Origin of the sequence: uncultured Pontibacter sp., from assembly GCF_947492645.1 — a bacterium.
In the GTDB taxonomy this organism is placed as follows: domain Bacteria; phylum Bacteroidota; class Bacteroidia; order Cytophagales; family Hymenobacteraceae; genus Pontibacter.
In genome coordinates this window covers 634,386-845,649 of record NZ_CANLMZ010000008.1, presented here as the reverse complement: position 1 = coordinate 845,649, position 211,264 = coordinate 634,386, and the positions used below count along the sequence as shown (strand labels likewise).

Below are 211,264 nucleotides of genomic sequence, written 5' to 3'. Positions count from 1 at the left end.
ACGCTGGAGAGCGAGGTGAGGGCAGAAAAAGGCAGGGCCCACCGCAGGACGGAGGTCTACCTGATGCGATAGGGATGATGGTGCCGGCCCAGCCCTGCAGAAGGCGAGGGCCGGGAGCGGGGAGCGCCGCGCTCACCGAAGGACAGACTTATTGGGAAAATTGACGAAGGATCCTGCTTTGACTTCCGCCACGATCCCAACCTCATCTCCGGCATGCAGATGCCACCGATAGGGAGCTAACGAAAACCCATCCAAATGGATACTTAACTGAACGGTTTTCTAAGGGCAGTAACAGGTTGGTCCATTAACATCCTGCATGCATTTAAATAGAGTGCCGTTCAGTTAAACCCATTTCTTCAGCAATGTGACTATGTCTTTATCCGTAAAGGGTTTGCACAGATGATCATTCATGCCTGCTTGCTTGCTTTTGGCAATATCCTCGCTAAAAGCATTGGCTGAAAAGGCAATGATAGGGCTTGTGATGTTTGCTTTTCTGAGTCGGCTCGCAGCCTCCAAACCATCCATGCCGGGCATTTGTACATCCATCAGAATGAGGTTGAAAGCATGTTCTAATGCCAATTTTACTGCATCCAGTCCATTCTCTGCCGTAGTAACAGTCGCCCCATAATTTTCCAGCACATCCTGAATCAGTAAAATATTGATTGGGTTATCATCTACCACCAAAATGTGCGTAGGCTGCTGTAGCTTAAAGGTTATATCGGCAGCGTCATCCTCTGGCAAAAGTGTTTCCTCGCTTAAGTTTTTAAGCGTTACATTAAACCAAAAAGTAGCGCCACTTGCCTCGCCTGCAGGAGGACTGATAATTCCCATCTTACCGTTCATCAGATTAACCAGCTTTTTGCATATGGCCAATCCTAAACCAAACCCACCGTATCTGCGCGACATGGATTGATCGGATTGGGTAAAGGAGTCAAAAATGAGTTCCTGCTTTTCCGGTGGAATACCAATACCTGTATCGCTTACTGAGAACCTCAATTCCACGGGCGTGCCTAACTCATAAGCAGAGAGAAGGGAACAATGAACTTTTATACCTCCTGCCTCGGTGAATTTAATGGAGTTACTGATCAAGTTTACAAGAACTTGGTTCAGGCGCATTGGGTCACCTATTAGTACCTGTGGAATGTCTGCGTCAAACGTATAGGAAAATGTGAGATTTTTACTTTTGGCCACGTGCTTGTATGGCTCCAGGTGTGATGCGATTGTTTCACGAAGATTGAATGGTATTGCCTCAATTGAGATCTTGTCCTGCTCTATCCGGTGCAGGTCAAGAATGTCGTTCAGTAATTTAGTAAGGGCAGAACCAGAGGTTTTAATGAGGTTGACATACTGTTTCTGCACTTCATTTAATGGCGTATCAACCAGCAAATTGGTGAACCCCATTATGCCATTCAGAGGTGTTCGGATCTCGTGGCTCATGCTGGAGAGGAACTCGCTTTTGGCCTCATTTGCAGCTTCTGCTTTTTCTTTTGCCTCTTGCAGTTCCAACTCCTTGCGCTTAAGCTCTGTTATATCCTTCGAGATGATTAAAATGCCGTCTTTCTCCTGTTTGCTGTTTCGGAGATAAGATATGGAGCAGGATGTAGATATCGTGTTAGAGTGGGTTGTACGCAGCAATAACTCCGCGTTAAGTGTTTTACCCTTCTCCTCCAGGTCAGCTAGTCCGATCTCAAGGCTCTCCTTGTTTTTTGCTTCAAACAGTTCAGAAATATGCCTACCCAACAAGTTTGCTTCTTTAAAGCCTGTTGCTTCTTCAAAAGCCGCATTCACCGTCCGGATAGTACGGTCGGTATTCAGCACCAACAGCATGTCGACTACACCTTGGTAAATACTCTGCATGAAGTCTCTTGATACAGTAGAATTTTTAAGCTCCTGCCCAAGCATGCTAACGCCTGCAATAACGGCATCTAACTCGTCACCAGTTTCTGATACATTAAGTTTATAATCGAAATTACCGTTTGCCACCTCTGCAATCAGGGTGATTACTTCTTCAAGTCTGTCTTTTAGAACTTTCACGTACTATTTTTTATACTTTTAAGGATAGATGCGGCTATTCTCTTTCTATTGCAAAAGTAGCTCCCATCATCTCCATGGCAAAATTATCCTTTGCCTGGTAGTAACCTACTTTTGGATAGGGTGTGGCACCTACCTTTTTCTTTTCCATGGTAGCCGAAATACCCATGTTGATTTTGCTGCAGCCCAGCGCGTTGGCCCGTTTTATTACCTGGTAAAGCGTTTGTCTGTAGATGTTGTACTCCAGCAGATAATCGTAATCCATACCTACCAGCATGAAGCTATACACGCCGCTCGCATTCTTGTGACAAAAGGCAACTGCTACGGGTTTTTTATTTATCGTGTATTCTTCTTTGATGTATAGCTCAATAAACTCCCATGCCGCGTTTTCGTTGAGCAATTGGAACAGCTTTTCTGGGAATAGAAAATTGTTGATTGCATGATTGTTGCCCTTTACATTTTTAAATAGGGAGATGGCGTGCTGTAATTCCTCCGTAGACAGGCTGCTTTTTACTGCCACATTATAGTAAGTTTCATAACGCTTTATCTTCTGCACAAAGTTTTCTCTTCCCTTCTTGGAAAGCGTTTTCCTGAATTCTTCTTCGGTAGCCCAATGGAGGTTCTCCACAGTACATGATTCCGGGAGATCCATTTTTACGAAGTCCTGCTCAACCATGAACTCATGCATCTCTGGATCATGAGCCTCCAGGTCTCTAAGCAGAATACTGCTGGCATTTTCTTTTTCCTGCTCTTTATACAACTCCTGCATCAATGCTTTGAGCGCTTCTTTCCAGTACGGGCTTTTCCTATCGAGGTATAAATGATTGCCTTCTGTAAACAAGCTGCCCATAACGATGCCTGTTGTAGTAAGGTAGTAGGGGTTCGTTTCGCGTTCTTTTTCTATGGCTTTGGAAATAGAAGCCTGCGAAAACATGTCTTCTTTCATCAACCCAACCATGGCAAAGGTCATAAGGATGATAACGCCTTGCGAGTCGGTAATAGTATAATACCGAAAGGCCCAATTATTTTCCTTTCCCGGGTTGTCTTTAAAGGACTCCTCCAGGAATCGCATTCCATCCCAGTCAAACATGCCCCTGTGGCCTAAGTACTTGTTCCAAACAGCGGCATTTATGTGGCTCACAGTTGTAAATTGTTTTACTGTGATCTCATTTTGAAGAGCAGTTTGCGGGGTGGCAGGCAATGAGGGCAGCGGCTGCATTTTAAATGCCTTGCGGATGTTCTCGTGTGTCTGATTGGAAGCTTTTAATGCCTCCTCAAAATGCTGCTCTAGCTTGTTTACCAGCACATCAATATCCTCAAATGAATTGCTCAGGGAGATGGTAATCCTCACGCCGATGTTTTTAGCAGGCACCGCCGGAAAAGTGGCCAAGTTCACATAGATACCATCATGGAGCAAAGCCTGCACCAAATGGTTTCCCATATCCATGGTGCCCGTTCCAATGTAGAAGATCGGACTTTCGCATGCATGGACCAGAGGTAAAGCTGTTTGCTGGAGGCGTGTGTTAAAGTAAGCAATTCTTTTCTGCAGTTCTTCCTGATAGCCGTAAATCTCATCACTTAGATGGATTTTAGCGGAAGCAATGGCCGCCCCTAACGTAGCGGGCTCTATCTGTACAGAAAAAGTAAGGGGCCCGCCAAAGTTGTTTACTTTATGGTACCATTCCTCGTTTGGAAACAGCGACAGCCCCCCGCAAGCTCCGAATGCCTTGCCCAGGTTAGCTGTCAGGATCATTTTGTGATACAGGCCTTCCGGCATTTGGCTCATTGCATAACCGGTGCCGTTTTTTCCAGCCCAGCTTGCTCCGTGTGCATCGTCTACGTATAAATGGAGCTGCTCATACTTTTCTGCTAGCGCAATCATCTCTTTCAGCGGGGCAAAATCGCCATACATAGAGTAAACGCTATCGGCCATATACCAAATACGCTCATATTTACTACGCTGCTTTTTAATGCGGTCTTCGAGCATCTCCAAGTTGTTGTGGCGAATCATTTCTACGGTAACGCCCTGGCTCAACAGCTTCTTTACAGCCTCCTGTACACTAGCATGTACCTGATGATCGAGTATCACCAGGTCAGACTGCCGTATAATACTGGGGATAGTCGTAAGGTGGGCAAGCGTACAGTTTTTAGAGATGACAGCCGGCACACCATACAGTTGTTTGATCAGGTCCTCCAGTTCGTTGTACAGGGGGTTAGACACGTAAGTGCGGGACATGGGGAATTGGGTGCCGAAACGCTCAATGGCATCAATCGCACCACGTTTGATAGCAGGGTGATGTTCCAGCGCCAAATAACCACAGGTGCCAAAATGCAAAACTTTTTTGCCGTTTAAGGTCAGGTGCTGTCCGCTTAGCTCCTGATCTTCAGCATGCAGGTGAATAATTCCCTTCTTTTTAGAAACGGAAAGCACGGAGTCTACCGTATCAATAATATTATTGTGTCTTATCTTTGCCACGTTTTTACCTATAATTGCATAACTAAAGAGTAGCAACAAATAAATCACGTTATTTATTTCAAAGTTAACGGATGAATTCCAAAAAAAATCCTAATTCTGTATCAACCACCTACTTAGACTTGTTTGTTGAAAATGGGATTTTGTACTGTATCTATAAAGACATAGAACTAGTAGACCTCGGCATTGCCAAAATTTGCGTGAAGGATCGCTTGGAATTCAGCGCTTATAAAGCATACCCTATTCTGTTTGATATTACTAGAATTAAACAATCGACTAAGGAAGCAAGGGACTACCTGGCCAATGAAGGGAATGATTTAGTTACCGCTAGTGCTATTCTGATCAGTTCGCCCATGCTTAAAATGGCTGCTAACTTTTATATAATGGTTAACAAACCTAAGAACCCCAGCCGCATGTTTACAGACAGGGAAAGTGCGCTGGAGTGGCTATCACAGTTTCAAATTTAATTTGAAGTACTTTCTTTCAAGACCCCACATACTATAATCTGTACAACCAGCCTGCCAAAAATGGCTTTATCAGATTCTCTGTTGCTGCAGCTTGATATCTTGTATTATACCCATAGTCTTGCCTGATTATACGTCCGTTTCTTAGTGCGCTTTCCAGAAATCCTTTTCTAATACGCTATCGCTTCTGGAGAACTTCGGTTATAAAAGTGCTATTACATGGCGTCAACTTCCTGATATTAAAAATATTTAAAATGATGCCTTGCCGGCAGGAGGGTTTTACATGATTCTGATCACCCAAAACCGGTGTTGCCTTAACCATCCATTCCCATGCCATATAGAATGCCATGTTATGGGCCAGTTTACAAGATACTCCTCAATAAAGTATAAAATCAGGCAAGGTATGCTCCTTTATATAGGAGGAGAATGAATCTAGTAGAATACATGTTTATTAGCGGACTATAGTTAAGCTGGTAGGTGCCAATTCTGTTGGCTGCCTCACGCCCTCCTAAATGAACGTCAGGATGATAATGCAGCTACACTAGTAAGTATGTATAGGCATATGTTATGAATATTCGTAAGACCAAGCACAAGGCATTCCGTATATTTACCTAAAATACTTTACGGTCATGATTATCTTTGAAAACAGTATCCTCAGGCTGGACTACGACCCTGCAAACGACATTCTGGTCATTGTCTATCCCGACTTGCATGGTTATCTGCTACCAGAGTTAAAGCGCAGCGTCGATATACTGGCGGAGAAAGTCAGGAACTATGACGTAAAGAAGGTGCTTCTCGATTCAAGTAGGACAGTGGTATCTGTTACACCGGAAGAGAGCAGAGCTGTTTCTATGTACTTAGCAAGCGCTTTGGCACAAACACGCTTGCAGAAATTGGCGCGGGTGGAGTCGCTTGATGCTACTGTGAAGGTTAGAGCTAGTGAAAACCTGCAGCACATCCAACAAACATTAGCACTCCCATACTTGCTGCGCAATTTCAGGCAAAAGGAGGAGGCCTTGACATGGTTACAAAGCGAAACGCCTGCTCTCTAGTGCTACTTTTACAACAACAGCTTTAGCAGGCATCCTACCGGATCTACTACAGGATCTGAAAAGAATAGGATGAGAAAACGGTGGCAGGGAGTTTAAGGGAAGCATGATACTTTCCCGTTTGTATACACAATAACAACACCAATAGGAGTGTGGTGCTGCAAGCCTATACGAGGATCAACGAACGCATGGTGGCTGTAGTATAAACTCAAACTATAAACCGAAAGGAACTAAGGCTACACATCCTCTGAAGTTTCATGAAAATTTATAACTAATGCTGAAGTATAAAGTAACCGGCAAGCTTTAGTTAGCAGAAGGGAACAGAGTAGTCATAGAGAAATCAGAAGGCCATAACCACAGCACCAGCAGCCCACCAACCAGCACAATACCAAATAATACCGCCACTCTTGCAAACACCTGTCGGTTACCTAAAAAGCCAACCAAGGCACCTTTGAAGGTAAGGTTAGATAGCGCTGCCACAAGTATAACTTTCCAGCCGGTTTGTTCTTCCAGGTTTCCTATGTTCATCAAGCGCGAAGTTGATAAGGTTATGGCGTCAACGTCTGTCAGGCCAGATATGATGGCTACGATAAACAGGCCCTTATTACCTAATTGGTCTTTAGCGAAGGCTGTGGCAAGTATAACAATTGCATACACAGCCCCGAATACAAGTGCAGTTTTAAATTGTGCCGGGTTTCCTTGCTCCGGCATTTTATCGTGCTCTTTGTTAGTAAACAAGTAGGTAACCACGCCTACCAACAGCATAAGCACCAGGAGTGCTGCAAGTGGTGGCAAAACAACAGGTATTGTATTAGGTGCCACAACGGCAACTTCTGTTATAATGCGTGCAACCGAAACAATGGTAGCGATAAAAATAACAATAGAAGCCAGGCTAGTGCTTGTGTCGCTGCCTTTGGAGCGGCGCGCGTAGCTTACGGTAGTGGCCGTGCTTGATATTAACCCCCCTAAAACGCCACCCAATATGGTGCCTGCCTTACCCCCAAAAATCTTATAGGCAAAGTAGCCCAGCAAACTAATACCTACAATCAGCACTACCATCAGCCAGATGTTGTGCGGGTTCAGTACTTCGTAAGGGCCGTAGGTTTCGTTTGGCAATACCGGAAGTATAATGAGCAGGAGAACAACGAACTGCATAATCGCTTTCAAATCCTTTTCGCCAATGCGCTCCACAATGCGGTGCAGGGTTTCTTTGAGGTGAAGCAGTACAGCAGTAGTAGCGCCTATGGCAATGGCAACAGTTCCGCTGCCCAACATCAGGTAAGCACCTACGGCAAACATGAGCAGCGCTGCGGCCTCTGTGGTTAATCCGGCATCAAAATCAAGGCTTTTGCTTTTCAGGAAATTAGCGACTGCTACAAGTGCTGCCAGGCTTAGCACTCCTGCGGCAATTATCCAACCGCCAAACTCCAGGGCAAGTAACGCTGTTAAAGAGCCAAAAAGGGTAATAAGCGGAAACGTACGTATACCTGCAAGCTCTGATTTTTCGTGCTGCCGCTGTAAGCCTACAAGTAAACCTAAGCCGAGCGAGGTGGCTAGTTTCTGGAAAAGCTCTGACTCCATTGTTGCTGTTTAGATGCCGGAAGATACACTACCTGAAAGCATAAAAGTATAGCCTTGGCTATACTTTTATGCTTTTACACCTGAATATACAAAAAACTTTATTGCAAGCCAGGCTGAAGAAGGGTGCCGGAGAGGCGTTTAAGTTCTACCTCAGCTGTTTTAGCCTGGTATTTTATATCGATTAAGCGGTTAGAGGCAACCAGTTCGTTACGTTGTGCCTCTCTTAGTTCAATGGCAGTCAGCAAGCCTAGTTTATACCTTTCCAACGCGATCTGGGCATTTTCCTGGGCAAGTTTTACGTTTACCTCTTCCAGTTCCAGCAGCTGAAGCCTGTTAGAGTATTGGCTGTAAGCACGGGCTACATCTGCCTGCAAACGGTTTTCTTCACGCTGATACTCCAGGTTTACAGACTCCAGGTTAATGCGGGCGTTCTGAGCCTGCCGGTTAATGTTAAACCCGTTAAAGATTGGCACACTTAGCGTTAAACCATAATTATAGCCTCTGTTCTGATTAAACCTTGCCTGGAATTCATTTAAAGGCTCTGCTTCGGAGCGGCTAAAATTGTAAGCGCTTGTTACACCAATCACAGGAAAACGGCTGGCACGAATAGCCTTCATATCGAGGCTTGCTAGCTGCCGGTCAAGCTGCAGGCGCTGTAACAAAGGGTTGGCAGCATACAGGTCGTTTGCTGCTGTTCCATAGTTTAGGGTTGGGTCTACAACAATGCTATCGGTAACTACAAAGTTTATGTCGGGGTTTCGGCCTAACAGCTGGTTCAGGTTGATTTTGGCGTTTTGCAGTACTTCCTGCTGCAGTAGCAATTCAGACCTGTCGGCGTTATAATCCACTTGTGCCCGTAGTATTTCCACTTTCGCACTCACGCCAACCTCATACTGTGCCTGCGCAATTTCTACGCGGGCCTCCGAAATGGCAATGGCATCCTGCAGCGCCTGTATCTTGAAAGATTGGCGAGCCACTTCAAAGTAGCTGGCCGTAATATCGGCGAGGGTAGTTTCTACTGTTTGCTTTGTCAAAAGCTCACCTGATTTTTCCAGCGTTTTCAGGCGCTCCAGGTTAATAAACATGCCCAATCCATCAAATATCACCCAATTCAGGTTAACGCCGTAGCCCATATTGTTCGAACTGGCTCCGTCACGTATTCGGTCTGGCCCTGATTGGAACTCCTGCCTCGAATTGTTCTCGCTGAAGGTTCGGGTTGCCCTGCCATCTACTGACGGTAGAAAACCAGCGTTGCCCAATGTAACGTTGTTTTCGTTGATGGCTTCCTGCTTTGTGGCAATCTGTATATCGTAGTTATGTTGTAATCCTAAACGGATGGCTTGCTCCAGCGAAAGCTGTTCCTGGCTAAAGGCTCTATCCGGCATCAGTAGTGCTAATCCGATAAGGAGAAGCGCCGCGGCTCTGTATGAAAACATTTATACTTATTCTATCGCGTTAAAATCCTTTGGCTAAATAATCAAATTAAGTGGCTATGCTTACACATACTCCGGCATCTTCTTCTTTTGCTTTGTCTCCTGCTCTTCTTCATCTGAATCGCTTATGATGTTGGCTTCTGCGGAGGAGAAGTATGAGTAAACAGCAGGGATTACATAAAGTGTAAGTCCGGTTGCAAGTATAAGGCCGCCTACTACCGCAATACCCATTGGCACACGGCTCTCAGCACCAGTACCCAAAGCCAGGGCAATTGGCAATGTGCCTAAAATAGTAGAGAGCGATGTCATCAGGATAGGGCGGAAGCGCGATACAGCTGCATCGGTCGCTGCCTCCATTTTGGAAAGGCCTTCCTCTTTACGCTGGTTGGCAAACTCTACCAGTAGGATACCATTTTTCGTTACCAGACCAACAAGCATAATCATACCAATCTGGCTGAAGATGTTCAATGTCTGGTCGAAGTACCAAAGGCTGAGTAATGCTCCTGAAAGTGCAAGCGGTACTGTAAACATGATGATGACCGGATCTCGGAAACTTTCGAACTGTGCCGAAAGTGCCAGGTATATAAGGCCGAGTGCCAGCAAAAAGGCAAAAAGTAAACTGCCTGAGCTCTCAGAGAAGTCTCTTGACTGCCCGGTTAGCGTTGTCTGAAAAGTCTCGTCCAGTACCTCATCTGCGATAGCATCCATCGCTTCGATACCATCTCCTATAGTTTTACCTTTTGTAAGGGTAGCGCTGAAGGTGGCTGCAGCAAAACGGTTAAAGCGGTATACCTGCGGTGACGCGCTTTCCTCTTTAAGCTCTATTAGGTTATCCAGTTGAATCAGTTCGCCTGTTGAGCTTTTCACGTAAAGGCTGCGAAGGTCTAGTGGTTCACTACGGTTCTCGCGGGCTACCTGACCTAAGATCTGGTATTGCTTTCCTCCTTTTACAAAGTATCCGAAGCGCGAACCACTTAGGCCAAGTTGTATGGTTTGGGCTATATCGCGTACTGTAACGCCGAGGCTTTGCGCTTTTTCACGGTCAATCTCAACACGCAGTTCCGGCTTGTTAAACTTCAGGTTAACGTCCACGAAGTTAAAAGTAGGGTCCTGCTGCGCTTTTTCGAGGAACGGCGGTATTATCTCGCGGAGCTTCTCCATGTTTTGCGACTGCACCACGAACTGAACCGGCTGACCGGCACCACGTCCGCCACCCAAGCCTTTATCGCCTGAGGCAAACGCTCTGGCACCTGGTATTTGACTGATAAGGCCAGGTAGTTTTTCTACAATTTCCTGTTGTTTCTGGCTACGCTCATCCGGCTCAACCAATCGCAAGCGAATAAAGCCTGAATTAGAGTTCCGCGTCATTGAGGTTATACTTGATATTCCCTCAACAGAGTCGTTAACCAGGGCAGTAAGCTCGTTCATGTACTGGTCCATAAACTCAAAGGAAGCGCCTTCTGGGCCGGTAGCGTTTATTCTTAATCCGCTGCGGTCTTCATCCGGGGTTAACTCAGACTGTAGTGAAGTCATCTGCCACCAGATAGCTCCTGCTGCGGCTATGATAAGTATAAAGGCCATCCAGCGCACACGCATAAAGCTTTCCAGGCTGCTGCGGTAACCATCGGTAAGTGCCGTAAAGAATGGCTCTGTTTTGCGGTAAAACCAGTTTGGCCTTTCTCTGTGCTTCAGAATCCGCGACGACATCATTGGAGTAAGCGTCAGGGATACGAAAGATGAAATGATTACAGAACCAGCCACTACAATACCAAATTCACGGAAAAGGCGACCTGTGGTATCTTCGAGGAAGGCAACCGGCATAAACACCGCTGCCAGCGCAACCGTAGTGGAAATAATGGCAAAGTATATTTCTTTTGATCCTTTCTTAGCTGCGTCAATCGGTTTCTCACCGCGTTCTATGCGGGTATAGATGTTCTCCAGCATTACAATGGCATCATCCACCACCAGGCCAATGGCCAGCACGATACCCAGCAGCGTAAGCACGTTGATAGAGAAATCCATGACGTACATAATGAAGAAGGCCCCAATAAGCGAGACAGGAATGGCTACAACCGGTATCAAGGTAGAGCGCCAGTCGCGCAGGAACAGGAAGATGATTACCACCACCAGGCCAAAGGCTACGAAAATAGTTTCCTGCACCTCAGAAATAGAAGCTCTGATGTATTGCGAATTATCAAAGCCAATAGTTAGCTGCAGGTCTTCGGGAATGTCTTTTTTGATATGCTCGAGGCGCCGGTAAAACTCATCGGCAATCTCGATCTGGTTAGAACCAGGCTGCGGCACCAGCACCACGCCAATCATCGGGATGCCGTTGTAGCGCAGCACCGTTTTCTCGTTTTCAGGGGCAAGTTGGGCGTAACCGATATCGCGGAAGCGAATCAGGCGGTCTGCATCCTGGCGCACGATCAGGTTATTAAACTCTTCGGCGGTAGAGATACGGCCCATTGTTCTAACTGAAAGCTCTGTGGTAGCGCCTTCTATACTTCCTGATGGCAGTTCTACGTTCTGGCGAGACAGGGCATTTTGTACTTCGAGGGGTGTTACGCGTAAGGCGGCAAGTCTATCAGGGTCCATCCAAAGACGCATAGAATAGCGTTTATCACCCCAGATCATAATCTCACTCACACCCGGAATGGTTTGCAACTGCTCTTTAAACACGTTCATACCTATATCTGAGAGCTCCAGCAACGAACGGTTTTCGCTACGGATACCCAGAAACAGGATAGGGTTGGCATCAGCGTCGGCTTTCGCTACAGTCGGAGGCTCGGCATCTTCCGGTAGCCTGCGCTGTGCCCTGGCCACGCGGTCGCGCACGTCGTTAGCGGCAGTTTCCAGGTCCACGTCTAGGTTAAACTCTACGGTAATGTTGCTGCTGCCCTCGCTGCTGGTGGAGGTAAGCGTTCTGATGCCGGCAATACCGTTAATAGACTCCTCCAGCGGCTCCGTTATCTCCGACTCTATCGTTTCGGCGTTGGCGCCGGTGTAAGAGGTTCTTACGTTTACGATAGGAGGGTCAACGCTGGGGTACTCGCGCACCCCCAGGTAAGTTATACCTATAAACCCGAATACCATGATCGCGATGCTCATCACGATGGCCAGCACGGGGCGTTTTATACTTATGTTTGATAAACTTGCCATATAGATCTTTGGTAGTATTCAGAGGTGAAAGGCCGCATACTATAAAGCAACCAAAGCCACTTTATGTTTTCTGTGCCGCTTTTTACCTTTAGTTTAAGCGTATCTAAGTTTGTTTTTATACTTGCTCAGGCTTTTCTCCTGCCCCGGGCATGCTTCAGCAGCAGCTGTGGTTGGAGTAATGCCATCAACGGTTCTACGAAAAACACCGGTGCTTTAGCTGTGCAATTTATTCAGCATCAACAGGTTCTTGTGCAGGAGCCTGTAAAGCAGACTCAGCTGACTGCACCTTTCTGATGTTCAGGTTAGAACCATCGCGCACCTGCAGTATGCCAGAGCGGATAATGGTGTCGCCGGGAGCTACGCCCTCCACAATCTGGATCAGCGTTTCTGACCTTTGGCCAATTTTTACCATCTGGGCAACAGCTTTGCCATTTTTAGACAGGAAGATTTTATGCCCGGTTGCCTCTGGTATGATTGCTTCTGTCGGGATAAGTATGGCATCGTCTGAATCTTTAAGCGATAGTGCCACATTTACAAACGAACCCGGTTTTACCTCTTCGCTTTTGTTGTCGAACAGCGCCCGTACTTGTAGGGTGCGTGTAGTTGGGTCTATGCCTGGCTGTACAGCATAAATAGATGCGTTGTATACTTCGGGCCTTCCCTCAACGGTAAAAGTAATTTTGTCGCCTGTTTTAACCTGCTGGCTGTAGCGGCCTGGTATGGCAAAATCTATTTTAACGGGGCTGATATCCACAATGCGGGCAATTGGGGTAGTAGCAGACACATAGCTGCCTTCGCTTACCTGGCGCAAACCAACCACGCCATCAAAAGGGGCTCTTATATACGCTTTTGCCAGCGTTGCTTTTAGGGCTTGTATGTCGGCGGTTGCGGTTGCCAGCTGGTTGCTTACCTGGTCGTACTCCTGTGCGCTGATATACTCTTTCTCCAGGAGGGTACGCTGGCGCTCTTCCATTTCGCGGTACAGTTTCTGGTTAGATTCCAGCTTTTGCAGCTGCGCGCGCATTTCGGCATCGTTTACGGTGAGCAGCAATTGCCCCTTGCGTACATGTGTGCCTTCTTTAAAATTTATACCTGTTATGCGGCCTGCAATTTCGCTTCTTAGCTCTACATCTTCGTTAGGCAATACGGTACCGGTAGTTGTTATTTTATTCTGGAAAGCGGCTGGTGAAACAACGTATACATCTACAGCTACTTTTTGGGCCATAGGGCCGCCTTTACCACCCGCAGCAGCAGAGGCTTGCTCGTCGCCTGCAAATATTTTAGAATAAAGCAGGTAGCCTACAACTACAACAGCTACCAGTATAAGGATGGATTTTACAGGTTTACTCATTTAAATTTAGTCCGGGGTTTATAGGTAAAGCGTTATATTTATGACCCTCCGTCAGAGGGTTTAAAAATGCATCTTGATTTAGACTATGCAAAAGGTAAAACGTTTAAAATTACGCATAAGCAATTTTAAAGAAAAGCAACTGCAGCCGTAATAGACCAACAAGGTGCCTTACACGACGAACGGTTAATTTCTGTGTTTAAACAGCAAGCAAGTATAAATTGTGCCTTATGAGCGAAAATAAGAAGAAAGAAAATTTTTTTCAGGATGTGTATGAAGTGGTAAAGCTAATACCTAAAGGCAGGGTTACCTCTTATGGTGCCATCGCCAGCTACCTGGGGGCAAAAGGCTCGGCACGGATGGTGGGCTGGGCTTTAATTGCCTCGCATCCGCTTACTAAAATACCAGCCCATAGGGTTGTAAACAGAGTGGGTTTACTAACCGGCAGCCAACACTTTGATGCACCCAATGCCATGCAAGAGCGCCTGGAGCAGGACGGCGTAAAAGTAGAGAATAACCAGGTTGTGGATTTTGAGAAGCTGTTTTGGGACCCGGCAAAGGAGTTGATGTAACAGAGAAATTTTATTCTGGTTTTGCACCCTAACGTACTTGTGTATACCTTGTGCGAGGCAATCAGCCGAAGCATAGTGTATAAACCTTGTTGGATACAAGTATTTTTTCTTTTATTCAATATACAAATCCGCCTTTACACCACTTAGTTACTTCACCACCTTTACTTACTTCAATATAGTAATTGTCAAGTCCGTGTGGTACATGAACCATGATAGTAACAATATAGGTACCTTCTTTCAAGATTACTGCTTCTGACACATGCACTTTTGTCGATTGCTTCCATATGCCTGGTTTTGTCTTAAAATTAGGTTTAGGAAACTTGTTGTTATTAACAGAGGGATGAAGCGGTCTATAGTTTTTATTTATACTTACAATGGTCCTAGTACCTATAGAATCCATAGAAGACAAGTCCTTCCAATCTTGTCTAAAGACATTATTCTGGTGGCAGTTTGGTCGGTAAATTGGGTTGTATTCAACTATCTGAGGTTCTACTCTGAACACAGTCTTACTGCCATAAACTGAATCTGAAATCACTTCCTTAAAATAGTCAAAGGCTATTTGCTCATTGAAGACCTGTCCATTTACTGTTGATGGAATCACAAGCAAGAATAATATGTAAAGGATAGGTTTCATTTATGGTTTTACTTACATCCAACGGGCTGGTATAGCAGATGGCAAGGCGTCAGCCGCAGCATGACTGCTATACTTGGTTGGCTTAAGTGGTTCTTTACTCAAACTTCGCTACATCTCCTTGACCCAACCCAATAATTTGTCTTTTACCTATTTCAAGTGACCAGCTTTCAAATCCGCTTGAGTCAGTTAATAACTCGAACTTGTATTCCTGTTCAAACTCAAGATACAAATCTCCTGTTAGCAAGTTTCTATCTATCCTGTGTAGTGCAGTATTGTGTAGAAGCTTCTGAATTTCGGTCTCTAAGTCATAAGGCTTTTCATGCCCGTACTTTTGTCCATGGTCATTGGAAGTATACCTGATTTTACCTCCATGCAAGAATCTCCAAAGGCACTCTGACTGAAGACTTATCTTCTCTTCAAAGTTAAAATTCCATGTGTTGGACTCTTTGAAATAGCTAAATTTTGAAAGCCTTAAGTAACCCCGAAACAGATTCTCTTTTTCCATAATTTACATTAAAGCCAACTACTGTGTAAACGTCATCGTGAGTTTATCTGCATTATGTACGGAGTACTTTTGGCTCCTTTTATACATTGCTTCAATGAGGTAAAGCTTATTCAAGCGGACTTACCCGTTAAAACTATTCTATACAATATAGTTATTTCTATAGATTAGATAGCACGCTTTGCCTTTTTTAGGAACGTTTTGCCATAAAAAGACATTGTGCTTGCTCATACGCTGGCAAAACCATGCTTCCCATTATATAAAGTATAGCTTTAGATCATGCTACTTTGGCTGATTAGCCTCTTTTTTAGAGAAAGCAGCAACAAATCATCGTGTTTAGCCGCGGTACAAGCGTGTATTGCGCGGGTAAAAGCAGGAGCAACGTATAGCTGTAGGTATTGTTAATGCTTTAGAACTAATCAGGGTCAAGTATAAAACAGCCAATTTGCCGGGAATGTACTGTAGCAGGTGGTTTAAAAAATCATTTAGCTCCAGAAACTGTTAGTCCTGCAAATGCTGTTACCTGGCCTTTATACTTAGCAAACCGTCTAAAACAAGGTGCAGCCCACTAGCGCACAGCATTATAAAGTATAACTTTGTAAAATGGAGATAAAGTTGAGTACGGCAAGGGCTTTCGGGCCAACAACCTGGAGCATACCAGAAGTGCGCAGCGTTACACAGAACCGCCTGCTGCTGCATGCTGCGTTTTGGGCTGCATTTGTAGTGTTTTTTGGGTTGCTGTATGGCAGCTACATCGACGACTACTACAACGCTTTTATGATTGAGTTCGTGGAGTTGCCCTTTAAAATGCTGTTAGTATACTTTAACATGTATTACCTGATGCCGCGCTACCTGTTGGATAAACGCTACCTTGAGTTCTTCGTTTACCTGCTGCTGCTGATGGGGGCTATTGCAGCTATGATGCAGTTTGTGCTGATGCCTTTCCTGATACACCCGCTTTTTTGCCCTATCACCTGCTCCCAGGACGACCTGACATTTTACCGCTTCATAAAAAATGGGGTAAACATAAGCTATGTTGTAGCTATTACAGCTGTGATAGCATTGCTAAAGAACTGGTACCGCCACCAGCAATCAGCCCAAACACTAACCAAGGATAAACTGGAGGCAGAGCTTAAATTCCTGAAAGCCCAGATACACCCGCACTTCCTGTTTAACACCCTCAATAGTCTGTACTCGCTCACCTTAAAGAAATCCGATACCGCCCCGGAAGTTGTGCTTAAGCTTTCGAGCCTGATGGACTACATGCTGTATGATGCCAACGCTGCGAAAGTGCCGCTGGAGAAGGAGCTTGCTTATATAAAAAACTATGTGGCCCTGGAGAAAATGCGCTATGGCGAGCGCGTAGACGTTAAGCTAACAGAAACTGGAAGTATAGCCGGTAAACAGATAGCCCCCATGATGCTATTGCCCTTTGTAGAGAATGCCTTTAAACACGGCGTAAGCACCGAAACCGAGAATGCCTGGGTACGCATAGATGTTAAAGTAGCAGGGGAGAGGCTTGTACTGTTGGTAGAGAATTGCAAGTGCGGCGTGAAAGCCAGCAATAACACCCGCGATATGGCCTCCGGTATTGGTTTAAAAAACCTGCAACGCCGCCTGGAGTTACTATATGAGGGCAAGTTTAAGTTAGAGATAGAAGACGAGCCGGAGAACTATGCTGCCATGCTCGAAATAGAGCTCGACTAAGTATAAATACCTCGTATACAAGTATAACTAGGGGTAATATTTTTACTTCGTACTGTTAAGAAAAATAAGCAACCATGAAGATCAAATGCATGATAGTGGACGACGAACCGCTGGCGCTGGATGTGCTGGAAACGTTTATCGAACGCTTGGATAACCTGGAATTAGTGTGCCGCTGCAACAATGCCGTAGAGGCTTATACTTGCCTGCAAACCCACCAGGTAGACCTGCTGTTCCTGGATATCCAGATGCCCAAGTTAACAGGTATTGATTTTCTGAAATCGCTTGCTAATCCCCCGAGGGTAATCTTTACCACCGCCTACCGCGATTATGCCCTGGAAGGTTTTGAACTGAACGCCCTTGATTACCTGCTAAAGCCTATTGCTTTTGAGCGCTTTTTGAAAGCAGTAGCCAAGGTATCAACTGCCGAGGCTCCCAGAGTTGCCCCACCTGCTGCAGCAGCCCCACAGCCGGTTAGCACCCCCACAGCCGGCCCCGATTACAAAGAGGCGTTTATTTACCTGAAGGCAGATAAGAAAATGGTGAAGGTAATGCTCTCAGACATACTTTACATCGAGAGCCTTAAAGACTATATCCGCGTTAAAACGGAGAGTAAGGAGATTATATCCTACCAAAAGATTTCTTTCCTGGAAGAGAAGCTGCCGCCGGAAAAGTTTCTGCGCATACACCGCTCTTTTATTGTGGCTCTGGATAAAATACAGGCTTTCTCGGCTACCGCTGTAGATATAGGCAAAACCGAGATCCCTATAGGGCGTTTTTATAAAACAGAGGTGCTGCAGGTGCTAAACCAGAATAACCTGCTGGAGGCCTAACAGTATAATTGCTGCATTGTGAATCAACGCAAGTATAGATTTATACTTTGGAGTAACTAATTTGATTGGTCTAAGCATAACCATACTTGCCGGCTAAAAGTATACTTTCTGCCAGGCCGCCTTCATACTTTATCATTCAGCCTTTATAATTCCTGCAAGTGTACATCTCTAAAAAGAAGCTTTTTTACCCTATATCAAAAGGGTTGCGCAAATACCTGCACTACTACGACCGCGAAACACAACTGCCGGTAAAGTACGAGGACCTGCTGCATTACTCCGACTCGTTTCCGTATTACGACAAGCAGGGGCACGATACGCTGTGGGAGTCGGTGATGTATGAGCAGCAAACGCAGCAAGAGCTTAACAAGGGCCTTACCAGGATTTACGCCCTCCTTAAAACAGACGGCGATATGTCGGTGATGGAGCACCTGTATGTGTCCCGGATTGACTACTGCACCTTTGGCAACTCTAACCCTTTCAGGGTGCAGATTATGAACCAACTGAACGATAACTACGACTACTTTTATGTGAAGCGGGCCGATGCCTCGCGCATTTACGGATTAGAGCTGGAGCATATTCTATCGCCAAGCCGCTTTAACTACCTCGTTGACGGCGATTCTTTAATTGAGGAACACATTGCAGGCATCCCCGGCGATACGTTCATCAAAGATTACCTGAACCGGAAAAGCGCCAACAAAGTGCGTATTGCCAAGGAGTTTGTTAAATTTAACGAGCGTTGCTTTATACGTTTGCTAGGCGATATGCGCTCGTATAACTATGTGGTAGACGTAACCCCCGACTTTGAGGATGAGCAGTACCGGGTGCGCCCCATCGACTTTGACCAGCAATCGTATGAGGGAAAAAAAACGATGTACCTGCCGCAGTTCTTTAAAGACAATAATGCCATTGTGGACCTGGTGATGAAGCTGTTGAAACCAGATGTAGTGAAGCAGTACCAGAACGAAGAGCGCACGCTCATGTTCCGGCGGCTTAAATCAGCCCGCTACCGCCTGAAGGATTTGATAGACTGCATGCGCCAGGATACCATCTCTACTCCCGAAAAGATAGAACAGCTAAAGCGTGAACTGGCCCAGCACCACAAAGCCAAAGAGTTTCTGAAATGCAAATGTATGGGCGATATCGTTCGCTTAAACCTCAAAATCATACTTGTAAAAGTGCCGAAGCTTGTAGACGTAAAGTTTAAAGTATAGCCTTTTGTACCGGGCCAACCACTCTTAGCCAGGAGGGGATAAAGGGGTGGTGGTTGAACCCAGCACCATGAGCCAACTATAAATAATCAATAACTATAGTCTCTCCAGGTCAGCACGGGTGCGCTGGCTGTTCTCTAAGTTACCTGTATTTACTGTACTTGCAGGTTCAAACATCAGCACAGCTGCCTCTATGGGTGCTACTGGCTTGTGTTCTGTGCCACGAGGTATAACAAGGCACTCGCCAGGGTTTAGCAAGATAATTTTATCGCGCAGGTGCATCTCAAACTGCCCACTAATCACCAGAAAAAACTCATCTTCGTGCTCGTGGTGGTGCCACTCAAATTCGCCTTTAAACTTTGCCAGTTTAACTTGCTGCCCATTTAGCTCACCAGCAATGCGTGGGTTCCAGTAGTCGTTTATCAGGCCGAATTTATCAGCCAGGTTTACCTTTTCTATCGCGTGCATCAGCAAGATGATAAATATCAGTTAAATTTATTTGGACTGATTCTAAATAGTGTGTAGCTTTGCACATCTACTACAAGCAGCCAAAGCTAAGTTAAGAGAGAAAATGCAGACATCCATACAATTAACCGATATTTATACTTCAGAAGCAGGGGCAGTTTACCAATGCGATCGCCGCAACAGGCTGGTGGTGCATTTTGATGGAGAGCTTGCCGTATTAAAGGTAGAAGCGTTTCTGAGGTTGAAGAAAGCAGTTGATAGTATTGATTTGGAAGTGATGGCCGCGAGCACCGACAGAGCTACGGATTTTGAGATCATATCGGTTTGCGGATGCGATAAGATTTACGTGCTGGCCTTGCCGCAGCTCTGCGCATTTAAAGCACTTCTGGCAGAGGCTAAGTTCTCGCTTGATTTAAACAGCATGCTGCATGAGTGCCTTTACACGCAGATAGCTTAAGTATAGCCCCTTCAAATATTCTTGTTAGCACAGCCTGAGCGCTGTGCTTTTTTATTTAGACTACTTCCATATTTCTGTCTCAGTTGATCAGGATAAAACAATTTTATGTATTTTGGGTATGTATAAGGAGGCCTTTTTATAAGGGCTTACCCACATCTAACCTAAATTACCCTAACCCCTATGAAGGATTTACTCAGATTAAGAACTTCCCTTACCGAGGATATTGAAAGAGCCTTAAACGACCAGATTAAGATGGAGGCAGAGGCCTCGGCGATGTACCTGGCCATGAGCAGCTGGTGCGACCGAAACGGCTTTGACTTTAGCGCGGGGTATTTCAAAAACCAGTCGGATGAGGAACGTGAGCACATGCTGCGCTTGTTTAAGTTCGTGTCTGATATGGGAGGGCGTGCTGTGTCTCCGGATGTAACTAACGTGCAAGTAGAGTTCGAGTCGTTTAAAAGCGTGTTTGAGCAGGCGCTGCAGCAGGAGATTGCCGTAACGCAGTCGTTTAACCGTATGGCAGACAAATGCCAGAAAGCTAAAGACTATGTTACCTTCACGTTCCTGCAATGGTTCCTGAAAGAGCAGATCGAAGAGGAGTATGTAGCCCGCCGTGCGTTAGAGCTGTTTGAGGTAATAGGCGAAGACGGAACAGGCCAATACGAGATTGACAAGCGCGTACCGAAAATAAAGTATGAAGATACATACGAGTAATTTGTACAAATTATAAAAGAGAAAAGCCTTTGGTTATGCACCAAAGGCTTTTCTCTTTTATGGATGTTCGGGAGGCGGTGTTCGCTTTAAGATGTGTTCGTTAAAGGCGCGTATTGCGTCTTGTTCCGTTACATGGTGCATCCAGATGTTATCCGGCTGAAAGCACATAACCGGGGCAAAGTCGCAGCGGTCGGTGCAGTCTGTTTTAATAACCTCTACACTTGCTTTCAACCCAGCATCCTTTATCAAGTTGCGGAGTGCCTTGCCGTTGTCCTTGCCGCCTTTCTTTTTGCACTTGCTGCCTGTGCATACATAAATTACCTTATCTGGAGTTTTAAATGTCTTGCTCATGTACCTGAATACGTTGTAATGCTTCCGTAAAGCTAAAACAAGTTAAAATGTTTGTGCAGCCCAACTGTTTGAATTTAGCGCAAGTATCACGCAAAAAGATCAATGGGTTTAAATTGGTATACTTTTAATCCTGCGTTATTGGAGATGTACGCAGTAGAATAAGGTTATACTTAGATGCAGCTGTTTTTGTGGCTTGTGCAGGTTTATTTTACTTTAAGGGTGCACTTTTGGAGCCAATCTTCAGCTGCTGTTATATCATTGAAAATCCTCATGTCAAATTTGTTGTGCACTTTGTTTAACATTTTTGCTGCGGATGCAGCCGCAAATGCTTCAGCATCTACTACAAGAGCATAAAACTGAAGACCGGCCTTTTCTGCCCGGGGTATCCATTCGGTTTCTATCCAGCCAACCACCTGGTCCCAGGGGCCTACCAGTTCTCTGTTGTCGTTCAGGCCTAAGGGGGTGTGGTAAGTTTCCAGGGCATCCAACACAGCAAGTGAACCCTGCTTTACATTATCGGGGGTTACATACCCAATCCAGTTATTATATACCCAGTTGTGCTGCTCATTATAGTAAATAGTGAGGTACGGTTTTCCGGTTGAGGTGATTAATTCCCGAAAAGTTGTTAGATGCTGCATTAACTTGAGTACATGTATTAGGTTGATTACCTGAAAATTAATTAATAAATAGCTATAAAACAAACCCCCGGACTTATAGTAGCCCGGGGGTAAAGTATAATGCTAAGAAGCCTGTCTTGGCTTTGGCAGCGGCTTGCGCGGTACTAACTTGTCGCGCATGGCGGTATGGTACACAATAGAGGCTACAATGGTAGCAGCCTGCTTCAGGTCGTCGGCCTGAAGACGCTCATAAGTATCCTGGTTGGTGTGGTGCGTGCGGGTATCGTAGTCTATCTCATCCTGTATAAACTGGAAACCTGGTAAGCCTACAGCATCAAAGGCCAAATGGTCTGTGCCGCCTGTATTGCGAATAGTTACAGTTGTAGCGCCTAAATCGTGGAAAGGGGCCAGCCATGCCTCCATTAACGGCCTAACAGCATCGTTGCCCTGCAAGTATACCCCACGGATTTTGCCGGTGCCGTTATCCAGGTTATAGTATGCTGATAACTTTTCGTGCTCTTTAGTAAGTTTCATGGTAGCCGGATCTCCGAAGTGCTGCTTTACATAGCCTCTTGAGCCGTGCAGGCCCTGCTCTTCGCCGCCCCACAGCGCAATGCGGATAGTGCGCTTTGGCTGAATGCCCATTGCCTGCAAAATACGAACAGCTTCCATCATTACGGCTACTCCGGCAGCGTTATCAGTTGCGCCCGTAGAGGCATGCCAAGAGTCGATGTGGCCACCCAGCATTACTACTTCATCTTTTAACTTTTTGTCTGTGCCTGGTATTTCAGCAACTACATTGTAGCCTTTCAGGTCGTTTGTGTGGAACTTTGTTTTTGTTTCAACTTCCAGCTCTACAGGCTGTTTTGCCTCAAGCAGGCGCACGAGTCTGCCGTAGTCTTCTAAACCCATTTCCAGTTCTGGCAGGGCAGTGGCAGCATCTTTGGCATAAGGAGCACCATTGCTGGTAAAGTGTGTACCGTGCACACCGCCCCTGGAGCTAAGTATAACAGCAGCGCCCTCTGTTTTAAAGAACTCTGTGGCCTTGCTACGCAGCGCCATACGTGCTCTGTACTGCGCAATTCGCTCAGGTGTCCAGGTGCTGTTGGTGTTGCCGGTTGCTTCAGGGCTCATGGCCAGTTCTTTCAGCTCATCAAGAGAATAACGTTTCGCATCGGCCTCAAAGCTAGTTTTGGCTTCGTTATCCAGCTTTGTAAGTATAATTTTGCCTGTTAGCTGTCCTTTATACTTCTGCAGGTCTTCTTCCTTCTCAATCTCAACTAATACTGCCTTTCCTTTTACAGGTCCATTGGTGCCGGGTGTCCAAGCTTTTGGTGTGGCAATCAGGTGCTGGTAGTATGGGGCCGTCATGGCGATGTAGGATTTCTCAATCTCCCAGCCTTTGCCAAACTCACCCCAGGCTTCGAGTTGGGCATTTTTAAGGCCCCACTCCGTTAATTTATTTTTAGCCCATTGGTTGGCTCTGTCCAATCCCGGTGATCCGGAAAGGCGCGGCCCCGATACATCCGTCAGGTAAAAAGCGGTTTCCATTACCTGAGAGTTCTTCAGGCCTTCCTGCTTGATGCGGTGCACCACATCAAGGTTTACAGGTTCCTGCTGGGCCTGCGCTACAAAAGCAAATTGCAACGCTACAGCAGCTAAGAGTAGAGGTTTTTTAAGCATAGTTTAGTTTTAGAAGTTTATATTTTGCAAGTTAAGAATATAGTGCAGCTTTGAAAATTCAGGTTTAGCTGCGTCAGTATCAGGATCTATGGATCGTAGCTTAAACACACTTTGTTAAAGCTTGCCGGCATTTGTTATTTTGAGTTGCCCGTCTAGTTTTGGCTCGTGATTGATTGAAACCGGAAGCCCACGTATAACTGTGGATTCTATATAGGAGTCGCCATCTCTTCCTGCTTTGCCGTCTTTTCCGGCTTTATAATAAATGTCTATTGTATGGGCTTTTCGTTTTTGGTTTGATCGGGATGATTGGTTGAAATTCACAATAAAGTTACTGGTGCTGTAGATCAGCTTGAGGTTGCCGCCACTTCCAGCTGTTCCTCCCGGAGTTCCTTTTTCACCATTAGTGCCGCTGCTTACTGGTACGGTATAAGATACTTGCTCAAAGCCGCCCTTGCCATTTGCTTTTGTATAAGAAGATGTTTTTGAGTACGCCTTAGCACCATGTTTTCCAACATAGCCATCTCCCCCGGCCCCGCCGCGTGTATCAATTGTAAGACTACCAAGCTCCATAAAATGTACGTCGATTTCAAGGTTGGCCCCATCTTCGCCAGCTGCACCACTCAGGTTCAGGCTACCATGTACTCCATCCGCCCCCTTGGATGTTATAAGGCAACCTTCGCCTACATAGGCTACCCTAGCGCCGAGTTTTGCTTCTTTAGAAGAATTAAAACGAATTGCTGAATTATCGTGGAGTACAAGGGTGTCTACAATTAAGATATTGCCTGGTGCTACAGTAAATTCCTCGCCTGGTTTTAGCTCTAGTTTAGAAAAAGATTGTTTCTGGGCAAATGCTTGTAAGTGCAACAGTACAGCAAATAGAGCTAATAACAGCTTTTTAGAGTTCGTCATGATAGGAAGGGTGTAAGTGCGATATCCTAATATACTAAAATTCTGTTAAACCCTGAGTTATAACTTCAGTTTATACTTCACACTTATCTAATCTAAAGGCGATGCAAACCTAACCAAAACGCAAGTGGCCAGAAAGCCTCCATTTTATAAGCTTGTTCTTAATCTATTTGTTGGCTATGCAGTACGGTCTTGGCTATGCTGCATGGTTTCGGCTAAAAGGCGATTTTGTTTACCTGAGGGTTTTTAAGAGCCTTGCAACTTGCTTCTTTGCCTGCGCCAAAGAAGCAAGTTGCAAGGCTGTAGCAGCAGCTATGCGAAAAAACTTTAAGTACAGCTTAGATCTTGGTTTTTATGATATGAGTTAGAATGGTGTAGTTGATTTAACGGTTGTCCATATTCAATAGCTGGATGTGTCCATCGTTGCCGTAACTGATGTTTTCTTCCTGCACTACTCCGTTTCTGGCACGAAGCCCGCCTTTGCCAGGGATTCCATTTTTGCCCCTCTGGCCTGCCCGGTGCTTTATGACAATGCTGTGCTGGCTCCACTTTTCATGATTGAAGATAGGTATAAAGCCATTTGTGCTGTACATCAGTAACAACTTTCCACCATCACCTGGGTTACCGCCCATTGTCGCATCCGTACCGTCACTACCCGGCGTGCCTGGTAGAGTTATAGTTTTAGTCTGCGTTTTACCACTTGCGTCTGTATAAGTTATTGTTTTAAATCTGTCTTCAGTTCCTCTGCTTCCATCTATACCATTGGCTCCCGGGCCTCCGTCCCCACCGCTTATATCTATGGTTAGCCGCCCTAACTGCACGAACTTAATGATCAAACTCAGATTGCCTCCTTTATCACCATTTTCACCGGTATAAAGATTTGTGCCACTCCGTCCATTAATCCCTTTAGCCGATATCACACAATTTTCGCCTATGATGGCTACGCTGGCTTCAAGCATGCCATACTTTGATGGGTCAAACAGTACAGTTGCTTTGTCATGCATGATCAGCGTGTCTACCTTCAGCACATTTGTCGAATCAACCACATAAACTTCTTTTTTCTTTATCTCTAGTTTGCCTCTTGTGGTCTGGGCGGCTGCCGGAAATGCGAAGTATAAAGCAGCAGCAAAGGTGGCCACTACAATACTGGTGTGTAAAGCTGTTCTCATCTTTTGATAGTTAAGGTTAGATAATGATCCCCACCAGGAAATCAATTGTTACTGCACAAGTACAAAGCAATAATTATACCTAAAGTATAATAGTATCACTATATATAAGTTTAAGTACAAGCAGTTGTTTTGCATAATTTTTATGGCAAAAAAGTGGGCAGTAGTTTAAACTCTTCATCCTATATTTAGTCTACAGTTCAACTTTTCTTATCTAACCTATTCACTTTATATGAACCTAACCAAAACCAGAACGGCCAGAAAGGTAGCCTCATCGCTGCTGTGCCTGCTGCTGTTGGGCGGTGCTGCACCTGTTGCTATGGCACAGGGTGGCCAGGATACCAACATCGGCTACCAACGGCCCCCACAGGCCATGGCCGACATCATTGATGCACCCTCTACGCCATCTGTGAGCCTAAGTGCCAAAGGCGACTGGATGCTGTTGCTGGAAAGCGCAGGCTACCCAAGCATTGAGGAAGTGTCGGCACCGGAAAGCCGCATTGCAGGCCTTCGCATTAACCCGGCCACTAATGGCCAAAGCCGCGGCAACTACTACAATGGCTTAAAACTAAAGCAGGTAAATGGTGGCCAGGAGTCTGACATTAAAGGCTTGCCTGCCAGTGCGCAGATTTCCTACGTTACCTGGTCTCCGGATGAGAAGCATGTTGCCTTTACCAATACTGTTGCAAATGGTATAGAACTTTGGATTGCAGACCTTAGCACGAAGCAGGCGAAGAAGCTGACGAACGCGGTGGTAAACGATGCTTACAGCGGCCGCCCTTTCGAGTGGACATCAGACAGCAAAAACCTTTTGGTTAAGTTTATTGACGAGAAGCGTGGCGAGATGCCAAAGTATAGCTACGTTCCTGCCGGGCCAAACGTGCAGCAGAACATCGGCAAAGCCAGGCCATCACGCACCTACCAGGACTTGCTGAAGAACCGCTACGACGAAGACCTGTTTGACTACTACATGGCCACGCAGCTTAAGTTTGTAACACTAGACGGGCAGCAGCAGCCAGTTGGCAAAGCAGGCGTTATCAAAAGCGTAGATATGTCGCCGGATGGTCAGTTTATACTTGTATCTACTATTCAGCGCCCATACTCTTACCTGGTGCCGCATTATTACTTCCCGTACCAAGTAGAAGTATGGAGCCGCGATGGCAAAGTGGTGAAGGAATTGGCTAAATTGCCATTGGCAGAAGACATTCCGATTGCATTTGATGCCGTAGCCAAAGGCCCGCGCAGCTACAACTGGCGCCCTGACAAACCGGCCAGCCTGTATTGGGCAGAGGCTCAAGATGGCGGCGACGCTAACAAGGAAGTTGCCGTTAGAGATAAAGTTTATACTTTGGATGCGCCATTTACAGCTAAGCCAACGCAACTGGCCGCTACAAAGTATCGCTACAGAGGCGTACAATGGGGCCAGAACAACTTGGCAATTGTGAACGAGCGTTGGTGGAAAACCAGAACAGAGCGCAGCAGCCTGATAGATCCGAGCAAACCGTCTAAAGCCGCTGTAGTGTTAATCGAAAGGTCTTATGAAGACGGTTACAACGACCCAGGCTCGCCGGTTTACACGAAGAACCAGTACGGCCGCAACGTGCTTTTAACCGACAAAAAAGGCCAGCACATTTATATGATCTCTGAGGGTGGATCGCCGGAGGGCAACAGGCCATTTGTAAGTGAGTTTAACCTGAAGAACAAGAAGGCCAACATACTTTGGAGGTCTGAAGCGCCATACTATGAGCGTCCGGTAGATATCATTGACCTGAACAGCAAAAAGATCATCACCAGAAGAGAATCTGAGAACGACCCACCAAACTACTTTGTGCGCGACCTTAGCAAAAAGCAACTGACGCAGGTAACAAAGTTCCCTCACCCAACACCGCAACTGGAAGGTGTGCAGAAAGAAATGCTGCAGTACGAGCGTAACGATGGCGTGAAACTTACAGCTATTTTATACTTGCCAAAAGACTATAAAAAAGGCGATAAGCCGCTTCCGATGCTGATGTGGGCTTACCCGCGTGAGTTTAAGAATGCTGATGCCGCCGGTCAGGTAAAAAGCTCACCTTACGAGTTTACCCGCATCAGCTCTGGTTCTCCGTTGTTCTGGGTAACGCAAGGCTATGCCGTTTTGGATAGAACTGATATGCCGATTGTAGGCGAAGGCGATGCGCAGCCAAACGATACGTACGTAGAGCAGTTGGTGGCAAGCGCAAAAGCTGCCATTGACAAGGTGGTAAGCATGGGTGTTGTTGATCCGAAGCGTGTTGCCGTGGGTGGCCACTCTTACGGTGCTTTCATGACGGCTAACTTACTGGCGCACTCTGATCTGTTTGCGGCCGGAATTGCGCGTAGCGGTGCTTATAACCGTACTTTAACGCCGTTTGGTTTCCAGCAGGAAGAGCGCTCTTACTGGGAGGCACCAGAAGTATACTTCCAGATGTCTCCGTTCTCTTACGCCCATAAGGTTAAAACGCCAATCCTGTTAATACACGGTGAGGCTGATAATAACTCCGGTACTTTCCCGATTCAGAGCGAGCGTTATTACAATGCGCTGAAAGGGCATGGCGTTACCACCAGGTTAGTCTTCCTGCCAGCTGAGTCGCATGGCTACAGAGGCAAAGAGTCTATCATGCACATGTTGTGGGAGATGGACCAATGGTTGAATACTTATGTGAAAAACCGCCCTGTGCAGTAAAATATCATACTGCATACTTTGCAAAAGTCCCCGGCTATACTTTAGCCGGGGACTTTTGTTTATGGGCATATCCTATTTCAAGCGGCACGCTTCTTTTAAAGACTGGCTGATAATTCTTGCAATTCTGTACCAAATACACCTGCCCCTCAGAGCCTATACTTCCTGGTTTAAAGCGGGGAAGCTTTGTGTGCTGCTTATGCCGCCGCCAAGGTAGTTTATGTATTCATTTTTGCCATCCTATTAAGGATCTTGATAGGGGGAGGTTAAACAGCAGCTACAGCGCTTATACTTTTGCAGGAGTAAGGCCAGAATTATACTGTCTGGATAAGGAGGGATGGTTTGAGATGGTTAATTAGGTAAAGCTCAAAGCTACAACTGATAAACCCTACGCGCCGGGTCCTGCTGCAGCAGCTGGCTCATAGCATCGTACAACAGCGGGTTAGAAAGCCTGAACTCATGTGACCGCTCAAAAAAAGACTCAACACAAACGGCGAAAAACTCGTGCTCATCGTGGCAGGCTTGCTGTCTTATAAAACCGCTTTGTGTATATCTTTGCTGCTGCATCTCGCTTTTAGAGAGATTGTTCCATACTTGCAGGTGCTCCCTGTCCAGAAAATCATACTCGTTATTCCGGATCACGTTTTCGAGGTGTAGGGCATGTGCCATTTCGTGCAAACCCAGGTTAAAACCATCTGTGGCATTGCTGTAGCCGTTTTCAAAATCTGCCCACGATAATACAATGTAACCGCGCATGTTTACTTCGCCGCAATGGTAGCGCTTAAAGATAGTAGAATAGTACCTGTCGGGGTAAACAAGCAATGTTTTGAAATGGGAAAAGTATACCGGCCGAAGCCCAAAGGTTAATTGTACAGCGCTGGCTGCGATGCGTACCTTCATGGGGGTAGTAACAGTAAAGCCGCTGCCGCGTGCCACAAAGCTTTTCTGAAGTATAAAATTTGCCACGCGCTTCTCAAACTGCTTTTGCTGTACCAGCGATAGCGTGGCATAGTATGGCAGCTGCTGGCGCCGCAGCTCAAGTATAAATGGCCTTAGCCGCATTTGTTTTATCCCGTATTGGGCAAGCTCTATGCAGGCATAAACTACAGCCACCAAAAGTAAGGCCTGTAAAGGTGTAACCTCTGCCAAAGCCATAGACTTGCCGGCATAGCGAATGCACAGCGGGGGCAGCATAAAAAAAGTTAGTAAGTAAGTAGCGCTCAAACGACAATGTATTATACTTTCGAAAGATAAAACTTTTTGAAAACAAGACGTATGCTAAGCAAGGTTTATACTTTTACACAGCGCTTTTAAAAATAAAGGTGAAAGTAAGTATTATCATACCACCCTGCAGGAAGAAAAAAACATTGCAGCGCTGTTGGAATTCCTGAAGCAGCATACAAACCCGGAAACGGAGATTATTGTGGCAGACGGGGGCAGCACCGATGCAACCAGGAGCATAGCAGAACGTGCAGGAGCAAAGGTTATACTTTGCAGCGGAAGAGGGCGAGCGCCTCAGCTTAACCAGGGAGCTGCCATTGCCGAAGGCGCAGTTTTATACTTTCTGCATGCTGATACTTATCCACCACAAAACTTTGAAGCTAGTATAAAGCAAGCCGTGCGGCAAGGCTACAGTAGCGGGTGTTTCAGGTTAAAGTTCAATACATCGCATTGGTTTCTGAACCTGAATGCCTGGTTTACGCGGTTTGATGTAGATGCCCTTCGGTTCGGTGACCAGAGCCTTTTCGTGACGAGCGAGGTATTTAAGCAAATTGGGGGCTTTAGAGAGCAAATGCTGTTGCTGGAGGACCAGGAAATAGTTAAGCGGCTGCGCAAAGTAACAACGTTTAAAGTGCTCGGGCAGTACGTTACCACCTCTTGCAGAAAGTATAAACAAGTGGGAGTGTACAAACTGCAGGCAGGTTATTTCTTGATTTATGCGTTGTACAGGCTTGGTTTTGCGCAACAGCGGCTGGTGCGGGTGTATACTTGGCTGCTGCATGTATAAAGGCTTGAACCGTGCAACCTGGTGTGGCTGTAACAAGCTATTCAGGTACTAAGTATAAGTTTCTGGCTGCTGTTAGGCTTCATTGCTTTTGCAGCGTTCTCTGGTTTGCTCATTTATACATCTAACTATACATAAAACAGCACCATGAAAAGTATACATCTGTTTTCCTACCAAGCGCTTGTGGCAGGCATGCTGCTGGCAGGCTGTAGCTCTCCAGCTGCAACTGAAGATGCCACCGCACAAACTGTAGAAACGACAATGGGCCGTGGCATTGACCTGGCTAACCTGGATACTACTGTAAACCCCTGCGAGGATTTTTATGAGTATGCCAACGGCGGCTGGGTGAAAAACAATCCGATTCCTGCGTCGGAAAGTGCCTGGGGGTCTTTTAATGAGCTGGCCGAAAAAAACAATGTTGTATTGCGTGAGCTCTTGCAGGAGGCAGCTTCCAATACAACTGCTGCTAAAGGGTCTGCTGCACAAATGATCGGCGATTTTTATGCAGCGGGCATGGATTCTGTAGCCATTGATAAGGCAGGCATTAACCCTATAAAGCCAGAACTTGAGAGAATAGCAGCAGTTAAAACTGCAGATGATCTTTTTAAAGCCATTGCTGATCTTAAAACAAAAGGTGTTAGCGGGTATTTTACCACTTATGTTACTCAGGATGATAAAATCAGTACGCAATATGCTTTAAACGCCATGCAAGGCGGCCTTAGTTTACCGGATCGTGATTATTATCTTAAATCCGATGAACGCTCTACAGCAATAAGAACTGCTTACGCTACACATTTGCAAAACATGTTTAAGCTAGTCGGTGATGATGCCGCAACTGCTAAGAAAAAAGCAGAAACGGTTATGAACATCGAAAACAGGTTGGCTAAGGCATCGCGAGCCCGCGTGGATCTCCGCGACCCATATGCGAACTACAATAAAATGACGGTGCAGGAATTCTCGAGCAAGAATCCAAACCTGAAGATAAGCCAGTTACTGGCAGGCATGGGCGCTCAAACTGCTAAAGAAGTTATTGTAGGGCAACCGGATTTCTTTAAGGAGCTGAACACAATGCTAAAAAGCACACCGCTGGAAGACTGGAAAACCTACACCCAATGGCATTTAGTTAAAACGATGGCTCCTTACCTTAGCCAGCCGTTTGTGCAGGAAAACTTTAATTTTTATGGTAAAACATTAAGTGGTGCTAAAGAAATGCAGCCACGCTGGAAGCGGGTGTTAAGAGCTACGGATGATGCCATGGGGGAGGCTCTGGGCCAGTTGTATGTACAGAAAACATTCTCGCCGGAGGCCAAAAAGAAAGCACTTGAGATGGTGAACAATTTACAGGAGGCCTTTAGAGAACACGTGCGCACCCTGGATTGGATGAGCGAAGAAACAAAGCAGCGGGCACAACAAAAGCTTGGCGCTTTTGCTGTTAAAATTGGTTATCCTGATAAATGGAAAGAGTATAAGGGATTGGAAGTGGATCGTAGTTCTTATGCAGCCAACGTGATGCGGGCCAATCAATTTGCATTTCAGGAGAACGTGGGCAAAATAGGAAAACCCGTAGACCGCAACGAGTGGTTTATGTCGCCGCCAACGGTAAATGCTTATTACAACCCAAGTATGAACGAGATTGTGTTTCCGGCTGGTATCCTGCAACCGCCTTTCTTCGATCCGAACGCCGACGATGCAGTAAACTATGGGGGTATGGGTGCTGTAATTGGACACGAACTTACCCACGGCTTCGACGACCAGGGCGCAAAGTATGATTTCGAGGGCAACCTGAAAGACTGGTGGAGCAAAGAAGACCTTGAGAAGTTCAACGCTCGCGCAGATGCAGTTGCAGGCCAATACAGCGCTTATACTGTGTTAGACAACATGCATGTAAATGGCAAACTAACGCTAGGCGAGAACATAGCCGACATAGGAGGATTAAACATTGCCTACACAGCCCTGCAAAAGGCATTAGAAAAGAACAACCCTGGCAAGATTGCAGGTTTTACACCGGAGCAGCGCTTCTTCCTGGCCTGGGCACAGATCTGGCGTATCAATGCCCGCGACGAGTACCTTAACCGCCAGATTTTAACTGACCCGCACTCGCCAGGTCGCTTCCGGACAAATGGCCCTGTAGCTAACATGCCGCAGTTTTACGAGGCCTTTGGTTGTGAAAAAGGAGATAAAATGTTTAAAGCGGAAGCAGAACGTGCCAAGATATGGTAATGTAAAACTTTGTAAGTATAAAAAAGGGCCGCTAAACTTTAGCGGCCCTTTTTTATACTTTAAATGCACTTGCTTTCAGCTTTAGAAGTATAAAGTATAAGCCACCTGGCCTAGTATAAGCTGGTTTTAATTTTGGCAGCAACAATAAGGTGCCGGAACGTGCTTTTACTGCCCAATGGGTGTTACTTATTCGTTACTTTAATGGTATGTTTTACTACCTGCCTTGGCCAGTTTTGGGCATCTACAGGTTCCTCTGCAATTTTTTCAACTACATCCATTCCTTCTATCACTTCTCCGAAAACAGTATATTCAGTATCTAATCCGGGTTCTCCGCCTATGGTGTTGTAAATTTCAACCTGCTCGGGTGTGTACTTGGCATTATGCTGTTGCTCGTAGGCTGCCAGCTCATCGGCGTTGCGTTTCTCTCCCAGCACAATGTAAAAGTTATGCGACGATGACTCTTTGTCGGGGTTGCGCTCATCACCGTAGCGTGCCATGGCCAGCGCGCCTTTTTTATGGATGTATTTGGTGTTGAATTCCTGCGGTAGCCTGTACTGCCCGAATTTCATGGTACGGTTATCCGAATCGCCGCCTTGTATGGCAAAGCCTTTTACCACCCGGTAAAACTCACCCTGATCGTAGAATCCGCTTTTGGCTAGTCGTACAAAATTGGCCCTGTGCAGCGGGGTGTCCTTATAAAGCCTGACCTTGATTTCGCCATGGCGTGTGCCAATTACAGCAATGCTGTCCTGGTGTTTTTTTCCGTAAGCTGTTAAGGCCTCTACAACAGTTTCTGAAGTAAGCTGCTCCAGGGCTGGTTCTGCTTCAGCCGCTGCAGCATCTCCGGTAGTATCGGTTTGGTTGCAGGCTGCAAAAAACATGATGCTGCCAGCCGCCATAAATGCATAGCCAAGTTTTCTTAAAGGTGCGCTTTTTCTCATGTTACACGTGGGTTTATGTTTTACTAAGCTACAAAATCAATGGGATATATACTATAAAATGGCTAAGGCAGGTATAGGTGATTAGTATGTTTAAGTTGTATTTTACTAATATATTAAAATATCTTGTATCTTAAATATCTGTTGTTCCCGTATAGCTTTATACTTGTGTAACAGCAGGTGTATACTTACTTCTTCCTGCCTGGTGTATAAACTATAAAGCAAAGGCATAAAAGCTTGCGCTTTTATGCGTGTTATGTTATAACAGGAGATGTTAGCCATATATTATTTTTGATTTTTTAGTATATATGGTTTTGATATATAAATTGTAATCAATATATTAGAACCTGCGTCGGAGTATTTTTATTTCTATTTTCTTATAACTAACACCTTAAAACAAGTATGAAAAACACTTTACATTTTAAAGGATTAGTACGCTCTGTATTATTCGGCGCCGCAGTTACGACAGCAGCCTGCACCTTCAGTTCCTGCGATCAGGACAGCGCTGAAGCATTGAGCCCACAACAAGAAATTGATGCTGTTTCTGAGAACGGTGCCATTATAGCAGGTAAGTATATTGTTGTGTTTAACCAAGATGAAACCCTGCGCACAGATGCCGGTGCTACTTACGAGCAGCGTGTGGAAGCAGTCCGGAAAACAGGCCAAAGCATTCTGGAAGCTAACGGTGTGCAAGACGCGAAGATTGAGCAAGCCTTCGGGAAAGCCATTAGTGGTATTGCAGCCGAACTATCAGATGCAGCAGTAGCCAGCTTGCGCAAAGACCCCAGAGTTGCCTACATAGAGCCCGATAGAGTGGTGGTGCTTGCCAAGCCAGGTTCTGGTGGAGGCGGCTCGGCAGCGCAGGAAACCCCATGGGGCATTACCCGAATTGGAGGAGCTACAAGCGGTGCCGGTAAAACAGCCTGGGTTATTGACTCGGGTGTAGACCTTGATCATCCGGATTTAAATGTAGATGCAGCCAGAAGTTTTACTGCCTTCACCAAGGGCAAAGACGCCACACCAGACGATAACAACGGGCATGGCACCCATGTAGCGGGTACTATCGCGGCCTTGAACAATTCTATCGGAGTGGTAGGGGTGGCGCACGGCGCTACAGTTGTGGCCGTTAAAGTGTTGGATTCGCGTGGTAGTGGTGCCTACTCTGGTGTAATTGCCGGTGTGGATTATGTAGCAGCCAAGGGTAAAACCGGTGATGTTGCCAATATGAGCTTAGGAGGCCCCGTCTCGCAAGCCCTGGATGATGCGGTGAGAGCGGCTGCCAACAAAGGTATAAAGTTTGCTTTAGCGGCAGGTAACGAAGGTACGGACGCCAATAACTCGTCGCCGGCAAGAGTAAACGGTGCCAATATATACACGGTTTCTGCCATGGATATCAACGATAGATTTGCGTCGTTTTCTAACTACGGCAACCCACCCGTAGATTATGCCGCACCTGGCGTAAACATAAAATCTACCTGGAAAGGTGGCGCTTATAACACTATTAGTGGTACATCGATGGCATCGCCGCACGTGGCAGGTCTTTTGCTGCTGGGTAATGTGTCAACATCTGGTACAGTTAAAAACGATCCCGATGGCAACGCAGACCCAATAGCACATAAGTAACAGTTTGAGTTTAAAGTTAAGGTTAATTGAGAGGGCAGCCATTGGCTGCCCTTTTTTTATACTTGCTGTTACAGTTCTTTCCGCATTACATAGTCATTCATCCAATAAGGGCCAATGGCAATGTCTTCCTGTTGATGCACATGATAACCGCAACGCTCATAAAAGTCTTTTGCTTTGTTATGGCGGTTCACATTTAAGTCAAGTATGGCGGCACCCTCCTGTTTTACTTTCTCCTCTACTGTTGTTAGCAGCAGTTTTCCGTAGCCTTTGCCCTGGCATGCTGGCAGCAGGTAAATTTTGTTTAGTTTGTATACTTTGTCTGCGGCATTTTTAACAGAATAAGCAGCAAAGCCAACCGGGCGCTCTCCTTCATGCAATAGTAGGAATGTCTGGCCTTCCTGCATCTGCTGCCGGAGCGCTTCTTCCGTATAAATAACTCCGAACATATAATCTATTTGCTCCTGAGCGAGTATACTGCTGTAAGTAGGGCTCCAGATAGCCTGTGCCAGGCTGTTTATACAAGGTATATCTGCCTGTGTAGCTGGTCTGATATAGATGGTTGTGCGCATATGCTTGTGTAAGTATACTTGTGCAAGTTATAAGGTGAAAGACTAAATGGCAATGCAAACAGCGCTTTATACTCAATTCAGATCTATTAACTTTGTACAATAGCCCTAACATCAACTCAAAAGAAAACCATGAAAGCGATATACCTCGAAGCCATCGACAAACCTTTTACCTTAATTGAGAAAGAGAAACCGGTAGCCGGACCTGGCGAAGCGATAGTGCAGGTAAAGGCGGCTGCCCTGAACCACCGCGACGTTTGGATACAGTATGGCCGCTATTTTACGAAAGAATACCCTGCTATACTTGGCTCTGATTGCGCCGGTATTGTAACAGAAGTAGGAGAGGGTGTTGATGCTGCCTGGGTAGGTAAAGAGGTGATTGTAGACCCATCATCTGACTGGGGAGATAACCCAAGAGCGCAAGCTGTGAATTTTAAAGTTTTGGGAATGCCTGAGGATGGCGCTTTTGCCGAATACGTAAAAGTGCGTGCCGCCAACCTCTACGAAAAACCAGACCACCTGACCTTTGAGGAAGCTGCCGCCCTGCCCTTGGGAGGCGTAACAGCTTACCGTGCTATGTTTACAAAATGTGGCATACAGCCAGGAGACAGGGTATTGGTAACCGGTGCCGGTGGGGGAGTGGCCTTGTTTGCTATTCAGTTTGCTGCAGCCATTGGAGCCGAAGTATGGGTAACCTCTGGCTCAGATGAGAAAATAGGACTGGCAATTGACCTGGGAGCAAAAGGGGGCGTAAATTATAAAAACGAGAACTGGGGCAAAGAGCTTAAGGCAATAGCAAAAGGTTTTGATGTGATAGTTGACGGTGCGGCTGGCGAAGGGTTTGTGCAGTTAGTTAAATTAGCCAAACCCGGTGGGCGCATTGGCATGTATGGCGGTACAACAGGCAAAATAGGGCACTTAAACCCAGCAGAAATTTTCTGGAAGCAGCTGGCTATACATGGCAGCACAATGGGAACCGCACAGGACTTTGCAGAAATGGTGAGGCTGGTGGACGAGCACGGTATTCGACCAGTAGTGGACATTGTGTTCCCGCTAGATCAAACTGAAGAAGCCATGCGCTACATGGAGGCCGGTAAGCAATTCGGTAAAATTGTGATTAAAGTTGGCTAACGGATAACATATAATTTTACCCTGTAAAACAAAAGAGCGGGTGTGCTGCAACTAGTTGCAGCACACCCGCTCTTTTGTTTTACTACAGGTTTGTATTCTGTATTAAAGTACTGCAATACCGCTGCCAGCCTCTCTGAGTAATCCCCGATATTGTAAGTGCCTAAAGAGTTGAATGCCTCGAATTTAAAAATAATTTACAATAATATATTCATTATAAGATATATACGTATAAAGAATATAAATGTAAGTCTAAGTTATAACAATGAGCTTATGAAAAAATCATTACTACTTTTATTCCTCTTATGCCTTGGCTTAATACCTTGGCAAGGATGGGCACAAAGTGTTTCTATTTCCGGGCAAGTAACCTCTGCTGCGGATAACACGCCACTACCAGGTGTAAGTGTGGCGGTAAAAGGAACAACAACTGGCACCTACACCGACGCCGAAGGTAAGTATAGCTTACAGGCACCTGCAGGTAGTACGCTTATCTTCCGATTTATTGGGTATGTATCAAAGGAGACCACCGTTGGGAGCACTTCGACTATAAACGTCGCGCTGCAGGAAAGTGCACAGAACCTGAGCGAGGTGGTGGTAACTGCCTTTGGGGTGGAGCAGGAGAAAAGGGCCCTCGGCTATTCAGTACAGGAACTCCAGTCCAGCGATATCACCGAAACCCAGCAGGCCAATATCGTTAATGCCATGCAGGGTAAGGTAGCGGGTGTGCAGATCACAAACTCTGGCGGAGCTCCTGGGGCATCAGCTATCATGTTAATTCGGGGAGGCACATCTTTAAGTGGTAATAACCAACCGCTTTATGTAGTAGACGGTATACCGGTTGATAATACAACCGCTGTGGGGCAAGGCGGGCTTGAGGCCGGAATTGCGCCTGCTTCTAACCGTGCTATCGATATCAACCCTGAGGATATTGCCAGCATTACTGTATTAAAAGGGCCTTCTGCGGCGGCATTGTATGGCTTGCGAGCGGCAGAAGGTGTGGTAGTGATTACAACTAAAAAAGGAACAGCCGGCAGAGCCAAGATTAATTACTCAAACACTTTCTCTTTTGATAAGGTGAATAAATTGCCGGACTTCCAGTCTGTATACAAGCAGGGAGAGCAAGGTGCGTTTGACCCGGCAGCGATAGGATCATGGGGGCCAGCATTTGCTGAGAATGAAACAAGGTATGACAATTTGGAAAGTATATTCAAGTCAGCTTTTACACAGAAACATGATCTAAGCGTGAGCGGCGGTACTGACCAGACTACTTTCTATGCGTCTGCCTCGCATTTTGACCAAAACGGTATTGTGAAAAATACGGAACTGGAACGTAACTCATTCAGATTGTCGGCTGATACAAAGGTTGGCGAGAAACTTAGAATCGGCGGAACCGCAAACTACATTAAAACCGGAAGAACGTATGTATCGCAGGGTAGCGCAAGTGGAGTGATGGGTGCTGTCTACTGGCCTCTGAACGATGACATGAGCAATTACCTGAACCCGGATGGTACACAACGCACAATCGGAGTTAATGACAACCCGCATTGGAGCGTTAGAAACAAGCCTCTCACCAGCGATGTAGACCGTATTATGGCTGTTGGTACGGTTAATTATGATCCTTTCACGTTTTTGAATGTAACCTACCGGCTAGGTACTGACTATTATACCGACAACTTTAAGAGTGTCCGAATGCCAGGCACTACGGCTGTAGGAGAAGAAAAAGGTGCTTTATCGGAGTCCACTACAAATAACCGCATCACTACCTCCACTTTGCTGGTAACAGGTAAAAAATCATTCGGCAACTTTAATACCAGCCTGACATTAGGCCACAATTTAGAGGACTTTCGTCGACAAACGGCTACATGGTACGGCCGCAACTTCATCGATCCTGACTTTGCAAGTATAAATAACGTCGTTCAAACCGACAGAACGGTGTCACAGGGCATTTCGCGGCGCCGAATTGTAGGTGCATTCGGGGATTTGAACCTGGATTGGAAAGGAATTGCTTTTCTGAGCTTCCGTGGCCGCAACGATTGGTCTTCGACTTTACCTGTAAACAACCGTTCTTTCTTTTATCCATCTGTGAGCGCCTCCCTGGTAGTTACAGACCTGCTGGAGGACATAGGTGTGACTTCAGGTAATAGCATCCTGTCTTTTGCTAAGATCAGAGCTTCGTGGGCCAGAGTAGGTAAAGATGCGCCACCTCACGTATTGGCAACAACGCTTGCTACTGCTACCAATAGTTTTACCATTGCCCCTCGTGGCTTCATTTCCAATGCAAACGACTATTATGGCAACCCCGCGCTAAAGCCTGAGTTTACAAACTCTATTGAGATAGGTACGGATGTTCGTTTTCTTCGCAACAGGTTAGGCCTCGATGTGACATACTATAAAACAAGCACCGACGAGCAGATCCTGGGCACCAGAACGCCTCCTTCTTCAGGAGCTTTTCTGGCTTACATGAACGGAGGCCGGATAGATAACGAAGGAGTGGAGCTGTTGCTAAATACACAGCCCGTTACAAACGATAATTTTACCTGGCAACTGGACTTCAACATCGCCAAAAACAAAGCCACAGTAAAAGACCTGCCTGGTACCCTTGACCGTGTTGAGTTATCGGATGCGTGGGTGGCTGGTAACGTGGCGCAGGGTGCAGCCTTTTTAGGAGGTTCTTTGTTCGGTATAAACGGTAACGTTTGGAAGCGCAATGAGCAGGGACAGTTACTGTTGAACGATGAAGGCTACCCGCAGGTACAGTCTACGTTGCAGTACATCGGAGACCGTACCCCCGATTGGACGGGGGGTATCACAAATACGCTAACCTATAAAAACCTGTCGCTCTCTTTCCTATGGGATATTCGTGTGGGCGGAGATATTTATAATGCCACCGAAAATACCCTGGTGCGATCTGGCTTAAGCACTAAAACCTTAGACAGAGGCCAGACAAGAGTGTTTGAGGGTATTATCGAATCAACTGGTGAGCCTAATACCACAAGCGTAGTGCTGGATCAGGATTACTACCAAACGATTTACCCTTTCCAGGGCTACGACTTTGTAGAAGACGGAGGTTGGCTAAGAATGCGCTACATTACTCTGACTTATAATCTGCCATCACGACTCCTGGAGAAAATGCCAATCAGCAATCTGCAGGTATTTGGAACAGGTCGTAACCTGATTCTGATAACCGATTACTCCGGTGTTGATCCTGAAGTATCAGGAAGCGGTGCGGGTGTAGGTGGTTCCGGCTCCTTCGGCTTTGACAACTTAGGTGTTCCGGCTACACGCGGTTTCGATGTTGGCTTAAAATTAACCCTGTAAACTGTTCTTCATCATGAAAAATAAATTTCTGAAAATAAAGCTGTTCCTGATCTCCGCTGCATTGGTATTTAATACTTCGTGTGATGATTATCTGGATGTAAACGCTGATCCTAATCTTCCTACCTCGGTGCCGGCTCATAGCCGCCTGGTAGGAGCCATTACTACAACAAATGGCGCCGCTATGTGGCGAGGATCCAGGGAAGTGGCGGCTGTTACGCAATATGCTTCTACAGCATTAACTACGGGTACAAACAGAAACGCAGAAACATGGAGGTTTACAGCTAGTTACTTCTTCTGGCAAAATGCCTATGTGTTTACTATGCCAAACTGTGTAGACCTCATCGTGTTGGGTGAGAAAGAAGGCAACCCACATTTTGTTGGTGCCGGTAAAACACTTCTGGCACTTAATTACGGAATGCTGACTGATCAATACGGAGCCATAGTGGTAGACGATTACTATGATGGTAATTCTCAGATTAATCTTACCCCTACCTTTAACTCGCAGGAGGAAGTGTACCAGAAAATTCAGCAGTTGCTGGATGAGGCTATTGTCGCTTTTGATAACCCTGACAATAAAACCCCGCTGAACTTTAGCGGTGGTGATATCATGTACCAGGGGGATGTAGATAAATGGCGACGTTTTGCGTGGTCTTTAAAGGCCAGGTACATGAACCATCTATCCAAGAAAAGCAACCTGTATGATGCCCAGAAAATAATTGAAGCAACGCAGAATGGCTTTAACGGCGATGGAATGGATGCAGAGTTTGCTTACCTGACAGGTGGCCAGCAGACTGATGAAAACCCGTGGTATAGCTGGGGCGGCTTTACTTCAGTAGATCCGGTAAACAACCGCTACTTCACCTGGACACAATTCTTTGTAGACATTTTGCAGAACTTCCCTGTAACAGAGACAGATTATCAGGACCCCCGCATTAGCCGCATTATGCAACCTGCGCCATCAGATGGTATGTATCGGGGCTTAAAATCCGGCCTGGGACTGGCAGGGGGCCAGGGAGGCTCTGGTGAGTTTACAGATGTAGAAGACTATGGCCAATTCAAGAATAGTGGTTTTTACACAAAAGCAACTTCTCCTTTCCCGTTTATTACTTATTCGGAGGTAAAACTGATTGAGGCAGAAGCCAGATTGCGTTCAGGGGATGCTGCCGGAGCGCTGGCAGCATACGAAGAAGGAGTGAGAGCTAATATGCGTAAGTTAGGAGTGCCGGGCAATGAAATTAACGCGTATTGGGCAGCACAGTTGGCAGATGGTGTTGCAAACCATTTTGGTAACCAGGCACAAGGCCTGAGTCATATTATGCGGCAGAAGTACATTACCCAATGCTTAAACCCAGAGACATGGGTAGATATGCGCCGTATGGACTACAGCCAGGAGATTTACGGGCCCTACCTGCAGCGGCCAGCAAACATCAATACCGTTGTGTTCAATGAAAACGATCCAAACCAATGGATACAAGCCATGGTGTATGAAACGAATGAACAGAACCGTAATGGTGATCAGATCGGGGATAACTCAGAGCAGTATCGTTTGTTAACCCCACTTTGGTGGAATGTGCCAGAATAATTAGCTAATAATTGCAGGTTTAGAAGTCCTCCTGAAAAGGAGGACTTCTTTTTTACTATATTTAAGTATAACGAGAGTTCCAAGCTAAGCCCAATGCAACCACGTTTACTACTTCTCTGTTTTATACTACACATATTTGTGTATAATCCTTTGGCTGCCCAGAAGCAGCCCAGCCCATTGGCCGGTAAAGTAATTTGCCTTGATGCCGGGCATGGCGGAACGGCTGAGATAGACAGTTACCGCAAAGGTCCTACTGGTGAGCGGGAAGAGTGGGTTAACCTACGGGTGGCTTTACTACTGCAAAAAATGCTTGAAGGAAAAGGCGCTACTGTGTTGATGACCCGTACTGCCGATGATAATATCCCGCTTGGGGAACGGGCCAAACTGGCTGTTGAGAAGCAGGCAGATGTTTTCTTGTCGGTCCACCATAATGCTACAGCAGACCCTGAGGTTAACTTTCCAATCATCTACTTTCATGGGAGTGCTTCTGAAAACAAAGGCAGCGTGGCTTTAGGTAAAGCGGTTGCTGCTGCGCTGTCTGACCATCTTTACAAAACTAACTCTCCTGTAAGTTTAGTTTCTGATCATACCATCTTCCCAACCGCAGGTGCAAAAGTATTGCGTGATACTTACGGTATACCCGGTATAATTGCAGAGGCATCCTTTTTCACAAATGCGGCAGAAGAGAAGCGTTTGAAAAGGAAAGCCTACAACCGCCGGGAAACAAAAGCCTACGTTGCAGCACTCGAGGTTTTTTTCAGCAAGCCGTCTCCAGTTATCCTACCCAAAAACACTCTCGTCAACCTTCAGCCTTTTAAGGCATTTCAGGAGGCTGAACGGATGAACGAAACGGCCCGGCTTTGGAAGCAGGATTTCCTGAAAGGACGTGAATTTATGCAACAGTCAGATTCTACTTTACTGCAGCAGGCATATGAACTGTTTACCCGCTCTGCCCGCTCTTTCCCGGACTCTTATGTAGCTGCGAAGTGCCACAAAAACAGGTCTGTTATCTTAAATATCCTGGATAAACCAGAAGAAGCATTGGAAGAGGCTATTCGTGCCAGAGAGCATTATGTAGACGTAAGTGCACAGTAGCTGCGAAGTATAAAATGAAGTATAAATCATCTATAAACTTACTGCAATGAACTTAAAACCAGTTTTGTTGAAACAAATGGCCGTAAGTGCAGGAGCCATAAGCCTGCTGTTGCTGAGCGCCTGCTCCGGGCCAGCTTTCCAAATTCTCGAAAAGCCTATTGTTTTTGATGAGGAACGGAAGCAGCTCTCGCTGGAGTATATGGAAACCAGGTATAACATGCAACAGGATGCGCCTTACATAGAACCTAAGATGATCGTGCTACATTGGACGGCCATACCTACACTAGAGAGGTCTTTCGCAGCCATGAACCCTACGCTGTTGCCGGGAGCTCGAACAGAGATTGGCTCAGCTAGCAATTTAAATGTATCCGCTCAGTTTTTAGTAGACCGCGATGGTACTGTTTATCGGCAGCTTCCGGACACAGCTTTTGCACGCCACGTAATAGGCTTAAACCATTGTGCTATTGGCGTAGAAAATGTAGGAGGCGGCAAAGAAGGCTTAACTAAAGCGCAGCTGAAAGCAAATGAGGATTTGGTTAGATACCTGAAAAGCAAGTATGATATCGAATACCTGATCGGGCATTATGAGTATAAGGATTTTGAAGGCCATCCACTATGGAAGGAGGTCGATGCTGGCTACAGAACCCAGAAGGTAGACCCAGGCGAAGATTTTATGAAAAAGATCAGGCAAAGAACAAAGGACCTGGGGCTGAAGGGATCTCCTAAGTCTTGAGCCTTTACGGGTACAAAGTATGACCTTTGATTAAGAACCAGAAATAGGTTTCCCGAGCAAACACCAATTAAACCAAGTATAAAAGAGGCCGCTGCTTAATTAAAGCAGCGGCCTCTTTTATACTTGGTCATAAAAACCAGTTTACTGGTTCTGATTCACAAGATTAAGCAGGAAGGCGTATTGCAGCGCTGTCTCTTTGTAGCGTTGGAAGCGCCCTGATGCGCCGCCGTGGCCAGCTTCCATGTTGGTATGCAGTAAAATCATGTTGTTATCAGTTTTGATGTCACGGAGTTTTGCTACCCATTTGGCAGGCTCCCAATACTGCACTTGTGAGTCGTGGAGGCCGGTAGTAACAAGCAAGTGCGGATAATCCTGTGCCTTGACATTATCGTAAGGTGAGTAAGACAACATGTAATCATAATATTCTTTTTGAGCCGGATTTCCCCACTCATCAAACTCACCGGTGGTAAGTGGTATACTTGTGTCCAGCATGGTGGTAACTACATCTACAAACGGTACAGCCGCAATTACACCTTTGTACAAGTCTGGCCGCATGTTCACCACCGCACCCATCAACAAACCTCCGGCGCTGCCACCCTGTGCAAACAGCTTTTCGGGACTGGTATACTTTTGCTCTATCAGGAATTCAGAGGCATCAATAAAATCGGTAAATGTATTTTTCTTTTTCAGCATCTTGCCCTCCTCATACCACTTCCTGCCCATTTCCTGGCCACCGCGTATGTGCGCAATGGCGTATACAAAGCCTCTGTCTAATAGGCTAAGGCGCACCGAGCTAAAGCCAGGGTTAGTGCTGGAGCCGTAAGAGCCGTAAGCGTACTGTAACAGCGGGTTAGAGCCATCCAGTTTTATACCTTTGCGATATACAAGTGAGATCGGAATTTTTGTGCCATCATCTGCTGTGGCATAAATTCGCTTGGCCTCATAATTATCCGGGTTAAAATCACCTACTACCTCCTGGCGCTTCTTCAACTCTTTTTGCTTTGTTTGCATGTTGTAGTCGTAGGTAGAGCTTGGCGTTGTAAGCGAACTGTACTCGTAACGCAATATGTCGCTATCAAAATCAGGGTTTACGCTAATGTAGGCCGTATAAGCCTCCTCGCCAAAATCAATGTAATAATCTGCTTTAGGGTCGTTCCATTTCTTAATTCTGATCTGCGTAAGGCCATTTTTGCGCTCCTGTAGCGTCAGGTAATCTTTAAAAATCTCAATCCCCTCCAGCAGTACATCCTCGCGGTGCGGGATCACATCTTTCCAATTGGCCTTACCGGTTTTAGTTACCGGTGTCTGCATCAGTTTAAAGTTGGTGGCGCCGTCTTTGTTTGTTACGATGTAGAATTTGTCTCCAAAATGGTCAACGCTATACTCCAGCCCTCGCTCTCGGGGTTGTATTACTTTAAACGTGCCGTTAGGGGTGCTGGCATCCAGGTAACGGTACTCATTAGAAAGGGTGCTGCCTGAGCCAATGATCAGGTATTTATCAGACTTGGTTTTATAAATGAAAGTACTGAAGGTTTCATCGGCCTCATGGTATACTTCCTTGTCTTGGGTGGCGGGTGTGCCAATAGTATGTTTAAATATTTTATAAGAGCGCAGCGATGGGTCCTTTACAGAGTAGAAAACTGTTTTATTATCGTTGGCCCAAACGGCGCCTCCGGTAGTGTTTGGTATACGGTCCGGAAGTAGTTGCCCTGTGCTTAAATCTTTAAACCGGATAGTATACTTGCGTCGGCTCACAGTATCTTCGCCAAAAGCAAGCAACCGGTTATTAGGGCTTACATTCATGCCAACGGCAGCATAGTAACTGTGGCCTTTCGCGCGGTCGTTGGCATTAACCATTACCTCTTCGGCAGCAGTTAAAGCCCCTTTTTTACGCGAGAAAATCGGATATTCTTTACCTTCTTCGTAGCGGGTGTAGTACCAGTAGCCATTATCTTTAAATGGCACGGATTCATCTTTCTGCTGTATGCGCCCTACTATTTCTTCATAAAGTTTGTTCTGCAGTTCTTCCGTATGCGACAGCATTTGCTGCGTGTAGGCATTCTCTGCTTCCAGGTAAGAAATTACCTCCGGGTTCTCGCGCTCATTAAGCCAATAGTAGTTGTCAATGCGGGTGTCGCCATGCTGCGTAAGCTCTTTTGGTATTTTTTTAGCCTTTGGCGGCTGCGGGGTAGGTGCTGCAGCGGTTTCTGCTGCCTGTGCAGTAGTTGCCTGTTCGGTGGTTTCGGTGCTTGAAGTAGCGGTACTGCTTGAGGAGCAACTGCTAAGCAAGCCAATTGGAGCAGCAGCAAAGAGTACCGCCGCTGAAACAACACTTAATTGTTTTTTCATATTGTTTTATGAGCTAGAAGGTTAGTAAGCTTTACAATATAGTTATTCGAAGGCGATAAGCGTAAATTCTGGCAAGGAAATAAAAAATGAAACACAAAGTTATGCATGCAGCGTAATTTTATTTATCTTGAATTTTATATACACCTAAACCTAAACTATGGCTACGCAAGAAGAATTTGAAAGTGCAGTAGAAAGATCAAAAACTTTAACTGAACGCCCATCCAACGATGTATTGCTGAAGTTGTACGCTTTGTTTAAGCAGGCAACAGAAGGAGACGTGAACACAGACCGCCCTGGTGGTTTTGATTTTAAGAACATTGCGAAGTGGGATGCATGGAAAGGCCTGCAAGGCAAAAGCAGCGAGGAGGCACGCGCTGAGTATGTAGCGTTGGTAAACAAGCTAGCCGGCAATTAATCAATTTATATTTACTGGAGGGCCCAATTTAAGTATGCTGCTTGGCAGCAAGAGCATGTGCCTTTAGATCCAGGTGGTGCACCTGCCGATAAAAGTAAACTAATTACTGAGAACAGCTTCCCGAGAGAGAAGCTGTTTTTTTTGTGCTTCAGTTGCGCTTCTCCTATACTTTATACTTGGCTCATCAGAGAACAGCCAGCTAAGATCTTGTAAGTTACTTGTACTAGCCTTTGTAGGTTTTAAGCATGTCAGGCGAACTCGGTTTTATATCAGGTAAACATATAAGAGCTACTCAAGCTAGGTAAGTTTGGTTGAATATTGTATATATCTATGTATAAACATTAATTTAGGAATTATTATACTTGTTATAACTATAAATAAACTTCATATACTTATAATTAAATAGCCCGTATATAGACTGTGGTTTAACTTTTAGATGTTGGCTGCTCCTGTTCTGTATTTATTACTTTATCTATATAGCTATGAAGAAAGTCTACCCCCTAAGGGTGCTCATCCTGTTTTTCCTGATGGTGCCCTTTGCCTTATATGGGCAAACCTCAGTAACTGGTACTGTAACAGATGCAGGGTCTGGCAGTACGCTTCCAGGAGTTAGCGTGGTGGTTCTGGGCACCACAACAGGCGCTACAACTGATGCCGCAGGCCGATATTCTATTCAATTGCCTGGCAGTACCGGGCGGTTACAGTTCTCTTATTTAGGCTACGTAACGCAGGTTGTAGATGTAACCTCGGCCACAACCAACATCGATGTAAAGCTACAGGAGCGCACCACTAACCTGCAGGAGGTTGTGGTAACAGGCTTAGCAACAACAGTAAAGCGCTCAAATGCAGCCAACGCTGTGGCGGCACTCAACACAAAAGAACTTGTAGGCACCACCAACCCGCAAACACTTGATGCGGCTATAAGCGGCAAAGTTGTAGGAGCAAATGTGGTATCAAGTTCTGGTGCTCCGGGTGGTGGTATATCTGTTAAACTAAGGGGAGTGACTTCCATTTTCGGAGAGGCCGAGCCGCTGTATGTAATTGATGGTGTTATAATGGATAACTCTTCTATATCGGGAGGTTTAAATGCTGTAACGGCTGCTGGCGGGGGCGGCAACTCTTCTACACAGGATAACCCGTCTAACCGTATTGCGGATCTAAACCCCGACGATATTGAAAATATTGAGTTCTTGAAAGGTGCCTCGGCTGCGGCTATTTATGGCTCGTTGGCGGCAGCTGGTGTAGTAGTGATCACAACTAAGCGCGGTGCGATGGGCAAAACAGAAATAAACCTTTCGCAGGACATCGGATTTACAAAGGTGTCTAATTTGCTGGGGCAGCGCACACTTACCGAAGATCGCGTGAGAGCATCTTTTGGAGATGCGGCTGTGCCTTTGTTTTTAAACGCACAAAACCAGGGCCAGTTGTTTGACTACGAAGAAGAGCTTTTCGGCAACACCGGCATGCTTTACAATACCCGCCTGAATGTAAGTGGCGGAAACGACAGAACACGCTTTTATGTAGGTGGCCTGGTGCAGGATGAGGAGGGAATTATAAAGCGCACGGGCTACGAAAAAAAGTCTTTGCGTTTCAACCTCGACCACACTATATCTAAAATGTTTGACTTTAGCCTAAGTTCCAATTACATAAACTCCTCAACAGACAGAGGGTTAACAAACAACGATAATGCGGGTGTGTCGTTTGGTGTGGCCTTGTCTTCTACGCCTAGTTTTGTAAACCTTTTCCCGGATGAGAATGGCCTTTACCCGAACAACCCTTTCGCATCATCTAACTTTCTGCAGACCCGCGATCTGATCCGGAACAATGAAAGTACAAACAGGTTTATAGGCGGCATTACCATCAACGGGCATCTGTACGAAACATCTTTGTCATCAACCAGGTTAACTCTCCGTTCTGGCCTCGACTTTTATAACCTTAAAACAAATGCGCTATTCCCAAGGCTGTTGCAATTCCAGGCCAATGGTAACGGTACAGGGGGCGCGTCTATACAGGGCAATAACTTTAACCTGAACACCAACTTTGCGGCTTTCCTGGTAAACAGTTTATACTTAGCAGATAAAACCGTAACTTTTACTACAACGCTGGGTGCAACCCGCGAAAATTTTAACCAGGACCAAACCCTGAATGTGGCTACGCAGCTTATTGGCAGCCAAACAAACCTGGACCAGGCTGGTGCCGTGGACGTGGACCAAACTATCATCAAAGAGCGTAACAAAGGACTGTTTTTTCAGGAGGAGCTTAACTACAAAGACCAGATACTGGCCACAGCAGGGCTACGCCTGGACAAGTCTTCTAACAACGCCGATGCAAACGAATTCCAGGCATTCCCAAAATTCTCGCTGGCGGTAAACCTGGCGAACTTCGACTTCTGGACAAACGAAACCTTTAACATGGTGAAACTCAGAGTTGCCTATGGGCAGGCTGGTGGTTTCCCGGTATTCGGGGCTAAGTATACTTCGCTTGTTCCGTTTAACATTGGCGGGGCGCCTGGCCTTATAAATGCTATACAGCGTGGTAACGAGGATATTAAGCAAGAACGCCAGAAAGAGCTGGAAGCCGGGCTGGATCTGAGTATACTTAACGGCAAAGTTGTATTTGAAGGTACCGTATACGACAAAACTGTGTCAGACCTGATACTGGTTCAGTCAGTTCCTGCATCCTCGGGCTTTACCACACGCTTTGTAAATGGCGGCGAGCTGCAGAACAGGGGACTAGAGTTGGCCGTAAGTGCAACACCCCTGGAATCCCCTAATTTTAAATGGGACACCAGGACAAACTACTGGCTTAACCGCTCCGAAATGAAAGAGCTGGACGTGCCGGCCTTTCCGCTAGGTGGATTTGGCAATACGCTTGGCACTTTCTTTATAGAAGAAGGAGAATCTGTAACACAAATAAAAGGTATAAGCGGAGATGCTGGTGTGGTGAAACTAGGCGATGCAGCCCCGGATTTCCAGATGAATTTTCATAACTTCTTCACGTTCAAGCAAAACCTCACTTTCTCGTTTCTGTTGCATTGGAAAAAGGGCGGCGAAAATATAAACCTGACGCAGTTGCTCACAGACCTGGGCGGCACGTCTCCGGATTATGACGATGACGATGATGGAGATGGTATACCGAATGCTGAGGAGCGGGTAGCCGCTTTAGGGGTTAGTGCAGCGCCCTTTGTGCAGGAGGCATCTTACCTGCGTCTGCGCGAGGTTGGGTTATACTATAACTTGCCTGTAACAACGCTGCAACGCGTGTTCGGAACGGTGGTACGCAACCTTAGGGTTGGAGTATCGGCCAACAACCTGTTTACCATCACCGATTATGAAGGCTACGATCCGGAGGTTTCCAACTTTGGCAGCAACGGCCTGTCAACAGGCGTGGATGTAACGCCTTTTCCCCCTTCCAGAAGGATGTTCTTCCATTTTGCAATCGGCTTTTAACTCTAAAGGAAAGAAAACATGAAAAAGTATATAAGTATACACAATTATATAAAAGGCACTTTAGCATTTGCCTTGCTAGCCTTTGCGCTGCCAGCATGTGAGGTGGATGACATTCCGGATCCGAACAACCCAACAATTGAATCGGTGCTGTTAAATGCAACAGTAGACGACCTGAACAACTTAGTGGTGGGCACAGAATCAGGCATGCGTAGCGTTTTGGGAACCTATTATGACAACGTAGGGGTGGTAGGCCGTGAGCATTACCGCTTTTCAGGATCTGAGCCACGCTTTACATCAGATTTACTCGGTGCCGGAAGTGCTGTCTTGGACAATAACACATTTTATACTACTAACCCGTGGTCTGCCAGGTATAGAGTAGTAAAAAACACCAATACAATTATAGGTGCGGTAGAAAACACAACTTTGATTACAGATGCCCAGAAGCAAGGCTACCTTGGTTTTGCAAAAACAATCAAAGCGCATCAGTTGCTCATGAATTCTACTTTGATGAATACTAGCGGCATCCGGATTGAAGTGGATGACATAAACAACTTAGGCCCGCTGGTGGAAGATGTGCCGGCACAACTGGCAGCCATTGCCGGTTTACTCAATGAAGCCCAGGCACATTTGCAAAGCCCGGAAGTTGCGTTTGCTTTTTCTTTATCAGAAGGTTTTACAGGATTTGATACACCCGAAACGTTTCTGGAGTTTAACCGGGCACTTGCCGCCAGGGTAGCAGTATACAGAGGCAATTATGCAGAGGCCTTAACTTTACTGGAGGGTTCATTTCTGGAGCTAACCACTAATTTTGATAAAGGAGTATACTATGTGTTCAGCACGGCACCCGGAGACCAGTTAAATCCGCTATACTTTGCCCGTAACGCAACCGGCGATGTGCGTTTGGCGCATCCAAGCTTTGTAGCAGACGCAACACCAGGCGATGACCGACTTTCCAAGGTAGCCCTGCGTGATGCCCCTGCTACACAAAGCAGCCTGACAAGCCAGTATGATGTGGCCTTGTATGAATCAAATGTGGACCCAGTACCGCTTATCCGGAACGAAGAACTTATACTGATTTATGCCGAGGCTAAAATACAGACAGGAGCCTTTGGTGATGCGAAAGACGCGCTGGACATCATCCGAACAGGGCATGGGCTGCAGCCTTATACAGGTCCGCTAAATCAGGAAGCCATGCTGGATGAAATGCTGTACCAGAGACGTTACTCTTTATACTTTGAGGGGCACCGTTGGGTAGATATGCGCCGTTACGACCGCCTGGATGAACTGCCAATAGACAGGGCAAATGATGATGTATGGACGAGTTTCCCGCTTCCTTTTAACGAAATAGGAGTTTAAGCACTTTTAAAACCAACTAAAAAGGCAGGCTTTAAAGCCTGCCTTTTTAGTTGGTTTTCCAGGTGTTGCCGCATTCGTGGCAAACAAATTTTTTACGGTTTAAAAAAGGCACCGGGAAACCCAGGAACAGGTAACTGATAGAGAACACAGTTTTGTTAAATACTTGCTGCTCCACATTGTCAGAACCGCATTTAGGGCAAGTAATCTCTACTGTTTGCTCCTGCATGGGCGGTGCCAGTTCAATGCTGTCGTAATCGAAAAGCGTGCTGCCTTCCTGAATGCGCGCAAGTATGGCTTTCGCCTCCATCACCTCGGTTTCGGGTACTTTAAGCTTTACGCCTCCAACAGCCGTAGCGTAAAAAGGCTGCACGCCCACAATATTCTCGTCGCCTAAAAAGCAAAGTATACCTTCTGCCTCCAGGCGGCCTTTTAATATGTGGGCCTCCGTTACATCATTAAAAGTGGCAATAGTAATCAGGCGCTCAGCCATACTTTTAGTTGTTATTTCTTTGGAGGCAAATCAAATGCTTCAGCTTCGTGCTCAAAGTGCCCTTTATGAGAGCCATCGCAAAAAGGCTTGTTTTTAGACAGGCCGCAACGGCAGATAGATACAAGTTCTCTTCCGCCCAGTCCGTACACGTTTCCATTCTTATCTACTATCTCAAACTCTCCCTCTACACGCAAAGAGCCATTGTTGTTTACTGTAAGTCTTGTTTTTGCCATTTGTAATTCAAATTTAAGTATAGACAAATATAATGAATTTTAAGTATGGTTTTCATGCTAGTTTTAATGGCAGCCGGACACAAAAAAGCAGCCCCCGGATTTCTCCGGGGGCTGCTTAAACTAATATAGGCTTTGGCAGCTTACTTACCGTACACGTAGCTGTAAGTTTCGCGGTTACCGTTTGGCTTTACAACTGTTTGGGTAACTGGCTTACCAGCTTCGTCATAAGTATACGAGTAAGCATACTTGTAATTCTTCTTAGTGCCATGTACAACTGTGCTTGCGGCAATCAGGTTGTTTGGGCTGCTGGCAATACCTGGCTCAGCAAACTCGTAGAAAGGGTTTTGGTTAGAGTCGTAAGAAAAAGTGGTTGTAGAGAAAAGCTTGGCTTGGCCTTTGTCATCAATCACATATAATTCCTCCTGAGTATAGTTGCCATTTGGCAGTACCTCATAAACAGTATAAGATTTTGCTTTGGCTTTATCGCCTGTGCCTTCGTATACTGTCTTTTTCTCCAGGTTTTGCTCCGGGGTGTAATCGTAGGATGCGTAAGTGCTGTACTCTTCTTTACCGTTGTTAAAGTAAGTTGAAGTTGTTTTCTCGAGGGTACCCTTAACAGAGTAAGTGTAAACCTGCTCCGACAGCAAAGCGTGGTTGCTACCGTTGTGTGTAGAGGCTTTGGTTAATTTGCCTTTAGAGTCACGCTCAAACTTCTCGAAGCTCTCCAGGTTACCGCTCTCTTTTTCGTAATGGTTAATCTGCGTTACCGTCTGGCCTGCATAATTAAAAGAAGTAACTTTTGATGAGTCGGCTAAAATCTGTGAAATAGTACCTTGCTCAATTTCCGGCGTTACTCTGTCCTGATCACTCTTTTCACAAGAGCTTAGCGCTACCACACCAAAAAGAAGCATGGCAGGTAAAAATCTGTTTTTCAATTTCATTTGGCTAAAAGTTGAAAAGTTGAAAAAAAACGTCCTACTACGGCACCTGCTGCCGGTAGGTTGCATTGAAAACGGAGGAAGCTCAAAAATAATTGCACTTTAGTAGATAAAATATTCTGGAGGGGACTTTCAGGGCCTCTTGTTAGAGTTTAAAATTGTATGTAAGTTGTTGATAGTTAGTTAGGTTTGTGTGGATATGAAGAGCCGTAATTAATTTAAAAAAACTTTAAAAAAAGCAGTAATATAGGATTATACATATTTATTTAGCCTGTGATTAAGCTAATTCAAACTAGCATTTTGTGCGATATTAAGCAATTCATCTCCAGCATCTATATTATGGCGCAGGTGCTCCTTGTAATTTACTTCTACCCGTAAAGCTTTCATACCTTGCACTCCCTGCATCTCTTCCAGTTCCAGGCGTTCAATGTGCTTGCTTATGTATCCCTCCGATTGCAGAAACTCAATATACCTTTCATACTCTTCTATCTCTTTTTGCTGCGAGTAAACAATGGCTATCTTGTTTGGCTGGGTTAAGCGTTCTTCTGTGCCGCGTATAGTTGCTTTGTCTATGCGCTTTTTGATGATCTCGTAGCGGATGTTATTGGCGCCATCCACGTCAAACTTCTTCTCATCAAGCCTGAACCTGATCGAAATCGGGTCGTTGTGCACCAGTATGAGCTGCGTAATCTCTAAAGGCAACTTTAGGTTTGCCCGCAGTTTATGGATGCGCCTCGCCACTTCGCAGGTAAGCATAAGCTGCCACAGGCGCATGTTTTTTAAGTAGATAGGTTGAAAGTTACCGTTGTTAAGCAGCGATGCACCAATATAAATATTGTATTCGAGGCCATCTGTCTTGTTTTTCTCAAAGTAATGCGGGAAAATCTGCTGTGCCTTTTCCTCTTCCCTTTCCAGGAAAGTAGCGATTGTCTCATTTATCATAAACATACTCTCTTCGTAGGCGCGGCGCTTGTTGTACACTACCTTGTAAGGGTTGTTTATGGCAGAGCGGTATACTTGTATGGCTTTAAGCGCACCAGCGTTCTGCTTGGCAAAATAGTCGAACAAAGGCTCAATCTCATTTCTTAGGAAACTAAGTATGGCACCCTCGTCGTCAGAGGCAAGCTCCTGCACTATGTTCTGCGACATTTTGTCTATCTTAAAGATAAACTCATCAAGTATGGTAAGAGGCAGGTTGTCTTTTGCCGCAAGAACAATTTCTTTGGCCAACACCAGTTGCTCAAGCAAATCACCTTGTATCGCTTTATTTCGCTCTATGGCAGAGCCGCGTATGTCCGATGAGCCGTAAATCGGGTAGATGTCACGGAAAACGATGGGCTCTATTTCTGAGCTGGCGTTGCGCTCCATTTTTTCCAGTAAGTTTATGGCAGCCTGTGTAAAGCGCCACTCTACTATAGGGTGTATGGCGGTATACTTTTCCTTTATAATGTTTTGGATGCTGCTGCGGAGCTCTTCCAGGCCACGGTTCATAGACAGGGCAAAAATCGGCAATATTTCCTTCAGCCTGATAGTAGAAAGTGCATTAAGCTCGCCGGGTATAGGCGAGGCAAGTTCCATGAGGCCGATAATGCGTCCTTCGTACTCCAGAGGAGCTATAATAAGGTTTCGGATTCCAGACTCCAGCAGCTGCTCTTCAATTTTGGTAGGGTTCGGGAACACGTTCAGGTCCTCCACCACAATCGTGTGCCCCTTCTTGATCACCGGTTCGTAAACAGAGCCTTGCAGGTCGGCCAGTTTTATGTCAGAGTCCTGCGATAGTATAAGGCCGTTCCATATTTTGCGGGCATACGTAGTGTCGAACTCCTGCAGGGCAGGGCACGACGAGAAGCCAAGCTTGATGCCAGGCAAACCGAAAAGCACCCGCAGCTTCTGCTGTAAGTCTTCAAAGCCTTCGCTAGTCGAAACTGAGTCGCGGTCCAGGAGGTCGTAACGCAAGGCAGATATGGTCTCTTCGATGGTTACATCCGTAAAATTGTAGATGGAAAAACCGGAGAAAACGAAATTTTCAGGCGGTATCTTTTGCATCCACAAATCCAGGTCGTTGTAGCGGTTAATCAAAAAGTTAATTTCCTGCGCCTTCAGCTTCTTAACTTCTCCTTTGGCCTTCACCTCCATAAACTTAAGGTCTATACTTAGTTTGTAGTGCCGGTCAAGGTTTGTGAACTTGTCTTTGATTGTGAAAATGAAAGGCTCGTCTATGTAAAAGTTGGCGTTGTAAAACTTATCTAAAATAATAGTATAAGCCGATAAGGTTAGCCTGAAAAGCAACGTCTTTTTGTCAACGTTCAGCTTTTCGGAATAATTGTCGCCGCCGAGTAACTTTAGCTCCTCCAATTTAGGGGTAGCGTAAAAGCTCTCAAAGTGGAAAGGGGCTACTACAGCTTTCAGGTCGTTTTCCCAAAGGGCACCGGCAAAAATATCCTCCATCAGGATATCAACCGTATCAATATGCTTGTCTATTATCGATACATCATGAATAGGAGAGATAAGATCAGTTTTCTGGCGCAGTAATCCTGCCAACTCACTTATCCTGGCGGTGTTACAACTGGGGTCGTTTTTTAATTTATCTTCCCAATAGGCAATAAGCGGCGATAAACTTAAGGCAGAATTGAACGGAAATTCATCTACACTTAGCAAAATATCGTCGTTGTTAGTGATAGAAACAACTGTTTCGTGAAAGCTGCCTTTGTGGTGTTTGCTCATAGGGTTAGGTAAAATGTGCAGGTTAAGGGTGTACAGCTGCCCTACCTAATATTATATATTTTAAGCGCTGATTGTTGCTTATGAGTATAAACGTAAGTTTTAATTAAAAGATAGTGCAATTAAAGTTAAGCTCTTGTTATACTTTGCTATGGCGTTTCGAGCTTGATTTATCAAGCAACATTTGTTTACGATCCTCAGCAAATATACTTTTGGCATAATATTTACTGTAAAGGATAGTTATACAGATACCAATACAGATTAGACTATGATTAATAAAAGTACAGTTACAAAATGCGTTCTGGCAATTGCCTTTGTAGGCTTTTCTTTTGGGGCACAGGCGCAAACACAGTCGCAGTTAGAGAAAGACCTTGCCGCTTTCAGAAGCTGGATGCAAACCAAAGCCGGCCTTGCCGACAGCACCATACGGCAGGAGTGGCCCACCGTAAAAAAAGAGTACCGTGAACTTACATACTCTTTAGACCAAAATACCCGCAAAATGTCTTCTAAATCTAGGGAAGAATACAGCGAGCTTAAGTCTGATTATAAAGCGTGGGAAGAACGTAATGAAACCCGCCAAGCAGTAAGCCTGGAAAGAAATGAGCTGGAGCATTGGGAAAAAACCATGACAGGCACCACCCGCATTGCAAGTATAAAACCCGCTCACCTGCGCGATGCCTTTATACTTGCCCTGGATGTTACGCGTGAACACCGCCGAAGCTGGGACTTGCGCGATTGGGAGTATGCAGAGTTTGTGGTTGGCGAATTGTATACCCGTAAAACAGAAGTGCTGGATAAGCTTAACAACAGCGATAAAATTAAAATTGCTGCTTTGCAGGTAGAGTTTGCCACACTTAAAAAGAGCCGTGAGGCTAAGGATAGGTACCAGGAAATGCGGGAAGAACGACGCTAAGAATAGATTTTAAACGAAGAGCCCCGGCAGTTTATACTTGCCGGGGCTCTTCGTTTAAATAGCGTTTTTGCCTTTTGTGCCACCAGATGGGTTTTTGCCCTGGCTGCGCCCCTGGTTAGGGCTCTTGTTTTGCTGCTGGTCGCTTAGGCTGCGGTTTTCTTTCTCGTCGTTTTTATTTTTAGCCTGCGGATTCGTCTGCTTGCTTCGTTCCTGGTTGTGTCCTTTTGTCATAGCTTGTTTCCGTTAAGTTTGTACTATAGCTTACGGCTTGCCCCCTGGTTGGTTAATCAAAAGGTGTAATGGTGCTGCCAAATTGTACATTTTTTAATGTGGATAACCTGTGGGTATTTATCTGGAAACGGCGGACTGCTTCTAAGCAAAAAGCCCTACTTTTGTAACCGGCTTTTACTTAAAACCTCAGATTATCATGCACATTGCAATTGTAGGCAACATTGGCGCTGGCAAAACAACCCTTGCCACCAAGCTGTCGCAACACTTTAAGTGGGATTTATACTTAGAGGCGGTTGAAAACAACCCCTACCTGAAAGACTTTTATGAAGATATGGAGCGGTGGTCTTTCCACTTACAGGTGTTTTTCCTGAACAGCCGCTTTAACCAGGTGCAACAAATAAAATCGAACGGAAGCAGCGTTATACAAGACCGCACTATTTACGAGGATGCGCACATCTTTGCTAAAAACCTGCACCAGTCCGGGCTTATGACTACACGCGACTACGACAATTACCTTGCGCTGTTCCAGTCGATGATCACGATGGTAAAGGCCCCTGATTTGATGATTTACCTGAAGGCAGACTTACCTAAACTGATTGGGCAAATAGAAAAGCGCAACCGCGATTACGAAAGCAGCATCAGCATTAACTACCTGCGCAACCTGAACGAGCATTACAATACCTGGATGGGTAACTATGACCAAGGCAAACTGTTGGTGATAGACGTAAACAACCTTGACTTCGTGGCTAACCCAGAAGATTTAGGCACCATAATAGAAAAGGTACAAGCAGAGCTTTTCGGCCTGTTTTAGTCCTAGCAGTTCATATTTCAAAAGAAGGGGCAATGTTTAAAAAGCATTGCCCCTTCTTTTTTGCCTTTGCTAAAGTAAATTATAACCCGAATAATCAACCAAAAAGGTAAAGCTATTAACAGCAGGAAAGTATAAGCTACCGCCAAGTATAACGTATACACGGTTTAGTAACCACACTACCCTGTTTCAGTCCTAATCAAAAATCACTATATTCATACCTTAAACTAACATATAAAACTATAATGAAACCAAAGCACATACTTTTAGCATCGGCGCTTACTGCGGCAACATTCGGCTGTACAAGTAAAACAACCGAAGGCGAAAATGCAGCAACAGCAGTTGAGGCCAATGATAGTATAAAGCAGAAACTGGATATGTATACTACCGTACGCTTGACCTCTGACCTGAGCAGCCTGAGCGAGAATGAGCGCAAAATGATCCCGTTGCTGATTGAAGCCGGGGATATTATGAACGAGCTGTTCTGGTACGAAGCTTACGGCAGCAGAGACTCCCTGATGAACGCTTTAAATGATGAAGCTATGAAGCGCTTTGTGCAGATAAACTATGGCCCCTGGGATAGGCTTAACAATAACGAGCCGTTTGTGCCAGGCGTAGGAGCAAAGCCGGATGCAGCCAACTTTTACCCTGCCAACATGACCAAAGAAGAATTTGAGCAGGCCGATTTAAAAGACAAAACAAGCCAGTATACTTTTTTACGCCGCGATTCAAATGGCAAATTGATAACGGTGCCTTACCACGTGCAGTTTAAAGACCAGGTAAAGCGCGTATCGGATTTGCTGAAGCAGGCTGCTGCCCTTGCCGACGATGCTGGGCTTAAAAAGTACCTGAACCTGCGTGCAGAAGCTATGCTGACAGACAATTACCAGCCAAGTGACCTTGCCTGGATGGATATGAAAACAAACAAGCTTGATGTGGTGATTGGCCCGATAGAGACTTATGAAGACAAGTTGTTTGGCTACAAAGCAGCACATGAGGCCTACGTATTGGTAAAAGACATGGAGTGGAGTGAGCGTTTAGCTAAGTATGCGGCTTTTCTGCCTGAGCTACAGCGTGGGCTTCCGGTACCTGCAAAGTATAAAGCTGAAACTCCCGGCACAGACTCTGACCTGAATGCCTATGATGTAGTATACTACGCCGGCGACAGCAACGCAGGCAGCAAAACCATTGCCATTAACCTGCCTAACGATGAGGAGGTGCAGTTAAAGAAAGGCACCCGCCGGCTACAGCTTAAGAACGCCATGCGTGCCAAGTTTGATAAAATTATGGTGCCTATTGCCGACGAGTTAATTGCAGATGACCAGCAGAAGCATGTAACCTTTGACGCCTTTTTTGCCAACACGATGTTCCACGAGGTTGCGCACGGTTTGGGAATCAAGAACACCATCAATAGTAAAGGAACAGTACGCGAAGCCCTGAAAGAGCATGCATCTGCCCTGGAAGAAGGTAAAGCAGATATTCTTGGCTTGTACATGATTACGCAGTTGCACGAGAAAGGCGAAGTAGAAGGCAACCTGGAAGATTATTATACTACTTTCCTGGCAGGTATTTTCCGTTCGGTGCGTTTTGGTGCGGCAAGTGCACACGGTAAGGCCAACATGGTGCGCTTTAACTTTTTTAAAGAAAATGGTGCTTTTGAGCGCGACGAGCAAACTGGTAAGTATAAAGTGAACTACACCAAAATGCGCGAAGCCATGAACAAGCTGTCAGAAACTATCCTGACCTTGCAAGGCAACGGCGACTATGCCGGTGTAGGAAACCTGCTGGATAAGCAAGGATTGGTAGATGCGAAATTACAAGCTGACCTTGACCGCCTTAGCAAAGCAAGTATACCTGTTGATGTCGTTTTTGAGCAGGGCACCGAGGTGTTAGGATTGAAGTAATACTTAACTTGATGGAGGAATTTAACTGGAAGCAGGAAGGATTTTCAGGACGTAACTATGTAGTTAACGCTGCTGCAGGACATGCCGGCAAACTAGTGTTTGATGGCTGGTCAAGTTACAATGCAGTTTATAGCCTGGGAGAAAACAAGCTTATGTTTAGCAGCAAAGGCTGGTTTGAGCAGGAGGTTACTATACATTACAACGGGGAAGTAATAGGGCATGGCACCACATCAACTTTTGGGAAAACACGCATAGATATGGTTTCCGGAGAGAGATATGTGATACAAAGTAAAAGTTTCTCTCAGGAGCAGGCAATGACAGATGGAACCGGGCAACGTATTGTTACCTTCAAGCAACCAGGCTTCAGCTTTGGCAAAGGCCAAATTGCGGTAGCAGATGGAGTTTCCGAGCTTACTAAGGTTGTATTGGTAGGTACTGGGTTATACTTTAAAGCCTTAACTGATAGTCAGACGACCATATTAATTGCTGTATTTATACCTGTTTTTCTGCAAATTATGAGGTAATGTCAATGCCTGTTTAAGCAAATCCATATTGCTCTATTTATAGTTATTGCCATTCGCTTTTTTCGAAAGTATATAGTTGAGGTGGTAGCTGGCGCAGCAACCCAGGATCAATAAAGCTGCCTGAAATTAGCAGGTATAACAGAAGATATCGGAATTATTAGCAAACCGGCTGCATCATTTTGGTGCAGCCGGTTTTTTATTTAGTTAAAACTTTCTGAACAATCGGGTATAGGATGCTCTCCGAAAAAAAATTAAACAAAAAGTTGTGGTTGTTAGTAAGATACTTTTGCTGTGTTAGTTGAAAATCAATTGTTTAATACTTAAAATAAACCATGAAAAGCTTTTTTGAATTTAACAGAAACAGTCCTGAGGAGCGGCAGGAGCGAAACAAACTTTACCCAGAATTAGCTAGATTTCATATAGCACTACGTGAGGAAATGAGCGAAGAAGAGTACCAGGCATACTATAATTCGGAACAGGAATCTCACAAGCGCAGCAGGCCTATGTTGTACCAATCTAAAAGCAAATGGATATCGACGTACTAGTATGCAAAGAGCATACATGTTAAAAAGGCAAATGGAATAAATACTGTTTGCCTTTTTGTTTTTGGTTGCAGGTTAACACAGATCAGCTTTGCGCCGGCTGATACTCCAGAATATCCCCCGGCTGGCAATCCAAAGCTTTGCATATAGCCTCTAAAGTGGAAAACCTGATTGCTTTTGCTTTACCGGTCTTTAAGATGGAAAGATTAGATAAGGTAAGCCCAACTTTTTCAGCCAGTTCTGAGAGTGACATTTTTCGGCGTGCCAGCATTACGTCCATGTTCACAATTATTGCCATTATATAGTCAGTTGCTCAGCTTCATATAGTTTATTTCCCTCCTCGAACACTTCAGCAAGTATAAAGGCGGCCATTGCAAAAGCAAGCGGCATAAATTGGAAGTAAAGGCCAAAAAAGGAATGCCCTTCCAAGCCTATCCATTTAAAAGCAGAGAGTAAAGCAATCCCTAAACAATACTTGCCAATTTTTCGAAAGGCCTTGCTGTTGCTACTCCTGAAAGTTTCTAAACCCTTAACAGATTTGATGATACTCTTTATCTCTTGTATGATCAGTAACCAAAAAACCAACAGGCCCACCGACTGCAGGTAAAACACATAGAGAGACTGGTGGTTTAAATCAGTAATCCTGATAGCCTCTCTGTTTTTTGCGTGAATTCTTTTGTCGGTATCACTCGAGTTTTCTACAGCATAATCATCTGCCATCGTGTAAACTGCATTACTTGTTTTATCTAACGTGATGCTTATATCTTTATAAGTATCAGGAGAGAAGTGCCAATGGACCAACAACACAGTTGATGCCGCAATAAAAATGATGAACAGTAATTTAAAGATATTGCAGACAGATAGTGCAGCGCTTAGGAGTTTGTTTTTTTTCATTACTATATAGATTAGTGTGATCAAATATATCTATTTATATTTGATATTCAACAAATACTTATTGAATATCAATAAATATTTGCTGAAAGGTAATGATTTTGACTTATCCTATCCTTACGTTTTGTCAGATTTGATTAAGGATAAGGGCGGCACCCTCTTCGCCTACTAAAGAACCGATAGCTATCCCCATGCCGCCCATACGTACCGCACAGCTAACACGCCCCGACACCTGCTCTACAATAGTGGTTTTCTGGTTGCCCATTCCCATAATGCCGCTCCAGCGGTGCTCTACTTCATAGGGTGTATCAGGAAGTATAACCGTTGTTAAGAGCTCCTCCAGTTTATGCTGTACAAGCTCTGTCAAGCCTAATTCTGTGGTTTCTTCAGTTTTAAAATCTAAATTGCGGGCGCCCCCAAACAGCACCCTGTTTCCGATGTTTCGGAAGTAATAGTAGCCGCAGTCGTAATGGTAGGTGCCTTTTAGTTTAAGGTGATGGATAGGTTTGGTAATAAGCACCTGTGCACGAGCAGGGGTAACAGCTACATGGGGCAGCAGCTTTTGCGCAAAACCATTGGTGGCCACCAAGGCGGCACGTGCTTTTAGAGTTATACCTTGTGTGGTAGTAGCAGTTATACTTGTACCTTCGTCATGCAGTTCCTGTACTTCCAGGCCGTTTAGTACCAACACACCCAAAGCCTGTACTTTCCGGGTTAAGGCCAGAATCATCTTGCCTGTATCTATTTGCCCTTCGGCAGTACTCTCCAGCAGGTGCGCTACCTGCTTAAAACCAAAAGCATCAATTTTTTGGTCTGCACTCCGGAAGACATTTTGCTCGCCGGTTATACTTTGCAAATGCTTGTTTAAGTATGGTAGCTTGTCGAGGCAGGAGCTGTAAAGTTCTTGCTGCGCATCAACAAAAAGTTCGTAGCCACCCCACCTATTGTAGTCTATGGCATTGTCTCCGAGGTGCTGTCGTAGCCGTTGCAGGCCTTTCCAACGTCGCTCTACCAAACTGAACACCTGCTCTTCGGAATGATGCGTTAAATCTTCGAGTAACTCTGATGGGCTGCCAAAGCAGGTAAACCCTGCATTTTTAGAACTTGCACCGGTTGGCAACAGGCCACGCTCCGCCACGAGTACTTTTAGCTTTGGCTGTGTCGTTTTCAGGTGCAAGGCTGCGTTTAAGCCCACAATGCCGCTGCCAATTATCAGTACATCAACGTTGCTAAAGTATGTTTCCTTCTCCCAAAAACTGAGTTGCATAGCAGTTTAGTTTTCTTCGCGGTAGTAATCGTGCTTGTAGTTGCGGGCTGTTTGCTCGTCCAGCATCTCGAAGTGGGTAAGCATAGTTTCGCGTTCGCCGCTATTGAGGCCACGCACAAAAACACCCTCCGGCGTTTCATACACAGCATAGTTGTGTCTGCCGAAAGGGTATAGGTTATTGCTTTTTAAGGTGGTGGCGTTTGTCAGGTCTGCTGTCTGGCCGTTGGTGGTGGTAACTATAAATTTGTTCTTGTTCGTCATACTGCAATCTAGTAAAATTCGACTTAAAATCTTGCTTACTTCATCAGCCAGGTGCATCACCATTAAGTGCTCGCCACCCGGTACTTTTATTATGTTCGGCCTTTTTACCAAAGGCAGCACGTGGTCAGCAGTACCATGTATATGCACCAACTCTGCCGGCACTTCTTCTTGCTGCCAATCCAGTAGCCGGGCCAACGACCAGCGCAGAAATTTCTCGTCAATTTCCAGGATCACGCGCTTTAGTAAATGCCGTTCTGCTTTGGAGTGCGCCCCGAAAAACCAGGGAGCCAAAGGCCAGCTGCGTTGCATCAACCAGAACGGTAACCATTTGTGCATGTTTGTTTTGCCAAGGCTGCGGTAATACCAAGGCAATGCATTTTTGTTAGCCAGGCTTGATATGATAATGATTTTGCGCGGCTTCAGGATTTTAGATAGTTCTATTGCTACCACGCCACCAAACGATAAACCGACAAGTATAGGCTCCGGATCCGTTATTTTTTCTTTTAGCCGTTGCACGTAAGCTTGCAGCGGCTCGTCCTGGTGCAGGGGTGTTATCCAGCTTACATGCTGCTGCTGCAGGTGTTGTGGCAACTTCAGAAACTGAAACATGCGCCAGTCAGCCCCAAGCCCACTAATAAAGTATACTTTGCTCATGATGTGGCTTTAGGGTATTCCTTTGTCAGGTTTGCCTCGGTGGAAGAATTAAGATGTGAGTTAGCATTATACGTTACTGGTTGCAGATACTGCATTAACGGTATTCTGTATTTTAAAAATCTTCTTTCAATCACATGAGTAGAGAAAATAGCGCTAATGCAACTCAAAATGATGTATACCGCAAAGCCCTTTAGGCCTGTACCGAAATGATGCTCTACAGGAATGATATATAAAAAGTGCCACAAGTATAAATTGTAACTATACAGCGAGATCTTTTTAAAAACATTTGCGAAAGCTATTTTTTGATGATAAGCACCTATAATAATGAATGACCAACAAATAGGTGAAACTGACCTTAATATTAAATTGTGAGGATCTATTTCAGAAAAGTCAAACATTAGAAAAAAGGAGAGTACAGATGATCCTAAAACGAAGAGACACAGCTGAAGTTTTTTGTAGCGAGCCCATTGTTCTTCAATATTGCTACTTAAGAAGATTAGGGTAAGTAATCCCCATGCAAAGGCATCAATACGATTATGCGTATAAGTAGGCCATTCAGCAATGTTGGTAAAAAGTGCTTGTATTTTGAATGATATCCCTGCAATGGCAATTCCTAAAAGGGAAATAGTAAGTTTTTTAATATCGGTTTTAAACTGCTTTTGAGCAATAAAAAAAGCAAAAGGAAGAATTACATAAAATTGTTCCTCAACACACAAGGACCATACATGCTCAAAGATTAAGCGAGGCGGAGGACCAGCAAGGTTTCTATAGAAAAGCAGGTACTCGGGAAGCTCATTTAAAGTAATTACATTTTCTGGAGAAATTGGTTTTACGTACACAAGTGCGATTATAAGGCCGAAGAAGATAAAAAAGTAATATGAAGGAATAATTTTTGTTACGCGCTTAACAAAAAATTCCGTTAAATTGGCCTTATGCCCTTTTACATATGCGGTAAGCAATGGTCTACCAACAAGAATAGCTGATAAAACGAAGAAAAGATCAACCGCCGAATCTGCTAAACTCCCTCTCAACGGAACACCGTTGAAGTGTACCAAGACAACAGTAAAAACTGCAATCGTTCTTAATAAGTCGAAGAGTTCAATTCTGTTCTTGTCCAAACTACATGATATGGGTTTATCTTCAAATATAACATTGCTTGTCAGTACTTCATAAATTAAAGTATAGATCTATCTTTCCTATACAGCAGCTATAGCTACATTTTAGATTAGGTAAGCGTTCACTTTTTAAGCATAACAGCTCCTCCTCCCATAATAATTGAAATGCCAGCTATTTAGTTGCCACCACCTCACTTCCCAGAAAAATCAACGCATCGTTTACTGTTTCCTGTGGTAGTTCTTCCATCGGTATATGTCCGGCTCCGGCATAGGTTTTAAGTTTAGCACCTTTTATATCCTGCAGAAAACGGGCGGCATTTGTAACAGGAATCCATGCATCGGCTTCGCCCCAAAGTATAAGTGTTGGCGCCTGCACCTGCGCTAGCTTCGATAAGTTGGCTGCGTCTACCGTATTCATCCGAAGTATAAACGCCTCCCGGTTACCTTTGTGCAGCAGCAGGTCATGGCTAAGCGTAACCGCCTCTTCTGATAGCCTGCTGTCATCGCCGTATACTTCTTTCAGGCTGTTTTCTACAATAAAGCGTGGCGTAATATACTTCAGCGACTCCCGTAAAACAGGCGTTTGAGCCAACCTAAAAGGTATCGATATGTTTTTGTCGTTTGCATTGGTTACACCTGTCGGGGAGATTAGGATGAGTTTCTGCACCCGTTCCGGGTGAGTAGCAGCAAAATCATAGGCTATCTGGCCTCCCAGCGAGCTTCCTGCTATGTGTGCTTTATCAACTCCCAACCGGTCCATGAACTGCCCAACAAGATCAGAATAGTAAGCAATGGTATAGGTGTCGGTTTGGTTGCGGCCTGTTAGGCCAAAGCCGGGCAGGTCGAGGCGAAGTACACGGTGCTTCTTGCTTAGCACGCTGGCCCAGCCATCCCAGGTATGTAAAGAGGCGGCTGTGCCATGTAGCAACAAAATAGGAGAGCCCTGGCCCTCGTCGCGGTAATGCAGGTTGGCGCCAGCTATCGTTATATATTTTGATGCCGGCGTAGAGTACTTGGCTTTGAGTACCTCAGTAGGAATGTCCTGCCTGATCTGTAGAAGTATGATGGCGGTAAAAGCCAATGCAGCGGCTAAAGCCATGTGCTTTTTATGGAGTTTCATAGTTTTTTGGGTTTGGATTGGGCTTGTATGCTATCTCAAAGTATGAATTTATACTTCAGGTTGTATGCTGTGCGCAGGATTAAAGTATAAAGTTTGGCGCGCATGCATCCTTCTTATTTATGAAGCTGTCTTTATGTTGAATCAGGTACTAAAAGCCAAAAAACTTTGATTTTGTTTATCCAGTTCTGCTGGTTGTTCACGGATAAAAAAGGGGTGTTGGTATAAAACAGTAGTAATTACTGCAACAGTACCTTGCAATACAAAGTACTGTATAGTATATTTGTAAGGTCAATAAGACATAAACCATTTAAATTCTACAACTATGAAAATTATCATCCTATTATTCGCCTTTATGTTTGGATTCGGTGCCACAGTTAAAAAATCTGCTAACGACATGAAAGAAATGCAGAAAAGAGCCGAAATAAACGAGTATAAATCTTACCCTAACTTATTGCCTGAAGTAGAGATCGTAGCTGAAAAACTCTAGCCAACTGTAATAAAAAGGAAAGATCAGATACTAATTGTTCAGCACTAAAAAATAAAACCATGAAAATTGTAGTTCTATTGTTCGCCGTTATTTTAGGCTTGGGGTTTGCAGCTAAAGAAGCCTTACGTGTACAAATCTCAGAGCATAAAATAGCGGCGGCACAGCCAGCCGAGGAAGTGGAGGCCTCAGTAATGCAGGTCTTGTTAGATACTGTGGAAATTGCGGTTAGCTCACAGAACGTGATCGCTGGCTTTTAATCAGCGATCACGTAGCCGCTACCTTATTCTTCCCGATTTTTATCGGTGTAGTCTTGCTGCAAACGAGCCGCATTAGCATGCGGCGTATTCGTGTGCCAAACTGCTCTCCAGCCTCCGCCGTAGGTGTTATCTATCTTGCCTTTCACCAGCGAAAGGCCCATAATAAGTATACCAATTACCATGTCGTTTGCTATTGCAGCAGATGCTGTGTAGCCTAAAACCCATGGTGCCAGTACAAGCCAGGCGCCCAAGGGCAGGTTGTAAAGCCTTACCACACGCGTTGCTTCCCACCACGAGATAAGGGCAAAGCTAGCCACTACCGGCCCCACAATGTGGGCGTTGCTGGCAGGAGTGCCTTCTAAACCAAGAATCGCCGGTGAGCTCATCAGCCAGATTCCTAAGAACATGTTTATAACCTGTGCCCTCATATTACATTACTTTACCTTGTATGCTCTTGTAACCCCAAAACGCTTTCCACTTCGATTCTCCCGCGTCTTTTACTCGTTTCATATACTGCAGGCTGGCCAGCATTTCGTCCATGGCAGGGCCTATCATTACTACAGATATAGCGGCAGTAGCCAGGCAGAGGGTGCACCAGGCATCGTATAACACAGGTTGTAAAATCACCAGCAGCACGCTTATAAAACCAAGCGGACCAACAGCCAACCCAAAGGCAATAACAATCCAGGGCATCGTGCGCCAGCGTTTTGTGCCGCCTATTGCACCTGTGGCAGCATCTGCAATGTACCCTAAAGCCCCTAAGGCGGCATCTGGTATTGGTAAGATCTGCGAAGTTTTGGAAGTAAGAATTTTGCGGCTATCGTTCCCGAAAAAAGGCTCCCATACATCGCTTATCACCTTAAACTGGAAAAGTGCCAGGTAAGCGGCAATCAGAAAACCAACAATGGCCAGTATAATGATGGGCATGCGCTGCCCCCACGAAGCGGGGTTATAGTTCCAACCCGGTGGAATACCTGTATCTTCTTGCATAGCTGTTTTTATACTTTAAACCTGTGCAGATGCTATGGCAATTACTACGCGTTTAGCCTGTTGACGTTTTGCAAAGCCGCTTTATTACTGAACGTGGTACTTTATGTCTAAGAATTAAGGCAAAATAAAAGCCTGAAGTATAACCTCCAGGCTCTTGTTGCATAGTTAATGGTAGCTGATTATTCTTTGCTACTGTTAAACCTGCTGCCAAAAAAGTAATAAACAGGTATACCTAACCCCACTATTATGAAGCCCGGCCATGTAAAGGTTGGCTTGTAGATGAGCAGGGTAACACAAATAGCTGATGCCAGGATAACATACATAGCCGGCAACACAGGGTAGCCAAAGGTTTTGTAAGGGCGTGGCAAATCAGGTTTGCGTACCCGCAGCACAAATACTCCCACAATGGTAAGAATATAGAAAAGCATCACGGCAAAAACCACATAATCCAGGAGGTCGCCGTAGGTGCCGGAGAGGCAGAGCAGACAGGCCCAGATGCATTGCAGCCAAAGCGCTGCGGCAGGCACACCGTTTTTATTTAAATCGCCGAGGCTCTTGAAAAACAGGCCATCCTTGGCAATGGCATAATACACGCGCGCACCCGAAAGTATGGCTCCGTTGTTACAGCCAAACGTTGAAATCATGATAAGTATGGCAATGGCCACCGTAGCAGGATAACCGCCGATTACTTCTGCCACAGCTGTCGCCACACGGTCATTGTTGGCATGGGTAATGCCCTGGCTCATTACATCGGTGCCGTTAGGGTTGCCGTTCATAGGCAGCACCATCAGGTAAACCAGGTTGATGATCAGGTACAGCCCCATTACGATGGCACTACCAATAACCATGCTTAGTACGATTGTTCGCTTTGGGTTCACAATTTCATCACCTGAAAAACCTATGTTGTTCCAGGAGTCGGCAGAGAAAAGGGCGCCAACCATGGCGATGCCTGCTGCTGCAAACAAAGCCCAGCCTACCGGCGGCATTAGATCGGTACCGGCAGTTGAGGTGGTGGTGCCCCAGAAATTGCTGAAGTTTGCTTCTATGGCTGTATCGTTTACGCCTAGCAGGAATCCGAAAAGTATAAGCCCGAACAGCGCGATCAGTTTGGTGCTGCCAAAAATGTTTTGGATAAGCTTACCGCTTTTTACGCCCCTGGAGTTGATGTAGGTAAGAAACAAAATGCTAAGTATGGCCAGCAACTGCACAGAGGTAAAATTAAACCCTGCAATAGTAGCCAGTACATTATCCTCGCTGAACCAAGGAAAAATAACGCCTGTAAAACGCGCAAAGGCAACGCCTACGGCAGCAATAACGCCAGTCTGTATTACCAGGAAAAGCGTCCAGCCATACAGGAAGGCCACCATTTTATTATAGGCCTCTTTTAAGTACACGTACTGCCCGCCCACATTCGGAAATATTGATGACAACTCGCCGTAGCTGATGGCGCCCACCATGGTTAAGAAGCCGGATAATACCCACACCAGCAGCATGTACCCCGGCGACACCATAATGCGGGCAATATCTGCGGTTACTATAAATATGCCAGAGCCGATCATGCCGCCTGTTACGATCATGATGGCGTCGAACAATTTTATTTCTCTTTTGAAACCAGTATTGGCATCTTGTGCTTCAGGTTTTGTAGGGGTGTTAGTTTGTTGCATTTGAATAGTATAAACCGCAAAATTAGCTGTTTATTGGGCAGCCACGGCTACAAAACCACGGTTTTCTGTAAAAGTTTACAAATACATTTGTTGATTGCAATGCAACATTCACTAACTGCAAAAACAATGGGGCAATTGTGGGGCTTCCGGTTCTTAAAGAGCTGAATCTATTGTGTTTATTTCGATGTTGCAGTTGGCAAGCCAGGATTTGGCAGCATTGCGCTGCAGAAAGTTTTCCATCTGCAGGTCCGGTATCACACGCAAGTATAAATCCCTGGCGGATAATTTACTGAACAAATTCTCGGAGTATACGTGTGCAAAGCATTTAAGCCCTGCCGCCATAACCTGGGGCAACCATTCGTATTCCATCCAGTCGTTGGCATCTTCCCAGTCGCCGGTGGCCGCCGATTTATCGTTGAGCAGTTTAGGGTGGGGTGTCTTGCGGATCAACTCTAAATATACTTTGGCTGCCGTAATAACATCGTCGGCGGTGATATGTCCAAACCATTTGGTCTCGATATAGGCTTTTTGGTAGCTGATCATCAGGTACACATCTCCCTGCTCGTGTTTAAGAAGTACCGGGTGGGGCCATACGGCAACTAAATCGCTGTACTCGCAGAAGTATGAATTCATATAAGTGCTATAGATTTTGTAGAGGGAGATATTTATATTTTATCCTTATACGCTCATACTTTCAGAATGTAGAGAAGCCTCCTTAAAATCGTGCATAGAATATGAAACGATGCTGCCTGTGCATGCAGGAAAAAGTGCCACAGCAGTTGGGTGTTAATACATTATGGTAAAGCAAGTATAATTACTGGCAAGGTTATTCAGTTTTTACCCGCACAGCTTTTACATAACCTCGCACCGGCTCAGCGTCCACTACATCTCCCTCAAACCAGGCCTCTACTTCCTGGCCTTCGCGCAGCTGCTCCAGTTTCAGGTATTCGCCGCTTTGGCTTTCTATTAACGTGTTCTTGTCTAGCTGTATATCTGCCTCCTTTTGCTTTACATCAATACCCTCTATAGTCCGCACCAGCAATACCGCTTTAGATTGGTCTGATTTTTCGGCTGTTTTTTTGATGTGGGAGATATAGCCGCGCACATCGGGCAGCGTGTCAGGCATGCGTTTAGGTTCGTCGCCACGGCAGCCGGCGAGTAAAAGCAGCAACACGGCTGCAAGCATTAATGGAGCGTATACTTTCACGTTTTATTCGGTTAGTGGTCGGTTTAAAAAGTTATGCAAGGGCTGTACTTCTTTGTAAAGGGCTAACAACCTGTCCGAAAAATCGGGTGCGCAGGCCTCTTGGTCTGTAAAGTAATGGAGCACCTGGTAACCATTATACTTGAGCAACTCTATTGCCGGATGGTCTTTACTGTACCCCTTTGGGGCTGTTTTCCGTTTCTCGCCTCTAAACCCGCCAAAGGCAGCTCTAAAAGTTGGTGCCGCCAGTATACTTTCCAGCTCTCCGGGGCTGTAATCAATCTCTTGCCGGATCAGCTCCAACTGCTTCGGGTTTGGTTTCCTGATGCCACCTCCGGCCCTGCACTTGCCACCAGGCGATAGCACCAGCACGTAATTGGCAAAAGGGGAGTGGCGCCCGCCCGGCGACATACCCGCTCCGAAATGGTCTTTATACGGCGGTTCTCCTTTTTTAGAAAAATCGTTCTTGTTTATCCTGAAAATACATTCTGCGGGGCTTACGTTAGCAAGGTTCGCATCAATTTGGCGTAATTCTTCCAGGAGGTGCGCAGTCAGTTTCTGGAATTCGTCCTTTGCCGCCAGGTACCGCGCCCTGTTTTTGTCCATCCACACTTTGCTGTTGTTCTGTTGCAGGTCGCGCAGAAATTCTAAAATAAGGCGTACATCCATAGGGGGCAGCAGCTTTTGCTTAGTGTTTAGGTGTTTTGTTATAAACCCAAATGGCGCCGCCAATAAGTACGAGTACAAGTATGATGATAAGTATAAGTGTCATTTTTTCAGGCATTGGTATATAAACTTGTACTAAACAAAAAGAGCCCTTGTTGCATGGTAGTAACAACAAGGGCTCTTTTATGAAGTATGCAGTTTTAGGCTACACGTAAAATTGTGTCTTCCTGTACGGCTTTGCGTATATTATGCTCTGATATGTAGTGCGATAAAAAGTCTCCTTTGCGGCAGGTATTCGTACGTGGCTCCTGTATCAGCACAACCTTGGCTCTTTTCCCAACAGTCAGTATACCGATACCGCGGCGCTGGCACAGCTTTAAAAAGTAACTCGCCATGCTGTTATTCCTGAAGACAAGGCTGCTCATCGAGATGCCAAGCCATTGTTCGTTTGCGGGGTACTTTTTCAGTTCCTCCAGCACCTTCTCAATGCTGCTTTTCAGGTAGGCTTTTGCTAAGTACGTGTGCAGTACAAACCCGGCAAAGGCAACTGCGGCAGTAAGTGCCCAAGTATAAACATTGCCCCCAAAACGCAGGTTTAAAAATGCACCAAGCATTAACAGAACTACCGGAGTAGCAAAGCGCAGTTTACTGAGGCCTTTTTTCTTGTACGATGTTAAAATAGAAGCCAGGCGCTGGGAGTTTTTAAAAGTAACAGTTGCCAGGAAAAGAAAACTATCCGGATGTTTAAAGGCAAACACCCCTTCTACTTCTACGCCTTGTTTACTTTTCTCTGCTCTGCCAATAAATACTTTCTTAGCTCCCTGCTGAGAAGTATAGTAACCTTTTAGATAATCAAAGGCAAAGTCCTCTATCTTACTTTCCTGAGGGGTAGGCATACTACATTAAGTTAAATAATGTCTACTAATAAGGGTGCAAACTAAAGCAGCAATACCGTTTGCAATTGTAGTACATCAGGAGTCGCTTTTTTGGTTCATATTCAGTAAGATGTGCCTTTAAACCAGCTGAAGGCACTCCTAGAATACTACAAACTTAAATACATATAAATATAAATCCTACTATACTTATTGTTTTATTATGCTTCTATATTGATTTTATGTTATGCTTTTTTAGCCAGGAGCACTCTAAAGCAACTTTCACCTAAAAAAAATATGCATGATTTACTATATTGAAAGGGTGTAGCGCCTTTAATTTATCAGCAAACTGCTGTATGCAGGTAAAAACAGGCATTCTGGCAACAGGTGCTATTGGCAAGTATAATTGCAGGATTTATTTTTTAGCTTTACAAGAAGTATAACCTACTGTTACCGTTTAAACAAAAGAGAAGACACTATACTATGAGAAATATAACGCTTGTCTTTAGATACATGCTGCTGGCTGCAAGCGTGTTTATAGGAACACAAGCCTTGCAGGCACAGGCGCCGGCCAAGCCTTCTGCCGCTAAAATTCTGCAGGATATTAAAAAGCTGAACGTGCTGGGTTCGGTGCTGTACGTGGCCGCCCACCCCGACGACGAGAACACCCGCCTGATCGCTTACCTGGCAAACGAGAAGCTCTACAATACCGGCTATTTATCAGCTACACGTGGCGACGGCGGCCAGAACCTGATAGGCCCGGAGATAAGCGAAAACCTGGGTATAATCCGCACACAGGAGTTATTACAGGCCCGCAGAGTGGATGGCGGACATCAGTTTTTTACCCGCGCCAACGACTTCGGCTTCTCTAAAGACTCCAAAGAAACATTTAACATCTGGGACAAAGAGCAGGTGCTGGCCGATATGGTATGGGTGATTCGCAAGTTTAGGCCTGATGTGATGATCACACGCTTTCCACCGGACGAACGCGCCGGCCACGGACAGCATGCCGTCTCGGCCATACTTGCCGAAGAAGCTTTTGAAGCTGCTGCCAATCCAAAGCGTTTTCCGGAGCAACTTAAGTATGTGGAAGTATGGCAACCCAAGCGCCTGCTCTGGAACACCGGAGTATGGTCGTTTGGCAGCCAGGCCGAGTTTGATAAATATGTAGACCAACTACTGATGGTTGATGTGGGCAGCTACAATCCGTTACTGGGTAAATCTTACGGCGAAGTGGCCGCAGAGAGCCGCAGCATGCACAAAAGCCAGGGCTTTGGTGCCTCAGGCAGCCGTGGTACCGCGCCCGAATACCTGCAGCACACCAAAGGCGAGAAGGCAGGCAAAGAACTTTTTGAAGGTGTAAACACTTCCTGGGCACGCGTAAAAGGCGGAGACAAAGTAGAGAAGATCATCCGTAGAGCCATTGATGCTTACAAGCCCACAGAACCAGCTGCTGTTGTACCTATACTATTAGAGGCTAGAAAAGAACTAACCAAGCTACCCGACAGCTATTGGAAGAAAGTAAAGCTGGCAGAAGTGCAGGAGGTAATAACAGCTGCGATGGGTTTATACTTAGAGGCTACCGCTGCTGATTATTCCTCGGCGCCAGGTGAGCCGGTGCAGGTGCAGCTAGAGGCTATTAACCGCTCTGCGGTGCCGGTAACGCTGCAGCGTGTGCAGTATACTTTTGCATCCAAAGACACTACCCTTAATCAGAAGCTGACTAACAACGAGCCGTTAAGGTTTGGCAAACAGGTAATTTTGCCTGCTACTATACAAGTCTCACAACCCTACTGGCTACGCACGGCAGGCACATTAGGTATGTTTGCCGTTGCAGAACAGCAGCAGGTAGGCAAACCCGAAAACGACCCGGCAGCTCAGGTAGTTTTTAGTTTAACGGTTGCCGGGGAGCCAATGGAGGTAACGGTTCCGGTAGTGTACAAGCGTACTGATCCGGTGGAGGGCGAAGTATACCGGCCGTTTGTGGTAACGCCTCCTGTGTTTGTGAACCTAGCCGAAAAAGTATACATGTTTGCCAACGGAGAACCAAAGCATGTGCAGGTGCGCGTAAAATCCGGTAAGGCAGGTGTAAAAGGCACACTTAATTTAGATATTCCCAAAGGCTGGAAAGTAGAACCTGCCTCAGTACCATTCAAACTGGAAACCAAAGGCGCTGAGTTGAATTACATTTTTGCCGTTTATCCACCGCAGGGGCAGCAGGAGGCTGTGCTGAAAGCTGTTGCTGCAGTTGATGGTAAAAACTATACCCAGGGCTTGAACGAAATCAACTACAGTCACATCCCTGCCCAAACCACTTTTCCGGAGGCTACTGCCAAAATTGTAAAGCTTGACCTGAAAAAGAAGGGGCAAAAAGTGGCTTACGTGATGGGAGCCGGCGATGATGTTCCCATCAGTCTGCAGCAGATTGGCTATGATGTGACCATGCTGAAAGACGAAAACATGCGCCTGGACTACCTGCAACAATTTGATGCCATTATACTTGGGGTGCGAGCCTACAATACGGTGGACCGCCTGAAGCACCACCAGGCAACGCTGCTGGAGTACGTGCAGAACGGCGGCAACCTGATTGTGCAGTATAATACCAACCATAGCCTGGTGCTGCCAAACGTAGGTCCTTACCCGCTAAAACTGTCCCGCGACAGAGTTACAGTAGAGGAGGCTGAAGTGCGTTTATTGGAGCCAAACCACCCGGTACTGAACACGCCAAACAGGATCACGCAAAAAGATTTTGAAGGGTGGGTACAGGAACGCGGTTTATACTTCCCGAACGAGTGGAGCAAAGAGTATACGGCCATACTTTCGTCTAACGACCCTGGAGAACCTGCCCGAAACGGTGGTTTGCTGGTGGCCAAGTATGGCAAAGGCCACTACATCTACACCGGCTACTCCTGGTTCAGAGAGCTGCCGGCTGGTGTACCCGGTGCCTATCGCCTGTTTGCCAACATGATATCCCTGGGAAAAGGCGAACAAGTATCAGGCAGTAAAGCACAGAATGCAGTAAATTAATTTTCAGACGAAAGACTACTGGACAAAGGACGGTTTGATAAAGGATAAAATTTTATTTATTGAAGTCTTTTGTCCTTTGTCATCAAATCTTTTGTCACAAAAGAGCAACCATGAAAGACAATCACCCTGTCGATACTGAAAAACCTACTGATAAGCCACCTTTCTTTAAGAGCTGGTCAGGCATGTACTGGCTGGTACTCGGTAACCTGGCTTTCATGATCATTTTATTTTATACCCTTACTAAGATTTACGAATGAAGCCATTAGATTGGATCGTGCTGCTGGGTACGCTCGGCTTTATCGTGAGCTACGGAGTCTGGAAAACGCGCGGCAGCAAAGACATAGAAGGCTACCTGAAAGGCGACAACAGCATGAAGTGGTGGACCATCGGCCTGTCCATCATGGCTACACAGGCCAGCGCCATCACTTTTCTCTCCACACCGGGCCAGGCGTATGAAGATGGCATGCGCTTCGTGCAATTCTACTTCGGCTTGCCAATTGCCATGGTTATCATATCGGTTACGGTTATACCTATTTTTTACAGGCTAAAAGTATTTACGGCTTACGAGTTCCTGGAAAACCGCTTCGACCTGAAAACGCGTTCCCTGGCGGCAATGCTATTTTTAGTGCAGCGCGGTTTGGCGGCAGGCATCACCATTTATGCACCTGCCATTATACTATCTACCATGCTGGGCTGGAGCCTTACCGTTACTAACCTCATTATTGGCGTAGTCGTGATCTTTTATACTATGTCGGGGGGCACCAAGGCTGTTAGCGTAACGCAGAAGCAGCAAATGGCCGTGATGATGGGCGGTATGATCATTGCCGGAATTATGGTGGTTAGCTATTTGCCGGCCAATGTAGGTTTTGGAGATGCTGTGGCGGTGGCTGGTAAAATGGGTAAAATGAACATAGTGGATTTCTCCTGGGACTGGAAAACAAGTTGGGATGACCGCTACAATTTCTGGTCGGGGATGACGGGTGGCTTGTTTCTGGCCTTGTCATACTTTGGCACCGACCAAAGCCAGGTGGCACGCTACCTGGGCGGAAAATCACTAGGGGAAAGCCGGTTGGGGTTGCTTTTTAATGGTTTGTTAAAGATACCTATGCAGTTCCTGATCTTGTTTATCGGGGTGATGGTATTCGTGTTTTATCAGTTTAACCAGCCGCCAGTATTTTTTAATGATGCAGCCAAAAGTAAAGTATACGGTACCGCCTACGAGCCGGAACTACAGCAACTGGAGGTAAAGCATACCCAGCTTTTCGAGCAGAAGCAGCAGGCCGTACAGCAGCTGGTTACAGCCCTGAAAGCAGAAGACGAAGCAGCTATAGCTACAGCACAAACAGAAGTTAATGCGCTTACCGCTGCAGGAAAAGAAGTACGGGAAGACGTAAAAGCGGTGATCAGGAAAGCAGTACCAGACGCCGAGACAAAGGATACTGACTATGTATTTATATCCTTCATCATGAAGTACCTGCCTACCGGTTTGGTTGGCTTGCTGCTGGCAGTTATTTTTTCAGCAGCCATGTCGTCTACGGCATCAGAATTAAATGCACTTGCCTCTACTACTGTGGTGGATATCTACAAACGCTCTGTTAAGAAAGACGGCGATGCAACTCATTACCTGAATGCATCCAAAATGCTAACGGTAGGTTGGGGTGTAATTGCCATACTTTTTGCTACTTACGCCTCTTTGTTAGATAACCTGATACAAGCTGTAAACATTATCGGCTCCATTTTCTACGGCACTATACTTGGCATTTTCCTGGTGGCCTTCTACTTTAAGCGCATCAGGGGCAATGCAGTTTTTTATGCAGCCCTACTTGCCGAGGCGGTTGTACTTTACTGCCACTTCTACACCGACATTGCCTTTCTGTGGTTTAACGTAATTGGTTGCGTGGCTGTGATTATTTTCGGGTTTATACTTCAGGGGTTGATAGGAGAAAAGGGAAATCGTGCCGAAAACTAGAGAACTTGCGATTCCGGCGGTATCCAGGGCCAACCACCCTTTACCTCCTCAGAGCTACGCCCGCTAGTTTCGTACTCGCGTTCTTACTAGTCCAAGGCAGGGATAAAGTATTTATTCTTTCTGCTATCATTGCAATAATTGCGCTTTATCCACTTTGTCATCCTGAAAGGATCTTGGTGGAAGAGAGGTTATGCGCCTGCTACCACAGAAACCAGCCCCTCCGGGAACGGAAGTTGTTGCTACTGCTTTAGCCAAAGTATTAGTTTCATAGCCTCTGCCATTCCCCGGACAGGTCGCGACCTGTCCCTACGAAGCTGTGAATATATCCCTGCGGCCTTGAGCACACCAGAGATCAAGGTGAAACTATAGGTAAGTAAAACTGAGGAGAACAGTTGCCAGATAAAATGGCAAAAGTTATGCAGCTTATGACTACTACCTTGGCTTCTGCGCTGCCACAATGTAAACCAAGCTGCCTCCAGCCGATACATACTCTTCGTTCTGAAGTTTTTGCTTCATGGTTATTTTGTTGTAGAGCAGCATCTGCCAGTAAGCGTCAAACTTATCTTTGGTGCCGCCGCCTGCCATATAATAGTTCAGGTTGTCCTGGTAGTCGTAGCCCATGGCTTCTGTTTCAATCCATTGCATCATCTGCTCTACGCGCAGCATTTTTTCCTGTGTGTCGTAAGGGGGGATGATGGCAAGCGCTTTGTCTGATATCCATACTTTAGTGTTCAGCAATCCAGCTTTCAGGAACAGGTCAGGCACTACGTCACCTAAAGAGTTAAAGCCTTCGCCCAGGTTCTTTTTGCCTTTCTCAATGCGCAGCTTTATCTCCAGCACATCCAGCATACTATCCACGTTAAAGTCGGTTTCGCCGTAGCGGTCGAACATCAGGTTGGGCACGAGGTTGTTTGGCTCCAGGGCCAGTACCCAACCACCAGGCTTTGTTACCCGAATCATTTCCTGAATTACGCGCTGCGGGTTTTTCACGTGGATCAGCAGGGTCTGGCAGAGCGTTACATCAGCAATATTGTCGGGAAGGGGAATTTCGGTGGCATTGCCTACTTTAAACTGATAGTTTATGTTGTTCCGGCCAAACTCACTCTGAGCACGCTGCCGAGCATCGGCAATATGGCCCGGTTCGTAATCTACGCCGTAAACGGTGGCACCATCTGGCATGTACCGCGAAAACTTAAATCCCATCATACCTTTGCCACAGCCTATATCCACCAGGGTCTGGCAGTATTCTATGTAGAGGCGTTTGGCCAGCAGTTCCAGGTAATCTTCGTTCCACCAATACTCCCGGGCAGGGCCCAGGTGCTCTTCAGAGTGCATTTTTTCTTCCAACAGTTTTATACTTTAAGTAAAACAAAAGCCCCCGAAGTATACCCTCGGAGGCTTTATTATACGGTAAAAGCAAAGGTAGCTTTATTTAATCTTTTTCCAGTCGGCAATTGCCTTCTCGTTCAGGCGAACATAAGCATCGTTGTTAGCAGCTTTCGCCATTTGCATCGACTTCTCGGCTGTTTTAATAGCAGCTTTGTAGTCTTTCATTTTGGCTTCTATCTTAGCTTGCGCGTGCACGTTCCAAAACTTTACATCGGCACCGGTATTGGCTTTTTTCATCCACGCGTGTGCTTGCTTCAGGTCGCGGTTTGTATCAAAGTAATAGTTTGCGGCGGCGGCATACATGGCAGGAGTTGCATTCGGGTTGTTTACCACCTGCTCTTGTATCTGGCTCATTACTTGCGCGTCAGTATCGGTTTTAACAGTAAACGGCACAATCACATCATCCCAAAGAATTTCTACATCAGCTGCATCGTTTTTCAGGTTTGTGAAGTTAATTGTGAATGACTCTGTTTTGCGAGGGTTTTTCTGAGCCTTTACCTTAAAGCGCGCCTGGTCTTCTTCCTGCTTATAGCCGTCGCTACCCCACAGCTTTGTGTTTTTGTTCAGGATAACTGTCCACTCCTCTTTGCCAGGTATAGTATAAAGCGCATACTCACCGGCTGGTACTTTGTTCCCTTCAATGGTCACATCATCAGAAAACTTAATTTTAGTAGAGGCATTTGCGCCAGTACGCCATACTTGGTTGTAAGGCTCCAGGTCACCGAAAATCTGGCGGCCTTTAACAGATGGGCGTGAGTAATCGATGCTGATGGTGCTTAAACCAACTACCTGCTCTACTTTTTGAGAAGGGCTGGCTGCAGGCATTTTTATACCTTGAGCCTGCACAGCGCCTGCGCCAACAAGCAAGGCTGCCGAAAGGGCAAAACCGATAACTGTTTTTTTCATGATTTGATAGTTTATGTAGTGTGAATAAGTGATGTAATATTACGGATTTTCTATGGAGATCACGAATGATGTGCTAACACGGTTCCGGGATTTTAGACAGATTAAAAGCTGCGCCCTACACTTAACCCAAAACGAGGTACAAGAGCCAAACCAGGAGTTCGCACATTTGTTTCAGATGAGACGAAAGGTGTTAAAGCTACTCTTACAAGCAAGCCTCCTTCCGGGGGATGATACCTGAAACCCAGCCTGCCAAAATACATTTCCTGCAACAAGTCAGGGTTATCGGTTAGCCTGCGGGTGTAGCCTAACCCAAACTCAAAGTGCCTGTTGCGGTGGCCTATCAGCCCAATAGCCTCTAGGGGTATAATCGGGTAAGTGTTATCTTCTTCAGGCAAAAAGAAAAGGTTAGACCCAACACCAATGCGTAGGCCGGTTTTAAACGCAGCCCTCTGAAAAAGCAAGCGTTCGTAGTTAACCGAGTAGGTGTCGCTGTTGCCCCCCAACTCTAAGTATGCGGCATTTAGCGCCTGCATACTTTCCACTATTTTGTATTGGGCAGAAAGCTTACCTGGAAAAGGCAAGCCAATGGTTAGCATCACAAACAGAATGTGGCGTACAGCTTTTGGCATAGTTTTATGCCTGTTTGTAGCAGCAGGCAATTTTGGTCTGCATACGCAAAGGCTGATGCTAAGTATAAGGTATAAATAAAAAATGCTACCTGTTTAGCACAAGTAGCATTTTCATACTTTGGTGGTATACTTAGTTTAGCTCAAACTGGAGCTTCAGCAGATTGGCATAAATACCATCCGGGCTCATAGAGAGCGTGTCGTGTGGTCCTTCTTCTACAATTGTGCCGCCGTCTATCACTAATATCTTGTCTACTTTACGAATAGTTGCCAAACGGTGCGCAATTACAATAGTTGTGCGCCCTTTCATTAACTCGTCCATGGCAAGCTGCACCAAGTGCTCCGATTCTGAGTCAAGAGAACTGGTCGCCTCGTCAAGTATAAGTATGGCTGGGTTTTTAAGTATGGCACGGGCAATGGCTACACGCTGGCGCTGGCCACCGGATAATTTGATTCCACGTTCTCCAACCAATGTGTCCAAGCCTTCTGGGAACGCCATAATGAAGTCGTAGGCATTTGCTTTGCGTGCAGCGTCTATAATTTCTTCTTCAGTAGCTTCCGGGCGGCCATAGGCAATATTTTCTCGGATGCTTCCGCCAAACAGCAGCACCTCCTGTGGCACCACACCTATGTTTGCGCGCAAGGTCGTAAGGTCTATATTCCGGATGTCTTTGCCGTCTACGGTAATACCTCCGCCAGTTACATCATAAAAGCGCATCAGCAACTGGATAATCGTAGATTTGCCGGCACCACTTGGCCCGACTAAAGCCACTTTCTCGCCTGCTTTCACCGTAAAATCAATGTTGCGCAGTACCTGTATGTCGGTACGGGTTGGATAAGAGAAGGCTACATGGCTGTAGTTTATATCTCCGTGTAGTCTTCTGATCTGGCTTAAAGCTTTTAAGCTCTTATCGGTAGGCTCTTCTTCTTCCTGCAGTATCTCCAGTATGCGCTCTGTAGCACCCAACGCCGATTGTACTTTGCCATACAAATCGCCTAAGCCGCCGACAGATGCTCCGATGAAGGCTGTATACAGCACAAAAGAAACCAGGTCGCCCTGTTGTATATCGCCGTTGGCAACAAGTGTGGCTCCATACCAGATCACAAGTATAATGCCCCCGAACAATCCCACTATGATAAACGAAATAAAAGCACCCCGGTAATAAGCTGTGGAAATGGCTGTTTTTACCGCTTTGCTAAGCGTAGTGCGGTAGCGGTTTACCTCAAACATTTCGTTTGTGAAGGCTTTTACCGTATTGATGGCCTGTAGCGTTTCTTCTACAATAACGTTGGTATTGGCTAGCTCGTCCTGCGTTTTCTTGGATAGGCTCTTTATTTTGCGGCCAAACACCAGCGCCAGCGCCACCAGCACCGGAAAGGTAGCCAGCATGAAAAGCGAGAGCTTAATGGAGGTCCACATGATGATGATGATACCTACAATGAGCGTGGTCGTCTGCCGGAAGAGCTCGGCCAGGGTAATGGACATGGCATCCTGTACCTGCGCCACATCAGTTGTGATACGGCTGGTAATCTCGCCGACACGTCTTTTCTCGTAAAAAGAGATAGGCAGCTGCACAAACTTGCTGTAAAGGTCTCGGCGAATATCGGCTACGGCATTTTCGCTTACCTGTGCAAAAAAGTATACCCTGAAAAATGAAAAGATGCCCTGCGCCAGTATTACCAGGAAAAGGCCAATGGCAATGATGTTGATATCATCTGTAAGGCCGGTGGCGCTGCCGGTAGAGGAGTCGAAGAGTTTGCCTACCAGGTACGGGAAAGCCATAAAAGTAAGGCTCGAGAATACCAGAAAGGTTAAACCAATAATAAATTTATACTTGTAAGGTAGAACGTAGCTAAATATCCGTAAGCCACGGCGAAAGCTTTCTTTTGTTATTTTCTTCTTTCCTTCTGTGTCCTGCTCTCCGTTTAGCCCGAATCCGCGTTTTGCCATTAATGAAATTGTGCTTTAGTACCTGCCAGGCTGCACCTGAATTTTTACAGCCTTATCTTGACGGGGTTATAACAGCTGTTTTAAAAGAATGATGCCTTAACCCCGCAAAATCTTACAAAGGTAAGGATTATGATGGAGAATAAGTAGCTGCGATAAGGTTTGTATGCGTTGGTACAGTTGGGTTATGGGTGTGGTGCTACTGACTTTAAATAAAGTGAAGCTCTTTATACCCTTGTTAAGTATAGCCTTAAGGTAGAGAGTGGCCCGGCAATGGTTAAAATATGAGGTAATATGATTTTAGCAACTGAGCAAAAGCAGCGGTATAAGCTACGCCATCTTCTTCCCTTACCGCTATACTGCTTACTTCTGCGGTTGGGGCAGCTTCAAAAGTATACGCCTGAATGTGACGGATGCACTTGCCGCCTGTCTTCGTGTAAACCTGCAAGGTATGTGCTAAATGTAAATTATACTTTGGGGCAAGGTTGCTGAAAAGTGCAGCCTCCGGCGGCGGAAGCAGCAAGTATAACTTTCCTGTTTTTGCCAGGTGGTGCTGCGCAAAACAGAGAATCTCCTCAAAAAAAGACTGCTCTACGTGACGGGCTGCATTTATGGCCGCATCCGGAGACTTGAGGGATGATATAAAGAAAGGCGGGTTTGAGAGTATAACATCATAAGATTGCCGGTTATGCGCCGCAAATTCCTGCAACGATTCCGGGTGCAGCTTTAACCTGTTGCTCCAGGGGCTGGTGCCAAAATTCTCCTGTGCCTGCTGCTGCGCTGCAAGGTTTATCTCTACGGCATCTATACTTGCCTGGCTGCGCTGTGCCACCATCAGGGAAAGCAAGCCTGTGCCTGCGCCAATATCAAGTATGCTTTCAGCGTTTGCAACATCTACCACAGCCCCAAATAAACACGAGTCTGTGCATACTTTCATGGCGCACTTGTCTTGCTCTACCCGGAACTGCTTAAACTGGAAGTATGAGTTGGCCACTTCTGGAGTTTTGAATTACGAATGATGCATTAAAGTATAAAAGGAACTCCGCAAGCCAAACTTAAAGCGAGTTATACATACCCGATTCAAAGCCTTCGTCGATAAGCAGGTTAGGGGAGAGGGCGCTGGCCACAGCCAGTTCGTCGCAACGTTCGTTTTCAGGGTGGCCGGCATGGCCGCGTATCCACACAAATTTTACGTTGTGCTTAGGATAAATTCTAAGAAAACGGGCCCAAAGATCGGCATTGGCTTTGCCTTTAAAGCCTTTCTTTTGCCAGCCAAATACCCAGCGTTTTTCCACGGCATCTACCACGTACTTAGAGTCGGAGTAGATCGTGACGGGCATGCCAGGCTTGGTAATTGCCTCCAGGCCTGCTATTACAGCCAGCAACTCCATGCGGTTGTTGGTGGTTTTACGGAAACCCTGGGTTATTTCTTTCTCGTGCTGCTTCCAGCGTAGTATAACACCATAACCTCCAGGCCCTGGGTTTCCACGTGAAGCACCATCGGTAAATAATTCTATCATAAATTGTAGTCGGTGATTTTATGATGCGCAGATTCGTGCCTCACGATTTCATTCCCAATTTTAAAGATTCGTTTTAAACAGCTTAATGGCGATGGCCAGCAGTATAATGCCAAACACTTTGCGCAGCACGTTAGCGCCATCTTTGCCTAATTTACGCTCTATCCACGACGAGGCCTTAAGCACGATAAACACAAACACAAGGTTAAGCACAATGCCCACCAATACGTTTGGCAGCGAGTAAGCCGCGCGCAGCGAGAGTAAAGTAGTCATGGTGCCGGCACCTACAATCAATGGGAAAGCCAGGGGGACAATTGATCCGCTTTTAGACTCAGGGTCGCTATGGAAAAAGTCTTTGCCCAGAATCATCTCCAGTCCGATCAAAAAGATGATGATGGCACCGGCCATGGCAAACGACTGGAAATCTATGCCAAACAATTTAAGTATAGACTGACCCAGAAACAGGAAAGCGATCATCAGGATACCGGATATGATGGTGGCTTTTTCTGATTCTATTTTGCCTTCGCGCTTACGTAAGTCGATAATGATGGGAATAGAGCCTAAAATATCTATCACGGCAAAAAGGGTAAGCGTAACAGAGGCTATCTCTTTTAAGCTGAACATAGCACGTTAAAAATTTTGAAAGTTGAAGAGTTGCGCAAAGGTAGAGAAATTGTGGCGAAAAGAGAGAAAAGCACAAGGCGCAGTTTTTCTGAGCCATCCCGTGAAAAGATCAAAATTGAAGCGATAATACCTGAAACCTTAGCTCCGATCAGGCATAATAGTGTAGGAAAAAGCGTTTTAATTCTTCGTACTCAGCATCTAGTATAGCCGGGAAGTTGGCGATCCGGAAAGTATTGCGGGCCCAGGGGCCATAACCATTGCCAAGACGCATATTGTGGTGCAGGGCTCGCTTCTTAATGTCGTCAACCATTCTTTCAGGAGCTTCGATGGTAACAACTGTCTTAGAGCGTACTTCTTCGTTTTCTACCAGCAACTTAAAATCAGAGAACTGGCTAAAGAAAGTATAAAGGTCCTCTGCACGATCTGATAACTGCTGGTCTATTGTTTTAATAAATTCACGGTCTTCCAGCATGCGCTTTAGCAAGTATATATTCAGCACATTGGGCGTGTGCGTGGTCTGATAGTTCAGCATTTTCTCATACATCGTTACCAGGCTATTGTAATGCCCGCGCTCGTTCATCTGCTTCGCCCTGAAAATAGCCCTCGGAGAGCATGCCATAATACCGAGGCCTGCTGGCAAGCCGAAGCACTTCTGCACCGAAGCAAACCAGATATCCGCCTTAATCAGCTTTAGGTTTAAGCCTGCCATTGATGAGGTGGCATCAACAGCAATTAAAGTATCGCGGTAGCGGTTGTGCAGGTTAAGTATGGTAGTGGCAGAAACCTGAGTGCCGTTAGAAGTCTCGTTTTGGGTAAAGCAGATCAGTTCGGTGTCTGGGCTGATATTCAGCGCCTCGACAGGCATTGGCTCGTTCACTTCAAACTTATAGCCCTCTGAATTTGGCCTGAGGTTTTGCGCGTACTGGCACCACTTCTCTCCAAACGACCCATTGTAAATATGGTAGCTCTTATGCTTTGTAAGGCTCTGGATCAGGATTTCCCAACACTCTGTAGCAGAGGATGTAAAGAAGATCGTATAATCCTGGGGAATGTTTAATTTACGTTTGATAGACCCCACTACCGCACGCGACAATTGCACAAACTGCTCACCTCTATGTGGGGTGCTCAAAATACCTTCATCATACGCATCCTGCAGATAGGTGCGCACTTCGTTGTATACTTTAGATGGCCCGGGATAGAAGTTAAACATAGGGTTATACGTATTAAATAATATAGCACTTATACTATACTTAGAGGAAAAGGTTGGCTCTGCAGATAACGCTTTTTTATACTTTACTTACACGCTAAACCCGATTTGTTTTGGTTTAAGGCGCTCAAAGTACTGTAAGGCAAGGCGATAGCTTTCAAGGCCGAAGCCCACTATACAACCTTCGCAATAGGGCGCCAGCATACTTTTGTGCCTGAACGACTCCCGTTTGTATACATTAGAGATGTGCACTTCAATCACGGGTGTATCAATCGCTTTTATGGCATCAGATAAGGCCACAGAAGTATGGGTGTAAGCGCCTGCATTAAAAACGATGCCTTTGTAGCTAAAGCCCACTTCGTGCAATTTGTCAATTAAAGCGCCTTCTGTGTTTGATTGGTAGTAGGTAAGCTCCAACCCCGGAAAAGCACCTTCCAGCTCTTTAAAATAATCTTCGAAAGAGCGATTGCCATAGATAGCTTTTTCGCGCACACCTAACAGGTTCAGGTTTGGGCCATTCAGGATGAGTATTTTCATAGGAGGAGCTAAATTTCGATTCTGGTAAATTTCCGAGACAGCAAAGGTAAGGATTAACTATATTTGCTTTGTTTATTTGACAAAAGAAATATAAGCAAAAGGCAAAAGAAAAGCCACCATTGTTTGGCATGTACTTCTGCACAGCGCATCTTCTGTCATTTTTCTAACCGTCCTTTATTCCTTGCATGAGCTGGCATATCACTACAAAGCAATTTGGCGAATACCTTAAACTTGAAAAGTCGCTCTCGAAGCACTCAGTAGAGGCTTATTTAAGGGATGTTTCTAAGTTAACGGATTTTCTGAGTCTTAAAGGCCTTCAGGTTTCGCCGCAGCAGTTAACGCCGGCACACTTGCGCGAGTTTCTGGAGTGGGTGGCAGAACTGGGCATGACACCCCATTCGCAGGCGCGCACTTTATCAGGTATCCGGGCTTTTTATAAGTTCATGATCATGGAAGACATGCTGCAAGTAGACCCAACCGATACTGTAGAGGCTCCCAAGTTAAGCCGCAAACTGCCTGATACGCTTAATTTTCATGAGATAGAGCAATTGCTGGCTGCCATTGATATGTCTACACCTGAAGGAACACGAAACCGCGCTATGCTGGAAACGCTGTATAGTTCTGGTTTGCGTGTGTCTGAGCTGCTGGACCTGCGCCTGAGCAACCTTTACGAGGATATGGGCTTTTTAAAAGTGGCAGGTAAGGGAGACAAAGAGCGTTTAGTGCCAATCGGGCGTGATGCACTAAAGCACATCAAATTGTATAAAGAAGGCATCCGCTGCCACCTCAATATAAAGAAAGGCCACGAAGACATCATTTTCCTGAACCGCCGTGGTGCACAAATGACGCGTGTGATGGTGTTTACTATTATTAAAGACCTTGCAGCTAAAGCAGGAATCCAGAAAACGGTAAGCCCCCATACTTTCCGCCACTCGTTTGCAACCCATTTAATTGAGGGAGGTGCCGATTTGCGTGCCGTACAGGAAATGCTGGGCCACGAATCCATCACTACCACCGAAATTTATACCCACTTGGACCGGGATTACCTGAAGCAGGTGATCAAGGATTACCATCCGCGCAGCTAATCGGGTTTAAAAATCGATTTCCTCGGCATTAACAATTGGCACCTGCTTGCCCATTTTCTTCTGGATGATCTTGAAATGATGCTGGTCTTCGGGTGTGATAAGGGATATAGCTTCGCCGGTGGCGCCTGCGCGTCCGGTGCGGCCAATGCGGTGAATATAATCTTTAGGAGAACGCGGTAAATCGTAGTTGATAACGTACGGCAGCAGTTCTATGTCGATGCCGCGCGATGCCAGATCGGTGGCAACCAGCACGCGCAACTTACCTTTTTTGAACTTCTGCAGCACCTCTGTTCGGGCTCCCTGGCTTTTCTTGCTGTGCATGGCTGCTGCTTCAATGCCATTCTTGTTAAGCTTATCCGCTACGTTATCGGCAGTACGCGTAGCCGATACAAAAACCAATACCTGTTGCCACTCTCCCTGTTTAATCAGGTGCCTCAAGAAAGGCCCCTTCTTCTCCGGCGCTATATTATAAGCTACCTGGTTTATCTGCTCCGGGCTTATACTTTCAGCTTCTATTGCTATGATAACCGGGTTGTGCAGCAGCGCCTCATTTATACTTTGTACATCATTGCTAAGTGTAGCCGAGAAAAGTATGGTTTGTCGTTTGGCAGGCAACAAGGCGAAAATCTTGTCCATCTCCTCTTTAAAGCCCAGGTTCAGCATTTTGTCTGCCTCGTCTAGCACCAGCACTTCCACCTGCGATAAATGTACTGCCTTCGATTCAACCAAGTCCAGCAAACGGCCTGGCGTAGCCACCAGCACATCAGTACCTTGCAACTGCATCATCTGTGGGTTTATCGATACACCGCCAAATACAGCCAGGGTTTTTACTTTCCGTTGTAGGTCGGTGCCAAATGCATGAAACACGTCCTTTACCTGCACCGCCAGTTCGCGGGTAGGCACCAGCACAAGCGCCTTTACAAACCTGTTGCGGCTGGGCTCGGTGTGCTGAAACTTCTCTAATATGGGCAAAGCAAAACTTGCAGTCTTACCAGAGCCTGTCTGCGCAATGCCCAATACATCCTTGCCTTGTAAAATAGCCGGTATAGCCTGCTGTTGGATAGGGTAGGGCTTCTCATACTGCTGAGCTATAATGTTTTTAACAAGCGGTGCTGATAAACCAAGGTTTGAAAACGACATGCGTGATAGGATGTTAGATCTTACTTAGGCAAATTTATACTTATTGTACGGATGCCCTGTTCCGCTGCAAAGGTATGGCTTTTATACTTGTGATGTTAGCGTTTAGGTTTAACACGTTTAAAGGCAAATACAGGGATGTGCAATTTTTGGCGGCTTAATTTAAATTTAAGTAAATTGAAGTATAAACCTGTATATTAAGTATGGCTGAGGCACACGTAAAAACCAATGTATTAGGTATAAACAAAGATTTTTTGCCTGAGTTTGTTTACGGTGGCATCGATGGCGCTATAACTACTTTTGCGGTAGTAGCTGGTGCCACGGGTGCGAACCTGGAAATACCGGTGGTGATCATACTTGGTTTTGCGAACTTGATTGCAGATGGTTTCTCAATGTCGGTAGGCAATTTTTTCTCTACTAAAGCAAGCGCGGATAACTACGACAAGCAAAAAGCCACAGAGTATTGGGAGCTTGAAAACAAACGGGAAACCGAGGTAGAGGAAATACGGGAAATATACCGCAGAAAAGGTTTTAAGGGCGAACTGCTGGAGCAGGTGGTAACTGTAATTACCGCTGATAAGGAAGTATGGGTGGAGACTATGATGAAGGAGGAGCTGGAGATGATCAAAGAGAAGAAATCACCCTACCAAACTGCAGGCATGACGTTTTTCTCTTTCCTGTTGATTGGGTTTATACCCCTGGCCGCTTATGTGTATGCATTAGTTTTTGATACTAGCGAAGAAAGCCTGTTCCTGTATGCCTGTTTGTTAACTGGTTTGGCGCTAGGCATCATCGGGATACTCAAAAGCGTGGTAACGCAGAAAAATGCCCTGCGCGGAATTGCCGAAACCTTGTTTTTAGGAGGCATAGCTGCGGTGCTGGCCTATTTTGCAGGTGCTGTGCTGGAGAATTTGTTTCGGTAGAGAAAGCAATAATCTATACTATATAGCTAAAATAGAGGAAGTACCGGGGCATTTGGCAACCTCAACATAGCATTAGCATACTTGCAGGGGTTGGGAATGACAGTTTTTCCTGTTTGCTGCTGTGCCGCCTCCTTCTGCCGCTTAAAAATCAGCCTAAAACTACATTCCTAAAATTCTGACCTTATATTTGTAAGCAGCAAACAAACCCTAACCTCGCTGCCGTGTATAAAAGCCTGATTCGCCCGCTGCTGTTCCAGCTAGACCCTGAAAAAGTACATTACCTTACCGCTGATGCCGTTAAGTTAGGATACAAGCTGCCGCTGGTAGAAAGTATAACCCAACGTATGTTTCAGGTGCAGGACCAGCGCCTGGAGCGGGAGTTGTTTGGGTTAAAATTTCCGAACCCGGTTGGGTTGGCAGCAGGATTTGACAAGGATGCCAAGCTGATAGATGAGTTTGCCCATTTTGGATTTGGGTTTATCGAGATAGGAACCTTAACACCAAAACCACAGGCCGGAAACGAGAAACCACGCTTGTTCCGGTTGCCAAAAGATAAGGCCATCATTAACCGGATGGGCTTTAACAACGAAGGCGTGGATGCTGCAGTAAGAAGGCTGGAAAAGCGCAAAAGCAACATTATAGTTGGCGGAAACATCGGCAAAAACAAAGTAACGCCCAACGAGCAGGCCACCAGCGACTACCTCTACAGTTTTAAAGCCTTGTTTGATGTAGTGGATTACTTTGTGGTTAACGTAAGCTCACCAAACACCCCAGACCTGCGCGCGCTTCAGGACAAAGAACCGTTAAAAAAGCTGCTGCTTACGCTACAGGAAGAAAACAACAGGCACGCCAAGCCAAAGCCGTTGCTGCTTAAAATTGCCCCAGACCTTAACATGGAGCAGCTAAACGATATCATAGAAATTGCCATTGAGGCTAAGCTAAGTGGTCTAATCGCCACAAATACTACTGTAAGCAGGGCAGGCTTGCATACTGCTTCAACAGAAGTAGAAAATATGGGCATGGGCGGCTTAAGCGGAAAGCCACTCACACAACACGCCACCCAAATAGTAAGGCACCTACGCACATACCTGCCAAAAGAAATAAAAGTAATCGGTGTAGGCGGTATCATGACAGCCGATGATGCAGTAGAGAAACTGCAGGCTGGTGCCGACCTGGTGCAGCTTTATACCGGCTTTATTTACGAGGGGCCTGCGCTGATAACCCGCATCAATAAAAGACTACTTGATATCTGAACATGATTGTGCCTGCGTGAGTGCTTTTTAAATATAGTATAAAGTATATATAAATCGCAAGCAGCCATTTGCTTACTGTTTTAGCTGCTGTTACTGCCTCAGATTAAATTAATTCTCAAATTCAGGTAAAAGCCTTCCTTTTTGCTGGCTGCATCTATTCAAAAAAATGTAAATTTGAAATCTTAATTAGTCAGAGGGTATGGCCAAGAACACTTACAGAAACGATACGCTTAACGTAGGGCGGCAGAATGAGGTACGGGGTAAGAATGAGCCACGCAGGGCAAATGTGCCTAAAGGCGAAATACACAAAAAGCCAAAGAAAAAGTGGTCTTTTAAGTTACCGTCGGTATCGCTGCCAAGTATAAACATCGCTTTTTTTAAGGATAAGCGCTTTAAGCTTTCCGTGGGTTTTACGTTTCTGCTGATTTCTTTCTGCATGACAATCGCCTTTGTGTCATACTTATTCACGGGCAACGCGGACCAAAGTGTAGTGGATTCTGTAAACGGAACCGGCCTTAAAGAGTCTGGCAAAGAGGCTGAAAACTGGCTTGGGCTTTTCGGAGCCTGGTTATCGCATATCTTTATTTATAAACTAGTAGGCGTCGGGGCCTTCTTTATCATACCTATACTCTTTGTCGCAGGTTTGCGCATTGTTTTCAAGCGCGTTACCATCTCCATGTCCTACATACTTGGCCTTTGCAGCTTCAGCACCTTGTGGCTATGCCTGATGCTGGGCTACGTGGTGTTCTCGTTGGATGCGGTTGGCAGGTTAGGCTTTTTAGGAGGAGGCATCGGTATTGAATCTGCTATCTGGATGAACAGCCTGATAGGTTGGGGGTCGTGGCTGGTGCTGGGCTTTTTGCTACTGGTGTTCCTGGTTGGCTTCTTTAACATTACAAGTATAAACTGGGGCTCTAAGTCAAAAGAGGTGGCCGAAGATGAAGAAGACAGACCTGCTGGAAATTACGCTACTGCACAATCGCTTGGCGATGTGCTGGGCAATGGCAGCCGCGGTGTAAACCACAACGCTGACCCAACTGCGTCGCTGGAGCAAGAAGAAGAGGAGGAAGAAGAGTTGTTTGATGAAGGGGACGACGAAGAAATAAATCGCGCTCTGGAAATGGAACTGAGCGCTTTAACAACCATCAAAGAAGCGCCTGCCAAACCTGCTACTCCTACGCTGGAGCTGGATATTAACGAAGCTTTACTAGAGGAGGAAGAAGAGTTCGATAATACCGAAGAGCCGGAGATGGAGCTCAAAATTGAGCAGGTGGCTGAAGAAGCAGAGGCTAATGTACTATCTGGCGAAAATTACGATCCTACCCTGGACCTGGCTCGTTACCAATACCCGCACATCGACCTGCTGAACGACTACGGTACAAATAAAATACAGGTAACCAAGGAAGAGTTAGAGGAAAATAAAGATAAGATTGTGGCCACGCTGGGCCATTACAACATTGGTATCGCCAGCATTAAAGCCACTATTGGCCCGACTGTTACACTTTACGAAATTGTACCGGATGCCGGGGTTCGTATCTCCAAGATCAAAAACCTGGAAGATGACATTGCCCTAAGCTTAGCGGCCCTGGGTATCCGTATTATTGCGCCTATTCCGGGGAAAGGAACTATTGGTATTGAGGTGCCGAACACGAAGAAAGAGATGGTCTCCATCAAATCTATACTTTCTACGGAGAAGTTCATGAAGAGCGATATGGACCTGCCAATTGCCTTCGGTAAAACCATTACCAACGAAGTTTTCATTACCGACCTGGCTAAAATGCCACACTTGCTGATGGCAGGTGCCACAGGTCAGGGTAAGTCAGTTGGTCTGAATGCTATACTTACATCCTTGCTGTACAAACGCCACCCTTCGCAGCTTAAGTTCGTACTTGTTGATCCGAAGAAGGTGGAGCTTTCGCTGTTTAACAAGATTGAGCGCCACTTTCTAGCCAAACTTCCGGATAGCGAAGAAGCCATCATTACCGACACCAAAAAGGTAGTGAACACGCTTAACTCGCTGTGCATGGAGATGGATATGCGCTATGACCTGTTAAAAGACGCCGGCTGCCGTAACCTGAAAGAGTATAACCGCAAGTTTGTAGAGCGTAAACTCAATCCTAAAAAAGGACATAAGTTTATGCCTTTCATCGTGTTAGTGATTGACGAGTTGGCCGACCTGATGATGACTGCGGGTAAAGAAGTGGAGACACCGATTGCCCGTTTGGCGCAGCTTGCCCGAGCCATTGGTATACACTTGGTCGTAGCCACGCAGCGTCCTTCGGTAAACGTAATTACGGGTATTATTAAAGCCAACTTCCCGGCACGTATCTCTTTTAAGGTAACCTCTAAAATAGACTCCCGCACGATTCTGGATGCCGGTGGTGCCGACCAGTTAATTGGCCAGGGCGACATGCTTTTCTCCATTGGTTCGGATATGGTGCGTATTCAGTGTGCATTTGTGGATACCCCGGAAGTTGACAGGATATGCGACTTTATTGGTGAGCAGCAGGGGTACAACGATGCTTATCTGCTGCCCGAGTTTGTGGGGGATGAAAGCGGTTCCGAAAAATCAGACTTCGACCCAAGCTCTAAAGACCCGCTGTTTGAAGAAGCTGCCCGCATTATTGTGCAGCACCAGCAGGGAAGTACCTCGCTGCTGCAGCGCCGCCTGAAGCTGGGCTACAACCGCGCAGGCCGATTGATTGACCAATTAGAGGGTGCCGGAATTGTGGGCCCGTTTGAAGGAAGCAAGGCCCGCGAAGTTTTAATTCCGGACGAATACAGTTTGGAACAGTTATTGAATACAATCGGGTAGATATACCTAAGAATTAAATTTGAACATGAATCGATTACTCTCTCTACTGCTGGCTTTAATGCTTTTCGTGAACCTGGCAAACGCGCAGCAAGACCCTAAAGCCGGTAAAATACTGAACGCCATGAGCCAGAAGTATAAAACAATGAAGGCTTTTAAGGCGAACTTCAGCCAAACGCTTGAAAACCCATCTGCCAAGGTAAAAGAAACCATGAATGGCGATATTTTAGTTAGCGGCAATAAATACCGTTTAGGCGTAAGTGGCCAGGAGATCATCAGCGATGGTAAATTAATGTGGACTTATTTGAAAGATGCAAATGAGGTAACCATTACAGAGACTGACGCAGAAGCAGAAAGCATGTCGCCTAGCAAGATTTTTGACATGTATAAAAAAGGCCATAAGTATGCGCATGCCGGTACCGAGACGATTGAAGGCGTAAAGTATGATGTGATTGAGCTGGCTCCGGAAGACCGCAGCAACCCGATCTTTAAGGTTCGCCTGTTCATCAACCAGAAAGACAGCACCCTGAAAAGCTGGCAGATGTTCCGTAACAACGGCAACCGCTATACTTATACTATAAAGAACTTCCAGGCTAACCCAACTCTTGCCTCCGATGCTTTTACTTTTAACAAAGCAAAGTATAAAGGCGTGAGTGTGGTAGACCTCAGATAACAACCTCAACCTTTTATGATCTAGAAAGGCTGCTTCCGGTTCGGGAGCAGCCTTTTTTTTGGTCAGGATTTTCAGGTTTAGAGAATGGATAGGATTACCTTTCCTTGTCCAAGGCGGGGAATTTTTACTTACTGCTCCATCTGCCATTAATAAAGTAAATAGAAAGTATTTTGTAGGGACAGGTCGCGACCTGTCCGGGGGAGGGCCGCAGCAATGAAACTTACACTACAACTAAAGTAATACCAGATTCTAAAGTAATACCAGATTCCCAGCCTTAGACAAGGAGGGGCCAGGGGTGGTTGGACCCAATACAGCAAAAGCAAAGTATAACCTAAACTATAATCCATACATCTACTCAAAAATCAGTTTTTGCACCATCGCTTAATCTCTTACTTTTGTATTAACCTTACCCACTAAAGCCCATGACCAGAGAGCATCTATTTGAGCAAATCCTGCTAAAGAAATCATACTTGTGCGTTGGCCTTGATACCGACCCTAAAAAACTGCCGGAGCACCTCCTGGATACAGAAGACCCTGTGCTAGAGTTTAACAGGCAAATAATAGAGGCAACTGCCGACCTGTGTGTGGCTTACAAACCCAATATTGCCTTTTATGAGGCGCAGGGGCCAAAAGGGTGGGTAAGTTTGGAGAAAACGTTGCAGTACATCCCAAAAGAGATTTTTACTATTGCCGATGCCAAACGCGGTGATATTGGCAACACTTCAGAACTATATGCCCGTGCTTTTTTTGAGACAATGAACTTTGACTCGGTAACGGTGGCGCCTTATATGGGCTCTGACTCTGTGAAGCCGTTTTTAGTGCAGGGTGGCAAATGGGTTATACTTCTGGCGCTCACTTCTAACCCGGGCAGCAAAGATTTCCAGATGCTGCGCCTTTCTGATGGCAGCGAAGAATACCTGTTTGAGCAGGTGCTGCGCGAAAGCTCTGAATGGGGTACGCCGGGCCAGTTGATGTTTGTGGTAGGTGCTACGCAGGGCGAGTATATACAGCGTGTAAGGCAGATCGTGCCGGACCACTTCCTGCTGGTGCCGGGTGTGGGTGCGCAAGGTGGTAGCCTCGAAGAGATCTCTAGGTTAGGCATGAACCAGCGTTGCGGCCTGTTGGTAAACTCCTCCCGTGGCATTATCTACGCCTCCTCCGGCCGCGACTTCGCCGAAAAGGCAAGAGAGGCAGCCCTGGAGATTCAGAAGGAGATGGAGCAGTACCTTGACCAGTATGTTCAGCATGTGTAGGTAGTTAGCTATAGTTATAATGCCGATAACCGTAAGATTACGCATAGCCACTAGTTATAGCTCATTAGATGAATAAGTTAACACAGCTTATAGTATTGTTCTTGGTAATCTCCTTTTCGAGCTGTTCTGAAGAAAAAGGCAGAATAGATTTTATGGAGAAGAAGTTAGGCTTAATTATACCTAACGACTATGAGCAACTGGAAAACACAACAGATGGTTATGTAGACTTTGAAGTCAATATTGTTCTTCGTTTTTCAGAATCTGCCTTCAACCAATTATCGAATCAAGTAAGAAATTCCAAATATTTCAATCACCTTGAACTAAGAAGTAAAGGTGACAAATTACCAGCTTCTATACAGCAGGACTCATCTGGGCCTGGTGTTTGGGTACAGTCAGAAGAAGGATTTAAGTTTATAGAAAATAGTGGTGAGCGTGAAGCAGAACCTATTTGGGCTTCTATTGACACGAGTAGCAGAATACTCAGGTTTAACTTGGTGCATTTATAAATATAACAGGCTATAACCACACCTTTACGGTAGCTGTGCCACCGCAAAGCCCAGTCCGTTAGCCTAAATTAAAATTAATAGAAGGGAATATAACCCTTTTAAGGTATTGACAAACAAATTAAAATTTCAATAGCCCGACAGCAATGAATAGAAAAGCCAAGCTAAGTTTAGTATTCGGCCTCTTTATGACATTTACGTTTACGATTAACAGCTTAATAAAGGGAGAACTCGAAACTGCCGAAGAAATACAAACAACTTTAATAGCAGTTGTAGCGGCTGGAATCGTATCTAGCGGATTACTTTACTTTTTTGTTAAAGATTCCCAAGTGGACAAAATATGGGGAAAGAAGAAAGAAGAATAATTTCTCTTTTCTAGTAGGAAAATAAATCAGGCTAACAAGATCCAAGCATCAGTCTTCGGCCGACGGCCTTGAACGTCTTTTACACGAGGCCGTTACATCAACAAGTAAGTCATCAAATGCTCACCCTAACTAAAACCCACTCCACTAACCCTGACTTCATCTCCTTAGTACGGCTGTTGGACAAGGATCTGGCGATCAGAGACGGAGAAGAGCATGCCTTTTATGCGCAGTTCAACAAGATTGACAGTATAAAGCATGTGATTGTGGCTTATAAAGAAGGTGAGCCAGCAGGTTGCGGAGCCATTAAACAATATGCTGAGGGTGTAGCAGAGGTAAAGCGCATGTTCGTGCACCCGGATTTCAGAGGGCAGGGGATTGCCAAAAGTATATTAGCAGCCTTAGAGGCCTGGGCAAAAGAACTAAAGTATAAAACAACTATCTTAGAAACCGGTACAAAACAACCAGAGGCAATCGCATTGTACAAGAGCAGCGGCTACAGGCAAATATCAAACTACGGCCAGTACGCTGGAGTAGAAAACAGCCTTTGCTTCAAAAAAGAATTATAAAACAGTAGCTGCTGTTTTACGTCGTTGTTGGTGTTTTCACCAACAACTATTGCAGGTCCTGTGCTTGCTGGTAATAACACACAGCAAGGGCGGGTAGTTTAACCGAAGAACAGCAAAAACAGATTTCTTAAAAGTGATTATCATACCATGACCAACAACGACGTACTTCGCCGCATCCGCTATACTTTTAACTACAACGATGCACAAATGATTGAGCTGTTTGCCTCTGGAGGCATGCAGGTAACACGCGCCGAGGTAAGCGACTGGCTGAAGAAAGAAGACGACCCGGAAACCAAAGAAATAGGCGATGAGCACCTCGCAGCTTTCCTGAATGGGTTTATAAACGAGAAGCGTGGCAAGAAAGAAGGAGAACAGCCAGCACCGGAAAAGAAACTGAACAACAATATTATACTTCGTAAACTCAAGATCGCTCTCAACCTGAAGGATGAGGACATTATAAGTATACTTGAGCTGGTAAGGTTCAGGCTGGGTAAAGCAGAGCTGAGTGCTTTTTTTCGTAACCCAAGCCAGAGCCAGTACCGCCCGCTGAAAGACCAGATCCTGCGTAACTTCCTGCACGGCATGCAGCTGCAATACCACGGCAAAGAGAGTTAATCATACTTTAATAAGCCATTCCCCATCGTGAAAGAAGATTTCCTGCACTACATCTGGCGGCATCAGTATTTCGATAAATCGGAAGTAGCCACTACCGATGGGGAGCCTGTGCAGGTAATCAGAACCGGCTATTACAACACCGAAGCCGGTCCCGATTTTAAAGAAGCCATCATCAAAATAGGCGAAGTAGAGTGGTCGGGCAGCGTAGAGGTGCACCTGAAAGCATCTGACTGGCAGCGCCACCAACACCACACCGATAGCAAGTATGACCAGGTGGTACTGCATGTAGTATGGGAGGCTGACAAACCAGTTTACCGCCAGGATGGCAGCCTTATACCTGTATTTGAGTTGCAGGGGCGGGTTGATCTGCAGCTGGTGCATCGGTACCAGCAACTGCAGCAGGCCCAAAATGCCATACCTTGTGCGGCTTTTTGGCCAAGTGTGCCGGAGGTAACCAAAATAGCCATGATGGAGCGAGCCCTGGTTGAGCGGTTAGAGCTGAAGGGAGAGGAGGTGCTGCAAACCTACCAAAGCACCGGCAACGACTGGGAGCAAACGGCTTATTATACGTTGCTCCGTAGCTTCGGCTTTAAAACAAACCAACTGGCTTTCGAGCAACTGGCCAAGGCCTTGCCTTTTAAAGTAGTGCGGCAGCATGTGGCTTCACAATTTCAGTTGGAGGCGCTCCTGTTCGGGCAGGCAGGCTTTTTAACTGACCCTGCTGATGATTATGCGGTGCAGCTGGCAAAGGAGTATACTTTCCTGGCGCACAAGTACAAACTGCAACCTATGCCGCCACACCAATGGAATTTCCTGCGGATGCGCCCCGGCAATTTCCCGACGGTGCGGCTGGCCCAGCTGGCAGCTGTGCTTCATAAGCGGTCGTCACTTTTTACCACTTTGCTTGAGCTGGACACGGTAAAAGCCTATGAAGCACTTTTCAGGGCGCAGGTGTCGGAGTACTGGCAGCAGCATTATATGCTCGGCAGAGAGACTAAGAGCAAACAGCTAAGCATGGGCAAGAGCAGCGCCCAGAATTTAGTTATAAACGTGGCGGTGCCGCTGCTGGTAGCTTATGCCAACCATACCGGCAACCGGCAATACCAGGAAAAAGCCATCTCTTTGCTGGAAGGATTGAAAGAGGAAAGCAACAAGTATACGCGCCTTTATGAGGAGCTTGGCTGGGAGGCAAAATCAGCGGCAGATAACCAGGCAGCTTTAGGCTTGTTTCGGTTTTACTGCGAGCCGGTAAATTGCATGCAATGCGGTATTGGTAATAAGATTATGAGGCAGCGGGCAAGCTAAGTATGGAGATGCTTTTATACTTATTTAACGCTTTGCTGCTGGGTAGTTTAGCCTGGCTGTTGCACCGGCAACATCATCTGCAACTTATAAAAAAGCACCTGCTGCCGGCGTTGGGGTTAAAGCTGCTGGCTGGTATACTTTTAGGCCTGCTTTATCACCACTACTACCACGAAGGCGACACGCTTACTTTCCAGAAAGGATCGCTTATACTTTCTGATTATGCCGGGCAGAATTTTGGAGGGTACTGCAAACTTATACTTTTTAACCAGTTCGAGAGCGAAGCGTTCAGGGCTACGGTGCCATTCTCCAGACTCCCGGATTTCTCAAACTCTTTCTTCTTTATTAAACTGCTCAGCCTGCTTAACCTGCTCACCAATAGCCATTACTACCTAAACGGGTTATACTTGTCGCTGTTTAGTTTCTGGGGCACAGCTACGTTGGCAGCTACTTTAATAAGGTATTTTCCAAAGTATAAAGCTGCTGCTGTATTGGCGTTTTTATACTTTCCGTCGGTGGTGTTCTGGAGCTCCGGCGTACTAAAAGATGCCATACTTTTCGGGAGCATGTGCTGGGTAATTGCCATGGCTATACAACTTGCTGAGGGCAGGCGCTTAAGTATAGCTAACTGGCTGCTGCTGCCATTTATGCTGTATCTGTTTTACAGGATAAAGTTTTTTATGGCACTTATACTCTTGCCGCTGCTGTGCTTATACTTTATACTTAGGTTGACAGGTAAAAAGACAAAATACCTGAATCAGGCACGTAGCCAGGTACTGGTGTTTGTGGCCGGATTCGGCATTATGGTTTTATTTGGGCTTTACCTGGCAATCAATTTCAATAATGCTTTTTTCTTTCACAATCTGGTTGATACATACGAGGGCGTTCTGAAGCTATCGCAGGCACGACCTCATATTGAGCTCGAAAACCTGGAACCTACCTTGTTGAGTATACTTGCCAATTCCCCGGAAGCTTTTTTTAGTGCAGTTTACCGCCCTTTTATCTGGGAGGGGACAAACATTTTATACTTGCTCATGAGCCTGGAAAACCTTTTGCTGGTGCTGCTAACAAGTATGGCCTTGTTGCGTCTCTTCAAAAACGGCTTAAAAGAGATCACACTTTTACAGGTATGTTTTGTGCTGCTGATTTTATGTTTCGGGGTAATCATAGGGCTGTCTACGCCTAACTTCGGCACATTAAGCCGCTACCGCATCGTGTTTTTGCCTTTTGCGGTATACCTGCTGCTGCAGAACCAGTATGCCCAGAAATTATTGGTTAAACTGCGGCTGTTAGTTATGCAAGAATGATGCATTTGTTCCCTTCGTAGGCACAGGTCGCGACCTGTCCGAACCGTGCATATGGTAAACTGTCTGAATCAGGATTTGCAGAAATAATGGATGAACAGGATGTTCGATAGGTAAGTTTGTATGTGCTGATTATTAAAGTTTCATAGAAAGGCCTATCTGCGGACAGGTCGCGACCTGTCCCTACAAATGATAATGCTCCCGGCAACAAGGTAAAACGTCAGTTCTAAGATTAACGAACAACCAACAACGAATAACAAAAATCTCGTTTGTTTCAAACTCCCTAGCTTCTTTGTACCTTTGCGCTTTATTTAAGAGAGCTATGCAAAATCCTGTCATCATATTAGGCGCCCAGAAATTGGGTACCGAAGCATTAGATATTTTTAACAGCAACAACGTGGTAGTGTACTGCTTCCTCGACGACAGCAAAGACCTGCAGCAGCAGGAAGTCAACAATGTGTCGGTGATGAGCAGCACAGAAGACAATGAGTTTCTGAAACTGGTTGGAAAGAAATGCGATGTGTTTGTAGCCGTAGAAGACTCTGCTGCACGCAAGGGCCTGATTAAAATGCTGAAAGACGAGCAAAAGGTTATTCCTGTAAATGCCATTCACCAATCCAGTTCTGTATCTGAGTTTGCATGGTTAGGCCACGGTAACATGGTAGCAGCCGGTGCGGTAGTAAACAACAACGCTAAGATCGGAAACTATACCTTGATCCACTCCAACGCCGTGGTAGACACGTATGCCGAGATTGCTGATTTTGCGCAGATAGGTGCAGGCGCTGTGATCAACTCAGAAGCTAAAGTAGAAGAAGGAGCCTTTATCGGGTCAGGTGCTGTAATTGTATCTGGCGTAAAGATAGGCAAGAACGCACGCGTTGGTGCCGGTGCTGTGGTTATAGCCGATGTGCCAGCCAAGGCAACGGTGTTTGGTAACCCGGCTGCACCCGTAAAATAAACTTTTATACTTGCCAAAGCTGTTGTTTAGCCAAACTGATAAAAATCATTTTGAAGTATAAATGCAGCTTTTAGCTTTGTAAGTATAAATTACGCTACCATTGTTGGTGTTTTTACTAAAAATAAAAGCAGCGGCCTGGCTATAGTGCTTGCTGGTGGAAACACGCGGCAAGGGCTGGGCTCTATACTAAATTGAAGTGAGTTTAAGCAAGTAAAAAATATTAATAGCTCCGAAAGAGCAAACAACTAAACAATCAATTTTAACACTTAGCGAGAAACTAAGCCGTTATGAACAAACCATACAGCATATTACTTTACTACTGCTACGCGCAGATAGACAACGCGGAAGCTTACCGCGACGAGCATCACCTGCTTTGCCTGGAGCTAAACCTGCTGGGCCGCATTATTGTATCCGACGAAGGCCTGAACGGTACGGTGTCGGGACTTAAGGAAAACTGCGAAGAGTACATGAGGCGCCTGCACGCAGACCCACGTTTCGCCAAAACAGATTTCAAGGTTGACCCTTCGGAGGCACATGCTTTCGCGAAGCTGCACGTGCGTTACAAGCCAGAAATTGTTCACTCCGGCCTGCGTCACATTAACCCGAACGAGCGCACAGGCGTGCATCTTTCTCCGCAGGAGTTTAAAGAACTGAAAGATAAAGAAGATGTGGTTGTGCTTGATGTACGCTCTGATTACGAGCACAGCGTAGGGCGTTTTAAAAATGCCGTAACGTTGGATATCGAAAACTTCCGCGAGTTTCCGGATAAGGTAAATGAGCTGAAGGAAAAGTATAAAGACAAGAAAATACTGACTTACTGTACCGGTGGCATTAAGTGCGAGAAGGCGAGTGCCTTTTTACTGGATCAGGGCTTTGAAGATGTTTACCAACTGCATGGCGGCATTATAAAGTATGGCATGGAAGCCGGCGGCGAAGACTTTGAAGGCAAGTGTTATGTGTTTGATAACCGCGTGGCTGTAGATATAAATAAAGTAAACCCAACCATCGTATCTACCTGCCATGTATGCGGCACTAAGTCCGATAGAATGGTGAACTGCGCCAACCCCGTTTGCAACCTGCATGTACCTATCTGCGAAAATTGTGGCGTACAGCTGGACGGAGCCTGCTCAGAAGAGTGTAAAGAGCACCCTGATAAGCGCCCTTACGACGGCACAGGTTACTATCAAAAGGAAACGAATGGTTATAATCCGTTGAAAGGATTCAACCGTAAGAAGAAATCTGACGTACAAGTATAAGTATTCTCTAAAGCTCAAGAAAAGCGCAGCCTTTGCATGGCTGCGCTTTTCGTTTTTTATACCTTGTAGCTGTCAGTTGATAAGCAGTCTTTACCGTTCCTGAAGTTTTTGCAAGAAAAATATGATGCAACAGCTGCAAATCCAAGCCAACCCTTATACAGTAATTTGCTATCCCCAAATGGGCGCATTTATACTTTCGTGTAGATGGTAACGTACCGGGAACAAGAGCTACTTTCTGAAAAAGAAATGGTAGATTATAATTAACGTAGAAACACAACAAACAACATCACACTTATATGGCTGTAATTCCAGAATCAGAATTGATTATTAACGCTGATGGCAGCGTGTATCATCTTAACCTGCTGCCAGAGCATATTTCAGATAAGATCATTACTGTTGGCGATCCGGACAGGGTAGCGCGCGTGAGCAGGCATTTTGACGAAATAGAGGTGCAGATAGCAAAGCGTGAATTTGTTACCCACACCGGCTACTATAAAGGCAAACGCATCACGGTTATCTCTACAGGTATGGGTACCGATAACATTGATATTCTGATGAACGAGCTGGATGCGCTGGTTAACATTGATTTCACGAGCAGGGAAGTTAACGAAGAAAAGATAAAGCTTAAGATTGTGCGGGTGGGTACTTCAGGTGCTTTACAGGATGATGTGCCGCTTGGCAGCCACCTGGCTTCGCATTACGCAGTTGGCATAGATACGCTTATGGAGTTTTACCCGCTGGAGCAGAGCGAGAACGAACAAAGTATAGCAGAGGCGCTTCAGAAAGAGCTTGGCCTAAGCTTCAAACCTTACTGCGTGAATGGCTCTCAGGAGCTGATCCAGCAAATTGCATTTGATATGATTCCGGGGAACACGCTTACCTGCCCCGGCTTTTACGCCCCGCAGGGGCGAGTACTGCGTGCCGGTTTAAAGAACCCGCAGCTATTACAAACTTACAACCAGTTCAGGGTTTGCGATTTTAAACTAACCAACTTTGAAATGGAGACTGCAGGATACTATAGTATGGGCCGCTTGCTGGGTCACGAAATGCTGTCGCTTAATGCGATTGTGGCAAACCGTGTTACACAGAAGTTTGCTGAGAACGCCGATGCCGTTGTAGACGACCTGATTCTGAAAGTACTTGACAGGATTTAATAAGCTGCTTCAAACAAAAGTCCGCCCTCGCTTCGGCTGCTGCTGAAAAGAGGGCGGACTTTTAATTTATACTTATATTAGAAGTATAAAATACTTAGAAGAACTCTACGCCAACTATAGAAGAGATGGGAATAAAGCAGCCAGCCTTCAAAGTTATATACTTATCGTCTACGGCCCAAACTGTCGTGTCAACGCGCTTAAGCTCTCCTTCTGCTGTAACAAACGTTATTTCCACCTTTCCGCGATAGCCATTGCCCAACATAGAGGCCCGGTTTAGGTCCCACATGCGTTTTATTTTATCGGCTGTGTTTTCCAGCACGTCGGTTTGGCTAAAGTGGAAGAACGGAATCATTTCCTTCTCCACCATAGGGATGCGGTCTACTGTAGCTTTCATGTGCGGTGCATTAAAAAAGTGAAACACCAAACTACACTTCACTAGTTATAAATACGAAAGCTAAAGGGCTATAGCGTTGCTGCTGCCTAAATTTTTTGCAGAAAGGCCAATGTATCTACGCCGTCAGCATAATCCCAGGGCATAGGGCATTGCGCATCGCCAAAAGGTATGCTGCCTTCAAACCATCCATGTGCCGATACCAGGCATTGCGTTTTATCTTTTACAGCATTTATGTTGTGCCTAAGGTCTGCGAGCGACTTGAACTTCTGATAAAACAGCACCGAAATAGGAGATACCAGGTTCTCACTTTCCTGCACCAGCATAAAACCGTTATCGAAGTGCGGTACGCGGTTTACCAGAAGTATGGATTTGTTGTAGTCGTAGTTATTCTGGTATTTATGCATATCCAGAATATTACTGCGGTGCTCGTTTGCCTCAAAAAACTTATCAAAAGTATACCCCTCTGGTACAAAAACTTTGGACACGTTGCGGCAGCCAAGCCCAAAGTACTGGAAAATATCGTTGCCTAAAGCCTTTAGGTCGTCTACTTCTTCATGGCCTGTAAGTATGGCTATGCTTGTGCGGTTCTTGCGGATAATGTGTGGGCGCTTGGCAAAGTAGTATTCAAAGTAGCGGGCCGTGTTGTCTGATCCTGTTGCAATAATGGCATCGGCATCTTTCAGCATGGGCACAAACTGGATATAGCTGGCAAAAGCCGGCTCAATGGCGATCAGCATGTCAGCTAATTTCCTCATCAGCACTTCGTCATCAGAACTCAGCTTGGCCAATAAATGGTGCCCGCTCAGTAATACAGCCATAAAATCGTGGAAACCCACCATCGGAATATTACCTGCCATTACCACACCAACTTTTTTAGGTGTAACCTGTTTTAGGTGGTAGGGGTAAAGCCATTCACGCAGGTACTGTTCATACAGGAGAGTGGCAATGCCATTTATAGCTGTAGTAACATTGCGCTCATCAAACCAGGTATTGCGCGATGCAGCCAGTCGGGCCCATGTTTTATGGTCGTCTGGGGTCAGGCTTTGGAGCTGTTTGCCAAGTTCTACAAAGGCTTCTATGCGGTTCTCTAAAGTCATGGCAGTAGGTATAGCGTAAAAATTATTTGATAAGGATACCGATTGTTCCTAATTTTGTTTGTTTAACAAAACACGAAGTACAAAAGTATAAAAAATATACAGGAGATACGACTATGGCGATAATGATAACTGACGAGTGTATTAACTGCGGTGCCTGCGAACCAGAATGCCCGAATACTGCCATTTACGAAGGTGGTGCGGACTGGACCTGGGGCGGTGGTACAGCGCTGAAAGAGGTAGAGATCGACGGAGGAGAGGTTATTCCCGGAGATGAGGCGCAGCCACCTATCTCTGACGAGTTTTACTACATTGTGTCAGATAAATGTACAGAGTGCATGGGCTTTCATGAAGAGCCGCAATGCGCTGCCGTTTGCCCTGTGGATTGCTGCGTAGACGATCCGGACTACCGCGAGACAGAGGAAGAACTACTGGCCAAAAAATCCTGGTTGCACCAGGAGGCCTAAGTATAAAAAGCTTACCCCAGAAAGCCTGCCCCATAGGGCGGGCTTTTTGTTTAAGCACCCATCAAATTGAGGACTATGGAAGGATTAGTACACGAAGGTAAAACGTTTGAAAAAATTGTTTACCCGAATAAAGAGATCAAAAGCAGGGAGTTTGAAGAATGTACCTTTAAGCTTTGCGATTTCTCTGGCAGCAACTTTTCTCATAACCGCTTCACCGATTGCACCTTCATCGGCTGTAACCTGGCGATGCTCAAACTAGGCGGCGCTACGTTGAACAATGTGGTTTTCAAAGAGTGTAAACTGGTAGGGGTAAACTTCAGCGAGTGCGAGAATTTCCTTTTTACAGTACGCTTTGAGGGCTGTTTCCTGGATTATGCTTCTTTCCAGCGAAAGAAAATGCCGAAGACCCATTTCATCAGTACTTCTTTAAAAAGCGCAGACTTTTCGGGTGCAGGCCTTGGTAACGCGGTGTTTGATAATACTGATTTGGAAGGTGCCGTTTTCAATAACACAATGCTTACCGGAGCAGACTTTTCTACAGCCTACAATTTCGATATTGATGCGGAGCTGAATACCATCAAAAATGCCCGTTTTTCGCAGTACGGTTTGCAGGGTTTACTAACAAAGCACCACCTGCAGATAAGCTAGATTTGGCTGCTTTTAAGTGTTACTTCATCGAGAGCGCCGCCTTTGCCTCAATAATAAGATCAGAATATAAAGCAAAATAGAGCCTTCTCAAGGATTCTTGATTCTTAATTGCTACAAATTAGCTAATTTTGCTATTTAGCTAATTACCCAGCAAAACAATAGTATACGATGTCGATATCAACAAAATATAACCCCAAGGAAGTAGAAAAGAAGTGGTACGAAAGCTGGATGCAGCGCGGCTTCTTCCATTCTGAGCCTAACCCGAATAAAGAGCCTTACACCATTGTGATTCCGCCGCCAAACGTAACGGGTGTGCTGCACATGGGCCACATGCTTAATAATACTATACAGGATGTGCTGATTCGCCGTGCACGTATGCAGGGCAAAGAGGCTTGCTGGGTTCCGGGCACCGACCACGCTTCTATTGCTACAGAGGCTAAAGTAGTAGCCTTATTAAAAGAGCGCGGCATCGAGAAAAAAGACCTTACCCGCGAAGAGTTCCTAAAGTATGCCTGGGAGTGGAAAGAGAAGTATGGCGGCATTATACTGGAACAGCTAAAGAAACTCGGAGCTTCCTGTGACTGGGACCGCACCCGCTTTACCATGGAAGACGACCTGAGTGCTGCCGTAATTGAGGTGTTTGTGGACCTGTACCGCAAAGGCCAGATTTACCGTGGCGTGCGTATGGTTAACTGGGACCCACTAGGCGGTACTGCACTTTCTGATGAAGAGGTTATCCCAAAAGACACAATGGCAAAAATGTACCACCTGAACTACGAAGTAGTGGCAGAGGGTGCAGCAGCGCCAACCTATATAACAGTTGCTACCTCGCGCCCTGAAACCATCATGGCTGACGTGGCTGTGGCCGTAAACCCGAACGATGAGCGTTACATGCACCTGCACGGTAAGTCTGTGCGCATCCCGTTGCTGGGCAAAGAGATTCCTGTTATACTTGATGAGTATGTAAGTATAGATTTTGGTACTGGTGCGCTTAAAGTAACGCCAGCCCATGATTTAAATGACTATGAACTGGGGCAGAAGCACAAGCTGCCAACTATTGATATCCTGAACAACGACGGTACTCTGAACGAGCAGGCGCAGCTATATGTGGGCCAGGATCGTTTTGCGGCGCGCCGTAACATCGTAAAAGACCTGCAGGAAGCCGGTTTGCTAGTTAAGATTGAAGAATATGCCTCTGTGTTGCAAACATCAGAGCGTACAGGTGCTGTAATTGAGCCGCGCTTGTCGATGCAATGGTTCTGCAAAATGGATAAGATGGCCGGGCCAGCACTAGAGTCTGTTATGAATGACGAAATTCGCCTGCACCCGCCTAAGTTCAAGAACATGTACCGCTCCTGGATGGAAAACATCCGCGACTGGTGTATTTCACGCCAACTGTGGTGGGGCCAGCAGATACCGGCTTACTACCTGCCAGACGGTTCTTTTGTAGTAGCAACAACTGCAGAGGAGGCCTTGGTACTAGCCCGTAAAGAAAGCGGCAACGAAAACCTGCAGCTATCAGACCTGCGCCAGGATGAAGACGTGCTGGATACCTGGTTCTCGTCGTGGTTATGGCCAATATCTGTTTTTGACGGTTTTAAAGACCCGGATAACAAGGATATTTTATACTATTACCCGACAAACGACCTGGTAACTGCCCCTGAGATCCTGTTCTTCTGGGTAGCGCGAATGATTATGGCCGGCTACGAGTTCCGTAACGAGATGCCGTTCAAGAATGTATACTTAACGGGTATAGTACGCGATACGCAAGGCCGCAAAATGTCTAAATCGCTGGGTAACTCACCAGACCCACTCGACCTGATAGACCAGTATGGTGCTGATGGTGTGCGCGCAGGTATGTTGTTCAGCTCACCGGCTGGTAACGACCTTTTATTTGATGAGAAACTGGTAGAGCAAGGCCGTAACTTCTCTAACAAAATCTGGAATGCCTTTAGGTTGATAAAGGGATGGGAAGTAGACGAAAGCCTGCCGTGCCCGAACGAAACTGCTATCAAGTGGTTCGATTCCAGATTCAACGAGGCCTTTGCACAGATAGAAGACCACTTCAGTAAGTTCCGTATTTCAGATGCGTTGCTGGCAGTTTACAAACTGGTTTGGGATGATTTCTGCTCTAACTACCTGGAGATGATCAAACCCGCATATCAGCAGCCGATTGATAAGCAAACGCTGGATACTACGATCGATTACCTGGAGAAGGTGCTGAAAGTGTTGCATCCGTTTATGCCGTTTATCACCGAAGAGATCTGGCATGACCTGAAAGCGCGTAAAGACAAAGAATACCTGATTGTAGCGGCATGGCCTAAAAAAGACAAGTTTGATAAGCAGGTAATCGATACGATGGAGAGCGTGTTGAATATTGTAGGATCTGTTCGCAATATCCGCAACTCCAAAAATATACCAAACAACAAGCAGCTAGATCTTTTCATAAAGGTGATGAACCACGACCATTATGAGCCTTTCTTTGGAGTGATGCGCAAGCTTGCAAATCTGGGCGAGGTGCAGTATGTGCAGGAAAGTATCGATGGTGCTATCAGCTTTATTGTTTCCGGTGACGAGTTTTTTATCCCAATGGAAGGAAACATTGACCTGGATGCGGAGCGGGAGCGTTTAACCAAAGAACTGGAGTACACCAAGGGCTTCTTGCTTTCGGTAGATAAAAAGCTGAGCAACGAGCGTTTTGTAAGCGGTGCACCAGAGAGTGTTATCTCAAACGAGCGTAAGAAAAAAGCCGATGCAGAAGCAAAGATCAAAGCCATTGAGCAGAGTCTGGCATCGCTTTAATGTATAAAGTATAATAAACCGCGACAGGCCGCTTCTGCATCAGGAGCGGCCTGTTGTGGTTTTAAGAAAGGGTCAGCAACGTAAAAGCTACTTTATACTTTGCATTAAAATAGCGGTTACCTCAGCCTGGTACTTTGGCAGCAGGTGGTTAAGTCCGTTTTTGGCTGCAGTATAGCTTATGTCTACCTGCTTTTTTCCGAGGCGGTACAGGAGTAAGCCCTGGCTTTCTTCGGTTAAATAAAAAAGCTTTGCCGGCTCTGTTGCAGTTGAGACCTGGTAAGCTCTGAAAACAAAATTGTTCGTGATGCGGTGCTGCGATGGAGGTCGGTTTTCGAGGTAGTGTTGCGTAACTACCGTATCGAGGGCAATTATACTTTCAACCTGCTTTATACTTCTGATTTCGCCTTCTTCAAAAAGCCATTGCTGTACCTGGTGCTGCCCCTGCTGTTGCTGGCTATGCCCGGCTTTACTTAAATCTAAACTGGCAATCATCCCAAACAATTGCAGGTCAGCGAGCATGTGCTGTAGCGAGGCTGTTTCGGAGGTGTTGTCGCTGATAAAGTAGCGGTTGCTCTGCTGTAGCTGCGTTACATCTTTTTGAATATCCTGCTGCAGTTTAAGCTGGCCAGTATCGGCAAGTATAAAAGAAAAGAGCAGGGGAAGTATGGCGTGGAGTAGCATCATTTTAGCGGATAGTTTATACGTTATACTTCTCTTGCTCAAAACTTGTGCTAGAAATTACAATTTAGAATTATCTACTACTTTCCATGTAATGTTGCCGTTGTTTACCTCATACTTTAAAACTATGTAGCCACCGTTGTGCCCGTCTTCATAATAGGCCAGGGCATATCGGTCGTTGAGGATGCGGCTATCCCGGATGGCCATGGTGCCGCCCATGCTGCCGCCCATGCTGCCCTCTGCGGGTATAAGGGTGCGCTGCTTGCGGTTCAGGTCGTTCATCAGGTCAGTTTCGGGGTTGCGGAGGCCTTTGCGTTTCAGGCGCTGCATGTCGCTTTCGCTTAAGGAGCCCAATTCGTCCACAAAAGCAGCGCTTGGCGGTGTATCCATCTGCATGGTATCCGGGGGCAGCATCATACTTTCCAGCGAGTCCGCCTCAATGCGTTCCTGCTCCAGTTCTCTGTCAATTTCGGCTACTTCGTTGTCGGCGATACTCAGTCTGCTCTCTGCTTCGTTTTTTTGCCAGTAAAAGTAGATGGCCAGGAACAGGAAAAGGGCCGTGATGATCCAGGGTAAGATATTTCTCATAGTCTTGTAGTTTATGTATAGGGATTGTTTACAGCTTGTAAGACTCGAATTTATACTATAAATATTAGAAAAAAGATAGGCTTAAAGCTAAATCCAAAAAGAAAGCCTGCTCCGGTTACCGAAGCAGGCTTTTATACTTTAAGTCTTTTGTGCTATGTCAAAAAACTATTTTATCAAACATTAGATAGTCTGGTTTACGTCGAAGTTCTCCAGGTAATCTGCTACGCGGCGCACAAACATGCCACCCAACGATCCATCAACCACACGGTGGTCGTAAGAGTGCGACAGGTACATGAAGTGGCGGATACCGATCAGATCGCCTTCCGGAGTCTCGATAACAGCTGGCTTTTTCTTGATTGCACCAACGGCCATAATAGCCACCTGCGGCTGCATGATAATCGGTGTACCCATTACGTTACCAAATGAGCCCACGTTAGATACGGTGTAAGTACCGCCGGCCAAATCGTCTGGCGTAAGCTTGTTCATACGGCCACGGTTTGCTAGATCGTTTACTTTCTTGGTCAGGCCGTTCAGGTTAAGCTGGTCAGCGTTCTTGATGTTAGGAACGATCAGGTTACCTGAAGGCAAGGCCACAGCCATACCAATGTTGATGTCTTTGTGACGGATAATCGTGCCACCGTCCACAGAAACGTTGATCATCGGGAAATCTTTGATCGCTTTGGCAATGGCATCGATAAAGATAGGAGTGAAGGTTAAATTCTCGCCTTCGCGCTTCTTATACTCGTTCTTCCACTTGTTTCTCCAGTTCACGATGTTGGTAACATCAGCCTCTACAAAAGAAGTAACGTGCGGAGAAATGCGCTTGCTGTCTACCATGCGGTCGGCGATCATCTTGCGCATGCGGTCCATCTCGATAAGCTCTACGTTGCCGCCGTAAGAGGCAGCTGGTTTAACCTGAGGCGCAGCGGCCTGTGGCTGAGCAGCCGGAGCTGGTGCAGCGGCAGGAGCCTGAACTTGCGGTTGTGCCTGTGGCTGAGCCTGCGGAGCGGCGGCTTGCTGAGGTGCAGCACCACGGTTAGCCAGGTAGTTCATAATGTCTTTCTTAGACACGCGGCCTTCGCTGCCGGTACCTGGCACATACTCCAGTTCCTGCATCGAAATGCCTTCTTCGCGGGCAATATTTAATACCAGCGGGGAGTAGAAACGGCCAGAGGCAGGCTGATCCAGTTTAGCTACAGAGGCGGCTGATGCGGCAGGGGCAGCAGTTTCTAGTGGTGCAGCTGCAGGAGCCTCAGTAGCAGGGGCGGCAGCGCCAGTATCTTCACCGTCGGTGGAGATGATAGCGATAGGAGCACCAACGGCAACCACATCGCCTTCCTGTACCAGAATTTCCTTTAAAACACCGCCCTGAATTGCAGGTACTTCTGTGTCCACTTTATCTGTAGCAACTTCCAGCACCGACTCATCCTGCTCAATGGTGTCACCCACATTTTTGAGCCATTTAAGAACGGTACCTTCCATGATACTCTCGCCCATTTTGGGCATAACCATTTCTACAAGTGCCATATTATCGTTATTCGTTGATCGATTTTTGTGTTTTATGATAAAAGATGAAGGACAAAAGACAAAGGTAAAGGGCATCTAATGAGCCTTTTATACTTTGTCGAAAACTCTTTTGTCTTAAAAAACCCAGACAAAGTTAATGATTTTAGCCTATTCCTCAACGGTTGTGTTCAAACTTTGGCGCACCAGGTTCAGCACGGCTAAAGTTGTGTACTCAATGTTCAGTAGCCTGTCTTTATTAAATTGAAGCAGCCTGGCTTCTGTTTTATACTTGTCCGAGTAAGCTATCCAGATAGTGCCCACAGGTTTATCAAGTGTGCCTCCGTCAGGGCCTGCAATGCCGCTGGTGGCAACGCCAATGTCAGAACCGAATTTTAGCCTAACGTTGGCTGCCATTTCCTTCACAGTAGCCTCGCTTACGGCGCCATGCTGCTGCAAGGTTTCAGGATTTACATTCAGCTCCCGGATTTTTACATTGTTGTGGTAAGCAATAACGCTGCCCTGGTAGTAGGCCGAGCTGCCGCTTATACTGGTGATTTTATGCGCCAGGTAGCCGCCGGTGCAGCTTTCGGCGGTGGCAATGGTTAAGCCGCGTTCTTTCAGCATCCGTCCGATTGCCTCTTCTAATTTTATCTCGCCATGCGCAAAAATATAGCTCGGTATTATCTGTTGCAGTTTATCTACTTCCGCCTGCATTTCCTGCTCCAGCTGTGTTGCATCTTCTCCGGAGCCGGTAAGCCGCAAACGCACGCTGCCCAGGTGGGGCAGGTAAGCCAGTTTCAGGTGCTCAGGCAGGCTCGTTTCCCAGGTCTCTAGTTTGGCAGCAAGTATAGACTCTGCAATGCCCACCGTTTGCACTACTTTATGAATAATCTCAGGGGTTTTAAAGTATGCTTTTAGCTGCGGCAGCACAATGTCAGTCATCATGCGTTTCATCTCAAAGGGCACGCCCGGCATAGATACGTATACTTTGCCATTCTGCTCAAACCACATACCCGGAGCCGTGCCCAATACATTGCGAACAGGCGTGCAGGCAGCTGGTAAAAAAGCCTGTTCACGGTTTAGTTCTGTCAGTTCACGGCCACGGTTTTTAAAAATCTCTGCTATATCTGCCAACGATGGCTCGTGTAGCTGCAGGGTGGTATGGAAGTATGCGGTAAGTACATCTTTTGTCAGGTCATCCTTTGTGGGGCCAAGGCCGCCTGTCATAAGTATAATATCGGCTCTGGTTTTAGCGTTATCCAAAGCCTCTGTTATATGGCCGGCATTATCCGAAACCGAAGTGATCTGCTTAACTTTAATACCTGCCTTAGATAGTTCTGCACCCATCCAGGCAGAGTTGGTGTCTACTATCTGGCCGTAAAGAATTTCGTCTCCGATGGTGATAATTTCAGCAATAACGGCTTTCATATATTTTTTGGTCTGATTTATGCGTAGGTCTGTTAAACTGTTTCAAGTTAAAGATGTTCTAACGATATGAAAAAACTACTTTACACTTCTTTTATAGCTGTTGCGCTTGGTGCCTCTGCCTGCACGGCAACCGATATACAACGTACCATGGATGGCGTATTGGCAGGTACAACCACAGGAGGGCCGGTAACGCAAAGCGAAGTGGCCAACGGGCTTAAGCAAGCCTTGGAAATAGGTATTAAAAACGGTGCAAATCAAGCGTCCCAAACCGATGGCTATTATAAAAACTCACTTATCCGCATTCCTTTCCCGAAGGATGTGCAGCGTGTGGAAAACACTCTGCGCCAGGTTGGTTTAGGCAGCGAGGTCGATAAATTTATACTTACCCTAAACCGTGGGGCAGAAGATGCCGCCAAGAGTGCGGTGCCAATTTTTGTGAGCGCTATCAAACAAATGACCATTGCCGATGCCTGGGCTATACTTAAAGGAGACAAGGATGCTGCCACTCAGTATTTAAAGCGCACTACATCACAGCAACTCTACAATACATTTAACCCCATCATGGTGCAGTCTTTGGGTAAAACAAATGCCACAAAGTATTATACCGATCTTGTAAACCAGTACAACAAAATACCGCTGGTGCAAAAAGTTAACCCGGATCTGGATGATTACGCTACCCAGAAAGCGATTGACGGCCTGTTTATACTTGTAGCCCAGGAAGAAGCCAATATTCGCGAAAACCCGATTGCGCGTACGACTGAACTGCTGCGCCGCGTGTTCTCTAAGGAGAATCAGTCATAGGTTAATTGCCTATTTACATACTCAAAGCACCCGCTTTACTCAGAAGTAAGGCGGGTGCTTTTTTTTGTGGAACATAAACAGTTGAATAAAAGTACAATACAGCAAATTTACACCGGGCTACTTGCCTGATCAACAGCTTGTATTACTGCTATGGAAAACAAACCTTTTAAGTATAGTCCGATCACGAAGGAAAAAGCTTTAGATGCACTAATTGAAGAGATCAAAGATGCCCGGGTTGTCATGTTAGGGGAGGCATCGCATGGTACATCCGAATATTATACCTGGCGCACCGCTATTACCAAGCGACTAATACAGGAAAAGGGGTTTAATTTTGTGGCAGTTGAGGGTGATTGGCCTGAGTGTTATGCTGTAAACCGCTTTATAAAAGGATATCAGAACTCAGGAAGCAAAATAGCGGATGTGCTGCAAGTATACCGCCGCTGGCCTACCTGGATGTGGGCAAACTGGGAGGTAGCCGCCTTGATAGAATGGATGCGTGACGTGAACCATTTGCGTAGCGGCATCGATAAAGCTGGGTTTTATGGGCTAGATGTTTATAGCCTCTGGGAGTCGCTGGAGCAAATCCTTAAGTTTCTGGAAGGTAACGACGGACGGGCAGTAGAGGCAGCCAAAATGGCCATCAATTGCTTTGAGCCTTTCGGCAGAGATCCTCAGACGTATGCACAGGCCACCGCCTTTGTTCCTACCAACTGCGAAAGAGAGGTAATAGAGATGCTACAAAAAATACAGCAACACCGCTCTTTTACCGATGATCCTGAAAACGATTTTAATACACGGCAAAATGCTTTGGTGGCAGTAAATGCAGAGAAGTATTACAGGGCCATGATTAAGGGGGGGAGCAGCTCCTGGAACGTGCGCGACAGCCACATGATTGAAACCCTGGACAGGCTACTTGACTTGCATGGGCCTCATTCAAAAGCAGTTGTATGGGAACATAATACCCACATTGGCGATGCAAGCTACACCGATATGGCTGATGATGGAATGTTTAATATAGGGCAGCTTGCCCGCGAAAAGTATGGACGTGAACAGGTAAAGCTAATTGGTTTCGGCTCTTACCAGGGGAGTGTGATTGCAAGTAAATTGTGGGGGGCACCAATGCAGAAAATGGACATGCCGCCAGCCGTTGAAGGCAGTTGGGAGCACATGCTGCACCAAATCAGTACCGACGATAAGATTATACTTTCCAGAGACCTAAAAAGTGTACCTGAACTGCAACGCAGAATCGGCCACCGTGCAATTGGGGTAGTATACGATCCAAAGTATGAAATGCTTGGAAACTATGTGCCTACCGTTATACCTGAGCGATACGACGCCTTTATTTACTTTGACGAGACAGAGGCGGTCCATCCCCTGCACATGAAAACTACATCAGGCAAAGAACCGGACATGTACCCCTGGAATTATTAAGGTAGATGAGGGGTAGCGAACTGTAGAAGCGCACTATCCCTCATCGATTGAGGTATATTTATCCCCGCTGCACCAGGAATACGATGTAGCCAATGTAAACCAACAGGTATAGAATTCCATTCCAACGATCTATGGTGTTCTTTTTGCCAATAGGCATGGTGATTATAAGCAGGGTGCTTGCTACGATCATCATCACAATATCAGAATTACTTACCACATCAAAAGGCAGCGGGTTTATCAGGGCACTAATGCCTAAGATCCAAAGTAAGTTAAAGATGTTAGAGCCTACCACATTGCCTACTGCTATATCAATGTTGCGGCGGTAAGCAGCCATGGCAGAGGTGACTAACTCTGGAAGCGAAGTGCCGATGGCCACTACAGTTAAACCTATAAAAGATTCGCTCAGCCCCAGGTTCTGAGCAATGTGTACTGCTCCGTCTACTACCCACTTACCCCCTAGGAATAAGCCTACTACTCCAAGCAAAATGAAGACAATAGCTTTGCCCATCGGCATTTCATCGTTTATCTCCTCAGGTAAAACTTCATCTTTGTTGGTGCGGGCAATGTTGTAAATATATGCCATAAATAGCACGAAGAAGAACAGAAGTATACCGCCATCGGTGCGGCTGATGTATAATTCTGTGCGGTTATCAATCAGCGCCGCATTTGCCAGGAAACCTACTAAAAGTGTGGCAATCAGCGAAAACGGTATTTCTGTAAGTATAGTGTTGCGCTTTATAGGTAGGGGACAGATGAGAGCTGTAATACCTAAAATAAGCAGCAGGTTAGCCACATTGCTTCCAAACACATTACCAATTGCCAGTTCCGATTGCCCTTGCATACTGGAGAGCACATTAATGATAAGCTCGGGCAAGGAGGTGCCAAAAGACACTATAGTAAGCCCTACCACCATGTCGGGTAAGCCGTAGCGTTTAGCAATAGAGGATGCGCCTGAAACTAAAATATCAGCACCTTTGATAAGAAAAACAAAACCAACTACAAACAGGAAGTATAAAAGCATAGGTTGATAAACGTATTTTTAGAACTGATACGGTTAATTCTAAAGTAAGTACTTTTAAAAAATTATGGCTGCCCATTTTGTGAGCAGCCATAAAGTATAATCTTTGTTTCTGTTTTAAGCCATGTTGTGGTAAACAGCCTGAACGTCATCATCTTCTTCGAAGCGCTCTATCAAGCCCATTACTTCCTCTTCCTGCTCTTCGGTAAGTTCTGTTCTGGTGGTAGGGATGCGCTGCACTTCTGAGCTTATCACCTCCAGCCCTTTTTCTTCCAGGCCCTTCTGCATGGTGCCGAACTCAGTAAAAGGCGTTTCGATGATAATCTCACCTTCGTGCTCGTAAATGTCCTCCGCACCGAAATCAATCAGCTCCAGCTCCAGGTCTTCCAGGTTCATGCCTTCAGCCGAGATTTTGAAAATTCCTTTGCGATCAAACATAAAGTCAAGCGACCCGGTTTTGCCCAGAGAACCGCCTCCTTTAGAGAAATGCATGCGCACGTTCGCTACGGTTCTGTTCAGGTTATCGGTGGCGCACTCTATCACAACTGCAATGCCGTGAGGCGCATAGCCTTCGTATACAACTTCTTCGTAATCTTTCTCTTCCTTAGATGATGCCCTTTTGATAGCAGCCTCTATGCGGTCTTTTGGCATGTTAACGCCTTTGGCGTTTTGGATAGCCGAGCGTAAACGTGAGTTTGTCTCAGGGTTTGGTCCGCTTTCCTTAACGGCCATAACAATCTCTTTGCCAAGGCGGGTAAATGCCTTCGACATTTTATCCCAGCGTTTAAACTTGCGGGCTTTTCTAAATTCAAATGCGCGTCCCATAGTATATCTTATGTGGTATACAAAGTTAGGCAGCTTAGCCGTAAAATGGTAATTTTTAGTTATCGAATTATTCGGAATACCTTACAGCTTTTATCGCATCAGTTGAAGGCGAAAACTGTAAAAGCACGAAAGCAAAGTTACTTGCGGGGGGCGGTGTGGTAATCTGAAATGCGTACTTGTTCATCGCAAAAAGCATATTCATGCTTGATGTTGGAGCCAACGATAACCAGACGGTTGGCTTTGTTGAGCGACACATGTTCTTGGTACCAGGCTACACCTTCCTGGTCCAGGTTTGTGGTGGGCTCATCGAGCAGCAGTAGCTGGGTATCAGAGTATAAAGCCAACCCGAGCTTCAGGCGTTGCTTCATTCCGGACGAGAAATCCTTCACAAATTTGTTCTTAGATCTTTGCAGGCCCATCCGGTCAACCAAGTCTGTAGTGGAGATGTTGCCTCTTAAATTTTTAAAACGGGTGTGAAAATCCAGCATCTCCAGTAACGTAAATTCTTCTACGAGTTCCAGGTAGGGTGCTGTAAGTGAAAGCTGGCGATAGGCCTCTTCAGGGGCAACTTTTTTAGTGCCTAAGGTATAGTTTATTTCGCCTTCGCTGTGCAGGTTGTGGCCCGCAATAACAGTAAGAAGAGTGGATTTACCGGAGCCGTTATGCCCAAGTATGGCATAAGAGGTGCCTGACTCAAAAGTATAGGTCAGGTTCCGGAAAATCCACTCGTAATTATATCGTTTACCTAAATTGCTTAGGTTAATTTGCATCTTTTGAAAAATAACTTCGGATGATGCCACGGCCTGAGTTACGCAGGAAGTTTACAACCTCGTCGCGTTCCTTGCTCGGAGGCAACTCCAGTTCAATTTTGTCTAGTGCCTGTGAGTTATTTAACCCACTAATAAACAGAATACGGTATATCTGCTGAATCTCGTTTATCTGCTCGCTGGTAAAGCCTCTGCGGCGCAAGCCAATAGAGTTGATACCTGCATAAGAAAGCGGCTCGCGGGCTGCCTTTACAAAAGGAGGAACATCTTTAAGTACAAGCGAGCCACCCGAGATCATGGCATGCACCCCAATTTTTGCAAATTGGTGCACAAGTGTAGCAGCACTAATGATAGCATGATCGCCAACTTCTACGTGGCCTGCCATCTGTACCGAATTACCGATAATGCAGTTATCACCTACAACGCAATCGTGAGCGACGTGGGCATAAGCCATCACCAGGCAGTTTTGGCCCACTACTGTCTTCATTTTATCGATTGTGCCGCGGCTAATGGTAACGCATTCTCTGATAACTGTATTATCGCCGATATGCGTTGTTGTTACTTCACCGGCAAATTTCAGGTCCTGTGGCACAGAAGAAACAACTGCTCCCGGAAAAATTTTGCAGTTTTTGCCGATGCGAGCTCCCTCCATGATCACCGCATTGGGTCCAATCCAGGTACCTTCTCCTATTTCCACATTTTTGTGAATGCTGGCGAATGGCTCTACTACAACGTTTTGTGCAATTTTAGCCTCTGGGTGTATGTATGCTAATGGCTGATTCATGCGTCTTTTTTTACAATACTTGCCGACATTTCAGCTTCCATCACCAGTTGTCCGGCCACAAAAGCCTGACCACTCATTTTGGCAATTCCACGTTTGATTGGAGCCAGCAGTTCACATTTAAAAATTATGGTATCGCCAGGTATAACCTTGCGCTTAAAGCGACATTTGTCAATGCCAAGAAAATAAGTCCAGTAGTCTTCCGGGTTCTCTACGGTGTTCAGTACAAGAATCCCGCCAGTTTGTGCCATAGCCTCTATTTGTATTACACCAGGCAAAACAGGGTTGCCCGGGAAATGCCCCTGGAAGAATGGCTCATTCATCGTGATATTCTTAACGCCTGTAACAGTCGTTTCGTCTAAATGAATGATTTTATCGATAAGCAGGAACGGATACCGGTGCGGCAAAGTAGCCGAAATCTGGTTAATATCCATTACTGGCTTTTTCTTTGGGTCGTAGGTAGGCACATTTTTTACTGTGGCCTCATGTATCATCCGCTTTACCTTTTTGGCAAAGGCAACGTTTGCAGCGTGGCCAGGGCGTGCTGCCAGTATCTGTCCTTTGATTGGGCGGCCAATCAAAGCGAGGTCACCCATCAGGTCTAGCAGTTTGTGGCGCGCAGGCTCATTTTTGAAGCGAAGCTCAGTATTGTTAAGTATACCTTCTTCTTTCACTTCTACTTTTGGCTTCTTCAGCAGGTCCGACAGGTAATTCAGTTCCTCGTCCTGCACCACACGGTCTACAATCACGATGGCATTATCCAGGTCGCCACCTTTAATCAGGTTTTGTTTGAACAAAGCTTCTAACTCGTGTAAGAATACGAACGTGCGGCAAGGAGCAATCTCATCTACAAACTGGTCTATGTTAGTGATGGAGGCATGCTGGCTGCCAAGTATCGGCGAGTTGTAGTCAACCATAGCTGTCAGGCGGTAATCATCCAGCGGAAGGGCTGCGATTTCCACGCCACGGCTATCGTCTTTATAGCTTAAGCCTTTTGTTATTTCGAAGTAGTTGCGCAGCGCGTTCTGTTCCTCCAGGCCAACTTCCATCAAGGGCTGTACAAACTGGATAGAGGAACCGTCCATGATGGGAGGCTCCGGGCCGTCAAGCTCAATCAGTACGTTATCGATCTGTAAACCTACTAGTGCAGCTAAAGTATGCTCGATGGTGTGAACTCTTGCTCCATTCTGCTCAATAGTAGTACCTCTTGATAAGTCTACTACATTATCTACATCAGCAGCTACAATAGGCTGACCGGGTAAATCGATGCGCTGAAACTTGTACCCATGGTTGATGGGCGCAGGCTTAAACGTCATGTTGGAAACCACGCCTGTATGCAGTCCTATGCCGGATACAGTCACCGGGGCCTTGATAGTATGCTGTTTATCGTTCATTCACGTATATGTAGTCGTATTTCACTCTTCTGTTAAACTGGAGCGGACACAGGACCAGTAGCTTATCTAATAATGTAAGCAGCTGAGTTTAACCTGTTGCCGTTGCAAACTTAAGACATAATCTACCACCTTGCCAATTTATTTTAATTGGCAACGTATGCTCCCAAAGTATAAAAGGTTTATTGTTTCTCTTTTAGTAGTTCTAATTCGCGCTGTAACTCCGGCAATTTGCGGAAAACAGTCATCGCACGCAGGTTTTGCTTATAGTCGAATGCAGGAGAGCCCTGAATAATTGTACCGGATTCTTTGATGGATTTTGAGACACCAGACTGTGCTCCAATAGTTGTCTTATCAGCAATGGTGATGTGGCCTACAATACCTACCTGGCCTGCAATCACGCAATGGTTGCCGATTTTAGTAGAGCCTGAAATGCCTGTTTGGGAGGCAACAACCGTATGTTTGCCAATTTCCACGTTATGAGCAATCTGCACCAGATTGTCAATTTTAGAGCCTGTGCGTATAACCGTTGAGCCCATTGTGGCACAGTCAATGGCTGTGTTGGCGCCAATAGAGATATCATCTTCCAGCACAACGTTGCCAATCTGAGGAACAGCTTTGTAAGTGCCATCTGCCTGCGGTGCCCAACCAAAGCCATCGCTGCCAAGCACAGCGCCGCTGTGTAAGGTGCAATTGTTGCCTATTACTGTATTGGTGTATAGCTTAACTCCTGCAAAAAGAGTGGTGTTATCGCCTATTGTTACATTATCGCCAATGTATACCTGCGGGAAAATCTTGACATTATCACCTATTTTGCAATTAGCGCCAATATATGAGAAAGCACCGCGGTAGTGGTTTTCGCCGATAACAGAACCCTGGCCCATAAAGCTAGGCTCTTCCACGCCAGTTTTTGAGGCGATGAGGGCTGTCTGGTAGTATTGTAGTAAAGTCGAGAAGCTGGTATAAGGGTCTTCTACACGAATAAGGGCAGCAGCTACAGGTTGTTTAAGCTCTAATGTACTGGCAACTATAACAGCGCTGGCCTCAGTAGTGTAAAGGAATGATTCGTATTTAAGATTTGATAAAAAAGCAAGAGCACCTTGCTTGGCTTCTTCTATTTTAGCTAAAGTGCTGACCTTTTTGGTGTTGTCTCCTTCCACTTTGCCCTGCAGAAGGTCAGCGATCTGTTGAACAGTAAATTCCATTTTGTAAAATTATAGCAAAAACTTAAAAGTGCTAGTGCTTTGGGGGTGCAAACATAACAAAAAAGTAAACTTGCTTATACCTAAAAGTACCAACTTGTTGCTATAATGCCAATCATTATTTGATAGGTAACTTAAATAGACAGCTGGCTGGTGCAGGTTTAAAGTATAAAAAGATGCTCTTCATAAAGGCAATCCGCCTCTCATGTTCCCTAAAACCTCCACGCAAGTATAAAGATTAAGTCTTGCAGCATAATTGTGTTAAAAGATGTACTTAAAAGAAGCATCTGCCTGAATTTGGCAGGTTTATACTTTAGTGTGCGACTTCCTTCGGGTAACAGACGTAGTATTTCTCCACTTTATTGCTGAGTGCCCTGATGTTTGGTAAATCAGAGGCTTCCGCTACATCAATCACATACCCTGATTTTGTAAGCATGTCTATTGTCTGGCCTTCCACATCGTAAGCATTGTTGCCTATTTTACCAGCTATCATCAGGTAGTGCACATCTTCTTCAGCAATGCTAAACTGCGATTGCACCAGCTCGCTAATGCCTAACTGCAGCTCTTCATCAATGGGTTTACTCGCGATTACCACTTTAAACAGTTTGCGATTGAGAATAGAGTTGGCAAGGTAGGAGAGGATCTTGTCTGGGTGCGCTGCCCACATTTTGATACCACCCCATATATCGTGATCATCCAGGCTAACAAAACGCTCCAGGATGCTGCTGTCACGCTGGAAGTCCTGCATGGTTAAGTCGGAGGTAAGAAAGAACTTTAGGCAAGGGCTGCACGGCACTTCAATTCCTTGCTGTACCAGCTCGCGGGCACGCTGTACTACACGCAGCACCATGTTTTCGGCGCTGATGACAGTTTTGTGCAAGTATACCTGCCAGTACATCAGGCGGCGGCTTACCAGGAAGTTTTCTATACTATAAACCCCCTTTTCCTCTACCACCAGTTTATCATTAGCCACATCCAGCATCTTTATAATGCGGTCCGCCCCAATCTTGCCTTCATACACACCTGTGTAAAAACTGTCGCGGTTAAGGTAATCCAACCTGTCAACGTCTAATTGGCTCGAAACCAGCTGGTGGAAAAACTTACGATGATAATTTCCGGTAAATATCTCTATAGCCATACTAAGCCTGCCGCCGAAAGCATCGTTTAGCAAGTGCATAATGTGCAGCGAGAGGTGCTCGTGGTGCACATTTTTGAAGATTGCGGTTTCAAGCGCATGCGAAAAAGGGCCGTGCCCGATGTCGTGCAGCAGTATAGCTATAAGCGATGCCTCAAATTCTTTATCAGAAATTTCGTTATTTTTACTTCTTAAAGTATTTAAGGCGGTATTCATCAGGTGCATGGCCCCTAAAGCATGATGAAAACGGGTATGCAATGCACCCGGGTAAACCATTTCGGTTAATCCGAGTTGTTTAATGCGGCGCAGTCGCTGGAAATAGGGGTGATCGATGATATCGAATATAAGATCGGTTGGAACGGTGATAAAGCCGTATACAGGGTCGTTGAATATTTTCTTCTTATTCACAAAAGAAACAGGGGTTAGTTGCGTTAACTGTAACTAAACGTTCGCAGTAAAGTATGGCATAGGGACTCCGATTTTTTAAGCCTCCAAACCTGTAATTGTTCTTACTTTAAAGGTACTTAATACGCAAAAAAGACATAAAACTATGCAAAGATACAACATTTTATGGGCCGATGATGAGATCGACCTGCTCAAGCCGCACATTCTTTTTCTGGAGGACAGGGGCTATGATATCACACCAGTAAACAGCGGTGCCGACGCTATTGAGGAGTTCCGGGATAAAAGTTTTGACATAGTATTTCTGGATGAAAATATGCCAGGCATCAGCGGCCTGGAGACGCTGAACGAGCTGAAGACTATGCGCCCGGGCGTGCCGGTGATTATGATCACTAAGAGCGAGGAAGAGCACATTATGGAGGAAGCCATTGGCTCTAAAATAACAGATTACCTCATTAAGCCGCTCAACCCAAACCAGATACTGCTTTCCGTTAAAAAGGTATTGGATAATAAACGATTGGTTTCAGAGAAGACCAACATGAGTTACCAGCGCGATTTCAGGCAACTGGGTATGGCTTTTGGCGAGCGCCTGAGCCCGGGAGAGTGGGCCGATATTTACAAGAAGCTGGTATTCTGGGAGCTGGAGATAGACGAGACCGAGAACAAAAGTATGGCCGACGTTATCAACATGCAGAAAGACGAGGCAAACTCCAACTTCGCCAAGTTTATCATGGATAACTACGAGGACTGGATAAACAACGACAGCGATGATGCCCCGCTTATGTCGCATCAGTTGTTTAAAGAGCGCGTTTTTCCGATGATGAAGGAAACAGACAGGCCGGTATACTTTGTGTTGATCGATAACCTGCGTTACGACCAATGGAAAATTCTGGAGCCCCTTATTTCAGAATACTTTACAGTAGATTCGGAGGAGATGTTCTACTCCATACTTCCTACAACTACTGCCTATGCCCGTAACGCCATCTTTGCTGGTATGCTTCCAACAGATATCGCCAAAAAATACCCGAACATGTGGGTTTACGACGATGAAGATGAAGGGAAAAACCTGCACGAGGCCGATTTCCTGGATATACAGTTCCAGCAAAACAAACTGACTGATAAGCATAGTTACCATAAAATCACGAATGTGCAGGCTGGCCGCGATTTGCTGAACAAGTTTAGCAACCTCGACAGCAATAAGCTGAATGTGATTGTCTATAACTTTGTAGATATGCTTTCTCATGCTCGTACAGACAGTAACATGGTGCGTGAACTGGCCCCTGACGAGTCGGCATATCGTTCTATTACCAGGTCATGGTTTCTGCACTCGCCGCTGTACGATACCTTAAAGATGATTGCTGATAAAAAAGGCAAGTTAGTGATAACTACAGACCATGGTACCATTCGCGTAAAAAGGCCATTCAAGATTATCGGTGATAGAAACACCAATACAAACCTAAGGTACAAGCACGGTAAAAATCTGGGCTATACTGATAAAGATGTGTTTACGGTGCGTAAGCCGGAGAGATTTTTCTTGCCAAAGGCTAATGTTTCCACTACGTTTGTGTTCGCAATAGAGGATTACTTTTTTGCGTACCCCAACAACTATAATTACTACGTTAATTATTACAAAGATACGTTCCAGCATGGAGGCGTGTCGTTGGAGGAGTGCATCATACCGTTTGTTACGCTTTCACCTAAAAATGTATAATACAGGAGTAGAGAAAAAACTTATCACGATGTCGTCGTTGGCTGATTTGCCGGCGGCGGCTTCTGTGCTTATAGAGGAAGCCGAAAACGAACCTGTTATACTTTTTGAAGGGCAAATGGGGGCCGGCAAAACGACGCTTATAAAAGAATTGTGCCGGCAGTTAGGCGTAAAAGACAACGTAAGCAGCCCTACTTTTTCGCTTGTAAACGAGTATGTGGGCGCTGATGGGAACCTTATTTACCATTTTGATTTTTATAGATTAAATGAGGAGCGCGAGGCATTGGATATAGGAGCCCTGGAATATTTTGATTCCGGACGTGTTTGCCTGATCGAATGGCCATCCATGATTCCGAACTTATTGCCGGAGCACTACCTGCTTGTAACATTGCAGCCTGATGCAGAAGGCCAGGTGCGCACCATGACCATTAACAAAGTATAGCATGACCGAAAAGTTTGCCGTAGACCTGGGAAAACTTGCTACAAGCCCAGCTCTTTACCCTAAAGAGTCGATGCTGGCAGTAGAAGAACGCCGCCGAAGCCTTTCTATCGGTATACCGAAAGAGTCATCTTTTCAGGAAAACCGCATTGGTTTAACTCCTGATGCTGTAAAGCAGTTAACCGACTATGGGCACCGCATCCGTATAGAAGCCGGTGCAGGCGGCCCCTCAAAGTTCTCAGACAACGAATACTCGGAGGCAGGCGCAAAAATTGTATACTCTACAGATGAAGTATACGAGGCAGACATCATACTTAAAATTGCCCCGCCAACTTACGACGAGATAGAATACTTCCGGCCAGGGCAAACACTAATTTCTGCATTGCAGTTTGGTAGCCTGACGGCAGATTTCGTAAACGCACTTCTTCGAAAAAAAATAAACGCCATTTCGTTTGAGCTGCTCCGCGACAAATCGGACTCAAAGCCAGTAGTAAGGGCCATGAGCGAGATAGCGGGTAGTACGGTAATGCTTATTGCCGCAGAATACCTTAGCAGCAGCAACGATGGCAAAGGCGTTATACTTGGCGGAATCACCGGTGTGCCTCCCAGCAAAGTGGTTATACTTGGCGCTGGCACCGTAGCAGAGTATGCCGCTCGCGCAGCCCTGGGCCTGGGCGCAGAGGTAAAAGTTTTTGATAATCATATCTACAAACTACGCCGCTTAAAGCATAATGTAGGGTCACCGCTGTTCACATCAACCTTAGATAAGGCTGTTTTGAATCATGAAATAAGGCAGGCTGATGTTGTAATTGGGGCTTTGGTGGCAGATGAGGGTGTAATACCCTGTATGGTGGAGGAAAACGTGGTGGCGCATATGAATCCAGGTTCCATCATTATTGATGTTTGCATAGACCAGGGCGGTTGCTTTGAAACTTCTGAGTTAACCTCGCACTCCCGCCCGGTATACCGCAAGTACGATATCATTCATTATTGTGTGCCCAATATTGCATCACGGGTGCCCCGAACAGCCACACAGGCGCTAAGCAACATATTTACCCCTATCTTCAACGAGTTCTCCAAGTATGGCGGCATCAACGAAATGCTGTTTATGAACGAGCACTTCCGCAGCGGCGTGTACATTTACAAGGGCAGCCTTACCAATGCACACGTAGCCAAGAAGTTTGGCATGCGCTATAAAGAGTTAGGGCTGATGATTGCGGTTCGTAACTAAAATCGGGATTTGCAGGATGAGTGGGGTGTTCTTCAGTACCGGGTCTAACCACCCCTGGCCCCTCAGAGCTACGCTCGTTAGTTTCGAACTCCCGTTCTCACTAGTTTAAGGCGGGGAATTTGATTTACACCTTCTTCTGTCTTCCTTTTAGCCTCTGCTTTCTATTTTGTCATCCTGTTAAGGATCTTGGTTAAAGGGAGGTTAAGCCGAAGCTATAGAGCCTATACTTGAGCCAGCGCAATAGCAGGCTCTCCACCTTAGGAGGGGTGGTTGGATCCGGAGCCATCTAAGCGCTAAAAAAAGCAAATAAAGCTTTACCTTATGCTACTAATTATACTTTCCCGTTAAGTAACAGCACCTTCCAGGCCTCCTGCACCTGGTTGTTTTCCAGTAGCTTCTTCCCTAATAATTCCAGTTCACTTTTTAGCTTAGCTTTGTCGTTGCTATACTTGTTTAAAGTATAACCTATAAGCGGATCGACCTTAAAAGCTGCTGCCTCCTCTTCACCAGGTATGGCTTCTGAGTTTCCGAGGCGTGCCAGGTTATTGCCGGTAAGTATAGAACTGTTTCTAATGAATTCAGGCAGCTGGTCTATGCCGATGCCTTTGTTTCGTACAGGTTTCGGAAGCTCAAAAATACAGTCTCCGTTGGCGCGCAGGTAATAATCTCCTCCCATTCTGGCAACAGCGTCCAATTTAAACGGATCTATCTTGCCTTCATCTGTAAGTATACTTTCGTTTATATGCATCAGCAGCACCTCACAGATAACCAGGTTGCCAGCTCCGCCTTCAGAGCCAAGGCTGATGATCTCGTTTACGCGGCACTCTAGCGCTACGGGGGCTTCTTTTACGCGTGGCGGTTTAACCAGCGCAGAGGCCTCAGGAGTTAAGCCTGCCTTGATAAATTCGTTTATGCCTTTGTCATACTCCGTACTTGCCAGCGACATCTGCTCCACAATATCGAAGTTGGCAATATTGATCACAACTTCCTTTGTAAGGGCCACATTTTCTAAAGTATGCTTGCTTGTATTGTCGCGCACACGGCGGGCCGGCGAGAAAACAACAATAGGTGGCTTGGCACTAAAAACATTAAAAAAACTGAAAGGGCTGAGGTTTATATTGCCCTCCAGGTCGGTGGTGCTGGCAAAGGCAATAGGTCTTGGGGCAATGGCACCCAGTAATAAAGCATGAACCTCTGCTGTTTTTGTTTCCTGTGGGTTTATAGTTTTGATCGACATAAAGTAAATGCATTTAGGATTGCTACTGCTGCAGTTTAAAGCCACAAGTTACTTTATAATTTGCTAAATAACCTTAGCTGGAATATCTACTGCTGTAAGTTTGCCAAACTTATTCCTTGTAGAGAGAAGGTAACTGAATAATATGATTGCGAACCATACATTCAAACAAATGCACGCAAGACTTCATGCACTCAACATTTGCCGGAGCAAGCCGGCAAGGAAGGCTGCGAATTGATTTCTTTTTATACTTTAAATAAAAAGCTAGAAACTATGCCTAAGAGCTTTAGAACCCAAATATAGGGCAAAGCATAGATTTGTTTTTATCGAAACATATAAGGTATTGCAGGAATAGTTATATACTATCTTTGCTTAAAAGCAGCTTAAAAGGAATCTTTTGCCTTAAATCTGAGTTCTGCACACAATATAATTGAGAAGTATGAAGCATTGTATCACACTTTTTTCATAATTTTGAAAATCCATAGTAGTTGTAATACTACGGAGGCTGCTTTTGCTGTTAAGTATAAAAAATATATTAAGGTAACTTAATATTTACGTGCCGATAATGAACAACAGATTCTTATTATTTATCCTAAGCCTGCTCTTTTTTGCTTCGTGCAGCTCTCCCAGAAACCTCGCATATTTCGACAACCTAAGAGAAGAAGCTGTTTTTACCGAAAAAATAGCTAACGCAGCCGAAGCCAGAGTTCAGCCCGGGGATATGTTAAGTATAAATGTAACGAGCTTGAACCCGGAGTCAAATGTTTTATTTAACAGGGGGGCTTTGCCTGCTACAGGTAATGTAAACATAGGCACAACCACAAACCTACAGGAAACAGAAGGCTATTTAGTGGATAAAGCCGGTTATGTTGTGCTGCCAATTTTAGGTAAAGTCAAGTTAGAGAACTTAACAAGAGAAGAGGCCGAAACACAGCTTACGGCCAGCTTGCAGCAGTATTTAAAAGAGCCGGTTGTAAATGTTCGCTTCCGAAATTTTAAGGTTACTGTCATAGGAGAGGTAAACCGACCTTCTACTTTCCAGGTGCCGGATGGTAATGTAAACTTACTCGAGGCCCTTGGTATGGCAGGCGATATGACGGCATTTGGAAAAAGAGAAAACGTGCTGGTGATACGCGAAACAAAAGATGAAAGAAGTATGGTAAGGTTAAACCTGAACGACAAGGATATTCTGAAGTCGCCTTTCTTCAATCTCCAGCAAAACGACATCGTGTACGTGGAGCCAGATAAAGCAAAGGCTGTACAGGCAAGCAATAATAACCGCAACATTTCGCTTATAGTAGCTACTATGTCTGTTCTGACACTTGTTATATCCAGATTATTATAATTCCGAAAGGGCATGACAGAGAAAGAAGTTTTTATGCTCGAGTCGGAGCAGATCGATATCAAAAGTATAGTTGCCAAGTACTTGCGCTACTGGTACTTATTTGCCATTGGCGTGGTGCTAAGTATGGTAGTGGCTTTTTTATACCTGCGTTATACTACGCCAGAGTATAGCATCAGCAGTACACTCTTAATAAAAGACGATAAAAAAGGACCGGATATCTCAGGAAATGTAGCCTTCAGCGACCTGGAAATTTTTCAGTCGAGCAAAAGCCTGGATAACCAGATACAGATACTTAAATCTAAAAGCCTGATGCAACGGGTTTTAACGGACTTATCGTTGTACACCAGTTTTTACACAGAGGGAAGAGTTAAAACAACCGAGGTTTTTGGCCGCTCACAGCCTATTAAAGTTATCGTAAACGATCTAGATTCTGCTGCTTTCAACAAGACCATTTTTGTAAACCTGAAAGATAACAACAGCTTTGAGATTGAAGACGGCGAAAAGAAAACAGCGCACCAGTTTGGCCAACAGATCAAAACGGATTATGCTACTTTTACCGTAGTGGCAGCGCCTGGTTTAGCAAAAAAAGAAGGTGGCCAGGTAGCAGTTAAATTTCATGATATCCGCAAACTTGCAAACAGCTATAACCAGCGCTTAACAGTTGCACCAGTAAACAAAGAGGCAAGTGTGCTCACAATCAGCCTTACAGATGCTGTGCCTGAGAAGGGCGTAACCATCATCAACAAGTTGATTGAAGTATACAACAAGGAGGCTGTTGAAGATAAAAACCAGATCGCGGCAAATACCATCCAGTTTATTGACGACAGGCTTAAATACCTGACCGAGGAACTATCAACGGTTGAGAAAGATGTAGAAGCCTACAAACGCCAGAACGAGTTAACAGACGTGAGCTCGGAGGCAAAGATGTACCTGGAGCGTGCCAGCGAATACAACAGGCAACTTGCTGAGCTGGAAATTCAGATAGATGTACTTAATTCTATTGAAACTTACCTTAAAAACCAGAAGAACCAGTTTGAGCTAGTACCAAGTACGCTAAGTATACAGGATGCTACCCTGCTTAACCTGATCGGGAAGTTTAATGAATTGCAATTAGAGCGGCAGCGTCTGCTACGCACGACACAGGCAAGCAACCCAATCGTGCAAAATGTAAACGAGCAACTGGCAAACCTAAAGATAAACATCCAGGAGAACCTTGGGAACATCAAAGGCAGCCTAGCTATTACACGCAATAACCTGCGTGCCAATTCCTCACAGTTTGCCTCTAGAATTCAGAAAGTACCAGCTATAGAGCGTGAATTGCTGGAGATAAACAGGCAGCAGGGCATTAAGGAAGGTCTTTACCTGTACCTGCTGCAGAAGCGTGAAGAGTCTGCTTTATCATTAGCTGCGACAGTTTCTAACTCAAGAGTAATTGACTCTGCGGTAGCCGGTGACTTACCAGTTAAGCCTAAAAAGCAACTTATTTACCTGTTGGCCTTCCTGGTTGGTCTGGGTGTGCCGTTTGCCTTTATCTATGTGCGCGATATGTTGAATGATAAGGTAAAAGATACAAAAGATGTTGAAAGTGCTACTAATACACCCGTTTTAGGAGAGATTGCGCATAACTACAGCGGTGAAACGCTGGTGGTAACAAACGATAGCCGTGGCCCAGTATCTGAGCTTTTCCGACTGATCAGAGCCAACCTGCAGTTCGCTACAGTTGGTAAAGAGAATAGGGTTATACTGGTTACCTCAAGTATGAGTGGCGAAGGTAAAACCTTCTTCAGTATCAACCTGGCGGCTAGTTTGGTTTTAACAGGAAAGAAAGTAGTTGTTATAGGTTTCGACCTTCGCAGGCCACGACTCTCTCAAAGCCTTAATATTTCAAATGAGATAGGCGTATCTAATTATCTTGTTACAGATTATCTGCCAATAGAAGATATCATTAAGCCTGTACCAGGTTTAGATGGCTTAGATATAATCGGTTCCGGTCCGATCCCGCCAAACCCTACGGAGCTGATGTTGCTACCAAAAGTAGATAAATTGATCGGGGAACTGAAGGAGATCTATGATTATATCATCATTGATACCTCTCCGGTGGGGCAGGTAGCAGATGCGCTTGCATTGGCACCTTACATCGATTCCAGTATTTACCTGGTGCGGTACAATTATACCCATAAAAACCAGATTAGCATCATTGATGATATCTTCAAAAACCGCAAATTGATTCACCCGATGATCGTGCTGAACGATGCGAAGAAGGAGAACGGTTACGGCTATGGGTATGGTTATGGCTATGGGTATGGTTACGGAGAAGAAGCTACAAACCCAGGCAAGAAAAAGAAGAAAACAACCCTTGGAGTATAAATAAGCACCAGGTAAGTATAGATCAACTAAAGAATTAAATAAAGAGACTGAAATGGCTCAGCATACGATGTTAGAAGACGCAAAAATAGCTGTAATTGGCTTAGGCTATGTAGGATTACCTTTAGCGGTTGAGTTCGCAAAGCAATTTAAGACCATCGGATTCGATATAAATGAGGCGAGAGTTAGCCAACTAAGCCAGGGGCATGACCATACGTTGGAGGTAGAGGATGATAAATTAAAAGCTGTTTTAACAGACGATTGCTCCACTTCAAAAGGTTTGTATTGCACAAACGACCTGGCAAAGATCGAGAACTGTAACTTCTATATTATTACGGTACCTACGCCTGTTGATAAGTATAACCGACCTGTGCTTACACCTTTATACAAGGCAAGCGAAACAGTTGGCAAAGTGCTGAAGCGTGGAGATATTGTGGTTTATGAATCAACTGTTTACCCTGGTGTGACGGAAGATGAGTGTGTGCCTGTACTGGAGCGTGTATCGGGTCTTAAATTTAATGTTGATTTCTTTGCAGGCTATTCACCGGAGCGTATCAACCCTGGCGATAAAGAACATACAGTAGCCAAGATTTTAAAAATTACTTCTGGCTCTACACCAGAGGCAGCCGAAAAAGTTGACCAGCTTTACAAGTCTGTGATTATTGCCGGTACGCACAAAGCGGCCTCTATTAAAGTTGCAGAGGCAGCCAAGGTAATCGAGAACGCACAGCGCGATATCAACATTGCTTTTGTAAACGAACTGGCTAAAATATTCAACCGCCTGGATATTGATACGGACGAAGTACTGCAGGCAGCTGGCACCAAATGGAACTTCCTGAAGTTTAAGCCTGGTTTAGTTGGTGGCCATTGCATTGGGGTTGACCCATACTACCTGGCACAAAAAGCGCAGGAAGTAGGCTACCACCCGGAAATCATATTGGCTGGCCGCAGACTAAACGATGGCATGGGCGAATATGTAGCGCATGAGGTAATTAAACTGATGGTAAAAAAGGATATTCCAGTAAAAGGAGCAAATATCTTAGTGCTTGGTATTACCTTCAAAGAGAACTGCCCGGATGTACGCAACACCAAAGTAGTAGACATCCTGCATACCCTAAAAGATTACGATACAAACATCACGATATATGACCCATGGGCTGAGCCAGCGGAGGTAAAGCATGAGTATGGCTGGGATTCTGTAAAAGAACTAACCAACACCAGCGATTGCGACGCCATCATACTTGCTGTTTCTCATGACGAATTCAAAGCCTTAGATCTAAACAAACTCTGCAAAGAGAACGCTGTGATCTACGACGTGAAAGGCGTACTGCCAAAAGAATCAGTAGACGCAAGATTGTAATTATCTGTCATTTCGAATGCAATGAGAAATCTGGGACTGTGATTAACGCTTCAGATTTCTCATTGCATTCGAAATGACATTAAAGTAAAAATTCCCCGCCTTGGATAAGGAGGGGTTAGGGGTGTTTGATTTCCATATCCCCATTCATAATTCCTTATTCACCATTTATAATTCTCTCCAGAAGTGTACGAAACCCCCTACCATACCGAAGATATCAGCCAATATAGCTTTTTAGTAACCGGTGGAGCCGGCTTTATAGGCTCTAACATAGTAGAGTATCTGCTAAAGTATGGCGCAGGTAAGGTACGCGTGCTGGATAGCTTTGCGACTGGATCTCATGCGAACATCGACGAGTTCAAGAGCAATCCAGCCTTTGAATTGATAGAGGGTGATATCCGTGATCTGGAAACCTGCAGAAAGGCTTTGGAGGGTATTGATTATGTAAGCCACCAGGCGGCACTTGGTTCTGTGCCACGTTCTATCAACGATCCTTTAACCAGCAACGATGTTAACGTAAGTGGCTTTCTGAACATGCTGGTTGCTGCTCGTGATGCAGGAGTAAAGCGTATGGTATATGCAGCCAGCTCCAGCACCTACGGTGATCATCCCGGCTTGCCTAAAGTAGAAGACAAAATTGGCAAGCCACTCTCTCCTTATGCTATTACTAAATATGTAAATGAGCTGTATGGCGATGTATTCTCAAAGACTTATGATTTCCATACAATAGGTCTTCGCTATTTCAATGTGTTCGGACCAAAGCAAAACCCAAAAGGACCTTATGCAGCAGTTATACCATTATTCATAGAATCTGCTTTGAAAGGTGAAGCTCCTTTTATAAACGGAGATGGCGAGACGAGCCGTGATTTTACCTTTGTGGAGAATGCTGTGCAGGCAAATGTGAAAGCTATGTTGTTAGCTGCTAATATAACACAGCATGAAGTGGTGAATATTGCTTTCGGAGAGAGAACTACCTTGAATCAGTTGTGGAACAGAATTAATGAAATTGCTGGCACAGGTATCATGGCCCAATATCGCGAAGAGCGAAAAGGGGATGTAAAGCATAGTTTAGCTGATGTAAATAAAGCATTCCTTCTTATTAAATATGAACCCTTATTTTCTGTCCAAGAGGGATTAAAGTATGCATTTAGTTGGTATAAAAATGATGTAAGAGCTATTCCTAAAAAATAATTCATGAATGCGGGTCAGGTCTATAGCCTTCAATATTTTCTTAAGTTAATAGTAAAAAAATAATTAATGTTTCTGTCATTAGGCATAGTTAAGAAAACAAACCTGTTGTTTATAAAGGGCAGAAATTCTTCTACTATTCATATTCTTGTCTCTCAGAGCATTCTGATCTTTGTACTGCTTATTGGAGATATATTATTTGCTCGATATTTTGAAAAAGCTGATTTCGGTACGTGGAAGCAACTAAATCTTTTAATAGGTTTGGTTATACCATTAATGATGCTCGGTTTGCCTGAAGGCTTTAAATACTATGCAGCATTAGAGAAAGATAAAGTACAGCAGCATCTTAAGGAGGTTCTCAAACTCTTAACTTGTACTTTTCTCTTAATGGTTGGAATATTCTCTTTTGGAGCAGTACACTTATTGTCATCTTTACTTAATAATGACGAAATCATAAACTTTAGGTTTATGATTCCTTTATTATTCATGGCAATGGCTTTGAACCAAATATTTAGGAATTTGATGATAAACCAGAAGCAGACCAGCACATTATTGTATAGTAGTGGTGTAAGTCTAATTCTAGGTGCAGTTCTTATAACAGTTAATTTATTAGTATACAATTACTCTGAAACAATTCTGGTTTGGATAACTCTACCTCTGATGCTAGTTATCCTATTTGTTACTCCAATTCTAATTTATATTAAGCGGTATCCTTTGAGCGTAAAAGGTATTAACTTTAAGTTTAATCATGAATCAACAAAGTATTTTAAGATAGGGCTCCCACTATATGCAGCAACTTTTATAGGTGTAATTGGCAGAAACTTAGATAAAGCTCTAGTTGGTGCATTAGCAAATGTTCAACAATTTGCAGTTTATGCAGTAGGAGCATTTGAAATACCAATTTTTAGTATGATTAGTGCTTCCATTTCTCAGTCTATTTTTCCAGAGCTAGTAAGACTAATTAATTCTAACAAGATAGAAGATGCCAAAGAACTTTGGTTAAAATCAATTCAAAAGGCCTCCTATATAACATATCCCATTATACTGCTATTAATGATTAGTGCTAAATACTTGATTGTATTTGCGTTTACAGATAAGTACATAGGTGCTATAAGTATTTTTAAAATTTATTTACTAATAGGACTATGGAGGAATGGCTACTATGGTGGATTGATATCAGCTTCAGGAAAAACAAAGTGGATAACACTTTATAGCGGAATTTCAGTTACTGGAAATTTGATTTTATCATTCCTATTATATCAAGCTTATGGATTATATGGAGTTGCTTACGGCGCATTAATTTCAGCTTCAATAATAAATGTTCTACAGTTAATACATGAAGGAATGTTGATGAAATGGATGCGATGCCTATTTTTAGATATCAAACTGTTAATTTTGGTATTGTTAATAATAGTATTCTTTTTTGTAGATATAGGAATTTATATATAAAGGTAATGGCTAATGGTGCAGGAAGCATATATAGCTAATTAAAATAACATAAAGACTAATTCTTATTATGAACATAACAGTAGTTGCAGGCGCTAGACCAAACTTTATTAAAATTGCACCCATCATACATGCAATTAAAAAGTCTAAAAGTTGTGGTAACGATATAGACTATAGATTGATTCACACAGGGCAGCACTATGACGAAAAAATGTCTGAAACATTTTTTTCTGAATTAAACATTCCTTCTCCTGATGCAAACTTAGGCGCTGGCGGGGGAACACAAGCAGAACAAACAGCAGCTATAATGATTGCTTTTGAGAGGGATCTAATAGAGCATCCAACAGATTTAGTGTTGGTAGTAGGTGATGTCACATCAACTCTAGCTTGTGCCATTGTAGCAAAAAAGTTAAATACTAAAGTCGCTCATATTGAGGCTGGTATAAGATCATTTGATATGAGTATGCCGGAAGAAATTAACAGATTGGTGACAGATAGTATTACTGATTATTTCTTTACAACGAGTAAATTTGCAAACAATAATTTATTAAAGAGTGGTGTTCCGGAGAATCGTGTAATGTTTGTAGGTAATGTTATGATTGATACTCTTTTGGCCAATCAATCTAAATTCAAAAAGCCATCACTTTATACTGAATGTAACTTAAAGAAGGGCAACTATATAATATTGACCTTACATAGGCCTGCGAATGTTGACGAAGCTGAAAATCTTAAAAAGATGATAGATGCAATTTCAACAAATGTGAAAGGATTACCAGTTGTTTTCCCTGTACATCCAAGAACAGCACGCGTATTAGCAGAACATAAGATATCAGCTTCAAATCTCAAGCTAGTAGATCCTTTAGGTTATCTAGAATTTAACTTTTTAGTGAAAAATGCTAAAGCAGTTATAACTGATTCAGGTGGTATAACAGAAGAAACTACAGTAATGGGTATACCATGTTTAACCTTAAGGGACAATACTGAAAGGCCAGAAACTGTTGAAATAGGTACTAACGAATTAATAGGAACAAATCCAGAAAAATTGAAACCTGCACTTGATAGAATAATGTCAGATAAATGGAAAAAGGGTAAAGTGCCTGAGTTGTGGGATGGTAAAACGGCTGAAAGAATAGTAAATCATTTGTTAGCACTTTCTATCCCATCTAGAAAATAAGTAGGGCAACAACAATAAATGAATGAAATTAAAAGCAGTTTAGTTGTAGATAATATAAACTGTTGTAAAATTATAAGCAAGTATCAAAATGGAACTCCAAAAGAAGATATACAACTTAAGTCCAATTTGGCTTCAAGAGTTTATTATTTCAATTTATGGTTTAAAAATCTATAGATTAAGATATAATAAAGCTTATTTTACAAGATTAAAAGAGCTTAAAGAAAAAGATTATTCTGACATAGAAAAAGAGAAATCAATCCAACTTGAAGAACTAAAGAAGCTAATTAATCATGCCATAAACAATAGTCAATTCTATAAAGAGTTCTATAAAGATGTTGATATAGCACAGATTTTGACACTTGACGATTTAAAGAAGCTTCCTATTTTAGAAAAAGAAGTACTAAGAGAAAATGCTGCAAGTATTTATACTATAGATCCGAAAATAGGAGTGCCTTCTTTTACAGGAGGTACTACTGGTAAGTCGTTGAAGGTGCTTTATACAAAGTCTGATGTACAAAAAAGGATGGCTTATTTAGATGCATTTAAGTGGAGGTTAGGTATTGATACTTTTAAAGCAAAGAAGGCGACGTTTAGTGGTAGAGAGTTTACAGGAAATAACGCTACAAAAGCAAAAAAAATATTTTGGAGATATAACTGGGTATATAAGCAAAAGCTATATTCTACTTTTGATCTAACCAATGATAATATAATATACTATATAGAAGACTTAAATAAATATAAACCTGATGTTATCAATGGTTTTGTCTCAGCTATATATGACTTAGCTAAGTTTGTTGAATCAAAAGGAATTAAGTTAACTTTTAAGCCTAAAGCAATATTTACAACCTCAGAAACACTCTTACCCTATCAAAGAGAAGTAGTTGAAAAGGCTTTCAATTGCAAGATTTATAATCAATATGCATCTGCAGAGGGTGCACCTTTCATTACAGAATGTAAATTTGGAAATTTACATTATAATATTGATACAGGAGTTATTGAAAGTTTTAAAACAGAATATGGTGAGGAAGTTCTTGTAACATCATTTAGTACATATGGAACTCCACTCATACGATATAGAATTGGAGATAAAGTAACATTCAAAGAAGGCATATGCAAATGTGGTTCGTGTCATCCATTAGTTGAGAAAATCGAAGGAAGAAAGGTTGATTTCTTACTTTCAAAAGAAAGGGGAAAAATAAGTTTAAGTCATCTAGCAGATGTTATCAAAGGTATGCCAAACTGTATTAAAAACATGCAATTCGTACAAAATGCATTGGAGTCTATAGATGTTAACATAGTAGTTGATGAACAACTCTATAATGCTGAGCATGAAAAGAATATTATGGGTGAAATGAAATTTAGATTCGGGGATGATGCTAATATTAATATAAATATTGTAGATGAAATTGTCAAAGAAGCGAGCGGCAAGTTTGCTTTAATTAAAAATAATATTAAATCCTAATCTGATTCTTAAGTAATCTTAACTATAATGAAAATAGCTCTACTAGGTGATATTGCATTTTTTGGTAAGTTCTGTTTAGCAGAGAATCAAAATATTAAAACATATTTTCAAGAGGCTGCATTTCTTCTTAATAAATATGATTATGTCATAGGTAATCTTGAAACTCCATTTGCAGATAATTGTAAACCTCATGGAGCAAAGTCAGCCTTCATAAAAGCTAATCCAATAAACGTTGAATTATTAAAATATCTCAATATCTCCATTGTTAATTTGGCAAATAACCACATCTATGATTTTGGAAGCGCTGGATACAAATTAACAAAGGATATTCTTGAAAAGAATAATATACAATATTTTGGTATAGAGGGTAGAGGCATAAACATTGATGATAAATCTGGTAAAATTGCTCTTAGTGGATACTGTTGCTACTCAACAAACCCAATCGGTATTGATGAAGGAAGTGGACATGGTATAAACCCACTAAATGTTAGTGTAGTTAAAGAAAAGATGATAGCAAATCAAAAAGCTGGATTTTATAACATTGTAAGTGTTCATTGCGGAGAGGAACATGTTAATTTGCCAAACCGTAATCACTTGATGATGGCAAGACAGCTAGCAGAAGTTAGTCCTTATACTTTTTACGGTCACCATCCTCATGTAATGCAGGGAATCGAAAAAATTAAAGATTCATTGATCGCATATAGTTTAGGTAACTTTTGCTTTGATGATGTTTATACAAGTAAATCTAAAGAACCGTTAATTAAGCAGAACGATAATAACAAATCGTCATTTATATTAGAGTTAGAGGTTATAAATGACAGGTTAATTTCTTATAAACCAATACCTATATATGCTTCTGATAATACTTTAATAATTGGACAAGAGAGTATTTTGAATCAAATAAATAAATACTCACAAAATTTAAAGATTGAAAAAGATGAGTATGAAAATAAACGAAATGAGATACTTAGTAAATATATACAATCAAGAAAATCTTTAAGGAATTTTAATTGGTACTTCAAGCGCTTAAATTATCAGTCCTTTTTAATACTAAAAGCTGCAAGAGTGAACGCGCAGAAGTTTAAGAATAATGTGTTAGATTACCTAAACTAAAAGTGCAAACTGTAAAATATTTTAAATCACTCAATAACTTTGAGAAGTTTCTCTTAGTAGCACTAATAGTATCACCATATACATTATTACGGATAGGTTTTCTAGGATTAGCTGAACTAATAATCATTGCACTTTTTATAAAAGAATTTACTGATGTAGGTAAGGGAGGAATACTAGCTTTTGGTCCTTTTTCTCGGTTCTGGCTTAGCTACTTAATTATTAGTTTATTTGGTTTCGCTTATAATTTAATTTTTCTTGATTATGCTACTGGAACACTTGCAAGTTTAGTATTTGACTTTTCTGCTTATGTTATGCTATTAATGAGTTGCTTATTGATAGAAGGTTCTATAAAGCGGAAAAAGATCAACACTTATCTGTTCATAAAATACTTCTTTTTAATTTCAAGCGGTATAATGCTCGCATTATATATATTAAGCTTTTTTACTTCTAGTTTGCTTGGGCTTTCTTTAAAATATTACATTTACTTTGTTCCTCTAGCTAAAAATCTACATCAGATATCTATGTTTTTAGTGCCTTTACCTTTCCTAGGATTAAGGATATTATTGGTAGAGAAAAATGTAAAAGCCAAATTACTAATATGTTCACTTATTGTTGCAGACGTTGTTATGGCAAGCAGCACCGGTTCTGAAAAAGCTATAATTTCACTTATTGTAGGAAGTATTGTTTTTGTAATATTTAAATTTTTATATACCTTAAATTTAAGATCAAGAAGAATATTCATTTTTCTTCTATCTTTTATTTCTGGTACCATCTTAATGCTTAATATAGAATTTGCTATTAATTGGTTTGTTGAGTACTTCGAAGAAATAGATATGGGTGGAGGAAGAGCAATGCTATATGGTAAAGCAATAGAGGTTGGCTTAAATTCTCCTTTAGTTGGACTAGGAACGGGGGGACATATCTATGCTGATGGTAAATTTTGGGATGCACATCAAACATTTATAACTGCTTTTTTACAAACCGGTTTGGTAGGTGTATTAATACTTATAATACTTCTATTTAATGTAGCTAAAAAAGCAATATATAATCCGGCTATTATTGCTGCATTTTCAGCCATATTTATGTATGCACTTGGTGGAGATGTACTCAGAAGGTTGCCAATATGGATAATGTTAGTAATTATATTCTACTACGAAGTTGGAGACGAAAGAAGATTAATTAAAACTAAGAAAGGAATTTTGAGTGTCTAAAAAAAATATACTTGTTGTTACAACCTGCTTCTCTCCTGAGAATGCAGTTGGATCTGTTAGATTAACTAAAATAGTTAAGTTTCTTATTAGAAATGGTTATCAAGTTACCGTTATTTCTCCCCAGCTCCATGAAGGTAGTAAAATAGATAATTCACTAGAGTCTAAAGAATTAGATTCAGTTAATAGAATTACAGTTCCTCAAAGCAAAGTTTTTGCTGAAATCTTTCTAAAGAAAAGAAATGATTTACTCAATAAGCAGTCAGCAACAGAGTATATCAAAATTAGAAAAAACTACGGCATAACTCAAGTGTTAAAAGCAATTATATTTAGATATGCTCATTTAGGATATACTTTGCTAAGGAATTTAGACTGGAGAAATCAAGTTGATATGTATGTGAAAAATAACTTTAAGCAAAACCAATTTGATGCTGTTTTTTCTAGCTATCCAAGTTTAGGAGCAATGTGGGCCTCCAAGAGTATTAAAAAAAGAAAAATAGCAAAAAAATGGATTGCAGATTTTAGAGATCCTATCAATTACAAATCTAATTCTGATATAATAATATATAACATAAACAAATTAATCCAAAGCAGTATAATAAAACACATAGATGCTGGAACTTTTGTTACAAAAGGAATGATAACCAAAATTTCTGCACCAGAATCGATTTCATTTTATCTGCCAAATGGTATCGATGATGATGATTTGAACTACAAGATAGATATTTCGAAAATAAGTGATTCTAACACATTGAATTTTAGCTATGTTGGTAGTTTGTATGGAGGAGAAAGAGATCTATCTATAATATTTGTTGCATTAAACCACTTGATTAATGAGGGGATTCTCAAAAAAGAGAATGTCAAATTTTATTACGCAGGAAATGAATTTGATGTGTTGAAAAGTCAGGCTTCTCAAAGTAATGTAGAGGAAGTATTAATTAATAAAGGCTATGTAACACGTGAAGAATCAATTCAAATACAAGCTGAGGCGGATATTTCTATAATTGTATCATGGAATACAGAAAATGATTTTGGAGTAATACCCGGTAAACTTTATGAAAGTTTTCTAATGAGAAAACCAATAATTGGGATAGTTAACGGTTCTCTAGCAGATAGTGAATTGTCTTATATGATTAACTTTGTTAATGCTGGAGTTTGTTATGAAGATGCATCTTTAAATAAAGAAAATGATTTGAAAAAAATTGTAAATTTTATACAGAATAAATATTTAGAAAAGCAAGAATATAAAGCTATTAAGCATACTTATGATTCGAATGTAAATAAATTTTACTATAAAAACATAGTTGAAAAGTTAGGTGAAATATTATAAGTTTTTTAATGCTCTTTCAAAACATCGATAACGTAAATGCAATTAACTCTTATAAACTTGTAAGAGTGACTACTATTCCAATATCTCTCAAAAAATTATTGGAGGGCCAATTAAGGTTTATGGTTACTCATGGTTATGAAGTAAGTGCAGTATCTAGTCCAGGTAGAATTCTTAATGAGGTATGTATTAATGAAGGAGTAAGCATCAAGGGGATTCGTATGACACGCAAGATAACTCCTATAGCAGATCTTGTAGCTTTAATCATGCTAATTGTATATTTGAAGAAAGAGAAGCCTCAAATAGTACATTCTCATACGCCTAAAGCTGGATTAATAGGTATGTTGGCTGCATGGCTTTGTGGTATTCCATATCGTTTACATACAGTAGCTGGACTCCCATTGTTAGAGGCAAAAGGTGTAAAAAGAAAATTATTAGAGTTTACTGAATGGATAACTTATGCTTGCGCAACGATGGTGTATCCTAATTCTCATAATATGAAAAGTATTATAAATGAGAGCAATTTATGTAAACCAAATAAGCTAAAGGTGATTGGTAATGGTAGTTCAAATGGCATTGATACTTCATTTTTTGATCCTGCTTTATTTGATTCTACTTTTAAGACGGCTTTGAAGGCAGAAATAGGAATTAAAGACAGGGAAAAAGTTCTATGCTTTATTGGTCGTGTCGTAGTAGATAAAGGAATCACGGAGTTAATTAGTTCTTTTATAGAAACTGTTTCTCAGTATCCTGATACAAAATTAATTTTAGTTGGGCCATTTGAAGAAGAACTTGATCCTCTGGATGAACAGACTAAAAAGACTATCTTATCCCATCCCAATATCAAATTTTTAGATTATCAGGATGATGTAAGGCCTTATTTGGCAATTAGTGATTTGTTTGTTTTTCCTAGCTATAGAGAGGGATTTCCTAATGTAGTGATGCAAGCAGGAGCTATGGGAGTACCATCTATAGTAAGTAATATAAATGGCTGTAATGAGATTGTTGAACAAGGGGAAAATGGGTTGATAGTTCCTCTGAAAGATTCAAAGGCATTGAGCGAGGCAATTACTTATTTATTAGATAATGAAAAAGTCTTGGATGAAATGTCTTCAAAGTGTCGGAAGATGATCGTCGATCGGTATGATCAGCAGTATGTGTGGGGCGAGCTTCTTAAGGAATATCAATCTTTATGCTCTAATAGGAAAAAGCAGCGTTTAAGTTATGTATCGTAGTTCATTAAAACGGTTTACTGACTTCATACTAGCAACAACGGCATTTATTGTTGCGCTACCGATTTTCGCAATAGTTGCACTATGTCTGATAATTGCAAACCAAGACAAACCATTTTTCCTCCAGCCTCGGCCTGGTAGAAATAGAAGAATTTTCCGTGTCATCAAGTTCAAAACGATGAATGACCTGAAAGATGCGCATGGAAATCTGTTGCCTGATGAGAAGAGACTTACAGCTATAGGTAAATTTGTCCGCAAAACATCCCTAGACGAAATTCCACAATTGCTTAATGTGATCAAAGGAGATATGAGTCTGATAGGTCCTCGTCCTTTACTTGTAGAGTATCTGCCTTTATATAATAAAGTACAAAGCAGGAGGCATGAAGTAAGGCCGGGTATAACAGGATGGGCACAGGTGAATGGCAGGAATGCCATCAGCTGGGAAGATAAATTTAAATATGATGTGTGGTATGTGGATCACATGTCGTTCCTGCTTGATCTTAAAATAATATTTCTGACAATTCAGAAGGTCTTTAAATCGGAAGGTATAAATTCTGCAACAGCAGCTACGATGGAAAGATTTACTGGAAGTGCACACTAAATAACATGAACAAAATAGCCATTTTTGGAGCAGGAGGCTTTGGACGAGAAGTTGCCATGCTTATAGAGCAAATTAATCAGAAGCAACATTTTTGGGATATTGTAGGATTTTATGATGACGGAGTAAGTGTTGGCAAAGAATTGTACGGATATAAAGTGCTTGGTGGTATTCAACAGTTGAATGATTTGCAAGAGGAGTTATCTGTGGTATTCGCATTAGGAGAACCTAAGACCAAGAAAAAGGTAATAAGCAAAATACATAATTCTAAATTAAGATTTCCTACTCTCATACATCCAAGTGTACTGATGGGAGATAAGGACGTTGCTATAGGGGAAGGAAGTATCATAACTGCTGGTAATATCCTTACTGTTAATATTAATATTGGATCTCATGTCATATTGAATCTATCTTGTACAGTTGGGCATGATACTAATATTGCTGATTACTGCTCATTTATGCCATCTGTGAACATTTCTGGTGAGGTAGAAATTGGTGAGTGTGTATATGTTGGCACAGGAGCTAAAATAATTAATCAATTAGAGATTGGGGCAAATACTATAGTTGGTGCTGGTGCAGTGGTAGCAAAAACACTACCTGCAAACTGTACAGCTGTTGGTATTCCTGCAAAACCTATCAAGTTTCACGAATAGAACATGAAAGATAAAATATGGCTCTCTTCCCCGCACATGGGAGGTACGGAAGAGAAGTACGTGAAAGAGGCTTTCGATACCAACTGGATTGCACCACTTGGCCCAAATGTAGATGGCTTTGAGAGGGACCTGGAAAACTATTTAGGCAACGATGTACACGTAGCGGCTTTAAGCTCAGGTACAGCTGCTTTGCATTTAGCCTTGATTATACTTGGTGTAAAAGCCGGAGATGAGGTAATCTGCCAGTCGATGACGTTTTCGGCGTCTGCCAACCCGATAGCTTACCAGGGAGCAACGCCCGTTTTTGTGGATAGCGAGACCCTTACCTGGAACATGTCGCCGGAGTATCTAGAGGAGGCAATTAAGGACAGGATCAGCAAAGGCAAAAAGCCAAAGGCTATCATCGTGGTGCACCTGTATGGTATGCCAGCTGAGATGGACCGCATTATGCAGGTAGCCGACAAGTATGAGATCCCGGTAGTAGAGGATGCGGCAGAAGCGCTTGGCTCCAGCTACAAAGGACGTAAGCTTGGTACTTTTGGTGCTATGAGTATCTTGTCATTTAACGGTAACAAGATTATTACTACTTCTGGCGGTGGAGCACTTGTTTCTACTAACGAAGAATGGATAAAGAAAGCACGCTTCCTGGCTACACAGGCCAGAGACAATGCACCGCACTACCAGCACTCGCACATTGGCTATAACTACCGCATGAGCAATATTTGTGCAGGTATCGGCCGTGGCCAAATGGAGGTACTACAGGACCGTGTAGATGCACGCAGAGCCAATTATACGTTCTATAAAAACGAGCTGGATGCCAAAACATTCACGTTTGCGGAAGAGCCAAATGAGGACTATTACTCAAACAGATGGCTTACGACAGTACTTGTAGACAATGCTGAAGGAGCTGTAGACCGTGAGGCGGTACGCTTAGCCCTTGAAAAGGATAATATTGAAAGCAGACCGCTCTGGAAACCGATGCATTTGCAACCTGTGTTTGCCGGTACTCCTTTTTATGGTGATGGCACTAGTGAAAGGCTTTTTGAAAAAGGGCTGTGCCTGCCATCGGGTTCAAATCTTACAGATGAAGAAAAGGCAAGTGTTGTTCAGAAAATAAATGCAGCTTGTGTAGCAAACACCCTATAAAATGAGCCTTGAATGGTAAAGTACAGCTACTATTCGTTCAATAACCAGTCTTCATAGCCTGTATGCCTTCAACTTGAAATGGTGGCATTTAGGAGGAGGAATTTGGATAGCGTATGATATATTTTTGGTAGTTCTATGTAGCTCAAAACTAACAGCTCCAATGCTTATTTAAAGCTAAAGGACTGAGGATATTGCTGGTTTAAAACTCGTGTGCAAATAGCTTAGGCAGGGGCTCCGAAAGAATGCTTAAAAGTGTTCTTCCGGAGCCTCTTTCTTTTAAACATGTTGTAGGTATAGTATCAAATAAGTATAAGACCTTGCTGCAAAAGCTTTTCTCAGGGTAGTAAAAGAATTATATTATTAAGAATCGCCAATCTTTCTGATCTGCAGTAGCGGTAATGCAATTTGATTGTATAAAGCCAAGCTAATACCTTAAAAATTTATTTAGCTTAATTGCACTAATTTGTAGTTTAATCGCGTTTCTCACCCAAGTACTTTGTGTAATAGTATAACCGGAAGCGTTCTTAAGTATAAGATGGTACTTTGCCAATATACTACTTGTTAGAACAAAGAAAATGGTTAAGGAACTGTTAATTAAGTATCGGGTTATCAGAACTGTGCAATTTAATGTGTATTTTTAACGGAGCTTATACCTTGATGAAGTATAAAAATCATCGTGTGCCTTTATTCACCCTGACATGAAAATATTCTTACTTAATAAGTCTTTACCCAAAAATCTGATATTACTTGCCGATCAGGTAATAACAACCTGGGCTTTTATCTTTTCCTATTTCATTATTGCGCATTTCGACTTTCCTCAAATGCTGAGGGGGCACTTTTTTATTCACATTGGCATCTATGCTGTACTTAGTTTGTGCACGTTCTATGCCATGCGCATTCATACAGGCTTGATCCGGTACTCGAGCACACAGGATGTGGTTCGGATTTTTTCCGGCGTTTTAACATCCAGCGTGATCTATGCCAGCATCATCGGCTTTATTCTGGAGCCCGTTTACCATATCAGTTCTGTTAACGTATATGAGGTTCTGCTGGTAAATTTCTTCATATCATCCTCTATACTAGTGCTTTTAAGAATCGGTATTAAAAACCTGTTCTTCTATTTTAAAAGAAATACAACTGATAAGAAAGAGCGTGTACTTATTTACGGTGCCAACGGGTATTCTATACTTGTGAAGCACGCGCTGGAAACCAGCGGTATGGGAAGGTATGTGATTGCTGGTTTTGTGGATGATAACCCAAATAAGGTAGATAAAGATATTCAGCAAAAGCGTGTTTACCACATTGATGATATTGAGAAGGTTCAGCAGCGTTGCAAAGTAGATAAGCTTGTGGTGATGAGCGAGGACCTTAGATCGGAAACGAAGAAGCAGATCATAGAAAGATGCGTTGAGCTGGGGATCAAAGTAATGACGGTTCCGCCGGCAGAGCAATGGATGTCAGGGCAGCTGAAGGCTAACCAGATCAAGGACCTTAAAATTGAAGATCTGCTGCAGCGCCCTCCGATCGTGATTGAAAATGCTGGAATTTCTGCTGATGTGCGTGGTAAACGCATTCTCATAACAGGGGCTGCAGGATCCATCGGGTCTGAAATCGTGCGCCAGGTCTTGGCCTATAACCCTGCATCAGTTGTCATCTTCGACCAGGCAGAATCTCCGTTGCACGAGCTGCAGCTGGAGGTAGAGGAGAAGTATCCGAATGCAAACATTGTTGTCAGTATTGGTAACATCCAAAACTTTAACAGGATGTACACGCTGTTTAAGGAGCAGACGCCTGATATAGTATACCATGCTGCAGCTTATAAGCACGTGCCCATGATGGAGAACAATCCGTCGGAGGCGATACTTACAAATGTGCTTGGCACCAAGAATCTAGCAGATCTTTCCATGACATTTGATGTGGAGAAATTTGTGATGATCTCTACGGATAAAGCGGTAAATCCTACCAACATCATGGGTGCCTCTAAGCGTATTGCAGAGATCTACATCCAGTCGTTGAATAACGTAGGCACAGAAAAATTGCAGCGAGTTTCAGCTTCTGGAGAACGTCTGCCGCAAACAAAATTCATTACCACCCGCTTCGGAAATGTGCTGGGTTCTAACGGCTCTGTGATTCCAAGGTTTAGTGCCCAGATTGAGAGAGGTGTACCTATTACGGTTACTCACCCGGATATTACGCGTTATTTTATGACCATACCTGAGGCTGTGCAACTTGTTTTGGAAGCCGGCACGATGGGTAAGGGTGGCGAGATTTTTATCTTTGATATGGGAGAGCCGGTTAAGATTGTAGACCTGGCCAAGAAAATGATTAAGCTGGCTGGCTTAACACCGGGTGTGGATATCGATATTGTGTTTACTGGTTTAAGACCAGGTGAGAAGCTTTACGAGGAACTGCTGAACGAGGAAGAGACAACCATTCCGACACATCATAACAAGATCAAAATATCTAAGGTGAGGAAGTATGCCTATAACCAGGTGGTGAATGATATCAACGAGCTGATTTCCCTAAATAAGAACAGCGAAGACTATTTTGCAGTTAAGAAAATGAAGCAGATCGTTCCGGAGTTTCTAAGCAAGAACTCAAGGTATGAAGAACTGGATGATATAAAGCATACTGCATAGTATAAAGTATAAAGCGAAAAGCCCCTGCAGGTACAACCTACAGGGGCTTTTCGCTTTATAGAGGATCTGAATTTTTCGGCTAGAACTATGGAGGTGGTTGGATTATTTTCAGTCCCTGGTCCAACCACCCCTGCCCCTCCTTAGCCAAGGAGGGGAGCTTTTCCTACTTATTCTTTTACCTCACGTTTAATTTGATTCATCGTCTTATGAATTAAATGTTCAGTATTTACATCATGCTACACAACCGCAAATACTTGAAGGAATATAGAAAAGAGTTGCGTAGTAGTTTGACTCCTGCCGAGACAGAATTGTGGAAGCACTTGAAGGGTGGCAGCCTAGAAGGTAGAAAATTCAGGCGCCAGCACAGCGTCGGAAATTACATTCTTGACTTCTATTGCCCCTCAGAGCAAATTGCTGTTGAGCTAGATGGACAGGTGCACAATAACATTTCTGCAGAACAGGATGACTTAGAGCGCGACATGTATCTTAAGAATTTGAACATCCGGGTGCTGCGCTTCGAAAATAAAGATGTGTTTGATAACTTAGAAGCTGTGCTGCAACAGATCAGCAATGGCTTTAGTAAGTAAAAAGCTCCCCTCCTTGCACGAATGAAAACGAGAGTTTGAAACCAGCGAGCAGAGCTCTGAGGGGCAGGGGTGGTAGGACCCGGGATCAAAGTATAAATATTTAAGCAAAGGCTGTTTATTTGATCTATAGAAGTGGCTGCTGCAGAAAACGTTTAAGCTGGCTGCTATACTACAAAAAAGCCCCGGCAAGTATACTTGCCGGGGCTTTTTTGTAGTATAAAAACTAATCTGTTACAAAGCAGGAAGCACCTGCGATCTTACCTCGCCGAAGCCAATACGAATGCCATTGCGCTCGCCATAGCCGCGCATGATCACTTCGTCAAAATCATTAATGAATTTGCGCTCTGTGCCATCCGATAATTTGATAGGGTTTGTGCCACGCCAGGTTAATTCCAGCATAGAGCCATAAGAGTCTTTTTCAGAACCGCTAATGGTACCGGATGCGTACATGTCGCCTACCTGGATGTTGCAGCCGTTACTGCTTTGGTGCGTCAGTTGCTGGTTCATGTTCCAGTACATGTACTTGTAATTAGAGCGACAAATACTGTTTTCTTCACCACTTTCAGGTTTTATAAGCACTTCCAACTTAATGTCGTAGTTATGGTTGCCGCTGTACTCCAGGTAAGGCAGCGGTTTAGGGTCTTGTACAGGGCCTTTCACCTTGAATGGCTCAAGCGCATCCAAAGTAACTACCCACGGAGATATAGACGAGCCAAAGCTTTTAGCCAGGAAAGGGCCCAGCGGCACATACTCCCACGTTTGCATGTCGCGGGCCGACCAGTCGTTAAACAGCACTACACCAAAGATGTAATCAGTCGCGTCGTCTGGAGTTATACTTTCGCCCAACTGTGTTTCTTTGCCTGTGATAAAGGCTACTTCAAGTTCAAAATCGAGCAGGCGGCTTGGACCAAAAGTAGGCGCATCGGCATCGGCGGCCTTTGTTTGGCCGTTAGGCCTGTGCACAGGCGTGCCCGAGACTACTATGGATGATGCACGGCCATGGTATCCGATTGGAATATGTTTCCAGTTTGGCAGAAGCGCATTCTTTGGGTCCCGGAACATAGTGCCTACGTTGGTGGCATGTTCTATGCTGCTGTAAAAATCAGTATAGTTGGGCACTTTAACCGGCATCAGCATTTCTGCGTCGCTTTGCAGCACCAGGCACTCCCGTATCAAGTCGCTGTTGCCGCTGATCTCTTCATTGTCGTTGCGCAGTAAATGAGACACACGGTTTCTGACGGCACGCCATACCGGTTTGCCCAAGGAGATAAAGTCGTTCAGGTATGGCCTATGGAAAATAGTTGGGTCAATATCGATAAGCTCGAAAAGGTTGTGCTGCGCCACCACGCACAAATCCAGTATATATTCGCCGATAGCCACGCCAACCCGTGGGTCTCTGGTCGTTGTCCGGAATATACCGAAAGGCAGGTTTTGTATTGGGAAGTCGCTTTCGGGTGCTATTTCTATCCAGGAGTGGAGGGAGGGATCGTTTGCTTTAACCATAGTGTGAGACTGTTTATAAGAGCAAATATAGGTTTTTTTAAACGTAAGGTAAAGTATAGAGGGGTATAGCTCGTTCTCTGCTAACGCAAGTAAGTGTTATGCTGTTTTAGTAGTTGCTATTAAAACAAAAAGCGGAAGCCTCTGCCAGTTGCAGGAGCTTCCGCTTAAGTATAAAGTATAAATAATTTAAGCTATAGGAGTTACGTTTACAGCTTCTACAGACTTAATTTCTGGGATAGCTCTTAGTACAGACTGCTCCACGCCGGCTTTTAGCGTCATCGTGGACATAGGACATGAGCCACAGGCACCTAACAGCTCCAGCTTCAGCACCATTTCATCTGTTACCTCCAGCACTTTCACGTTCCCTCCGTCAGCTTCCAGGTACGGCCTGATCTGGTCGAGGGCGCTCTCGATGCGGAGCATGAAGTCTTGATCTATGTTTACAGCTGCCATGTATATTAGCTTTTAATTTCTACGGGTTTTGTTTTACCTAGCGTCGCGTTACGGACCGACACCTGCTGGGCTACAGCCTGGGCTAACTCCTTGAAAACACCGGAAGCCGGAGAATCGTTCTGTAGAACTACCGGAGTACCGGCATCACCGCTTTCGCGTATACTTTGCACAATCGGAACCTGGCCTAAAAGAGGAATGTTAAACTTCGCTGCCAGGTCTCTGCCGCCGCCTTCGCCAAAAATATAATATTTGTTTTCTGGCAGCTCGGCTGGTGTAAAGTAAGCCATATTTTCTACTACGCCCAACACCGGCACGTTTATCTGTGGCTGTCGGAACATCTGCAAGCCTCTTACAGCATCGGCCAAGGCCACTTTTTGTGGCGTAGTTACGATAACGGCACCAGTTACTGGCAGCGCCTGCACCATCGTTAAGTGAATATCTGATGTTCCCGGAGGTAAATCAAGAAGCAGGTAATCTAACTCACCCCACTCTACATCCGAAATAAACTGGCGCAGGGCAGAGCTTGCCATTGGGCCACGCCATACTACAGCACCGTCTGCAGGTGTCAGAAAGCCAATCGACATCATTTTAACGCCGAAATGTTCTACCGGTACGATATAGTTCTTGCCATGGTCGCCCTGTATCATGCGTGGACGCTCTTGCTCTACACCGAACATGGTAGGGATTGACGGTCCAGAAATATCAGCATCGATCAAACCTACCCGTGCACCTGACTGAGCCAGCGCTATAGCCAGGTTACTGGTGACTGTAGACTTACCTACGCCACCTTTACCAGATGCAATGGCAATTATGTTTTTAACACCTCTCAGCACCTCAGATGTATCACCACGGCCGGATGTGACACGCGATGTCATGTGTACTGTTACGTTTGCCTCTTTATCCACCATAGTATGAATGGCAGTAACACAGGCATTGCGTATAAGGTCTTTTAGTGGGCAGGCAGGGGTTGTAAGTATAACTGTAAAGGTTACATCTTTGCCATTTACATCCACATCCTCAATCATGTTCAGGGTAACCAGGTCCTTGCCCAGGTCTGGCTCCTCTACATAACTGAGTGCTTTTAATATATCTTCTCTTGTAATCGCCATATTAAATTAGAGCTGCTTTTGCAGTTCGTACTACAAAGATACAAACAAAATTTGCCAATCGCATATAAAGGCTTCCTTGCTTACACAGTAATGAGAAAGATCAGTTTTTATACTTAAATGAATGCCCCAGCGTAAGTAGACCTTATAAAAGTTTGACTTCCTTAAGTTTTTTAATCTAAAAGTTGTTGCTTGTACCAGGTTCAAAAAGTATACTACAGCTTTAAAAGTGTTTAAAGGAGTACACGTGGCAAGATCAGAAGCGTAATTTTAATTAGACCAAAGTATAAAGTATGGATAAAGTACAGCTAGAAGTTGTAAAAGGCGACATCACGAAACAACAGGTAGATGCGATTGTAAATGCTGCAAATAACAGTTTGCTGGGAGGCGGTGGCGTAGACGGTGCCATACACAGGGCTGGTGGGCCTGCTATATTGGAGGAATGCAAGCAGATACGTGCCAGGCAAGGCGGCTGCCCTACCGGAGAGGCCGTTATTACAACTGCCGGGAATCTGCCTGCAAAGCATGTTATACATACGGTAGGTCCGGTTTGGCATGGCGGCAACCAGAACGAACCTGCTTTACTAGCCAATTGCTATCAAAATAGCTTGCAACTAGCCACGCAAAAACAGCTTACAAGTATAGGCTTCCCGAATATCAGTACAGGCGTATACGGTTACCCGAAGGCTAAGGCCGCTGAGGTGGCCGTGCAGGCAACTTGGGCTTTTCTGGAACAGCACCAAACTAGCCTGCAAAGTATAAAGTTTGTTTGCTTTGATGATGAGAATTACGAGTACTACAACAGGATTTTGAATAAGTAATGCAAAGGTTAAATAGCTGTATTGCTGACGGAAGTTGTTTTGCCGCTATGACAAGCGATATGCTTAGCTTTCAAGGCGAAAGCGCGTTTCTGCTGAAGTTTCTTTAAAAATCTTTATAGGGAGAAATAACAATTTAACAATGCAGCAATTCAACGATTCAACCCTTATCTTTGCTATCCGCTTATACTTTTGCCCATGTCCCTGATTCCAAAAGAAACCGTTGACCAGATTTTAGCCCAAGCCGATATAACAGAGGTGGTGGGTGATTTTGTGTCGCTGAAGAAGAAGGGGCAAAACCTGTGGGCATGCTGTCCTTTCCACCACGAGAAGTCTCCTTCGTTTTCTGTATCGCCGGCTAAAGGTATTTACAAGTGCTTTGGTTGTGGCAAGGCAGGTAACTCGGTGCAGTTTATCATGGATGTGGAAGGCACCAGCTTTCCGGAGGCGCTGAAGTACCTGGCAAAAAAGTATGGCATTGATGTGCCGGAAGACAACCCCACACCTGAGTACGCAAAAGAACAAAGCGAGCGCGACAGTCTTTTCATCGTATCTGATTTTGCCAACAAGCATTTCCAGGAGCGACTGCACAGCCACGAGCAGGGCGGTATAGGGCAATCATACTTAAAACAGCGTGGTCTTAGCAATAACACCATCCGTAAATTTGAGCTGGGCTACAGTTTAGACGAATGGACGGATTTAACTGATGCGGCCCTAAAAGCAGGTTATCAGCAGAAATACCTGGAGGCGACCGGCCTTACCATTGCGAAGGAAGAAGGCAAGAAGTATGACCGTTTCCGGGGCCGGGTGATGTTTCCGATCCATAACGTGTCGGGTAGGGTAGTGGGCTTTGGTGCCCGGACTCTTAAACCGAACGATAAAAAAAGCCCTAAATACCTTAACTCCCCCGAGTCTGATATCTACCATAAAAGCAATGTGCTGTATGGTTTGTACCAGGCAAAGCAGGCGCTGCGCATGCAGGATATGTGCTACATGGTGGAGGGTTACCTGGATGTGCTCTCTTTGCACCAGGGCGGCATCGAAAACGTAGTAGCCTCGTCGGGCACCTCGCTTACAGAAGGGCAGATAAAGCTGATAGCGCGGTATACCCAAAATATTACGGTGCTGTATGATGGCGATGCGGCAGGTATAAAAGCCTCGTTGCGCGGCATCGACCTGATTCTGGAGAATGGCCTGAACGTAGATGTAGTTACGTTTCCGGAGGGTGAAGACCCGGATTCATACATCCAGAAAGTGGGCGACACCGCTTTTAAGGCTTACCTGAAAGAGCACTCACAGGATTTCATTTCCTTCAAAACGAGCCTTTATGCTGCCGAGGCAAAAGGCAACCCGGTCAGGAAAGCCGAAGCCATACGCGAGATTGTAACCTCTATTGCCAAAATCCCGGACTCGATTAAGCGAACCGTATTCTTCCGTAGCTGTAGCCTCATTTTCGATATCGATGAGCAGGTACTGATTTCGGAGTACAACAAAATGCAGCTTCAGGACAGGCAACAGCCAAAAACCAGTAATCCTGAGTTCGAGAGCATGCCTTTTCCGGAAGAGGCAGAGCCTGAAAAACCTGCATCAGATACGGATGTATTGCAAAGGTATGAGCGCGAAATTGTGCGGATGCTGCTTAATTACCCGGACCGGATGCTGGAGGAAGGAATGACTACCTGCCAATATATGTTGGAGCAGCTGGAGGATGTGGAGTTCAGAACACCGCTGTACAGCCGTTTTATGGAGCTGATCAAAGAAAAACTGTGCAACAGCGTGGTGCCCTCTGCCGAAGATTTTATCAATTATCCTGACAATGAGATCAGGACAGAGGCTACAAACCTGCTTTCGGACCCACACGAACTCAGCCATAACTGGGAAACCCACTCCATTTTTGTGCCTACAGAGATTGACTTGTTGCCTTATGGTGCAGAACGTGCCGTTTTACGCTTAAAATGGCGCAATGTGGAGTTGCTCATGAAAACCGAAATGGAAAAGCTACGCATCGTAACCGACCCACAGGAGCAAGACCGCCAGCTAAATACCATCCTGATGCTTAAAAGTTTGCATAGCCAACTGGGAGATATGCTTGGCATTGTGGTGAACAGGTAATATGATGACTTTACTGACTTCATAATAATTAGCAGGTAGTAACTGCACAGGTTTCTGCACTAGTTTTCGCACTATAAGCTCCAATCACCCCTAGTCCCTCAGAGTTCTGCTCGCTAGTTTCAAATCTCATTTTCACTAGTCCAAAGCGGGTAAGTTAATTTACACCTTCTTCTGTCTTTCCTTTAGCCTCTGCTTTCTAATTTGTCATCCTGTTAAGGATCTTAGGTTGAAGGGAGGTTAAGCCGAAGCTACATAGCCTATACTTGAGCCAGAGTAATAACAGATTCCCCGCCTTGGACAAGGAGGGGCCAGGGGTGGTTGGAGCCGGAGCAGAGACTCATCCTGCATATCTAATCCTCTCATCAGTACTGGCGCACGTAAGGAGGTTAGAGCACAGCACCAGCCAAATTTCAACCCATATCAACTAAATCCATCCTAAAAGTGTTGTTCAAATAAAAAGGGAATGCGGTATAAACTTTATACTTTTGTATCGCTTTACTAAAAAATCAACAGCTGTGCTTTAGGATCGCTTAAAGCAAGCACAATATAACTAGTATGGAAATCAATACAACTGGTGATATCAGACCATTAGACTCAATAGAGGCTGCTATCGAAGATATCAGACAAGGCAAAGTGGTAATTGTAGTAGACGATGACGACCGCGAAAACGAAGGCGACTTTGTTTGTGCCGCTGAGATGGTGACGCCAGAAATTGTAAACTTTATGGCAACGCATGGCCGTGGGCTTATTTGCGCCCCGTTAACGGAAGAGCGTTGCGAAGAACTCGGGCTAGAACTGATGGTTGGCCGCAACACAGCTTTGCATGCCACGCCTTTTACTGTATCCGTAGATTTAATTGGCCATGGCTGTACTACTGGTATTTCGGCCTCAGATCGTGCCAAAACACTTCAGGCCTTAGTTGATCCCAACACAGACCCGCACTCTTTAGGTAAACCAGGACATATTTTCCCGCTTAAGGCAAAAAAAGAAGGCGTATTGCGCCGCGCTGGTCATACAGAAGCTTCTGTAGACCTGGCACGCCTGGCCGGGCTTGCACCTGCCGGAGTTCTGGTGGAAATTATGAACGAGGATGGTACCATGGCGCGCCTGCCTGACCTGGTAAAGGTAGCCGAGCGTTTCGACCTGAAACTTATTTCGATAAAAGACCTGATTGCCTACCGCCTGAAGCACGAAAGCCTGATAGACCGCGAAATAGCGGTGCAGTTACCAACTGATTACGGTGATTTTGACTTGTATGCCTTTACACAGCGTAGCAACGGGGCAAAGCACCTGGCATTAGTAAAAGGCACCTGGGAAGAAGGTGATCCAGTTTTGGTGCGTGTGCACTCCTCTTGCGTAACCGGCGATATTTTCGGTTCTTGCCGCTGCGACTGTGGCCCACAACTACACGAAGCCATGCGCATGATTGACAAAGAAGGCAAAGGCGTAATAGTATACATGAACCAGGAAGGCCGTGGTATTGGCCTGCTGAACAAGTTGAAAGCGTATAAGTTGCAGGAGCAGGGCCGCGATACTGTTGAAGCTAACCTGGAGTTGGGCTTTGGCATGGATGAACGTGATTATGGTGTAGGTGCACAGATTCTACGCGACTTAGGGGTATCTAAAATGAGGTTAATCTCTAACAACCCACGCAAGCGTACCGGCCTGATGGGTTATGGCTTAGAGGTGGTTGAACGAGTGCCGATTGAGATTGTGCCAAACGAGCATAACCAAAAGTACCTAGCCACCAAGCGCGATAAACTGGGCCACGAAATATTGAAGAGTGCTACAATAGCTAAATAAAATTAAAAATACATACTACAAGCGGCTCAATTACGTTTGTTCAATTTTTTAACCCGCCTGTGGTGCCTGAAAATGGCCCCAGGCGGGTTTTTTAGTATTTCATAGTTTTAGTCTGGGTAAACGTGTAACTTTTTATCAGAAAATGAATACAAAAGTATATGCGACTGATTTACAATTGGATAGGATGTGTGGACGTGAGCCAGGTGAAGTAATATCCAATTTAACCTAATTATAAGACTATGAAAAACAAACTTACATCCCTTGTTTTGATGTGCGTAATGATAGCATGGCTGGGTATAAAGCCAGAAGTGAGCCTGGCACAGTTTCGGCCTGCTATAGATGTGCAGGAGTGGCCTACAGGCAAAGTAGTACTGGTTGATGGCGACACCCTTTATGGTGCCCTTACCTATTACAGAACACAGGATATTGTGAATGTGCATCATGAAGATGGAACGATGAGTTCGCTATCGCCAGTAAATGTGGAATACTTTATAGCCCAGGAAATGCCTAGCGGCAGGTCTTATACTTTCAGGACGTTGCGCTGGGATATGGGTAAAGCCTACTCCGATTTTAAAAAGCCGACATTTTTTGAGGAACTGAACCGGGGCCTGCTCACGCTGATTATGCGCGAAACGTACGTCAGGCGGGATGGCAGTAACATAGCTGCTTCAAATTACTTTTACGATCCTAACAACTACAGCTCCAACCAGTTTACAGACCAGGTAAAGGAGCTTTATTACATTCTGCTACCCGATGGGGAAATATTAAGCCTCAGGAATCTGCGCAAGGACCTGCATTCGCTTTTCGGTAAAAAATCGAAGGATGTAAAGTCGTATGTAAAGCTAAACAAGCTGGATTATGAGAAGCCCCACGAGCTTATAGCCATTGTTAACTACTTCAACACTATTTCCAACACAACAAGCCAGGTCCATTAAATCTGCTGGTGGGTTTAAAATTAGCTTTCTCAAAACGTTGGGTACCTGTAGTTCCTTTTTTATTTACTGAAGTCAAGGTTATAAGTAAGGCCTACTTGTAACGTATGGTTATGCTCAAATACGGTGCCGTTGGCTTTTTGGGAAATCTGGTTCATGTATCCGGCTTCCAGAGAGGCGGCTTCGTTTATTTTGTAGCCTAGCGCCACATATACCCGGTTCTGATCGAAGATATTGCGTTGTACGTTTTCCCCGAATCCAATAAAAACTTCGTCGTAAGCAGTTAAGTAGAGTTCCTTTGGGTCTGTACCTGGGCCTGCTAAAGGTAGCGTGGCCCGAAGCATGTAGCGGGCACGGTTAAGATAAGTATACGCTGAGGTAACCGGCGACTGTACCCAGCGCTGCTCCAGGCGGTAGCGGTGCGTAAGGCCAAGGCGTGCCAGGCTTCCTTTTAATTGCAGTTGCTCGTAAATGCGGTGCTCCACAAAATCATCGGCAGCCGGAAACTCACCATAAGGGTAAGTCTCCACAAAACCATACCCCAGGGTAAACATAGTGCTTTCGGTCAGGTTATAGTTCAGGCCGCCCCTCAGGAGGAGCTGTTGCGGGTCTTTAAGCCAGTTGTGTCTCCGGAGTTGTGCTTCTGTGTGCAGCCCCCATTTGCTGGTTAGTTTATGGTCGCCGAAGTACATGTACCAGCCATTCCGGTTATAATCTTTTACACGGTCGTTCTGGGCAAGTGCTTTGTAGGGAGTTGCAAAAGCAAAACCCAGCGATAAGCTTAACAGGTAAAAATGTATGCGGAATAATTTCATACTTCAAAAATCGTATCTATACTTGAAAACAACAAGTGCAGTTGGCTAACTTCTACGCCACCACAGTAGCAGCAGGAGAAATTTGATTTTTTGCACGCATAGTTTTTAACGTACTTTGCCAGTAGTATGGAAGCAGCAGACACGGAAAAAGGAAATTATAGTAAAGTAGAGTTAGCCATGAGCGCAGGCAGCGCAAATGTGTATGCCTTGTTCTTTATACTTCCGATTATGCTGGTGTACATGGTAGCTTACCTTCTGGCATGGCCCGAGCAGTTTAGTGCTGGCAACCTCAGGGTATTGGCAACCACTTATAAAACCTGGCTCATGCTTTCTCCATTTATAATGTTGGGCGTGTTTATAGTGGGCGCTGTGGTGCACGAAATGCTGCACGGCTTTACATGGGCTGTTTTCTGTAAGCGCGGACTCAAATCGATAAAGTACGGAGTGTATTGGGCTATGCTTACACCTTACTGCCATTGCCGCGAAGTACTGCCGTTGCGCCCTTACATACTTGGTGGTATAATGCCGGGTTTGGTAATGGGCCTGCTGCCTGCAATTGTTGGCTTGGCATGGGGCAATATCCTCGTTTACTTGTTCGGGCTTTTCTTTTCCATAGCTGCCGGCGGCGACTTGCTGGTGCTTTGGATGCTGCGCCACCAAAAGAAGGAGGACCTGGTGCAGGATCACCCTGATAAAATTGGCTGCTACGTGCTGGTAAAAAATAAATAACATGACGAACACATACGATAGTATCATATTTGACCTGGACGGCACGCTTTGGGACTCCACCCAGGCAATTGCCACAGCCTGGCAGCAGGCTGTGCGCGAAGCCGGCATAACTGATGTTGCCATAACAGCAGAAAGAGTGCGCGGATTGGCCGGAATGCCTTACGATGCCATTTACGATAAGCTTTTCCCGGAGATGAAAGGGGAGCAGCGCGAAAAGCTGCAAAAGCTGTGTGCACGCCTGGAAATGGAAAGACTGAAGGAACAGGGGGGCAAGCTGTACCCGGAGGTAAAGGAAACACTCGATTACCTGAAGGGAAAGTATAAACTGGCCATTGTGAGCAACTGCCAGAGCGGTTACATCGAAACTTTCCTGGAGTACCATAACCTGCACCACTACTTTACAGACCACGACTGCTATGGTAACAGGGGGCTTTCTAAAGCCGAGAACATAGTGGAGGTGGTTAAGCGAAACAACATGAAACAGGCAGTATACATAGGCGATACCACCGGCGATTACGAAGCCAGCCAAAAGGCACAAGTGCCGTTTATACTGGCAGCTTACGGCTTTGGTACAGTAGCTGCTGATGTGAAAAGTATAGATGCGTTCTCTGACCTAAAGCTTTTGTAGTACTTGTGGCCAGGCTACGTTTGCTTCGCTCTGCCCCAGATTTCTACCAAAGGCCCGGTTGTTCCGCCTACGGGGTCTTGGGCAGGTAAGGGCACCTGTGCAATGGTTTTTACTTTAGCTTCAGGGTCGGTGTCTTGGGTGCAGATGTCGTAGCTTTGCTGGCCGTTTGGGTATGCTCCCACTACCTTAAAATCCGGAGAAGCATGTTTCAGGCAATGTCCGGTGCCGGCTGGTAAAACCACCATGTCGCCAGCCTCCAGGTTAAAAACTTTACCGTCTGGTCCGCCAAGTATAACTTCAGCAGAGCCGGCTGCTACACCCAACACCTCATGCGATGTGCTGTGGTAGTGATGGTAATTAAAGATGCCGTTTACCCAAATGCCCTTCCAGTTATTCTTCTCAAAAGCGGCTTTAAACTGCGCAGTAAAGGGGGCTTTGCTACCCAAAACCTGTTTATAGTAAAGTACAGGCAATTTGCTGTTGTTGGGAATTTTATCGCCGGGTACAAGCTTGTAGGTAGTTGCGTACAGCTCACTCATTTTTTGGAATATATTTAAGATTTATACTTGCAAGTGTGGCTTTATGTTTATGACAAGGCTTCCGTATTTTTACTATTTTGCAGCTGCCAATACTGGCCCTACTTATACGTTAACATACATGCAGAAAATAAAACTATACCAGATAGACGCTTTTGCAGATAAGGTTTTTAGTGGTAACCCGGCGGCAGTTTGTGTGCTCGATTCATGGCTTGAGCCTGTAGTGATGCAGCAAATTGCAATGGAGAACAACCTTGCCGAAACAGCTTTTGTAGTACCGGTAGCCGATGCTTACGAAATAAGATGGTTTACACCTACCGTAGAAGTGGATCTTTGCGGCCATGCCACGCTGGCTGCAGCATATGTGTTGTTCCGCTATTACGGCCACCCGACGGATAAAATACTCCTGCAGTCCCGGAACAGCGGCCAACTGGCGGTAAGCAAAAACGGGGATGAGCTGACGCTTGACTTTCCGGCGGATACACTTGCTCAAATTGAAACACCCCAGGTGCTAGTAGAGGCATTGGCTAAAACGCCAGTAGCCACTTACAAAGGCAAAACAGATTTTATGTTGTTATTCGAGAAGCAGCAGGACATTGAGGCATTTAATCCCGATTTCAGGTTGATTGAAAGTGCCGGTGGGAGAGGTGTTATCGTGACTGCTCCGGGAGATGATGTTGATTTTGTCTCGCGGTTCTTTTGCCCGCAGGTAGGCATTAACGAAGATCCCGTAACAGGTTCTGCACACACCACACTTACACCTTACTGGAGTCAGAAACTAAATAAAACCATACTTACAGCGAAGCAATTATCTAAAAGGCAAGGCAAACTTACCTGTGAACTTGCCGGCGATAGGGTAAATATCACAGGCAAGGCGGTAACTTATTTAACCGGTGAGATAGAAGTTCCTGCCTGATGTATGTTTAGCGGCGCCTGTAATAGTTATTTTAGGCGCAACGTTGGTTTGTTGGTAAAACAACAGCAGTTAAGTATAGCAGTAGGAGCATTTGTAAGTATAAACTACTATACTTGCTTTAGTAGCTAAGCAGTATAAAAAATAAAAGAGCCACATTACCTGTGGCTCTTTTATTTTTTTACAAAGTCTTTTTACTTTGAAATTGCCTTAAATACCAAGTCTATCAGAAACTTCTCTAGCTGGTGCTGCTTGCCGCCGTTTATATTTGTTAAAGAGGGCAGGTGCTTCGAAAAGAAAATCTGGTAATGGGCACTTTCAGCTACCGTAGAAACCAACGACTCAGGGTAACTATAATCCGGGTTTATCTCCCTTACCATATCTGCAATACGCTTGCACAATCGCTTGTAGCTTAAAAAGAAGCCCTCTTTATTATCTGCATCTACTTCTTTTGTAAGATATGCTTTAGCTGATTCGGCTACCACGATGCGTTGCAACGCCACTTCGCTGATGTGGGCAAAGTTCACATCGTCTTCTATCTTTCCGGATAAAATATGAATGGCGATCTTCAGACGCTCACTCGCAGAGGTGATATTCGTTGTAGAGAAAACCAATCTGTACTCCAGCCAATTCCAGTACCACGAGATAAGGTATATCAGCAGCTTGTGTTTGCTCTCGAAGTAACGGTAAATGGTGGCCTCTGTCGTGCCTATTCTTTCAGCTAATTTTTTAAAGGTAAAAGCTTCCAGGCCAAGTTCATCAATCAAGTGTATACCGTGTTCAATTATCTGTTGCCCTTTCTCAGAGCTTTCAGGGTCTTTCAGGTATACTTTTTCATCTACTGTTATCTTAATGTTTGCCAGCAAGCTCTTCATTAACTGTTTCTTTTATATTAAAAGTATGCTCGTAAAATTCAACGGCTCCGGTTTCCACATCATACATGCCACCAATTATACCAATCTCGCCGTTCTGAATCATTTCCCGAAGTATACTGCTTTTTTCCTGAACCTCGTCAAGCATTCTGTGCACATTTACCTCGGCTACTTTTTCTACAAACTCCGGGTTTGATGAATTTCTATCTCCTGGCGTTTCGACGGCATTTACAGATGGCTCTATTTTTTTTACCAAACCTGTTAAATTGCCCATCTCTACATGGTCGCAGGCACCTTTTATGGCTCCGCATTTGGAGTGGCCCAATACCACTATCAGCTTAGAGCCCGCTACCTTGCAGGCAAATTCCATACTGCCCAGTATGTCTTCGTTTACAATGTTGCCTGCAATTCTGGCGCTAAATATATCGCCCAGCCCCTGGTCAAATATAAGCTCTGCTGATGTTCTGGAATCGATGCAGCTAAGTATGATGGCGAAGGGGTGCTGGCCCTCAGATGTTTCGTTTACCTGCTGCAACAGGTTGCGGTTGGCTTTCAGGTTACTAACAAACCGCTTATTGCCTTCCGAAAGTATTTCTATTGCTTTCTGAGGAGTTAGTTCTGCCTGTGTTTCTTTGGTCTGGGTTCTCATTTCTTTATCCGTTATGGGTTAAGTTTTTTATAATGATACTACTGTACTTCCTGCTGTTATACCTCGTGCACAGTCAGTTTTATATTCTTGGTTTGTACCGGTTCTTTACATCGTGGTCAACAACAGCCGACTTGGTGTAACCGATTCCTAATTCGCCATCTTCAGGTACTTTGAGTAGGGTGCGCAAAACAATACCTCCTGCTATACCAGCTATGATACCCGAGAAAAGCGGAGCACCAGACGCCATCACAATGCCGAGGCAGAGCAGTACAGCTACCAGGAATACCACTAATCCTGCCGGCAAGTCATTTTTAATTTTTTAAAGCTGACCTTATAGCGCATTTTTGATAGTAACAGTTATTGTACTGATAGTAATACTATCAAGTCTCAAAGTAGAACAATAAAGCTGTTATATGCAAGAAATTTTTTAGTGACGAGGATTAATGCCTGTGTGGGTTAGCAAGAGAATTTATACTTGCAGTTGATTGGCTACAGGTAGTAAACAAAAGGGACCACCATGCAGGCGGTCCCTTTTTATACTTTAGGCAGAGGTTGTGCCTTTTAATAATCTCGCAAACGTATTGCTGTTATTTTTTAGAGGATAGCAGTTACAGCGGGAGCTTTATGTTTTGCAGCAGCCTGCCAACCGGATACATATTGTGTGTAAACTCGTAGTGAGGCGTGTTGCGGTAAACAAAATCCAGTTGGGCGCGGGCGCTTTTGGCAAAGTCAGGGTCCTGCTTTTTACGCTCTTCCAGGCGTTTTCTCAGCTCCGGATCTTTTTTCAGGTACTCGGCGGCCAGGTCTTCAAAAACATAGCTTGAGAAATATTCTTTTTGCATCAGTATCGAATCGAAGAAGTTCCAGGCAAAGTATGAATCAATGGCCTGCGGCTCCAGCGTTTCCACTAAAAAGCGGTTGGCAGCCTGGTTAAGGTACACCACATAATCGCCCTGCAGAAACTGGCGCTGCATGGTGCGCTTCTCCACTTTTACATCAGAGTGTATGTAGTGCCCTTCGTAGGCGCGGGGGCTGGTTTTATAGTCGGTTATGTAATAGGTTTCTACCTGCAGCGTGGTGTCGCGCTTTAGTTGCTTCATTTCCACCTTATTTGTTTTAAGGCGATCGATTACCTCGCGCCATGCAAACGGTATAATGTAGGCAACGGGCTTTTGTACCGTAGTAATGGGCTTAAACTCGTCGTAGTAGTTTATTTTGGTGCTGTATGGTGCTTTGCGGTCATAGTACAAACGCTCCAGGCCACTCACGTCGCTTGGTTTGTACTTAGCGGCATATCCCAAGAAAGGTATTTTATCAACTTTGGTTGTATCGAGTTTCCAGTTAAGGGCAAAGTTCTGTTGCGTTAATGTTTCTTGCTTGGCTTTGGCTCTGAGGTTTCCTATCTCTTCGGCATCGCGGTGTACCGTTTCTACCATGTGCTCCATTAGCTTGTAAGTAGCCTGCACACGCTGTTTAAAAGGTTTTAGCATGTGTGTTTCGGGTACAAAGCCAATAGTGTTGTATAGCGCTGTGTAGCCGGTGGCATAGCGTGGCGACTCCATAAAGCCCTCAATTCCTTTTTCGGGTGTTTCGCCTACTGTGTTCATATAAGGCACCATCGGGAATTTATCTTTCTGCATGCCATCGTATAGGGTAGGCAGCATTTTCTGCTTCAGGTAAGCAGCCAGCGTGGGGTTTAGCTTGTTATGTTGTGTGGCAATCAGCGTCATCACGTGCTGGTAATCGGCACCGTTAGATGTATGGTTGTCCATAAATACATCAGGGTCCCAATCCCGGAAAATCAGGTGGAAGAGAGCTGCGTTCCTTGAATCTGTTTTGATATAGTCGCGGTTCAGGTCGAGGTTGCGGGCATTGCCCCTGAACCCGTATTCTTCGGGGCCATTCTGGTTGGTGCGGGTGTGGCTGTTGCGGTTAAGCGAGCCGCCAATATTGTATACCGGTATAATCGCCAATACTACATTGTCCAGTTGCTTGCGCTTTTTCTTATCCTGCAGGTAATCGCGCACCAGCATCATGGTGGCATCAATTCCTTCTGGCTCGCCTGGGTGTATGCCATTTTGAATAAGAAGTACACGCTTATTCTTCTGCCTGACAGAGGCCGGGTCAAAGTCTTTATCAGTAGATACCACTACCAGGTGCAGCAGCCTGCCGGAGTCGGTGTAACCATAAGGTACCATCTTCACTTCATCGTATACTTTATCGAGGGTGCGGTACCATTCAATGGCTTCGTCGTAAGTGGCAGTCTGGTTGCCGTTTCCTTTTTCGTAAGGGGTTTTAAGGTCGGGGTTGCCTTGCGCAGGTGCGCCTGTGCTTAGCAACGCCGCCAGTAGTAGAGTGGTTAACATAGTTATGCTTGATATTTGGTAAAGCGTGTGTAATGTTAGTTATTTCTGGTCAGAAATGGTAGTGGAGGCGGTTGTTCGTATCCAGAAACAGGATTTGCAGCAATAAAGGAAAAAAATAATTTCTCATTAACCGGGCATAACTCTTCATAGCAAGGCGTGGAATTTGTAGCTACTGTAGTAACTGCCTTCGTTTCATAGCCTCTGCCATGGCACGAACAGGTCGCGACTTGTCCCTACAAAAGTATAAACTCACCCCTAGCCCCTCCGAGGAGTGGAAGTAGCCATTACCAGTCCATACGCTGTTTTCTTTAGATAGACTGCTTGCTAAGAAGTATCGATTCCAGCCTTTGTGTGGGGTATGGCCCTCTTTAAAGAGGGTCTTCTATTGTTGCGGTGCAGATCGAAGTGAGGCAGCGCAGAGGCAGATTTCAGTAAGCAGCACGATGCGCAAAGGCTAGGGCTCCCGGCTTGAGAGGGCACTAACGCCAGAAATGAAAGTATAGGCTGTAAGACTAAGGAAGCACTTTGCCAGATAGTATAGCAAAAAGTATACGTATAGCTAAGCAACACCGAGGAGCACCAGCAGCCAGGTAGAATTGCTGTAGTAAAGTATAGATCAGAAGTTTATAAAAGCAAAAAGCCTCAGCTTACGCCAAGGCTTAAAAATAGAATATCGTTCGTAGCTAACTGTAAACCCTTCTGTTCTTTTTCTCTGGCAGAAGCGCTTTGTCGAGGCTATATTTGCCGGGACCTATAAAATAGAGCGAAAAGAAAAGTATGGCCGCTTCAAGTGCGTGGGAGTAACCGCCAAAACCATCGCCTCCTGTTACATGTTTCATGGTGGCTACAAGCATTGTTGCAAACAGCAGCACACATACAGGCCTGAAAAGTAATCCTAGCATCAGTAGCGTACCGCCTACCGTTTCGGCAAAGGCAGCCATAAAACCCCAGAAAACAGGAAGAAAATCTGCTCCAACTAAGGCCATGTTGCTTCCGATTGCCTCCCAGCGCTCCGGACCGCCAATCATTTTAGGCCAGCCATGAAGTATAAACATGAAGCCAATACCTGTGCGCAGCAGCAGTAAGCCCAGGTTTTTGTAAGTATAGCGCGATCGTAGAATTGCCATAAGAGCAATAATACAAATTCAGGATAAATATCGCAACTATCTAATATATTAAAATGCGTTTCACAATTGTATTGGCTGGCACCGTTTCCGGTGTATAACTGGCTATTCGGTTCTGCGGCAGCTGCGATGTATCAAGTACAAAAGACATTCCTGCCCCATTAGAAACAGCCACAAAACCGCCATCGGCTAATGTTACCGTACTGATTGGGTGTTGTTCTTGCACCTCGCTATACTTTGAGCCCACACCAATACCTTTAGGTGTTCTAAAGTCCGGGTGCTGCACGTTTATGCGCCATACATTACAAGTAGGGTTGCAGCCTTGCTCTATAAGTAAGCCTTTGGCTGCTCCTTCGGGCTTAAGCAAATAAGCTGTAGACTGATTGCCCTCCTGTGTTAGGGTTGTGTCTGCGATTGTATAACCAACTGGCACCTGGTTGCGCATGCTGTCGATGGGTGTGCCAATAGCTAACTCTCCAACGCGGCCTTTCTGGATTATGAAAGAGGCCGGATCCGGAGTTGCCATTTCTTCTGTTAACTCAGTTTCGGTAGAGGCTGCAGTAGCTGCCTGATCGGCTTCACCGCCTATATCTTCTTCGCGCTGCGACAGGCAGGCGGCCATTCCCACTCCAAGTAATATTGCATAAATTATATTTTTGATCATTCTCTGCTAGTCTTTATTTTTATTGTTTAACCTTGATGTGCTGGCTATGGTTGTCGTATATTAGCACGAAATAAACATTCGTTTATTTTATTATACATCAACTAAAAATAATAGAATGGCTAGACCCTTGATCTTAGTTTCGAACGATGACGGAATAACCGCACCAGGTATAAGAACACTTGTAGAAGTTGCAAAAGAATTAGGAGAGGTTGTGGTGGTGGCCCCTGACGGGCCACAATCGGGCATGGGCCATGCCATTACCATCGGTAACACGCTGCGCCTAGATAGATCGATTGCTTTTGATGATATGGGCATTGAAGCGTATGAATGCTCTGGCACACCAGCCGATTGTGTAAAGCTTGCCAAACACCATGTACTAAAGGAGCGTAAGCCTGACCTTGTGGTGAGCGGCATAAACCACGGCTCTAACTCCAGTATAAGTGTGCTTTATTCTGGTACTATGTCAGCGGCCATAGAGGCTGCTATCGAAGGACTTCCATCTATCGGTTTTTCGATTTGCGACTACGGCCACGAAGCCGATTTTACGCATACAAAGCCCTATGTAAGGCAGATAATTCAGCAGGCGCTTTCGCATAAAATACCAGCAAATACAGCCCTGAATGTAAACTTCCCTAAAAAGAGCACCGAGGAAATCAAAGGTATAAAAGTATGCCGCCAGGCACATGCAAAGTGGCAGGAGGAGTTTGATGAGCGCCTAGACCCACGCAACCGCAGGTACTTTTGGATGACGGGTAGCTTCGTAAATTACGACAAAGGAGAGGATACAGACGAGTGGGCGCTTGTAAACAATTATGTATCAGTAGTGCCTTGCCAGTATGATATGACTGCCTACCACGCCATATCCATGCTGAACGAAGGCTGGGAACTGTAATAACAGCGCATTATCATTTACATATGTTGTCATCTCGAACACCGTGAGAGATCCTAGAGGAATTCTATAAAGTTCTCACGTTGTTCGAGATGACGGCTTGGTGACTATGCTGGCATATACTATTAAACCTGCCTTTAGCGTATTACCTAAACCTTGTTACCACTACATCGGGCTCGGTTGCTGATGTGGTTGCAGGCTTTTGGGAACCGTTGTCAGTTACAAACCGGATCAAAAGGGTTTTTGAGACGGGAACAGCCTGACCGTCTACTTTTCCGGCTGTCCATTTGCCTTCCATTAGCTTAAAAACCCGGGTTAACTCTTCGAAAATCATCTTTTCATCTTCTTTGGACAAGGTACTGCCTGCAAACATCAACGGGCCCATTACAGCGCCATCGGCTTTCACAACAAAGCTGGTTTTAAAATCACCCTCAAAAGTTAAGTCTTTCGGGTAGCGCAGGTTTTTTGCCAGGAACTTACCTAAAGGCCCACCCTGAAGTGAGGGTTTAACATCTGCCTCCTCAAAGGTATAATGTGCTTTGGTATACTTTGTCATGGTAGGGGCTGGTGAGGTTTGCATGTGCTGGTTGCCATCTACACCCAGGAACTGCACAGGCAGCACTACCTCTGCCGGGGTAGGTTGTCCGTTCTTTAAAGCCGGCTCCCATTTGCCGGATGTAGCTTTAACAGCTGCCACAGCTGCCTCTGATAGTTTGGCAAGTATGGCTTTGTTCTGCAGGCTAAAGGTAGAGGCATCCATGTAATCGAGGTTGGAGTCGGGGCCGACGGTTTTCTTCAATTTGGTACCATCTAGCCTGATGTTCGAAACCTGGCCATCTTTATCAACATAAAACCTGATCATAACGCGTGCGTTCAGGTTTTCCTGCTTGGCCTCGGCAGGTAACTTTAAATGAGAGTTCATGGCTTTGAGCAGAGCATCCTGCCCGCCTTCGTACTGGGGGGCCTTATTGGCTACAGCAGCCGTGGCCACTCTATCGGATTCGCTTAGGGTAAAGCGTATGGGCAAAGTATAACGTACGCGTACGTCTCGGCCGTTTTGTTTTCCGGGTGTCCATTGCCCGCTCATAAGTTTAACTACACGTATCGCTTCCTCATCTGTGCCGTGGCCTAGTTTTTTAAGTGGCTGTACGTCGGTAATGGTACCGTCGGTTTCTATCACAAAGCTAACGACTACTAAACCTTCCAAGCCGTGTTTTCTGGCGTCGCTGGGGTATTTTATGTTGCTGCCCAGGAACTGCATCATCTCTTTTTCGCCGGTTTTAAATGCGGGCATTTGCTCTACATAGCTGTAAGGCTTTTCTTTTGTTTGGGCTAGTGCGGCCGGCGATGCTGCTAAAGCCATACTTAGCAGAACTGCTGCAGTAAGCCTGGTACATGCTGTTTTCTTTTTCATGGTCTGTTTGTTTATAGTTTGGAAAAGGCAATACAAAGCTGGTCGGCTGATTTACAGCCGAAAAAGTGAGAATTGAATTAAAAAGTATACTTTATTTTATTTGAAACCGTACAGGCAAAGTATAGCGAACACGCACCGCTTTGCCGTTTTGTTTACCAGGCTGCCAACTGCCGTTCATGCTTTCCACGACACGCAGCGCCTCGGCGTCGCTATCATCATCCAAAGACTTTACAATCTGAACATCTCGCAGCGAGCCATCTTTTTCTACTGTAAAGCTAACTACAACCAGCCCAGAAATCCCGGCCTCCTGAGTTGTTTTAGGGTAACGTACATTTTTAGCGAAATACCGCATCAATTCAGTGTCGCCACCTTCAAAGTATGGCATCTGCTCTACATAAGTATATGGCCGTTCTTCTTCCGCTTTTTCCTCTGCCACAGGCTCTTCAGTTGCTGGTTTTTCAAGCATGGCTACTGGCTGATCAGCAGGAGGAGAGGCTGGCTCAGGGCGTGGTGCAGGTGTAGATTTAACTTCTGCTTGCTTCTCAGTTTCAGAGGGGGAATTTGTCAGGCTGCTGACTTCCCGTGTTATTTCTTTAAATATGCTGGCTTGCGCATCTACCTGCTGCACCGAAAAAACAGCTGTTAAACCAGCTATTAAAGGCAGGACAAGCAAGGGGCGCAGCCAACCAGGTTTGTGCTTATGCTGCTTTAGCATCTGCAGCCTTTTTAGCACCTGTGGTTTCTGAAAGTAGCTGCCTATTGGTAAGCCCATGTTCAGGAGTGCTTCTTTAGATAGTAGCGAAGTATAAGTTTGCGCCTGGTACGAGGTTACTACTTCAGCGTCGGCCTGGTACTCGTGCACATCGCGCAGCTCTTGCTTTAGCAGCCATACTACAGGGTTAAGCCAAAGTATAGCCGATATCAGCTCATAGTACAGCACATCCCAGGTATGGCGGAGTTTTACGTGTGCCAGTTCATGCGCCAGTACCTGGTCCTGGTCGGTTTTGCTGAGGTGTGCCTGCTTGCTTAAAAAGATATTGTTGCCGAAGGCAAAAGTTGGAGTATGTTCTGGCAACTGGTATACTTTTGCTCCTACAAGCTGGGTGTCGGCGACTGCAGCTCTTGCTTTAACTTTTTGCACCTGCCACAGCTGTTTTACAAGCCTCAGAAGTATAACAAGTGTGCCTGCACCGTAGATAATGGCAGCCACTATGGCTAGTGTGTTGCTGCTGGTTTCGCTGCTTGCTTTAGGAGTGCCGTATGCAGTAACAATAACCTCGTTAAGCTGTATCGCCTGAAGTGCTTCGCCGATGGCATTGTCCGGGGCAAGGGCTACGGGCCACTTTAGTAAGGGCAAGCTTAACGCTACCAAAGGGGCCAGCAGCAAGTAGAGCCGGTTAAATGCAAAGTTGTTTTCCTTTCGCAGCAGGGTGTAGTAAAAGAGGTAAAGCGCCAGCAGCACCATCACCGATTTAAGCAGGTAACTAATTGTCAGTTCCATCTTTTTCCTCCTTTTCTTCAGCGTTGATATCTTTACGTACGTGCTGCATCAGTTGGTCCAGTTCCTGTACATTCAGGTTATTATCCTTGGCAAAAAACGAAACCAGCTTCTCAAAAGAGCCACCAAAATAGCCCGACATAAAGTTCTTCAGAAAGTCGCTTTTATACTTATCCTGAGGTACGAGCGGGTAGTACTGGTGCGATTTACCAAAAGCCTCATGCCCTACAAAACCTTTGGTCTCCAGAATACGGACGATGGTAGATACCGTATTGTAGGCCGGTTTAGGTTCTGGTAATCTCTCCAGAATGTCGCGCACGAATGCACGCTCCAGCTGCCACAGTACCTGCATTATCTCTTCTTCTGCTCTTGTTAACTCTTTCATAGGCTGCTATTTAGGGTTGGTAAGGCTAATATATAACTAAATACTTAGTATGTAAACTAAATGTTTAGTTTATTTTTGGCAAGAATAAAAAAAGCGGCCTCTTGTACAAGGGACCGCTTTTTTCTGATAAATAATTCTATTAATAACCTGGGTTTTGTGGCAGCAGGTTAGGGTTTACCTCGATTTCCTGCAACGGTATAGGCCACAGATTACGGAAAGCATTGTTGTTGTCTTCACAGAAGCCAAGCACATCGCACGTTAAATTGTAGCGCCTGAGGTCCATAAAGCGGTGGCCCTCGCCAATAAACTCCAGTCTGCGCTGCTCTAGTATCTCTGCTAGTGCTTCTGCATTCGTTAAATCCTGTAGTGGCTGCAAACCTGCTCTCGTTCTTATCGTGTTAATATCCTCTATAACCTGATCTGGTGCTTGATTATTAGCAGCTCCCTGTCGTGCCCTTGCCTCAGCGCGTATCAGGTACATTTCTGCAAGTCTGATCACAGGTACATTGTCTGTATTGTTTACGATGTCCTCATACTTTATCAGTCTTCTGCGGGTGCCTTGCTGCAGGGTAGTGGCAGAAAAGCGGGTGTCGCCGTTCTGAGCCGATGCCTGTAGTGCTTCATAAGCATCTGCCGTTAAGTAAAATTTCTGGCCGGCTGTTGCAGGATCAGAAGATGCCCCTAAACCATTCTGGTCGTTTGTGGTGAAGTCTATCTCGAAGATTATCTCAGGGCCGGTTTCGTTTGTGAAGATAGAGGCAAACGCAGGCGCTAATGAGAAGGGGCCGGTAGTTATTACCTCATCTGCTTTTTGCTCGGCGAGTGCGTTGTTGCCACGCTGCAAGTATACCCTGGCCAGCAAAGCAGAGGCAGCGGAACTGGTAGCACGTGTAACGATGCCTCCTGCCAGGTTGGTTTCTGCAGCCTGCAAATCAGCTATGATGGCTTCGTATACTTGCGCTTCGGTTGCGCGTGGCTGGTCTTGTATCTCTGCAATAGTGGTGGTTGGCGTTACAACCAGCGGTACGGGCCCGAAAACCTTTACCAGGTCGAAGTGGGCCAATGCCCGCAGAAAGAACATCTCGCCTTTTATTTGTGCGCGTTGGTCTTCTGTTATATTTTGGAGCCGGTCAGCATCTCGCAATACAATGTTGGCTCTGTTTATAACTGTATAAATAGAGGCCCAGGTGCTGGATATCTGTAAGTTTGATGCGTTTATATCGCGGGCGTATACTTCCTGGTCGGTTGTAAACGTTCCTACGTGCATCATATTATCGGCATATACATCCTGGTACAAAAGGTAACGCCAGCCATAGTAGTTTGTGGATTGCAGCGCACTATAAGCGCCGATTGCTGCTCGTTCTAAGGTAATAAAGTCAATAACGGCACTATCTGCCTCAATGGCTGTTGTCGGTTCTACGTCCAGTATATCATCACAACCTGAGAATACTGTCAGCCCAAAGGCCGTGAGTAGTATTAGCGTATATTTTTTCATGATTTCTGTTCCTTTAGCTCTTTAAAATCCTACGTTTACCCCAAAAGTGATGGTGCGCGACTGAGGGAAAGTATAAAAGTCTACGCCAAGTGTCGTGTTAGAAGTACCAGCAAAGTTTACTTCAGGGTCAAAGCCGGGATAATCCGTGAAAGTTATAAGGTTTTGTGCCTGTGCATATACACGTAAGCTTCTCATCTTCAATCTTTCGGTTAAGCTGCTTGGTAAAGTATAGCCAAGTACTACGTTTTTAAAGCGCAGGTATGAGCCATCGTAAATAAAGCGGGATGAGTTGCTGCGGTTGTTGTCGTTGTCATCAATAACAACTGCTCTCGGCACATCCGTTACATCGCCTTCCTGTCTCCAACGGCGCATTACATCAGAAATCATGTTGTCGTCCAGAAAGTTGTTGCCCAGGTGCATCTGGTACTGGTGTGCCGGGTTGGCAATTTCGTTTCCGTAAGAAAACTGCAGAAAGATGTTCAGGTCGAAGCCTTTAAAGCGGAAGTCGTTTGTGAAACCGCCCACAAATTTAGGCTGTGCGTTTCCAATAATCGTCAGGTCATCGTCTGTGATGATGCCGTCAGGAACACCGTTTGGTCCGCTGATATCACGGAAGTTGATGTCGCCGGCTTGTGTATCTACAATCCCGTTACCGTTTCTGTCAACTGCTCTGGAGGCAGGTATTTCAGCAGAAGTAGAAAAAACACCATCCGAAATAAAGCCATAGAAAGTACCTATGGGCTCTCCCTCTCTTAGCACTAGTGAGTTGCCGCCAAAACCGTAGAATATATCCTGGTTGTTGTAAAGCTCTAGCACTTTGTTTCTGTTAAAGGAGATATTAAAATCGGTTGTCCAGCGGAAAGCATCGTCATTGCCATCAATGTTCACGGTATTTAAAGCAATCTCAAATCCTTTGTTCTCTACAGAGCCAATGTTAGACTGGTAGCTTCCAAGGCCGTTCTGGGTCGGGATAGGTCTGCTAAAAAGTAGGTCATCGGTTTCTTTGTTGTAGTAGTCAACGGCAATGTTTGCTCTGCCGTTAAAGAAGCCAATGTCTAATCCTACGTTAAATTGTTTTGTTTCTTCCCACTTCAGGTCTGGGTTCGCAATCTGGCTGAAGGCAGTAACTGGCATATCCATGTAGTTGGCCCCACTATAAAGGCCTGAGTAGCTGAAGTTGCCTATTTCCTGGTTACCGGTTATGCCATAGGATGCCCTAAGCTTAAGCTCGCTCAGCAGCTCTAAACCAGACATAAATTCCTCCTCGATTAAGCGCCAGCCAACTGATACAGAAGGGAAGTAACCGTAGCGGTTGTTTTCGCCAAACCTCGACGATCCGTCTGCCCTGAAGTTAAGGCCCAACAGGTAACGATCGTTAAAGTTGTAGTTAACTCTACCAAAGTATGATAATAGTGCCCATTCTGCCTCTGAGTTTGTACCTGCGTTTACAACAGCGGCACTCGACACAAATCTGAACTGCTCACCGGCAAACCCCTCACCTGTTACAGACGATTGCTTTAACAGGTTTTTCTCGGAGCTGGTACCAATTACTGCCGATATATTATGTACATCATTAATCACTTTGTTATAGCTGGCAGTAGCCTCTAGCAGGCGTTTGGTGATGGTAGAAGAAGCATTTGTGGCTCTGCCACCTACCGCAAAAGCTGTTGAGCCCGGAAAGTTAGTTGGCGTGTAACGGCGCTCTTCAACATTGAGGGCATCATATCCACCTTTAAGCTGTACATCAAAGCCTGGCACCACATTGTAGCGCGCAAAAATGTTACCGATGCCGCGCAGGTTTACTGTCTCGTTATCGTTTTCTGTGCCTTCTGCTATCGGGTTAGTATAATAGTAGTTTGGCCTGGTATAGCTGCCATCTTCGGTGTAAATAGGCCAGATAGGCGATGCAGCAAGTGCGTTGGCCCAAGGCCCGATTACGGTGTTATCGCTGATAATACGATTATTGTCTGCGTGGCTTAGCTGTATACTTGCACCGATGGATAGCCTGTCGTTTGCCTGGTGGTCCAGGTTCAGGCGCGTGGTATAGCGTTCGTACTGACTGCCGATAATCACGCCTTCCTGGTCAAAGTAATTTCCTGATAAGTAATACCTGGTTTTGGCATCGCCTCCACTTAATGATATTTCATAGTTCTCAATAGAGGCCGACCTGCTTATTTCATCAATCCAGTTTGTATTGGTTGGCGTGAAATCTAAACCACCGTAGTAAAAGTCCAGAAAATCATCAAAAGTATCATCCGGGCTCAGGTAACCTGTATTTACATAAGCCTCCAGCATTATCTCACGGTACTGGTCTGCGTTCAGGAAGTCAAGATCTTTCCAGATTTTCTGGGTACCTCTGTAAGCGTTAAAGTTGATTTGGGTTTTGCGGTCGGCACCTCGTTTCGTTGTGATAATGACCACACCGTTGGCAGCACGCGACCCGTAAATGGCAGCAGCAGATGCATCCTTTAGAATGTCGATAGATTCGATATCGTTTGGGTTAAGGTCGGCAACAGCATTAACCGTTTGGCCGCCGAACGCCAACTGTGAGAAATCTCCAGTAGTTAACGGTACACCATCTACCACATAAAGCGGCTGGTTACTAGCTGATATGGATGTAGCACCACGCACACGCACACTAATGCCACCGCCCGGTGTACCAGAGTTTTGCGAGATCTGCACGCCTGCCGCACGGCCCTGCAAGGCCTGGTCAACGCCAACTACAGGTATGTTTTGGATGTCTTCTGAAGTTACCTTAGATGTGGCTCCTGTTACCTCCCGCCGTTCCTGTGTGCCGTAGCCAACTACTACTACCTCTTCTAATAGTTTTTGGTCGGCTGCCAGGGCTATGTTGATGGAAGACCTGCCGCTTACAGGCACCTCCTGGGTTGTCATGCCAATAAACCGGAAAACGAGGGTAGCGTTAGGTTGTACATTCAAACTAAATTCCCCGTCCACTCCCGTAGACACACCATTGGTAGTACCCTTCTCGATAACAGTAACGCCAGGTAAGGCCTGTCCGTTTGCTGCCGAGGTTACCCTACCAGAAACAGTTTGAGTCTGAGCCCATGCACCGGATACCAGTACCAGGATCATCAGAAAACTCATGAGTAAACCTTTCTTCATATTCTTGTGATTTTAGGTGGATAATTAACTTAAAATATGCCTACTCTGATAACAAATAATCATATATTAGCATCATATACAGATTTCTGGGCATATCGGTTGCTGTAGCGCCAGATACTATTGTATAATAAGTTGTTAGCAATGAATAAGAAGGGGCCTTCGATAGCTTATCTTGTGCTTCCTGGTCATACTTATGGCAGGTAGCAGGGTTGCCTCTTGGAGAGAAAGCAAATACACAGGGGAGTATTAGAAAAATAGTTTGATTTTGAGGAGGAAAATGGTTTAATCCTGCTGGAGCATTGTAATAGATAAGAAACCATGGCCGCCTTTTTGTTTTACTTGCCAGCCCAGCTTTTGAAGCTCTCTGCTGATAAAATTATTAAGTAAGCCGTGAGCCACTAACACGGTGGTATGGTTGGTACTCGCATCAGCTGACAAGGTTTTGGCACATAACCTGGCTCTTTGCCTTGCCTCCTTAAATGTTTCAATGTCTTTGCTGTTAAAGCCCAAAAACCAAAGTATGCGGGCACTTACAAGCCATAGTTTGATGGGCAGGCGCAGCAAGGGCAACGAAAATATACGGCGCTCAAACTCCCTGAAGGCCTTATCAATCTTTAGCTGTACATTATCTCCAAAAATGGCTTTAGCGGTTAGCTGGGATCGGGGTAAGGTGCTGCAGAACACTTTGTCAATTTCCTCAAAGGGAATGGTCTCGTGTTGAAGTATAAATTCTTCTACAGCAGCGGCATCATAATCTGAAATATACTTTCTGGCGGCGGCATTACTGTACAAACCGGCTTTAGGCAGGTTGGGCCGCGCATGCCTAATCAGAAAAATGCGTTTAGGAAGTAAAGGTTTCTCTGTGTTTCTGTCCACTTACAAACTGATAAAAGTATACGAGCTGTATACGCATACTTTCAACCGTTTAGGTTTGCCGTGCTACTGTTACCCCTGTTTTGTAAGGTCACTAAAGAGGGTTTCTTTTAATTTATCCCATTCCGGCATTAGTATACTGTAGTAAATAGTGTCGCGGCGGCGGCCATCGTGCATGAGTGTATGGCTGCGCAATATGCCTTCTTCTGTTGCTCCTATTTTCAGCATGGCTTTCCGGGAGCGTGTATTCTGAACATCTGTTTTTAGCTCTATACGCTCATACTTAAGTTCCTCGAAAGCATACCGGAGCAGCAGGAATTTACAATGCCGGTTTAGCCCGGTTCCTCTAAAATCTTTACTGAGCCAGGTCCAGCCTATTTCAAGGCGCCTGTCAGCTTCTGAGATATTTCCGAAGCTGGTGCTGCCCGCAATTTTGCCACTAGCTTTGTCCACTATAATGAAAGTATAGCGAGTGCCGGTATTATAACCTTGCTCTACTGTCTGCTGCCATGCCTCTAACTCCTTGTGGTTGCTTATCTTGGTTACCATCAGCCGCCATGTCTCTTCATCATACACAATTTCCTGTAGCTGGGGCACATCAAAAGGATGAAATTTACGGAGCAGTACGTGGCTGTTTTCCAGAACAATATCAGAACTGAAGTTCATGGTTTTAAGTATAAAGTTGTTTTTAGAGCATAGTCAATAAATAAGCAAAGATATAATATAAATATTTTGTACAATGCTATAATGCATTTTTAGTAAGGCAGAAGCTGAAAAAACGGCCAAATAGGCTATAGAAACAAATAATAAGCCTCTTTTTATATAGCAATCCAGCAGCATCAACAACCCTATTTGTATCTCATACGTTGTACTTAACAATTGATAGCGTAATATATAATTTATATATATAATATTAATATTGTTATAAAAAGTGCAGCAGCTGGAGGGTAAGAAAGCGATAGTTAGCGGTGGCGGCTCGGGAATAGGGCAGGCCATTGTAGACAAGCTTACAGCCAGAAAGATACCAACCGCCATTGCTGATTTGCAGATATCCCCAAACCAACCAACCAACGCTCACCCTTTTATCTGCGATGTTACAACAGCCCCCGCTGTGGATGCACTCTATGCAGGAGTGCAGGAAAAGTTGGGCACACCCACTATACTTATTTGTAGCGCTGGCCGAGGCATACACCAGAAATTAACTGAAGGCGACCCTGAAAAATGGCAGCTGGCAATCAACACGAACCTGATGGGCACCTTGCGCATGATCCGGGCTTTTGTGCCGGGTATGCTGGAACAGGGTGAAGGCGATGTGGTGCTGATCTCGTCTGTTGCAGCCGGTAAGAGCTTTGAATATGGTGGCATATATGCTGCCACAAAAACAGCGCTTGAAGTAATTGCTGAAACCCTAAGGCAGGAAGTGCTGCCAAAGGTGCGCGTTACCGTAGTGGCACCCGGTATAACAGATACAGCTTTTTTTAAGAATACTATTTCTGGATTTCACACGGCAGAGGATATCGGGTACGGTGCGCTTTCTGCTGAAGCTGTGGCAGATGCAGTACTATATGCATTAGAGCAACCACATCATGTATCGGTTAATCATGTAACCATTCGGCCTACTAAACAGCCATTTTAAAAGATAGAAAACAAACACAAGTAAGCTATGAGAAACAAAGTTTTGATAACGGGCGGTGCTGGCTTCATTGGCTCTCACTTGGCAGATGATCTGATAAACCAGGGTTATAGTGTGCGGGCGCTTGACAATTTAAGCGAGCAGGTGCACGGCAAAAACTGTGATCGCCCGGAGTACCTTAACCCGGAGGTTGAGTTAATGGTGGGTGATGTGCGAAACCCGGAAGATGTGGCACGTGCGCTGGAGGGAGTGGGCTATGTGTTTCACCTGGCGGCTATGGTTGGTGTAGGGCAAAGCATGTACGAAATAAGAGAGTACACCGATGTTAACAACATCGGAACAGCAGTTTTACTAGAAGCGCTGATTAAGAACCCTGTAAAGAAGCTGGTTGTTGCCAGCAGCATGAGCATCTACGGCGAAGGCTTGTACAAGACCCCGGCAGGCGAACTGACTACTGTACCGGAGCGTACGCTGGAGCAACTAAAAACTGCCGATTGGGAACTGTACAGCGAGCAGGGGGCAAAGCTGGAGCCCATTCCAACGCCAGAGTCTAAAGCGCCTTGTCTTTCTTCGGTTTACGCGCTTTCTAAGTATGACCAGGAACGCCTTTGCCTGATGGTGGGTCGTGCGTATAATATCCCTACAGTAGCGTTGAGGTTCTTTAATGTGTATGGTACCCGCCAGGCGCTGTCGAACCCCTACACAGGTGTGCTGGCCATTTTTGCATCCAGGCTGCTTAATAACAACTCACCAATGATTTTTGAAGATGGTTACCAGCAACGCGACTTTGTGCATGTGCGCGATGTGGCATTGGCTTGCCGGTTAGCTATGGAGAAAGAGGAGGCCGCAGGCAAGGTATTTAACGTGGGCAGCGGCAACAATTACACTATACGCGAGATTGCCAACAGGCTTGCTACCGTGATGGACAAACCACACCTGGCCCCAGATGTAACCGGCAAGTATAGGGTAGGAGATATCCGCCATTGCTACGCAGATATTTCGCTTGCAAAAGAGGTATTAGGCTTTTACCCGCAGGTTGAGTTGAATGCTGGCCTGGAAGAATTAGCGCAGTGGCTGGAGGGCCAGATTGCCTACGACCGCGTAAACGAGGCAAGTGCCGAACTCGCCTCAAGAGGCCTCACAGTATAAGTATCTTCAAAGCAACAGCATCCATTTTTCGAAAAGAGTTTCATTACTATGAAAGCAGATATAGCTATAGATAACAAACACCCAATGCCCGTAATAGGCCTGGTAGAGTGGTTCAGGCCCGGAGAGTATGAGCACGTAAAGGAGGTGTTAGCTGATTTAAAAAGACTGGGTGTAACAGAACTCCGTACTGGTGTGTCGTGGGCCGATTATTATACACCCGAGGGTAAAGACTGGTACGATTGGCTGATACCTACGCTGGCAAAAGAAGTAAATTTGCTGCCCTGCTTCCTATACACGCCTCCCTCTATCGGGGAAAAACCTCGCACCTCTTCTCCTCCAAAGAACAAAAAAGCTTATGCCGATTTCCTGGATATGTTTATCACACGCCATGGCGAGCACTTTGAGTGGGTGGAGCTTTGGAACGAGCCAAACAACCAGATAGAATATGATTTTACCCACGACTACGGCTGGACAAAGTTTGCCGAGATGATAGGAGGTGCAGCCTACTGGTGCAAGCAGCGCGGCAAAAAAACGTTGTTGGGCGGTATGAGCCCGATAGACCCTAACTGGCTGCAGGTAATGTTTGAGCGTGGCGTAATGCAGCACATAGATGCTGTAGGAATACACGGCTTCCCGTATGTGTTCGACCAGATGTGGGACGGCTGGGAAGAGAACATCAAAGCGGTGCGCGAAGTGCTGGACCAGCATAACTGCAAAGCAGAACTATGGATTACAGAAGCCGGCTTCTCTACCTGGCAGCACGACGAATACAAGCAACTGCAAGAGTTTAACGAAGTGCTGAAGGCTGATGCAAGCCGCGTGTACTGGTATAGTATGAATGACCTGGATGCAAGCTTGCCTACAGTTGCCGGCTACCACCTGGATGACAGGGAATATTACTTCGGCTTAAAAAGAGCAGACGGCACAACAAAACTACTTTACCGCCTGTGGGCAAAGCACGGCATCGAGAAACTGGGCCAGCTGGACTTTATAAAGCGAACCGCACATGCCGCATCAGAGCCTTATACTTTGATAACCGGTGGTGCTGGCTTTGTAGGCACCAACATGGCAAAGCGGCTTTTAGAGCAAGGCAAGCGTGTAATGATTTTTGACAGCCTGTGTCGCGATGGCGTGGAGCAAAACCTGCAATGGCTGCACGAGAACTACAGCGATAAGCTTGAAGTATACATCGGCGACATACGCGACCAGCAGGCCGTAAGGCTGGTGATGAAAAACGCGGAGCAGGTGTTTCACTTTGCGGCGCAGGTGGCCGTAACTACCTCTCTTAACCTTCCCGTAAACGATTTCGAGATCAATGCCCGCGGTGTTATAAATGTGCTGGAGGCGATCAGGGAGCAGGACAACCCGCCGCCGCTGGTGTTTACCTCTACAAACAAAGTATACGGCGGCCTCGAAGACCTCAGGTTTATTTCGAATGGGTCGCGTTACAATCCGGAAGATGCCAGCATCAAGAAGTATGGCATTTCTGAGGAACGCCACCTCGACTTTCATAGTCCGTACGGTTGCTCAAAAGGTGCCGCTGACCAATATGTGATAGATTATGCCCGCACCTATAACCTGCCAATGGCCGTGTTTAGGATGAGCTGTATCTATGGCCCGCACCAATACGGAAACGAAGACCAGGGGTGGGTAGCCCATTTCGCCATCAAAGCGATTGAAGGTGATCAGGTAAATATTTATGGCGATGGCAAGCAGGTACGCGACATACTTTTTGTAGAAGATCTGGTAGATGCTTTCCTGCTCGCACAGGAGCACATGCCAAGTATAAAAGGGCAGGCTTTCAATATTGGAGGCGGCCCGGATAATACAGTAAGCCTGCTGGAGCTGCTTAAAACGATTGGCCGCTTTAAAGGTGAAGCTGTACCGCTTAAATTCGGAGACTGGCGATCCGGCGACCAGCATTATTATGTATCCGATACGCGCAAATTCCAGAAGGCCACCGGCTGGTATCCAAAGCATAACGTGCAGGAGGGCATAGCCAAGCTTTATAAGTGGCTGTGCGAGAACAGAGGTTTTGAAGTGCCTGAAAATATCCTTATCAAAATAGAAAAAGAATCTGAAGTACTTAATAAAGTAGCTGTAGCCTGATATGCAAAACATACTTACTGCAGAAGAGAAATCTGTAGAAAAAACACCCCGAAAATCAATGGAAGCCGCGGTTGTTACGGCACCACAAAGTATAGAAGTTCAGGAAGTAACGCTGCCCGAACCACAGAAAGGGCAAGTGCGCCTGCGGTTGGAAGGCTGCGGCGTATGTGCCTCCAGCATACCTGTTTGGGAAGGGCGCGATTGGTTTACTTACCCGCTAGCAGCAGGCAACCCCGGCCACGAAGGCTGGGGTGTAGTTGATGCAGTTGGCGAAGGTGTTGATAATATCAAGCCAGGTGATCGAGTAGCCGCTTTGTCTTACAATGCCTTTGCCAAGTATGATGTAACTGATGCAGACAAAGTAGTAAAGCTGCCGGATGCATTGGCGGGTAAGCCATTTCCGGGAGAGCCGCTAGGCTGCGCCATGAACATCTTTAAGCGCAGCGATATCAGCGCCGGCCAGACAGTAGCCATACTTGGCATTGGTTTTCTGGGAGCGTTGCTGGTGCAGCTGGCCAAAAATGCCGGCGTTAAAGTAATTGCCATTTCGCAAAGAGAATTTTCATTGGATGTGGCCAAAGAATCTGGCGCCGATGAGTTCATCAGAATGGATGATCATTATAAAATTATCGAAAAAGTGAAGGAACTGACCAACGGAAAGTTCTGTGAACGCGTAATAGAGTGCACCGGAAAAGAATGGCCGCTAAACCTGGCTGGCGAGCTCTGTGCCGAACGCGGCAAACTCATTATCGCCGGCTTCCACCAGGATGGCATGCGGCAGGTAAATATTCAGCTCTGGAACTGGCGCGGGCTTGATGTGATCAATGCCCATGAGCGCGACCCTCAAATGTACATACAAGGTATAAAAGATGCCGTAACGGCAGTAGAGCAAGGGGTTATCAACCCTGACAAGCTTTACACCCATACTTATACTTTAAATAATATAGATAAAGCATTCGGGCAGCTGACGCAACGCCCTGACGGGTTTGTAAAGGCCCTTATTACATACTAAGCAATGCAGGAAACTATACTTGAAAACGGAACGGCTGTTACAGCTTCTTCTTCATCTTCTTCTAAACCCAAGCTGGGCTTTTTGGGCGTTGGCTGGATTGGCCGAAACCGCATGGAGGCAATAGCTAACAAAGGTGCTGGCGAAGTGGCCTTTATCTCGGATACCGCTACCCAGAATGCTGAAGAAGCCATAAGAAGTGCCCCCGAAGCAAAACAGGTAAACTCGCTGGAGGCCATGCTGCAGGAGCCGGAGGTGGATGCCATTGTAATAGCCACGCCAAGTGCCTTCCATGCAGAGCAAAGTATACTTACGTTAGAGGCCGGTAAAGCCGTCTTTTGCCAAAAGCCACTAGGCCGCAACGTAGAGGAAACCAAGCGTGTGGTAGAGGCGGCGCGGGCACAGAACAAGCTGTTGGACGTAGACCTGTCTTACAGGTTTACCGCAGCCATGCAGCAAGTATACAACGTAGTGCAAAGCGGTGACCTGGGGCAGATCTATGCTGTCGAGCTAGTATTCCACAACGCTTACGGGCCTGATAAAGCCTGGTTTTACGAGCAGAAACTTTCAGGTGGCGGCTGCGTGATAGACTTGGGCGTGCACCTGGTAGACTTGGCCTTGTGGAGCCTTAACTTCCCTGAGGTGAAACAGGTACACAGCCAATTATTTGCCAAAGGCAAACCCATAAGTATGGCTGAGGGCAAGGTAGAAGACTATGCCACGGCAAGTATAGAACTGGAAGGTAACACGCACGTGCAGCTAAGCTGCTCCTGGAACTTACCAGCCGGCCAGGAAGCCATCATCAGCGCCACGTTTTACGGCACCGAGGGAGGCGTAGCCTTCAAAAATATAAATGGCTCTTTCTACGATTTTGTGGCAGAACGCTACTACGGTACCAAAACAGAACAACTGTGCGCACCGCCAGACGAATGGATGGGACGTGCCGGCGTTGTGTGGGCCGAGCGTGTTGCAAAAGGAGAGGGCTTCGATGAGAAAGCAGATCAATTTATTAAGGTAGCAGAAGTATTAGATAAAATTTACGGAAGATAAGATTATGGAAGCACATCACCCTTCAAAAATATTGATGACGGCAGACACAGTAGGCGGCGTCTGGAATTATTCGCTGGAGCTAATTAAAGCCCTGGCAGCATTTAAAACCGAAGTAGCGCTGGCTACCATGGGCGCGCCTTTAACCGAAGAGCAGCACCGGCAAGCCGAAGAAATAGACAACCTTACGGTATATGAAAGCAGTTTTAAGCTGGAGTGGATGGAGGATGCCTGGGATGATGTGGAGAAAGCCGGAAAGTGGCTACTGGATTTAAAAGAACAGGTGCAGCCGGACCTGGTGCACCTAAACAGTATGGTGCATGGCGCTTTGGATTTTGGAGTGCCAACTGTAGTGGTGGTTCATTCGTGTGTGCTGTCGTGGTGGAAGGCCGTGAAAGAAGAAGATGCGCCTCAAAGCTGGAAAAAGTATAAGGAGTTAGTAACAAAAGGTTTGCAGGCAGCCGATATGGTTGTAGCCCCAACGCAGGCCATGATGAACCAGGCAACCGCACTTTACGGGCCATTTAAGAGAAGCGCTGTTATTTACAATGGCCGTGGGCAGCATGGCTTCCAGTTTGGTAAAAAAGAGCCTTTTGTGTTTAGCATGGGCCGCGTCTGGGACGAGGCTAAAAATATCTCGATGCTGGCGCACATTGCCTCAGAGCTAAGCTGGCCGGTATATATTGCCGGCGACGATAAACACCCAGCAACCGGTAAAACAGTAGAACTGGAGAACGTGCACTTCCTGGGGCAGTTATCCGAAAAAGAAGTATCAGACTGGCTTTCCAGGGCATCTATTTACGCGTTGCCTGCCAAGTATGAGCCGTTTGGCTTAACAATTCTGGAGGCGGCCATGTCGGGTTGTGCTTTGGTGGTTGGCAAAACAGATAGCCTGATAGAAGTATGGGGCAATGCCGCAAAGTATGTCAATCCGAATAGTGCCGATGAGCTTTGCGATAGCATTAAAAGCTTGATCGCCGATGAGTTCTCAAGAAATATCATGGCCTGCCGTGCCGTTAAACGCTCTCATGGGTATGCCGCTACGCCTATGGGCCAGGATTACGACCACATTTACCGCCAGATAATGAAGCAGACTGTAACGGTTTAATTTTGAACGATTAAATTAATGGGAATCAGGCGCTTGCCATTGATGCGTGTTTCAGCAACAGCTTAAACAGCTTTAGCCTAAATAACAGTAATAATCTGCTGTCAAGGAGGTTATTGGTCATAAGTCACAATAACGGCAGAGGCCAGATTCAAAACTTCCCAATCCAACAACAAATAACGAACAACAAACACCAAATGAATATCGTCCTTTTTTACCACTCCATACTGTCGGACTGGAACCACGGCAATGCACACTTTTTAAGAGGCATTGTAAAAGAGCTTGAAGGGCGGGGACACCAGGTGCAGGTATATGAGCCTGAAAATGGCTGGAGTTTACAGAACCTGGTAGAAGGCTACGGCAACGAAAAGCTGGACGAACTACAGCAATACTACCCTGGCATCAGCACTAATTTTTATAACCTCAAAAGTATGAAACTGGATGCCGTGCTGCGCAACGCCGACCTGGTGCTGGTACACGAATGGAACGAGCATGAATTGGTGAAGCGCATAGGCGAGCACCGTGCCAAAGCCGGCAAGTATAAACTGCTGTTCCATGATACCCACCACCGCGCCGTGACCGAGCGTGAAAGTATGGCCAAGTATGATTTAACGCATTATGATGGTGTATTGGCATTCGGGCAGAAGATACGCGATTTATACTTGCAGGAACGCTGGACCAAAAAAGCCTGGACCTGGCATGAAGCCGCTGATACCGCTGTGTTTTTTCCGCACGAGAGAAAAGCATACGAAGGCGACTTGGTTTGGATCGGCAATTGGGGCGATGAAGAGCGTACCGCAGAGCTGCATGAGTTTTTGATTAACCCGGTAAAAGAACTGGGCCTGAAAGCGAAAATCTACGGCGTCAGATACCCGGAACATGCGCGTAAGGCTTTAGCTGACGCTGGTATAGAATACGGTGGGTGGTTGCCGAACTATAAAGCCCCGGAAGAATTTGCAAAGTATAAAGTAACCGTACATGTGCCGCGCAGGCCTTATGTAGAGGCGCTGCCAGGTATTCCTACTATTCGTCCGTTCGAGGCGATGGCCTGTGGCATACCGCTCATTTCTTCGCCCTGGGATGATGCTGAAAATCTGTTTACTCCAGGCGAGGACTTTTTGGTTGCCAGAACAGGAGAGGAAATGAAGCAGCACCTGCAAGCCATTCTTAACGATCCGCAAAAAGCCTGCGAAGTTTCGGGCCGCGGTTTTCATACCATCCACAGCCGCCATACCTGCGCCCACCGTGTAGATGAACTGGAGAAAGTATGTGAGCAGTTGGGTATAAGCGAAGCAAAAATCTATCTCACCACAAAAGAGCAAGCCCTCCATGAAGAGTAAAAAACTGAACATCGCTTTCTTTGGATCCAGTTTAGTATCTGCTTACTGGAACGGTGCCGCCACCTATTACCGTGGCATAGTGCGTGCCCTGAGTGAGCGTGGCCACCAGGTTACTTTTTACGAGCCTGATGCCTACAACCGCCAGCAAAACCGCGACATAGACGACCCGGACTGGGCAAAAGTAGTGGTGTACGAGGCTACAGAAGAAGCAGCCTACAAGTGTTTAGAAGATGCCAAAGAGGCCGACATGGTAGTAAAAGCCAGCGGCGTGGGTGTGTTCGATGAACTGCTGGAGCGTGAGGTACTAAAGCTGCAGACCGATGAGCGCCTGGTGGTGTTTTGGGATGTAGATGCCCCTGCTACCTTAGATCGTGTGCACAACAACCCGAACGATCCTTTCCTGCAGCTGATCCCGCAATACGACATGATTTTAACCTACGGCGGAGGCGACCCTGTGGTAAATGCTTATGAAGCGTTGGGAGCAAAAAAATGCGTGCCGATCTATAATGCCCTGGATACGGCTACACACTTCCCAGTCGGTCCGGACCCTAAGTTTGATGCCGATCTTGCCTTTTTAGGAAACCGTTTACCAGACCGTGAGGCCCGCGTAGATGAGTTTTTCCTGAAGCCGGCGGCGCTGGAGCCGAACAAGAAATTTATCATCGGCGGCAGCGGATGGGGCGATAAGCAGATGCCGGATAATGTAACCTACATCGGCCACGTATATACCAACGACCACAACGCCTTTAACTGCACGCCAAAAGCCGTGCTCAACATCAGCCGCGAAAGTATGGCACGCTACGGTTTCTCGCCGGCCACACGCGTATTCGAGGCAGCCGGTGCAGGTGCCTGCATCATCACCGATTATTGGGAAGGCATCAGTTTCTTTTTTGAGCCGGATAAGGAAATTTTGGTAGCCAAAGACGGAGCCGAAGTTGCTGCCATACTTGCCAACCTGACCGAAGAAAAAGCAAAAGCAATCGGAGAAGCTGCGTATAAGAAAGTACGATCGGCGCATACCTACAACCATAGGGCTGAGCAACTCGAGAAACTGCTTTATTCTAAAGTAAAACAACCAAACGAAGCATTGGCATGAACATCGTTATACTAGGTTTATCGATCACCTCCAGCTGGGGCAATGGCCACGCTACTACCTTCAGAGGCTTGGTGCGAGAGCTGAATAACCAGGGGCACCAGGTATTGTTTCTGGAGCGCGATGTGCCGTGGTATGCCAACAGCCGCGACTTACCAAACCCGGAATACTGCCAGCTGGAGCTTTATACTTCGCTGGATGATCTTAAATCTCGCTTTACCGAGCAGGTGCGCGAGGCAGATTTTGTAATGGTAGGTTCTTATGTGCCGGAGGGCGTGCAGGTAGGAGAGTGGGTGATCAAAACGGCCCAGGGCGTCAAATCCTTTTACGACATCGATACACCGGTTACACTGGCAAAGCTGGAGCGCGAAGACTACGAATACCTGCACCCAAACCTGATACCGAAGTATGATTTATACTTGTCGTTTACGGGCGGCCCAATGCTGGATGTGCTGGAAAAAAAGTATGGTTCACCAATGGCAAGGCCGCTGTACTGCTCTTTTGATCCAACGCTATACTATCCAGAGCTAACAGAGATAAAGTGGGACCTTGGCTACCTGGGCACATACTCCGACGACCGCCAGCCGCCGCTGGAAAAGCTGATGCTGGATGCGGCACGCCAATGGCCAGCAGGCAGGTTTGTAGTGGCTGGCCCGCAGTACCCGGAAAGTATAGAGTGGCCGGAAAACACGCAGCATATACACCACCTGCCACCAGCAGATCACAGGAAATTTTACAACAGCCAGCGCTTCACCCAAAATATTACCCGTGCCGATATGATAAAGGCAGGGTACTCACCGAGTGTGCGACTGTTCGAAGCGGCAGCTTGCTGTACGCCTATCATCTCAGATTACTGGGATGGTTTGGACAGTTTCTTCAAGATAGGCGAGGAAATACTAGTGTCACATTCTTCAAAAGACACACTAAAATATCTGCGCGAGATATGTAAGTCGGAACGAAAGCTGATTGGGGAGCGCGCACGACGAAAGGTACTGCAAAACCATACAGCTGCCCATCGTGCACAGGAACTGATAGCGTATTCCGAAAAATTGATGACGGTTAAGAAAATGAAAATTAATGCAGCCTCTGTTGCGGTTTAACCGTATCAAAAACATATCACGTGATAAAGGGTAGCCCAAACAAGGCGCCCTTTTTTATTTGTATCATTAGCCGCTGCACCTGCGTAAGCTGATACGAATTCGCTCATTAAATCACACAAAATTATAATGCAGCAAGAGATAACGCAGCTGGGCCCCTGGTTCCATAATTTACACCTTCCAAGCGGAGAGCAAACAGCACCAAATCATTTTTTAGGAGATTTCCCATACTTTAAATGGAAGGAATTGGAGCCAAACATACCCAAGGACCTGGCCGGTTGGGAAGTGCTGGATATTGGCTGCAACGCCGGGTTTTATAGTATAGAGCTGGCCAAGCGTGGGGCCAATGTGCTGGGCATTGATGTAGACCCGCACTACCTGCGCCAGGCAGCGTGGGCGGCAAAGCAGTTCGGTTTGGAAGACAAGATAGAACTTAAACAGGTGCAGGTATACGATGTGGCGCGCCTGGACCGCCAATTCGACTTGATCTGGTACATGGGTGTACTTTACCACCTGCGTTACCCACTACTTTCATTGGATATACTTGCGCAGAAGTGCCGCAACATGATGGTGTTCCAAACCCTGACCATGCCCGGAAAAGAGGTAGCCAACGTACCCGATGATTTTGAAATAAACGACCGCCAGCGCATGCTCGAAGCGGGCTGGCCCAAAATGGCCTTTATCGAGAAACGCATGGCCGGCGATATTACCAACTGGTGGGCACCTAACCATGCTGCCATCGAAGCGATGCTGCGGTCCTGCGGGTTTAAGGTAAAGTTGCAACCGGGGCATGAGTTATACATCCTGGAAGTGGATGAGGCGCTAAAGCAGCAACAGGAATGGAACATATCAGAGTATCTGTCTGCTACCGGCCAGGACTGGCAGGAGGCTGTAAAAGCCAAAGTAGCCGAAAAGAACACTTATATGGTTAACCAGAACGGGCAAAAATAAAGTATGAGTATAGAGGCAAAATCAACCAAACTGCAAATAAAGTATAGGTTTGGCTTAATGCTTTGAACTGTAATAGTTTATGTGCTGAATTTTTTTAACTCTCTTTAAAAGCTTTTTCAACCCATAGCATCGCCGCGCTTGCTGCAGAGTAAGTGTGGCTTTTTTTACGTCGATTAATTTAACTTGCAAGCATGTCTGCAAACAAACACACCCCAAGTACAAAGCACTGGAAAGTGCTCAAATCCGAATTGGTTTTTGATGAGAAATGGTACAAGCTGCGCCGCGACGAAGTGGAGTTGCCAAATGGAAAGGTAATGGATGATTACTACGTGAGCGTACGACCAAACGTGGTGCTTACTTTTCCGGTTACCAAGGATAACGAAGTAATATTTGTGCGGCAGTACAAACATGCGGCAGCCGGTGTTTTTATAGAACTGCCCGGTGGCGTTGTTGATGACCATGAAAAGCATCCGGAGGCAGCAGCAAAACGTGAACTGCTGGAAGAAACCGGTTATACTTCGGATGATGTGGAGCTGGTGGCAGAAGTAATTGATAACCCCACCAAAGACACAAACAAGATATTTTTTTACCTGGCCCGCAATGCCTACAAAATAGCTGAGCAGGACCTGGACGAAAGCGAAAATATAGAAGTATTAAAAGTACCGCTAGCTGATATAGAGAGTTTGGTACTGAGTGGGAAAATATGTGTATCTGGCTCCGTAGCGCTTTGCCTGCTGGCGTTAAGAAAGCTGGGCAAGTAAACCTATTTTCGCATACTTTATTTAGTGGAACACTAATCTGATTAAGTTGAAGAACAGAGTTAGTTTGCATTATTTTGTCATCCTGAAAGGATCTTGTGAGCAAGCCGCATCAGCTAACCTCCCTTCTGCCAGGTTTCTTCCAGAATGACAATTCGCTTTTATACTTTAATATAATGCTGTACTCGGACTTGTATTGTGGTATCTATGTATTTATTAAGCTATCAACTAAAATGAAGAGATCCTTACACTACTTTCTGCTGAGCATGCTGGTTATTATGTGCGCCTGTACTAAAGAGAGGGATACCCCCGAGCCTGAAGAAATTGGAGCAGGGGCTAAATGCATTGTTACAGAAATAAGGACTGAGCACATAAACAGCGGAATAAACAACAGCCTTAGCAAGTTTGAGTATGACGAGCAAAAGCGGCTAATAGCTTTGACTGAATTTCTTGCCCAAGACTATACTGCATACTATACTTTTAAATACAACAGCAACGGAAAGTTAGAACAGCGCGAACTAACATTTACAGAGGGCGGAGCAACAGAATATTATACTAACTATAACTACAATATTGCTGGCAATATGATAAAGAGCGAGACTTTCAGTAAAGGCTCCTCGCCGGAACGCCTGCAAGAGAGGGTCTTATATACTTACAATAGCGAAAATTTACCCATACAAGAACGCAGGTTCAATTATTATTCAAACACACCGTTAACTTTTCATCGTAATTTCCATTATACTAATGGCTTAATGACCAAAGTTGAACTTGTAGATGCGAATGAGGTAATGTATGCAGAAGAATTTATAAGCTATAGCAACCATCAGATTCCCTATAATGGCGATGACGCATACAAAAAGACGATCATAGGTGTGGGGTATCCCTTTAAATACTTTATCTCAAACCTAATTCAGAATGATAAAAATGGTAATGTGCAACAGAGTGGTTCATATACTGGCCATTTTACAATAATGCCTGATGGGAAGTTAGCAACTTTTACTAGATCCTATCAAGATGGTAAGGGTATAAGTTCGCATTATACTTACAAATGCGAGTAATGCAATTCCACGGCAGGAGCTACCTTTAGCAAACTTACCGTACTTTTAACCAAAAGCATCTTGGAGGGGACTTATTAGTCCCCATTTTTTTAGATTGATTTCTGCTGTAATCTTATTACGTTAGTATAATTCAGGAACTCCTGAAACAAAGTTGATGTTGTGTTTGTACATTAAATGTATGTACATTAAATTTGTGCTTCAAAGAAGCAAAGATTAAAAATATTCAAAGTATGAATCCGACATCAACAGAAAATAAAATAGCAGTACATAACCTAATAGAGAAACGTTGGAGCCCAAGAGCTTTTGCTGATACTCCGGTAGAGCAGGAGCAACTGGAGTCGCTGTTTGAGGCGGCTCGATGGGCCCCATCTGCCATGAACGAACAGCCCTGGCGCTTTATTTATGCCACTAAAGAAGATAAAGAAGCCTATGATCGCCTGTTAAGCTGCCTGGTAGAGGCAAACCAGGTATGGGCACAAAATGCACCTGTGCTTTTTGTATCGGTTGCTAAAAATGCGTATGACTTTAACGGGAGCCCGAACGCGTTTGCGTGGCACGATGTAGGGATGGCAACTGCCAACCTTTTATTGCAAGCCACAGAGCTTGATTTGCATGTGCATATGATGGGCGGTTTTAATGCAATCAAGGCGCGCGAGGTATTAGGCATTCCGGAAGACTTCGGGCCTGTAGCGATGGGTGCTGTAGGTTATGTAGGGGATCCGGAGCAATTGCCAGAGCAGCTAAAAGCCAGAGAGCTTTCGCCGCGCGAGCGTAAGCCACTAAGCGAGATTGTATTTAACGGTAATTGGGAACAGAAATAATAGAAGCTATGAGCAAAAAAGTGATTCATAAAGCAAACACACGCGGCCATGCAAACCACGGCTGGCTAAACTCTTACCACAGTTTCAGTTTTGCCAGTTACTATGACCCAGCGCGTATGGGCTTTGGCCTGTTGCGCGTGCTTAACGATGATACCGTAGCACCGGGTATGGGTTTTGGCGCGCACCCCCACGATAACATGGAGATTGTTTCTATACCATTAGCTGGCGAACTGGCTCATAAGGACAGTACCGGTAACGAAAAGACAATCCGAACAAACGAAGTGCAGATTATGTCGGCGGGTACCGGTTTAACGCACTCTGAGTATAACCACTCCAAAACGGATGAGGTAAAGTTTCTGCAAATATGGGTTTTTCCGAAAGAGCGCGACATCAAGCCACGCTACGACCAAAAAGCCTTTAACCCGGAAGATCGCCAGAACAAGCTGCAAACGGTGGTATCGCCGGATAAGAATGATGATGCCATCTGGATAAACCAGAATGCTTGGTTTACCCTAGGATCTTTAAAACCGGGCTTTTCGGAAGAGTACAAACTGCACAATCCCGAGCATGGTGTATATGCTTTTGTGCTGGAAGGCGAGGTAGAAATAGATGGCAAAAAATTAAGCAAGCGTGATGGTATGGGAATATCAGAAGTGGCTGGTTTTTCGATAAAGGCCAGCGCTGATGCAGAGCTGCTTCTGATGGAAGTCCCGATGAAATAAAACGCTTAAGTCGTCTGAATTTAAAGCCCGGTAGTACAAGCTGCCGGGCTTTTCTTTTTCATTTAAAGCATCAGTTGTATACGTAAATCAACCTAAGTCATTTGCTGCCGTTTAGTTATCTACACAAGACTGAAAAGCTATGGAACAAGAAGAAACCGTTTTACTCAAAGATTATACTAACGAAGAAAAGGGTGCCTATCTGGCTACCCTGGCAGCATTTGCTTCTGTTGATGGCCATGCCTCGGAAGAGGAGCTGCAGTTCCTTCAAATTTTAAGTGAAGCTGCTGAGCTGCCGGAAAATGTACAGGATGAAGTTATTGTTATTGCCAAAAATCCCTCACAGATAAATCTGCAAAAGTGCCTTGATGTACTTAAAAAAAGTGAGTTACGCTTTCCGTTTATAACAGATATTATAGCCTTTGCCAAAGCAGACGGCCAGTACACAGCCGATGAGCAAAAGTATATCAAAGATGTTGCTAATTACCTGCAGGTAGACGAGAAGCAGTACAGCATTCTGGAAGATTACGTGAACAAAGCGGAAGACGCACAAAAGCACGGCGAAGACCCCACATCAAACTCGTTTCTGAACAAGAGCGGCTTTGGCGATATGTTTAAGAATGCCGGTATTTCTCCGGGCATGGTAAAAGGTATGCTTGGTGTTGTGGCCCCTTTGGTAATTGCCGGTATGATGAGCCGCGGTGGCAGAAGAAGAGGTGGTATGATGGGCGGTATGGGTGGCTTAGCCGGTGGGGGTTTGCTTGGCGGCTTATTAGGAGGCATGATGGGAGGTGGCGGTATGATGGGAGGCGGATCCCGCAGGTCCGGCATGGGGTCCATGGCCTCTATATTAGGTGGCCTTAATGGCAGGCGCGGCTACGGCAGCATGGGTTCCGGCGGACTTGGCAGTTTGCTGGGTGGTATACTTGGAGGCCGTCGTAGTGGCTGGTAAACTGTCAGAGCTGGAACCGGAGGTGCTTATTCCTCTAGTTCCAGCTCTGGCAGGCGGCGCAAATCTTCTTCATGCAGTAACCCGCGCACCAGTTTGTCTCGAATCACGAAAGTTAGAACCGCCTGCATTTGCCTCTCCTGGTAAGCATGATGCCATGCCTTCTGATGTGCTGCTTTATACTTCTGTTAGAACGAGTGCCGCATATTTTGTAGATTAACAAAGTATAAAAGCAAGTATAAGAATGTTTAAAAACTCCATACTGGCTCTGATAGTTGCTCTTGGCTTGCTATCGTGTCAGCAGCAAGTACAGCAGACCTCTGGTGCTACCCAAGCACAGGCACCTGAAAACAAAGTATACTACCCCGGTAAAGGCGACAACTGGGAAAAGAAAAGCCCTGAAGAGCTTGGCTTAGATGCCACGCTTTTACAGCAGGCCGTAGAATGGGCCAAAACGCAGGAAACAACCCAGATACAAAAAGACTTTTCTACCCAAAAAAGAGATCTTTGGTGAGCCACTTGGGCCCTTACCTGCAACAAGAGCCAACACTAACGGCATCATACTTAAAAACGGTTACATCGTAGCTGAGTGGGGCGATACCAAAGCCGTAGATCCAACCTATAGTGTGGCCAAAAGCTTTCTGTCAACTATACTTGGCCTTACTATAGATAGAGGGATGATACAAAGTATAAACGACCCTGTGGCTAAGTATATAAAAGATGGTGGCTATAGTTCGGAGCATAACGGCAAAGTAACCTGGGAGCACCACTCGCGCCAGACCAGCGAATGGGAAGGTGAACTGTGGGGTAAGAAGTATGATTTTATAGGCAAAGAAGCTTTTGGCCGCGGAGAGCGCAAACCACGGGAGTTACAGGAACCGGGCAGCTTTTACGAGTATAATGATGTACGCATTAACCGTTTTGCCTTGTCGTTGCTGCGTTTATGGGAGAAACCTTTGCCGGAAGTGTTGGAAGATGAAATAATGGACCCGATCGATGCTTCTGAAACATGGAGGTGGGTACCTTACCGCAATTCTATAGTGGAGATAAACGGAAAGCAAATGCCATCGGTAAGCGGCGGCACCCGTTGGGGCGGCGGCCTCTGGATAAGTGCCCGCGACGAAGCACGATTTGGCTACCTGTTCCTGCGCAACGGCCGCTGGAAAGATAAGCAGCTGATATCTGAGCAATGGGTGAAGGAAGCTACTACGTCTCGTGGTACTGTTGGCCCGGACTACGGCTACCTGTGGTGGCTTAACACCGAAGGTAAAGCCTAGCCCGATGCCCCCACCACCAGCTATGCAGCTTTAGGCGCCGGTCAGAACACCGTGTGGGTAGACCCGGAACATGACATCGTCATTGTCTGGCGCTGGCATAACGGCAACCCGAATGAATTAATAAAGCGGGTGTTGGCTGCGGTGAAGGAGTAGGTTTTTGAGTGTTTATTGATAATTGTTGAGTATAAGTTCTATAAATGGATGAAGAGAACCTAACCCAATAGCAGACTGTCCCCTTGAGGGGACTACAGGGGTGTAATCGTTCCCAAACTATATCCAGCATACTTACTAATCCGAAAAGTAGCTAACCTTGGCAAAAAACAGGATCATACCATACAGGGAAGACTTAAAGGCGAAAGCACGTGAATTAAGAAAGAACAGCACGCTGTCTGAGATCTTATTGTGGAAGGAAATAAAGGAGAGAAAGCTTCTAGGCTATCAGTTTCACCGCCAGGTACCCATACTGGATTTTATAGTTGACTTTTACTCCCATGAGCTTCAGTTAGCAATAGAGATTGATGGCGATAGCCATAATCAAAATTATAACTATGATGTTGGACGCCAGAGTGAATTGGAACAGTATGGTGTGCAGTTTTTGAGGTTTGATGATAAGGAAGTAAAAAGGGATATGAACAATGTTTTGAGAACGATAGAGACTTGGGTTTTAGATAAGCAGCGGGCACTTTGATGAGTTTAAATTTCCTGTGCACGATTACACCCCTGTAGTCCCCTCAAGGGGACAATCTGTCTTCTGGGAGTTGAGTGTAAGTTGTTTCATATTGTTCACGCTCGCGCCATAGCCACTTAAAACAAAAAAGCGGCTGCCCCAATAGAGCAACCGCTTTTTTGTACTTTATACTTTCAATCAATTAGTGGCGGCAAGTGCAATGCTCACCGGCGATACCTTCAAAGCGGGTATCGGTACCTTCGTGCCAGTCAAAGGCAGTGGCGGTGCGGCTGTTTTCCCACCAGAACTTGCCCGGCTGCTTGTTATAGTTGCCGATCTCAGCCATAGTTGCGGCATCGTACAGGCGACCATTCACCATCGTATACTTCACATGCTCGGTGTTCTGTATGTTCTCCAGCGGGTTCTGGTCCAGCACGATCAGGTCGGCAAGTTTACCGGCTTCAAGTGATCCGATCTCCTTGCCCATGCCAATGTACTCAGCACCATTTAGCGTTGCAGCGCGAAGGGCTTCCAGGTTGGTCATGCCGCCTTGCTGCAGCATCCATAGTTCCCAATGGGCACCTAAGCCTTGCAACTGTCCGTGGGCACCCAGGTTTACTTTTACACCCGACTTAGCCAGTTTTGTAGTTGCTTCTGAAGTCAGGATGTGTCCATTCTGGTATTCTTCGTCAGGCACTAGCGTAACGCGACGAGAGCGGCCATCAATTACAGAACGAGGTGTGAATTTCAACAGGCGCTCCTTTTCCCATGCGTTGGTTTTCTGGTACCAGTAGTACTCTCCGGAGTTACCGCCATAGTTCACGATCAGGGTAGGCGTATAGCCTGTTTCAGAAGCTTTCCATACATCCACCACGTCTTTGTAAAGTGGGGCAACAGGTATGTTGTGCTCAATACCAGAGTGACCGTCCAGGATCATGCTCATGTTGTGGAAGAACGTAGAACCACCTTCCGGCACTACCGTCATATCCAGTTCGCGGGCAGCCTGAATTACCTGCTGGCGCTGCTCACGACGTGGCTGGTTATAGCTCTTCACCGAGAAACCGCCAACCGCTTTAATGCGGCGCAGGTGCGAACGGGCATCGTCCAGACTATTTATCACAGCTTTAAAATTGCCATCAGCACCATACAGGATCGTACCAGTAGAGTAAATACGCGGCCCGATCATCTTACCGGCTTTCACGGCTTCCGACTGGCTGAATACCATTTCGGTTGTCGATGATGGGTCGTGGGTAGTAGTTACGCCGTAAGCCAGGTTGGTATAGTATGACCATTGCTTCTGTGGGCTCATACCGTTACGGAAAGTACCCAAGTGTGCATGCACATCCACTAAACCAGGCATAATCGTTTTTCCGGCAGCGTCAATCACTTTCGCATCTTTCGGTATAGTTACACCTTTGCCAACAGCTACAATGCGGTTGCCATCTACCACAATCGTTCCGCCTTCAATCACTTCATCGCCTTTCATAGTAATGATGCGCGCGTTCGTGAAAGCTACTTTACCTTCTGGTGTATCCGTTTTCAGCACCAGTCCGATCTTCGTGCCGGTAGTATCAATCGCAGGAAGTTTATCCGGAGCTCCTTCTACAAACGAGAAGCGGTTCTTGATGTCATTAGAGAAATACTCGTCGCCCAGTACCCAGTTCACTTTTTTGCTGTCGCCTGACCAATGGATGCTTGTGCCTGCATCGCGTGTGAAGCGTGCAACCGGAACAGCTTTGGTTTCAGCGCTTAGCTCCATACCAGAACCGTTGGCCGTAAACGGAACTACAAAGCCGTTAAACAGCTCTACAAAGGCCAGCCATTTGTTGTCCGGGCTTGGGTAGAACTGGTCGGTATACTTCGAAGTATAATGTGTCTGCTCTTCTTTGCCGTTCAGGTCTACAGATTTAAAGGCAGATTTGCCACCTTCGTACCCTGTAAAGAAAATACGGTCTGAGTTTGCGTTAAACTGTGGCGAAGAACCGCTTTTCTGCACGAATGTCGGGTTTTTGCCTTCGGCTGTCATGTAGTAAATACCACGCTCGTTGCCGTGTGCGTAACCCATGTGGTTGTTGCCGCCTTCTTTGTTGTAAACTATAAACTTACCGTTCGGCGAGAACGATGCATTGGTATAGAAACCTTTCTCAGATGTAAGTTTAGTTGGCTTGGCGTTCTTCTTACGGATATCCAGCTTCATCAAAGCACTATAGTTATCGTCGTTCCAGGTAGAGTAAACGATTGATTTTCCGTCTGGTGAGAAGGCTGGGTAAAACTCGAAATCAGTACCTTTTGTAATGCGCTCTGGCTTACCGTTTGGCAGTTCTTTTTTGTAGATATGGCCGGCAGCGTTAAACACTAAAATTTTACCATCCGGGGAAGTTACAGCATGGCGGATTGCTTTGGCTGTAAACTCCTTCGGCGATACACCACCGTTCTTACTGAAGTCGTGGCGTACCACATCAGCAATGTAATGCGTAGCCGTGGCTTCAAAAGGGATGTTGGTTACTTTCTGGTTGGCAACATCAATCTTGTTGATCTTACCGTTGGCCCAATACACAATGCTTTTATTGTCTGGAGTCCAGGAGAAAGACGGGTATACCCCGAAGATTGCCCATGATTCCTGCTGGTCTTTGCTCAGGTTATCGGTTAGCGGCCATTGCTCGCCGGTTTTCAGGTCCTGCACAAACAGCACCGATTTGGTACGTACACGGCGTACAAACGCAATATGCTTCCCATCGCGAGAGATGGTAGGGCGTACAGAGCCACCATTACCGGTAACTATATTTTCTATCTCTCCTGTGTTACGGTCTACTCTGCGGATAACATAGATCTGGCCGTTCGGGTCTTTGTTGTACTCAAACGTAGAGCCGCCACTCATGTCTTCAGAGTAGTAAACATACTTACCGTCTGGTGATACAAAAGGCTCACCGGCATCCTGCTGGTCATTTTTACGCTTGGTCAGCTGCACGCCTGCACCACCTGTTCTATGGTACATCCACATTTCGCCGGCACCCAGCGAGCGGGTGTTGGTAAAGTGCTTGCGCGCGATTAGGTACTGGCCGTCTGGTGTCCAGACAGCGTTATTCAATAATCTGAAGTTCTCTTTTGTTACCTGTGTAGCATCAGAGCCATCACGCTTCATGATCCAGATGTTGTCGCCGCCACCTGCATCCGAGGTAAAGGAAATGAACTTACCGTCGGGGCTGAAACGTGGCTGGACTTCGTATGGTCGGCCTGTGCGTAGCAACTTGGCTTTGCCACCTGAAATAGGCATAATGTAGATATCGCCGAGCATATCGAACACAATCTCTTTGCCATCCGGACTTACGTCCAGGCTCATCCAGGTGCCTTCGTCGGTGGTTACGGTTACTTCTTTTTCGGTGCTGTGAGCAGCATCCACAGTCCATTTCTTGTCATCTTTTTTGTCCTGGGCTAATGCGTTGCTTAAGGGTAAAGCCAGCGCCGCCACCAGGGCCATACTTAGGTAAGTACGTTTATTCATGATAGGGTGAATTTGATTAGTCGTTAACCAAAGATACTAAATAACCTGCAGAAAAGGGAATTGCTTTTGTAGTAGCCACTTAAGTATAGTATAAGTATACTACCAGCACTATAGGCTACGAATGTAGTATAGCAGGCGCGGTTGTTAAAACGACATTTGCCCGTACCGGTAAAACTCCGGCCCCATGCCTATAACAATATACTTTTTATCAGTTACTTTAAAAGCAGAACCTGGGCGGAGGTAAAAACCATAGTCACGGCCTGTGAGGGTGCGATATAGCGGCGTGGCTTTATAAGTGCCATTGGCATGCACATTAACTATAACAGGCGTTTTTAAAGTTGATGTATGGCCGGATAGTGCAATGTGAGCATCAGGCTTAAAATTGTATTCAAAGTTTAGGTAAAGGAGCCTTAGCGTATCATCCACGATGGCAGAAAAGTAGGAGCGGATGGTGTTCTGTTTGTTAATGCCGCTCTGCAATTTATTTATGCTAATGGTAAAGGCCATGGAGCCATCCTGTTGAAGCCTTGTGATGATGATATCATTGTTATGATACACAAGCGTGCCCGCCCTGTTTTCGGTGATACATACTTCCCCTAACAAGTATAAACTGCCATCCTTATCCTGGATTACCTTGTCTAAATGCAGGTTACGGAGGCGCTGGCTATTATCAAAGTCAGGTTTAAAACGCTTATACTCTGTGGTAAAGCTTTTAGTGAATGGTGTGTAACTTGTAAGCATACTCTGGAGGTTGTGCTTTTCCAGGCGGTATAAAAAAGTACCTACAGGTTCTGGGTTTTGGCTTGCCACAGAGTTGGACGGCGACATAAAGCCGGTAACAAGTACATGGCCATCGGGTGTAGCAGCCAGCTTTGCTCTAAGAGGGCGGTAGTTTATATTCCCTAAAACCAGTTCGCTACTGTTGCCTGTCTGCCTTTCGAATTTATACAAATGGTAAGCTGTAGTAGCCGGGGCTGCAGCCGGCGCTTGCAAGAGCAGGTAGGTAGTGCCGTCGTTTTGTACCAGCAAGTCCTCTACATCGCCTTTAGCTGGTACACTTCTTCTCCAGCGTCTGCTCAACTCGTTGGTGAGTAAGGTAAGGGAGTGGTTTTCGGGGCCCGTTATTAAGATGGCCAGAGCCGCATCATTTGCTGAGGTTGCTAAAAGTATGTTGCCCTCTTCCGGGCTTTGTGCAAGTACAGCTATGGTTGGTTCGTAGTTGCCATTGTGATGAATTTTCTGGACATACACCCGGGTTATGCCTTCCGAGGCGGTGCTGGAGAACATAAATAAATTCTCGTTTATCATCTTGACACTCTCAAAGGCGGCATCGTGTCCATCGGGAGTTTTGGGAAGTAATGCGGTAGTCCAGAAACGCCTGTTTTGCGGGCTGTAATGCTCTAGCGTAATTTGTTTGTTTACCTGGTAAGTAGTGAAAAAGCCATCTTCATCAACCCCTACTATTTTCATGTTCTCCAGCTGCCCAAAATTGCGCTTTATTTTTTCGCCCCAGCTAAAGCGGGGTTCCTGAGAAATAACTGTGGTTGAGTAAAGGAGGAGTAATATATATACTATTAATAATTTCATTATACTTTATACTTTTCTTATACGTAAGAGAAATGTTAAAGTATAAAAAAAAGTATAGCCCCTGTTAGGAGCTATACTTAAATTGAACTGGTTATAAATTTATTGTACCTGAGATTTATCTACACGTGTAGGAGTTTCTTTCCCATTAACCACGTTTTTAGATGCCAGCGCAATAGCTTTAATCATGTTAGTCATGTGAGCCATGTCGAGCATCTCAAACTCATCGTTTACAGTATGGTAGGTTTTATCCTGGTCTATCTGCACCGAAGAGATGGTGTGTGCCGGAACGCCTAAACGTGCCAAAGTGGCATTATCGGAACGGTAAAACAGGTTTTGCTCCGGGTATGGGTCCGGGTGTATGCTGTAGGTGGTGCCTTTTAAACTTTTCTGCATCAGCTCGCCCAGGTTAGAGCGCTCAAAGCCGGTTAAGTAGGCGCTGTTTGGCCCGAACTTAGAGGGCTTGCCTACCATTTCGATGTTATACATGGCTACGATCTCATCTGGGTTAAGCTGCTCAGAAAAATGTCTGGAGCCGTAACCCCCGATTTCCTCAGCTGCAAAGGCCACAAATAAAATGCTGCGCTCCGGCTTGCCTTGTTTTTTAAAGTGCTTTGCCAGCATCATCATGGCTGTTGTGCCCGAGGCATCATCGTCTGCACCGTTGGCTATACTGTCTCCGTCTAGTGGGCGCTGTATACCAATGTGGTCGTAGTGGCCAGAAAATACAACATATTCGTTTTTGCGCTTGCCTTCAATCATGGCACCTACGTTTGTTAGCTGCAGGTTTTCTATGTTGTTTTCTACGGTTACATTGTAGGCAGAAGGGGCACTTAGCTCGGTTAAGGCAAAAACTCTGCTATGGCCTTTGCCCGTATCCTTCAAAACAGCGCCTCTGCGCAGGTAACGCTGGTAATTCGTGAAAATGGCGCTGTGCTTCGGGTGAATCAAGACCAACACATCGGCCTCCATCTTGCCAACTCTTCCGAAGGCTTCTCTAAAATCATCAGTTTCAGAGATGGCTACTACCTGTGTAGTACCTCCGTTTTGCCAGTTAAGTTTTTGGTGGCTTGTGCTGGCAACTATTTTGTCTGCGGCAAGTTCTTCACCGTTCAGCGATACTTTAAGTGTGGCCGGCGTAACACGGTATACTTTAAAGGTCTGCTTAAAATCAACCTCTCCAGGTAGTGGCTTTAGCTTCGTTTTAGCGAATTCGCTGGCTATAAAATCAGCGGCTTTATCGCCGCCGGCCGTAAATGAGGCGCGGCCCTGCATATCGTCGTCACTTAGCGTTTTAATAAGGCGCGTTACTTCAGGCTCCGTAACACCTTTCACTTTTTGTGCCTGCACCACGCCGCCCATACATAGGGCAGCCAGCGCAAGGGCCGTAATTTTAACTTTAGTCATAGTAGATAAGATTAACAGATTTTGTGTAGTTTGAGCTGTAGCTGCCAATGCGGCGTCAGTATCGTATTTTAAAACTCTAATATACCTGTTTTTTATGGATACCCAACCCAAAGTTGATTGGCTAAAGTTGCTACTTTATGTTGTTCTGGTAGCGGCACTTCTGTACTTTGGGCGAAACCTGTTTATCCCGTTAAGCTTTTCGCTTCTCATCAGTTTTATACTTTACCCCGTGTGCAAGTGGCTGGAGCGTAAAAAGCTGCCGCGATGGGCTGCCATTGGCACTTGCCTGCTGCTGCTGTTGGGGGCGGTTGGGGCAGTTGCGTGGCTGCTGATAAGGCAAATGATCAGTTTTACAGCCGAGTGGCCCGGGCTGGAGGCGAAACTGATAGCCATCTGGGAAAACATCAGCTCCTACCTCGAAAGCAATTACAGCATAGAATCCGGCAGGCAGAAAGAATGGTTGCAGGGTATAGCCTCTGATGCGGCCTCTACTGCTTTTGGAGTAGTGCAGGGGGTAATCTATACTTCTGCGGTAAGTATGGTGCTGCTACTTTTGATACCTGTTTACATCGCGCTTATACTTTACTACCGCGAGCAGCTTGCCAAAGCACTTTTCCTGCTGTTCCGGGAAACCGAGCAGCAAAAAATACGGCAGATACTGCAGGAGACAATCATCACTTATTACAACTTTATAAAAGGCATGGCGATTGTGTACCTGGTGGTGGCTGTCATGAATAGTGTCGGTTTGCTGGTGCTGGGCATTCCGCATGCGATCTTTTTTGGTGTGGTGGCATCGGTGCTTACGTTTATACCTTATGTGGGCATTACAATTGGTGCTATACTGCCAATGGCTGTTGCCTGGGTAACCTACGATAGCATCTGGTATCCGCTTGGGGTAATCCTTGTGTTCGGAGTGGTGCAGTACCTGGAGGCAAACCTTATTTTTCCGTGGGCGGTAAGCTACAGGCTGCGCGTAAACATGCTGTTCACTTTGCTTGCCATTGTGGCCGGGGGTATACTTTGGGGTGCGTCTGGCATGATTCTGTTTATCCCGTTCCTGGCTATACTTAAGCTCATCGCCGACAAGCATGAGCAAATGCAGGTTGTGTCTATTCTGCTCGGAAACGAAAAGCAGCAGTTATGATTATCCATCAGATCAAGACTTTGTTTCCCACTCCCGGCGCAGCAGGCTGTATACTTCCAGGTCGTGGAACTGGCCATTGCTGAGCAGTTCGCCATCACGTTCCAGGCCCTCGAAAGTAAAATTCAGTTTTTTAGGGATGCTGTTGCTGCGCGTGTTGCCAACTCCAACTTTTATCTGAACCCGGTTCATCTGCATCTGCTCAAAAGCATACTTTACCAGGGCCGCACAACTGCGCACCATAATGCCTTTCTGCTGCTGGCTCTCGATTAACCAATATCCGATTTCGAGTTTCAGGTTAATTAAATCGATGCCTTTATAGCCGATCACACCAACGGCATCTCCCTGGTACAGTACCACAAAAACAAGGTCTGAGAAATTGCCATCCGCCGTTACAGCCTTCAAAAAAGCTTCGGTATCAGCTATTTTTTTGCTGTGCGCTATAAATGGCAACCACTTGCCCAAAAAGTTTCTGTTCTTATCGATGAGGCTGAAGATGGCAGGCGCATCGGCAAGTGTAGCCTGTCGAAGATGCAGGCCTTCGGCAACAGGTATTTGTAGGGCGCTGGTAATGGTCTTCATAGTTGTGGATGATAAATTGAACGCGTTAAAGTAATCAGAGTCAATTTATATTTTGTGCCATTGGTAAGTATAGTTCACCGATAAAAAAAGCGGCAATGCAGCTGCTTTACGCCGTATCGCCACTTTAAATAAATTAATTTATCTGCTTCCGGAAACCGCCTTTGCTTCCCGGCTTTTTATTGCTGCTTTTTCCTTTGCTTCCAAAAGTGCCTGGTTTTTTGCCTCCAATCACCTTAGTAGCCTTTGCTGCTAACCCTTTCAGTTGGGTTACCTCGTCTGCGGTTAGCTCGCGGTATTCTCCGGGTTGTAGGTTGCCAAGCGTAAGCGGGCCTATACCTGGGCGTATCAAACGGAGGGTAGGGTAGCCCACGGCAGCTGTCATACGGCGCACCTGGCGGTTCATGCCCTGCGATATCTTGATTTCGATCCAGGAAGTAGGAATGTTTTTTCGGAAGCGGATAGGGGTGGAGCGTTCCCATACGTTTGGTTCCTCCTCCAGCAGTTGCACTTTAGCAGGGCTTGTCTTCGTACCTTTTATCAACACGCCTAACCGCAGGTTGGTGAGCGCTTCATCAGTTGGTATGCCATCTACCTGCACCCAATAGGTTTTCTCTATTTTAAACTGCGGATCGGAGAGGCGGTGCTGCAGCGTTTTGTCGTCGGTTAAAAGCACCATGCCTTCGCTGTCGTAATCGAGGCGGCCAACGGGGTAAATATTTGGCACAGGCACGTAGTCTTTAAGCGTTGCCCTGCCTGCTTCATCGGTAAACTGCGTGAGTACCTCGTAAGGTTTGTTAAGTATATAGTATTTCAATGCAAATGTGTTTTTAATGTAAAGTTAAGCCTTTGCCTGTAAGTGCTGCCACTCTTCAAACTCAGGTTTCAGAAGCGAGTGCATCACCGAATCTTCCAGCACGCCATCAACCATGTAGTGGTTGCGAAGAAGCCCTTCGCGCTTAAACCCAAACCTGCTAACCAGCTGCAACGACGCTACATTGTAGGTGGCAACCAAGGCCTCCACACGGTAAAGCTCCATGCGCTCAAAACCATAGGCAAGTACAGCCGCAAGCGCTTCCGTCATCAGACCTTTGTTTTTGTATGCCTCATCGGTTATCGTATACCCTATCTCAGCGCGTTTGTGGCTCGTAACCCAGGTATGGTAATCGCAGCGGCCAATATTCCGGTTTGTTTCCTTATCAAGTAAATGAAAGCCTTTAAAGTTGTAGTAGTTCGTGGTCAGGCCTTTTTCATAACGCTGCACAGCCTCTTCGTATTCTGCGTCATCGTTAATGCCCAGGTACGATTTTATGTCTTCCTCAGAAAGCTGCTCAAACAATTGCTTATACTTTTCAGGGGTTAACTCGCGCAGGTAAAGCCGTTTGGTTTCGAGTATTGTAGGAGGGGAGATGGCAGAAATGGTCATAGTTTTGCAAAGTATAAACGCAGCGGCTGTTTTCTGTAAATATACTTATACTATTGCTTAGTTGTTGAGGAGCGCCGCCGCTAAATGGAATAAAGTGCAACTATGGTGCTAACCTGTTGCCCAACTGCCAATACGGGCAGGCAAAGATTTTAAACCAAAGCGTGCGGCTGCTGCCAGCCACTACCAACAGCGGCAAAACTTATCAAACCTAGTTAGCTTCTTTGTCAAGTTTAACTCGTTTGTATGCTAACCCTGGTCCATCGCAAATGTTCCATTCGTTCAGCAGTATTTGATCGGATTTAAACGACAGTCTTTCGATTGGCTCTACTGTGCAGTTGCCGATAAGTTCGTGGTCGTTCTCGTAGGTTAACAACAGGTAATTTACACCGGATACAACTTCTACTTTATAGGTGCCGGAGGCTGAAGTTGCTACACCAAGCAGCTCTCTTGTTTTTGTGAAGCTGCCGTTTGCGTTAAGTATGTAAAACTCCTGCCAGGACATGTTAGTGCCTGTTAAGGGGGGCATGTTAGCGATATTACCAGACTGACTTACAAGCTGCCATTTCTGAGGGTATTGGTCAGATGCAAAACTAGTTTGCTTTGGATTGAGTGCATCATCCTCTTTAGAGCAGGAAGTTAGTGCGCAAAGCAGCAGCAGGGCAAACAGTACATTTTTCATAACCAGATGATGAAGTATAACCTTATGATCCTAAATTGCTTGCAAAGGTTGCAGGTAAAGAATCTGAATGCCTGAAGTTTTTTAGTAACTGCCGTTATACTTCCTGATAAACCACTCGATGCATACAAAACCCAGTAGCAGGAAAAACAGCCATTTAAGATCAACCAGGTCTTTCAGCTCTTCGGAACTATAAATTTTGGCTTTGTGGTTGGCATTTAGAATATCCTGCTCCAGTTGCTGCAGCTGGGCCGGGTAGTAAAGTTTAGAGCCGGTGTTGCTGGCCAGTTGATAAAGCAGGTTGTGGTCCGCTACCGAGTTGAGGGCTTCCAACTGCAGTTCTTCAACTACAAATTCGCCTTTATCCTGTTGCATTTGCCCGTTAATTTTGGCAGAAGCGGTGTAAGTGTAGCGGCCACCAGCAAGTGTGCCGATGTTTGTTCCAACCTGGTTTTCGCCGTTGGCAAAGTTAAAACGCTTGGTTTCGCCTTCGTCGCTTTTTATACTTAAGGTTATGTTCTGGCCGTAAATCGGTTCAAGCGCTTCGTTGTAAGCCTCTGCGTTAAAGCGAATCTCGTCTGAGCTGGTATACTCTGTTTGCACCGGGTACACGTTCAAACGCTTTTTGTTGCGTGGTGCGCTCAGCAATTGGATCAGGTTTGTGATGAGCTTATCGTATACTTCAGGCTGCTCGTTGTTGGCGTTTTCGGTGATGCGCCATTGCCAGATACCAGATGCAAGTAAAGTTGCGTTGCGTTTATCGCCGGAGGTTTGCACGGCCAGCATCGGTTTATTTGTTTTTACGCGACCAACCTGCTGGTAAAGCACTACTTCTGTATTTGAGTTTACGCGCACATCGCCAAAAGGCACCCGGGCAGGTGGGTACTGCAGCAGCCGCTCAGGGGCAGCCTCCGGTAATTTAAATGTGGTAAAGTTGGCATTTGCCACAGGTGTTACTTCGTCGGTTTGGCCGTTGCTGCTGATGCTCAGGCCCACGTTCAGGCGGTTGTAGTCGTTCAGGTCGCTTTGCGGGCCAAGTATGTAAAGTGCAGGCAAGCCTTTTTGGCGCACCAGGTTAAGGGCAGCCTCTCCGCCCGGTACCCGGCCCGGTAGTTGGTGCAGCACCGCCACATCATAATCCTGCTGCTTTAGCTGTGTAAGGCCGGGTATGTACAGCTCCGTTTCGTAGTTCTCATTCGACTCTATGGCAGCACGGATTGCCTTAATATCAGGATGCGGGGCAGCTGCGGCAACAAGAATTTTTATCTTGCCTTTTACTACATCAATGTAAGCGTGCTTGGTGTTGTTGAGTGTGGTAAACTCGCCTTGCAGCGGCTGTACTTCTATTACATAATGGCGCTTGCCCAAGCCAGATGCCAGCACCTGGAAGGGCACCTGCTGCACCGGTTGGTTTGGCCGCAGAGTTACGGTTTTGCTGGCGATGGCCTTACCGTTCTCCTTAAGTATAACATTTGCAGACTTTCCACCAAAGCCCTCCTGTTGCAGCTCCACCTCCAACGGAAAACGGTTTCCGCTATAGTTTACCTTATTGTAGCGCAACGATGCAACCAGCACATCTTTTTTAGGAATGGTATCACCCACCGCCACAGGGTATAAAGTATAGCCGTAGTTGCTGTAGGTCGGCGACATGCCCTGGTTTACAATACCATCAGACAGCAATACCACGCCTGCCAGGTTCTGCTCGGTGTACTCGTTCTGCACATCGGCCAGCAACTGGCTCAGGTTGGTTGTTTCGGAAGTATAAGCCAGGTTATTTATACTTTGCTGCGTATTATTGGCAAGCGTTCTCACTTCTGTTTTATAGCCGGCATCCTGCAACTTGGCAAGTATACCTTGTAGCCCTTGCTCTGCCTGCTGCAGCTGCACCGAATCCGAGAACAGCTTTACGGACTGCGAATTGTCCAGGGCAAAAACGATGGTAGGCTCTTGGGTGGTGTTAGAAACATAACGCACCAGCGGGCCGAGTAGCAGAAAACAAATAAAACTTACTACTACAAAGCGCAGCGCAGCCAATGCATAGTTTATACTTTTAGGCCACGGTGTACGCTTGCTGTATAGTAACCAGGCGTAGAGCAGGCCTACGGCCAGGCAGGCAAGTATAAGCCAGGGTGAGTATGTGGTTATGAGGCGAAACGAGTTCAAAGTATAGTTTATAAATGCTGCATTATGAGTGGTTGTACGGCTGATTCTGAAAAGCTACACGGCCGAATTTAATTTTTGTATCCACAATATCGATGTATTTAAAATTACCGGAAACAGTAACTGCGTTTTCAGTATAGTTTACGATTGCTTGCTCTGTACCAAACCGGTTACCAAACCACCTTAGGAAACTGCTTGTTGGCTCCAGTACTGTAATGGTTTGCTGCGTATTTTTGATGCGCATGCCGTTCTTCTGCAATAAATCTACTGCCCAGCCAGCAACGTGTGCCGTATCAGCAACCTCTGTAATTGTAAACGTATGTTTACGGCCATTGTATGCACCTATCACCCCATTTATCAGCGGTAAAATAAAAAGGATGGGTCCAGAAGATCGTATATGGTCCTTTAGCGGCTCTCCCTGGTTAAAAAGCAGGTAAAATGCTGCGACCAACAGCAGCATTAAAAGCAGTATCAAGAGCCAGAACTTCAGGAATACGCTGAATTTAGGGGAATGCGCGTACGTGTGGGTTTTCATATGTTCGTTTTAGCAGGTTAGCATATAGAGCAACTGAGAATAAATATAAAACAAAAAGGCCATTGCGGCTAACGAATACGGAAGGGCATTGGCCTTATAATAGTATGATTACTACTCTATTCACCTAGAAGACTGGTTTTTGAAGTCTACTTTACCGAATTTGAGTTTTGTGTCTAAAATATCGATGTACCTAAAGTTTCCTGTTGCTATCACCTCGTTTTCAGTTGCACTAATCGTAATCAATTCCGCTCCGAACCAATTATCAAATGCCCTGAAAATTTTTTTCCCGGACTCCAGAACAGTACTATTGCCCGCTGCAGATTTTATGCGCATGCCCTTCTGCTGCAGCAGCTCCACAGCCCAGTTTGCTACATGAGCCGTATCATTTATCTCTGAAATGATGAAGTCATGTTTGCGGGTAGAAAAGGCAAAGGCGGCAGCATTGAATACCGGAATAAAAAAGTAGAAATACAGAAATGAGCTTAGATACTCGGTAAATGCCTTGTCGTTTTCAAGCAGCAGGTAAAAGCCAACAGTTAAAACAGAGAACAGCCCAAACATCAAAGCAAAGTATAACAAGAAGGATTTAAAAGCTGGCTTGTAAGCTAAAATTTCTGTTTTCATATTTTAAGCTTTATAAGGGTTAGGTAATGAACGGCAAGTATAAATATAAAACAAAAAGGCCAATGCTGCTAACATAAACTGCTACAGCATTGGCCTTTTAGATGATGAATTCCGAATTGGTAAGTTGATAGATTCAGAATCGGAAGATCCTTATTATGTTAACATACCGCCGTCTACCTGCAAGGTCTGGCCGGTAATGTAAGCCGACTCGTCGGATGCCAGGAACACAGCTGCTTTGGCCACGTCCTCTGGTGAACCGCCACGCTTCAACGGAATCGCTTTTCTCCACTCGTCCACTACTTTCTGGTCAAGCTCGCCAGTCATTTCGGTTTCGATAAAGCCAGGGGCAATAGCGTTGCAACGAATGTTGCGCGAGCCCAGCTCCAGCGCCACAGATTTTGTGAATCCAATGATACCAGCCTTAGAAGCCGCATAGTTCGCCTGCCCGGCGTTGCCTTTTATGCCCACTACAGAAGTAATGTTGATAACAGAGCCTACTTTAGCGCGCATCATGTGCTTGGTGGCTGCCTTGGTCACGTTAAATACAGATTTCAGGTTGGTGTTGATCACCGCATCCCATTGCTCCTCGTTCATGCGCATCAGCAGGCCGTCGCGGGTAATGCCGGCGTTGTTTACCACGATGTCGATCTTGCCGAACTCTTTTACCACATCCTCTACCAACTGCTCTGCCTGCGCCGTGTTAGAGGCATCAGAACGGTAGCCTTTTGCCACACCGCCGTTAGCAGACAATTCCTGCTCAAGGGCCTGTCCTTTTTCTACACTTGATAGGTAGGTAAACGCTACCTGGGCACCAGCCTCTACAAATTTCTCTGCAATGGCTCGGCCTATTCCTTTTGATGCTCCAGTAACCAGAGCTACTTTTCCTTCTAATGCTTTCATAGAGGCCAAAGTTATAAAAAGAAATGTTTATTGCGAAAGCGCTTTACGATAGTACTTGAAAGCGGCTTCCAAATAACTGGTTTATAAGTGTTTGTTTAAAATATGCTGAAGCTATGATAGAAGTATAACAGCTGCCGAGAGTTGTTGAAGTGCTATGTTGACTAAAGTTAAAACTATTGTAACATATTTATAATCTGATTATTGTGTGCGTTTTCATTTTTATTTCTATCGGTTAAAGCATATTTTCGTGTCGATTTTCCAACCAAAGGTATTTTTTAGTGATGTTTAAACGTAGTAAAGGGCTTGCCACCCTACTAGCTTTAGCGCTTTTATTTTGCATTATTGCGGCGCGCTTGCTTACCCCCAGTACAGACCAGGCCATGGCCCGCCAAAACGAGTCCAAACCTAAGCTGAACGCAAGTAAAACAGAGAAAAAACCTGCCCCGATAGTCTATGGAATCCCTACGGATACATTGGGTATAATAGAAGATGAAGTAAAGCGCGGTGAAAACCTATCCGAAATACTAGCGAAGTATAACATTTCCCCAACACAAGTATATAACCTTGCACAAAAAGCAAAAGCTGTTTACAGCGTACGCCGCATTGCAGCCAAAAGCAGCTATACTATACTTCATGCTTTAGACTCTGCCCAAACAGCACGCTACTTTATTTATGAGCCCAACCCGGTAGAGTATGTGATTTATGACCTGCGCGGCGAAACAGAGGTAACGCACATCAAGCGCGAGATAGAAGTAGTAGAACGCACACTTGCCGGCGAAATCAAAAGCTCTTTGTTCGAGGATATGGTTGCAGCCGGAGGATCGGCACAGTTAGTTAACAAGTTTGCCGACATCTATGCCTGGCGCCTGAACCTGAGCCACCTGCAGCCCGGCGATAAGTTCAAGCTCATCTATGATGAAAAAGTAGTTAACGGCACTACCATTGGCTACGGAGAACTAAAGTCTGCTGTATTTGAGCACAATGGGCAGGAAGTGTACGCCATTGGTTACGATCAGGGCAACGGCATGGGCTACTACGACGAGAAGGGGCAGAGCTTGAAAAGAGCTTTCCTGAAAGAACCATTGGAGTATAGCCGCATCAGTTCCCGTTTTTCCATGAAACGTTTTCATCCGGTGCAGAAACGCTACAAGGCACACCTGGGTACAGATTTTGCCGCACCACGTGGCACCCCGATCCGTACGGTAGGAGACGGAAAGGTGTTAGAGGCTCGGTATACCAGCGGAAATGGTTACTACGTTAAAATCCAGCATAACAAAACCTATACTACCCAATACCTGCACATGTCTAAGTTTGCAAAAGGCATAAGAGCAGGTGCGCGTGTAAAACAAGGGCAAACTATTGGCTATGTAGGCAGCACCGGCCTTGCCACTGGCCCGCATCTTTGCTACCGCTTCTGGAAAAATGGCAAACAGGTAGATGCGCTCCGTGTAAAATTACCTACTGCAGACCCGATCAGGAAAAAGAATATGGAATCGTTTACTGCTTTAAAGGAAGAGACGGTACGCAGGATGGAAGCTATTGACATGAATGACGTGAAGCAGCCTTTGCTTGCTGCAGATAGAGCTAAAGAACCTACTGATGCATAAAATTTACTAAGATTTATACTTTGCAAGAGGCGCTGATAAAGCGCCTCTTCTGTTTTATACGTTTAGGTAGTCAGTTCAATTAAAGAACAGGGTTTCCTGTAGTACCGGGTCAAACCACCCCTGGCCTCTCCCTAGCCAAGGCAGGGAACTCTGACCTTACGCTAGTTAAAGTATAAGCTCACTTCTTCCAAGTTACTTTCAGGATGATAAAATAGAGCAGGCTGGTATTGTGGTAATGACAGTTGAATCAGTAGGAGATATTCCCCGCCTTAGCTAAGGAGAGGATAGGGGTGGTTTGACCCGGATTTCTAAAGCAAAAAAGGTTAGAAAGTATAAATTAACTTTCCAACCTTTAAACTCTTTAACCCCAGGGGTACTCTATTGGCAGTACTTCTTCAGATACAGGTCGGCTTCTTTTAAGCCAAGCGATTTGGCTTTGGACCAGTCGGAGCAGGCGCCAGCTTTGTCGCCGAGGTTATACTTGGGCGCACCACGGTTGTAGTAGGCTTGCTCATACTTCGGGTCAAGTGCGATGGCTGTAGTATAATCTGCGATGGCGCCGCTGAAATCTCTCAGGCCATAGCGCACAAGGCCGCGGTTATTGTAAGCTTTGTAGTCCTTTGGGTCCAGATCAATTCCTTTGTTATAGTCAAGTAAGGCGCTGCGGTAGTCTTTCAGGTTATACTTGGCGAGGCCACGGCTAAGGTATGCCTCGGTATACTTTGGGTCAATGGCAATAGCTTTAGTGAAGTCTTCGATAGCTTCGCGGTAGTTGTGCAGCCTGTCTTTGGCCACACCACGATTGGTTAATGTAGGCGCGTGTTTTGGCTCCTGCTTCAATACCTCGTTATAGTCTTTGATTGCTTCGGCATACTTGCCGGCTTTAAACTTATCGTTGCCGCTGATAAAATAATCTTTCGCCGACTTTTGTGCCAGCGCTGAAAAAGAGACAAGTATAAGAAGTATGAGCGGTAGAATTTTTGTCATGCAAGAGGGCTGATGTTTACTGCAAAAATGCAAAGTACAGCACTTGGGCACAATCTTGAAAGCTATTTCTGTATTTTATGCTTTTTTCGCTGCATCATACAATTATCCTCTTTGCATTGTACTATAAACAAGTATGGCTCTTAGCCGTTTTGTGAAGTTGGGATTATCCGTTAATTTTGCTCATCAACTTTAAATAAGAGACTATGGCATCAAAATACGATTTAGTAGTGCTTGGTAGTGGCCCAGGCGGTTATGTGGCTGCAATTCGTGCGTCGCAACTGGGTATGAAAGTGGGCGTTATCGAGCGTGAGTCGCTTGGTGGCATCTGCCTGAACTGGGGTTGTATCCCGACAAAA

Annotated in this window: 187 protein-coding genes and 1 pseudogene (1 of these 188 running past the window's edge); 98 read left to right on the top strand and 90 right to left on the bottom strand. The window is 45.3% G+C overall.

What is annotated here, in order from left to right:
- Positions 1-342: 342 nt before the first annotated feature.
- Positions 343-2,034: a response regulator gene (locus Q1A23_RS14090; RefSeq protein WP_299824368.1), complete on the bottom strand. Its 1,692-nt coding sequence runs from the start codon at positions 2,032-2,034 to the stop codon at positions 343-345.
- A gap of 34 nt (positions 2,035-2,068) precedes the next feature.
- Entirely contained in the window at positions 2,069-4,507 is a 2,439-nt protein-coding gene (locus tag Q1A23_RS14085; RefSeq protein WP_299824367.1) for a bifunctional aminotransferase class I/II-fold pyridoxal phosphate-dependent enzyme/GNAT family N-acetyltransferase, read from the bottom strand.
- Positions 4,508-4,578: 71 nt separating this feature from the next.
- Between Q1A23_RS14085 and Q1A23_RS14080 the strand changes: the two genes are divergently transcribed.
- Positions 4,579-4,971, top strand: a complete 393-nt coding sequence (locus Q1A23_RS14080) for a hypothetical protein (protein WP_299824365.1) — start codon at positions 4,579-4,581, stop codon at positions 4,969-4,971.
- A gap of 626 nt (positions 4,972-5,597) precedes the next feature.
- Positions 5,598-6,020, top strand: coding sequence for a hypothetical protein (locus Q1A23_RS14075; RefSeq protein WP_299824363.1), 423 nt, complete (start codon positions 5,598-5,600; stop codon positions 6,018-6,020).
- A gap of 300 nt (positions 6,021-6,320) precedes the next feature.
- Here Q1A23_RS14075 and Q1A23_RS14070 read toward each other — a convergent pair whose 3' ends face one another.
- The 4 genes from Q1A23_RS14070 to Q1A23_RS14055 all read right to left on the bottom strand — a co-directional run bounded on the left by Q1A23_RS14070 (position 6,321) and on the right by Q1A23_RS14055 (position 13,541).
- The gene (locus Q1A23_RS14070) at positions 6,321-7,598 is read right to left on the bottom strand and encodes an MgtC/SapB family protein (RefSeq protein ID WP_299824361.1); all 1,278 of its coding nucleotides are present in this window, start codon (positions 7,596-7,598) and stop codon (positions 6,321-6,323) included.
- A 98-nt stretch (positions 7,599-7,696) separates the two neighbouring features.
- Positions 7,697-9,034, bottom strand: a complete 1,338-nt coding sequence (locus Q1A23_RS14065) for a TolC family protein (protein WP_299824359.1) — start codon at positions 9,032-9,034, stop codon at positions 7,697-7,699.
- 60 nt (positions 9,035-9,094) lie between these two features.
- Positions 9,095-12,190 carry an efflux RND transporter permease subunit gene (locus Q1A23_RS14060; protein ID WP_299824357.1) on the bottom strand — a complete coding sequence of 1,032 codons (3,096 nt, stop codon included), beginning with the start codon at positions 12,188-12,190 and terminating at the stop codon, positions 9,095-9,097.
- Between the two features lie 226 nt (positions 12,191-12,416).
- Positions 12,417-13,541 carry an efflux RND transporter periplasmic adaptor subunit gene (locus tag Q1A23_RS14055; RefSeq protein WP_299824356.1) on the bottom strand — a complete coding sequence of 375 codons (1,125 nt, stop codon included), beginning with the start codon at positions 13,539-13,541 and terminating at the stop codon, positions 12,417-12,419.
- A gap of 227 nt (positions 13,542-13,768) precedes the next feature.
- On the opposite strand from Q1A23_RS14055, the gene Q1A23_RS14050 reads away from it, so the two are divergent.
- Positions 13,769-14,110, top strand: coding sequence for an MGMT family protein (locus Q1A23_RS14050; protein WP_299824354.1), 342 nt, complete (start codon positions 13,769-13,771; stop codon positions 14,108-14,110).
- A 115-nt stretch (positions 14,111-14,225) separates the two neighbouring features.
- Here the strand turns inward: Q1A23_RS14050 and Q1A23_RS14045 are convergent, their stop codons facing one another.
- Positions 14,226-14,744: a hypothetical protein gene (locus Q1A23_RS14045; RefSeq protein ID WP_299824353.1), complete on the bottom strand. Its 519-nt coding sequence runs from the start codon at positions 14,742-14,744 to the stop codon at positions 14,226-14,228.
- A 94-nt stretch (positions 14,745-14,838) separates the two neighbouring features.
- A complete protein-coding gene (locus tag Q1A23_RS14040; protein WP_299824351.1) occupies positions 14,839-15,249 on the bottom strand; it encodes a hypothetical protein in 411 nt (136 codons plus the stop codon).
- Positions 15,250-15,849: 600 nt separating this feature from the next.
- Between Q1A23_RS14040 and Q1A23_RS14035 the strand changes: the two genes are divergently transcribed.
- The 3 genes from Q1A23_RS14035 (at position 15,850) to Q1A23_RS14025 (ending at position 18,994) form a co-directional block, all read left to right on the top strand.
- Positions 15,850-16,953, top strand: coding sequence for a histidine kinase (locus Q1A23_RS14035; RefSeq protein WP_299824349.1), 1,104 nt, complete (start codon positions 15,850-15,852; stop codon positions 16,951-16,953).
- Between the two features lie 74 nt (positions 16,954-17,027).
- The gene (locus Q1A23_RS14030; RefSeq protein WP_299824347.1) at positions 17,028-17,783 is read left to right on the top strand and encodes a LytTR family DNA-binding domain-containing protein; all 756 of its coding nucleotides are present in this window, start codon (positions 17,028-17,030) and stop codon (positions 17,781-17,783) included.
- A 152-nt stretch (positions 17,784-17,935) separates the two neighbouring features.
- The gene (locus Q1A23_RS14025) at positions 17,936-18,994 is read left to right on the top strand and encodes a hypothetical protein (protein ID WP_299824396.1); all 1,059 of its coding nucleotides are present in this window, start codon (positions 17,936-17,938) and stop codon (positions 18,992-18,994) included.
- A gap of 93 nt (positions 18,995-19,087) precedes the next feature.
- Here the strand turns inward: Q1A23_RS14025 and Q1A23_RS14020 are convergent, their stop codons facing one another.
- Positions 19,088-19,459 (bottom strand): cupin domain-containing protein, encoded by a 372-nt coding sequence (locus tag Q1A23_RS14020; RefSeq protein ID WP_299824345.1) that lies wholly within the window; start codon positions 19,457-19,459, stop codon positions 19,088-19,090.
- 103 nt (positions 19,460-19,562) lie between these two features.
- Between Q1A23_RS14020 and Q1A23_RS14015 the strand changes: the two genes are divergently transcribed.
- A complete protein-coding gene (locus Q1A23_RS14015) occupies positions 19,563-19,913 on the top strand; it encodes a hypothetical protein (protein ID WP_299824343.1) in 351 nt (116 codons plus the stop codon).
- Between the two features lie 180 nt (positions 19,914-20,093).
- Positions 20,094-20,627, top strand: coding sequence for a ferritin (locus Q1A23_RS14010; protein ID WP_299824342.1), 534 nt, complete (start codon positions 20,094-20,096; stop codon positions 20,625-20,627).
- 57 nt (positions 20,628-20,684) lie between these two features.
- Here the strand turns inward: Q1A23_RS14010 and Q1A23_RS14005 are convergent, their stop codons facing one another.
- From Q1A23_RS14005 to Q1A23_RS13985, 5 genes are all read right to left on the bottom strand, one after another.
- Positions 20,685-20,978: a (2Fe-2S) ferredoxin domain-containing protein gene (locus tag Q1A23_RS14005; protein WP_299824339.1), complete on the bottom strand. Its 294-nt coding sequence runs from the start codon at positions 20,976-20,978 to the stop codon at positions 20,685-20,687.
- Between the two features lie 203 nt (positions 20,979-21,181).
- Positions 21,182-21,616 carry an STAS/SEC14 domain-containing protein gene (locus Q1A23_RS14000; RefSeq protein ID WP_299824337.1) on the bottom strand — a complete coding sequence of 145 codons (435 nt, stop codon included), beginning with the start codon at positions 21,614-21,616 and terminating at the stop codon, positions 21,182-21,184.
- A gap of 102 nt (positions 21,617-21,718) precedes the next feature.
- Entirely contained in the window at positions 21,719-23,278 is a 1,560-nt protein-coding gene (locus tag Q1A23_RS13995) for a M20/M25/M40 family metallo-hydrolase (RefSeq protein WP_299824335.1), read from the bottom strand.
- Between the two features lie 114 nt (positions 23,279-23,392).
- Positions 23,393-24,187 (bottom strand): hypothetical protein, encoded by a 795-nt coding sequence (locus Q1A23_RS13990; protein ID WP_299824333.1) that lies wholly within the window; start codon positions 24,185-24,187, stop codon positions 23,393-23,395.
- 380 nt (positions 24,188-24,567) lie between these two features.
- Positions 24,568-25,353, bottom strand: coding sequence for a hypothetical protein (locus Q1A23_RS13985; protein ID WP_299824332.1), 786 nt, complete (start codon positions 25,351-25,353; stop codon positions 24,568-24,570).
- Positions 25,354-25,582: 229 nt separating this feature from the next.
- Here Q1A23_RS13985 and Q1A23_RS13980 point away from each other — a divergent pair, with 229 nt between their 5' ends.
- Entirely contained in the window at positions 25,583-28,051 is a 2,469-nt protein-coding gene (locus tag Q1A23_RS13980; RefSeq protein ID WP_299824330.1) for a prolyl oligopeptidase family serine peptidase, read from the top strand.
- Positions 28,052-28,420: 369 nt separating this feature from the next.
- Here Q1A23_RS13980 and Q1A23_RS13975 read toward each other — a convergent pair whose 3' ends face one another.
- Positions 28,421-29,242, bottom strand: a complete 822-nt coding sequence (locus tag Q1A23_RS13975) for a zinc-dependent peptidase (RefSeq protein WP_299824328.1) — start codon at positions 29,240-29,242, stop codon at positions 28,421-28,423.
- 97 nt (positions 29,243-29,339) lie between these two features.
- On the opposite strand from Q1A23_RS13975, the gene Q1A23_RS13970 reads away from it, so the two are divergent.
- Together Q1A23_RS13970 and Q1A23_RS13965 are read left to right on the top strand one after the other, a co-directional pair.
- Complete coding sequence (locus tag Q1A23_RS13970) at positions 29,340-30,056, top strand: TIGR04283 family arsenosugar biosynthesis glycosyltransferase (RefSeq protein ID WP_363322063.1); 717 nt, start codon at positions 29,340-29,342, stop codon at positions 30,054-30,056.
- A 144-nt stretch (positions 30,057-30,200) separates the two neighbouring features.
- Positions 30,201-32,273 (top strand): M13 family metallopeptidase, encoded by a 2,073-nt coding sequence (locus tag Q1A23_RS13965; RefSeq protein WP_299824326.1) that lies wholly within the window; start codon positions 30,201-30,203, stop codon positions 32,271-32,273.
- 182 nt (positions 32,274-32,455) lie between these two features.
- On the opposite strand, the gene Q1A23_RS13960 is transcribed toward Q1A23_RS13965, so the two are convergent.
- Positions 32,456-33,214 (bottom strand): peptidylprolyl isomerase, encoded by a 759-nt coding sequence (locus tag Q1A23_RS13960; protein ID WP_299824324.1) that lies wholly within the window; start codon positions 33,212-33,214, stop codon positions 32,456-32,458.
- Positions 33,215-33,613: 399 nt separating this feature from the next.
- On the opposite strand from Q1A23_RS13960, the gene Q1A23_RS13955 reads away from it, so the two are divergent.
- Positions 33,614-34,834 (top strand): S8 family peptidase, encoded by a 1,221-nt coding sequence (locus tag Q1A23_RS13955; protein WP_299824322.1) that lies wholly within the window; start codon positions 33,614-33,616, stop codon positions 34,832-34,834.
- Between the two features lie 68 nt (positions 34,835-34,902).
- Here the strand turns inward: Q1A23_RS13955 and Q1A23_RS13950 are convergent, their stop codons facing one another.
- Complete coding sequence (locus Q1A23_RS13950; RefSeq protein ID WP_299824319.1) at positions 34,903-35,403, bottom strand: GNAT family N-acetyltransferase; 501 nt, start codon at positions 35,401-35,403, stop codon at positions 34,903-34,905.
- A 129-nt stretch (positions 35,404-35,532) separates the two neighbouring features.
- On the opposite strand from Q1A23_RS13950, the gene Q1A23_RS13945 reads away from it, so the two are divergent.
- The 5 genes from Q1A23_RS13945 (at position 35,533) to Q1A23_RS13925 (ending at position 43,256) form a co-directional block, all read left to right on the top strand.
- On the top strand, positions 35,533-36,531 hold the full coding sequence (locus Q1A23_RS13945) for a zinc-binding dehydrogenase (RefSeq protein WP_299824317.1): 999 nt from the start codon (positions 35,533-35,535) through the stop codon (positions 36,529-36,531).
- 270 nt (positions 36,532-36,801) lie between these two features.
- Positions 36,802-39,846, top strand: coding sequence for a SusC/RagA family TonB-linked outer membrane protein (locus Q1A23_RS13940; RefSeq protein WP_299824315.1), 3,045 nt, complete (start codon positions 36,802-36,804; stop codon positions 39,844-39,846).
- A 13-nt stretch (positions 39,847-39,859) separates the two neighbouring features.
- On the top strand, positions 39,860-41,428 hold the full coding sequence (locus tag Q1A23_RS13935; protein ID WP_299824313.1) for a SusD/RagB family nutrient-binding outer membrane lipoprotein: 1,569 nt from the start codon (positions 39,860-39,862) through the stop codon (positions 41,426-41,428).
- Positions 41,429-41,566: 138 nt separating this feature from the next.
- Positions 41,567-42,523: an N-acetylmuramoyl-L-alanine amidase gene (locus Q1A23_RS13930; RefSeq protein WP_299824312.1), complete on the top strand. Its 957-nt coding sequence runs from the start codon at positions 41,567-41,569 to the stop codon at positions 42,521-42,523.
- 46 nt (positions 42,524-42,569) lie between these two features.
- Complete coding sequence (locus Q1A23_RS13925; RefSeq protein ID WP_299824310.1) at positions 42,570-43,256, top strand: peptidoglycan recognition family protein; 687 nt, start codon at positions 42,570-42,572, stop codon at positions 43,254-43,256.
- Between the two features lie 141 nt (positions 43,257-43,397).
- Here the strand turns inward: Q1A23_RS13925 and Q1A23_RS13920 are convergent, their stop codons facing one another.
- The gene (locus Q1A23_RS13920; RefSeq protein ID WP_299824308.1) at positions 43,398-45,605 is read right to left on the bottom strand and encodes a S9 family peptidase; all 2,208 of its coding nucleotides are present in this window, start codon (positions 45,603-45,605) and stop codon (positions 43,398-43,400) included.
- A 157-nt stretch (positions 45,606-45,762) separates the two neighbouring features.
- On the opposite strand from Q1A23_RS13920, the gene Q1A23_RS13915 reads away from it, so the two are divergent.
- The 3 genes from Q1A23_RS13915 to Q1A23_RS13905 all read left to right on the top strand — a co-directional run bounded on the left by Q1A23_RS13915 (position 45,763) and on the right by Q1A23_RS13905 (position 50,825).
- The gene (locus Q1A23_RS13915; protein ID WP_299824306.1) at positions 45,763-46,020 is read left to right on the top strand and encodes an acyl-CoA-binding protein; all 258 of its coding nucleotides are present in this window, start codon (positions 45,763-45,765) and stop codon (positions 46,018-46,020) included.
- 482 nt (positions 46,021-46,502) lie between these two features.
- Positions 46,503-49,469, top strand: coding sequence for a SusC/RagA family TonB-linked outer membrane protein (locus Q1A23_RS13910; RefSeq protein WP_299824305.1), 2,967 nt, complete (start codon positions 46,503-46,505; stop codon positions 49,467-49,469).
- An 18-nt stretch (positions 49,470-49,487) separates the two neighbouring features.
- On the top strand, positions 49,488-50,825 hold the full coding sequence (locus Q1A23_RS13905; RefSeq protein ID WP_299824303.1) for a RagB/SusD family nutrient uptake outer membrane protein: 1,338 nt from the start codon (positions 49,488-49,490) through the stop codon (positions 50,823-50,825).
- A 46-nt stretch (positions 50,826-50,871) separates the two neighbouring features.
- On the opposite strand, the gene Q1A23_RS13900 is transcribed toward Q1A23_RS13905, so the two are convergent.
- From Q1A23_RS13900 to Q1A23_RS13885, 4 genes are all read right to left on the bottom strand, one after another.
- Positions 50,872-51,315, bottom strand: a complete 444-nt coding sequence (locus Q1A23_RS13900) for a DUF2007 domain-containing protein (RefSeq protein WP_299824301.1) — start codon at positions 51,313-51,315, stop codon at positions 50,872-50,874.
- An 11-nt stretch (positions 51,316-51,326) separates the two neighbouring features.
- The gene (locus tag Q1A23_RS13895; RefSeq protein WP_299824300.1) at positions 51,327-51,548 is read right to left on the bottom strand and encodes a CDGSH iron-sulfur domain-containing protein; all 222 of its coding nucleotides are present in this window, start codon (positions 51,546-51,548) and stop codon (positions 51,327-51,329) included.
- 140 nt (positions 51,549-51,688) lie between these two features.
- Complete coding sequence (locus tag Q1A23_RS13890; RefSeq protein ID WP_299824298.1) at positions 51,689-52,489, bottom strand: hypothetical protein; 801 nt, start codon at positions 52,487-52,489, stop codon at positions 51,689-51,691.
- Between the two features lie 279 nt (positions 52,490-52,768).
- A complete protein-coding gene (locus tag Q1A23_RS13885) occupies positions 52,769-55,210 on the bottom strand; it encodes a GAF domain-containing protein (RefSeq protein ID WP_299824296.1) in 2,442 nt (813 codons plus the stop codon).
- Positions 55,211-55,475: 265 nt separating this feature from the next.
- Here Q1A23_RS13885 and Q1A23_RS13880 point away from each other — a divergent pair, with 265 nt between their 5' ends.
- The gene (locus tag Q1A23_RS13880; protein ID WP_299824294.1) at positions 55,476-56,120 is read left to right on the top strand and encodes a hypothetical protein; all 645 of its coding nucleotides are present in this window, start codon (positions 55,476-55,478) and stop codon (positions 56,118-56,120) included.
- A 54-nt stretch (positions 56,121-56,174) separates the two neighbouring features.
- Here the strand turns inward: Q1A23_RS13880 and Q1A23_RS13875 are convergent, their stop codons facing one another.
- Entirely contained in the window at positions 56,175-56,351 is a 177-nt protein-coding gene (locus Q1A23_RS13875; protein WP_299824292.1) for a hypothetical protein, read from the bottom strand.
- Between the two features lie 196 nt (positions 56,352-56,547).
- Between Q1A23_RS13875 and Q1A23_RS13870 the strand changes: the two genes are divergently transcribed.
- From Q1A23_RS13870 to Q1A23_RS13855, 4 genes are all read left to right on the top strand, one after another.
- Complete coding sequence (locus Q1A23_RS13870; RefSeq protein ID WP_299824290.1) at positions 56,548-57,162, top strand: deoxynucleoside kinase; 615 nt, start codon at positions 56,548-56,550, stop codon at positions 57,160-57,162.
- A 242-nt stretch (positions 57,163-57,404) separates the two neighbouring features.
- Positions 57,405-59,063 (top strand): Zn-dependent hydrolase, encoded by a 1,659-nt coding sequence (locus Q1A23_RS13865; protein ID WP_299824289.1) that lies wholly within the window; start codon positions 57,405-57,407, stop codon positions 59,061-59,063.
- 11 nt (positions 59,064-59,074) lie between these two features.
- On the top strand, positions 59,075-59,587 hold the full coding sequence (locus Q1A23_RS13860; RefSeq protein WP_299824287.1) for a hypothetical protein: 513 nt from the start codon (positions 59,075-59,077) through the stop codon (positions 59,585-59,587).
- A gap of 332 nt (positions 59,588-59,919) precedes the next feature.
- Positions 59,920-60,132, top strand: coding sequence for a hypothetical protein (locus tag Q1A23_RS13855; protein WP_299824286.1), 213 nt, complete (start codon positions 59,920-59,922; stop codon positions 60,130-60,132).
- 82 nt (positions 60,133-60,214) lie between these two features.
- On the opposite strand, the gene Q1A23_RS13850 is transcribed toward Q1A23_RS13855, so the two are convergent.
- The 6 genes from Q1A23_RS13850 to Q1A23_RS13825 form a co-directional block, all read right to left on the bottom strand.
- Positions 60,215-60,427 carry a helix-turn-helix transcriptional regulator gene (locus Q1A23_RS13850; RefSeq protein ID WP_299824285.1) on the bottom strand — a complete coding sequence of 71 codons (213 nt, stop codon included), beginning with the start codon at positions 60,425-60,427 and terminating at the stop codon, positions 60,215-60,217.
- The gene (locus Q1A23_RS13845; protein WP_299824283.1) at positions 60,427-61,023 is read right to left on the bottom strand and encodes a DUF2975 domain-containing protein; all 597 of its coding nucleotides are present in this window, start codon (positions 61,021-61,023) and stop codon (positions 60,427-60,429) included. Before Q1A23_RS13845 ends, Q1A23_RS13850 begins: the two co-directional genes overlap by 1 nt.
- A gap of 124 nt (positions 61,024-61,147) precedes the next feature.
- Positions 61,148-62,287 (bottom strand): FAD-dependent oxidoreductase, encoded by a 1,140-nt coding sequence (locus tag Q1A23_RS13840; protein WP_299824281.1) that lies wholly within the window; start codon positions 62,285-62,287, stop codon positions 61,148-61,150.
- Between the two features lie 6 nt (positions 62,288-62,293).
- Entirely contained in the window at positions 62,294-63,202 is a 909-nt protein-coding gene (locus Q1A23_RS13835; RefSeq protein WP_299824280.1) for an alpha/beta hydrolase, read from the bottom strand.
- On the bottom strand, positions 63,199-64,320 hold the full coding sequence (locus Q1A23_RS13830; protein ID WP_299824278.1) for an acyltransferase: 1,122 nt from the start codon (positions 64,318-64,320) through the stop codon (positions 63,199-63,201). The genes Q1A23_RS13835 and Q1A23_RS13830 overlap by 4 nt, the downstream gene beginning before the upstream one ends.
- Positions 64,321-64,489: 169 nt before the next feature.
- A complete protein-coding gene (locus Q1A23_RS13825; protein WP_299824277.1) occupies positions 64,490-65,437 on the bottom strand; it encodes an alpha/beta hydrolase in 948 nt (315 codons plus the stop codon).
- A gap of 322 nt (positions 65,438-65,759) precedes the next feature.
- Here Q1A23_RS13825 and Q1A23_RS13820 point away from each other — a divergent pair, with 322 nt between their 5' ends.
- Positions 65,760-65,924 (top strand): hypothetical protein, encoded by a 165-nt coding sequence (locus Q1A23_RS13820; protein ID WP_299824276.1) that lies wholly within the window; start codon positions 65,760-65,762, stop codon positions 65,922-65,924.
- Between the two features lie 59 nt (positions 65,925-65,983).
- The gene (locus Q1A23_RS13815; protein WP_299824275.1) at positions 65,984-66,181 is read left to right on the top strand and encodes a hypothetical protein; all 198 of its coding nucleotides are present in this window, start codon (positions 65,984-65,986) and stop codon (positions 66,179-66,181) included.
- Positions 66,182-66,204: 23 nt separating this feature from the next.
- On the opposite strand, the gene Q1A23_RS13810 is transcribed toward Q1A23_RS13815, so the two are convergent.
- From Q1A23_RS13810 to Q1A23_RS13780, 7 genes are all read right to left on the bottom strand, one after another.
- Entirely contained in the window at positions 66,205-66,588 is a 384-nt protein-coding gene (locus tag Q1A23_RS13810) for an SPW repeat protein (protein WP_299824274.1), read from the bottom strand.
- Between the two features lie 22 nt (positions 66,589-66,610).
- The gene (locus Q1A23_RS13805; RefSeq protein ID WP_299824273.1) at positions 66,611-67,171 is read right to left on the bottom strand and encodes a vitamin K epoxide reductase family protein; all 561 of its coding nucleotides are present in this window, start codon (positions 67,169-67,171) and stop codon (positions 66,611-66,613) included.
- A 179-nt stretch (positions 67,172-67,350) separates the two neighbouring features.
- Complete coding sequence (locus Q1A23_RS13800; protein WP_299824272.1) at positions 67,351-68,835, bottom strand: amino acid permease; 1,485 nt, start codon at positions 68,833-68,835, stop codon at positions 67,351-67,353.
- A 153-nt stretch (positions 68,836-68,988) separates the two neighbouring features.
- Positions 68,989-69,468: a hypothetical protein gene (locus tag Q1A23_RS13795; protein ID WP_299824270.1), complete on the bottom strand. Its 480-nt coding sequence runs from the start codon at positions 69,466-69,468 to the stop codon at positions 68,989-68,991.
- 193 nt (positions 69,469-69,661) lie between these two features.
- Positions 69,662-70,042 carry a DUF3221 domain-containing protein gene (locus tag Q1A23_RS13790; protein WP_299824269.1) on the bottom strand — a complete coding sequence of 127 codons (381 nt, stop codon included), beginning with the start codon at positions 70,040-70,042 and terminating at the stop codon, positions 69,662-69,664.
- Positions 70,043-70,045: 3 nt separating this feature from the next.
- A complete protein-coding gene (locus tag Q1A23_RS13785) occupies positions 70,046-70,708 on the bottom strand; it encodes a DUF2461 domain-containing protein (protein WP_299824267.1) in 663 nt (220 codons plus the stop codon).
- A gap of 197 nt (positions 70,709-70,905) precedes the next feature.
- Positions 70,906-71,601 carry a hypothetical protein gene (locus Q1A23_RS13780; RefSeq protein WP_299824265.1) on the bottom strand — a complete coding sequence of 232 codons (696 nt, stop codon included), beginning with the start codon at positions 71,599-71,601 and terminating at the stop codon, positions 70,906-70,908.
- A 459-nt stretch (positions 71,602-72,060) separates the two neighbouring features.
- Between Q1A23_RS13780 and Q1A23_RS13775 the strand changes: the two genes are divergently transcribed.
- The 3 genes from Q1A23_RS13775 to Q1A23_RS13765 all read left to right on the top strand — a co-directional run bounded on the left by Q1A23_RS13775 (position 72,061) and on the right by Q1A23_RS13765 (position 76,573).
- Positions 72,061-74,604, top strand: a complete 2,544-nt coding sequence (locus tag Q1A23_RS13775; RefSeq protein WP_299824263.1) for a PIG-L family deacetylase — start codon at positions 72,061-72,063, stop codon at positions 74,602-74,604.
- Positions 74,605-74,714: 110 nt separating this feature from the next.
- Positions 74,715-74,861: a hypothetical protein gene (locus Q1A23_RS13770; protein ID WP_299824261.1), complete on the top strand. Its 147-nt coding sequence runs from the start codon at positions 74,715-74,717 to the stop codon at positions 74,859-74,861.
- The gene (locus tag Q1A23_RS13765) at positions 74,858-76,573 is read left to right on the top strand and encodes a sodium:solute symporter (RefSeq protein WP_299824259.1); all 1,716 of its coding nucleotides are present in this window, start codon (positions 74,858-74,860) and stop codon (positions 76,571-76,573) included. The genes Q1A23_RS13770 and Q1A23_RS13765 overlap by 4 nt, the downstream gene beginning before the upstream one ends.
- 432 nt (positions 76,574-77,005) lie before the next feature.
- Here Q1A23_RS13765 and Q1A23_RS13760 read toward each other — a convergent pair whose 3' ends face one another.
- From Q1A23_RS13760 to aroQ, 9 genes are all read right to left on the bottom strand, one after another.
- Positions 77,006-77,920: a class I SAM-dependent methyltransferase gene (locus tag Q1A23_RS13760; RefSeq protein WP_299824258.1), complete on the bottom strand. Its 915-nt coding sequence runs from the start codon at positions 77,918-77,920 to the stop codon at positions 77,006-77,008.
- Between the two features lie 81 nt (positions 77,921-78,001).
- The gene (locus Q1A23_RS13755; protein WP_299824256.1) at positions 78,002-78,868 is read right to left on the bottom strand and encodes a DUF2911 domain-containing protein; all 867 of its coding nucleotides are present in this window, start codon (positions 78,866-78,868) and stop codon (positions 78,002-78,004) included.
- A gap of 101 nt (positions 78,869-78,969) precedes the next feature.
- On the bottom strand, positions 78,970-79,497 hold the full coding sequence (locus Q1A23_RS13750; protein ID WP_299824254.1) for a hypothetical protein: 528 nt from the start codon (positions 79,495-79,497) through the stop codon (positions 78,970-78,972).
- Positions 79,498-79,627: 130 nt separating this feature from the next.
- Positions 79,628-81,445, bottom strand: a complete 1,818-nt coding sequence (locus tag Q1A23_RS13745; protein ID WP_299824252.1) for an ABC transporter transmembrane domain-containing protein — start codon at positions 81,443-81,445, stop codon at positions 79,628-79,630.
- A gap of 274 nt (positions 81,446-81,719) precedes the next feature.
- Positions 81,720-82,436 carry a methyltransferase gene (locus tag Q1A23_RS13740; RefSeq protein ID WP_299824250.1) on the bottom strand — a complete coding sequence of 239 codons (717 nt, stop codon included), beginning with the start codon at positions 82,434-82,436 and terminating at the stop codon, positions 81,720-81,722.
- Positions 82,437-82,497: 61 nt separating this feature from the next.
- Positions 82,498-82,962 carry a ribonuclease HI gene (gene rnhA, locus Q1A23_RS13735; RefSeq protein WP_299824248.1) on the bottom strand — a complete coding sequence of 155 codons (465 nt, stop codon included), beginning with the start codon at positions 82,960-82,962 and terminating at the stop codon, positions 82,498-82,500.
- Between the two features lie 60 nt (positions 82,963-83,022).
- Entirely contained in the window at positions 83,023-83,583 is a 561-nt protein-coding gene (locus Q1A23_RS13730; protein ID WP_299824246.1) for a MarC family protein, read from the bottom strand.
- 148 nt (positions 83,584-83,731) lie between these two features.
- Positions 83,732-84,793 (bottom strand): aminotransferase class V-fold PLP-dependent enzyme, encoded by a 1,062-nt coding sequence (locus Q1A23_RS13725; protein WP_299824244.1) that lies wholly within the window; start codon positions 84,791-84,793, stop codon positions 83,732-83,734.
- 87 nt (positions 84,794-84,880) lie between these two features.
- Entirely contained in the window at positions 84,881-85,327 is a 447-nt protein-coding gene (aroQ, locus tag Q1A23_RS13720; RefSeq protein ID WP_299824242.1) for a type II 3-dehydroquinate dehydratase, read from the bottom strand.
- Between the two features lie 185 nt (positions 85,328-85,512).
- Between aroQ and xerD the strand changes: the two genes are divergently transcribed.
- Entirely contained in the window at positions 85,513-86,412 is a 900-nt protein-coding gene (gene xerD, locus Q1A23_RS13715) for a site-specific tyrosine recombinase XerD (protein WP_299824240.1), read from the top strand.
- 6 nt (positions 86,413-86,418) lie between these two features.
- Here xerD and Q1A23_RS13710 read toward each other — a convergent pair whose 3' ends face one another.
- Positions 86,419-87,552 carry a DEAD/DEAH box helicase gene (locus Q1A23_RS13710; protein ID WP_299824239.1) on the bottom strand — a complete coding sequence of 378 codons (1,134 nt, stop codon included), beginning with the start codon at positions 87,550-87,552 and terminating at the stop codon, positions 86,419-86,421.
- 200 nt (positions 87,553-87,752) lie between these two features.
- Between Q1A23_RS13710 and Q1A23_RS13705 the strand changes: the two genes are divergently transcribed.
- The 14 genes from Q1A23_RS13705 (at position 87,753) to Q1A23_RS13640 (ending at position 102,486) form a co-directional block, all read left to right on the top strand.
- Positions 87,753-88,472 carry a VIT1/CCC1 transporter family protein gene (locus Q1A23_RS13705; RefSeq protein ID WP_299824237.1) on the top strand — a complete coding sequence of 240 codons (720 nt, stop codon included), beginning with the start codon at positions 87,753-87,755 and terminating at the stop codon, positions 88,470-88,472.
- A 221-nt stretch (positions 88,473-88,693) separates the two neighbouring features.
- On the top strand, positions 88,694-89,725 hold the full coding sequence (locus tag Q1A23_RS13700; protein WP_299824235.1) for a quinone-dependent dihydroorotate dehydrogenase: 1,032 nt from the start codon (positions 88,694-88,696) through the stop codon (positions 89,723-89,725).
- Positions 89,726-89,924: 199 nt separating this feature from the next.
- On the top strand, positions 89,925-92,540 hold the full coding sequence (locus tag Q1A23_RS13695; RefSeq protein ID WP_299824234.1) for a DNA translocase FtsK: 2,616 nt from the start codon (positions 89,925-89,927) through the stop codon (positions 92,538-92,540).
- A gap of 25 nt (positions 92,541-92,565) precedes the next feature.
- Complete coding sequence (locus tag Q1A23_RS13690; RefSeq protein ID WP_299824232.1) at positions 92,566-93,210, top strand: outer membrane lipoprotein carrier protein LolA; 645 nt, start codon at positions 92,566-92,568, stop codon at positions 93,208-93,210.
- Positions 93,211-93,632: 422 nt separating this feature from the next.
- Positions 93,633-94,463: an orotidine-5'-phosphate decarboxylase gene (gene pyrF / locus Q1A23_RS13685; RefSeq protein ID WP_299824230.1), complete on the top strand. Its 831-nt coding sequence runs from the start codon at positions 93,633-93,635 to the stop codon at positions 94,461-94,463.
- 68 nt (positions 94,464-94,531) lie between these two features.
- Positions 94,532-94,969 carry a hypothetical protein gene (locus tag Q1A23_RS13680; RefSeq protein WP_299824228.1) on the top strand — a complete coding sequence of 146 codons (438 nt, stop codon included), beginning with the start codon at positions 94,532-94,534 and terminating at the stop codon, positions 94,967-94,969.
- 143 nt (positions 94,970-95,112) lie between these two features.
- On the top strand, positions 95,113-95,331 hold the full coding sequence (locus Q1A23_RS13675) for a hypothetical protein (RefSeq protein ID WP_299824226.1): 219 nt from the start codon (positions 95,113-95,115) through the stop codon (positions 95,329-95,331).
- Between the two features lie 116 nt (positions 95,332-95,447).
- Positions 95,448-95,897: a GNAT family N-acetyltransferase gene (locus tag Q1A23_RS13670; RefSeq protein ID WP_299824224.1), complete on the top strand. Its 450-nt coding sequence runs from the start codon at positions 95,448-95,450 to the stop codon at positions 95,895-95,897.
- Positions 95,898-96,044: 147 nt separating this feature from the next.
- Positions 96,045-96,512, top strand: coding sequence for a DUF1456 family protein (locus tag Q1A23_RS13665; protein WP_299824222.1), 468 nt, complete (start codon positions 96,045-96,047; stop codon positions 96,510-96,512).
- A 27-nt stretch (positions 96,513-96,539) separates the two neighbouring features.
- The gene (locus tag Q1A23_RS13660) at positions 96,540-97,817 is read left to right on the top strand and encodes a DUF2851 family protein (RefSeq protein WP_299824221.1); all 1,278 of its coding nucleotides are present in this window, start codon (positions 96,540-96,542) and stop codon (positions 97,815-97,817) included.
- A gap of 2 nt (positions 97,818-97,819) precedes the next feature.
- On the top strand, positions 97,820-99,121 hold the full coding sequence (locus tag Q1A23_RS13655) for a hypothetical protein (protein ID WP_299824220.1): 1,302 nt from the start codon (positions 97,820-97,822) through the stop codon (positions 99,119-99,121).
- Positions 99,122-99,440: 319 nt separating this feature from the next.
- Positions 99,441-100,076, top strand: coding sequence for a NeuD/PglB/VioB family sugar acetyltransferase (locus Q1A23_RS13650; RefSeq protein WP_299824219.1), 636 nt, complete (start codon positions 99,441-99,443; stop codon positions 100,074-100,076).
- A 287-nt stretch (positions 100,077-100,363) separates the two neighbouring features.
- A complete protein-coding gene (locus tag Q1A23_RS13645; RefSeq protein WP_299824218.1) occupies positions 100,364-101,332 on the top strand; it encodes a rhodanese-related sulfurtransferase in 969 nt (322 codons plus the stop codon).
- A 296-nt stretch (positions 101,333-101,628) separates the two neighbouring features.
- Complete coding sequence (locus tag Q1A23_RS13640; protein ID WP_299824217.1) at positions 101,629-102,486, top strand: nucleoside phosphorylase; 858 nt, start codon at positions 101,629-101,631, stop codon at positions 102,484-102,486.
- 94 nt (positions 102,487-102,580) lie between these two features.
- Here Q1A23_RS13640 and Q1A23_RS13635 read toward each other — a convergent pair whose 3' ends face one another.
- Together Q1A23_RS13635 and Q1A23_RS13630 are read right to left on the bottom strand one after the other, a co-directional pair.
- A complete protein-coding gene (locus Q1A23_RS13635; RefSeq protein WP_299824215.1) occupies positions 102,581-102,880 on the bottom strand; it encodes a hypothetical protein in 300 nt (99 codons plus the stop codon).
- 86 nt (positions 102,881-102,966) lie between these two features.
- The gene (locus Q1A23_RS13630) at positions 102,967-103,977 is read right to left on the bottom strand and encodes an acyl-CoA reductase (RefSeq protein WP_299824213.1); all 1,011 of its coding nucleotides are present in this window, start codon (positions 103,975-103,977) and stop codon (positions 102,967-102,969) included.
- A gap of 113 nt (positions 103,978-104,090) precedes the next feature.
- Here Q1A23_RS13630 and Q1A23_RS13625 point away from each other — a divergent pair, with 113 nt between their 5' ends.
- The 3 genes from Q1A23_RS13625 to Q1A23_RS13615 all read left to right on the top strand — a co-directional run bounded on the left by Q1A23_RS13625 (position 104,091) and on the right by Q1A23_RS13615 (position 107,891).
- Positions 104,091-104,441 (top strand): 4Fe-4S dicluster domain-containing protein, encoded by a 351-nt coding sequence (locus Q1A23_RS13625; RefSeq protein ID WP_299824211.1) that lies wholly within the window; start codon positions 104,091-104,093, stop codon positions 104,439-104,441.
- A 75-nt stretch (positions 104,442-104,516) separates the two neighbouring features.
- Entirely contained in the window at positions 104,517-105,089 is a 573-nt protein-coding gene (locus tag Q1A23_RS13620) for a pentapeptide repeat-containing protein (RefSeq protein ID WP_299824209.1), read from the top strand.
- Positions 105,090-105,257: 168 nt separating this feature from the next.
- Positions 105,258-107,891 (top strand): valine--tRNA ligase, encoded by a 2,634-nt coding sequence (locus Q1A23_RS13615; RefSeq protein WP_299824208.1) that lies wholly within the window; start codon positions 105,258-105,260, stop codon positions 107,889-107,891.
- Positions 107,892-107,978: 87 nt separating this feature from the next.
- On the opposite strand, the gene Q1A23_RS13610 is transcribed toward Q1A23_RS13615, so the two are convergent.
- The 4 genes from Q1A23_RS13610 to Q1A23_RS13595 form a co-directional block, all read right to left on the bottom strand.
- On the bottom strand, positions 107,979-108,575 hold the full coding sequence (locus Q1A23_RS13610; RefSeq protein WP_299824206.1) for a hypothetical protein: 597 nt from the start codon (positions 108,573-108,575) through the stop codon (positions 107,979-107,981).
- Between the two features lie 54 nt (positions 108,576-108,629).
- A complete protein-coding gene (locus tag Q1A23_RS13605) occupies positions 108,630-109,157 on the bottom strand; it encodes a hypothetical protein (RefSeq protein WP_299824205.1) in 528 nt (175 codons plus the stop codon).
- A gap of 180 nt (positions 109,158-109,337) precedes the next feature.
- Positions 109,338-110,684 carry a dihydrolipoamide acetyltransferase family protein gene (locus tag Q1A23_RS13600; protein ID WP_299824203.1) on the bottom strand — a complete coding sequence of 449 codons (1,347 nt, stop codon included), beginning with the start codon at positions 110,682-110,684 and terminating at the stop codon, positions 109,338-109,340.
- Between the two features lie 147 nt (positions 110,685-110,831).
- Positions 110,832-112,091 carry a competence/damage-inducible protein A gene (locus Q1A23_RS13595; protein WP_299824202.1) on the bottom strand — a complete coding sequence of 420 codons (1,260 nt, stop codon included), beginning with the start codon at positions 112,089-112,091 and terminating at the stop codon, positions 110,832-110,834.
- A gap of 66 nt (positions 112,092-112,157) precedes the next feature.
- Between Q1A23_RS13595 and Q1A23_RS13590 the strand changes: the two genes are divergently transcribed.
- Positions 112,158-112,892 (top strand): DUF4197 domain-containing protein, encoded by a 735-nt coding sequence (locus tag Q1A23_RS13590; RefSeq protein WP_299824200.1) that lies wholly within the window; start codon positions 112,158-112,160, stop codon positions 112,890-112,892.
- 150 nt (positions 112,893-113,042) lie between these two features.
- Positions 113,043-114,323 carry an erythromycin esterase family protein gene (locus Q1A23_RS13585; RefSeq protein ID WP_299824198.1) on the top strand — a complete coding sequence of 427 codons (1,281 nt, stop codon included), beginning with the start codon at positions 113,043-113,045 and terminating at the stop codon, positions 114,321-114,323.
- Positions 114,324-114,381: 58 nt separating this feature from the next.
- Here Q1A23_RS13585 and Q1A23_RS13580 read toward each other — a convergent pair whose 3' ends face one another.
- The 7 genes from Q1A23_RS13580 to Q1A23_RS13550 all read right to left on the bottom strand — a co-directional run bounded on the left by Q1A23_RS13580 (position 114,382) and on the right by Q1A23_RS13550 (position 121,850).
- Positions 114,382-115,344 carry a calcium/sodium antiporter gene (locus tag Q1A23_RS13580; protein ID WP_299824196.1) on the bottom strand — a complete coding sequence of 321 codons (963 nt, stop codon included), beginning with the start codon at positions 115,342-115,344 and terminating at the stop codon, positions 114,382-114,384.
- A 114-nt stretch (positions 115,345-115,458) separates the two neighbouring features.
- Entirely contained in the window at positions 115,459-116,166 is a 708-nt protein-coding gene (locus tag Q1A23_RS13575) for a YebC/PmpR family DNA-binding transcriptional regulator (RefSeq protein ID WP_299824194.1), read from the bottom strand.
- 137 nt (positions 116,167-116,303) lie between these two features.
- Complete coding sequence (locus Q1A23_RS13570; RefSeq protein WP_299824192.1) at positions 116,304-116,936, bottom strand: ATP-binding cassette domain-containing protein; 633 nt, start codon at positions 116,934-116,936, stop codon at positions 116,304-116,306.
- Complete coding sequence (gene lpxA, locus Q1A23_RS13565) at positions 116,926-117,717, bottom strand: acyl-ACP--UDP-N-acetylglucosamine O-acyltransferase (RefSeq protein ID WP_299824190.1); 792 nt, start codon at positions 117,715-117,717, stop codon at positions 116,926-116,928. The genes Q1A23_RS13570 and lpxA overlap by 11 nt, the downstream gene beginning before the upstream one ends.
- Positions 117,714-119,108 (bottom strand): bifunctional UDP-3-O-[3-hydroxymyristoyl] N-acetylglucosamine deacetylase/3-hydroxyacyl-ACP dehydratase, encoded by a 1,395-nt coding sequence (locus Q1A23_RS13560; RefSeq protein ID WP_299824188.1) that lies wholly within the window; start codon positions 119,106-119,108, stop codon positions 117,714-117,716. The genes lpxA and Q1A23_RS13560 overlap by 4 nt, the downstream gene beginning before the upstream one ends.
- A gap of 179 nt (positions 119,109-119,287) precedes the next feature.
- Complete coding sequence (lpxD, locus tag Q1A23_RS13555; protein ID WP_299824186.1) at positions 119,288-120,310, bottom strand: UDP-3-O-(3-hydroxymyristoyl)glucosamine N-acyltransferase; 1,023 nt, start codon at positions 120,308-120,310, stop codon at positions 119,288-119,290.
- A gap of 310 nt (positions 120,311-120,620) precedes the next feature.
- Positions 120,621-121,850, bottom strand: coding sequence for an HD domain-containing protein (locus Q1A23_RS13550; protein WP_299824185.1), 1,230 nt, complete (start codon positions 121,848-121,850; stop codon positions 120,621-120,623).
- A gap of 142 nt (positions 121,851-121,992) precedes the next feature.
- Here Q1A23_RS13550 and Q1A23_RS13545 point away from each other — a divergent pair, with 142 nt between their 5' ends.
- From Q1A23_RS13545 to Q1A23_RS13535, 3 genes are read left to right on the top strand one after another with little or no spacing between them, the layout of a single operon-like run.
- Entirely contained in the window at positions 121,993-123,555 is a 1,563-nt protein-coding gene (locus tag Q1A23_RS13545) for a bifunctional response regulator/alkaline phosphatase family protein (protein WP_299824183.1), read from the top strand.
- The gene (gene tsaE / locus Q1A23_RS13540; RefSeq protein ID WP_299824182.1) at positions 123,548-123,994 is read left to right on the top strand and encodes a tRNA (adenosine(37)-N6)-threonylcarbamoyltransferase complex ATPase subunit type 1 TsaE; all 447 of its coding nucleotides are present in this window, start codon (positions 123,548-123,550) and stop codon (positions 123,992-123,994) included. Before Q1A23_RS13545 ends, tsaE begins: the two co-directional genes overlap by 8 nt.
- A gap of 1 nt (position 123,995) precedes the next feature.
- Complete coding sequence (locus Q1A23_RS13535) at positions 123,996-125,222, top strand: alanine dehydrogenase (RefSeq protein ID WP_299824180.1); 1,227 nt, start codon at positions 123,996-123,998, stop codon at positions 125,220-125,222.
- Positions 125,223-125,553: 331 nt separating this feature from the next.
- Here Q1A23_RS13535 and Q1A23_RS13530 read toward each other — a convergent pair whose 3' ends face one another.
- Positions 125,554-126,459: a flavin reductase family protein gene (locus Q1A23_RS13530; RefSeq protein ID WP_299824178.1), complete on the bottom strand. Its 906-nt coding sequence runs from the start codon at positions 126,457-126,459 to the stop codon at positions 125,554-125,556.
- 562 nt (positions 126,460-127,021) lie between these two features.
- Between Q1A23_RS13530 and Q1A23_RS13525 the strand changes: the two genes are divergently transcribed.
- The 16 genes from Q1A23_RS13525 to Q1A23_RS13450 all read left to right on the top strand — a co-directional run bounded on the left by Q1A23_RS13525 (position 127,022) and on the right by Q1A23_RS13450 (position 147,295).
- Complete coding sequence (locus Q1A23_RS13525) at positions 127,022-127,801, top strand: polysaccharide biosynthesis/export family protein (protein WP_299824177.1); 780 nt, start codon at positions 127,022-127,024, stop codon at positions 127,799-127,801.
- Positions 127,802-127,813: 12 nt separating this feature from the next.
- Positions 127,814-130,168, top strand: a complete 2,355-nt coding sequence (locus tag Q1A23_RS13520; protein ID WP_299824175.1) for a tyrosine-protein kinase family protein — start codon at positions 127,814-127,816, stop codon at positions 130,166-130,168.
- 52 nt (positions 130,169-130,220) lie between these two features.
- Complete coding sequence (locus tag Q1A23_RS13515) at positions 130,221-131,525, top strand: nucleotide sugar dehydrogenase (protein ID WP_299824173.1); 1,305 nt, start codon at positions 130,221-130,223, stop codon at positions 131,523-131,525.
- Positions 131,526-131,708: 183 nt separating this feature from the next.
- Positions 131,709-132,713, top strand: a complete 1,005-nt coding sequence (locus Q1A23_RS13510; protein ID WP_299824171.1) for an SDR family oxidoreductase — start codon at positions 131,709-131,711, stop codon at positions 132,711-132,713.
- 66 nt (positions 132,714-132,779) lie between these two features.
- Positions 132,780-134,159, top strand: a complete 1,380-nt coding sequence (locus Q1A23_RS13505) for an oligosaccharide flippase family protein (protein ID WP_299824169.1) — start codon at positions 132,780-132,782, stop codon at positions 134,157-134,159.
- A gap of 64 nt (positions 134,160-134,223) precedes the next feature.
- Positions 134,224-135,330, top strand: a complete 1,107-nt coding sequence (gene wecB / locus Q1A23_RS13500) for a UDP-N-acetylglucosamine 2-epimerase (non-hydrolyzing) (protein ID WP_299824392.1) — start codon at positions 134,224-134,226, stop codon at positions 135,328-135,330.
- 88 nt (positions 135,331-135,418) lie between these two features.
- Positions 135,419-136,792 carry a hypothetical protein gene (locus Q1A23_RS13495; protein WP_299824167.1) on the top strand — a complete coding sequence of 458 codons (1,374 nt, stop codon included), beginning with the start codon at positions 135,419-135,421 and terminating at the stop codon, positions 136,790-136,792.
- Positions 136,793-136,819: 27 nt separating this feature from the next.
- Positions 136,820-137,905 (top strand): CapA family protein, encoded by a 1,086-nt coding sequence (locus Q1A23_RS13490; protein ID WP_299824165.1) that lies wholly within the window; start codon positions 136,820-136,822, stop codon positions 137,903-137,905.
- Positions 137,906-137,907: 2 nt separating this feature from the next.
- On the top strand, positions 137,908-139,116 hold the full coding sequence (locus tag Q1A23_RS13485; protein ID WP_299824164.1) for a hypothetical protein: 1,209 nt from the start codon (positions 137,908-137,910) through the stop codon (positions 139,114-139,116).
- On the top strand, positions 139,109-140,443 hold the full coding sequence (locus Q1A23_RS13480) for a hypothetical protein (RefSeq protein ID WP_299824163.1): 1,335 nt from the start codon (positions 139,109-139,111) through the stop codon (positions 140,441-140,443). The genes Q1A23_RS13485 and Q1A23_RS13480 overlap by 8 nt, the downstream gene beginning before the upstream one ends.
- A 65-nt stretch (positions 140,444-140,508) precedes the next feature.
- Complete coding sequence (locus Q1A23_RS13475) at positions 140,509-141,675, top strand: glycosyltransferase family 4 protein (RefSeq protein WP_299824162.1); 1,167 nt, start codon at positions 140,509-140,511, stop codon at positions 141,673-141,675.
- Positions 141,665-142,273 (top strand): sugar transferase, encoded by a 609-nt coding sequence (locus tag Q1A23_RS13470; protein ID WP_299824161.1) that lies wholly within the window; start codon positions 141,665-141,667, stop codon positions 142,271-142,273. The genes Q1A23_RS13475 and Q1A23_RS13470 overlap by 11 nt, the downstream gene beginning before the upstream one ends.
- A 5-nt stretch (positions 142,274-142,278) precedes the next feature.
- Positions 142,279-142,923, top strand: coding sequence for an acetyltransferase (locus tag Q1A23_RS13465; RefSeq protein ID WP_299824159.1), 645 nt, complete (start codon positions 142,279-142,281; stop codon positions 142,921-142,923).
- Positions 142,924-142,926: 3 nt separating this feature from the next.
- Positions 142,927-144,069: an aminotransferase class I/II-fold pyridoxal phosphate-dependent enzyme gene (locus Q1A23_RS13460; protein WP_299824157.1), complete on the top strand. Its 1,143-nt coding sequence runs from the start codon at positions 142,927-142,929 to the stop codon at positions 144,067-144,069.
- 698 nt (positions 144,070-144,767) lie between these two features.
- Entirely contained in the window at positions 144,768-146,708 is a 1,941-nt protein-coding gene (locus Q1A23_RS13455; RefSeq protein WP_299824155.1) for a nucleoside-diphosphate sugar epimerase/dehydratase, read from the top strand.
- 254 nt (positions 146,709-146,962) lie between these two features.
- Positions 146,963-147,295: an endonuclease domain-containing protein gene (locus tag Q1A23_RS13450; protein WP_299824153.1), complete on the top strand. Its 333-nt coding sequence runs from the start codon at positions 146,963-146,965 to the stop codon at positions 147,293-147,295.
- 231 nt (positions 147,296-147,526) lie between these two features.
- Here Q1A23_RS13450 and fahA read toward each other — a convergent pair whose 3' ends face one another.
- From fahA to Q1A23_RS13435, 3 genes are all read right to left on the bottom strand, one after another.
- A complete protein-coding gene (gene fahA, locus Q1A23_RS13445; RefSeq protein WP_299824152.1) occupies positions 147,527-148,798 on the bottom strand; it encodes a fumarylacetoacetase in 1,272 nt (423 codons plus the stop codon).
- Between the two features lie 186 nt (positions 148,799-148,984).
- Positions 148,985-149,251 carry a NifU family protein gene (locus Q1A23_RS13440; protein WP_299824151.1) on the bottom strand — a complete coding sequence of 89 codons (267 nt, stop codon included), beginning with the start codon at positions 149,249-149,251 and terminating at the stop codon, positions 148,985-148,987.
- A gap of 5 nt (positions 149,252-149,256) precedes the next feature.
- On the bottom strand, positions 149,257-150,360 hold the full coding sequence (locus Q1A23_RS13435; protein ID WP_299824149.1) for an Mrp/NBP35 family ATP-binding protein: 1,104 nt from the start codon (positions 150,358-150,360) through the stop codon (positions 149,257-149,259).
- Positions 150,361-150,650: 290 nt separating this feature from the next.
- On the opposite strand from Q1A23_RS13435, the gene Q1A23_RS13430 reads away from it, so the two are divergent.
- The 4 genes from Q1A23_RS13430 to Q1A23_RS13415 all read left to right on the top strand — a co-directional run bounded on the left by Q1A23_RS13430 (position 150,651) and on the right by Q1A23_RS13415 (position 156,025).
- Positions 150,651-151,178 carry an O-acetyl-ADP-ribose deacetylase gene (locus tag Q1A23_RS13430; RefSeq protein ID WP_299824147.1) on the top strand — a complete coding sequence of 176 codons (528 nt, stop codon included), beginning with the start codon at positions 150,651-150,653 and terminating at the stop codon, positions 151,176-151,178.
- A gap of 195 nt (positions 151,179-151,373) precedes the next feature.
- Positions 151,374-153,287 carry a DNA primase gene (gene dnaG, locus Q1A23_RS13425; RefSeq protein WP_299824145.1) on the top strand — a complete coding sequence of 638 codons (1,914 nt, stop codon included), beginning with the start codon at positions 151,374-151,376 and terminating at the stop codon, positions 153,285-153,287.
- Between the two features lie 555 nt (positions 153,288-153,842).
- Positions 153,843-155,090: a bifunctional 3,4-dihydroxy-2-butanone-4-phosphate synthase/GTP cyclohydrolase II gene (locus Q1A23_RS13420; RefSeq protein WP_299824143.1), complete on the top strand. Its 1,248-nt coding sequence runs from the start codon at positions 153,843-153,845 to the stop codon at positions 155,088-155,090.
- Positions 155,091-155,329: 239 nt separating this feature from the next.
- Positions 155,330-156,025 (top strand): hypothetical protein, encoded by a 696-nt coding sequence (locus Q1A23_RS13415; RefSeq protein WP_299824141.1) that lies wholly within the window; start codon positions 155,330-155,332, stop codon positions 156,023-156,025.
- Between the two features lie 59 nt (positions 156,026-156,084).
- Here the strand turns inward: Q1A23_RS13415 and Q1A23_RS13410 are convergent, their stop codons facing one another.
- Entirely contained in the window at positions 156,085-156,837 is a 753-nt protein-coding gene (locus tag Q1A23_RS13410; RefSeq protein WP_299824139.1) for a DUF2490 domain-containing protein, read from the bottom strand.
- A gap of 126 nt (positions 156,838-156,963) precedes the next feature.
- Between Q1A23_RS13410 and Q1A23_RS13405 the strand changes: the two genes are divergently transcribed.
- On the top strand, positions 156,964-157,566 hold the full coding sequence (locus tag Q1A23_RS13405; RefSeq protein WP_299824137.1) for a DUF3267 domain-containing protein: 603 nt from the start codon (positions 156,964-156,966) through the stop codon (positions 157,564-157,566).
- Between the two features lies 1 nt (position 157,567).
- Positions 157,568-158,194, top strand: a complete 627-nt coding sequence (locus tag Q1A23_RS13400) for an HAD family hydrolase (RefSeq protein WP_299824136.1) — start codon at positions 157,568-157,570, stop codon at positions 158,192-158,194.
- A gap of 14 nt (positions 158,195-158,208) precedes the next feature.
- Here the strand turns inward: Q1A23_RS13400 and Q1A23_RS13395 are convergent, their stop codons facing one another.
- Entirely contained in the window at positions 158,209-158,733 is a 525-nt protein-coding gene (locus Q1A23_RS13395) for a cupin domain-containing protein (protein WP_299824135.1), read from the bottom strand.
- A gap of 118 nt (positions 158,734-158,851) precedes the next feature.
- Here Q1A23_RS13395 and Q1A23_RS13390 point away from each other — a divergent pair, with 118 nt between their 5' ends.
- Positions 158,852-159,646 carry a PhzF family phenazine biosynthesis protein gene (locus tag Q1A23_RS13390; protein WP_299824133.1) on the top strand — a complete coding sequence of 265 codons (795 nt, stop codon included), beginning with the start codon at positions 158,852-158,854 and terminating at the stop codon, positions 159,644-159,646.
- Positions 159,647-159,837: 191 nt separating this feature from the next.
- Here Q1A23_RS13390 and Q1A23_RS13385 read toward each other — a convergent pair whose 3' ends face one another.
- From Q1A23_RS13385 to Q1A23_RS13360, 6 genes and pseudogenes are all read right to left on the bottom strand, one after another.
- On the bottom strand, positions 159,838-160,518 hold the full coding sequence (locus Q1A23_RS13385; protein ID WP_299824132.1) for a TetR/AcrR family transcriptional regulator: 681 nt from the start codon (positions 160,516-160,518) through the stop codon (positions 159,838-159,840).
- Entirely contained in the window at positions 160,493-161,164 is a 672-nt protein-coding gene (locus Q1A23_RS13380; RefSeq protein WP_299824131.1) for a carbonic anhydrase family protein, read from the bottom strand. Before Q1A23_RS13380 ends, Q1A23_RS13385 begins: the two co-directional genes overlap by 26 nt.
- 184 nt (positions 161,165-161,348) lie before the next feature.
- A pseudogene (locus Q1A23_RS13375) lies at positions 161,349-161,480 on the bottom strand (SulP family inorganic anion transporter); the annotation flags it as partial.
- 292 nt (positions 161,481-161,772) lie between these two features.
- Positions 161,773-163,530, bottom strand: a complete 1,758-nt coding sequence (locus Q1A23_RS13370; RefSeq protein WP_299824129.1) for a M14 family metallopeptidase — start codon at positions 163,528-163,530, stop codon at positions 161,773-161,775.
- 683 nt (positions 163,531-164,213) lie between these two features.
- A complete protein-coding gene (locus Q1A23_RS13365) occupies positions 164,214-164,657 on the bottom strand; it encodes a DoxX family protein (protein ID WP_299824127.1) in 444 nt (147 codons plus the stop codon).
- 40 nt (positions 164,658-164,697) lie between these two features.
- On the bottom strand, positions 164,698-165,318 hold the full coding sequence (locus Q1A23_RS13360) for a mechanosensitive ion channel protein MscS (RefSeq protein ID WP_299824125.1): 621 nt from the start codon (positions 165,316-165,318) through the stop codon (positions 164,698-164,700).
- Between the two features lie 115 nt (positions 165,319-165,433).
- On the opposite strand from Q1A23_RS13360, the gene surE reads away from it, so the two are divergent.
- Positions 165,434-166,210, top strand: a complete 777-nt coding sequence (gene surE, locus Q1A23_RS13355; protein ID WP_299824123.1) for a 5'/3'-nucleotidase SurE — start codon at positions 165,434-165,436, stop codon at positions 166,208-166,210.
- Between the two features lie 142 nt (positions 166,211-166,352).
- On the opposite strand, the gene Q1A23_RS13350 is transcribed toward surE, so the two are convergent.
- The 7 genes from Q1A23_RS13350 to Q1A23_RS13320 form a co-directional block, all read right to left on the bottom strand.
- On the bottom strand, positions 166,353-167,621 hold the full coding sequence (locus Q1A23_RS13350; protein ID WP_299824121.1) for an energy transducer TonB: 1,269 nt from the start codon (positions 167,619-167,621) through the stop codon (positions 166,353-166,355).
- Positions 167,622-167,712: 91 nt separating this feature from the next.
- Positions 167,713-169,122, bottom strand: a complete 1,410-nt coding sequence (locus tag Q1A23_RS13345) for a M56 family metallopeptidase (RefSeq protein ID WP_299824119.1) — start codon at positions 169,120-169,122, stop codon at positions 167,713-167,715.
- Positions 169,106-169,504 (bottom strand): BlaI/MecI/CopY family transcriptional regulator, encoded by a 399-nt coding sequence (locus tag Q1A23_RS13340; RefSeq protein ID WP_299824118.1) that lies wholly within the window; start codon positions 169,502-169,504, stop codon positions 169,106-169,108. Before Q1A23_RS13340 ends, Q1A23_RS13345 begins: the two co-directional genes overlap by 17 nt.
- Before the next feature lie 139 nt (positions 169,505-169,643).
- Positions 169,644-170,999, bottom strand: coding sequence for a RagB/SusD family nutrient uptake outer membrane protein (locus Q1A23_RS13335; protein WP_299824116.1), 1,356 nt, complete (start codon positions 170,997-170,999; stop codon positions 169,644-169,646).
- Positions 171,000-171,020: 21 nt separating this feature from the next.
- Entirely contained in the window at positions 171,021-174,125 is a 3,105-nt protein-coding gene (locus Q1A23_RS13330) for a TonB-dependent receptor (protein WP_299824114.1), read from the bottom strand.
- 282 nt (positions 174,126-174,407) lie between these two features.
- Entirely contained in the window at positions 174,408-175,001 is a 594-nt protein-coding gene (locus tag Q1A23_RS13325) for a histidine phosphatase family protein (protein WP_299824100.1), read from the bottom strand.
- 69 nt (positions 175,002-175,070) lie between these two features.
- Positions 175,071-175,664 (bottom strand): GNAT family protein, encoded by a 594-nt coding sequence (locus Q1A23_RS13320; RefSeq protein ID WP_299824099.1) that lies wholly within the window; start codon positions 175,662-175,664, stop codon positions 175,071-175,073.
- Between the two features lie 265 nt (positions 175,665-175,929).
- Here Q1A23_RS13320 and Q1A23_RS13315 point away from each other — a divergent pair, with 265 nt between their 5' ends.
- From Q1A23_RS13315 to Q1A23_RS13230, 18 genes are all read left to right on the top strand, one after another.
- Complete coding sequence (locus tag Q1A23_RS13315) at positions 175,930-176,634, top strand: SDR family NAD(P)-dependent oxidoreductase (protein WP_299824098.1); 705 nt, start codon at positions 175,930-175,932, stop codon at positions 176,632-176,634.
- 27 nt (positions 176,635-176,661) lie between these two features.
- On the top strand, positions 176,662-177,780 hold the full coding sequence (locus Q1A23_RS13310; RefSeq protein WP_299824097.1) for an NAD-dependent epimerase/dehydratase family protein: 1,119 nt from the start codon (positions 176,662-176,664) through the stop codon (positions 177,778-177,780).
- A gap of 48 nt (positions 177,781-177,828) precedes the next feature.
- Positions 177,829-179,889 carry a GDP-mannose 4,6-dehydratase gene (locus Q1A23_RS13305; protein WP_299824096.1) on the top strand — a complete coding sequence of 687 codons (2,061 nt, stop codon included), beginning with the start codon at positions 177,829-177,831 and terminating at the stop codon, positions 179,887-179,889.
- Between the two features lies 1 nt (position 179,890).
- Positions 179,891-180,901, top strand: coding sequence for a zinc-binding dehydrogenase (locus tag Q1A23_RS13300; RefSeq protein WP_299824095.1), 1,011 nt, complete (start codon positions 179,891-179,893; stop codon positions 180,899-180,901).
- Positions 180,902-180,904: 3 nt separating this feature from the next.
- On the top strand, positions 180,905-181,948 hold the full coding sequence (locus Q1A23_RS13295) for a Gfo/Idh/MocA family oxidoreductase (RefSeq protein WP_299824094.1): 1,044 nt from the start codon (positions 180,905-180,907) through the stop codon (positions 181,946-181,948).
- 4 nt (positions 181,949-181,952) lie between these two features.
- On the top strand, positions 181,953-183,053 hold the full coding sequence (locus Q1A23_RS13290; RefSeq protein ID WP_299824093.1) for a glycosyltransferase: 1,101 nt from the start codon (positions 181,953-181,955) through the stop codon (positions 183,051-183,053).
- Between the two features lie 194 nt (positions 183,054-183,247).
- The gene (locus Q1A23_RS13285) at positions 183,248-184,390 is read left to right on the top strand and encodes a glycosyltransferase (protein ID WP_299824092.1); all 1,143 of its coding nucleotides are present in this window, start codon (positions 183,248-183,250) and stop codon (positions 184,388-184,390) included.
- Positions 184,380-185,486 (top strand): glycosyltransferase, encoded by a 1,107-nt coding sequence (locus Q1A23_RS13280; protein WP_299824091.1) that lies wholly within the window; start codon positions 184,380-184,382, stop codon positions 185,484-185,486. Before Q1A23_RS13285 ends, Q1A23_RS13280 begins: the two co-directional genes overlap by 11 nt.
- On the top strand, positions 185,483-186,583 hold the full coding sequence (locus Q1A23_RS13275; protein ID WP_299824090.1) for a glycosyltransferase: 1,101 nt from the start codon (positions 185,483-185,485) through the stop codon (positions 186,581-186,583). The genes Q1A23_RS13280 and Q1A23_RS13275 overlap by 4 nt, the downstream gene beginning before the upstream one ends.
- A 126-nt stretch (positions 186,584-186,709) precedes the next feature.
- Entirely contained in the window at positions 186,710-187,531 is an 822-nt protein-coding gene (locus Q1A23_RS13270; RefSeq protein WP_299824089.1) for a TIGR04290 family methyltransferase, read from the top strand.
- Between the two features lie 191 nt (positions 187,532-187,722).
- Positions 187,723-188,292, top strand: coding sequence for an NUDIX hydrolase (locus tag Q1A23_RS13265; RefSeq protein WP_299824087.1), 570 nt, complete (start codon positions 187,723-187,725; stop codon positions 188,290-188,292).
- 230 nt (positions 188,293-188,522) lie between these two features.
- Positions 188,523-189,347: a hypothetical protein gene (locus Q1A23_RS13260; protein ID WP_299824085.1), complete on the top strand. Its 825-nt coding sequence runs from the start codon at positions 188,523-188,525 to the stop codon at positions 189,345-189,347.
- A gap of 230 nt (positions 189,348-189,577) precedes the next feature.
- Positions 189,578-190,168 carry a nitroreductase family protein gene (locus tag Q1A23_RS13255; RefSeq protein WP_299824083.1) on the top strand — a complete coding sequence of 197 codons (591 nt, stop codon included), beginning with the start codon at positions 189,578-189,580 and terminating at the stop codon, positions 190,166-190,168.
- A gap of 8 nt (positions 190,169-190,176) precedes the next feature.
- Positions 190,177-190,890 (top strand): pirin family protein, encoded by a 714-nt coding sequence (locus Q1A23_RS13250; protein ID WP_299824081.1) that lies wholly within the window; start codon positions 190,177-190,179, stop codon positions 190,888-190,890.
- A 139-nt stretch (positions 190,891-191,029) separates the two neighbouring features.
- Positions 191,030-191,839 carry a TerB family tellurite resistance protein gene (locus tag Q1A23_RS13245; protein ID WP_299824079.1) on the top strand — a complete coding sequence of 270 codons (810 nt, stop codon included), beginning with the start codon at positions 191,030-191,032 and terminating at the stop codon, positions 191,837-191,839.
- Positions 191,840-192,080: 241 nt separating this feature from the next.
- Complete coding sequence (locus Q1A23_RS13240; RefSeq protein WP_299824078.1) at positions 192,081-192,350, top strand: hypothetical protein; 270 nt, start codon at positions 192,081-192,083, stop codon at positions 192,348-192,350.
- A 112-nt stretch (positions 192,351-192,462) separates the two neighbouring features.
- Positions 192,463-193,113, top strand: coding sequence for a serine hydrolase (locus Q1A23_RS13235; protein ID WP_299824076.1), 651 nt, complete (start codon positions 192,463-192,465; stop codon positions 193,111-193,113).
- A 310-nt stretch (positions 193,114-193,423) separates the two neighbouring features.
- On the top strand, positions 193,424-193,801 hold the full coding sequence (locus tag Q1A23_RS13230; protein WP_299824074.1) for an endonuclease domain-containing protein: 378 nt from the start codon (positions 193,424-193,426) through the stop codon (positions 193,799-193,801).
- 181 nt (positions 193,802-193,982) lie between these two features.
- On the opposite strand, the gene Q1A23_RS13225 is transcribed toward Q1A23_RS13230, so the two are convergent.
- The 3 genes from Q1A23_RS13225 to Q1A23_RS13215 all read right to left on the bottom strand — a co-directional run bounded on the left by Q1A23_RS13225 (position 193,983) and on the right by Q1A23_RS13215 (position 200,273).
- Positions 193,983-197,282: an amidohydrolase family protein gene (locus tag Q1A23_RS13225; RefSeq protein WP_299824073.1), complete on the bottom strand. Its 3,300-nt coding sequence runs from the start codon at positions 197,280-197,282 to the stop codon at positions 193,983-193,985.
- A gap of 144 nt (positions 197,283-197,426) precedes the next feature.
- Complete coding sequence (locus Q1A23_RS13220) at positions 197,427-198,869, bottom strand: hypothetical protein (RefSeq protein ID WP_299824072.1); 1,443 nt, start codon at positions 198,867-198,869, stop codon at positions 197,427-197,429.
- A 99-nt stretch (positions 198,870-198,968) separates the two neighbouring features.
- Complete coding sequence (locus tag Q1A23_RS13215) at positions 198,969-200,273, bottom strand: M20/M25/M40 family metallo-hydrolase (RefSeq protein WP_299824071.1); 1,305 nt, start codon at positions 200,271-200,273, stop codon at positions 198,969-198,971.
- Between the two features lie 94 nt (positions 200,274-200,367).
- Here Q1A23_RS13215 and Q1A23_RS13210 point away from each other — a divergent pair, with 94 nt between their 5' ends.
- Positions 200,368-201,417: an AI-2E family transporter gene (locus tag Q1A23_RS13210; protein ID WP_299824070.1), complete on the top strand. Its 1,050-nt coding sequence runs from the start codon at positions 200,368-200,370 to the stop codon at positions 201,415-201,417.
- A gap of 12 nt (positions 201,418-201,429) precedes the next feature.
- On the opposite strand, the gene Q1A23_RS13205 is transcribed toward Q1A23_RS13210, so the two are convergent.
- The 8 genes from Q1A23_RS13205 to fabG all read right to left on the bottom strand — a co-directional run bounded on the left by Q1A23_RS13205 (position 201,430) and on the right by fabG (position 208,314).
- Positions 201,430-201,996, bottom strand: coding sequence for a GNAT family protein (locus Q1A23_RS13205; RefSeq protein WP_299824068.1), 567 nt, complete (start codon positions 201,994-201,996; stop codon positions 201,430-201,432).
- 133 nt (positions 201,997-202,129) lie between these two features.
- Complete coding sequence (locus Q1A23_RS13200) at positions 202,130-202,810, bottom strand: pseudouridine synthase (protein WP_299824067.1); 681 nt, start codon at positions 202,808-202,810, stop codon at positions 202,130-202,132.
- A 24-nt stretch (positions 202,811-202,834) separates the two neighbouring features.
- Positions 202,835-203,419 carry a GNAT family protein gene (locus tag Q1A23_RS13195; protein ID WP_299824066.1) on the bottom strand — a complete coding sequence of 195 codons (585 nt, stop codon included), beginning with the start codon at positions 203,417-203,419 and terminating at the stop codon, positions 202,835-202,837.
- A gap of 208 nt (positions 203,420-203,627) precedes the next feature.
- A complete protein-coding gene (locus Q1A23_RS13190) occupies positions 203,628-204,098 on the bottom strand; it encodes a hypothetical protein (RefSeq protein WP_299824065.1) in 471 nt (156 codons plus the stop codon).
- An 81-nt stretch (positions 204,099-204,179) separates the two neighbouring features.
- Complete coding sequence (locus Q1A23_RS13185; protein WP_299824063.1) at positions 204,180-206,258, bottom strand: VWA domain-containing protein; 2,079 nt, start codon at positions 206,256-206,258, stop codon at positions 204,180-204,182.
- A 22-nt stretch (positions 206,259-206,280) separates the two neighbouring features.
- Complete coding sequence (locus tag Q1A23_RS13180) at positions 206,281-206,790, bottom strand: hypothetical protein (protein ID WP_299824061.1); 510 nt, start codon at positions 206,788-206,790, stop codon at positions 206,281-206,283.
- Positions 206,791-206,910: 120 nt separating this feature from the next.
- Entirely contained in the window at positions 206,911-207,414 is a 504-nt protein-coding gene (locus tag Q1A23_RS13175; protein WP_299824059.1) for a hypothetical protein, read from the bottom strand.
- Between the two features lie 153 nt (positions 207,415-207,567).
- Positions 207,568-208,314 carry a 3-oxoacyl-[acyl-carrier-protein] reductase gene (gene fabG / locus Q1A23_RS13170; RefSeq protein WP_299824057.1) on the bottom strand — a complete coding sequence of 249 codons (747 nt, stop codon included), beginning with the start codon at positions 208,312-208,314 and terminating at the stop codon, positions 207,568-207,570.
- Positions 208,315-208,595: 281 nt separating this feature from the next.
- Between fabG and Q1A23_RS13165 the strand changes: the two genes are divergently transcribed.
- The gene (locus Q1A23_RS13165; RefSeq protein WP_299824055.1) at positions 208,596-209,921 is read left to right on the top strand and encodes a peptidoglycan DD-metalloendopeptidase family protein; all 1,326 of its coding nucleotides are present in this window, start codon (positions 208,596-208,598) and stop codon (positions 209,919-209,921) included.
- Between the two features lie 378 nt (positions 209,922-210,299).
- On the opposite strand, the gene Q1A23_RS13160 is transcribed toward Q1A23_RS13165, so the two are convergent.
- Positions 210,300-210,908 carry a tetratricopeptide repeat protein gene (locus Q1A23_RS13160; RefSeq protein ID WP_299824053.1) on the bottom strand — a complete coding sequence of 203 codons (609 nt, stop codon included), beginning with the start codon at positions 210,906-210,908 and terminating at the stop codon, positions 210,300-210,302.
- A gap of 203 nt (positions 210,909-211,111) precedes the next feature.
- On the opposite strand from Q1A23_RS13160, the gene lpdA reads away from it, so the two are divergent.
- Positions 211,112-211,264: the 5' end (the start) of a dihydrolipoyl dehydrogenase gene (gene lpdA / locus Q1A23_RS13155; RefSeq protein ID WP_299824052.1), read on the top strand. It continues 1,242 nt past the right edge of the window; 153 of the gene's 1,395 nt are visible here — the first part of the coding sequence; its start codon is at positions 211,112-211,114; the stop codon falls past the right edge of the window.

Coding starts and splice junctions, on each gene's coding strand:
- Q1A23_RS14080 (WP_299824365.1), top strand. CDS start 4,579: ATGAATTCCAAAAAAAATCCTAATTCTGTATCAACCACCTACTTAGAC.
- Q1A23_RS14075 (WP_299824363.1), top strand. CDS start 5,598: ATGATTATCTTTGAAAACAGTATCCTCAGGCTGGACTACGACCCTGCA.
- Q1A23_RS14070 (WP_299824361.1), bottom strand. CDS start 7,598: ATGGAGTCAGAGCTTTTCCAGAAACTAGCCACCTCGCTCGGCTTAGGT.
- Q1A23_RS14065 (WP_299824359.1), bottom strand. CDS start 9,034: ATGTTTTCATACAGAGCCGCGGCGCTTCTCCTTATCGGATTAGCACTA.
- Q1A23_RS14060 (WP_299824357.1), bottom strand. CDS start 12,190: ATGGCAAGTTTATCAAACATAAGTATAAAACGCCCCGTGCTGGCCATC.
- Q1A23_RS14055 (WP_299824356.1), bottom strand. CDS start 13,541: ATGAGTAAACCTGTAAAATCCATCCTTATACTGGTAGCTGTTGTAGTT.
- Q1A23_RS14050 (WP_299824354.1), top strand. CDS start 13,769: ATGAGCGAAAATAAGAAGAAAGAAAATTTTTTTCAGGATGTGTATGAA.
- Q1A23_RS14045 (WP_299824353.1), bottom strand. CDS start 14,744: ATGAAACCTATCCTTTACATATTATTCTTGCTTGTGATTCCATCAACA.
- Q1A23_RS14040 (WP_299824351.1), bottom strand. CDS start 15,249: ATGGAAAAAGAGAATCTGTTTCGGGGTTACTTAAGGCTTTCAAAATTT.
- Q1A23_RS14035 (WP_299824349.1), top strand. CDS start 15,850: ATGGAGATAAAGTTGAGTACGGCAAGGGCTTTCGGGCCAACAACCTGG.
- Q1A23_RS14030 (WP_299824347.1), top strand. CDS start 17,028: ATGAAGATCAAATGCATGATAGTGGACGACGAACCGCTGGCGCTGGAT.
- Q1A23_RS14020 (WP_299824345.1), bottom strand. CDS start 19,459: ATGCACGCGATAGAAAAGGTAAACCTGGCTGATAAATTCGGCCTGATA.
- Q1A23_RS14015 (WP_299824343.1), top strand. CDS start 19,563: ATGCAGACATCCATACAATTAACCGATATTTATACTTCAGAAGCAGGG.
- Q1A23_RS14010 (WP_299824342.1), top strand. CDS start 20,094: ATGAAGGATTTACTCAGATTAAGAACTTCCCTTACCGAGGATATTGAA.
- Q1A23_RS14005 (WP_299824339.1), bottom strand. CDS start 20,978: ATGAGCAAGACATTTAAAACTCCAGATAAGGTAATTTATGTATGCACA.
- Q1A23_RS14000 (WP_299824337.1), bottom strand. CDS start 21,616: ATGCAGCATCTAACAACTTTTCGGGAATTAATCACCTCAACCGGAAAA.
- Q1A23_RS13995 (WP_299824335.1), bottom strand. CDS start 23,278: ATGCTTAAAAAACCTCTACTCTTAGCTGCTGTAGCGTTGCAATTTGCT.
- Q1A23_RS13990 (WP_299824333.1), bottom strand. CDS start 24,187: ATGACGAACTCTAAAAAGCTGTTATTAGCTCTATTTGCTGTACTGTTG.
- Q1A23_RS13985 (WP_299824332.1), bottom strand. CDS start 25,353: ATGAGAACAGCTTTACACACCAGTATTGTAGTGGCCACCTTTGCTGCT.
- Q1A23_RS13980 (WP_299824330.1), top strand. CDS start 25,583: ATGAACCTAACCAAAACCAGAACGGCCAGAAAGGTAGCCTCATCGCTG.
- Q1A23_RS13975 (WP_299824328.1), bottom strand. CDS start 29,242: ATGCTGCCCCCGCTGTGCATTCGCTATGCCGGCAAGTCTATGGCTTTG.
- Q1A23_RS13965 (WP_299824326.1), top strand. CDS start 30,201: ATGAAAAGTATACATCTGTTTTCCTACCAAGCGCTTGTGGCAGGCATG.
- Q1A23_RS13960 (WP_299824324.1), bottom strand. CDS start 33,214: ATGAGAAAAAGCGCACCTTTAAGAAAACTTGGCTATGCATTTATGGCG.
- Q1A23_RS13955 (WP_299824322.1), top strand. CDS start 33,614: ATGAAAAACACTTTACATTTTAAAGGATTAGTACGCTCTGTATTATTC.
- Q1A23_RS13950 (WP_299824319.1), bottom strand. CDS start 35,403: ATGCGCACAACCATCTATATCAGACCAGCTACACAGGCAGATATACCT.
- Q1A23_RS13945 (WP_299824317.1), top strand. CDS start 35,533: ATGAAAGCGATATACCTCGAAGCCATCGACAAACCTTTTACCTTAATT.
- Q1A23_RS13940 (WP_299824315.1), top strand. CDS start 36,802: ATGAAAAAATCATTACTACTTTTATTCCTCTTATGCCTTGGCTTAATA.
- Q1A23_RS13935 (WP_299824313.1), top strand. CDS start 39,860: ATGAAAAATAAATTTCTGAAAATAAAGCTGTTCCTGATCTCCGCTGCA.
- Q1A23_RS13925 (WP_299824310.1), top strand. CDS start 42,570: ATGAACTTAAAACCAGTTTTGTTGAAACAAATGGCCGTAAGTGCAGGA.
- Q1A23_RS13920 (WP_299824308.1), bottom strand. CDS start 45,605: ATGAAAAAACAATTAAGTGTTGTTTCAGCGGCGGTACTCTTTGCTGCT.
- Q1A23_RS13915 (WP_299824306.1), top strand. CDS start 45,763: ATGGCTACGCAAGAAGAATTTGAAAGTGCAGTAGAAAGATCAAAAACT.
- Q1A23_RS13910 (WP_299824305.1), top strand. CDS start 46,503: ATGAAGAAAGTCTACCCCCTAAGGGTGCTCATCCTGTTTTTCCTGATG.
- Q1A23_RS13905 (WP_299824303.1), top strand. CDS start 49,488: ATGAAAAAGTATATAAGTATACACAATTATATAAAAGGCACTTTAGCA.
- Q1A23_RS13900 (WP_299824301.1), bottom strand. CDS start 51,315: ATGGCTGAGCGCCTGATTACTATTGCCACTTTTAATGATGTAACGGAG.
- Q1A23_RS13895 (WP_299824300.1), bottom strand. CDS start 51,548: ATGGCAAAAACAAGACTTACAGTAAACAACAATGGCTCTTTGCGTGTA.
- Q1A23_RS13890 (WP_299824298.1), bottom strand. CDS start 52,489: ATGAAATTGAAAAACAGATTTTTACCTGCCATGCTTCTTTTTGGTGTG.
- Q1A23_RS13885 (WP_299824296.1), bottom strand. CDS start 55,210: ATGAGCAAACACCACAAAGGCAGCTTTCACGAAACAGTTGTTTCTATC.
- Q1A23_RS13880 (WP_299824294.1), top strand. CDS start 55,476: ATGATTAATAAAAGTACAGTTACAAAATGCGTTCTGGCAATTGCCTTT.
- Q1A23_RS13875 (WP_299824292.1), bottom strand. CDS start 56,351: ATGACAAAAGGACACAACCAGGAACGAAGCAAGCAGACGAATCCGCAG.
- Q1A23_RS13870 (WP_299824290.1), top strand. CDS start 56,548: ATGCACATTGCAATTGTAGGCAACATTGGCGCTGGCAAAACAACCCTT.
- Q1A23_RS13865 (WP_299824289.1), top strand. CDS start 57,405: ATGAAACCAAAGCACATACTTTTAGCATCGGCGCTTACTGCGGCAACA.
- Q1A23_RS13860 (WP_299824287.1), top strand. CDS start 59,075: ATGGAGGAATTTAACTGGAAGCAGGAAGGATTTTCAGGACGTAACTAT.
- Q1A23_RS13855 (WP_299824286.1), top strand. CDS start 59,920: ATGAAAAGCTTTTTTGAATTTAACAGAAACAGTCCTGAGGAGCGGCAG.
- Q1A23_RS13850 (WP_299824285.1), bottom strand. CDS start 60,427: ATGGCAATAATTGTGAACATGGACGTAATGCTGGCACGCCGAAAAATG.
- Q1A23_RS13845 (WP_299824283.1), bottom strand. CDS start 61,023: ATGAAAAAAAACAAACTCCTAAGCGCTGCACTATCTGTCTGCAATATC.
- Q1A23_RS13840 (WP_299824281.1), bottom strand. CDS start 62,287: ATGCAACTCAGTTTTTGGGAGAAGGAAACATACTTTAGCAACGTTGAT.
- Q1A23_RS13835 (WP_299824280.1), bottom strand. CDS start 63,202: ATGAGCAAAGTATACTTTATTAGTGGGCTTGGGGCTGACTGGCGCATG.
- Q1A23_RS13825 (WP_299824277.1), bottom strand. CDS start 65,437: ATGAAACTCCATAAAAAGCACATGGCTTTAGCCGCTGCATTGGCTTTT.
- Q1A23_RS13820 (WP_299824276.1), top strand. CDS start 65,760: ATGAAAATTATCATCCTATTATTCGCCTTTATGTTTGGATTCGGTGCC.
- Q1A23_RS13815 (WP_299824275.1), top strand. CDS start 65,984: ATGAAAATTGTAGTTCTATTGTTCGCCGTTATTTTAGGCTTGGGGTTT.
- Q1A23_RS13810 (WP_299824274.1), bottom strand. CDS start 66,588: ATGTTCTTAGGAATCTGGCTGATGAGCTCACCGGCGATTCTTGGTTTA.
- Q1A23_RS13805 (WP_299824273.1), bottom strand. CDS start 67,171: ATGCAAGAAGATACAGGTATTCCACCGGGTTGGAACTATAACCCCGCT.
- Q1A23_RS13800 (WP_299824272.1), bottom strand. CDS start 68,835: ATGCAACAAACTAACACCCCTACAAAACCTGAAGCACAAGATGCCAAT.
- Q1A23_RS13795 (WP_299824270.1), bottom strand. CDS start 69,468: ATGAATTCATACTTCTGCGAGTACAGCGATTTAGTTGCCGTATGGCCC.
- Q1A23_RS13785 (WP_299824267.1), bottom strand. CDS start 70,708: ATGGATGTACGCCTTATTTTAGAATTTCTGCGCGACCTGCAACAGAAC.
- Q1A23_RS13780 (WP_299824265.1), bottom strand. CDS start 71,601: ATGCCTACCCCTCAGGAAAGTAAGATAGAGGACTTTGCCTTTGATTAT.
- Q1A23_RS13775 (WP_299824263.1), top strand. CDS start 72,061: ATGAGAAATATAACGCTTGTCTTTAGATACATGCTGCTGGCTGCAAGC.
- Q1A23_RS13770 (WP_299824261.1), top strand. CDS start 74,715: ATGAAAGACAATCACCCTGTCGATACTGAAAAACCTACTGATAAGCCA.
- Q1A23_RS13765 (WP_299824259.1), top strand. CDS start 74,858: ATGAAGCCATTAGATTGGATCGTGCTGCTGGGTACGCTCGGCTTTATC.
- Q1A23_RS13755 (WP_299824256.1), bottom strand. CDS start 78,868: ATGAAAAAAACAGTTATCGGTTTTGCCCTTTCGGCAGCCTTGCTTGTT.
- Q1A23_RS13750 (WP_299824254.1), bottom strand. CDS start 79,497: ATGCCAAAAGCTGTACGCCACATTCTGTTTGTGATGCTAACCATTGGC.
- Q1A23_RS13745 (WP_299824252.1), bottom strand. CDS start 81,445: ATGGCAAAACGCGGATTCGGGCTAAACGGAGAGCAGGACACAGAAGGA.
- rnhA (WP_299824248.1), bottom strand. CDS start 82,962: ATGATAGAATTATTTACCGATGGTGCTTCACGTGGAAACCCAGGGCCT.
- Q1A23_RS13730 (WP_299824246.1), bottom strand. CDS start 83,583: ATGTTCAGCTTAAAAGAGATAGCCTCTGTTACGCTTACCCTTTTTGCC.
- Q1A23_RS13725 (WP_299824244.1), bottom strand. CDS start 84,793: ATGTTTAACTTCTATCCCGGGCCATCTAAAGTATACAACGAAGTGCGC.
- aroQ (WP_299824242.1), bottom strand. CDS start 85,327: ATGAAAATACTCATCCTGAATGGCCCAAACCTGAACCTGTTAGGTGTG.
- xerD (WP_299824240.1), top strand. CDS start 85,513: ATGAGCTGGCATATCACTACAAAGCAATTTGGCGAATACCTTAAACTT.
- Q1A23_RS13710 (WP_299824239.1), bottom strand. CDS start 87,552: ATGTCGTTTTCAAACCTTGGTTTATCAGCACCGCTTGTTAAAAACATT.
- Q1A23_RS13705 (WP_299824237.1), top strand. CDS start 87,753: ATGGCTGAGGCACACGTAAAAACCAATGTATTAGGTATAAACAAAGAT.
- Q1A23_RS13695 (WP_299824234.1), top strand. CDS start 89,925: ATGGCCAAGAACACTTACAGAAACGATACGCTTAACGTAGGGCGGCAG.
- Q1A23_RS13690 (WP_299824232.1), top strand. CDS start 92,566: ATGAATCGATTACTCTCTCTACTGCTGGCTTTAATGCTTTTCGTGAAC.
- pyrF (WP_299824230.1), top strand. CDS start 93,633: ATGACCAGAGAGCATCTATTTGAGCAAATCCTGCTAAAGAAATCATAC.
- Q1A23_RS13680 (WP_299824228.1), top strand. CDS start 94,532: ATGAATAAGTTAACACAGCTTATAGTATTGTTCTTGGTAATCTCCTTT.
- Q1A23_RS13675 (WP_299824226.1), top strand. CDS start 95,113: ATGAATAGAAAAGCCAAGCTAAGTTTAGTATTCGGCCTCTTTATGACA.
- Q1A23_RS13670 (WP_299824224.1), top strand. CDS start 95,448: ATGCTCACCCTAACTAAAACCCACTCCACTAACCCTGACTTCATCTCC.
- Q1A23_RS13665 (WP_299824222.1), top strand. CDS start 96,045: ATGACCAACAACGACGTACTTCGCCGCATCCGCTATACTTTTAACTAC.
- Q1A23_RS13655 (WP_299824220.1), top strand. CDS start 97,820: ATGGAGATGCTTTTATACTTATTTAACGCTTTGCTGCTGGGTAGTTTA.
- Q1A23_RS13650 (WP_299824219.1), top strand. CDS start 99,441: ATGCAAAATCCTGTCATCATATTAGGCGCCCAGAAATTGGGTACCGAA.
- Q1A23_RS13645 (WP_299824218.1), top strand. CDS start 100,364: ATGAACAAACCATACAGCATATTACTTTACTACTGCTACGCGCAGATA.
- Q1A23_RS13640 (WP_299824217.1), top strand. CDS start 101,629: ATGGCTGTAATTCCAGAATCAGAATTGATTATTAACGCTGATGGCAGC.
- Q1A23_RS13635 (WP_299824215.1), bottom strand. CDS start 102,880: ATGAAAGCTACAGTAGACCGCATCCCTATGGTGGAGAAGGAAATGATT.
- Q1A23_RS13630 (WP_299824213.1), bottom strand. CDS start 103,977: ATGACTTTAGAGAACCGCATAGAAGCCTTTGTAGAACTTGGCAAACAG.
- Q1A23_RS13625 (WP_299824211.1), top strand. CDS start 104,091: ATGGCGATAATGATAACTGACGAGTGTATTAACTGCGGTGCCTGCGAA.
- Q1A23_RS13620 (WP_299824209.1), top strand. CDS start 104,517: ATGGAAGGATTAGTACACGAAGGTAAAACGTTTGAAAAAATTGTTTAC.
- Q1A23_RS13615 (WP_299824208.1), top strand. CDS start 105,258: ATGTCGATATCAACAAAATATAACCCCAAGGAAGTAGAAAAGAAGTGG.
- Q1A23_RS13610 (WP_299824206.1), bottom strand. CDS start 108,575: ATGATGCTACTCCACGCCATACTTCCCCTGCTCTTTTCTTTTATACTT.
- Q1A23_RS13605 (WP_299824205.1), bottom strand. CDS start 109,157: ATGAGAAATATCTTACCCTGGATCATCACGGCCCTTTTCCTGTTCCTG.
- Q1A23_RS13600 (WP_299824203.1), bottom strand. CDS start 110,684: ATGGCACTTGTAGAAATGGTTATGCCCAAAATGGGCGAGAGTATCATG.
- Q1A23_RS13595 (WP_299824202.1), bottom strand. CDS start 112,091: ATGAAAGCCGTTATTGCTGAAATTATCACCATCGGAGACGAAATTCTT.
- Q1A23_RS13590 (WP_299824200.1), top strand. CDS start 112,158: ATGAAAAAACTACTTTACACTTCTTTTATAGCTGTTGCGCTTGGTGCC.
- Q1A23_RS13585 (WP_299824198.1), top strand. CDS start 113,043: ATGGAAAACAAACCTTTTAAGTATAGTCCGATCACGAAGGAAAAAGCT.
- Q1A23_RS13580 (WP_299824196.1), bottom strand. CDS start 115,344: ATGCTTTTATACTTCCTGTTTGTAGTTGGTTTTGTTTTTCTTATCAAA.
- Q1A23_RS13575 (WP_299824194.1), bottom strand. CDS start 116,166: ATGGGACGCGCATTTGAATTTAGAAAAGCCCGCAAGTTTAAACGCTGG.
- Q1A23_RS13570 (WP_299824192.1), bottom strand. CDS start 116,936: ATGCAAATTAACCTAAGCAATTTAGGTAAACGATATAATTACGAGTGG.
- lpxA (WP_299824190.1), bottom strand. CDS start 117,717: ATGAATCAGCCATTAGCATACATACACCCAGAGGCTAAAATTGCACAA.
- Q1A23_RS13560 (WP_299824188.1), bottom strand. CDS start 119,108: ATGAACGATAAACAGCATACTATCAAGGCCCCGGTGACTGTATCCGGC.
- lpxD (WP_299824186.1), bottom strand. CDS start 120,310: ATGGAATTTACTGTTCAACAGATCGCTGACCTTCTGCAGGGCAAAGTG.
- Q1A23_RS13545 (WP_299824183.1), top strand. CDS start 121,993: ATGCAAAGATACAACATTTTATGGGCCGATGATGAGATCGACCTGCTC.
- tsaE (WP_299824182.1), top strand. CDS start 123,548: ATGTATAATACAGGAGTAGAGAAAAAACTTATCACGATGTCGTCGTTG.
- Q1A23_RS13535 (WP_299824180.1), top strand. CDS start 123,996: ATGACCGAAAAGTTTGCCGTAGACCTGGGAAAACTTGCTACAAGCCCA.
- Q1A23_RS13530 (WP_299824178.1), bottom strand. CDS start 126,459: ATGTCGATCAAAACTATAAACCCACAGGAAACAAAAACAGCAGAGGTT.
- Q1A23_RS13525 (WP_299824177.1), top strand. CDS start 127,022: ATGAACAACAGATTCTTATTATTTATCCTAAGCCTGCTCTTTTTTGCT.
- Q1A23_RS13520 (WP_299824175.1), top strand. CDS start 127,814: ATGACAGAGAAAGAAGTTTTTATGCTCGAGTCGGAGCAGATCGATATC.
- Q1A23_RS13515 (WP_299824173.1), top strand. CDS start 130,221: ATGGCTCAGCATACGATGTTAGAAGACGCAAAAATAGCTGTAATTGGC.
- Q1A23_RS13505 (WP_299824169.1), top strand. CDS start 132,780: ATGTTTCTGTCATTAGGCATAGTTAAGAAAACAAACCTGTTGTTTATA.
- Q1A23_RS13495 (WP_299824167.1), top strand. CDS start 135,419: ATGGAACTCCAAAAGAAGATATACAACTTAAGTCCAATTTGGCTTCAA.
- Q1A23_RS13490 (WP_299824165.1), top strand. CDS start 136,820: ATGAAAATAGCTCTACTAGGTGATATTGCATTTTTTGGTAAGTTCTGT.
- Q1A23_RS13470 (WP_299824161.1), top strand. CDS start 141,665: ATGTATCGTAGTTCATTAAAACGGTTTACTGACTTCATACTAGCAACA.
- Q1A23_RS13465 (WP_299824159.1), top strand. CDS start 142,279: ATGAACAAAATAGCCATTTTTGGAGCAGGAGGCTTTGGACGAGAAGTT.
- Q1A23_RS13460 (WP_299824157.1), top strand. CDS start 142,927: ATGAAAGATAAAATATGGCTCTCTTCCCCGCACATGGGAGGTACGGAA.
- Q1A23_RS13455 (WP_299824155.1), top strand. CDS start 144,768: ATGAAAATATTCTTACTTAATAAGTCTTTACCCAAAAATCTGATATTA.
- fahA (WP_299824152.1), bottom strand. CDS start 148,798: ATGGTTAAAGCAAACGATCCCTCCCTCCACTCCTGGATAGAAATAGCA.
- Q1A23_RS13440 (WP_299824151.1), bottom strand. CDS start 149,251: ATGGCAGCTGTAAACATAGATCAAGACTTCATGCTCCGCATCGAGAGC.
- Q1A23_RS13435 (WP_299824149.1), bottom strand. CDS start 150,360: ATGGCGATTACAAGAGAAGATATATTAAAAGCACTCAGTTATGTAGAG.
- Q1A23_RS13430 (WP_299824147.1), top strand. CDS start 150,651: ATGGATAAAGTACAGCTAGAAGTTGTAAAAGGCGACATCACGAAACAA.
- dnaG (WP_299824145.1), top strand. CDS start 151,374: ATGTCCCTGATTCCAAAAGAAACCGTTGACCAGATTTTAGCCCAAGCC.
- Q1A23_RS13420 (WP_299824143.1), top strand. CDS start 153,843: ATGGAAATCAATACAACTGGTGATATCAGACCATTAGACTCAATAGAG.
- Q1A23_RS13415 (WP_299824141.1), top strand. CDS start 155,330: ATGAAAAACAAACTTACATCCCTTGTTTTGATGTGCGTAATGATAGCA.
- Q1A23_RS13410 (WP_299824139.1), bottom strand. CDS start 156,837: ATGAAATTATTCCGCATACATTTTTACCTGTTAAGCTTATCGCTGGGT.
- Q1A23_RS13405 (WP_299824137.1), top strand. CDS start 156,964: ATGGAAGCAGCAGACACGGAAAAAGGAAATTATAGTAAAGTAGAGTTA.
- Q1A23_RS13400 (WP_299824136.1), top strand. CDS start 157,568: ATGACGAACACATACGATAGTATCATATTTGACCTGGACGGCACGCTT.
- Q1A23_RS13395 (WP_299824135.1), bottom strand. CDS start 158,733: ATGAGTGAGCTGTACGCAACTACCTACAAGCTTGTACCCGGCGATAAA.
- Q1A23_RS13390 (WP_299824133.1), top strand. CDS start 158,852: ATGCAGAAAATAAAACTATACCAGATAGACGCTTTTGCAGATAAGGTT.
- Q1A23_RS13385 (WP_299824132.1), bottom strand. CDS start 160,518: ATGAAGAGCTTGCTGGCAAACATTAAGATAACAGTAGATGAAAAAGTA.
- Q1A23_RS13380 (WP_299824131.1), bottom strand. CDS start 161,164: ATGAGAACCCAGACCAAAGAAACACAGGCAGAACTAACTCCTCAGAAA.
- Q1A23_RS13370 (WP_299824129.1), bottom strand. CDS start 163,530: ATGTTAACCACTCTACTACTGGCGGCGTTGCTAAGCACAGGCGCACCT.
- Q1A23_RS13365 (WP_299824127.1), bottom strand. CDS start 164,657: ATGGCAATTCTACGATCGCGCTATACTTACAAAAACCTGGGCTTACTG.
- Q1A23_RS13360 (WP_299824125.1), bottom strand. CDS start 165,318: ATGATCAAAAATATAATTTATGCAATATTACTTGGAGTGGGAATGGCC.
- surE (WP_299824123.1), top strand. CDS start 165,434: ATGGCTAGACCCTTGATCTTAGTTTCGAACGATGACGGAATAACCGCA.
- Q1A23_RS13350 (WP_299824121.1), bottom strand. CDS start 167,621: ATGAAAAAGAAAACAGCATGTACCAGGCTTACTGCAGCAGTTCTGCTA.
- Q1A23_RS13345 (WP_299824119.1), bottom strand. CDS start 169,122: ATGGAACTGACAATTAGTTACCTGCTTAAATCGGTGATGGTGCTGCTG.
- Q1A23_RS13340 (WP_299824118.1), bottom strand. CDS start 169,504: ATGAAAGAGTTAACAAGAGCAGAAGAAGAGATAATGCAGGTACTGTGG.
- Q1A23_RS13335 (WP_299824116.1), bottom strand. CDS start 170,999: ATGAAAAAATATACGCTAATACTACTCACGGCCTTTGGGCTGACAGTA.
- Q1A23_RS13330 (WP_299824114.1), bottom strand. CDS start 174,125: ATGAAGAAAGGTTTACTCATGAGTTTTCTGATGATCCTGGTACTGGTA.
- Q1A23_RS13320 (WP_299824099.1), bottom strand. CDS start 175,664: ATGAACTTCAGTTCTGATATTGTTCTGGAAAACAGCCACGTACTGCTC.
- Q1A23_RS13310 (WP_299824097.1), top strand. CDS start 176,662: ATGAGAAACAAAGTTTTGATAACGGGCGGTGCTGGCTTCATTGGCTCT.
- Q1A23_RS13305 (WP_299824096.1), top strand. CDS start 177,829: ATGAAAGCAGATATAGCTATAGATAACAAACACCCAATGCCCGTAATA.
- Q1A23_RS13300 (WP_299824095.1), top strand. CDS start 179,891: ATGCAAAACATACTTACTGCAGAAGAGAAATCTGTAGAAAAAACACCC.
- Q1A23_RS13295 (WP_299824094.1), top strand. CDS start 180,905: ATGCAGGAAACTATACTTGAAAACGGAACGGCTGTTACAGCTTCTTCT.
- Q1A23_RS13290 (WP_299824093.1), top strand. CDS start 181,953: ATGGAAGCACATCACCCTTCAAAAATATTGATGACGGCAGACACAGTA.
- Q1A23_RS13285 (WP_299824092.1), top strand. CDS start 183,248: ATGAATATCGTCCTTTTTTACCACTCCATACTGTCGGACTGGAACCAC.
- Q1A23_RS13280 (WP_299824091.1), top strand. CDS start 184,380: ATGAAGAGTAAAAAACTGAACATCGCTTTCTTTGGATCCAGTTTAGTA.
- Q1A23_RS13275 (WP_299824090.1), top strand. CDS start 185,483: ATGAACATCGTTATACTAGGTTTATCGATCACCTCCAGCTGGGGCAAT.
- Q1A23_RS13270 (WP_299824089.1), top strand. CDS start 186,710: ATGCAGCAAGAGATAACGCAGCTGGGCCCCTGGTTCCATAATTTACAC.
- Q1A23_RS13265 (WP_299824087.1), top strand. CDS start 187,723: ATGTCTGCAAACAAACACACCCCAAGTACAAAGCACTGGAAAGTGCTC.
- Q1A23_RS13260 (WP_299824085.1), top strand. CDS start 188,523: ATGAAGAGATCCTTACACTACTTTCTGCTGAGCATGCTGGTTATTATG.
- Q1A23_RS13255 (WP_299824083.1), top strand. CDS start 189,578: ATGAATCCGACATCAACAGAAAATAAAATAGCAGTACATAACCTAATA.
- Q1A23_RS13250 (WP_299824081.1), top strand. CDS start 190,177: ATGAGCAAAAAAGTGATTCATAAAGCAAACACACGCGGCCATGCAAAC.
- Q1A23_RS13245 (WP_299824079.1), top strand. CDS start 191,030: ATGGAACAAGAAGAAACCGTTTTACTCAAAGATTATACTAACGAAGAA.
- Q1A23_RS13240 (WP_299824078.1), top strand. CDS start 192,081: ATGTTTAAAAACTCCATACTGGCTCTGATAGTTGCTCTTGGCTTGCTA.
- Q1A23_RS13225 (WP_299824073.1), bottom strand. CDS start 197,282: ATGAATAAACGTACTTACCTAAGTATGGCCCTGGTGGCGGCGCTGGCT.
- Q1A23_RS13220 (WP_299824072.1), bottom strand. CDS start 198,869: ATGAAATTATTAATAGTATATATATTACTCCTCCTTTACTCAACCACA.
- Q1A23_RS13215 (WP_299824071.1), bottom strand. CDS start 200,273: ATGACTAAAGTTAAAATTACGGCCCTTGCGCTGGCTGCCCTATGTATG.
- Q1A23_RS13210 (WP_299824070.1), top strand. CDS start 200,368: ATGGATACCCAACCCAAAGTTGATTGGCTAAAGTTGCTACTTTATGTT.
- Q1A23_RS13205 (WP_299824068.1), bottom strand. CDS start 201,996: ATGAAGACCATTACCAGCGCCCTACAAATACCTGTTGCCGAAGGCCTG.
- Q1A23_RS13195 (WP_299824066.1), bottom strand. CDS start 203,419: ATGACCATTTCTGCCATCTCCCCTCCTACAATACTCGAAACCAAACGG.
- Q1A23_RS13190 (WP_299824065.1), bottom strand. CDS start 204,098: ATGAAAAATGTACTGTTTGCCCTGCTGCTGCTTTGCGCACTAACTTCC.
- Q1A23_RS13180 (WP_299824061.1), bottom strand. CDS start 206,790: ATGAAAACCCACACGTACGCGCATTCCCCTAAATTCAGCGTATTCCTG.
- Q1A23_RS13175 (WP_299824059.1), bottom strand. CDS start 207,414: ATGAAAACAGAAATTTTAGCTTACAAGCCAGCTTTTAAATCCTTCTTG.
- fabG (WP_299824057.1), bottom strand. CDS start 208,314: ATGAAAGCATTAGAAGGAAAAGTAGCTCTGGTTACTGGAGCATCAAAA.
- Q1A23_RS13165 (WP_299824055.1), top strand. CDS start 208,596: ATGTTTAAACGTAGTAAAGGGCTTGCCACCCTACTAGCTTTAGCGCTT.
- Q1A23_RS13160 (WP_299824053.1), bottom strand. CDS start 210,908: ATGACAAAAATTCTACCGCTCATACTTCTTATACTTGTCTCTTTTTCA.